At 73.7% G+C, this 167,096-nt stretch carries 162 protein-coding genes, 1 tRNA gene, 2 pseudogenes and 1 riboswitch; of the genes and pseudogenes, 77 read left to right on the top strand and 88 right to left on the bottom strand.

The features are described from left to right. The first annotated feature begins 169 nt into the window (after positions 1-169). Positions 170-1,288 carry a DUF4185 domain-containing protein gene (locus tag C5N14_RS23415; RefSeq protein WP_117670631.1) on the top strand — a complete coding sequence of 373 codons (1,119 nt, stop codon included), beginning with the start codon at positions 170-172 and terminating at the stop codon, positions 1,286-1,288. An 82-nt stretch (positions 1,289-1,370) separates the two neighbouring features. On the opposite strand, the gene C5N14_RS23410 is transcribed toward C5N14_RS23415, so the two are convergent. Together C5N14_RS23410 and C5N14_RS23405 are read right to left on the bottom strand one after the other, a co-directional pair. Further along, positions 1,371-2,933 (bottom strand): WD40 repeat domain-containing protein, encoded by a 1,563-nt coding sequence (locus C5N14_RS23410; RefSeq protein ID WP_117670629.1) that lies wholly within the window; start codon positions 2,931-2,933, stop codon positions 1,371-1,373. Between the two features lie 115 nt (positions 2,934-3,048). Further along, positions 3,049-3,669 carry an L-threonylcarbamoyladenylate synthase gene (locus C5N14_RS23405; protein ID WP_117670627.1) on the bottom strand — a complete coding sequence of 207 codons (621 nt, stop codon included), beginning with the start codon at positions 3,667-3,669 and terminating at the stop codon, positions 3,049-3,051. 85 nt (positions 3,670-3,754) lie between these two features. Between C5N14_RS23405 and C5N14_RS23400 the strand changes: the two genes are divergently transcribed. Continuing rightward, positions 3,755-4,156: a hypothetical protein gene (locus C5N14_RS23400; RefSeq protein ID WP_117670625.1), complete on the top strand. Its 402-nt coding sequence runs from the start codon at positions 3,755-3,757 to the stop codon at positions 4,154-4,156. Here the strand turns inward: C5N14_RS23400 and C5N14_RS23395 are convergent. Genes C5N14_RS23395 through C5N14_RS23380 form a run of 4 tightly spaced genes read right to left on the bottom strand, consistent with a single transcriptional unit; the run spans position 4,131 to position 14,620 of the window. Next, a complete protein-coding gene (locus C5N14_RS23395) occupies positions 4,131-4,439 on the bottom strand; it encodes an acyl carrier protein (protein WP_117670623.1) in 309 nt (102 codons plus the stop codon). The two genes, C5N14_RS23400 and C5N14_RS23395, sit on opposite strands and share 26 nt — an antisense overlap. Next, the gene (locus tag C5N14_RS23390; protein WP_117670622.1) at positions 4,439-7,510 is read right to left on the bottom strand and encodes a non-ribosomal peptide synthetase; all 3,072 of its coding nucleotides are present in this window, start codon (positions 7,508-7,510) and stop codon (positions 4,439-4,441) included. The genes C5N14_RS23395 and C5N14_RS23390 overlap by 1 nt, the downstream gene beginning before the upstream one ends. Positions 7,511-7,535: 25 nt before the next feature. Beyond that, on the bottom strand, positions 7,536-9,041 hold the full coding sequence (locus C5N14_RS23385; protein ID WP_243639961.1) for a class I adenylate-forming enzyme family protein: 1,506 nt from the start codon (positions 9,039-9,041) through the stop codon (positions 7,536-7,538). Then, on the bottom strand, positions 9,038-14,620 hold the full coding sequence (locus tag C5N14_RS23380; protein ID WP_243639960.1) for a non-ribosomal peptide synthetase/MFS transporter: 5,583 nt from the start codon (positions 14,618-14,620) through the stop codon (positions 9,038-9,040). The genes C5N14_RS23385 and C5N14_RS23380 overlap by 4 nt, the downstream gene beginning before the upstream one ends. Positions 14,621-14,759: 139 nt before the next feature. Between C5N14_RS23380 and C5N14_RS23375 the strand changes: the two genes are divergently transcribed. The 6 genes from C5N14_RS23375 to C5N14_RS23355 all read left to right on the top strand — a co-directional run bounded on the left by C5N14_RS23375 (position 14,760) and on the right by C5N14_RS23355 (position 22,972). Next, the gene (locus tag C5N14_RS23375; RefSeq protein ID WP_117670620.1) at positions 14,760-17,588 is read left to right on the top strand and encodes a condensation domain-containing protein; all 2,829 of its coding nucleotides are present in this window, start codon (positions 14,760-14,762) and stop codon (positions 17,586-17,588) included. Between the two features lie 157 nt (positions 17,589-17,745). After that, positions 17,746-18,276: a SigE family RNA polymerase sigma factor gene (locus tag C5N14_RS23370; protein WP_243639958.1), complete on the top strand. Its 531-nt coding sequence runs from the start codon at positions 17,746-17,748 to the stop codon at positions 18,274-18,276. Continuing rightward, a complete protein-coding gene (locus C5N14_RS23365; protein ID WP_117670616.1) occupies positions 18,273-19,715 on the top strand; it encodes a hypothetical protein in 1,443 nt (480 codons plus the stop codon). The genes C5N14_RS23370 and C5N14_RS23365 overlap by 4 nt, the downstream gene beginning before the upstream one ends. Before the next feature lie 506 nt (positions 19,716-20,221). After that, entirely contained in the window at positions 20,222-21,427 is a 1,206-nt protein-coding gene (locus C5N14_RS23360) for a helix-turn-helix domain-containing protein (RefSeq protein WP_117670613.1), read from the top strand. Positions 21,428-21,612: 185 nt separating this feature from the next. Next, entirely contained in the window at positions 21,613-21,777 is a 165-nt protein-coding gene (locus C5N14_RS32340; protein ID WP_165878203.1) for a hypothetical protein, read from the top strand. Next, a complete protein-coding gene (locus C5N14_RS23355; protein WP_243639956.1) occupies positions 21,764-22,972 on the top strand; it encodes a helix-turn-helix domain-containing protein in 1,209 nt (402 codons plus the stop codon). Before C5N14_RS32340 ends, C5N14_RS23355 begins: the two co-directional genes overlap by 14 nt. Before the next feature lie 390 nt (positions 22,973-23,362). Here the strand turns inward: C5N14_RS23355 and C5N14_RS32335 are convergent, their stop codons facing one another. Then, positions 23,363-23,698 carry a hypothetical protein gene (locus tag C5N14_RS32335; protein ID WP_117670611.1) on the bottom strand — a complete coding sequence of 112 codons (336 nt, stop codon included), beginning with the start codon at positions 23,696-23,698 and terminating at the stop codon, positions 23,363-23,365. 290 nt (positions 23,699-23,988) lie between these two features. Between C5N14_RS32335 and C5N14_RS23340 the strand changes: the two genes are divergently transcribed. Then, a complete protein-coding gene (locus tag C5N14_RS23340; RefSeq protein ID WP_117670609.1) occupies positions 23,989-24,591 on the top strand; it encodes a hypothetical protein in 603 nt (200 codons plus the stop codon). A gap of 183 nt (positions 24,592-24,774) precedes the next feature. Here C5N14_RS23340 and C5N14_RS23335 read toward each other — a convergent pair whose 3' ends face one another. The 3 genes from C5N14_RS23335 to C5N14_RS23325 are packed head-to-tail and all read right to left on the bottom strand — an operon-like array spanning position 24,775 to position 27,188. Next, complete coding sequence (locus C5N14_RS23335) at positions 24,775-25,239, bottom strand: hypothetical protein (protein ID WP_117670680.1); 465 nt, start codon at positions 25,237-25,239, stop codon at positions 24,775-24,777. Then, the gene (locus tag C5N14_RS23330; RefSeq protein WP_117670608.1) at positions 25,214-25,846 is read right to left on the bottom strand and encodes an RNA polymerase sigma factor; all 633 of its coding nucleotides are present in this window, start codon (positions 25,844-25,846) and stop codon (positions 25,214-25,216) included. Before C5N14_RS23330 ends, C5N14_RS23335 begins: the two co-directional genes overlap by 26 nt. 31 nt (positions 25,847-25,877) lie before the next feature. Beyond that, positions 25,878-27,188 (bottom strand): S8/S53 family peptidase, encoded by a 1,311-nt coding sequence (locus C5N14_RS23325; RefSeq protein WP_243639954.1) that lies wholly within the window; start codon positions 27,186-27,188, stop codon positions 25,878-25,880. 193 nt (positions 27,189-27,381) lie between these two features. Here C5N14_RS23325 and C5N14_RS23320 point away from each other — a divergent pair, with 193 nt between their 5' ends. Then, a complete protein-coding gene (locus C5N14_RS23320) occupies positions 27,382-29,997 on the top strand; it encodes a CHAT domain-containing protein (protein ID WP_117670604.1) in 2,616 nt (871 codons plus the stop codon). A gap of 191 nt (positions 29,998-30,188) precedes the next feature. Further along, complete coding sequence (locus tag C5N14_RS23315; RefSeq protein WP_117670602.1) at positions 30,189-30,989, top strand: trypsin-like serine protease; 801 nt, start codon at positions 30,189-30,191, stop codon at positions 30,987-30,989. A 299-nt stretch (positions 30,990-31,288) separates the two neighbouring features. On the opposite strand, the gene C5N14_RS23305 is transcribed toward C5N14_RS23315, so the two are convergent. Together C5N14_RS23305 and C5N14_RS23300 are read right to left on the bottom strand one after the other, a co-directional pair. Further along, positions 31,289-31,855: a GNAT family N-acetyltransferase gene (locus C5N14_RS23305; protein ID WP_117670600.1), complete on the bottom strand. Its 567-nt coding sequence runs from the start codon at positions 31,853-31,855 to the stop codon at positions 31,289-31,291. Positions 31,856-31,869: 14 nt separating this feature from the next. Continuing rightward, positions 31,870-33,975 (bottom strand): penicillin acylase family protein, encoded by a 2,106-nt coding sequence (locus C5N14_RS23300; RefSeq protein WP_117670678.1) that lies wholly within the window; start codon positions 33,973-33,975, stop codon positions 31,870-31,872. A gap of 56 nt (positions 33,976-34,031) precedes the next feature. Between C5N14_RS23300 and C5N14_RS23295 the strand changes: the two genes are divergently transcribed. From C5N14_RS23295 to C5N14_RS23270, 6 genes are all read left to right on the top strand, one after another. Next, positions 34,032-34,745, top strand: a complete 714-nt coding sequence (locus C5N14_RS23295) for a siderophore-interacting protein (protein ID WP_117670595.1) — start codon at positions 34,032-34,034, stop codon at positions 34,743-34,745. Beyond that, entirely contained in the window at positions 34,742-35,986 is a 1,245-nt protein-coding gene (locus tag C5N14_RS23290) for an MFS transporter (RefSeq protein ID WP_117670593.1), read from the top strand. Before C5N14_RS23295 ends, C5N14_RS23290 begins: the two co-directional genes overlap by 4 nt. Positions 35,987-36,021: 35 nt before the next feature. Continuing rightward, the gene (locus C5N14_RS23285; RefSeq protein WP_117670591.1) at positions 36,022-37,557 is read left to right on the top strand and encodes an MFS transporter; all 1,536 of its coding nucleotides are present in this window, start codon (positions 36,022-36,024) and stop codon (positions 37,555-37,557) included. Between the two features lie 339 nt (positions 37,558-37,896). Next, positions 37,897-40,083 (top strand): carbohydrate-binding module family 20 domain-containing protein, encoded by a 2,187-nt coding sequence (locus C5N14_RS23280; RefSeq protein WP_117670589.1) that lies wholly within the window; start codon positions 37,897-37,899, stop codon positions 40,081-40,083. 410 nt (positions 40,084-40,493) lie between these two features. Further along, complete coding sequence (locus C5N14_RS23275; protein WP_117670587.1) at positions 40,494-41,054, top strand: GNAT family N-acetyltransferase; 561 nt, start codon at positions 40,494-40,496, stop codon at positions 41,052-41,054. 171 nt (positions 41,055-41,225) lie between these two features. After that, entirely contained in the window at positions 41,226-42,161 is a 936-nt protein-coding gene (locus C5N14_RS23270) for a siderophore-interacting protein (RefSeq protein ID WP_117670585.1), read from the top strand. Here the strand turns inward: C5N14_RS23270 and C5N14_RS33830 are convergent. Then, positions 42,128-42,538 carry a low temperature requirement protein A gene (locus tag C5N14_RS33830; RefSeq protein ID WP_117670583.1) on the bottom strand — a complete coding sequence of 137 codons (411 nt, stop codon included), beginning with the start codon at positions 42,536-42,538 and terminating at the stop codon, positions 42,128-42,130. The two genes, C5N14_RS23270 and C5N14_RS33830, sit on opposite strands and share 34 nt — an antisense overlap. 249 nt (positions 42,539-42,787) lie before the next feature. On the opposite strand from C5N14_RS33830, the gene C5N14_RS23260 reads away from it, so the two are divergent. Continuing rightward, positions 42,788-43,111 carry a TraR/DksA family transcriptional regulator gene (locus tag C5N14_RS23260; protein WP_117670581.1) on the top strand — a complete coding sequence of 108 codons (324 nt, stop codon included), beginning with the start codon at positions 42,788-42,790 and terminating at the stop codon, positions 43,109-43,111. 48 nt (positions 43,112-43,159) lie between these two features. On the opposite strand, the gene C5N14_RS23255 is transcribed toward C5N14_RS23260, so the two are convergent. Continuing rightward, on the bottom strand, positions 43,160-43,624 hold the full coding sequence (locus tag C5N14_RS23255; RefSeq protein ID WP_117670579.1) for a septum formation initiator: 465 nt from the start codon (positions 43,622-43,624) through the stop codon (positions 43,160-43,162). A gap of 102 nt (positions 43,625-43,726) precedes the next feature. Here C5N14_RS23255 and C5N14_RS23250 point away from each other — a divergent pair, with 102 nt between their 5' ends. The 4 genes from C5N14_RS23250 to C5N14_RS23235 all read left to right on the top strand — a co-directional run bounded on the left by C5N14_RS23250 (position 43,727) and on the right by C5N14_RS23235 (position 47,179). Next, the gene (locus C5N14_RS23250) at positions 43,727-44,416 is read left to right on the top strand and encodes a response regulator transcription factor (protein ID WP_117670577.1); all 690 of its coding nucleotides are present in this window, start codon (positions 43,727-43,729) and stop codon (positions 44,414-44,416) included. Then, a complete protein-coding gene (locus tag C5N14_RS23245) occupies positions 44,413-45,696 on the top strand; it encodes a HAMP domain-containing sensor histidine kinase (protein WP_117670575.1) in 1,284 nt (427 codons plus the stop codon). The genes C5N14_RS23250 and C5N14_RS23245 overlap by 4 nt, the downstream gene beginning before the upstream one ends. A 71-nt stretch (positions 45,697-45,767) precedes the next feature. Then, positions 45,768-46,262, top strand: a complete 495-nt coding sequence (locus C5N14_RS23240; protein WP_117670573.1) for a PepSY domain-containing protein — start codon at positions 45,768-45,770, stop codon at positions 46,260-46,262. A gap of 341 nt (positions 46,263-46,603) precedes the next feature. After that, complete coding sequence (locus C5N14_RS23235) at positions 46,604-47,179, top strand: sigma-70 family RNA polymerase sigma factor (protein ID WP_117670674.1); 576 nt, start codon at positions 46,604-46,606, stop codon at positions 47,177-47,179. Between the two features lie 76 nt (positions 47,180-47,255). Here the strand turns inward: C5N14_RS23235 and C5N14_RS23230 are convergent, their stop codons facing one another. The 3 genes and pseudogenes from C5N14_RS23230 to C5N14_RS23215 form a co-directional block, all read right to left on the bottom strand. Beyond that, positions 47,256-48,011, bottom strand: coding sequence for a zf-HC2 domain-containing protein (locus C5N14_RS23230; RefSeq protein WP_117670676.1), 756 nt, complete (start codon positions 48,009-48,011; stop codon positions 47,256-47,258). Positions 48,012-49,098: 1,087 nt separating this feature from the next. Continuing rightward, positions 49,099-49,677 (bottom strand): annotated as a pseudogene (locus tag C5N14_RS23220) (uridylate kinase). Between the two features lie 224 nt (positions 49,678-49,901). Then, a complete protein-coding gene (locus tag C5N14_RS23215; protein ID WP_117670571.1) occupies positions 49,902-50,237 on the bottom strand; it encodes a methyltransferase domain-containing protein in 336 nt (111 codons plus the stop codon). Between the two features lie 239 nt (positions 50,238-50,476). On the opposite strand from C5N14_RS23215, the gene C5N14_RS23210 reads away from it, so the two are divergent. Beyond that, complete coding sequence (locus C5N14_RS23210) at positions 50,477-51,493, top strand: methyltransferase (protein WP_117670569.1); 1,017 nt, start codon at positions 50,477-50,479, stop codon at positions 51,491-51,493. Between the two features lie 55 nt (positions 51,494-51,548). Here C5N14_RS23210 and C5N14_RS23205 read toward each other — a convergent pair whose 3' ends face one another. The 4 genes from C5N14_RS23205 to C5N14_RS23190 all read right to left on the bottom strand — a co-directional run bounded on the left by C5N14_RS23205 (position 51,549) and on the right by C5N14_RS23190 (position 55,832). After that, the gene (locus C5N14_RS23205) at positions 51,549-52,580 is read right to left on the bottom strand and encodes a methyltransferase (protein ID WP_117670567.1); all 1,032 of its coding nucleotides are present in this window, start codon (positions 52,578-52,580) and stop codon (positions 51,549-51,551) included. Continuing rightward, entirely contained in the window at positions 52,577-53,755 is a 1,179-nt protein-coding gene (locus C5N14_RS23200; protein ID WP_243639950.1) for an aminotransferase class V-fold PLP-dependent enzyme, read from the bottom strand. Before C5N14_RS23200 ends, C5N14_RS23205 begins: the two co-directional genes overlap by 4 nt. Then, positions 53,752-55,050: a tryptophan 2,3-dioxygenase family protein gene (locus tag C5N14_RS23195; RefSeq protein ID WP_117670565.1), complete on the bottom strand. Its 1,299-nt coding sequence runs from the start codon at positions 55,048-55,050 to the stop codon at positions 53,752-53,754. Before C5N14_RS23195 ends, C5N14_RS23200 begins: the two co-directional genes overlap by 4 nt. Before the next feature lie 68 nt (positions 55,051-55,118). Beyond that, the gene (locus C5N14_RS23190) at positions 55,119-55,832 is read right to left on the bottom strand and encodes a tryptophan 2,3-dioxygenase family protein (RefSeq protein WP_117670563.1); all 714 of its coding nucleotides are present in this window, start codon (positions 55,830-55,832) and stop codon (positions 55,119-55,121) included. A 292-nt stretch (positions 55,833-56,124) separates the two neighbouring features. On the opposite strand from C5N14_RS23190, the gene C5N14_RS23185 reads away from it, so the two are divergent. After that, positions 56,125-57,114, top strand: a complete 990-nt coding sequence (locus C5N14_RS23185) for a diacylglycerol kinase (protein ID WP_117670561.1) — start codon at positions 56,125-56,127, stop codon at positions 57,112-57,114. Between the two features lie 78 nt (positions 57,115-57,192). Here the strand turns inward: C5N14_RS23185 and C5N14_RS23180 are convergent, their stop codons facing one another. Continuing rightward, positions 57,193-57,933, bottom strand: a complete 741-nt coding sequence (locus tag C5N14_RS23180) for an HAD family hydrolase (protein WP_371685893.1) — start codon at positions 57,931-57,933, stop codon at positions 57,193-57,195. A 116-nt stretch (positions 57,934-58,049) separates the two neighbouring features. Here C5N14_RS23180 and C5N14_RS23175 point away from each other — a divergent pair, with 116 nt between their 5' ends. Beyond that, positions 58,050-60,851 carry an RNA helicase gene (locus C5N14_RS23175; protein WP_117670559.1) on the top strand — a complete coding sequence of 934 codons (2,802 nt, stop codon included), beginning with the start codon at positions 58,050-58,052 and terminating at the stop codon, positions 60,849-60,851. A 162-nt stretch (positions 60,852-61,013) separates the two neighbouring features. Then, complete coding sequence (locus tag C5N14_RS23170; RefSeq protein WP_117670558.1) at positions 61,014-61,904, top strand: MHYT domain-containing protein; 891 nt, start codon at positions 61,014-61,016, stop codon at positions 61,902-61,904. 40 nt (positions 61,905-61,944) lie between these two features. On the opposite strand, the gene C5N14_RS23165 is transcribed toward C5N14_RS23170, so the two are convergent. The 3 genes from C5N14_RS23165 to C5N14_RS23155 are packed head-to-tail and all read right to left on the bottom strand — an operon-like array spanning position 61,945 to position 64,128. Beyond that, entirely contained in the window at positions 61,945-62,865 is a 921-nt protein-coding gene (locus C5N14_RS23165; protein WP_117670556.1) for a 5'-3' exonuclease, read from the bottom strand. Between the two features lie 49 nt (positions 62,866-62,914). After that, on the bottom strand, positions 62,915-63,367 hold the full coding sequence (locus tag C5N14_RS34255) for a DUF3040 domain-containing protein (RefSeq protein ID WP_371685892.1): 453 nt from the start codon (positions 63,365-63,367) through the stop codon (positions 62,915-62,917). Positions 63,368-63,375: 8 nt separating this feature from the next. Continuing rightward, complete coding sequence (locus tag C5N14_RS23155) at positions 63,376-64,128, bottom strand: Clp protease N-terminal domain-containing protein (protein ID WP_117670552.1); 753 nt, start codon at positions 64,126-64,128, stop codon at positions 63,376-63,378. 177 nt (positions 64,129-64,305) lie between these two features. On the opposite strand from C5N14_RS23155, the gene C5N14_RS23150 reads away from it, so the two are divergent. From C5N14_RS23150 to C5N14_RS23140, 3 genes are all read left to right on the top strand, one after another. Beyond that, positions 64,306-65,421 carry a Xaa-Pro peptidase family protein gene (locus C5N14_RS23150; protein ID WP_117670550.1) on the top strand — a complete coding sequence of 372 codons (1,116 nt, stop codon included), beginning with the start codon at positions 64,306-64,308 and terminating at the stop codon, positions 65,419-65,421. Then, on the top strand, positions 65,418-66,560 hold the full coding sequence (locus C5N14_RS23145) for an acyl-CoA dehydrogenase family protein (protein WP_117670548.1): 1,143 nt from the start codon (positions 65,418-65,420) through the stop codon (positions 66,558-66,560). The genes C5N14_RS23150 and C5N14_RS23145 overlap by 4 nt, the downstream gene beginning before the upstream one ends. Positions 66,561-66,706: 146 nt before the next feature. Further along, the gene (locus C5N14_RS23140) at positions 66,707-67,210 is read left to right on the top strand and encodes an Lrp/AsnC family transcriptional regulator (RefSeq protein ID WP_117670546.1); all 504 of its coding nucleotides are present in this window, start codon (positions 66,707-66,709) and stop codon (positions 67,208-67,210) included. On the opposite strand, the gene C5N14_RS23135 is transcribed toward C5N14_RS23140, so the two are convergent. Continuing rightward, positions 67,143-67,751, bottom strand: coding sequence for a histidine phosphatase family protein (locus tag C5N14_RS23135; RefSeq protein ID WP_117670544.1), 609 nt, complete (start codon positions 67,749-67,751; stop codon positions 67,143-67,145). The genes C5N14_RS23140 and C5N14_RS23135 overlap by 68 nt on opposite strands. A 167-nt stretch (positions 67,752-67,918) precedes the next feature. Here C5N14_RS23135 and C5N14_RS23130 point away from each other — a divergent pair, with 167 nt between their 5' ends. Both C5N14_RS23130 and C5N14_RS23125 read left to right on the top strand, forming a co-directional pair. Continuing rightward, positions 67,919-68,104 (top strand): CsbD family protein, encoded by a 186-nt coding sequence (locus C5N14_RS23130; protein ID WP_117670542.1) that lies wholly within the window; start codon positions 67,919-67,921, stop codon positions 68,102-68,104. 141 nt (positions 68,105-68,245) lie between these two features. Beyond that, the gene (locus tag C5N14_RS23125) at positions 68,246-68,920 is read left to right on the top strand and encodes a bifunctional 2-polyprenyl-6-hydroxyphenol methylase/3-demethylubiquinol 3-O-methyltransferase UbiG (RefSeq protein ID WP_117670540.1); all 675 of its coding nucleotides are present in this window, start codon (positions 68,246-68,248) and stop codon (positions 68,918-68,920) included. Between the two features lie 95 nt (positions 68,921-69,015). Here C5N14_RS23125 and C5N14_RS23120 read toward each other — a convergent pair whose 3' ends face one another. Then, positions 69,016-70,422: a KamA family radical SAM protein gene (locus C5N14_RS23120; RefSeq protein WP_117670538.1), complete on the bottom strand. Its 1,407-nt coding sequence runs from the start codon at positions 70,420-70,422 to the stop codon at positions 69,016-69,018. A 155-nt stretch (positions 70,423-70,577) separates the two neighbouring features. Between C5N14_RS23120 and C5N14_RS23115 the strand changes: the two genes are divergently transcribed. From C5N14_RS23115 to C5N14_RS23075, 9 genes are all read left to right on the top strand, one after another. Then, positions 70,578-71,627: a zinc-binding alcohol dehydrogenase gene (locus C5N14_RS23115; RefSeq protein ID WP_207892847.1), complete on the top strand. Its 1,050-nt coding sequence runs from the start codon at positions 70,578-70,580 to the stop codon at positions 71,625-71,627. A gap of 5 nt (positions 71,628-71,632) precedes the next feature. Continuing rightward, complete coding sequence (locus C5N14_RS23110) at positions 71,633-73,219, top strand: amidohydrolase (protein ID WP_117670534.1); 1,587 nt, start codon at positions 71,633-71,635, stop codon at positions 73,217-73,219. Between the two features lie 74 nt (positions 73,220-73,293). Beyond that, positions 73,294-74,853: a lysine 5,6-aminomutase subunit alpha gene (locus C5N14_RS23105; protein WP_117670668.1), complete on the top strand. Its 1,560-nt coding sequence runs from the start codon at positions 73,294-73,296 to the stop codon at positions 74,851-74,853. Next, positions 74,850-75,602, top strand: a complete 753-nt coding sequence (locus tag C5N14_RS23100) for an OAM dimerization domain-containing protein (RefSeq protein ID WP_117670532.1) — start codon at positions 74,850-74,852, stop codon at positions 75,600-75,602. Before C5N14_RS23105 ends, C5N14_RS23100 begins: the two co-directional genes overlap by 4 nt. Continuing rightward, entirely contained in the window at positions 75,599-75,991 is a 393-nt protein-coding gene (locus C5N14_RS23095) for a hotdog domain-containing protein (protein ID WP_117670530.1), read from the top strand. The genes C5N14_RS23100 and C5N14_RS23095 overlap by 4 nt, the downstream gene beginning before the upstream one ends. Continuing rightward, positions 75,988-77,325: a glutamate mutase L gene (locus tag C5N14_RS23090; RefSeq protein ID WP_117670528.1), complete on the top strand. Its 1,338-nt coding sequence runs from the start codon at positions 75,988-75,990 to the stop codon at positions 77,323-77,325. The genes C5N14_RS23095 and C5N14_RS23090 overlap by 4 nt, the downstream gene beginning before the upstream one ends. 468 nt (positions 77,326-77,793) lie before the next feature. Beyond that, the gene (gene lnt, locus C5N14_RS23085; protein WP_243639969.1) at positions 77,794-79,386 is read left to right on the top strand and encodes an apolipoprotein N-acyltransferase; all 1,593 of its coding nucleotides are present in this window, start codon (positions 77,794-77,796) and stop codon (positions 79,384-79,386) included. A 38-nt stretch (positions 79,387-79,424) separates the two neighbouring features. Next, the gene (locus tag C5N14_RS23080; protein WP_165878202.1) at positions 79,425-80,219 is read left to right on the top strand and encodes a polyprenol monophosphomannose synthase; all 795 of its coding nucleotides are present in this window, start codon (positions 79,425-79,427) and stop codon (positions 80,217-80,219) included. A 55-nt stretch (positions 80,220-80,274) separates the two neighbouring features. Beyond that, entirely contained in the window at positions 80,275-80,799 is a 525-nt protein-coding gene (locus C5N14_RS23075) for an FxsA family protein (protein WP_117670524.1), read from the top strand. A gap of 74 nt (positions 80,800-80,873) precedes the next feature. Here the strand turns inward: C5N14_RS23075 and C5N14_RS23070 are convergent, their stop codons facing one another. The 3 genes from C5N14_RS23070 to C5N14_RS23060 form a co-directional block, all read right to left on the bottom strand. After that, the gene (locus C5N14_RS23070) at positions 80,874-81,215 is read right to left on the bottom strand and encodes an RNA polymerase-binding protein RbpA (protein WP_046564157.1); all 342 of its coding nucleotides are present in this window, start codon (positions 81,213-81,215) and stop codon (positions 80,874-80,876) included. 413 nt (positions 81,216-81,628) lie between these two features. Further along, positions 81,629-82,771, bottom strand: a complete 1,143-nt coding sequence (locus C5N14_RS23065) for a hypothetical protein (protein WP_117670522.1) — start codon at positions 82,769-82,771, stop codon at positions 81,629-81,631. A gap of 143 nt (positions 82,772-82,914) precedes the next feature. Next, positions 82,915-84,264, bottom strand: coding sequence for an MFS transporter (locus tag C5N14_RS23060; protein ID WP_117670520.1), 1,350 nt, complete (start codon positions 84,262-84,264; stop codon positions 82,915-82,917). A gap of 80 nt (positions 84,265-84,344) precedes the next feature. Between C5N14_RS23060 and C5N14_RS23055 the strand changes: the two genes are divergently transcribed. The 3 genes from C5N14_RS23055 to C5N14_RS23045 are packed head-to-tail and all read left to right on the top strand — an operon-like array spanning position 84,345 to position 87,182. Next, the gene (locus C5N14_RS23055) at positions 84,345-85,001 is read left to right on the top strand and encodes a TetR family transcriptional regulator (RefSeq protein WP_117670665.1); all 657 of its coding nucleotides are present in this window, start codon (positions 84,345-84,347) and stop codon (positions 84,999-85,001) included. Between the two features lie 49 nt (positions 85,002-85,050). Continuing rightward, the gene (locus C5N14_RS23050) at positions 85,051-86,361 is read left to right on the top strand and encodes an NAD(P)/FAD-dependent oxidoreductase (RefSeq protein ID WP_117670518.1); all 1,311 of its coding nucleotides are present in this window, start codon (positions 85,051-85,053) and stop codon (positions 86,359-86,361) included. After that, complete coding sequence (locus tag C5N14_RS23045; protein ID WP_117670516.1) at positions 86,358-87,182, top strand: SDR family oxidoreductase; 825 nt, start codon at positions 86,358-86,360, stop codon at positions 87,180-87,182. The genes C5N14_RS23050 and C5N14_RS23045 overlap by 4 nt, the downstream gene beginning before the upstream one ends. Before the next feature lie 16 nt (positions 87,183-87,198). On the opposite strand, the gene C5N14_RS23040 is transcribed toward C5N14_RS23045, so the two are convergent. After that, positions 87,199-87,777 (bottom strand): LysE family translocator, encoded by a 579-nt coding sequence (locus C5N14_RS23040; RefSeq protein WP_243639967.1) that lies wholly within the window; start codon positions 87,775-87,777, stop codon positions 87,199-87,201. 284 nt (positions 87,778-88,061) lie between these two features. Between C5N14_RS23040 and C5N14_RS23035 the strand changes: the two genes are divergently transcribed. The 5 genes from C5N14_RS23035 (at position 88,062) to C5N14_RS23015 (ending at position 90,348) form a co-directional block, all read left to right on the top strand. Further along, entirely contained in the window at positions 88,062-88,637 is a 576-nt protein-coding gene (locus C5N14_RS23035) for a GNAT family N-acetyltransferase (protein ID WP_117670513.1), read from the top strand. Positions 88,638-88,680: 43 nt separating this feature from the next. Further along, positions 88,681-89,061 (top strand): TetR/AcrR family transcriptional regulator, encoded by a 381-nt coding sequence (locus C5N14_RS23030; protein ID WP_128763649.1) that lies wholly within the window; start codon positions 88,681-88,683, stop codon positions 89,059-89,061. Position 89,062: 1 nt separating this feature from the next. Further along, on the top strand, positions 89,063-89,407 hold the full coding sequence (locus C5N14_RS23025; protein ID WP_117670509.1) for a multidrug efflux SMR transporter: 345 nt from the start codon (positions 89,063-89,065) through the stop codon (positions 89,405-89,407). Beyond that, positions 89,407-89,730 (top strand): multidrug efflux SMR transporter, encoded by a 324-nt coding sequence (locus tag C5N14_RS23020; protein ID WP_117670507.1) that lies wholly within the window; start codon positions 89,407-89,409, stop codon positions 89,728-89,730. Before C5N14_RS23025 ends, C5N14_RS23020 begins: the two co-directional genes overlap by 1 nt. 138 nt (positions 89,731-89,868) lie before the next feature. Continuing rightward, positions 89,869-90,348 (top strand): DUF1992 domain-containing protein, encoded by a 480-nt coding sequence (locus C5N14_RS23015; protein ID WP_117670663.1) that lies wholly within the window; start codon positions 89,869-89,871, stop codon positions 90,346-90,348. Positions 90,349-90,546: 198 nt separating this feature from the next. Here the strand turns inward: C5N14_RS23015 and C5N14_RS23010 are convergent, their stop codons facing one another. Beyond that, positions 90,547-91,383 carry a serine hydrolase domain-containing protein gene (locus C5N14_RS23010; RefSeq protein ID WP_117670661.1) on the bottom strand — a complete coding sequence of 279 codons (837 nt, stop codon included), beginning with the start codon at positions 91,381-91,383 and terminating at the stop codon, positions 90,547-90,549. A 271-nt stretch (positions 91,384-91,654) separates the two neighbouring features. Here C5N14_RS23010 and C5N14_RS23005 point away from each other — a divergent pair, with 271 nt between their 5' ends. Continuing rightward, entirely contained in the window at positions 91,655-92,152 is a 498-nt protein-coding gene (locus tag C5N14_RS23005; RefSeq protein ID WP_117670659.1) for a YcxB family protein, read from the top strand. A gap of 23 nt (positions 92,153-92,175) precedes the next feature. On the opposite strand, the gene C5N14_RS23000 is transcribed toward C5N14_RS23005, so the two are convergent. Further along, a complete protein-coding gene (locus tag C5N14_RS23000) occupies positions 92,176-92,976 on the bottom strand; it encodes a class I SAM-dependent methyltransferase (RefSeq protein WP_243639946.1) in 801 nt (266 codons plus the stop codon). Positions 92,977-93,076: 100 nt separating this feature from the next. Beyond that, on the bottom strand, positions 93,077-94,192 hold the full coding sequence (locus C5N14_RS22995; protein WP_117670657.1) for an NAD(P)/FAD-dependent oxidoreductase: 1,116 nt from the start codon (positions 94,190-94,192) through the stop codon (positions 93,077-93,079). Between the two features lie 30 nt (positions 94,193-94,222). Between C5N14_RS22995 and C5N14_RS22990 the strand changes: the two genes are divergently transcribed. After that, positions 94,223-94,948 carry a TetR/AcrR family transcriptional regulator gene (locus C5N14_RS22990; RefSeq protein WP_243639944.1) on the top strand — a complete coding sequence of 242 codons (726 nt, stop codon included), beginning with the start codon at positions 94,223-94,225 and terminating at the stop codon, positions 94,946-94,948. Positions 94,949-95,235: 287 nt separating this feature from the next. Then, positions 95,236-95,436, top strand: coding sequence for a hypothetical protein (locus tag C5N14_RS32330; protein ID WP_165878197.1), 201 nt, complete (start codon positions 95,236-95,238; stop codon positions 95,434-95,436). A gap of 111 nt (positions 95,437-95,547) precedes the next feature. On the opposite strand, the gene C5N14_RS22985 is transcribed toward C5N14_RS32330, so the two are convergent. Together C5N14_RS22985 and C5N14_RS32325 are read right to left on the bottom strand one after the other, a co-directional pair. Further along, positions 95,548-96,261: a hypothetical protein gene (locus C5N14_RS22985; protein WP_117670503.1), complete on the bottom strand. Its 714-nt coding sequence runs from the start codon at positions 96,259-96,261 to the stop codon at positions 95,548-95,550. 73 nt (positions 96,262-96,334) lie between these two features. Then, positions 96,335-96,487, bottom strand: a complete 153-nt coding sequence (locus tag C5N14_RS32325; protein ID WP_165878201.1) for a hypothetical protein — start codon at positions 96,485-96,487, stop codon at positions 96,335-96,337. An 881-nt stretch (positions 96,488-97,368) separates the two neighbouring features. Between C5N14_RS32325 and C5N14_RS22980 the strand changes: the two genes are divergently transcribed. Beyond that, complete coding sequence (locus tag C5N14_RS22980) at positions 97,369-97,926, top strand: dihydrofolate reductase family protein (RefSeq protein WP_117670655.1); 558 nt, start codon at positions 97,369-97,371, stop codon at positions 97,924-97,926. A 163-nt stretch (positions 97,927-98,089) separates the two neighbouring features. Here C5N14_RS22980 and C5N14_RS22975 read toward each other — a convergent pair whose 3' ends face one another. From C5N14_RS22975 to C5N14_RS22965, 3 genes are read right to left on the bottom strand one after another with little or no spacing between them, the layout of a single operon-like run. After that, on the bottom strand, positions 98,090-99,061 hold the full coding sequence (locus tag C5N14_RS22975; protein WP_117670501.1) for a hypothetical protein: 972 nt from the start codon (positions 99,059-99,061) through the stop codon (positions 98,090-98,092). An 8-nt stretch (positions 99,062-99,069) separates the two neighbouring features. Then, positions 99,070-99,417 carry a PadR family transcriptional regulator gene (locus C5N14_RS22970; RefSeq protein WP_117670499.1) on the bottom strand — a complete coding sequence of 116 codons (348 nt, stop codon included), beginning with the start codon at positions 99,415-99,417 and terminating at the stop codon, positions 99,070-99,072. Continuing rightward, positions 99,390-100,085: an MFS transporter gene (locus tag C5N14_RS22965; protein ID WP_243639943.1), complete on the bottom strand. Its 696-nt coding sequence runs from the start codon at positions 100,083-100,085 to the stop codon at positions 99,390-99,392. Before C5N14_RS22965 ends, C5N14_RS22970 begins: the two co-directional genes overlap by 28 nt. A gap of 128 nt (positions 100,086-100,213) precedes the next feature. Here C5N14_RS22965 and C5N14_RS22960 point away from each other — a divergent pair, with 128 nt between their 5' ends. After that, entirely contained in the window at positions 100,214-101,176 is a 963-nt protein-coding gene (locus C5N14_RS22960; protein ID WP_117670497.1) for a LysR family transcriptional regulator, read from the top strand. Here C5N14_RS22960 and C5N14_RS22955 read toward each other — a convergent pair. Both C5N14_RS22955 and C5N14_RS22950 read right to left on the bottom strand, forming a co-directional pair. Further along, positions 101,159-102,376, bottom strand: a complete 1,218-nt coding sequence (locus tag C5N14_RS22955; protein WP_117670495.1) for a macrolide family glycosyltransferase — start codon at positions 102,374-102,376, stop codon at positions 101,159-101,161. The two genes, C5N14_RS22960 and C5N14_RS22955, sit on opposite strands and share 18 nt — an antisense overlap. 165 nt (positions 102,377-102,541) lie before the next feature. Then, positions 102,542-103,180 (bottom strand): CatB-related O-acetyltransferase, encoded by a 639-nt coding sequence (locus tag C5N14_RS22950; RefSeq protein ID WP_117670493.1) that lies wholly within the window; start codon positions 103,178-103,180, stop codon positions 102,542-102,544. An 880-nt stretch (positions 103,181-104,060) separates the two neighbouring features. Between C5N14_RS22950 and C5N14_RS22940 the strand changes: the two genes are divergently transcribed. After that, positions 104,061-104,780 carry a hypothetical protein gene (locus C5N14_RS22940; RefSeq protein WP_128763647.1) on the top strand — a complete coding sequence of 240 codons (720 nt, stop codon included), beginning with the start codon at positions 104,061-104,063 and terminating at the stop codon, positions 104,778-104,780. Between the two features lie 40 nt (positions 104,781-104,820). On the opposite strand, the gene C5N14_RS22935 is transcribed toward C5N14_RS22940, so the two are convergent. Together C5N14_RS22935 and C5N14_RS22930 are read right to left on the bottom strand one after the other, a co-directional pair. Further along, positions 104,821-106,005, bottom strand: a complete 1,185-nt coding sequence (locus C5N14_RS22935) for a hypothetical protein (protein ID WP_117670487.1) — start codon at positions 106,003-106,005, stop codon at positions 104,821-104,823. Beyond that, on the bottom strand, positions 106,002-106,211 hold the full coding sequence (locus C5N14_RS22930) for a hypothetical protein (protein ID WP_128763646.1): 210 nt from the start codon (positions 106,209-106,211) through the stop codon (positions 106,002-106,004). The genes C5N14_RS22935 and C5N14_RS22930 overlap by 4 nt, the downstream gene beginning before the upstream one ends. Positions 106,212-106,663: 452 nt before the next feature. On the opposite strand from C5N14_RS22930, the gene rox reads away from it, so the two are divergent. Continuing rightward, the gene (gene rox, locus C5N14_RS22925; protein WP_117670483.1) at positions 106,664-108,094 is read left to right on the top strand and encodes a rifampin monooxygenase; all 1,431 of its coding nucleotides are present in this window, start codon (positions 106,664-106,666) and stop codon (positions 108,092-108,094) included. A 25-nt stretch (positions 108,095-108,119) separates the two neighbouring features. On the opposite strand, the gene C5N14_RS22920 is transcribed toward rox, so the two are convergent. Continuing rightward, positions 108,120-108,962: a TIGR04222 domain-containing membrane protein gene (locus C5N14_RS22920; RefSeq protein ID WP_117670481.1), complete on the bottom strand. Its 843-nt coding sequence runs from the start codon at positions 108,960-108,962 to the stop codon at positions 108,120-108,122. Between C5N14_RS22920 and C5N14_RS22915 the strand changes: the two genes are divergently transcribed. After that, a complete protein-coding gene (locus tag C5N14_RS22915; RefSeq protein ID WP_117670479.1) occupies positions 108,963-109,451 on the top strand; it encodes a DUF2087 domain-containing protein in 489 nt (162 codons plus the stop codon). 217 nt (positions 109,452-109,668) lie between these two features. Then, complete coding sequence (locus C5N14_RS22910; protein WP_117670477.1) at positions 109,669-110,670, top strand: tyrosine-type recombinase/integrase; 1,002 nt, start codon at positions 109,669-109,671, stop codon at positions 110,668-110,670. A 49-nt stretch (positions 110,671-110,719) separates the two neighbouring features. Here C5N14_RS22910 and C5N14_RS22905 read toward each other — a convergent pair whose 3' ends face one another. Further along, positions 110,720-112,426, bottom strand: coding sequence for an acyl-CoA dehydrogenase family protein (locus tag C5N14_RS22905; protein ID WP_165878200.1), 1,707 nt, complete (start codon positions 112,424-112,426; stop codon positions 110,720-110,722). Between the two features lie 122 nt (positions 112,427-112,548). On the opposite strand from C5N14_RS22905, the gene C5N14_RS22900 reads away from it, so the two are divergent. Next, positions 112,549-113,007: a hypothetical protein gene (locus tag C5N14_RS22900; RefSeq protein WP_117670653.1), complete on the top strand. Its 459-nt coding sequence runs from the start codon at positions 112,549-112,551 to the stop codon at positions 113,005-113,007. A gap of 21 nt (positions 113,008-113,028) precedes the next feature. Here C5N14_RS22900 and C5N14_RS22895 read toward each other — a convergent pair whose 3' ends face one another. The 3 genes from C5N14_RS22895 to C5N14_RS22885 all read right to left on the bottom strand — a co-directional run bounded on the left by C5N14_RS22895 (position 113,029) and on the right by C5N14_RS22885 (position 116,011). Next, positions 113,029-113,742 carry a thymidine kinase gene (locus tag C5N14_RS22895; RefSeq protein ID WP_117670473.1) on the bottom strand — a complete coding sequence of 238 codons (714 nt, stop codon included), beginning with the start codon at positions 113,740-113,742 and terminating at the stop codon, positions 113,029-113,031. Positions 113,743-113,829: 87 nt separating this feature from the next. Beyond that, complete coding sequence (locus C5N14_RS22890) at positions 113,830-115,221, bottom strand: MFS transporter (protein ID WP_117670471.1); 1,392 nt, start codon at positions 115,219-115,221, stop codon at positions 113,830-113,832. A 22-nt stretch (positions 115,222-115,243) separates the two neighbouring features. Further along, entirely contained in the window at positions 115,244-116,011 is a 768-nt protein-coding gene (locus C5N14_RS22885) for a glycerophosphodiester phosphodiesterase (protein ID WP_117670469.1), read from the bottom strand. Positions 116,012-116,439: 428 nt separating this feature from the next. Between C5N14_RS22885 and C5N14_RS22880 the strand changes: the two genes are divergently transcribed. Next, entirely contained in the window at positions 116,440-116,853 is a 414-nt protein-coding gene (locus C5N14_RS22880; protein WP_117670467.1) for a nitroreductase/quinone reductase family protein, read from the top strand. 53 nt (positions 116,854-116,906) lie between these two features. Here the strand turns inward: C5N14_RS22880 and C5N14_RS22875 are convergent, their stop codons facing one another. Continuing rightward, the gene (locus C5N14_RS22875) at positions 116,907-117,674 is read right to left on the bottom strand and encodes a 1-acyl-sn-glycerol-3-phosphate acyltransferase (protein WP_117670465.1); all 768 of its coding nucleotides are present in this window, start codon (positions 117,672-117,674) and stop codon (positions 116,907-116,909) included. A 188-nt stretch (positions 117,675-117,862) separates the two neighbouring features. Between C5N14_RS22875 and C5N14_RS22870 the strand changes: the two genes are divergently transcribed. From C5N14_RS22870 to eis, 3 genes are all read left to right on the top strand, one after another. Continuing rightward, positions 117,863-119,278, top strand: a complete 1,416-nt coding sequence (locus tag C5N14_RS22870) for a cytochrome ubiquinol oxidase subunit I (RefSeq protein ID WP_207892845.1) — start codon at positions 117,863-117,865, stop codon at positions 119,276-119,278. Between the two features lie 12 nt (positions 119,279-119,290). Continuing rightward, positions 119,291-120,289, top strand: coding sequence for a cytochrome d ubiquinol oxidase subunit II (cydB, locus tag C5N14_RS22865; RefSeq protein WP_117670461.1), 999 nt, complete (start codon positions 119,291-119,293; stop codon positions 120,287-120,289). Between the two features lie 109 nt (positions 120,290-120,398). Then, entirely contained in the window at positions 120,399-121,574 is a 1,176-nt protein-coding gene (gene eis / locus C5N14_RS22860; RefSeq protein WP_117670651.1) for a GNAT family N-acetyltransferase, read from the top strand. 69 nt (positions 121,575-121,643) lie between these two features. Here eis and C5N14_RS22855 read toward each other — a convergent pair whose 3' ends face one another. Both C5N14_RS22855 and C5N14_RS22850 read right to left on the bottom strand, forming a co-directional pair. Continuing rightward, positions 121,644-122,336: a hypothetical protein gene (locus tag C5N14_RS22855; RefSeq protein WP_117670649.1), complete on the bottom strand. Its 693-nt coding sequence runs from the start codon at positions 122,334-122,336 to the stop codon at positions 121,644-121,646. Between the two features lie 67 nt (positions 122,337-122,403). Beyond that, positions 122,404-122,865, bottom strand: coding sequence for a peroxiredoxin (locus C5N14_RS22850; RefSeq protein ID WP_117670459.1), 462 nt, complete (start codon positions 122,863-122,865; stop codon positions 122,404-122,406). A gap of 122 nt (positions 122,866-122,987) precedes the next feature. On the opposite strand from C5N14_RS22850, the gene C5N14_RS22845 reads away from it, so the two are divergent. From C5N14_RS22845 to C5N14_RS22830, 3 genes are all read left to right on the top strand, one after another. Further along, positions 122,988-123,716 (top strand): SDR family NAD(P)-dependent oxidoreductase, encoded by a 729-nt coding sequence (locus tag C5N14_RS22845; RefSeq protein ID WP_117670647.1) that lies wholly within the window; start codon positions 122,988-122,990, stop codon positions 123,714-123,716. Between the two features lie 471 nt (positions 123,717-124,187). Next, the gene (locus tag C5N14_RS22835; protein WP_117670457.1) at positions 124,188-124,955 is read left to right on the top strand and encodes a DUF5753 domain-containing protein; all 768 of its coding nucleotides are present in this window, start codon (positions 124,188-124,190) and stop codon (positions 124,953-124,955) included. Continuing rightward, positions 124,946-125,140, top strand: coding sequence for a DUF397 domain-containing protein (locus tag C5N14_RS22830; RefSeq protein ID WP_117670455.1), 195 nt, complete (start codon positions 124,946-124,948; stop codon positions 125,138-125,140). Before C5N14_RS22835 ends, C5N14_RS22830 begins: the two co-directional genes overlap by 10 nt. Positions 125,141-125,343: 203 nt before the next feature. Here C5N14_RS22830 and C5N14_RS33825 read toward each other — a convergent pair whose 3' ends face one another. The 5 genes from C5N14_RS33825 to C5N14_RS33820 are packed head-to-tail and all read right to left on the bottom strand — an operon-like array spanning position 125,344 to position 126,745. Continuing rightward, on the bottom strand, positions 125,344-125,466 hold the full coding sequence (locus C5N14_RS33825) for a hypothetical protein (protein ID WP_256371549.1): 123 nt from the start codon (positions 125,464-125,466) through the stop codon (positions 125,344-125,346). After that, positions 125,463-126,077, bottom strand: a complete 615-nt coding sequence (locus C5N14_RS33375) for an MFS transporter (RefSeq protein WP_243639939.1) — start codon at positions 126,075-126,077, stop codon at positions 125,463-125,465. The genes C5N14_RS33825 and C5N14_RS33375 overlap by 4 nt, the downstream gene beginning before the upstream one ends. After that, complete coding sequence (locus tag C5N14_RS33370; RefSeq protein WP_243639935.1) at positions 126,074-126,289, bottom strand: hypothetical protein; 216 nt, start codon at positions 126,287-126,289, stop codon at positions 126,074-126,076. Before C5N14_RS33370 ends, C5N14_RS33375 begins: the two co-directional genes overlap by 4 nt. Continuing rightward, a complete protein-coding gene (locus C5N14_RS33365; protein ID WP_243639932.1) occupies positions 126,274-126,609 on the bottom strand; it encodes a hypothetical protein in 336 nt (111 codons plus the stop codon). The genes C5N14_RS33370 and C5N14_RS33365 overlap by 16 nt, the downstream gene beginning before the upstream one ends. Before the next feature lie 4 nt (positions 126,610-126,613). Beyond that, positions 126,614-126,745 carry a hypothetical protein gene (locus C5N14_RS33820; protein WP_256371548.1) on the bottom strand — a complete coding sequence of 44 codons (132 nt, stop codon included), beginning with the start codon at positions 126,743-126,745 and terminating at the stop codon, positions 126,614-126,616. A gap of 539 nt (positions 126,746-127,284) precedes the next feature. Between C5N14_RS33820 and C5N14_RS22820 the strand changes: the two are divergent. After that, positions 127,285-128,268, top strand: a pseudogene (locus tag C5N14_RS22820) (tyrosine-type recombinase/integrase); the annotation flags it as partial. 152 nt (positions 128,269-128,420) lie between these two features. Next, positions 128,421-129,320, top strand: a complete 900-nt coding sequence (locus C5N14_RS22815; protein ID WP_117670645.1) for a bifunctional 5,10-methylenetetrahydrofolate dehydrogenase/5,10-methenyltetrahydrofolate cyclohydrolase — start codon at positions 128,421-128,423, stop codon at positions 129,318-129,320. 162 nt (positions 129,321-129,482) lie between these two features. Here C5N14_RS22815 and C5N14_RS22810 read toward each other — a convergent pair whose 3' ends face one another. Further along, positions 129,483-130,253 (bottom strand): endonuclease/exonuclease/phosphatase family protein, encoded by a 771-nt coding sequence (locus C5N14_RS22810; RefSeq protein WP_117670453.1) that lies wholly within the window; start codon positions 130,251-130,253, stop codon positions 129,483-129,485. 214 nt (positions 130,254-130,467) lie between these two features. Between C5N14_RS22810 and C5N14_RS22805 the strand changes: the two genes are divergently transcribed. Continuing rightward, positions 130,468-131,241: a TSUP family transporter gene (locus C5N14_RS22805; protein ID WP_165878199.1), complete on the top strand. Its 774-nt coding sequence runs from the start codon at positions 130,468-130,470 to the stop codon at positions 131,239-131,241. Between the two features lie 42 nt (positions 131,242-131,283). On the opposite strand, the gene C5N14_RS22800 is transcribed toward C5N14_RS22805, so the two are convergent. Then, the gene (locus C5N14_RS22800) at positions 131,284-131,898 is read right to left on the bottom strand and encodes a malonic semialdehyde reductase (RefSeq protein ID WP_117670451.1); all 615 of its coding nucleotides are present in this window, start codon (positions 131,896-131,898) and stop codon (positions 131,284-131,286) included. Positions 131,899-131,999: 101 nt separating this feature from the next. Between C5N14_RS22800 and C5N14_RS22795 the strand changes: the two genes are divergently transcribed. From C5N14_RS22795 to C5N14_RS22785, 3 genes are read left to right on the top strand one after another with little or no spacing between them, the layout of a single operon-like run. Continuing rightward, positions 132,000-132,356, top strand: coding sequence for a helix-turn-helix domain-containing protein (locus C5N14_RS22795; protein ID WP_117670449.1), 357 nt, complete (start codon positions 132,000-132,002; stop codon positions 132,354-132,356). A gap of 41 nt (positions 132,357-132,397) precedes the next feature. Next, positions 132,398-133,180, top strand: a complete 783-nt coding sequence (locus tag C5N14_RS22790; protein WP_117670447.1) for a GNAT family N-acetyltransferase — start codon at positions 132,398-132,400, stop codon at positions 133,178-133,180. Beyond that, the gene (locus tag C5N14_RS22785) at positions 133,162-134,202 is read left to right on the top strand and encodes a lysylphosphatidylglycerol synthase transmembrane domain-containing protein (protein ID WP_117670445.1); all 1,041 of its coding nucleotides are present in this window, start codon (positions 133,162-133,164) and stop codon (positions 134,200-134,202) included. Before C5N14_RS22790 ends, C5N14_RS22785 begins: the two co-directional genes overlap by 19 nt. A gap of 51 nt (positions 134,203-134,253) precedes the next feature. Here the strand turns inward: C5N14_RS22785 and def are convergent, their stop codons facing one another. Further along, positions 134,254-134,763: a peptide deformylase gene (def, locus tag C5N14_RS22780; protein ID WP_117670443.1), complete on the bottom strand. Its 510-nt coding sequence runs from the start codon at positions 134,761-134,763 to the stop codon at positions 134,254-134,256. Next, positions 134,760-135,944 carry a chorismate-binding protein gene (locus C5N14_RS22775; RefSeq protein ID WP_243639965.1) on the bottom strand — a complete coding sequence of 395 codons (1,185 nt, stop codon included), beginning with the start codon at positions 135,942-135,944 and terminating at the stop codon, positions 134,760-134,762. Before C5N14_RS22775 ends, def begins: the two co-directional genes overlap by 4 nt. A 162-nt stretch (positions 135,945-136,106) precedes the next feature. On the opposite strand from C5N14_RS22775, the gene C5N14_RS22770 reads away from it, so the two are divergent. After that, positions 136,107-136,307 carry a DUF5999 family protein gene (locus C5N14_RS22770; protein WP_117670439.1) on the top strand — a complete coding sequence of 67 codons (201 nt, stop codon included), beginning with the start codon at positions 136,107-136,109 and terminating at the stop codon, positions 136,305-136,307. 127 nt (positions 136,308-136,434) lie between these two features. Here the strand turns inward: C5N14_RS22770 and gcvP are convergent, their stop codons facing one another. Next, positions 136,435-139,245 (bottom strand): aminomethyl-transferring glycine dehydrogenase, encoded by a 2,811-nt coding sequence (gene gcvP / locus C5N14_RS22765; RefSeq protein WP_117670437.1) that lies wholly within the window; start codon positions 139,243-139,245, stop codon positions 136,435-136,437. Positions 139,246-139,322: 77 nt separating this feature from the next. Further along, positions 139,323-139,423: riboswitch (glycine riboswitch) on the bottom strand. Between the two features lie 89 nt (positions 139,424-139,512). Further along, the gene (locus tag C5N14_RS22760; protein ID WP_117670435.1) at positions 139,513-140,376 is read right to left on the bottom strand and encodes an NAD-dependent protein deacetylase; all 864 of its coding nucleotides are present in this window, start codon (positions 140,374-140,376) and stop codon (positions 139,513-139,515) included. A gap of 96 nt (positions 140,377-140,472) precedes the next feature. On the opposite strand from C5N14_RS22760, the gene C5N14_RS22755 reads away from it, so the two are divergent. Then, a complete protein-coding gene (locus C5N14_RS22755) occupies positions 140,473-141,135 on the top strand; it encodes an SDR family oxidoreductase (RefSeq protein ID WP_117670434.1) in 663 nt (220 codons plus the stop codon). Positions 141,136-141,159: 24 nt separating this feature from the next. Here C5N14_RS22755 and C5N14_RS22750 read toward each other — a convergent pair whose 3' ends face one another. The 15 genes from C5N14_RS22750 to C5N14_RS22680 all read right to left on the bottom strand — a co-directional run bounded on the left by C5N14_RS22750 (position 141,160) and on the right by C5N14_RS22680 (position 153,603). Then, positions 141,160-141,789: a hypothetical protein gene (locus C5N14_RS22750; protein ID WP_243639930.1), complete on the bottom strand. Its 630-nt coding sequence runs from the start codon at positions 141,787-141,789 to the stop codon at positions 141,160-141,162. Then, a complete protein-coding gene (locus C5N14_RS22745) occupies positions 141,786-143,009 on the bottom strand; it encodes a globin domain-containing protein (RefSeq protein WP_117670432.1) in 1,224 nt (407 codons plus the stop codon). The genes C5N14_RS22750 and C5N14_RS22745 overlap by 4 nt, the downstream gene beginning before the upstream one ends. A gap of 3 nt (positions 143,010-143,012) precedes the next feature. Beyond that, entirely contained in the window at positions 143,013-144,185 is a 1,173-nt protein-coding gene (locus C5N14_RS22740) for a nitric oxide synthase oxygenase (RefSeq protein ID WP_243639963.1), read from the bottom strand. A 340-nt stretch (positions 144,186-144,525) separates the two neighbouring features. Continuing rightward, entirely contained in the window at positions 144,526-145,113 is a 588-nt protein-coding gene (locus C5N14_RS22735; RefSeq protein ID WP_165878198.1) for a MerR family transcriptional regulator, read from the bottom strand. Between the two features lie 209 nt (positions 145,114-145,322). Then, the gene (locus tag C5N14_RS22730) at positions 145,323-145,787 is read right to left on the bottom strand and encodes a bifunctional nuclease family protein (RefSeq protein WP_073833177.1); all 465 of its coding nucleotides are present in this window, start codon (positions 145,785-145,787) and stop codon (positions 145,323-145,325) included. A gap of 225 nt (positions 145,788-146,012) precedes the next feature. After that, entirely contained in the window at positions 146,013-146,717 is a 705-nt protein-coding gene (locus tag C5N14_RS22725) for a MerR family transcriptional regulator (protein ID WP_207892842.1), read from the bottom strand. 50 nt (positions 146,718-146,767) lie between these two features. Beyond that, positions 146,768-147,220 (bottom strand): FHA domain-containing protein, encoded by a 453-nt coding sequence (locus C5N14_RS22720; protein WP_007071101.1) that lies wholly within the window; start codon positions 147,218-147,220, stop codon positions 146,768-146,770. A 212-nt stretch (positions 147,221-147,432) separates the two neighbouring features. Then, the gene (gcvH, locus tag C5N14_RS22715) at positions 147,433-147,813 is read right to left on the bottom strand and encodes a glycine cleavage system protein GcvH (RefSeq protein ID WP_117670635.1); all 381 of its coding nucleotides are present in this window, start codon (positions 147,811-147,813) and stop codon (positions 147,433-147,435) included. A gap of 63 nt (positions 147,814-147,876) precedes the next feature. Further along, entirely contained in the window at positions 147,877-148,788 is a 912-nt protein-coding gene (locus tag C5N14_RS22710; RefSeq protein ID WP_117670428.1) for a DUF881 domain-containing protein, read from the bottom strand. Positions 148,789-148,798: 10 nt separating this feature from the next. Beyond that, entirely contained in the window at positions 148,799-149,131 is a 333-nt protein-coding gene (locus tag C5N14_RS22705) for a small basic family protein (protein ID WP_007071104.1), read from the bottom strand. Then, complete coding sequence (locus tag C5N14_RS22700; protein ID WP_117670426.1) at positions 149,128-150,120, bottom strand: DUF881 domain-containing protein; 993 nt, start codon at positions 150,118-150,120, stop codon at positions 149,128-149,130. The genes C5N14_RS22705 and C5N14_RS22700 overlap by 4 nt, the downstream gene beginning before the upstream one ends. Further along, on the bottom strand, positions 150,117-150,767 hold the full coding sequence (locus C5N14_RS22695) for a CDP-alcohol phosphatidyltransferase family protein (protein ID WP_117670424.1): 651 nt from the start codon (positions 150,765-150,767) through the stop codon (positions 150,117-150,119). Before C5N14_RS22695 ends, C5N14_RS22700 begins: the two co-directional genes overlap by 4 nt. 284 nt (positions 150,768-151,051) lie before the next feature. Beyond that, the gene (locus C5N14_RS22690) at positions 151,052-151,522 is read right to left on the bottom strand and encodes a MarR family transcriptional regulator (protein WP_117670422.1); all 471 of its coding nucleotides are present in this window, start codon (positions 151,520-151,522) and stop codon (positions 151,052-151,054) included. Positions 151,523-151,569: 47 nt separating this feature from the next. Further along, on the bottom strand, positions 151,570-152,757 hold the full coding sequence (locus C5N14_RS22685; protein WP_117670420.1) for a PP2C family protein-serine/threonine phosphatase: 1,188 nt from the start codon (positions 152,755-152,757) through the stop codon (positions 151,570-151,572). Between the two features lie 93 nt (positions 152,758-152,850). Beyond that, the gene (locus tag C5N14_RS22680; RefSeq protein WP_117670418.1) at positions 152,851-153,603 is read right to left on the bottom strand and encodes an SAM-dependent methyltransferase; all 753 of its coding nucleotides are present in this window, start codon (positions 153,601-153,603) and stop codon (positions 152,851-152,853) included. A gap of 126 nt (positions 153,604-153,729) precedes the next feature. Between C5N14_RS22680 and C5N14_RS22675 the strand changes: the two genes are divergently transcribed. The 3 genes from C5N14_RS22675 to C5N14_RS22665 all read left to right on the top strand — a co-directional run bounded on the left by C5N14_RS22675 (position 153,730) and on the right by C5N14_RS22665 (position 155,457). Further along, positions 153,730-154,611: a universal stress protein gene (locus tag C5N14_RS22675; RefSeq protein WP_117670416.1), complete on the top strand. Its 882-nt coding sequence runs from the start codon at positions 153,730-153,732 to the stop codon at positions 154,609-154,611. A gap of 163 nt (positions 154,612-154,774) precedes the next feature. Beyond that, positions 154,775-154,984 (top strand): phosphatidylethanolamine-binding protein, encoded by a 210-nt coding sequence (locus tag C5N14_RS22670; RefSeq protein ID WP_091609202.1) that lies wholly within the window; start codon positions 154,775-154,777, stop codon positions 154,982-154,984. Then, entirely contained in the window at positions 154,981-155,457 is a 477-nt protein-coding gene (locus C5N14_RS22665) for a hypothetical protein (RefSeq protein ID WP_117670414.1), read from the top strand. Before C5N14_RS22670 ends, C5N14_RS22665 begins: the two co-directional genes overlap by 4 nt. On the opposite strand, the gene C5N14_RS22660 is transcribed toward C5N14_RS22665, so the two are convergent. After that, on the bottom strand, positions 155,454-155,660 hold the full coding sequence (locus C5N14_RS22660) for a hypothetical protein (RefSeq protein WP_117670412.1): 207 nt from the start codon (positions 155,658-155,660) through the stop codon (positions 155,454-155,456). The two genes, C5N14_RS22665 and C5N14_RS22660, sit on opposite strands and share 4 nt — an antisense overlap. A gap of 168 nt (positions 155,661-155,828) precedes the next feature. Here C5N14_RS22660 and C5N14_RS22655 point away from each other — a divergent pair, with 168 nt between their 5' ends. Next, the gene (locus tag C5N14_RS22655) at positions 155,829-156,482 is read left to right on the top strand and encodes a hypothetical protein (RefSeq protein WP_117670410.1); all 654 of its coding nucleotides are present in this window, start codon (positions 155,829-155,831) and stop codon (positions 156,480-156,482) included. A gap of 64 nt (positions 156,483-156,546) precedes the next feature. Here C5N14_RS22655 and C5N14_RS22650 read toward each other — a convergent pair whose 3' ends face one another. The 10 genes from C5N14_RS22650 to C5N14_RS22600 all read right to left on the bottom strand — a co-directional run. Beyond that, positions 156,547-156,732 (bottom strand): hypothetical protein, encoded by a 186-nt coding sequence (locus tag C5N14_RS22650; RefSeq protein WP_117670408.1) that lies wholly within the window; start codon positions 156,730-156,732, stop codon positions 156,547-156,549. Between the two features lie 77 nt (positions 156,733-156,809). Further along, positions 156,810-157,007: a hypothetical protein gene (locus tag C5N14_RS22645; protein ID WP_007071112.1), complete on the bottom strand. Its 198-nt coding sequence runs from the start codon at positions 157,005-157,007 to the stop codon at positions 156,810-156,812. A 134-nt stretch (positions 157,008-157,141) separates the two neighbouring features. Beyond that, entirely contained in the window at positions 157,142-158,932 is a 1,791-nt protein-coding gene (selB, locus tag C5N14_RS22640; RefSeq protein WP_117670406.1) for a selenocysteine-specific translation elongation factor, read from the bottom strand. A gap of 1 nt (position 158,933) precedes the next feature. Beyond that, positions 158,934-160,232 (bottom strand): L-seryl-tRNA(Sec) selenium transferase, encoded by a 1,299-nt coding sequence (gene selA / locus C5N14_RS22635; protein ID WP_117670404.1) that lies wholly within the window; start codon positions 160,230-160,232, stop codon positions 158,934-158,936. 24 nt (positions 160,233-160,256) lie between these two features. Then, positions 160,257-160,352 (bottom strand) — tRNA-Sec (locus tag C5N14_RS22630). Between the two features lie 68 nt (positions 160,353-160,420). Then, positions 160,421-161,530 carry an NrfD/PsrC family molybdoenzyme membrane anchor subunit gene (gene nrfD / locus C5N14_RS22625; RefSeq protein ID WP_117670401.1) on the bottom strand — a complete coding sequence of 370 codons (1,110 nt, stop codon included), beginning with the start codon at positions 161,528-161,530 and terminating at the stop codon, positions 160,421-160,423. Continuing rightward, positions 161,527-162,570, bottom strand: a complete 1,044-nt coding sequence (locus C5N14_RS22620) for a 4Fe-4S dicluster domain-containing protein (protein WP_117670399.1) — start codon at positions 162,568-162,570, stop codon at positions 161,527-161,529. Before C5N14_RS22620 ends, nrfD begins: the two co-directional genes overlap by 4 nt. Next, positions 162,563-165,877 (bottom strand): formate dehydrogenase, encoded by a 3,315-nt coding sequence (gene fdh / locus C5N14_RS22615; protein WP_243639927.1) that lies wholly within the window; start codon positions 165,875-165,877, stop codon positions 162,563-162,565. Before fdh ends, C5N14_RS22620 begins: the two co-directional genes overlap by 8 nt. Positions 165,878-166,243: 366 nt before the next feature. Continuing rightward, positions 166,244-166,558, bottom strand: coding sequence for a MazG-like family protein (locus C5N14_RS22605; protein ID WP_117670395.1), 315 nt, complete (start codon positions 166,556-166,558; stop codon positions 166,244-166,246). A 93-nt stretch (positions 166,559-166,651) separates the two neighbouring features. After that, positions 166,652-167,096 (bottom strand): hypothetical protein (locus C5N14_RS22600; protein WP_117670393.1); only part of this gene is annotated, 445 nt, incomplete at its 5' end.

Genomic DNA, 167,096 nt, shown 5'->3' with positions numbered 1-167,096 from the left:
CACCACCTTCAGCACATCCCAAAAATGGCACGACTTCTTCGGCCTCCCCGGAGAAACCACCCTCTGACATCCGAAACCTCCAAGGCTCGGCACGCACCGCCCGCCGGCCGGGGGCATCGAGCGCACGCGCGCCCGGCCGGACCGGCCGGGCGCGCGGGAAGGACCTGACATGACACTGGACCGTCGGGCATTCCTCGGCAGGGTCGCCGCGGTCGCCACGGCCTCGGCCGTCGCGCCGGCCCTGGCTCTTTCCGGCCCGGCCCAGGCGGCCACCTGGAAGAAGCGGGTCACCGGCGCCGACCTGGACACCAACAGTCGGTGGCAGGTCGCGGGCACGGACCTCGGCATCCCGTACGTGCTGGAGAACGGCTCGATCGGATACCTCTTCGGCGACACCTTCAACACCCCGTGGCCCGAGGGCCCGCCGCTGCCCAACGACTGGCGGTCCCCGGTGATGCTGCGCTCCAACGTCCACCCGGGCGCGCCCGGCGGGATCGTCTTCGACAGCGCCGCGCGGGTGGCCGGCAACGGCCGCGCCCCCGAAATCATGCACAACGGCCACTTCGGGACCGGGATCGACGGCCTCTGGGAGATCAGCGTCATCCCCAACGACGGGATCAGCTTCCCCGAGACCGGCCGTCAGTTGATCTCCTACATGAGCATCGAGAACTGGGACTCCGTCGGTCCCGCCGGCCCGCACTGGCGCTCGCGCTACGCCGGCCTGGCCTACTCCGACAACGGCAACGACTTCGTCCGGACCCCTCTGAAGTGGTGGAACAACGGGAACAACACCGACCCGTTCCAGATGTGGACGATGCAGCGTGACGGGGACTGGGTCTACGTCTTCTCCGTCCGCGCGGGTCGCCAGGACGGCCCGATGATGCTGCGTCGGGTCCGCTGGGACCGGCTGTTCTACCCCGAGTCGTACGAGGGCTGGGGCTGGAACGGCAGCAACTGGGGCTGGGGGCGGCCCTGCACTCCGATCCTCACTGGCCGGTTCGGCGAACCGTCGGTACGCCGGCTGCCCGACGGCACCTGGGTCATGTCCTACCTCAACTGTGTGACCGGCTGCATCGTCACCCGCACCGCCGGCGGGCCGGACCAGGTGTGGACCGCCGAGAAGGTCCAGGTGTTCCCGTGGCAGGAGCCGGCGCTGTACGGCGGCTTCATCCACCCCTGGTCCGGCAGGAACGCCAACGAGCTGCACCTGATGGTCTCGAAGTGGACCCGGACGCCCGACAACCGCAGCACCGCCTACCACGTCAGCCAGTTCGTCGGATCCCTCTGAACCACCGCAGGTCGCCGGGCGGTGGCGGGCTGCCGCCGCCCGGCCGGCGTCGCGCGACGCGGGACCGGATCCGGGTGGTCGGTCAGGAGGCCCCCTCCGGCGCGGCGAGGGACCGCAGCGCCGGCCGGAGGCGGATCTGCTCGACCGCGCGGTCGTAACCGGCGAGCATCAGGAACGCGTCGTCGCCGTCGCCGACCTGGCACATCGACCGGATCCAACCCGTCGGGCTGAGCAGCATGGTCAGCAGCGACCCGGTGCCCAGCGAGCCCCGCCGGGTACCGCTCGCCGGGTCCCACAGGGTGATGCCGACGCCGTCCCCGGCCGCGGCGAGAAGCACCTCGCCGTCCAGCTCCACGGTGCAGAGCCCGTACCGGGGGGATTCGTCGTCGAAAGAGCCGAGGCGCTCGCCGGTGTCGGGGTCCCACAGGACCACGGTGCCGTCACCGGCCGCCGAGGCGAGCCGCGTCGCGCCGTCGACGGTGACCGCGCAGACGGCGTTGACGCCGCCCCGCTGGGCGCCCAGGTGGCGGACCAGCTGGCGCTCGACCGGGTCCCACAGCCGGACGGTGCCGTCGGCGTAACCGGCGGCGAGCAGGATCCGACCGTCCACCGGCACGGTGCACATTGCCCGGACGACCCACCGCCCCCTCGGGCCGACGACCCGCACCTGGCGGCCCGTCGCCGGCTCCCAGATCCGGATCCTGCCGTCGTCTCCGCCGGAGGCGAGCAGGACGGTGTCGCCGACCGGCACGGCGCACAGGGCGTTCACCGCGCCCAGGTGCCCGGCGAGGGCGTGCACCGCCCGGCCGGTCTCGGGGTCCCACAGGTGCACGGCGTCGCCGTAGCCGGCGGAGGCGAGCAGCACCCCCCTCGGTGTCTCGACCGCGCAGGCGGCCCGTACCAGGCCGGGGGTGAGGCGGTCGAGCTGCCGGCGGAACGCGTCGGGCAGCGAATCCGGCAGCAGGCCCGACAGGTCGGCGAGCACGCCGCCCGAGCCCATCACCCGCAGGTGCTCGCCGGTGCTCGGGTCGCCGATTCCGACGAGGTGCCCGATTCCGCCGTACGCGGCCCGCACGCTACCGTCCACCAGCACCGGCGTCACGCAGGCGTGCCACGGCCTGGTCCATCCCAGGACGGTGCCCGCGACGAGGGTGCCTCCCGCGACGAGGCCGCCCAGCAGCACGCCCGGCCACCGGTGCGCCGACTGCACGCCCGGCACCACCTGGACGGCGGCGAGGTACCAGGCCGCCGGCACCACGAACCGCGCCGCGAGCCGGGCCACGCCGAGGACGTCCGGCGGGAACGGCTCCGCCCGCAGGGCGCGACCACCGCCGCGCAGCAGCGAGAACAGCACCGCCAGCGCCACCAGGATCCCCCCGATGACCGCCGCCGGACCAGGCCCGTCGGTGAACGAGGCCAGCAGGACGAACGCGACGGCGGTCGAGAGGAACCCGCGGATCCACGGCGCTGTCCGGGAGAAGGCGACCCGGGACAGGCCCAGGGTCAGGGCCGAGCCGAGCGCCGTCACCACCGCGAGCGCCGCCAGCGGCCAGAACCCGTCGACCCGCAGGGCCTCCGGTTGTGACCACCGCACCGCGATCAGCACCAGCAGCGTCGCGGCGACCGGCAGGATGAGTCGCACCATCGGATGACCTCACAGTCCGCGTGCCCGGCGCGGCCGGGGATCGATGAGCTTTGAGCGAATGCGGGTTCCGATTGTGTCGCACGGCCGCCACTGAGCGGAGGCGGCCCGGGCCCCGCTAATCGAAGCGGGACGGGTCGCCCGCGCCGACGCGGACCACCTCGGGTTCGCCGTCGGAGAAGTCGATCACCGTGGTCGGCTCGGTGCCGCAGTCACCGGAGTCGACAACCGCGTCGACGACGTGGTCGAGGCGTTCCTTGATCTCCCAGCCCTGGGTCATCGGTTCGGCGTCTCCGGGCAGCAGCAGCGTGCTCGACAGCAGCGGCTCGTCCAGCTCGGTGAGCAGCGCCTGGACGACGGGGTGCTCCGGGATGCGGACGCCGACGGTCTTCTTCCTCGGGTGCAGCAGCCGGCGGGGCACCTCCTTCGTCGCGGGCAGGATGAAGGTGTAGCTGCCGGGGGTGGCCGACTTGACGGCGCGGAACACGGCGTTGCCGAGGTGGACGAACTGACCGAGCTGCGCGAAGTCCCGGCACACCAGGGTGAAGTGGTGGCCGCTGTCGAGGTGGCGGATCTCCCTGATCCGGTCCATGCCCTCCTTGTTGCCCAGCCGGCAGCCCAGGGCGAAGCACGAGTCCGTCGGGTAGGCGATCAACCCGTCCCCCCGGACGAGGTCGACCACCTGCCGGATCGTCCTGGGCTGCGGGTTGTCGGGGTGCACGTCGTAGTACTTCGCCATGGGCGGAAGCTTAGGCCGACGCTTGGCTGTGTCGTCTTCCTGACAGTGCCCGATCCCTTTGCAGGTAGACCTCCATCGTTGTCTCATGGTGCTTCGACCGCCCCGCGCCGACGGGTACGACAGCGTGCTGCGCCGCCCGCCGATGCCCGGCCCCGTGCTGATCACCGTGCTCGTCTTCGCGCTCCTGGCGCTGCTGTTCCTGCTGGCGACGGTGCACCGGCTGCTGGTCGAGGACGGCTCGCTGGGCGCCGCCGTGTTCTTCGCCGCCATGGCCGTCACCTGCGCCTTCGTGGCGTTCAGCCTGTCCGGCCGGCGCCCCTGGGCGGCCTACCCGGCGTACGTGTCGTCCGGGCTGTTCGCCGTGGCCTCGCTCGGGATGTTCGGCGCGATCACGATCGTCGGGGTCGGCCTGCTGGCCTGGGTGCTGTGGGCCCTGAACACGCGCTCTGCCCGGGAGTGGCTCAGCGGCCGTCGCCGGCTGCGCTGACCGCCGCCGCGCCGTCCACCAGGTCGCCCGTGTCGTCCGGGCGGGCCGCCGCGACGACCGCCATCAGGTCGTCGAGGGTGTCCAGCCGGTGGCCGGGATCGGTCAGCTCGACCTCCACGCCGTACTCCAGCTCGATCGCGTCGACCAGGCGCAGCAGGCCGAGGGAGTCGACGCCGAGGGCGACCAGCGACCCGCCGCCGAGCACGTCGGTGGCCGGCACGTCACCCCCGGTGGCCTCGCTGACCAGTGCGGCGAGCCGCGCGCGCAACTCGGTGCTGCCCATCAGAGTTCCTTTCCGGACTGTCGGACGATCTCGGCGATCTCCGCGATCGTGGGGGTGTCGAAGAAGGCGTCGAGCGGCACCTCGACGCCGAGCCGCTGCTGGATCCGGCCGCTGATCCGGGTGATGGTCAGCGAGTGCCCACCCAGGTCGAAAAGGTCCTCGTGCACGCCGATGTCGGGGATCTTCAGCACGTCCTGCCAGATCTCGCGCAGGACGTCCACGACCGGGTCGCCAGCCTCCTCGGGCGGGGCGGTGGCCGCCGCGACCGGGTCGGCCCGGGGCGCCGGCGCGGGCAGCGCCGCCCGGTCGACCTTGCCGTTCGGGCTCACCGGGAGCCGGTCCAGCAGCACCCAGTCGGTGGGCAGCACGGCCGTCGGCAGGCTCAGCGCCAGGTGCCGGCGCAGGTCCGCCGGGTCCGCGACCGCGCCGGCCCGGGCCACCACGTACGCCGCCAGGCGGGCCTCGCCGTCGCCGTCGGCGCACAGCGCGGTGGTGGCCTCCGCCACCGCCGGGTGCTCCAGCAGCCGGGCGGTGACCTCGCCCAGCTCGATCCGGTGCCCCCGGATCTTGACCTGGTCGTCGGCCCGGCCGAGGAAGTCGATCCGGCCGTCCGGCAGCCACCGGCACCGGTCGCCGGTGCGGTAGAGCCGCCCGTCGCCGTCGCCGAACGGGTCCGGCACGAACCGCTCGGCGGTCAGGTCGTCGCGCCCGAGGTAGCCGTCGGCCAGCCCGGCGCCGGCCAGGTACAGCTCGCCGGGCACCCCGACCGGCACCGGCCGCAGCGCCTCGTCCAGCAGGTACGCCCGCACGTTGGGCAGCGGGCGGCCGATGGTCACCTCGGTCGGGTCGGCGGGGACGTCGGCGGTGCTGGCGTAGATCGTCGCCTCGGTCGGGCCGTACCCGTTGACCAGCCGGGTGGTGCGGGCCCGCAGCTCCCGGGCCAGGGTGACCGGCAGGGCCTCCCCGCCGGCGAGGGCGACCAGCGGTTTCGCCGTGTCCAGGCCCGCCTCCAGCAGCACCCGCCAGCCGGACGGGGTGGCCTGGGCGTGAGTCACCCCGGCGTCGCGGACCAGCCGCAGCACCCCGGCGCCGTCCAGCGCGTTCACCGCCGAGGCGACGACCACCCGGCCGCCGGTGACCAGCGGCAGGAACACCTCCACCGCGGAGATGTCGAACGACGGCGAGGTCAGGTGTAGCCAGCGGTGCCCGGGCCCGCTGTCCAGCAGGTCCCGCATCCCCAGCAGCAGGTTGGTCAGCGCGCCGTGGCGCACCGCGACGCCCTTCGGCCGGCCGGTGGAGCCGGAGGTGTACAGCACGTACGCCAGGTCCGCGGCGGCCGGCGCGTCCGGGTCCCGCGCCGGGTCCGGGCCGGTGAGCAGGTCCACCCCGTCCAGGGCGAGTTCGGGCCGGGCGTCCCGCGCCCCGCCGGACGCGGTCACCACCAGCGCCGGGTCGGCGTCGGCGAGCACCAGGTCCCGCCGGGCCGGCGGGTGGCCGGGGTCGACCGGCAGGTACGCGGCCCGGCGGCGCAGCACCGCCAGCATCGTCACCACCGCCCGCCAGGACCGGTCCAGCGCGACCGCGACCAGCGACCCGGGGCCGACGCCGCGCTCGCCCAGCAGCGCCGCGAGCCGGGCGCTGGCGGCGTCGAGCCGGGCGTAGCTGAGCGCGACGTCGCCGTCGACGACGGCCACCGCGTCCGGGTCCGCGGCGACCCGGGCCGCGAACAGCTCGGGCACGGTGTCGCCGGGGTACGCCCGCGCGGTGTCGTTCCAGCCCCCGGTGACAAGGTGCAGCTCGTCGGCGGGCAACACCGGCAGGTCGCCGACCGGTCGCGCGGGGTCGGCGACCACGGCGCCGAGCAGGGTGCGCAGGTGAGCGCCGATCCGGGTGACCGCGTCGGTGTCGATGGCGGTGGGGCTGTGCTGGAGGCTCACCGTGATCCCGGTCGGGCCGTCCACGATCTGCACGTGCAGCGCGTTGCGGGCCGCGCCGCCGAACAGCGTCCAGTCCACGCCGGTGGACACCCCGGGGAAGGCCGGCTCGGCGCCCCGCCGCCGGTAGCCGACCGAGACTCCGGTCAGCGCGGGCGCCGGGCGCAGCCCCGACACGGCGTGGGCGAGCGGCACCGCGCGGAACCGGTACAGCTCGCGCAGCCGGGCCCGCACGGCGCGGGCGTGCTCGGCGAACGTGCCGTCGGCCGGGTCGGCGGCGACGGGCAGCTCGTTGACGAACAGCCCGACCCGGTCGGCCTGCGCGGGCGTACGGGTGGACAGCGTGACGCCGACCGGGACGCCCCGGTTGCCGTACCGGGCCAGCAGGGCGTGCACCGCGGCGAGCAGCAGCTCGAACCGGGTCACCCCGAGCGTGCCGGCGGTCCGGCCCACGCCGTCGGCCAGCTCGGCGGGCAGGTCGACGTCCACGGCGGCGCCGGGTTCCGCGCCGGTGGGCAGCCGGCGCAGGCCGGGCAGCACCACGTCGCCCGGGCCGGACCAGTGCCGCGCCCAGTACGCGCGGGCCGCCGGCAGGTCGACCGCGACGCGTTCCCGCTCGGCCGCCGCGTCCCCGGCGTACCCGTCGCAGCGGGGCGTGGCCCGCGCCGGGAAGCCGGCGAGCGCGGCGGCGTACGCGTCGGCCAGGTCCCGGGCCAGCACGTCCTTGGACATCCCGTCGAAGACCAGGTGGTGGACGGTGACCAGCAGCAGGTGCCGGCCGTCCGGGGCGGTCAGCAGCGTGAACCGGGACAGCGGCCCGACCCGTAGGTCGTGGGGGCGGGCCAACTCCTCGGTGACCCGCGTGGGCGTCCACTCGCCGAAGGCGACCGCCGGGCGCACCTCGGCCGGAGCGAGCCCGGGGGTGCCGTCGGCGTCGCTGACCACCCGGGTGCCGAGGACCGGATGCCGGTCGGTCACCGCCGCGCACGCCTCGACGAGGGCCCGGCGGTCCAGGTCGGCGGCGAACCGGACGCCGAGCGCCATGTGGTACGCCGTGCCGGCGACCCCGGCCTGCTCGGTGAACCAGACGGCGTGCTGCGCGTATGTCGCCTCGGCGGTGCCCACATGCTCTCCCATGAATCGCGGTCCCGGTGTTGGGTGGTCAGTTGTCGAACAGGCCGGTGAGCTGCCGCTTGAGCACCTTGCCGCCCTCGTTGCGGGGCAGGCTGTCGAGCAGCAGCAGCCGGGCGGGAAGCTGGTAGTCGGCGAGCCGGTCGGCGAGGAAGCCGCGCAGCGCCGGCAGGGTCAGCCCGTCGGCGTCGGCCTGTGGCCGGGGCACCACGGCGGCGGCGACCGCCGACCCGAGCACCGGGTGCGGCACCCCGACCACGGCCGCCTCGGCGACCAGGGGGTGCTCGTGCAGCGCCGCCTCCACCTCGAGGGAGGAGACCTTGAACGCGCCGGACTTGATGACGTCCTGGTGCCGGTCGGTGAGGTAGAGGAAGCCGTCGGCGTCGATCCGCCCGACGTCGCCCATCCGCACCCACCCGTCGCGAAAGGTGGCCCGGTTGGCGGCCTCGTCGCGGTAGTAGGCGCGGGGGTACGGGGCCCGCAGCCACACGTCGCCGGTCGTCCCGGGCGGCAGCGGGGCGCCGTCGGCGTCGGCGACGCGTAGCTGCCCGCCGACCGGCCGGCCCACCGCGTCCCGGCGTGCCGGATCGTAGATCATCGTGGTCTGGGCCGGCGCCGCCTCGGTGGAGGTGTAGTAGTTCACGATCGTGGCCTGCGGGAACGCCTCCGCGAGCCGGGCCGCCACCGCCGGCGGCAGCGCCGCCGCGGTCGACCCGATCAGGTGTACGCCGGCCAGGTCCCGGCCGCGCAGCGCCCCCGAGCCGAGCAGCTCGATCGCCATCGACGGGACGACGAACAGGGTCCCCGTGCCCGGGGTCTCGACCAGCCGGGCGAACCGGACCGGGGTGAACGCGGGGAGGGTGAGCGCGCCGGCCTTCGCGGTCAGCGCGTTGAACAGCATGGTCTGCCCGGCGTTGGTGCCGATGGCGAACGCGTGCAGGAACCGCTGCGAGTGGGCCAGCGCCAGCCGGCGCGGGTTCGTCGGCGCGCCGACGGTCAGGTTGGCGTGGCTGGCGCCGACGCCCTTCGGGCGGCCGGTGGTGCCGGAGGTGTAGAGGATCTGCGCGAGGTCGCCGGGGCGTACCGTCGGCAGGTCGGCGTCGGTCGCGGGCTCGGCGGCCAGGTCCCCGGCCCGCCACACCGGCACTGCGGCGGGGGCGTGCGGGGCGGGGGTGTCGTCGCCGTGCACGACGGCGGTGGCCGCGCAGTGGGCCAGCGCGTGGTCGAGCTGCCCGGCGGCGAGCCGGTCGGACAGCGGCACGGCCACCCCGCCGGCCCGCAGCACCCCGCAGTACGCCACGGCGAACCGGGTCCAGTCGCGGGCGCCGAACACCAGCCCGACCCGGTCGCCGGGGCGCAGCCCCCGCCGGCCCAGCGCGGCGGCGACGGCGGTCGCGCCGGCGGACCACTGCGCGAAGGTCAGCGCGCCCACCCCCGCCACCTCGACCGCGACCCGGTCCGGGTGCAGGGCGGTGCGCCACGCCAGCAGCTCCGGCACCGTCCGGGCGGCCGGTGGGCCGCTCGTCGTCGCGGTCACCGCCGTCCACCCCCGGTCCCGGCCAGCTCGGCCCGGCGCTCCCGATCGCCGCCGTCTACTGTGGCGCGGCCCCCCGGCTCCCCGGCACCGGTGGCCCGGGCCTGGCGTTCCTCGATGCCGACGAGGTCGTCCGGCGGGGCGTCGGGCACCTCGTCGTCGAACCGGGCCAGCACCGGCGTGGCCAGCGCGACCAGCGCGGTCAGCGCGATGCACACCCCGAACACGACGTACAGCAGGCCGTGGCCCCGGCCGGGGCCGACGCCGAGCACCGCGCCGACCGTGCCGGCCAGCGCGCCGCCGGGCAGCAGCAGCGGCTCGGCCGCCCTCGCGGCGAACGGGACGATGATCCCCCATCCGAGGGGCATGGTCGACCAGGCGATCATCTGGTTGAGCGCGAACACCCGGCCGTGGAAGCGCGGCGGCACCTTGGTCTGGATGATCGTGTTGTAGACGCCGTTGACGATGCCCAGCGACAGGTACATGCCGAACGCGCCCGCGCCGACCAGCAGCGGGTCCGGCCGCAGCCCGGTCAGCACGGCGGCCACCGCGATGCCCAGGGTGCCCAGCAGCACCGCCCGCATCCGGCGGCGGCTCGGGCCGCCCCAGACCAGCATCACCAGGCCACCGACGGCCGCGCCGACGCCGCCGGTCAGCGCGATCCGCGCCACCTGGTCCAGGTCGGCGAAGCCGAGCACCAGCGGGGAGAGCAGGTACAGCGCCGGGAACAGGAACAGGTTCAGGGCGGCGAAGAAGGTCAGCATCGCGCGGAACTCCCGCCGGCGCAGCGCGTAGCGCAGCCCGGCGACCATCTCCTCGCCGATGCCCTCCCGGCGTTGCAGGGCCAGGGTGCGGGGGAACCGGACGAGCCCCAGCACCCCCATCGCGAACACGTACGACGCCACGTCGATGAGCAGGATGCCGCGCAGCCCGACCGCGTCCAGCAGGGCGACCGCGACCAGCGGGACGGTGAACTGGGTCAGGCCCATCGCGGTCTGGGTCACCCCGTTGGCGTGGCCGAGGAAGCGCTTGGGCACCAGCTGCGGCACCGCCGAGACGAACGCGAGGCGTTGGAAGGCCAGCGCCACCGACAGCCAGGCGACCAGCGGGTAGAAGTGCCACACCTGCGCCCGGTCGGCCAGCACCAGGACGGCCAGCACCGCGTTCGCGCCCCCGGCGGCGACGCCCGCCGCCAGCAGCACCCGCCGCCGGCTGGTCCGGTCGATCACCGCGCCGGCCAGCGGGGCGACCAGCAGGCCGGGCAGCAGGCCGAGCACCGCGAACAGGGCGAACCGGGCCAGCGACCCGGTCTCCAGGTAGATCCACAGGGGGATCGCGAAGTTGGTCAGCGCGGTGCCCATGCCGGAGACGACCTGCCCGGCCGCGACCAGCCCGAAGCGGCGCATGCTCGGCTCCGGCGCCCTCGCCGGGGCGGTGGGTGGCCCGGCGGGCTGGCGGGAGACGCCGACCAGCTGCCACGCGGGCTCCGGCCCGCCGGTCGGCGTGGGCGGGACGGGCGAGTCGACCTGCCGGTGCACGGTCGTGACGATCTCGGCCAGCTCGCCGGCCCGGTACTTCAGGAAGTAGTGCCCGCCCTCGTCGATCACCGCGAGCGCGGTGCGGCCGGTGAGGAAGTGCCACTCCCGGAACCGCTCGCTGTGGTAGTCGGTGCTGCGGTCCCGCTCGCCGACCACCGAGACCACCGGCGCCCGCAGCGGCGTCACCTGTCGGCGCATCAGCTCGGTGAAGTACTCCTCGGAGACCCGGGCGTCGTGGCGCATCGCCCGGATCAGGAACGCCACCTCGCCCGGGTCGAGGGAGCCGACGGACGTGCCCTGCGCCTGCAACCAGGTCCGGTAGATCCGGTCGCTGCGCACCCGTTCGGCCAGGCGCAACCGCAGCAGCGGCCCGAGCAGCCCGCCGGCCGGCCGGCCGAACGGGAACACCGCACCGAGGTACACCGCCTCCAGCTCCCGGCCGGCGGCCTCCAACAGCCGGGCCACCTCCACGGCGAGGGCCCCGCCGGGGCCGCAGTGCCCGTACAGGACCAGCGGACCCTCCACCCGGGACAGGATCTCGGCAACGACGTCGGTGGCGACCTCCTCGATCGGCGCCGGATCGTCGGCCAGGCCGATGTCGTGGCCCGGCATGGCCACCGACAGCAGCCGGTACCCGGCCGGCAGCGCGTCGGCCAGCGGCTGGTACACCACGGCGCTGCCGCCGCCGTACGGGACGCAGACCAGCGTGGCGACCCGGTCGGCGGCGGGCACCGGCGGGGTCAGCTCGTGCAGCAGCCCGCCCGGCCCGGCCGCGCCGCCGGTGGCCAGGACGGCCAGCTCGCGGACGGTGCGGTGCCGGAACAGGTCCATCACGCTGACCGTGCCCGTCGCGCCGCCGTCGACGGTCGCCAGCTCCCGGCGCAGCCGGGCCACCACCTGGGTGGCCAGCAGCGAGTGCCCGCCGAGGTCGAAGAAGTCGTCGGTGGCACCCACCTCGGCCACCCCGAGCACGGCCTGCCAGATCCCGGCGATCAGCGTCTCCACGGGCCCGGCCGGCGGCACCCGCTCCCCGGCGGGGGCCTCGTCGGTCGGCTCCGGCAGGGCCCGCCGGTCCACCTTGCCGTGCTCCTGCAAGGGCAGCCGGTCCAGCATCACCCACCGGCCGGGAACCATGTGCTCGGGCAGCCGGTCGGCCAGGACCCGGCGCAACTCGGCCGGCTCCGGCGCGGCAGCCCCGGGCGTCGGCTCCAGGTACGCCACCAGCCGGTCGTCGCGCAGCAGCACCGCCGCCTGGTGCACCCCGGGGCAGTCCCGCAGCGTGGCCTCGACCTCGCCCAGCTCCACCCGGTAGCCGCGGATCTTCACCTGGTGGTCGCGGCGGCCGAGGAACATCAACTGCCCGTCGGCGCGCCACCGGCCCAGGTCCCCGGTGCGGTAGAGGCGGGAGCCGGGTGGGCCGTACGGGTCGGGCACGAACCGCTCGGCGGTCAGCCCGGGCCGGTTGAGGTAGCCGCGGGCGAGGCGCTCCCCGCCGAGGTACAGCTCGCCGGGCACCCCGACGGGCACCGGCCGCATCCGCTCGTCGAGCAGGTACACCCGGGCGTGCGGCAGCGGCCGGCCCGTCGGCACCGGGCCGGTGGCCGGCCCGTCGGCGTCCACCTCGTAGGTGGCGACGCCGACCGTGGCCTCGGTCGGGCCGTAGTGGTTGAACACCCGGGCCGGCCCGGCGGCGGCGAGCGGGACGATCCGCTCCAGGTCGGACGCCTCCCCGCCGAGGATCAGCGCGCGGGCGGGCAGCAGGTCGCCCGGCCCGGCGTCGGCGGCCAGCGCCGCGAGGTGCGACGGGGTGATCTTCAGGTAGTCGATCCGGTGGGCGCGTAGCTGCTCGGCCAGCTCCGCCCCGGTGCACCGGCGCTGCACCAGGTGCACCGTCCCGCCGCTGGCCAGCGCCAGGTAGAAGATGGTGACGGCGAAGTCGAACGACATCGACTGCATCAGCGCGTACCGGGCGGCCGGGACGACGGCGAACCGGTCGGCCACCCCGTCGAGGTAGCGCAGCACCTGCCGGTGTGCCACCGCCACCCCCTTCGGGGCGCCGGTGGAGCCGGAGGTGTAGATGACGTACGCCAGGTTCCCACCGGTCGCGCCGGTGGACGGCGGCGTGTCGGGCCCGGCGGCGACCTCGGCGGCGATCCGGTCCAGGCAGGCCGCCCCGGTGACCGCGTCCGCGGGCAACCGGTCGCGCAGCTCCGCGCTGGTCAGCACCACCGCCGGCCGGGCGTCGGCGAGCATCAGCCCGAGCCGGGCCGGCGGCTGCTCCGGGTCCAGCGGCAGGTACGCCCCGCCGGCCCGCAGCACCCCGAGCAGCGCCACGGCCAGCTCCACCGACTGCTCCAGCAGCACCCCGACCAGCGTGTCCGGGCCGACACCGCGCCCGCGCAGCCAGTGCGCCAGCCGGTTGGCCCGCCGGTCCAGCTCCCGGTAGGTCACCGCGTCCGCGCCGCACACCACGGCCGGGGCGTCGGGGGTCGCGGCGACGTGCGGGGCGATCAGGTCGGCCAGGGTGGCCGCCGCCCCGGTGACCCCCACGCCGCCGGGCCCGGCCCCGTCGGCCCCGGGCTCGGCACGGCCGACCTCGTCCCGGTCGGGCCGGGCCAGCGCCAGCACCCGGTCCCGTTCGGCGGGACCGAGTAGGTCCAGGTCGACCACCGGCAGGTCCGGCCGCGCCACCGCCGCGCGCAGCAGGGTGTCGAGGCTCGCGGCCAGCCGGGCGATCGTGTCCGCGTCGAACAGGTCGGTGTTGTAGACGAACATCCCGCGCAGCCCGTCGGCGGCCTCGCTGACGTACAGCGACAGGTCGAAGCGGGCGGCGGCGGCGTCCGCGCCGAGGCTCTCGGTGGTCAGCCCCGCCGGCCACCGACCGTCGGTGCGGGCGTAGTTCTGGAGGGTGAACAGCACCTGGAACACCGGTGCCCGGCTGACGTCCCGGGGCACGTTCAGCTCCCGGACCAGCCGCTCGAACGGGATCTCCTGGTGGGCCAGGCCCTTCACCACGGTCCCGCGGGTACGCCGCAGCAGCGCCGCGAAGCTGGGCTCGGCGCCCGGGGAGTCGGCGGTCGCGCCGACCGCGGAGAGGTCGGCCCGCAGCGCCAGGGTGTTGACGAACAGGCCGATCAGGTTCTCCAGCTCCGGCACCACCCGGCCGGCGACGGGGGAGCCGATGGCGAAGTCCCGCTGGCCGGTGTGCCGGAACAGCACGGCCTGTAGGCCGGTGAGCAGGGTCATGTAGAGGGTGGCCCGGTGCGTCCGGCTCAGCCGGCGCAGCCCGTCGGTCAGCTCGGCGTCGACGGTGAACCGGTGGGTGCCGCCGGCGTACGACTGCACGGCCGGGCGCGGCCGGTCGGTGGGCAGCTCCAGCGGCGGCACCCCGGCCAGCGCCCCGGCCCAGTAGCCGAACCCGTCCCCGGTTGCCGGCCCGTCGAGTCGGTTCCGCTGCCAGGCGGCGTAGTCGACGTACCCCGTCGTCGGGGCGGCCGGCGCCGGCCCGCCGTCGCGCAGCGCGGCGTAGCCGGCCGCCACCTCGCCGAGCAGCAGGTCCAGCGACCAGCCGTCGCTGACGATGTGGTGCATGACCAGGTGCAGGACGTGGTCGTCCGCGCCCAGGCGGATCACCGTCGCCCGCAGCAGCGGAGCGGCGCCGAGGTCGAACGGGGTCCGCACGGACGCGGCCACCAGCTCGCGGGCCTGCGCCAGCGACCCCGCATCGGTGACGGTGACGGGCACCCGTACCTCGGGCAGCACCTCCACGAGGGGTTCGCCGTCGGCGTTCTCGGCGAAGCGCATGCGCAGGCTGTCGTGCCGGGCGGCGGCACCGTCCAGGGCGGCGCGCAGCAGGTCGACCTCCAGGGGCCCGCGCAGCCGGGTCGTCGACCAGACGAGGTACGCGGCGGTGCCGGGCGTGAGCTGCTCGGTGAACCAGATCCGTTCCTGGCCGAACGACAGCGACGACCCGGCCACGGTGCCGGGCGACGTCGCAGGCGGCGGGAGGGGGACGGCCCGCGTCGGTAGGTCGAGATTCGTCACGCGGAAGCCTTCTTACCCAGGTGTCGGACAGAGCCCGTAGTCTGCATGCTGCGAACAGCGCATCGCGTCGTCTGATCGGTCCACTGTGGAAAATCCGATCGACCGACCCGGGGCGGTACGGCCCGTCGTACGGTCGGGAATGCGATTCGCCGATGCCGTGGTGCCCACCGAGTGGGCGGACGAGACCCTGGTCCACGCGCCCTTCCGCGGCGCTGGCGCCGGCACGGCGCCGCTGACCTGGGCCCAGCAGGTGATCTGGCGGGCGAACGCCCGCCACGGCTCCAACCACCGCTTCCTCAACCTGCGCCGCACGGTGCCGCTCTCCGCCCGGGCCGGCGCCGACACCGACCGCGCCAGCCGGGTGCTCGGCGCGCTCGTCGGCCGGCACGGGTCGCTGCGTACCCGGGTGCGCACGGTCGACGGCGAGCCCCGCCAGGAGACCGCCGCGACCGGGCAGCTGCCGCTGCTGGTGCTCGCCGGCACCGGCGACGGCGCGCAGGCCGCCCGGGACGCCGCGGACCGCCTCGGCGACGTCGCGTTCGACCACGCGCGGGAGTGGCCGGTACGGGTCGCCCTGGTCACCGTGGACGGCCGGGTGCGGCAGGTGGTGCTGGTGTTCAGCCACTCCACCGTCGACGCCCACGCCGCCGAGGTGGTGCTGCGGGACCTGCGGCTGATCCTGCTGCGCGGGCAACTGGACACCCCACCCGGCCCCCAGTCGGTGGACGTGGCCCGGCTCCAGCACGGGGCCGACAGGCGCCGCTCCGAGCGGGCCGTGGCGTACTGGCTGCGGGAGTTCGCGCGGCTGCCCGCCGAGCCGCTGCCGCCGGGCGGCCCCGGGCTCACCCCCCGCCTGCGCCGGGGCGTGCTGGTCTCCTCGGCCGTCGACCTGGCGGCCCGGGCGATCGCCGCCCACCACCGGGTCAGCACCTCGGCGGTGCTGCTCGCCGGCGTGACGGCGCTGGCCGCCGCCCGGGCCGGGCGGGACCGCTGCGGCCTGTTCCCGATGGCCCACAACCGGTTCGCCGCCAGGTACGCGAACGCGGTGGCCAACCTCGGGCAGATCGGGTTCGGCGTGCTCGACGTGGCGGACCGCCCCGCGTTCCCGCTGCTGCTGTCCCGCGTCTGGCAGGCGTCGCTGAACGGCCTGCGGCACGCCTGCTACGACCCCGCCGCGCTGCGCCGGGCATTCGCCGACGCCGACCGCGACTACGAGACCGCATTCCTGCCGCACTACTATTTCAACGACGTCCGGCTGCCCGTCGGCGGCGCGGTTGCCGCGCCGGAGGTGACCCGACGCGACCTGCGGGCCGCCATGGCGCGTACCGGATTCTCCTGGACCAGAGGGCTGGACCGGGCGTCCTGGCACCTGCTGACCCACGTGGTCGACGAGCCGGGCGGGGTGGGGATAACCCTCACCGTCGACACCCGTCACGTCGCGGTCGACACGGTCGAACCGTTCCTGCGCGAGCTGGAGGAACTGCTGGTGGAAGCGGCATTCGCCGAGGTCTCCTGGCCGTCGGCCGCCCCGGCGGCGGCCCCGGTGGTGGCGGCGACGCCGCCCGTGGAGCTCCCGGCCGAGGCCGGCGAGGAGATGGCGTACGCCCAGTTCGCGGGCGGCCGGGCCGCGACCGGCCCGCTCACCTGGGGCCAGCGGGCGATGTGGCGGGCCGTCGAGGAGTTCGAGTCCCCGAGCCACAGCGTGCTGAACCTGCGCCGCGTCCTGGCCGTCTCGGCACGGGCCGACGTCGACGTGGCACGGGCCGTGCGGGCCGTCGCGGCCCTGGTGGACCGGCACGAGTCGCTGCGCACCCGGGTCCGCTCGGTGGACGGCGAGCTGTACCAGTCCGCCGCCCCGGCGGGCGGGCTGCCCGTCCTGGTGCACCCGGTCCCGCCCGCCGCGGCCGACCCCGACGGCCGGTCCGCCGCCGCGGCCCTGGCCGCCCGGCTGGGCGAACCCCGGTTCGACCACGCCGCCGAGTGGCCGTTGCGCGCCGCGCTGGTCACCGTCGACGGCCGGGTGCGGCAGGTCGTGCTGGTCTTCAGCCACTCCACGGTGGACTTCCACGCCACCGAGACGGTGCTGCGTGACCTGCGGATGCTCGTGCTGCGCGGCGCGCTGTCCCACCCGCCCGGCCCGCAGTCCCTCGACGTCGCCGAGCGGGAGCGGGACCGGGAACGCCGCCGTTGCGACCGGGCGGTGGCGTACTGGCTACGGCAGTTCCCCGGCCTCACGGTGGGCCTGTTCGACCCGGTGGGCCCCGGGCACACCCCCCGCTACCGCCGGGGCTCGATGGTCTCCGAGGCGGTCTACCACGCGGTCCGGCTCGTCGCCGCCCGGCACGGCGTCAGCAGCGCCACCGCCCTGCTCGGGGCGACCGCCGCCGTGCTCACCGCCGAGGTCGGCGGGGACGCCTGCGGCGTGTTCACCATGGCGAACAACCGGTTCCAACCCGAGTACGACGTGGCGATCAGCAAGCTCAACCAGATCGGGCTCTGCCGGCTCGACCTGGCCGACCGGCCCGGCTTCGCCGAGCTGCTGTCCCGGGCCCGCAAGGCGTCGCTGGACGCGTACCGGCACGCCTACTACGACCCGAACGAGCTGGAACGAGCGTTCGCCGAGCGGGGGATCGACTACCGCACGGCGCTGGCCCCGTTCTGCTACCTCAACGACATCCGGCTGCCGCACGACAACGACCCCGGCCCGGCCGGTCCGGACGAGGCCACGATGCGGGCGGCGGCGAGCCGCAGCACCTTCCGCTGGCTGGAGGAACTGGACCGGTTCGGCTGGCGCTGCCGCCTCCAGGTCATCGACGCTCCCGGCGCGGTCGAGCTGGCCGTCACCGTGGACACCCGCTACCTGCCCCCGGAGCGGGCCGAGCGGTTCCTGCGCGCGGTGGAGGCGCTGCTGGTCGAGGCGGCCTTCCACGACGTGCCGTGGCCCTGGTCCCCGCCGCCGGCCGGCTGATCGACCCCGGCTCCCGGCGGGGCATACATGGTGGTGAGCCACCGGCGGATCCGAATCCGTCTCGACGTACGGTTTCCCACTCAACCCCGGACGCCGCCGATCGCGTCTCACTCTGCATCCGCACGTGAACGCGAGGCGGATGCGACCTGGAGGTGGCGTGAGTCGGCACGAGGACGACGAACAGTTCCGGCTGTTCGTACAACGACAGTGGGGGCCGTTGCTCCGAACGGCCTACCTGTTGACCGGCGACCGGGGGACGGCCGAGGACCTGGCGCAGTCGGCGTTGGAGAAGACCCATCGGCGCTGGGGGCGGGTACTGCGCAGGGACGCGCCCGAGGTCTACGTCCGCCGGGTGATGGTCAACACGGCGATCTCCTGGCGGCGTCGGCGGCGACCGCTGGAGGTGCCGCTGCTGACCTCCGACAGCGCGCCGACGCCGGACGCGTACGCGCAGGTGGAGCAGCGGCAACTGCTCCTCACCGCGCTGCGTCGGTTGCCGCCGAGGACCCAGGCGGTTCTGGTGCTGCGCTACTTCGAGGACCTCAGCGAGGCGGACACCGCCAGGGTTCTCGGCTGCTCCATCGGCTCGGTGAAGAGCCAGGCGTCGCGCGGGTTGGCCCGGCTGCGGGTCGAGTTCGCCCCACCCGCCCCGCAGTCCCCGGTACGGCTCGAGGAGGAACTGGCATGACCGAGAGCTTCGCGGATTCGACGCTCAGTCCTGCGCTGTGGCAGGCCGCGCACGGCGTCAACGTACCTGAGGACCCGTGGCCGGGGTTCGCCCGGCGCGAGCGACGGCACCGGCGGACGCGGCTGATCCGGGCGGCGGTGGCCGTCGCGGTCGGGGCCGCGCTCGTCGGGGTCCAGACCAACGTGGTGCCTCTGCCCAGGTGGGCGCCGGGCATCGCGGTCGCCGCCGCTCCGGCAGCGCTGCTCGACGCGCCGCCCCGGGGCGCGCTGGCCGGCGATCAGGCCTGGCTGGACGCGCTGCGGGCGCGGATCAGCACCGATCCGTCGATGAGCACCGACACCGCGTTGGGTGGCTGGAACCCGGACGGCATCTGGGAGGTCGGCGATCGCGACCGGATTCGCCTGCTCTACGGCAGTGACCAGCCGGGCCACCGGGTCGCGCTGGTCGCGGTGCCGCTGCGGTTCGGCCTACTGACCAAGGAGGCGCTGGTCTGGTACATGGGTCCGGCCGGGGCCGGTGCCCAACAGATGCACTACGCCGGCCACAGCGAGGGCGTCGACAGTCCGGTGATGACCCTGATGCGGGCCGGTCCCGACCGGGGCGGATTCGCGGTCGTCGTCGGGCCGGCCGAATCGACCGTCATGATCAGCGGCGACCCTCGGTACACGCCGGCGGGAACCCTGGAGTACCAGGACCTCGCCAGGGCGGACGGCAGCGGGGTCGGGTTCGCCGTCCTGCCCCCCGCGCCGCTTCGGAACGAACCCGTCGTCCGGGTCAGCCGTGGCGACCACGTGCTCTACCAGGGCGGCCTGGGCGGCGGCCCGTACGCCGCGATCGACCCGACCGGGCCGGAGCTGGACGCCCTGCTCACCGCCGCCCGACGGGGCGCCCGAGGTACGCCGCTGAACGACGCCAACCTGCGCAGCTTCGTCGGATCGGCACTCCTCGACAGTCGCCTCCCGCCCGCCGGGACGACGGTACGGGTGCGTTGGTCGGGCAGCGAGCACGGCCAGGCCGCCGCGCTGCTCACCGTGCAGCCTGCCGGCGGCGGGGTGATCGCGTACGCCATGCACGGCGACGACCGCACCGGCTGGTGGACCGACCTGCGGCTGCTGCTGCCGGCCGAGGGCGCCGACCAGCGACCGATCGGCTGGCGGATCCGGGCCGACAACAGCACCCGCACGCCGACGGACCAGGTGCGGGTGATCGCCCCGCCGGACGCGGCCCGCGTCACGGTCACGGTCGGCGGCGCACCCCCGGCCACGGTCACCCTGGACGCGTCGAACGCGGGCACCACCCGGATACCGCCGGACCAGCCGGCCACCCTCACCGCGTACTCCACGGACGGCAGCGTCCTCGGAACCACTCCGTTGCCGCCGGTCGAGGCCATCATGTCGGGCCTGCCGGGCGACAGCCCGGCTACCCGGGTGACCCCCTGACGAACCGAGAGCGTGGCCGAGTCGTCCGAAGACGGCTCGGCCACGCCGAGCAGGTTCAGCACGCGGCGGCCCGCTCCCACCCTCCCCACCTGGTCTGAAACGGATGCCGCCCGGCGTGTCACCAACCCGGAGAACGTTCCTGGACAGCGCACCAGTGAGGCTCCGCTGGGCTCAAGGCATAGCCGGGCGGCCACAATCGACGGTGTCAGATCTCGCGGACCCCGCTGCTCGCCCAGGCCGCCCTGGCGACGGCCCGCAGGCGACGGCCCGCCATGGCGACGACCTACCTCCAGGCCGACGACCCGGTCAACGCCGGCCGGACGCTGATCGCCGCCAGGCAGTAGATCCTGCACTGCCTCAAGCGCTACATCGTCCGCGACGTCTCCACCGCCCTGGTCGCCGACTTCGCCGCCCTGACCACTTGACCTTCATAGGAGCATAGTGGCGACCGTTACGTTCTATCGACGCCCGATGTACCGTCGGTAGTGGTTGTCTGCTGACGAGAGCTGGGGTGGGTTTCTCCTTCCTGCGCTGGGAGCGTCGTTGTGTCGCACGTCGATCCGCGGTTCGGGGCTCAGTTGCGGGCTCTGCGTGCCGGCCGGGGTTTGTCTCTGCGGGCGCTCGGGCAGCTCGCGCATCGGGGGAAGAGTCACCTGCATGATCTGGAGACCGGTGCGAAGGCTCCGACGCCCGAGACGGCCCGGCATCTTGATGGGGTTCTTCAGGCTGGCGGTGCGCTCGTGCGGCTCGTTGGTCAGCCTGTCGATCATGGCGCTGAAGCCGATGATCTGCTTGCTCGGGTGCGTGCCAGTGATGTGAGCGTCGAGACGCTCACCCGGATCGAGGCGAGCGTCGACGACCTGGCCAGCGCGTACGCGACCACCCGGCCGGTGGATCTGCTTCCGATGGTGCGGAAGCACTTGGCGTATGTGGGCCGGCTGCTCGACGGTCGGGGGACTCTGGCGCAGCGGCGGCGTCTGATCGTTGCGGGCGGCTGGTTGACCGTGCTGCGGGCGACGGTGCACATCGACCTTCAACAGCGTTCCGCAGCCGGCGCGCACCTGGTCGCCGCTGGCACGCTTGCCGAAAATGCCGAGCATCCGGAGATCCAGGCGTGGTGCCTGGAGACCCAGGCGTGGGACCGGCTCACCCAGGGTGAGCACCGACAGGCGATCGCCCTGTCTCAGCAGGCCCAGCGGGTGGCGCCTCGGGGAAGCTCGGCGCACATCCAGGCGACGGCGCAGGAGGCGCGGGGGTGGGCGCGGGTGGGTGACGTGCGGCGGACCCGTGACGCGCTGGACCGTCTGGAACGGTTGACCGCAAATCTGCCCGTGCCGGAGCGGGCTGAGCACCATTACCGGTACGACCCGACGAAGGCGCTGGCGTACACGGCGACGACGCTGTCGTGGGCGGGTGACCCGGCCGCCGAGCAGGTGGCCCGGGTGGCGTTGGCGGAGTTGGACCCGCGCGGTGACGGGGGCGACCGGCCACGGCGGTCCGCTTCTGCCCGCCTGGACCTGGCTTTGGCGTTGGTGGCCGCCGGCCAACCTGACGAGGCCGGCGCGGTGGCCGCTGAGGCGATCCGTTCCGGGCGGGTGGCGTCGTCGAACTGGTGGCGGGCGCGAGAGGTGCTCCGGCGGGTCGAGCAGACCGACGCGGCAGAGGCGTCGGCGCTGCGTGAGGTGTACCAGGCGTACCGGCCCGTCGGCTGACAGAGGACAGCCGACCCGGCCAGCGGACACTCAACACCTTTGGGTAGCCGCTCGGTCGCTCAATGCTGTGTTTGAGGGCGGGATCGGCGCGAACACCCAGATGGCCGCGACCCGCTCGCAGCCGGGCGCGGCGGTGTCGGTCCTTCCAAGAGCACGCCGCCGCGCCCTACCAGCGGAGGTGGGGGATGAGCGACACCAGGCCGGTCGAGGGCAGAGGCGAGCAGATACAGCAGGAGGAACGGGAAGCCGCCAAGCGACGGATCCTGGCGCTGGCCGAGGAGGAACGGATACCGGCCGAGGAGACGACCAGGGCGGTGCCGGACAGGCGGTGGCGTCGTGGACAGCAGTGACCTCCTGCCGGTCGGTCGTCGGGTGGCGTACTGGCGGGGGCGGCGCAAGCTCTCCCAGCAGGTGTTCGCCGACCGGCTCGGCAAGTCCAAGAGCTGGGTCGACAAGGTCGAGCGGGGTGTCCGGTCGCTGGACAAGATGTCGGTCCTCCGGGACGTCGCCGCCGTGCTGCGGATCGACACGGCGGTGCTGCTTGGTCGGGACACCCGGCCCGCCGACGTGACCGGGCGGGTCGAGGGCGTCGAGCGTGTCCGGGAGGCCCTGTCGACGTACGACATCGCGGTGGGCCGGTCGGCGGCGCGCTGTCAGGTGTTGTCGGCTGATCGGCTGGCGCGGGATGTCACACACGCTTGGATCACCTTCCAGCACGCCCGGTACCCGCAGGTGATCGTGCTGGTGCCGGACCTGCTGGCTGGCGTGCAGCGTGTCCACGCCGATGATCCCGGGTGGGGTCGTCCACTGCTGGTCGAGGTGTACCGGGTGACCGCGTCGCTGCTGGTGAAGCTCGGCGAGGTCGACCTGGGCTGGCTGGCCGCCGATCGGGCGATGGCCGTGGCCACCGGTGACTCGGCGCTGGTGGCCGCCGCAGCCGTGCAACTCGGCCAGGTGCTGCGCGCCTCGGGGCGAGCGCGGGCGGCCCTGTCGGCGACGCTGGCCGCCGCGTACCGGATCGCCCCGTCCAACCCGGACGACGGGACCCCGGCCGCACTGTCGCTGTGCGGGACGCTGCTTGTGCAGGCGGCCCTGGCGGCGGCGCGTGGCGGTGACGACCGGGTCACCGTCGAACTCATCGGCGAGGCTGCCGGCATGGCGGCCCGGGTAGGCGACGGCCACGATCACCACCGGACCGCGTTCGGGCCGACTGCGGTTGACCTGGCCCGTGCCGCCGCAGCCCTCGAACTGGGCAACGCACACGACGCGGTCGCCTGGCACGAGCAGGCCACGAAGCGGGACGGCTGGCGGTGGCTACCGGTCGAACACCGCGCCGCCCACCTGCTCGACGCCGCCCGCGCCTACCTCCAAGCCGACGACCCGGCCAGCGCGGGCGGGGCCCTGGTCGACGCCGACCGCACGGCACCGGCCGAGGTACGCCACCGCCCCGCCGCCCGGGAGGTGCTCGCCCAGGTAGCCCGCGACCCGCACGCGCCGGCCACGATCATCCAGCTCGCCGTCGCCCTCGGGGTGACCCCAGCATGACCGGGCCGTTCCTGTCGCTGGCCCAGATCCGCAACCGGCTCATCCTCACCGCCCGAGCGGTCCTCCGCGACCACCGGACCGGCCCGGACGGCAGCTGCCGGGTCTGCCACACACCGGACTGCCCGGTAGCGACCGCCGCCCGCAACGTCATCGACGCCGCCGAAGAACTACAGCAGCGAAGTACAGCAACCGAGCCCACCGAACCCGACCGCGACGACCCTCAGCAGGACGGATTCCTCGGGCGACACCCGCCTCCAGTGCGCGGTGGAGCTGCTCGTTCGCCGCCGAGCTGGGACCGACGGGATCACCGCCAACACCAGCACCCCCGGCACGGTCGCCGCCGGAATCGACGGGAGTTCCCGTTCGACCGGGAGGTTGTACCCGCCGCGCTCAGGCCCGCCCAGCGGGCGGGTCGTCCAGCTCCAGCGGCGACCCGCCGAACCGCCACGACACGTCGTCCTCGCCGCGGCGCACGAGCGCGTGCAGGAAGCAGGGCTCCTCGTCGTCCTCGTCGACCAGCAGCCACGTCTCGGGTGGGTGGCCGGCCGCGGCGAGCGCGTCGTCGTCCAGCCAGCGGGCGCCGCCGCCGTCGGACGGCAGGAACCCCTCGACGGCGGCACACCCCGGCCCCGGCTCGAACCGCCCATGGACCCACGGGAAGTCGCCACCGACCCACACCAGGGTCGCGACGTGCAGACCACCGACCAGCCACCTCGACCGGTTCACTGCGCACCCCGTGTGTCGCGGTTCATGGCGTCCTCTCGCGGCCGGCGGCGGTCGATCGGCGAGGGCGGCAGGCGCTTCCGCCGTCGCCCGCCGTGGGCAGCCTAGCCTTGCCCTGAGCCGTCCCTCAGCTTCGCTGTCGTCGGATCGGCGTCTGATTGATCCGACCTGGCGTCATCTGGACAACCGCCACCTCCGGTGTCGGTATCTGCGGGCCCGCGGCCGGCTCCTGAAGCCATGACCACGCCGGTCCGGGACCACGGCCGGCCACCCCGTCGATGGGAGACAGTGTCATGGCATTCCTGGGTAGCCGCGCCCGGCACGCGGCGCTGGCCCTGCTCGCCGGTACGGCCCTGGCCGGCCTGCTGGGCACCACCGCCGCCCCCGCCGCCCCACCGGCCGCGCAGCCGGACCGGGTCATGACCGTTACCGACGTCTGGATGCGGGACGTCGCCACCGACGTCGGCCTCCAGCCGCACACCGGCAGCCCGATCTGGTCCAGCCCCGACGTGAAGGTCTGTCCGACGGCGGTGGCGTGCGCGACCAGTCAGTTCCCGGTCGTCGGCATGACCAGCTACATCTTCGTCACGCTGCGCAATCCTGGCCCGTACGGTGCGGGCACCGACAGCGGGTCGCTGCGGATCTACCGCACCTCCCCGGGCGGTGGCATGGTCTGGCCGACGGACCTGACCTGGGTCGCGACGGTGAATGTCGTCGTGCCGGCGGGCGCCACGACCGTGGTCGTCCCGTGGGGCGCCGTGCCCGGCCCCGGCCACTTCTCCCTGCTGGCCGTGTGGGACTCCCCGGACGACCCGTTGCCGCTGCTCACCCCGGACCTGATGACCAACGTCCGGAACAACAACAACATCGCCTGGCGCGACCTCCTGTCGGTCTAGCCTTCGCGGGCGGGCGCCGGGATCCGGCCGATCGCCGGCGCCGATCCCGCTGCTGGCGGCCACCGCCGTCCGATGGCCGTACGGCGGGGTTCCGGACCGTCGGGTCCGGGGACCCCGCCGTACGCCTGCCAGCGTGACGATCGCCGGGCGGGGCCGGGCCTGCGGAGGGACGGCGGCCCGCCGCTAGCTGAGGCTGACCCAGTCGGTGGCCACCGCGTACCCGTCGGCGCGGGCGGAGAGCCGGACGGGGCCGGCCGGGGGAGCGCCCAGCGAGAAGAAGCCCACCTCGTCGACCGGCGCCTCGTCGTACGGGCCGGTGGCGGTCCGGGCGGTGACCCGGCCGCCCCGGGGCGGGGAGAGCTGACCGACGATCCCGGCGTCGCTCACCTCGATCTCCAACACCACGGCGCCGCTGCGGAAGGACAGGGTCCGCGCCGCGCCGCCCGAGCGGGTCAGCCCGGCGGGCTCGGCGTCGCACGCCGAGTCGAACGTCAGCTCGGCGACCGCCAGTTCGGCGTCCACGGTCCGCCAGGCGAACGCCGCCCGCGCGGCGGTCAGGAACTCCTCGGGAACGGGTCCGGCGTCCCACAACGCCGCGCCCAGCTCCACGGTCAGGGCGTCGTCATCGCCCGGCGGCCACGGCGCCATCGCGGTCACCCCCGTTCTTGTTGGGGCCGCGACGGGCCCCGAGGAACGGGGCGAGCGCCGGGCAGTTTCGCAGCCTGTGCAGGCAGCGGGCCTGGGTGGGGCCGATGCTGCCGACCGGCATGCCGAGTCGCTCACCGATCTCCCGGTAGCTGACCGGCGGGTCGGCGGTGAGCAGGGCCAGCAGCTCCTGGCAGCGGGGCGGAAGTTGGGCGAAGCCCTCCCGCAACGCCTGGCGCCGCTCGGCCCGCAGCAGCGCCTCGTCCGGCGCCGCCGCGTCCACCAGCGGCCCGTGCCGGGCGTCGAGCGCGTCGTCGTACGGGTCGACCGGCTGGCTGCGCCGGCCGAGGCGGGACAGTCGGTAGCACTCCCGCCGGGCGGTGGTGGCCAGCCAGGCGGCCAGCGCCTGCGGGTCGCGCACCTGGTCCAGCCGCTCCACCAGGCGCAGCCAGACGGTCTGGTTGATGTCGGCGGCGTCGGCGCGGCTCATCCCGTGCGCCCGGATCACCGAGACCACCAGCGGGGTGTAGCGGCGCACCAGCTCGGCCCATGCCGCCTCGTCCCCGCCGGCGGCGGCGGCCACCAGGCCCGTCGCGGTCAGGTCGGTCACCGGCGTGCCCCTTCGCCGTCCGGATCGGGCCTCACGCGACCAACACCCCGTAGTCGGGGTGCCAGCGGGGGTTCGCGAGCAGCGCGAGCCGGGCCGCGTCGGCGCTCAGGCCACCGGCGACCATCATGGCCGCCAGCCGGCCGGAGACGTACGCCGCGGCGAACGAGGTGCCGGCCCACCCGGCGAAGCCGTGGAACACCCGGGTCGGTCGCCCCGGCAGCGGAAGCTGGCCCTCGACGTACGTGCTGTCGCGCTCGCCGAGCGCGCAGGCGTCGACCCACGGCCCGAATCCGCTGTACGCCGCCGGTGCGGGGCCGGTGCCGCCCTGGCTCACCGCGGCCACGCCGAGCACCCGGCCCAGCGCGGCCGGCCAGGCGGGGCGGCTGGTGCCGGCGTTGCCGGCGGCGGCCACCACGGCGGTCTGCGCCGGCAGCGCGGCCACGGCGTTGACCAGGGGCAGTGGGGGCAGGTCGTCCTGGGTGAAGCCGCCCAGGGACAGGTTGACGACGGACACCTGCGGCCCGAGCCGGGCCATGGCCGCCACCAGCATCGACTCGTCGCCGACGCCGGTGGGGTTCAACGCCTGCTCCGGGTCGACCTTCACTCCCGGCGCGGCCTGCCGGACCACCCCGGCGACGAAGGTGCCGTGCCCGCCCTGCGGGGCCAGCACGTCGCCGGCGACGTACAGGGCGTCCTCGTCGTCCGGCTCGGGCAGGTAGCTGCCGCCGAGCCACTGCGGATGGTAGCTGCCGGCCTGCCGCCAGATCCCGGTGTCGCAGAGGCCGACGGTGACCCCCGCGCCCTCGCCGAGCCGGGCCGGGTTCGGCGCGGCCAGCGCGCCCACCGCCCTGGGTGGGCCGCCCGGGTTGCCCATGATGTTGCCCAGGCCCAGCAGGACGTGGTGCGGCTGCACCGCCGGGACCGGCTGGCCCGGCCACTGCTGCGGGCTGCGCAGGGCCGACACCACCGTGGGGATGTCGGTCTCCTTGGCGAACAGCAGCCGGGTGACGCCGGCGAAGCCGGTGCCCACGGTCACCTGGTGGCCGCGCGCGCGCAGCCAGGCGGTGACCCGCTGGGCGTCGGCGTCGGCCGCGAGCAACTGCCGGGGGCGGTAGAGGAACTCCCGGCCCGGGACGGTGTGCCGCCGCACGTTGGGGTCGGCGGCCAGCGCGTCGGAGAAGGCCCGCTGGTAGGCGTCGTCGTCGGTGCTCTCGCCGGCTGCGGCGCCGGGCCGCAGCCCGCCGCCGAGGGGCGCCGCCGCGGCGAGCGCGCCGAGGGCCAGCAGCCGCCGCCGGGACAGCCGGTCGACCGACGGCGGCGGGCGGGGACGGTCAGGCGGCACCGGTCCTCCAAGCGGTTGCGGGCAGCGCGGTCGTCGGGTTCCCGGTGCGGTCGTGACAGCACGTCCGGGGCGCTGTCGATTCTTCCAAAGCATAGTTGAATGTCAATGACACAAAAGGTCGACCCGGCCGGTGGAAATCCCATTTGTGGGGTCCGCATTGACGCTTGTCGGTTCATCGGGAACGCTGTCCGACATGGCCGACAGCGCCGATCCCGGTGTCGGAGCGGCCCAGGCCGCGCTCGACGCGGTGCAGCGCTACCCGCGCGAGGCGATCGCCATCGCGCAGCGGGTGCTTGCCGCCGGCCGCGCCGTCACCGGCGACGAGCGCTCCACCGCCGAACGGGCCGTCGGCCTGGCCCTGCGGGAGCTCAACGACCTGCCCGGCGCGCTGCGGCACCTGCGCCGGGCGGTGCGGGCCGCCGCGACGCCCCGCACCCGCGCACTGGCCCGGATGAGCCTCGGCTACGTGCTGGCCAACGCCGGCCGCACCGGCGCGGCCCTGCGCGCGGTGACCGCCGCCCTGCCCCCGCTCGTCGGGGCCGACGCCGGGCGCGCCCGGATGCAGCGGGGCGTGGTGCTGCACTACCGGGGCCGCTACGACGAGGCGGTGCGCGACTACTCCCTCGCCGTAGAGATCGCCCAGCGCGAGGGCGACCCGCTGCTGGAGGCCCGGGCCCGCAACAACCGCGGCCTGCTCAACGCCCACCGGGGCGCCGGCCGGGGCCGCGACGGCGACCTCGCCCGGTCGGCGGCGATCTTCCAGCGGCTCGGGCTGGAACTCGCCGCCGCCGACGCCCGCTGGAACCTGGGCATCGCGGCGGGCCAGCGCGGCGACACCGTGGGCGCGCTGCGCTGCTTCGCCGAGGTCGAGCAGGAGTACCGCCGGTTGTCGGTGCCCCGGCCGGCGCTGCTGCTGGACCGGTTCGAGCTGCTGCTGTCGGTGCCGTTGCTCGACGAGGCGGTCGAGGTGGCCGGGGCGGCCGTGCGGGAGCTGAGCCGCCGGGGGATGGCCTCCGACCTGGCCGAGGCGCTGCTGGCCCAGGCCCGCGCCGCGCTGCTCGCCGGGGATCTGGACACCGCCACCGACGCCGCCGCCCGGGCGCGGGTCCGCTTCCGTCGCCAGGGGCGGCGTACCTGGGCAGCCTTCGCCCGGCACGTCGAGTTGCGCGCCGAATTCCGTCGCGGCACCGGCTCGGCGGCGCTGCTCACCGCGCTGGTGCGTACCGCCGACCAGCTCGACGCCACCGGCTGGCCCGGCCCGGCGCTGACCACCCGGATCGACGCCGGCCGGCTGGCCGCCGCGCTCGGCCGTACCGAGAAGGCGGCTACCCTGCTGGGCCGGGCGGCCCGCGCCCGCCGGCGGGGCACCGCGCCGGGCCGGGCCCAGGGGTGGTACGCCCTGGCGCTGGCGCGCCGGCTCGCCGGGGACGACCGCGCGGCGGCCCGGGCGCTGCGGCGCGGGCTGGCCGTGCTGGACAGCCACCGGGCCTCGCTCGGCGCCACCGAGCTGCGGGCGCACAGCGGGGCGTACGGGCAGCAGTTGGCCGCCGAGGGCCTGGATCTCGCCGTCCGGTCCGGCGCCGCCGGCCGGGTCCTGGCCTGGGCGGAACGGTGGCGGGCCAACGCGCTGCGCACCCGGCCGGCGCTGCCGCCCGAGGACCCGGACCTGGTCGCGGCGCTCAGCGAGCTTCGCCTGGTCAGCAGCCTGCTGGAGGACGCCCTGCTCGTGGGCCGGCCGACGCACGCGCTGCGGGGCCGGCAGGCCCGGCTCGAACAGGTGATCCGGGACCTGGCCCGGCGGGTGCCCGGCGGTGGCGACGTGACGGCCCCGCCGGGCGTCGCGGCGCTCGCCGCCCGGCTCGGCCCGCGCGTGCTGGTGGAGCTGGTGGCGCACGGGGACCGGCTGCGGGCGGTGCTGGTCCGCGACGGCCGGGCCAGCCTGCACGACCTCGGTCCGCTCGCCGAGGCGGTGGAGCAGGCCCGGCGGCACCGCTTCGGCCTGCGCCGGCTGGTCACCACCGGCGACACGGCCGCCGCCCGGGCCGGGGTCGGGCACGCCGCGGCGGCCCTGGACCGGCAGCTTTTCGACCCGCTGCGCCGGCGGCTGGGCGACCGCCCCCTGGTGCTCGTGCCGGTCGCGGCGCTGCACGCGGTCGCGTGGTCCGGCCTGCCGACGTGCGCCGGGCGGCCGGTGACGGTGGCCCCGTCGGCCACGGTCTGGCTGCGCGCGGACGGCCGGGCGGCGCCCGACGGCGCACCGGTGCTGGCGGCGGGTCCGCGACTGCCGGCCGCGCGGACCGAGGTCGAGCTGCTCGCCCGCGAGCTGCCCGGCTCCCGGCTGCTCGCCGGGGCGGACGCCACCGCCGACGCGTTGACCGCCGCGCTGGACGGCGCCGGGCTGGCCCACATCGCCGCGCACGGCACGTTCCGGGCCGACAACCCGCTCTTCTCCGGCCTGGAGCTGGCCGACGGGCCGCTGCTCGCGTACGAGCTGGAACGGCTGCCCCGCCCGCCGGGCTGCGTGGTGCTCTCCGCGTGCGACTCGGGGCTGTCCGGGGTGCGCCCCGGCGACGAGGTGCTGGGCTTCACGGCGGTGCTGCTGGCGCTGGGCACCCGATGCCTGGTGGCGGCCGTGCTGCCGGTGCCGGCCGACCTCACCACCGCGCTCATGCTCGACCTGCACCGGCGGATGCGTGCCGGGGCCCGGCCGGCGCGGGCCCTCGCCGACGCCCAGGCCGCGTTCGTCGCCACCGGCGACGGCTCCGCCGCGGCGACGGCCGCCGCCTTCGTCTGCTTCGGCGCCGGGTGAGCGCCGCCCGTGGTGGACGGGTCCGGTCCGGGTGGCTCGGGTGCGCGCCCGAGGGCCTCGGCCCGGCGTAGGGATAACACCGTCGTATGACCCGGAGAGGATGATCAGAAATCAATATCCATCAATAGAATTTCCGTCATCTCGAACGAGGTGCGTCCACCCGGCGCGCCGGTCTCGATGCGGAGGAACACATGGTTCGCTGGCGCACCCTCACCGGCCTGTTGGCCGCCGCGCTGGCCGCGGTGACCGCGGGCAGCCTCACTCTCACCGCACCCGCCGCCGCCGCGCCGCCCGACGGCACGATGACCCCCAACGTCGTCGGCGGCACCCGGGCCGCCCAGGGCGAGTTCCCGTTCATGGTGCGGCTCTCGATGGGCTGCGGCGGGGCGCTGTACAGCCCGCGGCTGGTCCTCACCGCCGCGCACTGCGTGGGCGCCACGGGCACCAACACCAGCATCACGGCCACGCTCGGCGTGGTCGACCTCCAGTCCAGCAGCCGGATCACCGTCCGGTCGAACTACGTCTACCGGGCCCCGGGCTACAACGGCTCCGGCAAGGACTGGGCGCTGATCCGGCTGGCCACCCCGGTCACCGGCCTGGCCACCCTGCCGATCGCCACCAGCGGCGCGTACGACAGCGGCACCTTCACCATCGCCGGCTGGGGCGCGGCGCGGGAGGGCGGCGCGCAGCAGCGCTACCTGCTCAAGGCCACGGTGCCGTTCGTCAGCGACTCGGTCTGCAACTCCAACTACGGCGGCGAGATCATCGCGGCCGAGGAGATCTGTGCCGGCTACGCCAGCGGCGGCACCGACACCTGCCAGGGTGACTCGGGCGGCCCGATGTTCCGCCGCGACGCCAGCAACGCCTGGATCCAGGTCGGCATCGTCAGCTGGGGCAACGGCTGCGCCCGCCCCGACTACCCGGGCGTCTACACCCAGGTGAGCTACTTCTCCTCCGCGATCGCCTCGGCCGCCGCGAGCCTCGGCGGCTGACCGACCCGACGACGGGCGCGGCCCGGCCGGACGTCCGGCCGGGCCGCGCCCGTCGGTCCACCGGGCGACCGGCGGCGTCCAACCCGTCGGGACGTGGCCGATCCGGACCCTTGCACCGCCCGGCGGAGATCAGGTGGAACACGCCGTGGTAGTCGACCAGGGCCTGGCAGAGCGGGCCGGGCAGGTCGGAGCGGCCGTTGGTGCAGATGTTCAGCGCCGGGTGCGGGTTGGTGGCGGTGTGGTGCCACAGCACCCCGATCTACCCCTAGGATCACCGTAAAACTTTCTGTCGATCCCGCTCAGTCGGCCGGCGGCGCGGGGTGGTCGGTCTCGAACCGGGCCCGGGTGAGGAAGGCCAGCTGCGCCCGCTTGTCGGGCATGTCGATCTCGTCGTCGAAGGTGAAGCCGGACCGCTCCAGCCGGTGCAGCGCGGGCCCGTTGCGCACGTCCGGCTCGACCACCACCCGCTGCCGGGTCGGGTCGCGCAGGAGGAACCTCACCAGCGCGGGCCCCACCGTCCCGGTGAGGTTGCGCGGCGGACGCCGCCCGGGGGAGAGCAGCAGGTGCATGCCGATGTCGCCGGGCCGGACGGGATACCGCTCGCCGACCGGATCGGCCTCCGGTTCGTAGCTCTGGAACAGGCCGATCGGCTCGCCGTCGAGCAGGATCAGGTACGCGTGGTGGGTGGCCAGCCCGTCGACGAAGGCGTACACCTCGCGCACCTCCTCGACGGTGTGCCCGGCCATCCCCCAGAACGCCGCCCGGGGCTGGGTCACCCAGCCGTGCAGCAGTTCGGCGTGGGCCGCCGGGTCGACGGCGACGAGGGACAACTCGCCGACGTCGGGCACCTTCTCTCGGTACGCCACGGTCTTTTGGTGTGTCACGGGGTCCTCGTCTCCTGCTCGGGGGTGAGCCGCGCCCAGTCGGTGACCACCGGGATCAGCTCCCCGGCGGCCCACCGGGGCAGTTGGTCGTCGAAGTGCGGGTCGCCGGGGCGGCCGGAGGCGCCGAACGGCACCACCCAGCGGCTGTCCGCCCGGTCGGTCAGGTCCCAGACGTAGCGGGCGACCGGGCCCCGCCAGCAGGCGTCGGAGAGCCCGGGGACGCTGCTCGTGGCCAGCACGCAGTCGGCGTCGCCGGAGAGCGTCACGCGCTCGCGCATCTCCTCCACCGCGACGTCGACCTCCTTGGCCACCGACAGGTGCACCGGGTGCAGGACGTGCCGGCGTCCCCAGGTGCCGGGCGGGTCGCCGTGCGACACCTCCTCCAGCGCGGCGGCGGCCACCGGCCCCACGTCCACGCCGAGGCGGTCCAGCCCCGCCACCACGGCGTCGAGGGCGTGGCCGATGCGGCCGAGGGGGTTGGTCCATGCCGCGAACAGCTCGTCGTACGCACCCTCGGCGCGCAGCGGACGCAGCCGCGGGTGCTCGTGCAACCCTCGGGCCAGCGCCCCCCGCCAGGCGGCGAACGCGCCGGCGTCGGCGCTGTCGGCGCGCATCCGTCCGTCCCAGGCGGCCAGCCGGTCGCGCAGCGCCCGGGCCGGCGTGCTGAGGGCGTCGGCGTCGACGCGGTCGAGCGCGCCGCGCAGGACGGCGGCCTCCAGCCGGTCGTCGGTGTGCACGCTCGCCGGCCCGGCCCCGGCCGCCAGCAGCGTGCGGATGCGCCGGGCGCGGTGCGGCGGCGCGAAGTCGACGCCGAGCGCCGCCACGTCGGGCCGGCGGTCGTTGGCGCAGACCACCGGCCCGGTCACCGCGGTCCGGGGCAGCGGGGCGTAGTCGCCGGTCCAGCGGTAGCGCGGCTCCCAGCCGGGCACCGGCTCCCGCCGGCACCGTTCGTCGCGGACCGGGACCAGGCCGGTGACGAGCTGGGCCACCGTCCCCGACCGGTCGGCGACGAGCACGCTGTTGACCGGCTCGACCCAGCGGCCCAGCGCCGTGGCGACGTCGTCGACGCTGCGCGCCCGCAGCAGCGGCAGCAGCGCGTCGAAGCCGAGGCGCTGCTCGACCCGGGCGGGGGTGCGCAGGCTGATCGCCTCGCCGGTGTGCCGGTCCTCGTCGACGACGGGGCCGCGGGGCGTCTCGATCACCTCGACCTGCACCGGCTCGCCGCCGCGTACCACGATGCGCTCGACGTGGCGGCGGGCCGGCGCCCAGCCGTCGGCCTCGCGCACCAGGACCCGGTCGCCGTCGCGGCGCAGCCGCTCCCGGTAGAGGTCCTGGTAGTCGGCCATCGCGTTGGTCACCGCCCAGGCCACCTCGCCCGCGTGGCCGAAGTGCGGCAGGCCGGGGACGCCGGGAAAGGCGAACCCGAGCACGTCGAACTCGGGGCAGGCCAGGCGCACCTGGTGGTAGATGCCGGGCAGTTCGAGGATCCGGTGCGGGTCGCCGGCGATGACCGGGCCCCGCCCGGTGGCCGGGTCTGCCGGCACGGCCCAGGCGTTGCTGCCCGACCCGGCCGGTGGCTCGGCGCTGAACAGCCCGTCGGCCGCCGGCCCGAGGGTGGCGGCGACGTGCGCGCGCCACAGCTTGTTCGGGAAGGTCGCGAACAGCACGTGCTGCACCAGGAAGACCCCGAGCGGGGACCAGGGCCGCCACCGGCCGGGGGCGCAGCCGGCGGCGGCGAACTCGGGGGCCCCGGCGGCCCCCTCGGCGAGCCCGTCGTTGACCCCCTGGGCGTACGCGGCGACCCAGCGCCGGGTGGCGGGGTCGAGCCGGACGAAGCAGCGCCGGGCGGTGTCGTCGAGGCGGGCCCGGCGGGCGAACCGGTCCCAGCCCACCTCGGCGGGGCCGACGTGCTGGGCGAGCCGGCCCTCGGAGCGCCACCGCTCCACCTCGATCTGCCATGCCCGGTCGAGCGCCGCCGCCCGACCCTGTAGCCGGGCCAGGTCGTCCACAGTGTCCGCCCACAGGTGCGCCACGCCCCAGGTGTCGCGACGGATGCCGGCCGTCCGGGCGTGCGGCGCACGCGGCGGGGCCGGCTCCCACAACAGCTTCAATTTAGGTTACCCTCCCCTAACTTAGGCAGACCTTACTGGAGGGGTCCGTGAAACGGAACTGGGAAGCCCTGGTGCTGCGCGCGATGGGCGGCCGGACCTTCCGGCTGACCGTGCGGGGGACCGAGTCGGTCGGCGGGAGCTACCAGCGGCTGCACCTCGACGACGGCGGCCTGCTGGCGGAGTGCGGCGTGCACCCCACCATGTGGGTCCGGCTGTGGTTCGACAACGAGGGCCGCCTTCACCAGCGCGCCTACACCCTCGTCGACCCCGACGCGGCGGCCGGCCGGTTCAGCCTGGAGTTCGCCCTGCACGACGGGTGCGCCGCCCGGTGGGCGAGCGCCGCCCAGGTCGGCGACACCATCGAGGCCACCGTGCAGGGCAGCGCGTTCCGGCTGCCCGACCCCGCCCCGCGCCACCTCTACCTGGTCGGCGACGCCGCGTCCCTGCCGGCGGTGAACAGCCTGCTCGACGCCGCCGCGGACATCCCGGCCACGGTCTGGGTGGAGTACGCCCACGACGGCGAGCGGGCGCTGCCGACCCGGGACCGCGCCGGCCACGAGATCAACTGGGTGCCCCGCCGCGACGACGGCCGGCACCTCGTCGACACCGTCCGCGCGGCGCTGCCCGCCGGCGCCGACGACGCCCACTACTGGGTCGCCTGCGAGGCGGCCAGCACCCGCGACCTGACCAGGCACCTGCGCCGCACCCTCGGCGTGGGCAGGCACCAGCTCACCGCGCTCGGGTACTGGAGCGCCCGGTGAGGTCGCACCTCGGCACGCTCACCGCCCTCTACGTCACCCAGTACCTCGGCATCGGCTTCATCACCGTCGGCCTCACCGCGATCCTGCGCGACGGCGGCACCTCGCTGGACACCCTCGCCCTGTTGCAGTTCGTCGGCCTGATCTGGCCGATCAAGTTCCTCTGGGCGCCGTTGCTGGACCGGTACGGCTCCCGCCGCCGCGGCCACTACCGGTCCTGGCTGCTGGTGCTCCAGGGCGGCCTGGTGCTCGCGCTGCTGGCCCTGCTGCCGTACACCCGGCCCGCCGGGCAGCTCGGCCCGGTCGTGGCGATCTGCGCCGCGTACGTGCTGCTGTCGGCCACCCAGGACATCGCCGTCGACGCGGTCGCCGTCCGGGTGCTCTCCGCCCGCGCCCGGGGCGCCGGCAACGGTATCCAGGTGGCCGCCAGCTACCTCGGCAACCTGCTCGGCGGGGGCGCCTGCGTGGTCGTCTACGACCGGTACGGCTGGGTGCCGGCGATCCTGCTGCTGGCCGGGCTGACCGCCGTCGGCCTGCTGGTGGTGTGGCGGTTCCGGGAACCCGGGCGCACCGCCCGTCCCGCCGGCGCCGGCCAGGCGTACCGGGCGCTGCTGACGGTGTTCGGCCAGCCCGGCTGCCGCTGGTGGACATTCGGCGTGGTGCCGCTGGTCTACACCGGCGCCGGCGCGGCGTACGCCGTGCTGTCCCCGGCCCTGGTCGACGCCGGCTGGTCGCTGGAGCGCATCGGTGTGGTCACCGGCATCGTCACCAGCGCGCCGGCCGTCGTCGCCGGCCTCGTCGCCGGCGCGTCGGTCGGCCGGTTCGGCCGCGCGGGCGTGCTCGTCGCCGCCGGGGTGGCGCTGGCGGCGTCCACGGCGCTGCTGCTGCCGCTGCTCACCGGGCGGGCCCCCCTCGCGCCGACGGTGCTGGCGCTGTCGGGATTCATGGCCGCCTACACGGCCGCCAACGTGGTGCTCTACACGGTCAACATGGACTACTCGCGGCCCGACACCGGCGGCACCGACTTCACGGTGCTGTCGTCGTTCGGGATGATCTGTTCGTTCGCGGCGGCCTCGGTCGGGCTGGTCGTCGCCGAACGGGTCGGCTACCCCGCGGTCGCGGTCGGCTCCGTCGTGCTGGTGGCCGCCGGCGTCGCGGTGGGCGTGGCGCACCAGCGCCGGCACCGCCCGTCGGCCCCGCCACTGCCGAGGCCCACCGGCGAGCCGGTGCCCGCCGCGAGCTGACCGTTCCGCCGTTCCACCGTTGCGACAGGAGCGCCATGAGCCTGCCCGAACCCGCCGTCCGGACGCTGCCCGCCCGCGCCCGCCCACTGCCCACCCGGTGGCTGATCCTCGCCGTGCTCTGCCTCGCCCAGGTCACCGTGGTGCTCGACAACACCGTGCTGACCGTGGCGGTGCCGGTGCTCACCGCCGAGTTGGGCGCCAGCACCGCCGACGTGCAGTGGACCATCAACGCGTACGCGCTGGTCCAGTCCGGCCTGCTGCTCACCGCGGGCAGCGCCGTCGACCGGTACGGCCGGCGCCGGCTGCTGCTGGCCGGTCTCGTCCTGTTCGGCGCCGGATCGGTGGCCGCGGCGCTCGCCCAGTCCACCGGGCAGCTCATCGCGGCCCGGGCCGGCATGGGCATCGGCGGCGCCCTGCTCGTCACCGCCACCCTCGCCGTGGCGATGCAGGTCTTCGACGCCGCCGAGCGGCCCCGGGCCATCGGCATCTGGGCGGCGGCCAGCGCGCTGGGCTTCGCGGCCGGGCCGCCCGTCGGCGGGCTCATCCTCGCCCACTTCCCGTGGGAGGCGATCTTCCTGGTCAACGTCCCGATCGTGGCGGTCTGCCTGGTGGCCGCCGGGGTCCTGGTGCCGGAATCCCGCGACCCGGCAGGCGGCCGTCTCGACCTCGGCGGGGTGGTGCTGTCCACGGCCGGCCTCACCGGGGTGGTGTACGCGATCATCGCCGGTCCCGACCGGGGCTGGGGCTCCGCCCCGGTGCTCGGCACGGCCGCCGGGGGAGTGCTGCTGCTCGCCGCCTTCGTGTGGTGGGAACGGCGGGTCGCCCACCCCATGCTGGACATGGGCTTCTTCCGTGACCGCCGCTTCGTCGGCGCGGTCTCCGGGGTCGTCCTGATCACCTTCGGCGCCACCGGCGCGCTGTTCCTGCTGACCCAGCACCTCCAGTTCGTACGCGGGTACCCGGCCTGGGATGCGGGCCTGCGGATGGTGCCGTTCGCGCTGTCCATCGTCGTGCTCAACCTCGCCGGCATCGCCGCCCGGCTGATCCACCGGCTCGGCACCGCCGGGGCCATCGCCGTCGGCATGACCCTGCTCTCCGGCGGTCTGCTGTTCGTCACCCACGCCCCCGGGGACGGCTACGGCGTGCTGCTGGCCGGCCTGCTCACCATGGGCACCGGCTGCGCCCTGGCCAACCCGGCGATCGTGGAGGCGGTGATGAGCGCGATCCCGCCGCAGAAGGCCGGCGCGGGCGCCGGTGTGGACGGCACGATGACGGAGGTCGGCAGCAGCCTCGGCGTCGCCGTCCTGGGAGCCGTGCTGAACGCCCGGTTCGCGGCGCTGCTGCCCGCCGCGCTGGCCGGCGCCGGGTCGTTCCCCGCCGCGCTGGCCGCCGCCCGGACCGACGCGGACCGGGCGCAGGTCGCCGACGCCTTCCGCGTCGCGTCGGAGTCCGGGCAGACGGTGGGCGCGGTCGCCGTCCTGACCGGTGGTCTGCTCGCCGCCTGGCTGCTGCGCCGGGCGCAACGAAGCGGTGGAGGCGTCGCACGCGAACGGCTGCCGCAACGGGCCTGAAAGTTGCTGGAAAGTCTTGCGGACGAAGCTACGGCGGTCCGCGCGACGCGTCAAGGCTGTCCCAGCGCGGGCTGCCGCGTTCCGCCGTCGAGCTGCTCGTCTCCGGCCCGGCCGGGCGGCGGCGATGTCCAGGTCCCGCCCTTGCCCGGCGGGGTCGGGACGGCGAGCGCTTCCGGCCGGGAGGCGGCGCCTCCGTGGCGGCGATGTTGCCGGCGGGTTTCAAAAATCTTGCCGCAAGGTCTTGCAATTCCTTTCAGATATCCAGCATCGTCTTGCTACCCGGACGGCCGTCCACTCTCGCCAGTACCTCTTCGACCCCGGAAGAAGGTCCTCCCTGCCATGGAATCCGTGAGGCCACACCCGCGTAGCCGCGCCGCTCGCCTGCTGCTCGCCGTCGCGGTCGTCGCGGCCGGCGCGACGCCGGCCATCGTCGCCGCTGCCACCACCGCCGCTCCCGCCCGCGCCGCCGTCACCCTCAACGACAGCGAGGTGACGGCGAACCTGTGGGAGTGGAACTGGACGTCCGTCTCCGCCGCCTGCACCAACCACCTCGGCCCCGCCGGATACGGGGCGGTCCAGGTCGCCCCGCCCCAGGAGTCGGTCAGCCTGCCCAACAGCGCCGACGGCGTGCACCCCTGGTACGAGGTGTACCAGCCGGTGTCGTACAAGCTGGAGAGCCGGTTCGGCAGCCGGGCGCAGTTCGCCGACATGGTCACCGCCTGCCACAACGCCGGCGTGCGGGTGTACGTCGACGCGGTCGTCAACCACATGGCCGGCGCGAACAACCCCGAGTCCGTCGTCGGCTACGCGGGCACGGACTTCTCCGGTCCCGGCTACAGCTTCCCGGCAGTGCCCTACGGCACCGGCGACTTCCACCGACCGGGCGACAACTGCCCGACCTCCGGGGGCATCAACGACTGGAACAACGAGGCCCAGGTGACCAGCTGCGAGCTGCTGGCCCTGACCGACCTGTACACCGAGAAGGACAGCGTCCGCACGAAGATCGCCGGCTTCCTCAACGACATGATCGGCCTCGGCGTCGACGGGTTCCGGGTCGACGCGGTCAAGCACGTCAGGAAGGACGACTTCGCCGCCATCCTCGGCAAGGTGAACAACACCGTCGCCGAGAACAAGCGCCCGTACGTCGCGCAGGAGATCTTCGACGGCGCCAGCAACGACGCGCTCAAGGCGCGCGCGTTCACCGGCAACGGCGACGTGCTCGACTTCGCGTACGCCAAGGGCCTCCGGTCCGCCTTCCAGGGCTCGATCTCCACCCTCGCCAACATCCCGAGCTGGAACCTCGACGCCCCCAGCGCCAACGTCTTCGCCATGGTCACCAACCACGACCTGGAGCGCGACGGGGTCGTGCTGTCCTACAAGAACGGCACCGACTACACCCTGGCCAACTACTTCGCCCTGGCGTACCCGCACGGCAAGCCCTCGGTCTACGACAGCTTCACCTGGTCCAACCGCAACCAGTCCCCACCGGCCAACGGTAACGGCTACGTCACCGACACCGCCTGCGGTGCCACCTGGAACTGCCTGACCCAGTCCACCGGAGTCAAGGGCATGGTCGGCTGGGCCAACGCCGCCCGGTCCGTCAAGACCGTCTCCGACTTCACCGCCGTCAACAGCAACGTCATCGGCTTCCACCGCGGCGACCGCGCCTGGTTCGGCGTCAACGACTCCGGCAGCGCCGCCACCGCCACGTTCGCCACCGGCCTCGCCGACGGCCAGTACTGCGACGTCGTCTCCGGACCCGCCACCTCGTCCGGCTGCGCCGGCGGCACGGTCACCGTCTCCGGCGGTCGGGCCACCGTGACGATCCCCGCCAACGACGCGGTCGCGATCCACGTCAACGCCAGGCCCGGCGGCACCACCCCGTCGCCGACCGCCTCGCCCACCCTGACCGCCAGCCCCAGCACCACGGTCGCCACCACCTTCACGGTCACCGCGAACCCGGCCGCCGGCCAGGACGTCTACGTGGTCGGGAGCATCCCCGAGCTGGGCTCCTGGGCCCCGGCCAGCGCCGTGCAGCTGCCCGCGCAGGGCGGCAACACCTACCGCGCGGTGCTCGACCTGCCCAAGTCCACCGCGGTGGAGTACAAGTTCATCAAGAAGACCGCTGCCGGCGCAGTGACCTGGGAATCCGGGGACAACCGCAGCTTCACCACCCCGGCGGCCGGCAGCTACGCGGTGACCGAGACCTTCCGCGGCGACACCGTCACCGCCGGGCAGATCGCCACCTCGTTCCACGCCACCGTCACCACGTCCTACGGCCAGAACGTGTACGTCGTCGGCAACGTCGCCGCCCTCGGCGGCTGGAACCCGGCCAACGCCGTCCTGCTCTCCTCAGCCGACTACCCGACCTGGCGGGCCACGCTGAACCTGCCCCCGAACACCGTCGTCGAGTACAAGTACCTCAAGAAGAACCCCGACGGCACGGTCACCTGGGAATCCGGCGGCAACCGCACCTTCACGACCCCGTCCTCCGGCACCCGGACCAACAACGACACCTGGAGGTAGTCAGGAACTTGTGCCACCGAGGTGGCCGGTCCCCGCGCGACGGGAGCCGGCCACCTCGCCTCGGCCCCACGGCGGGCCCCCCGTACCGCCCCGGACCCGGCAGTTGCCCGCTGGCCGTACGTCCAGTGACCGGTCCGGGCGCGGCTCGCCGGGGCGGGGTGGCGTCGCCGGCCGGCGGGGCCCTGGGCCGGGGAGGAGGTTCTCCGGCGGACGGTGGACCGTGGACGGAGGTCCTGCCGGGCGATCGATCTGTTCAAGCTACCCTGACCTGACTCTCCGTCGTGGCGTCGCGCCGTGGGGTGCGGGCAGTGGCGGTCGACGGTGGTCGGTGCCGGCGGTGCGCGATCCGCCCTGCCCCGGCGACCCGCGTCCGCGTCGCCGGCCGGAGCCAATCCCCACCGAGGAGAGACATGACGACGTCCCCGACCTGCTACTCCCGGCACATCGAGGGCTTCGGCGAGGTGGCCATCCGGCCCGTGCGGCCGGGCGAGGACATCGACGTGATCCACGACTGGGTCACCCGGGAGCGGTCTCGGTTCTGGGGCATGCGCGACGCCGGCCGCGAGCGGGTGCTGGAGATCTACGAGTACCTGGACTCGCTCGACACCCACCACGCCTACCTGATCCACCGCGACGGCCGGCCGGTGGCGCTCTTCCAGACCTACGAGCCGGGGGCCGACCCGGTGGGGGAGTGCTACGACGTCCGGCCCGGCGACTTCGGCATCCACCTGCTGATCGGGCCGCCGGACGGCGGCGCGGAGCCGGGCTTCACCGGCACCGTCCTCGACACCTTCCTCGACTTCGTGCTCGCCGACCCGGGCCGGCTGCGCATCGTGGTCGAGCCGGACGCGCGCAACGCGAAGGCCATCACCCGGCTGACCCGCGCGGGCTTCGTGCCCGGTCCGCAGATCGACCTGCCGGACAAGCGCGCCCAGCTCCTCTTCCTGGACCGGGCCGCCGTGCGCCCGTGACCACGCCCGCCACCCGTCGCGCCCGGGCCGGCGCACCGCTTCCCCGGAAGGGGGGAACACACCCCCGCCCCGACACCCGATCTTGAGGTTAGGCTAGCCTAACCACGTGCTGGACGATCGAGTTCGCGCCCCGCGGGGGGAGCGCCCCCACGGCGTGGAGCGGAAGACACCATGACCACGGCCGAGACCCTGCCCATCGCCCCGTGGCGCCTGTTCACCGTCGAGGTCCGCGCCGTGCGCCGGCTCAGTCCCTCGTTCGTCCGCGTCACCTTCACCGGCCCGGACCTCGACCGGTTCGCCGACAACGGCTACGACCAGCGGATCAAGCTGGTGCTGCCGCTGCCCGGGCAGCACGGGGTCCAGTTGCCCGGCGGCCCCGACTGGTACGCGAGGTGGCGGGCCCTGCCCGAGGACCAGCGCTGCCCGGTGCGCACCTACACCGCCCGCGCGGCCCGGCCGCACCTGGCCGAGGTGGACGTCGACCTGGTGCTGCACGGTGACGGCGGCCCGGCCAGCCGGTGGGCCCACCGGGTCCGGCCCGGGGACGAGGCCGCCCTCCTCGGCCCGGACGCCGGCTACCCCGGCGAGCACGGCGGCGTCGAGTTCCGGCCCTCGGCGACGGACCAGGTGTTGCTGGCCGGCGACGAGACCGCGGTGCCCGCGATCTGCGCCATCCTGGAACGGCTCCCGCTCGACGTCCGGGGCCGGGCCCTGCTGGAGGTGCCGCAGCGGGCCGACGCGCTGCCCGTCCCGGCCCCGCCCGGCGTGGAGATCACCTGGCTGCCCCGCGACGGCGCTCTCCACGGCAGCCGCCTGGTCCCCGCCGTCGCCGCGGCGACGGCGAGCCTGCTGTCCGGCCGGGCGCCGGTCGGGGCGGGCCGGCCGTCCGGGCAGCCGTCGATCGCCGACCCGGACGTCGACCAGGACATCCTCTGGGAGGTGCCGCCCTCGGTGGCGCCGGTGCCGGGGCCGCTGTACGCCTGGCTGGCGGGCGAGGCCGCCATGATCCGTACGCTGCGCCGGCACCTGGTCGCCGAGCGGGGCGTCGACCGGCGGGCGGTGGCGTTCATGGGCTACTGGCGGCTGGGCCGGGCCGACCCGTCCTGAGCCAGGCCAGGGCCCGCAGCGCGGACACCCGGGCGGTCAGCGGCAGCAGCGCGGCGGCGCGCAGCGCGTGCTCGCCCGTGAGCGCCGACAGGTCGAAAGTAGATCCACTCGAGCGCACCGGCGACGACGACGGCGAGCGCGGGGGCGACGATCAGCCGCTGCGTGCTGGGCAGGTCGGTGCCGGCGACGCCGATCGCCACCAGCAGCTCGCCGATCGCCACGGTGACGATCAGGTTGTGCCGCTCGGCCCAGTGCCGGGCGGAGCAGACGGGCGCGGGTTCCCCGGGCCGCGCCGGCCGAACCCGGCCGCCCGAGCGCGTCGGCGGACATCCTGGTTGGGTTCTGCGCCGGGGCGGCCTATGGTGGCCGCATGCCATCGGCCGCGCCGCTCGCCCGCGTCACCGTCACCCTCGTGACGGCGTCGCCGGCTGCCGCCGGCCGGCAGCGCACCGGGGTGACCACCCGCCCGGCGGGCGCGCCGTCGCTCGGTGCCGCGCCCATCCACGGGCTGCCGAGCCCGAGCCCCACCGGGCGTGGCCCTCCCGCCGGACGTGCAAATCCGACGGGTACGGCCACCAGGGCGAAGCTTCCGGCTTCGGCCCTTTTCTTTTTCCGGAAGGACCGACATGAGCACCGAAATCCAGGGGGTCAGCGATCGGCAGTGGCTCGCCGACCTGCGCGCGACACTGACCGACGAGCACGCGGCGCAGACGGCCCGGCTGACCGAGCTGACCGCCGACACCGGGGATCCGGGTGAGGCGCACACCCGCGCCGCGCTGATCGCGGCGGCCCGACAGAGCCGGGAGCGGATCGCCGACGCCCTGCTCCGTATCGAGGAGGGGCGCTACGGCGCCTGTGAGCGGTGCGGGGCGCAGATCCCGCCGGAGCGGCTGGAGGTCGTCCCGCACGCCCGCTTCTGCGTGCCCTGCCAGCAGAAGCACGGCGGCTGACGGCGGTCCGCGCGGCACCGGGCCGCGCCGCCGGTGGTCGCCGTCGGGTCAGTCGTCGGCGACGGCCACCGGCTGGCCGGCCACGCACCGCAGCTTCAGCTCGTGCTCGCCGCCCGGCCCGACGAAGGTGACCTCCACGTCGTCGTCCGGGCCCTGGTCGGCGTCGCCGACCCGGTAGCCCTGCGCGGGAGCCCAGGACACCAGCCGTACCCCGCCCGGCGCGCACTCGGCCACCGCGCTGCCGCCGGCGGTCGAAAAGGCCCGACGCGCGCCGGGCCCCGGCGGCGCGGTCGCCGGCGGTCCACCCGGACCGGTGGACGCCCTGCCGCCCGGCGCCGCCGTGCCCGCCGGCGGGGAGGCCAGCGCCCGCTCGACGTCGCGCTGGCTGTGCACCCCGCCCGGGGTGCCGGTGATGCTCTCCCCGACCAGCCGGATCGCGGCCACCCCGACCAGGGTGGCGAGCACGGCGGTGGCCAGCCACCCGGCGAAGGCGAGGGTACGGCGACGGCGCATCCCCCGACTATCCCCGATCGAAGGTTGGCGGGAGCGCCGGACGACGCTAAGGGAGGGTTAAGGAGCAAGCCGGCGGCGGTCCCGGCGGCTAGCCTGCATCCTGTGCCCCGGCTGCTGCTCATCGAGGACGACCTGACCATCCGGACGCCGCTGGCGCGGGCGCTGCGGGACCGGGGGCACGCCGTGGCCGCCGCGTCCACCGCGATGGCGGGGCTGCGCGACGCCCTCGACGACCGGCCGGACCTCGTCGTGCTGGACCTGGGCCTGCCCGACCTCGACGGGCGCGAGCTGCTGCGGATGCTGCGGGCGGTCAGCGCGGTGCCGGTCATCGTGGCCACCGCCCGCGACGACGAGACCGAGATCGTCCGGGTGCTCGACGCCGGCGCCGACGACTACGTGGTGAAGCCGTTCACCGCCGCCCAACTGGACGCGCGGATCCGTGCGGTGCTGCGGCGCGGGGGAGCCTCGGCGGAGGTCACGACGCTGGCGGTCGGCGGCCTGCGGGTCGACCCGCGCTCCCGGCAGGTGACCCTCGACGGCGCGCCGGTCGAGCTGACCCCGCGCGAGTTCGACCTGCTGCACCACCTCGCCGCCCGGCCCGGCGAGGTGGTCACCAAGCGGGAACTGCTCACCGAGGTCTGGCAGATCCCGTACGGGGGCGCGGACAAGACCGTCGACGTGCACCTGTCGTGGCTGCGCCGCAAGCTGGGTGAGAGCGCCCAGCAGCCGCGCTACCTGCACACGGTGCGAGGGGTGGGGGTCCGGCTGGAGTCCCCGGGCGGTGGCGGGTGAGGGCACGGCTGGCGCTGCTGGCCGCCGCGGTCAGCGTGCTCACCCTCGTGGCCTTTCTCGTCCCGCTGGCGCTGCTGGTGCGGGCGGTGGCCGAGGACCGGGCCACGGTCCGGGCGACCGCGGACGCGCAGAGTCTGGTGCCGGTGGTGGGCACGGCCGACACCGCGACCATCCGGCTGACCGCCGAGCAACTCGCCGCGGAGTCGGGCCGGCCGGTCAGCGTGTTCCTGCCCGGCGACACGGTGCTGGGCACCCTGGCCCCGCGCACCCCCGCGGTGGCCCTGGCCGAACGGGGGCGCAGCCTCACCGTGGAGTCGGACGGGGGACGCGAGGTGGTCATCGCCGTGCAGGGCCGGCCCGATGGCACGGGCGTGATCCGGACGGTGGTGCCGCGCGCCGAGCTGACCGCCGGGGTGACCCGGGCGTGGCTGGTGCTGGCCCTGCTCGGGGTGCTGCTGGTGCTGCTCGGGCTGCTGGTCGCCGACCGGCTGGCGCGCACCCTGGTCCGGCCGATCGCCGAGCTGTCCGTGGTGTCGCACCGGCTGGCCAACGCCGAGCTGGACGCCCGGGTGACGCCCGCCGGTCCGGCCGAACTGCGCGAGGTGGCCGGCGCGCTGAACCACCTGGCGGGCCGGATCCAGGTCCTGCTCGCCCAGGAGCGCGAGCAGGTGGCCGACCTGTCCCATCGGCTGCGCACCCCGCTGACGGCGCTGCGGCTGGAGGCCGAGTCGCTGCGCGAGCCGCAGGACGCGGCGCGGATCGCCGCCGCGGTGGACGGGCTGGAGCGGGCCGTGACCGGTCTGATCCGCCAGGCCCGCCGCGACCGGTCGCCGGCCGCCACCGGCGGTGACGCGGCGGTGGTGGTCGCCGACCGGGTGGCCTTCTGGTCGGTGCTGGCCGAGGACACCGGGCGGGAGTTCCGCTGCGACCTGGCCCCCGGGCCGCTGCCGGTCGGGGTGTCCGCCGACGAACTGGCCGCCGCCCTCGATGCGCTGCTCGGCAACGTGTTCGCGCACACCCCGGACGGCACCGCGTTCACCGTCCGCCTCGCCCGCGACGCCGACCGGGTGGTCCTCACCGTGGCGGACGAGGGCCCCGGCATGCCGGCGGCCACGGTACGCCGGGGAGCCAGCCCGGCCGGCTCCACGGGGCTGGGCCTGGACATCGCCCGCCGGGCGGCGGAGGCCGGCGGCGGACGGCTGGAACTGCGCACCGCCCCGGGCGGCGGGGCCGAGGTGCGCCTGCTGCTGGCCCCGCCGGCGACCTTAACCGGGCCTTAGCGTCGGTGCAGCGCGCCGCTATCCCGCCATGGCCGATCCTCGACTCAGCAACCGAGGAAAGGTGCACCGAGATGAAGCGCAACTCCCTGATCATGGCGTCCGTCAGCGGCGCGGCGATGCTGGCGGTGGCCGGGGTCGCCGTCGGCGTCACCGCCGCCGACGGTCGCGCCGGACGGACCACCCTGACCGCCGCCACCGTGGCCCCGGCGGCGACCGGCAGCCCGGACGACAGCGGCACCGACGCTCCCACCTCGGCCCCGGCGACCGGTGCGTCCGTCACCGGCTCGCCCGCCGGTACGGCCCCGCCGTCCCCCACCGGCGGGAGCGTCGACCAGCAGCGGGCCGGCGAGATCGCGCTGGCGCGCGCCGGGGGCGGCCGGATCGTCGAGGTCGAGGCCGAGGCCGAGGACGGCCACCAGGTGTGGAGCGTCGAGATCGTCAACGGGCGAACCGAGCACGAGGTCGACGTGGACCGCAACGACGGCGCCGTGGTCAAGGCCGAGCAGGAGCCGGTCGACGACGATGACGACCGCGACGACCGCGACGACGACGGCAGCGACGACTGAGCGACGCCGGCCTGTGGGCGGCGCGCCGGGGCCGCCGGCGCCCCGGTGCCCGGCCGGCGCCGGCGGACGCGGGCGGGCCGTCCGACGCGATCCCGGCACAGCGCGGGCCCCGGGAACTTTTCCGTCCCCGCGACCGACAAACAGTGGTGCGCCGCACCGGGGCGCCGCACCGGAGATCGGCCTCCCACCGCTGGCGGGAGGCGTCAGCCGCCGCAGCCGGGCCGGGAGACAGACCACGTGAACGCAACAGCGCCGCGGGCCGTACCGGTCCACGTGAGCACCGCCGAAGCGCACCGCCGGGCACCGGCGGGCACCCGCGCCGGGTCGGGCGGCCGGCCGTGCTGACCGGGGAGGCCGACGACGAGCAGGTGACCCGCTGGGCACGCCTCGCCGGGCAGGGCGACCAGCAGGCCGCGGCGGCGTTCGTCCGGGCCCTGCAACGCCCGGTGTGGCGGTTCCTGGCCCACCTCGCCGGGCCGGGGGAGGCCGACGACCTGACCCAGGAGACGTTCCTGCGGGCGCTGCGCAGCCTGCCCGGCTTCGCCGGCCGTTCCTCGGCCCGTACCTGGCTGTTCACCATCGCCCGCCGGGTCGCCGTCGACCACGTCCGGGCGGCGGTGACCCGACCCCGTACCGCGACCCTGCCGGACTGGCGCGCGGCGGCGGAGGCCGCGGGCGCCGTCGAGCCCGCGGCCGAGGACGGCGTCACCCTGCACCGGCTGATCGCCGACCTGGCCCCGGAACGACGGATGGCGTTCGTGGCCACGCAGGTGGCCGGCCTGTCCTACGCGGAGGCCGCGCAGGTGTGCGGCTGCCCGGTCGGCACGATCCGGTCCCGGGTGGCGCGGGCGCGCGAGGACCTCGTGGCCGCCTGGCACGCCGACACCCACCCCGCCCGCCCGAGCAGCGCCGGCTGAGTCCCCGGTCGGGCGGCCGGGAGACCCGCCGACGGCGCCGGCCCTGCCCACCGAGGGCCGGCCCTCGGGCGGCCGGTCAGGCGGCCCGGCGGTCGCTGGCCTGCGCGGCGTACGGCTGCGGTGGCACCAGGCGCAGCGGGGCCGGCGGCGCGGCCTGGTCCGGCTCGACCCGCCAGCGCGAACCCCGCGACCGTCCCTGCCCGGGCGACGGACCGCCCGGGCGCAGCCGGGGCCGCGACAGCAGCACGGTGAGCACCCAGCCGACCACCAGGAAACCGTGGCTGACCAGCCGGGACACGGCCACCTGGCCGGTCATCAGGTCGTTCACCGACAGCAGCACCAGCGTCGCGACGAAGGCGCTGAGCATCGGCAGGACGCCGGCGGGCGGGAACCGCCGCGCCGCGACGAACAGGAACCCGGCGCCGACGGCGACGTTCCACGCCGCCGACTCGTGCCACAGGTGCTGGCCGGCGGCGTGCGCGTGCGCGACGACCGCGCCCCGCCCGACCTGCGTCAGCCCGAGCACCAGTTGCACGGCGCCCACCAGGCCCAGCGCCGCCCGCAGCCCGGCCGCCAGCCGGCCTCGCCAGGCGGGCGTCCACCACCGGGGGGAGGCCCCGGCCGGGACGGCGGCGAGGACCGCGTCGGCCAGGTCGGGCACCGGCGACACCACCCGGGTACGCGCCCGCCGGGTCACCGCCGCCGCCACGTCGTACCAGGCCCGGCAGTCACCGCACGTGTCCAGGTGTCCCTCGGCCGCGACCCGTTCGGCCGGGGTCTCCTCCCCGTCCAACTGGGCCGACAGGATCTCCCGCCACTGCTCACACCGCATGTACCGATAGTCGCTCGCGGGCGGCGCGTGGTTCCCGGCCGCCGCCACGGGACGTCACCGCCGGCCGCGACCCGCCGCCGCCGACCCCTGGACGGGGTGGGTGTCACACGCCCCGGTGTGAGCGGCGTCATCGTCGCTCGGCAGGCGGTCGTCGACCGCGTCCACCGCGCCCCGCACGAGGACGGGCCGGTGCGGATTCGCCTGACCTTCCGTCAGAGCTGTTCGTAGATGAGAACTTTTGTTAACCCGCCGCAACGCCCGTTGCCGGCGCGCTGACCTGCGACGACAAGGCTCGGCGGGCGGAGGAGTTCTGGAAGGGGCTGTGGAACGGTTTGTGGAAGCGCCGGCGGTGCCGCCAATGCCACCGGCGCGCCCACCAGGAGGATCGTGTTGACGATGGCGGGTGCTGCATCGGATGAAACCCGCCACGCACCGTAGCCACAACGGGCTAGTGCCCCGTCATGCAGTCTTGAAGAGTAATCCGGGTGCCGGTTCTTGGATTCGGTGGCGAATCCGGTGGTCAGCTCGGTCTGGTTGGCGGTGTGCCAGGGGGCTGGCCTTCCACGTCGTGGTGGCCTGCCACGACATTCGACGTTCGTGCGGGACACGTCGGATCGTCTCGTTGCTGATCGCCGTGACGTGGCCTCGCCGGCCACCGCCCCCACAGCCTCATGCGTGGAGAGACGGCCGGCCCGACACGTCCTCGGCACCCACGGCGGGTGCGAATTTCGGGTGGGAGCGCTTCGGTCAGGGAGTCTGGGGTTTCTGGCGTGGGCGCTGTTGCACGGCAGGTGTGCCTTCCGGTGCCTATGGAGCTGAGTCGGATACGACATCGGCCATGCCCGCCGCCATCGGTGACCGCCGGCCACGACCGTCAGCCATGATCTGACGGGGTGGTTGGTAACCGCGAACGATGGTGGCCTGACCGGCGGTGATGACGTGAACGACTCAGCTCCATAGGCACCGCCCCTCATGTCATCGGCCGCCGCCCACGGTTCCGTCTGGGCGACCGTTTTCCGCCGGCCGGGGACCGCATCCACGACCAGGCGATGGCCTTGCCCCGCGTTACCGGACGAATTGAGTGTGGTCAGTGTGTATGGGTCTCCCAGGCCGGCTGCTGGGGCTCGTCGTTGTGCACGATGAGGTTGGCGTGATGGGTCGGGCGGACCGTAGCGAAGTAGAACTGTTGGGAGGGGATGTAACGCTCGCGCCAGCGCCGTTCGACGTCGGCTCGAGACAACACCCGGCGCTCTCATCGATCAATCAGTTCCGGGCGCATGAGGAAGACGCCGTCGAAGACCAGTACGGCGTCGGCGGGGGCAGTCGTGAACGGCGGGGACAGCGTGGTATCCGCGGTGCGGTCGTAGACCGCGTGTTGGAAGCGTCGATCTCCGCTCGGGCCGAGCGGGTCGAGCAGAACCCGGTTCAGCGCGTCGTAGTCGTGGGTGTCGAAGTAGCAGCCTTCGGCCGAGTACTCGCCGCGCGGATAGCGCTGTGCCCGGGGGAAGAGGAAATCGTCGATCGTCGCGCGGATGACGTCGCGGCCCTGTTCGCGCAAGACGACGGCCAGCTCGTCGGCGAGGGTGGTCTTGCCGGTGGTGGGCGGTCCGTCGATGGCAACCCGCGTCGGGTGTGCGACGGTGACGGACCCGACTGCCTCCGCCATGCGTGACTGTTCTGCCACCGATGGTGCGTCACGTTGAGTGATGGGTCGGGCGGCCCTCGACGCGCGGTCCTGCCGAGAATCGGGCATCGGACAAAGTGGGGATGGCGTGCCGCGCAGGCCCTCTGATATCGAACGTAGGCGTCGCACCGAGGCAGAATGTCGAAGGTGGTGAGCAGGCGTGTGCCCTGTCGGCGACCTCGATCACCGATGCCTTTCCGTCTACCTTACCGATGGGCGAAGACGAAGCCACCCTCGACGTTCGGGGCCGGGCGATGCAACATCTCCGCCTCGACGGTGAAACCGGCAGCGTCCAGCCAGGTCGCGACCCGGGCCGGTGACCGACGGTGCACGTAGACACTCATGGGGTGGCCGCCGTAGCCCTCCGTCTTGAGCTTGCTGCCGTCGCCGGCATGGAAGCCCAGCAGCAGGGCCCCGCCAGGCCGCAGCACCCGAAAGAACTCGGCGATGACCGTGGGGACCTCGTCGTCGGGGACGTGGATCAGGGAGAACCACGCGAGCAGGCCGGTCAGAGAACCATCGGCCAGTTCGAGACCCGTCATGGAGCGAAGAGCGCCGGGATGCCCCGCTGGAACGGCTCGCCGGCGAGGGCGTCCCGCAGTCGATCCGCGCGAGTGAGACGGCCGTGGCCGTCATGTATATGCAGACCAGCGCGAGGTGTCAGGGTGGTGGAGTGTGGTCGCCGGGCCGGGCCGGGTGGCCCCACGGTCGCGGTCAGGCTCTGGCCGACACGCCGAACGACCACTGTGGACAGTCAAGACATCTGTGATCTTATTTGTCCATGATCACTCCAACCCCACTCATGCGCCTCGTGGCCGGCGTCTGGGGATTCAAGACCCTCGCTGTCGGCGTCGAGTTCGGCCTGTTCACCCGGCTGGCCGGCGGCCGGACCATCACCGTCGCCGACGCCGCCGCCGAGTTCGGCCTCGACGAGCGCCCCGCGGACCTGCTGCTGGCCGCGAGCGCGTCGCTGGGCCTGCTGGAGAGGTCCGGCGACGGCTACCGCAACACCGAGCTGGCCGAGCAGTTCCTGGTCGAGGGCCGCCCGTACTACTTCGGTGCGCAGGTGCGCTACTCCGACCTGCGCACCTACCTGCCCTGGCACCGGGTGGGGGAGGCGCTGCGCGGCAACCGGCCGCTGACCTGGGACCCACAGGCGCAGCAGTCGATGTTCGACACCGCCGACCCGGACATGGTGGCCCAGTTCTGGGACGCGATGTTCTCCACCTCCAGCTTCACGGCCCGTGCCCTGGCCGACGCGTACGACTTCGGCGCGCACAGCCGGCTGCTCGACGTCGGCGGCGGTGCCGGGGCGTTTCCCGTCGAGCTCTGCCGCCGGCTGCCCGGGCTGCGCGCGACCGTCTTCGACCTGCCGCACGTCTGCGCGAAGGCCGACGAGCGGATCGCGGCGGAGGGCCTGACCGGGCGGATCGGCACGGTCGGCGGCGACTTCCTCGCCGACCCGGCGCTGCCGGACGGGCACGACGTCGTCCTGCTCAGCATGATCCTGCACGACTGGGACGAGCCGACGAACCGGGCGCTGCTGGCCAAGTGCCACGCGGCGCTGCCCCCCGGCGGGGCGGTCGTCGTCTGCGAGCTGCTGCTCAACGACGAGCGCACCGGCCCGCCGGAGGCGGCCCTGATGGGCATGAACATGCTGATCGAGACCGAGGGCGGGAAGAACTACTCCCGCGCCGAGTACGCGGCCTGGCTCGCCGACGCCGGCTTCGTCGACGTGCGTACCGTCTGGTTCGACGCCCCGGGCGCCAACGGCGCGGTGGTGGGCCGCCGGGCCTGACGCCGCCCGGCTCCGGCCGCCCGCCCCGCGCCGGGCGGCCGGAGCGCCGTCCGGCTCACGGCGCGTCCGGCGGCTTGTACGCGGTGACCAGCTCCCAGCCGCCGGGCAGCACCGCCACCCGGACGAAGCCGACCTCCTTGAGCAGGCCGGTGTAGAACTCCACCTCCCGCAGCCGGCTGACACAGCTGTCGACGCCGATGAGGAAGTAGCTCCAGAAGAACTGCATCGCCAGCCGGTCCGGGGTGCGGAACTCCTCGCAGATCAGCAGCAGCCCGCCCGGCGCGAGGGCGGCGTACGCCTTCTCGACCAGCGTGCGGGCCACGTCGTTCGGCCAGTCGTGCAGCACCCGCACGAAGGCCAACGCGTCGTAGCCGCAGGGCAGCGGCTCGGCGAGGAAGTCACCGCCGACGAACCCCAGCCGGTCCGAATGGCCGGACCGGACCCGCATCCGCTCCACCAGCGGCGCCACCGCCGGCAGGTTGTACACGTCGGCCCGCAGCCCCGGGGCGTCGTCGAGCACCCGCGCGGCGAGCGTGCCGTCGCCGCCACCGACGTCGAGCAGGCGGCGCCGGTCCGACCACAGCCGGTCGGCGTGCCGGTGGACCGTCTCGACCACCGGGCCGAGGCCGACGGCCATGCTGCGTTCGAAGGCGGCGGTCTGCTCGTCGTCGCGCGGCGGCCACGCGAAGTCGTCGTCGGTCATGCCGACCTCGCCGCGCAGGCTCTCCGCGAGCCGGCCGTGCAGCAGCCGCCACGGGTAGCGGTCCCGGTCCCGCTCGATCGAGTCCGGCCCGGCGACCGCCGCCACGGCGGCGCGCAGCCCGGGCACGGCCCGGTAGCGGGCCGCGGTGATGTCGTCGCCGGGCTCGTCCCGCTCGACGAACCCGAGGCTCTCCAGGCAGTCCAGGAACTTGTACAGCCGCAACGGCCGCACCCCGAACTTCTCGGCGAGCTCACCGAGGACGGCCGGACCCGGCTCCAGCACGTCGAGCAGGCCCATGGCGAGCGCTGTCTCCAGCACGTCCATGGCCTTGGTGCCGTTGGCGAGCAGGCTCATCAGTGCTCGCGGCGACAGCGTGACGGTCATCGGCCCAGCTCCTCTTCCAGCGCGTCCATGAACGTGTCGACCTCGTCGAGGGTGTTGTAGACGTGCGGGCCGACCCGCAGGTAGCCCCGCCAGCTACAGATCACGTCCCGCGCGGCCAGCCGCCGCTTGACCGCCTCACCGGCGGGCACGTCCAGGGCCACGACGCCGCCGCGCCGGTGCGGCTCGGTCGGGCTGACCACCGCGATGCCGGCGGAGGCGGCCCGGGCCAGGATCCGGGACGTGCAGGCCAGGGAATGCTCCCGGATCGCGGCGATACCCACGCCGGCCAGCAGGTCCAGGCCGACCTGGGAGACCAGCGAGGTGAGTGGGAACGGGGTCCCGCCGGCGAACCGCTGGGCGCCGTCCGCCCAGCCGGTCGACGGCCGGAAGGTCAACGCCCGGTCACCGGCCTGCCAGCCGGTCGCCGCCGGCTCCAGGGCCGGCGCCAGGTCCGGGCGGACGTACAGGAAGGCGGTGCCGACCCCGCACAGCCACTTGTGCGCGCCGCCGAGGACGACGTCGACGCCGAGGGCCGTCACGTCCAGCGGCATGACCCCGACGCTCTGGAAGGCGTCCACCACCACCAGCGCGCCCACGTCGTGGGCGCGTGTGACCAGGCGGGGCAGGTCGATGGTGGCCCCGGAGGAGAAGCTGGCGTGCGGCACGCACACCAGCAGCGTCCGCTCGTCGACGCGCCGGAGGAGCGCGTCCTCGTCGAAGTCGGGGCCGCCGGTGCCGACCACGTCGAGCCGGGCGCCGTAGCGGCGGAACGCGTTCCACACGAACGGCACGGTCGGGAACTCCAGGTCGGTGATGACGACCCGGTCGCGCGGCGGGCGGTAGCCGAAGCAGGACGCGACCCGGCTGAGCAGGGTGCTCAGGTTCGCGTCGGTGACCACGCTGCCCGGCGGGGCGCCGATGAACGCGGCCAGCCCGTCGGCGTACCGGTCGAGGCCCTCGTGCCAGCCCTGCCACACGTCGTCACGCCAGGTGCGCAGCGTGTCCCAGTAGCCGGTGAGCACGCCCTGCGCGCCCCGCGGCACCGCGCCGGTCGAGTTGTTGTTCAGATAGAGACAGGTCTCCAACAGGGGGAACTCGGCGCGTAGCGCGGCGTGCGCGGTGGCGTCGAGACACCGCGGCCCGCCCGTCGCGGACTTCAGTTCGGGTGCGCTCACTCGGGACAGCCTCCACTCGGTTCGGACGGGTCCGCCGGGTCGGGGTCGGCGGCGACGGCGGTGAAGACCGGGATCGCGCGGACCTCGGCCAGGTAGGGGGTCCCCTCGGTGTAGCCGGTGCCGGGCCGCTCGCCGAGCATCCGGACCGCCAGCCGGTGGTGGGTGCGCCGCCACTGCAGCACCGCCGCGGCGAACTCGCGCATCCGTCGCTCCACCAGGGCCCGGTCCGCCCCGGCCAGCCGGCCGGCGCGGACCGCCGCCTGCAGCGCCGCGTCGACCGACGGCCGCCCGGCGCGCACCCGGTCGCGCACCTCGGGCACCGACCGGTAGGCGGCCGAGTCCAGCCGGGACCCCTCAGGGGTACGGCACAGCGACTCCATCAGCTTGTACGAGCGGGACTGGATCGCGCTGGCCCCCTCGGTGTACGCCCGGAACGTCCGGAACGACTCCGGCTGCATGCTTGCCAGCAACGAGAACAGGGGCGCGGCTGTGGCGAGCTGGTCCCGGGCGTACGCCAACCGTTGCGCCGCCGCGGCGGCCCGGCCCGCGTCGAGCGCGTCGATCGTCGCGCGCAGCTCGTCGGCGAGCCCGGCGAAGGTGCACTCGTATGCCTGGAGCACCCGGATGAACAGGTACTCGTCGTGCGACAGGTACACCGGCAGCATGCTCAGCCGCAGCGCCCGCTCCTCGGCGGCGCTGCGGTCGGCGGCGGCGAGGGCGCGCAGCGCCGCGGCGGCCCCCGCCGGCTGGGGATCGTCGACCCCTGCGGTCAGGCCCAGACGGGACAACGCGGGGGCGACGGCCCGGACGCCCAGCCGGTGGCGCTTGGCCACCAGCGCCGGCCCGGGCCGCTGCTCGGGCAGCAGGTCGGTGGCGCCGGCGGAGGCGGCCAGCTCGAACCCCAGCGCGTCGGCGACCAGTCGCACGAGGAGCCGGTCGCGGTCGCGCCGGGCGGCCCGCCCCGCCACCGGCCCGCCGTCTTCACCGTCGTCGCCGCAGGGCAGCCCGAGCAGGCGCAACGCGAGATAGCTGCGGTAGTCGTACCGGCCGTCCCACTTGTCGAGTGCGACGTCGAGAAAGTCCCGCAGCAGCCGGACGGGGCCGGGTTCCGCCGGCCCGGCGCCGGCCGCCCGGGCGGCGACGTGCGCCCTGGCCTCGTCGAGGAGGGCGAGGAACTCCTTACCGACGAAGTGTTTGCCGGTCCGGTGGAACTCCGCCGTCACCGGGAGGTAGGGAAAACTGTCGGGATCGGCTCCACCGGACAGCCAGCTCGTCAGCTCGCGCACGAACCGCACCTCGACATTACAATTATGTAAAACACGGACGGTGACGTTCTGGCGATTTCCGGGCCGGTGGGATCCCTTCAGGGCCGTTCCGGGTGGGAAATGTCACCGGCCGGCGCGGCGGAGGCGACGCGCGCCTGCCACAGCTCGGGGAAGAACCGGTGGTCGATCAGCCTGGCGAGCATGGTGGCCGGGCTGCCCTCGGTGCCGGCGACGCCGTGGCCACCGACTCGGATGGCGGCCTGGTAGTGCCGCACCCGCCAGAACGCGACCCGCTCGTCCCACTCCACCATGGCCTCGGCCAGCCGGTGCGCCGGGTCCGTCGGGTCCGCCTGGCGCAACGTCGACAGGTCGATCCCGCGCCGCGCGAGGTGATCGGTGAAGGCCCGGCCGAGCTGGCGGCTCTCGGCCTGCACCCGGCGCCAGCCGGGCGACTCGGCCCCAGACCCGTTGCCCAGTGCGGGTTGCATCGCCTGGAAGTCCGCCGGGGACAGGAACCGGAACATCGCCAACTGGTCGGTGACCAGCCGAATCGCGAGCGTCGCCCGGGCCAGCAGCGGCTCCGCCGCCGCCGGCTCGTCGGCATCGACCCGGGCGCCCGCCTCGGCCAGCTCGGCTCCCGCCAGCTTCAGCCACAGCTCGGTGGACTGGTGCACCACCTGGAAGAGCAGCTCATCACGGTGGATCATCTGCTCCGGGCGGCGTTGGAGCTCCAGCAGCACATCCGTGCTCATGTAGCGTGCGTAGTCGGTGGCGCCGTCGCCCGGCAGTACGGGTGAGTGGTCCCGCTTCACGGAATTGTTCCCCTTCGATCGGCGTCGGTGACCCTGCACCCGACCCGTGACGGATCATTGCGGCAGCCATTATTAAACGACGAAAGGCAATGTGTCACGTCCCGGTCACGGACTGCCCCGTGGCGTCGCTAATGGGTCCGTCTCCACTGTTTTCATGGCAATTCCCGTGCCATTTAGCACGGTTACCCACCGCAGTCAATCCCTGGCGTGCCCAGGTCGGGACCCCGCCGCCGCAGGGCGGGCGGTTTTCGGGCACGCAGGAGGATGATCGCGGCGCCCGCCCGGCGGTACGGTGCTCGCCGTGACCGCCGCCGACCACCCCGCCCCGGGCCCGCCCCCCGAGGGGCCCATCGCCGTGCTCGCCAACCCGACGGCCGGCCGCGGACGGCACCGGGGACTGCTGCCCGGCGTGCTGGAGCGGTTGGCCCGGGCGGGCCGGCCGGTGCGCCTGCTGGAGGCGCACACGGCCGACCAGGCGGAACGCGCGTGCCACAGGGCGCTGGCCGCCGGGGCCGCCGCGCTGGTGACGGTGGGCGGGGACGGGACCGTGCACCGCGGCCTACAGGCGGTGGCCGGCACGGCCGTACCGTTCGGGGTGGTCCCGGCCGGCACCGGCAACGACTTCGCCGCCGACACCGGCTTCCCCGCCGACCCGCTCGCCGCCGCCGAGGCGATCGCCGCCGCCCTGCGGACCGGCCGGACCAGCCCGGTCGACCTGGCCCGGATGACCGGGCCGGACGGCATGCCCCGTTGGTACGGGGCGGTGCTCGCCGCCGGGTTCGACGCGATCGTCAACGAGCGCGCCAACCGGATGCGCCGCCCGCGTGGCCCCCGCCGGTACGACCTGGCGATCCTGGTCGAGCTGGCCCGGCTGCGTCCGCGCCGGTACACGCTGCGCCTCGACGGAGAGCCGTTGCAGGTCGACGCGGTGCTGGTCGCGGTCGGCAACTGCGCCAGCTACGGCGGCGGGATGCGGATCTGCCCGGACGCCGACCCGACCGACGGACTGCTCGACGTGGTGATCGGCGGCCGGTTCGACCGGCGCACCCTGGTCCGGGTGAAGCCGCGCATCTACCGGGGCACCCACGTGCGGCATCCGCTGGTGCGGACCCACCGGGCGCGCACCGTCGAGCTGGCCGCCGAGGGCATCACCACGTACGCCGACGGCGAGCGGGCCCTCGACCTGCCGGTGACCGTCACCGCCGTGCCGGGCGCGGTCCGGCTGCTGCGTGCCGCCGGGCCCGACGCGGGCGCCCAGTCGACCCGGCCCACCGCGCCGTAGCCCGGCAGGTACGGCTACCCGCTGCGCACCGCCGCGGGCACCCGGCGGCCGGACAACCCCGCGCCACCACCGCGCGGGTCAGCGCGGCAGGGCCAGGCCGAGCACCGAGCCCAGCCCGTTGGGCCGGCCCGGCTCGGCCTCGGGCAGCACCAGCACCGCGCAGCCGGCCCGCACCGCCCCGGCGTCGGCCGCGGTGTCGCCCACCATCAGCGCCCGTTCCGGGTCCACCCCGAGCATCCCGCAGGCCCGCCAGAAGATCCCCGGGTCCGGCTTGCAGCGCCCCACCTCGTACGACAGGGCGTACGCGTCGATCAGCCCGTCGAGCCCCCAGGCGGCGAAGAACGGCCGGATGTCGAAGCCGATGTTGCTGACCACCGCCACCTTCACCCCGGCCTCCCGCAGCGCCGCCAGGGTCGGCGCGGTGTCCGGGTACGGCACCCAGCCCTCGGGCACCAGCACCCGGTCGTAGAGCGCGTCGGCCAGCCCGTCGATCCCGGCGTCCACGGTCGCCGCCAGCCCCGTGTACGCGCCCCGGTGGGCGTGCGGGTAGAGGTCCCGGTCGGCCCACAGCTCGGCCAGCGCCGGCGGCACCCGGGCCGGCAGCGGCCCGCCCGCCCGGCCCGCCGTGAGCAGCCGGTCGGCCAGGCCGGTGGCCCGCGCCCGCTCCAGGGTCGCCCCGCAGGCAGCCGCGGCGGCCAGTACCCAGTCGCGGGGCTCCTCTACCTGGGCGAGGGTGCCGTGGAAGTCGAACAGCACCGCCTCCACGGGCCGGCGGGACGCCTGGGCGCTGCCAGCGGCGTCGATGCCGCGCGGCGGGATCGGGCGGGGCGGTTCGGCATGGTCCGGCACGCCGTGCACCCTACCGACCGCCCTGTACCCCGGTGTCGGACGGCCTTGACCGGTGCGCCCGTGGCGCACGCATTAATCTTGACGACATGTCGAGCCCCGCCGAGCGGTACGCCGCGGCCCGCCGCCGGGCCGCGCAGGCCTCACAGTTCCCGGCGCTGGACGAGTTCGCCCTTGACCTGGGGTTCGATCTCGACGACTTCCAACGGGAGGCGTGTCAGGCCTTGGAACGGGGCAGCGGGGTGCTGGTCTGCGCCCCCACCGGCGCCGGCAAGACGGTGGTCGGCGAGTTCGCCGTACACCTGGCCCTGCGCGGCGTGCCCGACCAGCCGGCGGACGCCGACGGCCCCGGCGCGGCGCCCACCCGGCGCAAGTGCTTCTACACCACCCCGATCAAGGCGCTGTCCAACCAGAAGTACCACGACCTGGTGGACCGCTACGGGGCCGAGCAGGTCGGCCTGCTCACCGGCGACAACGCCATCAACGGCGACGCCCCGGTGGTGGTGATGACCACCGAGGTGCTGCGCAACATGCTCTACGCCGGCTCGGCCACCCTCCAGGGCCTGGCCTACGTGGTCATGGACGAGGTGCACTACCTCGCCGACCGGTTCCGTGGCGGCGTGTGGGAAGAGGTGATCATCCACCTGCCGGCCTCGGTCACCCTGGTCTCGCTGTCCGCGACCGTCTCCAACGCCGAGGAGTTCGCCGACTGGCTGGTCACCGTGCGCGGCGAGACGGCGGTGGTGGTCAGCGAGCACCGGCCGGTGCCGCTGTGGCAGCACATGCTGGTCGGCAAGCGGATGTTCGACCTGTTCCACGACGCCGACGCCGCCCGCAAGCACGACGTGCACCCCGAGCTGCTGCGCTACACCCGCGACACGATGCGCCGGCTGGAGCTCGGCGAGGGCCGCAGCGCCGGACCCGGCGGCGGGCGGCGCGGCCCCCGCTGGCGTGGCCCGCTGCGCCCCGACATCGTCGACCGGCTCGACCGGGAGGGGCTGCTCCCGGCGATCCTGTTCATCTTCAGCCGCGCCGGCTGCGCCGCCGCCGTGCAGCAGTGCCTCGCCGCCGGCCTGCGGCTGACCTCACCCGAGGAACGCGCCGAGATCCGCCGGGTCGTCGAGAGCCGGGTCACCGCCATCCCCGGCGAGGACCTGACGGTCCTGGGCTACTGGGAGTGGCTCGACGGCCTGGAGCGCGGGCTGGCCGCCCACCACGCCGGCATGCTCCCGGTGTTCAAGGAGATCGTCGAGGAGCTGTTCGTCCGCGGCCTGGTCAAGGCGGTTTTCGCCACCGAGACCCTGGCCCTGGGCATCAACATGCCCGCCCGCTGCGTCGTGCTCGAACGGCTGGTGAAGTTCAACGGCGAGGCCCACGTCGACCTCACCCCGGGGGAGTACACCCAGCTCACCGGCCGCGCCGGCCGCCGGGGCATCGACGTGGAGGGGCACGCCGTCGTCGTCTGGTCCCCGGAGACCGACCCCCGGCACGTCGCCGGCCTGGCCTCCACCCGCACCTACCCGCTGCGCTCCAGCTTCCGCCCGTCCTACAACATGGCCGTCAACCTCGTCGGCACCGTCGGCGCGGAGCCGGCCCGGGCGCTGCTGGAGTCCTCGTTCGCGCAGTTCCAGGCGGACCGGTCGGTGGTCGGCCTGGCCCGCCAGGTGCAGCGCAACACCGAGACCATCGACGCCTACGGCGCGGAGGGGGCCTGCCACCACGGCGACTTCGACGAGTACTTCGCCCTGCGGGTGGCCATCGCCGACCGGGAACGGGCCATCGCCCGGCAGGGCCAGCAGCAGCGCAAGGCCGCCGCGGTGGCCTCGCTGGAGCGGCTGCGCGTCGGCGACGTGATCCGGGTGCCGTCCGGGCGGCGCGCCGGCCTCGCGGTGGTGCTCGACCCGGCCACCGGCGGGTTCGGCGAGCCCCGCCCGCTGGTGCTCACCCAGGACCGCTGGGCCGGCCGGGTCGGCCCCGGCGACTTCACGGCCCCGGCCGAGGTGCTCGCCCGCATCCGGGTGCCCAAGCACTTCAACCACCGTTCCCCGGCGGCCCGCCGGGACCTCGCCGCCGAGGTCGGCGGCACCGGGCTGGACCGGCACGGCGGGCGCCGCGGCGGCCGGTCCCGGCAGGGCGGCGGCGAGGACCACGCGATCAGCCAGTTCCGCTCCGAGCTGCGCCGGCACCCCTGCCACGCCTGCCCGGACCGGGAGGAGCACGCCCGCTGGGCCGAGCGCCGCCGCCGGCTGGAGCGCGACACCGAGGAGCTGCGCCAGCGGGTCGCCGGCCGCACCGGCTCGCTGGCCCGCACGTTCGACCGGATCGTCGCGCTGCTCACCGCGCGCGGCTACCTGTCCGCCGACGGCGCGGTCACCGACGCCGGGCGGATGCTCGGCCGGATCTGGACCGAGGCCGACCTGCTGGTCGCCGAGTGCCTGCGCCGGGGCGTCTGGGACGGCCTGTCGCCGTCGGAGCTGGCCGCCGCCGTCTCGGTGGTGGTCTTCGAGGCCCGCCGGGACGTCGACGAGCGGGCGTCGCTGCCGCGCGGGCCGGTCGCCGAGGCCGTCGAGGAGACGCTGAAGCTGTGGGGGGAGATCGAGGCCGACGAGGCCGCCCGGGGCCTCACGGTCACCCGCGAGCCGGACCTCGGCTTCGCCTGGCCGGTCTACCGCTGGGCGCGGGGTGAGGCGCTGGCGAAGGTGCTGGCCAGCGGCCACCAGATCGACGGCGAGATGCCGGCCGGCGACTTCGTCCGTTGGGCCCGGCAGGTGGTCGACCTGCTCGGCCAGCTCGCCGACTCCGGCGGGGCGTCCACCGAGCTGCGGGCCACCGCCCGGCAGGCCATCGCCGCCGTGAACCGGGGCGTCCTCGCCTACCACGCCAGCGCCTGATCATCACGCCTGGTCATCGCCGACGCTGATCGACGCATCGGACGGTTGCCGCAATGGCACCCCCGAATTGCCCGGGGGTGCCATTGCGACAGCCCAAGCGGTCCCCGATCATGTTTTCGGCGCACCGTGTACGCGCCGGTAATCAGGCGAGGGGACAGCCCGGTGGCGGAGATCAATCACTTTGAGTACGGGTGGATCACCCCGGCCCTCAGCTACGCGCTGTCGGTGTTGGGCTCGTTTCTCGGCCTGGTCTGCGCGGGGCGGATCCGGACCGCCGGCACGGCCGGGCAGCGGGCGTGGTGGGGCACCCTGGCCGCGTGGGCGATCGGCGGCACCGCCATCTGGAGCATGCACTTCATGGCGATGCTCGGCTTCGCCGTTGACGGCACCCGAATCCGCTACGACGTGCCGATCACCGTGGCCAGCGCCCTCATCGCCGTCGTCGCCGTCGGCATCGGCCTGGCCATCGTCGGCACCGGCCGGCTCTCCGTGCTCCGCGTCGTCGCCGGCGGCCTGTTCACCGGGGCCGGGGTCGCCGCCATGCACTACACGGGCATGGCGGCGATGCGGCTCAACGGCTCCCTCGGCTACGACGGCGTCCGGGTCGCCCTGTCCGTGCTGATCGCCGTGGTCGCGGCCACCGTGGCGCTCTGGCTGGCCGTCACCGTCCGTCGTGCGCTGGCGATCGCCGCCTCCGCGCTGGTGATGGGCGTCGCCGTCAACGGCATGCACTTCACCGGCATGAGCGCCCTGTCGGTGCACCTGCACGAGCAGCGTGGCGAGGTCACCGGCGCCGGGTTCAGCACCCTGCTGGTGCCGATCGTCCTCGCTGTCATCCTCGTCGTGGTGGGGCTGGTGTACGCCCTGCTCGCCGCGCCCACCGACGAGGACCGGGCCGGCGCGGCGTACCTCGACGCGCGCCGGGGGCCCGCCGGGGCCGCGCCGGCCGCCGAGGCGCAGCCGGCCCCGGACCCGGTCGGCCTGCGCGCCCGGGGCACCCTGGCCCGGCCGGGCACCGCCTTCCCGTCCCGCCGGGACACCCCGCCGCGCTGATCCCCGGGGCGGTGGTGCCCCGGGGCTCCTGGACGGCGGGTCAGCCCTGGGCGGCCAGGGCGTCGACGAGCCGGCGGCAGGAGCCGGCGAGGTTCCACCGCTCGGCCAGCTCCAGCAGCCGCTCCGGGGCCGCCGGTGAGCCCGGCAGCGCGGTCGGCAGCTCTGGCAACGGCACGTCCAGCGCCACCCGCACCACCTTCGGCGCGACGGCCAGGTAGTCGCGGGAGGCGTCGAGCTTGGCCCGCAGGCCGGGGGCGAAGCCGGAGCCCGGGTCGTCGAGGGCGGCGAGGATGCCGTCGAGGTCGCCGTACCGGTCGACCAGCCGGGCGGCGGTCTTCTCCCCGACGCCCGGCACCCCGGGCAGCCCGTCGCTCGGGTCGCCGCGCAGGGCCGCGAAGTCGGCGTACCGGTTGGCGGGGACCCCGTAGCGGGACCGCACGGCGGTGTCGTCGCAGTCCTCCAGCTTGGCCACGCCCCGCCCCACGTAGAGCAGTCGCACCCCACGGTCGTCGTCGACGAGCTGGAACAGGTCGCGGTCGCCGGAGACCACCTCCGCCGGGGCCGGCTGGGTCACCGACAACGTGCCCAGCACGTCGTCGGCCTCGTAGCCGGCGGCGCCGACGGTGGTGATGCCGACCGCCGCCAGCACGTCCAGGATCACCGGAATCTGCGGGGTGAGGGTGTCGGGCACCACCTCACCGCCGGCCGGGGCGAGTCGGTGCGCCTTGTACGACGGCAGCAGCGCCACCCGCCAGTCCGGTCGCCAGTCGTGGTCCATCGCGCAGACCATCCGGTCGGGACGGCGGGTGCGGATCAGCGTGGCGAGCATGTCGAGGAAGCCGCGCACCGCGTTGACCGGGGTGCCGTCCTCGGCCTTCGCCGCGGACTCGGGGACGCCGAAGTAGGCCCGGAAGTAGAGGCTGGGGGCGTCGATCAGCAGGATCGGGGGTCGGTGTGCCACGCCGGACAGCGTGGCACAACCGTGCGACGATCCGGCTGCGACGCGGCGGTCAGGTCGACCCGTCGCGCCGGTACAGGGTCTCCTTGCGGGCCAGGCGCTGCACCGCGAAGCTCGCCACCAGCAGCACGATCGCGACGGCCGCCTCCAGCCAGGCGACCGCGCCGTTGGCGACCGTCAGGCCGACGGCCAGCAGCGCCAGCCCGGCCACCGCGAGGATGCCGGCCCAGAGCAGCCGACGTCGCCGCCGCGCGTCCCGTTCCCGCTCGCCGTCCGCCACCCGCGCCGCCCACCTTCCGCCGTCGCCGCCCGCCGCTGCGGTGTCGGCGCAGGTCCAGGCTATCGACGCGGGCTCCGGCCCGGGCGGCTTTGCCGGGCGCCGGGGCGACGCCGCCCGGTCACCGCTGGTTGAACCAGCTCCGGGCGCCCTCGACTTTCCTCCGTTCTCGGCGCGGTTGTGCGGGGGTGTCAGTCGGCGCCGGGCCGGAGGGCTCGGTGCCCGCACGGTCGCGGTCACCGCTGTCCGGGCGCGGCGTCGAGCCGCCGCTCCAGTTTCTCGACGCGTGCGACGAGCGGCTGGATCTGCTGGCGCACCGCCGCGGCCAGCGCCTGTACCGGGTCGCCGTCCCCGGCGGCGGGGGTCTGGGCGCGCAGGTGCAGGTAGCCGGCCAGGGCCGCCGTCACGGCCCGCCGGACCAGCCGGGGCTCGGCGCCCAACGCCCGCAACACCTGCCCGGCGGTGCCGTCGGGCTCGGTGACCAGGCCCAGGAGCAGGTGTTCACAGCCCACGTAGTTGTGCCCCAGCGCGATGGCCTCGGTCGTCGTCAGTTCGAGCGCTCCGGCGGCGGGGGTGCTGGGGTGCAGCGAGTCCCGGCCCGTCGGGCCCTGCTCGGCGGCGGGGTGCCGGTCCAGCTCGCGCTGGACGTGTGCGGGGTCGATCTCCATCGCCCGCAGCACGTGCAGCGCCAGGTTCTGGCCCTCGGCGAGCATGCCGGCCAGCAGGTCGCCGGTGCCCACGGATGTCGCGCCAGCGGCGCGGGCCCGGTCGATCGCCAGCGTGACGACGGTGCGGGCCCGCGCGGTGAACCGGGGCAGCCGCTCGCCCAGGTCGTCGGCCCCCAGGTCGCCCAGGGCGGTCTGCCGGATGGCGGTGACCTGGCGTACGGCCTGTTCCAGCGCGCGCTGGCAGATCGCCGACACCGGCACGCCGCTGTCCCGGACCGCGTCGGCCAGCTCGTCGGGCAGGTACACATTGATCTTCGGCACAGTCGCCTCCCAGTGGGGTTAGCAACGGGTTATGAGATGGTTATACCCCCAGTGGGGACAGTTGCACCAGCGACTGTCTCCCCTCGACCGGCGCGGGACCCGCCAAGCCGCCGCGGGGGCGTGCCGCGGGGCCGAGCCGGGTCCCGGGACCTACCAAACGACCGTTAAGCTGACCGGGTGGGAACCAACGGGCTGTACCCCGCCGACCGGCTGGCCGCCGCGCAGCGCGCCACCGCCGCCGCCGGCCTCGACGCGCTGCTGCTCACCCCCGGCTCGGACCTGCGCTACCTCACCGGCTACGACGCACCCGCCGGGGAGCGGCTGACCTGCCTGGTGCTGCCCGCCCGGGGGGAGCCGACGCTGATCGTGCCCACCCTGGAACGCCCCGCCGCCGAGGCGTCCCCCGCCCCGGCCACCGGCGTGCGGATCGTCGACCACCCCGACGGCGCCGACCCGTACCCGCTGGTGACCGCCGCCCTCGACGGGCCGGTAGCGGCCGTCGGCCTGGCCGACCGGATGTGGGCCGAGCAGGTCCTCGCCCTGCGCGCCCTGCTGCCCGCCGCGGCGCAGCGCCTCGCCGGTGAGGTGTTGCGCGAGCTGCGCATCCGCAAGTCCCCGGCCGAGGTCGCCGCCCTCGCCGAGGCCGGCGCCGCCATCGACGCCGTGCACTCGCGAATGGGGCAGTGGCTGCGCCCCGGCCGCACCGAGGCCGAGGTGGCAGGCGACATCGCCGCCGCGATCGGCGCCGCCGGCCACGTCACCGTCGACTTCGTCATCGTCGCCGCCGGCCCCAACGGCGCCAGCCCGCACCACGGCACCTCCGACCGGCCGATCGGCGCCGGCGAACCCGTGGTGGTCGACATCGGCGGCACCATGCCGTCGGGCTACCGCTCCGACTGCACCCGCACGTACGTCGCCGGCGGCCCGCCCCCGGCCGAGTTCACCGACTACTACGCCGTGCTGCACGCCGCCCAGGCCGCCGCCGTCGCCGCGGTCCGCCCCGGCGTCACCGCCGAGGCCGTCGACGCCGCCGCCCGTGACCTGATCACCGCCGCCGGGTACGGCCCGGCGTTCCTGCACCGCACCGGCCACGGCATCGGGCTGGACGGCCACGAGGACCCGTACGTGGTCGCCGGCAACCCCCGGCCGCTGGAACCCGGCATGGCGTTCTCCGTCGAGCCGGGCATCTACCTCGCGGGCCGGCACGGCGCCCGGATCGAGGACATCGTCGTCTGCACGACGGACGGCGTGACCCGGCTCAACACCACCCCCACGGAGCTCATCGCGCTATGACTGTCGACCGGATCCTGCCCACCGACGAGGCCCACGACCTGCTCGCCCTGGCAACCGAACTCGCCGACCGGGAACTCGCGCCCCGGGCCGCCGGATTCGAGCAGCGTGCCGAGTTCCCCCGCGAGGTGCTGCGCACCCTCGGCCGCGCGGGCCTGCTCGGCCTGCCGTACCCCGAGGAGCACGGCGGCGCCGCCCAGCCGTACGAGGTCTACCTCCAGGTGCTGGAGATCCTCGCCAGCCGGTGGCTCGCCGTCGCCGAGGCGGTCAGCGTGCACACCCTCTCCTGCTACCCGCTCGCCCAGTTCGGCACCGACGAGCAGCGCAAGCTGCTGCCCGACATGATCGGCGGCGAGCTGCTCGGCGCGTACTGCCTCTCGGAGCCGCAGGGCGGCTCGGACGCGGCGGCGCTGACCACGCGGGCCGTCCGCGACGGCGGCTCCTACGTCGTGACCGGCACCAAGGCCTGGATCACCCACGCCCAGGTCGCGGACTTCTACAACGTCTTCTGCCGTACCGGTGGGCCCGGCCCGAAGGGCATCTCCTGCCTGCTGGCCGACCGGGACACCCCCGGCATCGCCCCGCAGGCCGCCGAGCGGACGATGGGCCTGCGCGCCTCCCCGGTGGCGCAGATCGCCTTCGACGACGTCCGGGTGCCGGCCGACCGGCTGATCGGCGGGGAGGGGGCGGGCTTCACCATCGCGATGTCCGCCCTGGACTCCGGCCGGCTCGGCATCGCCGCCTGCGCCGTCGGCCTGGCCCAGGCCGCCCTCGACTACGCGGTCGGCTACGCCCGCGAGCGGCAGCAGTTCGGCCGGGCCATCGTCGACTTCCAGGGCCTCGGTTTCCTCCTGGCCGACGCGGCCACCCAGATCTCCGCCGCCCGGGCCCTGACGCTGCACGCGGCCCGGCTGCGCGACGCCGGCCGGCCGTACTCGATCGAGGCGGCGAAGGCCAAGCTGTTCGCCAGCGACATGGCGATGCGGGTGACCACCGACGCGGTGCAGGTGCTCGGCGGTGCCGGCTACGTGGCCGACCACCCGGTCGAGCGGTACCTGCGGGAGGCCAAGGTGCTCCAGATCGTGGAGGGCACCAACCAGATCCAGCGCCTGGTCATCTCCCGGGACCTGGCGAGGGGCTAGCCCGCCCCGGGGGTGCCGCCTCCCGGGGCGGCGGCCAGGTCGCTGACCTGGTCGCGGACGCGGTGCGTGACCGGGTGGTCCGCTGGGTGTCACGCCCGGTGGGGTCGTCGTCGCGTGGGACCGCGTTTGCGGGTAGGTTGCACGCCGTGGAGGAGATCGACCGGGCCATCGTCGCGGCGCTGACCGCCGACGGGCGGCTGTCGTACACGGATCTGGCGGAGAAGGTGGGCCTGTCGGTGTCCGCGGTGCACCAGCGGGTCCGCCGGCTGGAACATCGCGGGGTGATCAAGGGGTACGCGGCCCGGGTGTCCTTCGAGGCGCTGGACCTGCCGCTGACCGCGTTCGTGGCGATCCGGCCGTTCGACCCGTCGCAGCCCGACGACGCCCCGGAACGGCTGGCCCACCTGCCGGAGATCGACTCCTGCTACTCGGTGGCGGGGGAGGACTTCTACCTGCTGCTGGTGCGGGTGGCCAGCCCGGCGGACCTGGAACGGGTGCTCCAGGAGATCCGCACCTCCGCGAACGTCACCACCCGCACCACGGTCGTCCTGTCCACCCCGTACGAGAACCGGCCGCCGAAGATCAGTGGCGAGCCGCCGACGCGTCGGCCCCGGGCGGCGGGGGAGCCGACTGGTTCCACCGCTGGATGACCCGTCGTCCGTGTTCGTGACCGAGCACGCTGACCGTGGCCGTGTCCAGCCGTAGCCGCCCGCCGGCGGCCGGCGGCAGCCCGATCCACCGGGCGCCGAGCACCCGCAGGCTGTGCGCGTGGCCGACGAGGGCGACGTCGCCGGAGTCGAGCAGGGCGGCGATCCGGCCGAGTACCCGGTCCAGCCGCTCGCCGACCTCGGCGGGGGACTCCCCGCCCGGGCAGCCGTCGGTCCAGATGTCCCAGCCCGGGCGGTCGGCCTGGATGTCGGCGGTGGTCCGGCCCTCGTACTCGCCGTAGTTCCACTCGGCCAGGTCCGGGTCGGTGGCGGTGACGGCCAGCCCGGCCAGCTGCGCGGTGCGCAGCGCCCGGGTGCGCGGGCTGGACAGCACCCGGGCGAATCGCCAGCCGCCGAGGACGCCGCCCAGCGCGCGGGCCTGGCGCTCGCCGTCGGGGGTGAGGTCCAGGTCGGTGTACGAGGTGTGCCGGCGGCTGGCGCTCCACTCGGTCTCGCCGTGCCGGACGAGCGTGATCTCTCCCATCCGCCCAGTCAACCAGGCCCCGCCGCCCACCGTTCCCGACTTCACCTAGCATCCTAGGATGCCGTACGGGGTATGCGGGCACACACGTTTCCGGCCCGCACCGGCCGGGCATACCCGATGTCGGAGCCGAATGGCCCGGACACCGCGGAGCAGAGGGGGAGTCCGAGATGAGCTTCACCGACAAGGCGAAGAACAAGGCCCAGGAGCTGGCCGGCGCCGCCAAGGAGCGGATCGGCGACGCCACCGACAACGAGCGGATGCGGGCCGAGGGCGCCACCCAGCAGAGCGACGCGCAGGCCCGGCAGATGGGCGAGCACGTCAAGGACGCCGGCCGGGACGCGTTCACGAAGTGACCCGACCACGGCGGGCCCGGAGCGGAACTGCTCTCCGGGCCCGCCGCTTCGTGTCCGGGGTGCCTGCGGACTTGCCGTTTCGGCAAACATATTTGCGGCGGTGCGGTCTGCCGGGGCAGGCTCGGGGCGGAGGTGGGTCCGATGACGGCGGATGTGGGCACGGAGCAGTTCTGGGAGGGGCACTACCGGTCGCGGGAGCGGGTGTGGAGCGGGCAGGTCAACGCCGCGCTCGCCGACGTGTTGACCGGGCTCGACGCGGACCTGCCGGCAGGCACCGCGCTGGACCTGGGCTGCGGCGAGGGAGCGGACGCCGTGTGGCTGGCGCGGCGCGGCTGGCGGGTGCGCGCGGTCGACGTGTCGCCGACGGCGCTCGCCCGGGCGGCAGCGCACGCCACGGAGGCGGGGGTGGGCCACCTGGTCGAGGTCGCCCGGCACGACCTGGAGTCGTCGTTCCCTGACGGGCGTTTCGACCTGGTGTCGGCGCAGTACCTACAGTCTCCGCTGGACTTCGCCCGGCACCGCGTGCTGCGCCTGGCGGCCGAGTCGGTGGCGCCGGGAGGTCTCCTGCTGATCGTGGAGCACGCGTCGGCGCCGGGGCACCACGTGGACCATCCCCGGTTCCCCACGCCCGAGGAGACCCTTACCGGGCTGGAGCTGGCACCGGGGGAGTGGGCCCGGCACCGGGTGGACGCCGTGCGGCGGACGGTGCCGGTCCCGAGCGGCGAGATCGTCACCGTCACCGACTCGGTGATCGCGATGCGCCGCCGGGGTGACCCTGCCGACATCGTCGTCCCGACGCAACACCTAGTGTCCTAGGACGCCATACGGGAAGTAACCCACCGCACCGAATCCGAAAACGAACCGGCCCCCGGCTGACGCCGGGGGCCGGACTCGGGGTCGAGCGACGGGACTCAGTCTTCGCGATGCTCGCGCCACCACTGCTGCCCGGAGGCGGGCAGCGTGTCGATCGGGTCGTAGTAGGCGTAGCGCTTGTTGAGCGCCTCCAGGTCGGCCGACTCGATCGAGGTGCGGTAGTTCTTCGTCCAGTACGAGATGCCGCGCTCGCGGTCGTACTCGGTGAGCATGTGCACCCAGCGCTTGCCGACGAACGGGACGTCGCAGACGATCCGCGGGGTGGCGTAGCCGGGCAGGTAGCCCATGATGTCGTGCTGGAGCTGCTGGGCGTGCCAGACGGGGACCCGCCAGTGCTCGGCGTTGGGGATCATGTCGCACATGTAGAAGTAGTACGGCAGGATGCCGGCCTCGCCCTGGAGCGCGAAACAGAGGTCGAGCAGGTCGGGGGCGGTGGCGTTGACGCCGCGCATGAGCACGCCCTGGTTTCGGACGTCCCGGACGCCGACGTCGAGAGCGGTCTGGGCGGCCCGGGCGACCAGCGGGGTGATCGACTGGGCGTGGTTGACGTGGGTGTGGATGGCCAGGTTGACGCCGCGTCGGGCGGCGGTGCGGGCGACCCGTTCCAGGCCTTCGACGACGTCGGGCTGGAGCCAGTGCTGGGGCAGGCCCATGAGGGCCTTGGTGGCGAGCCGGATGTCGCGGACGGTCTCCAGCTCCAGCAGCCGCATCAGGTACGACTCGAGGTTGCGCCACGGCACGTTGGCCACGTCGCCGCCGGAGACGACGACGTCACGGACGCCGGGGTGGGCCTTGAGGTAGGCGATGTGGGCGTCGTACCGGTCGACGGGCTTGAGGGTGAGTTTGAGCTTGTCGACGGCGGGGGTGGAGTTGCCGACGAGGTCCATCCGGGTGCAGTGCCCGCAGTACTGGGGGCAGGTGGAGAGCAGCTCGGCGAGGACCTTGGTGGGGTAGCGGTGGGTGAGGCCCTCGGCGACCCACATGTCGTGCTCGTGCAGGGAGTCGCGGCTGGCGTACGGGTGGGAGGGCCAGTCGGTGCGCCGGTCTGCGGCCACGGGGATCATGTAACGCCGGATCGGGTCGGCGAGGAACGCCTCGGTGGTCATCGGCGCGAACGGGACCATGGTGTTGATCATCTGTGGCGGCACCAGCATGGACATGGTGGCCAGGGCCTTCTGGTCGGCCTCGAGGTCCGTGTAGAAGGACTCGTCGACGGTGTCGCCGAGGACGGCGCGGAGCTGCTTGATGTTCTTGACGCAGTTGACGCGCTGCCACTGGGCGTTCTCCCACTGCTCGCGGGTGACATGGCGCCAGCCGGGGAAGCGGGTCCAGTCGGGTTCGACCAGGGGGCTGCGGCGGTATTCGTACGGCTGCCCGGCGGTCGGTACGGCGACCGGGGCGTGACGGGGTTGAGGGATGGTCTCAACCGGTTGGGTCTGGGTCACGGCCCCTCCTCGGTGCGTGGTGCGGATGATCAGCAGGCCGTAGGCTACTGGAAAATATCCGGTGAAGAAATTATTCTGCCGTAAGTTTTCCCGCGACGCGAGTCCTGGCCAGGGCTTCGGGCGGCTGGACAGGGGAGGTCGGCGTGACGTCACCGGTGGGTCTGCACCGCGTTGTCGAACCGGCGGGGGTGCTGCCGCAGGCGGCGTGGCGGCTGGACGCCAGTCCGACGATCGCGCCGAACGAGGTGCGGATCCGGGTCGAGCGGCTGAACCTGGACGCGGCGAGCTTCCGGCAGTTGTGGGAGAAGCACGGCGGGGACGGGGAGAAGGTCCGTGCCGAGGTCCTGGAGATCGTCTCCACCCGGGGCAAGATGCAGAACCCGGTGACCGGGTCGGGCGGGATGCTGATCGGCACCGTCGAGGAGGCGGGGCGGCGCTCCCCGCTGGGGCTGAAGGCGGGCGACCGGGTGGCGACGCTGGTGTCGCTGACGTTGACCCCGCTGACGATCACCGACGGGCTGGCCCGCTGGGACGGCCGTAGCGAGCAGGTGCCGTGCGACGGGTACGCGATCCTGTTCGCCCGGTCGATCGCGGCGGTGCTGCCGGCGGATCTGCACCCGGAGTTGTCCCTCGCCGTGCTGGACGTGTGCGGTGCGCCGGCGTTGACCGCGCGGGTGGTCCACGAGCATGTGCAGCGGCGGGAGTGGGAGTGCGATCCGACGCCGGTGAGTGTGGCGGTGATCGGCGGGGCGGGCAAGAGCGGGTCGTTGTCCCTGGCGGCGGCGCGTCAGGCGGGCGCGGGTCGTACGGTCGGGGTGGTGCCGGTGGCGGCGGAGCGGGACGCGTTGGTGGCGGCGGGCCTGGCCACGGAGGTGGCGTTGGCCGACGCGCGGGATCCGGTGGCGTTGTCGTCGGCGGTGACGGCGGCGCTGGGGGTGCCGGCGGACGTGACGGTGGTGTGCGTGGACGTGCCGGGCTGTGAGCACGGTGCGGTGCTGGCCACGGCGGACGGCGGGACGGTGATCTTCTTCTCGATGGCGACGAGCTTCGCCGCCGCCGCGCTGGGCGCGGAGGGGTTGGCGGCGGACGTGACGATGCTGGTGGGCAACGGGTATGTGCCGGGGCACGCGGAGCTGGCGTTGGGGTTGTTGCGGTCGGAGCCGGGCGTGCGTGGTCTCTTCGAGGCGCGGTTGGCGGCAGACTGAGAGCCATGACGAACCCCTCGACGACGCGCCCGGTGACGTTGTACCGCGGTGGCGTGCTGCATTGTCCGGCCGATCCGGGTGCCACCGCGCTGTTGGTGCGGGATGGGCGGATTGCCTGGTTGGGTGTCGACGCGGACGCGCCGGCGGCGGATCGGGTGGTGGATCTGGGCGGGGCGTTGGTGACGCCGGCGTTCGTGGACGCGCACGTGCACGCGACGGACACCGGGTTGGCGTTGTCGGGGCTGGACCTGTCGGGGGTGCGGTCGGCGGGTGGGTTGTTGGACGCCGTCGCGGGGTTCGCGGCGGGGCTGCCGGCTGATGCGGTGGTGCTGGGGCACGGCTGGGACGAGTCGGGTTGGGTGGACAGGGCGCTGCCGGACGGGGCCGGGTTGGGGCGGGCGGCGGGGGGTCGGCGGGTGTATCTGTCGCAGGCGTCGATCCATTCGGCGTTGGTGTCGGAGGCGATGCTGGCGGCGTGTCCGGAGGCGGCTGGGGCGTTGGGGTTCGACGCTTCGGGGTGGTTGCGGCGGGACGCGCACCACGTGGTGCGGGCGGCGGCGTTGGCGTCGGTGACGCGGGTGCAGCGGGTTGCCGCGCAGCGGGTGGCGTTGGCGCGTGCGGCGTCGTTGGGGATCGCGGCGGTGCACGAGTGTGGTGGGCCGGACATCTCTGACGAGGAGGACTTCGCGGGTCTGTTGGCGTTGTCGGGTGTCGGGGTGCCGGAGGTGTACGGGTACTGGGGTGAGTTGGGTGGTGCGGCGCGGGCCCGGGAGTTGGGTGCGGTGGGTGCCGGTGGGGATCTGTTCGCGGACGGGGCGTTGGGGTCGCGGACGGCGCATCTGTCGGGGGCGTACCTGGACGGGGAGCCGGGGGCGTGTGGGCACGGGTATGTGAGCGCGGAGCAGGTGCGTGACCATTTGTTGGACTGTGCGGCGCACGGGATGCAGGGCGGGTTCCACGCGATCGGGGACGCGGCGATCTCGACGGTGTTGGAGGGGTTCGCGGGGGCGGCGGAGCGGTTGGGCACGGACCGGGTGCGGGCGGCGCGGCATCGGGTGGAGCATGCGGAGCTCATGAGTAGGCGGTTGATCGCCGGGTTCGTGGAGTTCGGGATCGTGGCGAGCGTGCAGCCGGCGTTCGACCGGTTGTGGGGTGGCGCGGGTCGGATGTATGAGTCGCGGTTGGGGTTGGACCGGTCGTTGGAGTCGAACCCGGTGGGGGCGATGCACTCGGTCGGGGTGGCGTTGGCGTTCGGGTCGGATTCGCCGGTGACGCCGCTGGATCCGTGGGGTTCGGTGCGGGCGGCGGTGGCGCATCACAGTCCGGTGCAGCGGATGAGTGTGCGGGCGGCGTTCGCGGCGCATACCCGGGGTGGGTGGCGGGCGGTGCATCGCGACGGTGAGGGTGTGTTGGCGTTGGGGGCGGCGGCGACGTTCGCGGTGTGGGCGACGCCGGCGGGGGTGGATCGGGGTCTGCCGGTGTTGCAGGCGTCGGATCCGGAGGCGCGGGGTGCGGACGATGTGACGCCGTTGCCGGTGTGTCGGCGCACGGTGTTGCGTGGCGAGGTGATCTATGAGGAAGGGTCTGCGTGAGCGAGCGTAGCGAGCGAATCATCGATGCGGAACGGGCGCCTGTGGCGCCGTCGCCGAGTGTGGTGGGGGGCGGTGTGACGGGGAAGCTTGGTCTGGATCCGGTGCTGGTGGCGCGGGCGCGGGAGTTGGCGCGTCGGGCTGGGCGGCCGGTGGTGGAGATGGCCCGTGGTCATACGACGGTGTCGGTGGAGCGGGCGGTGCTGCGGTTGGCCGGGGTGACTGGTGCGGATCCGGACGGTATTCCGTGGGTGAACCGTCTGGTGGATGCGGTGGTCGCTGATGTGGGGTTGGGGCACGGGGTGGCGGTGCCGGTGTTCGATGCCCTGGTCCGGGAGCAGATCAGCGATGTGACGTTGTTGGCGCAGAAGGCTGCCGCCGGGTCGGTGCGGTTCGGCCAGCCGGTGGGGAGGTCGGCTACGGCGGCGCGGCGGGCCGCGCGGCGGGCGGTGGCGGCGGGGGTGCGGCGGATCGACCGGCGGCGGGCCGAGCGGGACCGGCTGGTGCGGCGGTACGGGGATCCGGCGCAGCGGCCGTGGATCTACCTGATCGTGGCGACGGGTGACATCTATGAGGACATTCCGCAGGCGCAGGCGGCGGCGCGGGCGGGTGCGGACGTGATCGCGGTGATTCGGTCGACGGGGCAGTCGTTGTTGGACTACGTGCCGGAGGGTGCGACGCGGGAGGGGTTCGCGGGGACGTACGCGACGCAGGAGAACTTCCGGTTGATGCGGGCTGCCTTGGACGAGTCGTCGAGGGAGTTGGGCCGGTATGTGCGGTTGACGAACTACGCGTCGGGTTTGTGTATGCCGGAGATGGCGACTCTGGCGGGGTTGGAACGTCTGGACATGATGTTGAACGATTCGATGTACGGGATTTTGTTCCGGGACATCAATCCGGTGCGGACGTTCGTGGACCAGCGGTTCTCGCGGCAGGTGCACGCGCGGGCGGGGATCATCATCAACACGGGTGAGGACAACTATCTGACCACGGCGGATGCGGTGGACGAGGCGCACACGGTGACGGTGTCGCAGTTGTTGAACGAGTACTTCGCGCATGAGGCGGGGTTGGCGGACTGGCAGTTGGGGTTGGGGCACGCGTTCGAGATCAATCCGGATGTGCCGGAGTCGTTCCGGCTCGAACTGGCGCATGCGTTGTTGGCGCGGGAGTTGTTCCCGGATGCGCCGTTGAAGTGGATGCCGCCGACGAAGCACATGACGGGGGATGTGTTCCGGGGGAATCTGCTCGACGGGTTCTTCAATCTGGTGGGGACGATGACGGGGCAGGGGATCCTGCTGGTGGGGATGATGACGGAGGCGGTGGTGACGCCGTGGCTGTCGGATCGGGACATCGCTTTGCAGAACGTGCGGTACGTGTTGGGTGCGGCGGGTGGGTTGCGGGAGGATTTCGTTCCGGCGCCGGGTGGGTTCATCCAGCAGCGGGCGAACCGGGTTCTGAGTGAGGCGGTGGAGCTGTTGGAGCGTATCGGTGAGCAGTCGTTGTTGTCGGCGATCGCCGAGGGGACGTTCGGGATCATGAAGCGGCCGGCGGATCGCGGTAAGGGCCTGTCGGGGGTGGCGGCGCACGAGGGTGACTACTACAACCCGGCGACGGAGATCCTGGAGCAGCCGGCATGACGGAGAAGCAGATCGTCCGGCCGTACGGGGACACCACCGGCGACGGGATGGTGCAGGTGTCGTTCACGTTGCCGGTGCCGCATGACAAGCGGGCCGAGGGCGCGGCGGTGCAGTTGGCGAACAAGATGGGCATCGACCCGGCGATGTTGGTGCACGCGAAGCCGATGAGTGACGGGTTCACGTTCTTCGTGGTGTATGGGCGGGTGAACCACCTGGTGGACCTGGCGGCGGTGCGGGTGGTGGAGCGGGACTTTCCGCTGCTGTCGGCCAAGGAGGTCAACGCGCTGGTGAAGCAGCGGTTGCGGCGGAAGTTGTCGGTGGTGGGGGCGTGTATTGGCACGGACGCGCACACGGTGGGCATCGACGCGATCCTGAACGTGAAGGGCATCGCCGGGGAGAAGGGCCTGGAGTACTACCGGGAGTTGAAGGTGTCGAACCTGGGGGCTCAGGTGAGTGTGCCGGAGTTGGTGGAGGCGGCGCGGGTGGAGCGGGCCGATGCGGTGCTGGTGTCGCAGGTGGTGACGCAGCGGGACGCGCATCTGCACAACACGCGGGAGATGTCGGCGGCGTTCCGGGAGGCGATGCCGGCGGGCCGGCGTCCGTTGTTGATCGTGGGTGGGCCGCGGTTCGACGAGTCGATGACGGGCGAGTTGGGCGTTGATCGGATTTTCGGGCGGGGGACCACGCCGGGTGAGGTGGCTTCCTATCTGGTGCACGCGTTGGTGACGAGCAAGAAGGCGAAGGCATGAGTGATTCTCGGGTCGGTCTGACGGTGATGCATCGGCGGTATGTGCCGTACTCGCATGCGCACTACGCGGGGAGTCTGGTGGACGGGGCGTACGCGTTGGGGTTGTTCGGTGATGTGGCGACGGAGGTGTGTATCCGTACCGACGGTGACGAGGGGTTGTTCGCGTCGTATTCGGATGTGCAGTTCCGGGCGCCGATGCGGGCGGGGGACGTGCTGGAGGTGACGGCGACGGTGACCCGGGTGGGGACGCGTAGCCGCACGATCGACTTCGAGGCGCGGGTGGTGTGTCGGGGTCGTCCGGACCGGTCGGAGTCGGCGGCGGAGGTCCTCGATCCGCCGGTGGTGGCGGTCACGGCGACCGGCACGGTGGTCGTGCCCGCGTCGGCGTGAGGGTCGCGGTCTGCGCCGACGTCGGGTCGACGTACACGAAGGCCGCGGTGGTGGATCTGGACTCCGGTCGGCTGGTGGCGGCGGGGTCGGCGCCGACGACGGTGGGCAGTGACGTGCTGCGTGGCCTGGACGCGGCGGTGGCGGCGGCGACGGCGGGCCTCGCGGTGGGTGACGCGCCGTGGTACGTGTGTTCGTCGGCCGGTGGTGGGTTGCGGCTGGCGGTGGTCGGCTACGAGCCGCTGGTGACGGCGCAGGCGGGTCGGCGGGTGGGGTTGTCGGCGGGGGCGAACGTGGTGCACGTGGCCGCCGGCCGGTTGGGTGCGGCGGGGTTGGCGGCGTTGCGGGCGGCTCGTCCGGACGTGGTGTTGCTGGTCGGGGGCACCGACGGCGGTGACGCTGAGGTGTTGACGCACAACGCGACCCGGCTGGCGCGGGCGCGGTGGCGGGTGCCGGTGGTGTTGGCCGGCAACGTGCAGGTGCGGGACGGGTTGGGTGCGCTGCTGGTGGGCGCGGGGGTGCCGGTGACGGTGGCGGACAACGTGCTGCCGCGGATCGGGGTGTTGGCGCCGGCGTCGGCGCGGGCGGCGATCCGGGAGGTGTTCCTGCGGCACGTCATCGGTGGGAAGCGGTTGTCGCGGGGGTCGCGGTTTGCCCGGTTGGTGCGGGCGGCCACTCCGGACGCGGTGCTGACGGGGGTGGAGGTCCTCGCCGACTCGGTCGGTGGTGATCTGGTGGTGGTGGACGTGGGTGGGGCGACCACGGACGTGTATTCGGTGTTGACGCCGGACGAGAGGGCCGACGGTCCGGGTCGGGAGGTGGCGGGGACGCTGTGGCGGGCCCGGACGGTGGAGGGGGATCTGGGGATGCGGTGGAGCGCCCCGGGGGTGGTGCGGGCGGCGGTGGAGGAGCGGCTGGTCGGCGGTGGCGAGGAGGCCGGGTTGGCGGCGGCGGCGCAGGTGCGGGCGGCGGATCCGGGGTTCCTGCCGGCGGGTGACGTGGAGCGGGAGGTGGATGCGCGGTTCGCCGGGTTGGCGGCGACGGTGGCGGTGCGGCGGCATGCCCGGGGTGGGGCGACGGGGGAGCGTGGGGGGCGGGATCTGCGGGACGTGCGGCTGTTGGTGGGTTCGGGGGGTGTGTTGCGTCACGTCGCGCCGGTGGTGTCGGCGGCGGTGTTGGGGGCGGTGTTGGGTGACCATGCGGGTGGCTGGCCGGTGCCGCGGGATGCCCGGCCGGTGGTGGACACCGACTATGTGCTGGCCGCGGGTGGGCTGTTGGCGGGGGACCATCCGGTGGCGGCGGTGGCGTTGTTGCGCCGGCACCTCGGCACGGATTGAGACACGCCGACGCGACACGCCGTGGTGAACGGCGCGACAGGCCGGTGGTGGGTTGACAGGGCCTGGGGTGCAGCACGTACCGTCTTTGAGTCCTACTACGGGAAGCGGCTGTTGTTCGCTTCGTCCCTTCGTCCGCTGGCCGAGTGACTTTCGAGTCGCGGCGGCCAGGTCCAGCGGGCGGGGGTCGGCGGGGCGGCGCGAACCGGCCGCGGTTACCGGTGTATGGGCAGGGTGAGGTGCACGGCCAGTAGACAACGGCCAGGCGGGGGCAGCCAGTCTTCCGTCGGGTCGGTCCGAAGGTCGGCGTGCCTGATTCTTGCCCCACCGGCCGGGAAGGGCCTGGGAGCATCGGGGCGCGGCAGTTGCCGCGCCCCGATTTCCGTTCCGCCCCGGGTGGGCGGTGCTGCGGCGGTGGGACGGGTAGCCTTCGGCGGTGTGATCGCAGGTGAGGTGCCGGTGACGGCTGTCGTGCAGAGCCCGTCGGGTCCGGCGGCCGGGGTGCAGGCCGGTCCTGGGGGGCCGTTGCCGTTGCGGGTGGCGTTGCCGTTGGCGGTGGCCGCCGGGTTGGCGATGCTGGTGGCGTTCCCCCCGTACGGGTGGTGGCCGGCCGCGTCGGTGGGGGTGGCGTTGCTGGGCGCGGCGGTGCACCGGCGTCGGGTGCGGGCCGGCGTGGGGTTGGGTTTCGTGGCGGGTGTGGCGTTGTTCGGTCCGCTGCTGTCGTGGACGAACCTGCACACCGGCCACCTGCCGTGGCTGTTGTTGTCGCTGTTGCAGGCCGGGTATGTGGCGGTGCTGGGTGGGGCCGCGGCGTACGCGTCGCCGCTGGTGGACCGGTGGCGGTGGTCGTGGCCGGCGCTGACCGGGGTGCTGTGGGTGGGGCAGGAGGCGCTGCGGTCGCGGGCCCCGTTCGGGGGGTTCCCGTGGGGCCGGTTGGCGTTCAGTCAGGACGAGTCCCCGGCGTTGCGGTTGGCCGCGGTGGGTGGGGCGCCGCTGGTGACGTTCGCCGTCGCCGTGGCCGGTGGTCTGCTGGTGGCGGCGGCATGGCGGCCCTGGCGGGGCGCGGCGGCGCGGTCGCGGTGGGTGGGGGCGGGTCTGGTGTGGGGCGCGGCCGGGGTGCTCGCGGTGGGGCTGCTGGTGCCGGTGGGGGTCGCCGGGGGTGGCGGCGCGGTGACCGTGGCGGTGGTGCAGGGCAACGTGCCGCGGCTGGGCCTGGACTTCAACGCCCAGCGGCAGGCGGTGTTGAACAACCACGTGCAGGCGACCCTCGACCTGGCCGCGCAGGTCGCGGCGGGGCAGCGTCCGCAGCCGGACCTGGTGGTGTGGCCGGAGAACGCCAGCGACATCGATCCGTTGCGTAGCCCGGTGGCGGGGCAGCGGATCAGCGAGGCCGCCGACACGGTGCGGGCGCCGATCCTGGTGGGGGCGGTGCTGGTGGGCCCCGGTGCGGGGCAGAGCCGCAACGCGGGGATCCTGTGGCGGCCGGGCAGCGGCCCGGACCTGGAGCAGATGTACACGAAGCGGCATCCGGTGCCGTTCGCCGAGTACGTGCCGCTGCGGGATGTGGCGCGGATGGTCAGCAAGGAGGTCGACCGGGTCCGCAGCGACATGGTGGCCGGTGACCGTGCCGGGGTGGTCGACGCCGGCCCGGCTGTGCTGGGTGACGTGATCTGCTTCGAGGTGGCCTACGACGGGCTGGTCCGGGACACCGTCACCGGTGGGGCGCAGTTGCTGGTGGTGCAGACCAACAACGCCACGTTCGACGTCGCCGAGGCCCGTCAGCAGTTGGCGATGGTGCGGTTGCGGGCGGTGGAGCACGGCCGTGCGTCGTTGATGGCCTCCACGGTCGGGGTGTCCGGGTTCGTCGCCCCGGACGGGCGGGTATCCGACGCCACCGGGTTCAACACCCGCGCCGTGGTGCTGCGCCAGTTGCGCCTCGGTGACGGGCGCACCGTGGCCACCCGGGTCGGGGTGTGGCCGGAGGCGGCACTGTCCGCCGCGGCGGTGGCCGCTCTGGCCGGGGCGGTGTGGCTGCGTCGGCGGCGGTCGGCGGTCGCCCGGTAGCGACACGTCGGCGGCGCGTCGGCGGGGGCGGAGGAACGGTGAGCGGAGCGGCGGGTGTGCGGCGGCCGGGGCTGGGGCGGGTGCTGGTGGTCATCCCCACCTACAACGAGGCTGACAACGTGTCCCCGATCGTGGCGCGGGTCCGCGCCGCCGCCCCGGACGTGGACGTGTTGATCGCCGACGACAACAGTCCCGACGGCACGGGGACGATCGCCGACGCGCTCGCCGCCACCGACGGGCGGGTGCGGGTGCTGCACCGGCCGGGTAAGCAGGGCCTCGGCGCCGCCTACCTGGCGGGGTTCGGGTGGGCCCGGGAGCGCGGTTACGACGCGGTGGTGGAGATGGACGCCGACGGTTCGCACGCCCCGGAGGACCTGCCGCGGCTGCTGGCCGCCGCCGGGAACGCCGACGTGGTGATCGGTTCGCGTTGGTGCCGGGGCGCGAGGGTGGTGGACTGGCCGCTGCGGCGGCTGCTGCTGTCGCGTTGCGGGAACCTGTACGCGCGCCTGGCGTTGGGGATGCCGGTGGCCGACGCGACCGGCGGGTACCGGGTGTACCGGTTGGCGGCCTTGGACGCGGTGGATCTGGGGTCGGTGTGTTCGCAGGGATACTCGTTCCAGGTGGAGTTGTCGCGGCTGGCGCATCGGGCGGGCGCACGGATCGTGGAGGTGCCGATCACGTTCGCCGAGCGGGAGCGGGGGGCGAGCAAGATGAGCCCGTTGATCGTCGCGGAGGCGTTGTGGCGGATCAGCGTGTGGGCGGTGCAGGACCGGCGGGCGGCGTGGCGGCGTGGGGTGCACGGCACCCGCGATGGTCAGGTGCGGTGGCCGTGAGCGGCGGCGTGTCATGCTTGGACGGGCGGGATGTCGGGACGGCCGATGGGGTGAGATGCGCCGAGGACTGAGATTTGTGCCGGTGGCGGCGCTGCTGGCGGTGGCGGCGGAGCTGGCGGTGTTCGTCGGGGTGGGCCGGCTGGTCGGGTTCGGGTCGGCGGTGCTGCTGGTGTTCGCGGCGTCGCTGCTGGGGCTGGTGTTGTTGCGGCGGGAGGGCATGCGGGCGTGGCGGGGTTTCCGGGCGGCGGCGCAGGCCGGTCAACCGCCGGGCCCGCAGGTCACCGACGGGCTGGTCGGGTTGTTGGGGGCGCTGCTGTTGGCGGTGCCGGGCCTGGTCACGGGCGTGGTGGGGGCGTTGCTGCTGGTGCCGCCGGTGCGGCGGCTGACCCGGGCCGGGGTGCGGCGGGCCACGGAGCGGCGGGTGTCGTCGATGGTGGCCGGTGACCTGTTCGGGCCGCGGGTGGTGCGGGTGCGCCGCGCGGGCCAGCCCACCCCGCCCGGTCAGTCGCCGGCCGGCCCGGCCGAGCCGAGCGTGGTCGACGGTGCCATCGAGGGGGAGATCGTCGAACCCGGCCGTTGAGGCGGTGAGCGGTCGACGAAACAGCCGAAACGCCCCGGAAGATCCCTTCCGGGGCGTTTCGGCTGTTTAGCGGGTCAGGCGCGGCCGCGGCGGGTGCGGACCTCCTGCAGCCGCTCGGCGAGGATGTCCTCCAGCTCGGCGATGGAACGGCGTTCCAGCAGCATGTCCCAGTGGGTGCGCGGCGGCTTGGCCTTCTTCTGCTCCGGCTCGCTGCCGTCGACCAGCCGGGCGACGCTGCCGTCGAACTTGCACTCCCAGGTGGTGGGGACCTCCGCGTCCACGGCGAACGGCACCTCGAACTGGTGGCCCTTGGCGCAGAGGTACTCGCGGGTCTGACGCGGCGCGAGCTCCGTGTTGCGGTCGGATTCGTAGCTGACCGCGCCCAGACGGCTTCCGCGCAGCATGCGCTCGCCCATGATCGACTTCCCCTCGCTCGTGGTGCTGTCTTCTCGTGTAACGGTCCGTGCCGGCCGGGCCATTCCCCGCCCGCCCTGGCGGGCCGGAACCCGCCCACCCGGCCGTCGCCCTGCAAGGGTAGCCGGACAGGACATGCACCCGGCGGGGTCGCCCCGGCCGGGTCGAGTCGGTGGGAGTGTTTCGGCGGTCTACGGGGATGTTACCCAACCCCAGCCGCGCGGAGGTGTCGATGCCCCGTGACGCGCCGCCCGCCGGCCTCGGCCACCCCGGCGCCCTGGCCACCCTGTTTCCTCACCATGTGGGAGCTACGGCATGCGGGCGGTCCTGGTGGCTGTACCTGACCGCCGCGGTCGCCGACGACGGCCTCGGCCTGCGCCGGTCCAGCGGTGCTGGCAGGCCCCGGTCGGACACGTCAGCGCGGTGCGGCGCCCAACCGGGCCAGCGCGGCGGCCAGGTCGCTGACCTGGTCGACGAGCTGCGCCGAGCGTCGCTGCGCGGCGTCCCGGTCGGCCTCGGCCGCGCCGAGGCGGGCCTCCAGCTCACCGAGGCGGCCCTGCCCGGCAGCCGCCGTCTCCCGGGCCGCGGCGAGCTGGGCGGCGACGGCGTCGCGGGCCGCCTCGGCCTCGGCCAGCCGTGCCGACAACGCCGCCGCCTCCTGCCGGCACGCCGTCGCCTCGGCCTGCGCCTGCTCGGCGGCGCGGCGGGCCTCGCCGGCGTCGGCGCGCCGCCGGTCGGCCTCCTCGCGGGCCCGCGCGGCCTCGACGCGCGCCGCCTCGGCCCCCTCTGCGGAGCGCCGCGCGTCGGCGCGGGCCCGCTCGGCGTCGGCGTCGGCCTGCCCGGCCCGCCGCCGTGCCTCGTCCGCCGTGTCGGCGGCGCGGCGGGCGTCGGCGGCGGCGGCGTCGCGCTCGGCGGTCAGGTCGGCGGCCCGCCGCCGTTCGGTGTCCCGTTCGCCGGTCACCGTACGCAGCTCGTGCCGGGCGGCGTCGCGGTCCCGTTCGGCCTGCACCCGCAGCGCCTGCGCCGCCCCGTTGTCGCGGCGCGCGCAGTCCCGGGCCGCCTCGGCGGCGTCGGCCCGCTCCCGGGCCTGGACGGCGTCGGCCTCGGCACGTTCGGCCCGCTCGCGGGCCGCGTCGGCCTCGGCTGCGGCCGTGTGGGCCTCCTGGCGGGCCCGGGCGGAGCCCGCCGCCGCGTCCTCGGCGTCGCGGCGGGCCTCGTCGCGTTCGGTGTGTGCCTGGGCCAGCTCGGCGGCGGTCTCGGCGCGTAGCTGCGCCAGCTGCCGCTCCACCCCGGCCGGGGACAGCTCCGCGTGCAGCGCCTCGGTGAGGGTCTCCACCACCTGGTCGAGCCGGTCCACGGCCTCCCAGGTGCGGGCGACCTGCCCGGGCAGGCCGGGGGCGTTGCGGTGCCGCATCCGGTTGTTGCGTGAGGCCCGCTGGCAGGCGCCGTCGTTGTCCCGGCAGTAGCGGAACGGCCGGCCCGCGCCGGCCCGCTGTGGCACGTCCCGGCCGCAGTGCGCGCAGGGACGGGTCTCGGTGGGGGAGGGCTGGGCGTCCATCGAGGCGGAAGTCTAGCGACGCCGCCGGCCCGGCCCCGCGTCGCGCACCGCCGGTCCCGGGCCGCGCGTCCGTTCGTCCGGCGCCGGCCCGCCGGTGCGTGCGGCGCCGGGGGCCGGGTCGACACCCGTGCCGGGCGGGCTGGTCAGCCGGCGGCTCGGGCCGCGCCGTCGAGGGTGTAGCGGCGCTGTGCCAGCACCGCGGCGAGCATCAGCGCGGCCGGCAGCAGCCCGAAGCCGTACCGGATCGCCGCGAGCGCCGCGTCCGGCTGGGCGACCTGGTCGCCGCCGGCCGAGGCGACGAACCCGCCGGCGGCCAGGCACAGCGCGTACGCGTACGGGCCCAGCGCCGCGCCGGTGGCCTCGGTGGCCGTCCAGACCCCGGTGTAGGTGCCCGCGCCGGTGGCACCGGCGGCGCGGATGACGTCGGGCACCATCGCGAACGGCAGCAGCTGCATCCCGGCGAACGACACCCCGAGCACCGCCACCGCCGCGACCAGCACCGGCAGGCCCGCCGGTCGGCCCACGGCGAGCACCAGAGACCCGGCGGCGAACCCGCCCTGCGCGGCCAGCAGTGCCCGCTGCTTGCCGACCCGGCGGGCCACCGCCAGCCAGCCGGGGGTGACCAGCAGCGCCGGGGCGACGAACGCCGCGACGAGCACGGTGGTCAGCGCGGGGCGGCCCAGCTCGTACTCGGCGTAGTACGGCACCCCGGCGAGCACCAGGTGCGTGGTGGTCGACATCGCCAGGTACGCGATCACCAGCCAGCGGAACTGCCCGTCGCGCAGCGCCGCCAGCAGCGCCGGCCACCCGCCCGGGGTGTGGCCCTCGCCCGAGGTCCCGGCGGCCCGGCGCAGCCGGCCGATGCCCGCCATCCCGACCAGCATCGCCGCGAGGGTGCCCGCGCCCAGCAGCAGTCCCATCCGCTGGTAGCCGGCCCGCGTCGCGGTGTCCCCGCCGGTCAGCACCGGTGCCAGCAGGCCGGCGACCAGGATCCCGGCGGTGAGCACCACCATCCGGAACGCCATCAGCCGGGTCCGTTCGTGATAGCCGATCCGCAGGTCCGCCGGGGTGGCCAGATAGGGCACCTGGTAGGCGGCGAAGAGCAGGTTCCCGGCGACGAAGCACACCGCCACCCAGCCGGCCGCCGGCGCGCCGGTGAGCCCGCCGGGAACGGCGAACAGCGCGGCGAACGCCGCCGGCAGCAGGCAGCCGACCAGCAGTAGGCGCCGCCGGTCGCCGCGGCGGGCCTGCTGCACGTCGCAGCGGTGCCCCACCCAGGGGTGCAGCAGCACGTCGGCGACCTTCGGCGCCAGCAGCGCCAGGCCGGCCAGCCACGGCGGCACGGCGAGGACGTCGGTGAGGAAGTACAGCAGCAGCAAACCGGGTACGGTGACCCAGACGCCCATGCCGAGAGAGCCGGTGGCGAAGCCGAGCAGCGGCCCGCGCGGCAGGTGGGTGCCCGGTGCGCGGTCGCGGGTGTCGAGCCCGGTCATAGCTCTGCGTCCCTTCGGCGGCACGCCGCCCCCAAATCCAACGGTTGCTGGATTGTAGGGGGACAATGGCGGCCGTGACCATGCCACGACGGCGACCGGGCCGGCCCCGGCGCTCCGAGACCCGTGACACCCGCGAGGTGGTGCTCACCGCCGCCACCGCGCTGTTCGCCGCCCGCGGCTTCGACGCCGTCGGGCTGCGGGAGGTCGCCGCCGCCGCCGGCGTCGACGTGGCCACGGTCTCCCACCACACCGGTACGAAGGCGCAGCTCTACGACGCCTGCTTCGCCCGGGTGTTCGCCGCCGAGCGGGCGGTGCTGGAGGCCGCGGCGGCGCGCGCCCGCGACGCCCTCGACGCCGGGCCGCAGCAGGCGCTGCGCGCCCTGCACGACATGCTCGACGTGTTCGTCGACTTCCTGGAGGCCCGCCCGGAGACCACCGCGCTGTGGCTGCGCCGCTGGCTGGAGCCGAACCGGCACGCCGAACTGGACCAGCGCTACGCCGCTCCCCTGTACGACCTGGTGGAGGAGTTGCTGGCCGCCGTCGCGGCCGGCGGGGCGCTGGTCGAGCCGACCCCGCACGTCACGGTGCGTAGCCTGGTGTGGGCGGTGCACGCGCACGTGGTGGCGCTGGCCAGCCCCGGGGGGTCGCCGGCGCGGGAGCGGCGGGAGTTCCGGGCGTTCCTGCGCCGGCTGCTCGTCGCCCTGTATGGCCCGACCGGCTTGACGAGCGGGCCCTGACCCACGCATTATCCGACAGACGTTGGATTAACCGTCGGGAGGGGACCGCATGGGGGCACCGCCACGGGTCGCGGTCGTCGGCGCCGGCGCCGCCGGCCTGGCCACCCTCAAGGCCCTCGCCGACGCCGGCGTCCCCGCCGTGGCCTACGAGGCCGCCGACACCGTCGGCGGCCTGTGGGTGTACGGGGCCCCCGACTCGCCCGCATACCGCACCCTGCACCTGAACACCAGCAAGACCCGCACCCAGTTCGCCGACCACCCCATGCCGGCCCACTGGCCCGACTACCCCGACCACACCCGGATCGCCGGCTACCTGCACGACTACGCGCGACGCTTCGGACTGCTCGACGCCGTCGCGCTGCGGCACACCGTCACCCGCGTCGCCCCCGGCGCCGACGGCCGCTGGGCGGTCCGGGCCACCGGCCCGGACGGCCCCGTCGAGGTCGACGTGGAGGCGGTCGTCGTCGCCAACGGCCACAACCGGGTGCCCCGCCCGCCCGCGCCCGGCTACCCCGGCGACTGCGCCGCCGAACAGCTGCACAGCCACGACTACCGGGGCCCCGAGCAGCTCACCGGCCGGCGCGTCCTGGTCGTCGGCGGCGGCAACTCCGCCATGGACATCGCCGTGGACGCCTCCCACGCCGCCCGGCGCACCCTGCTGTCCCTGCGCCGCGGGGTGTGGGTGGTGCCCAAGTACCTGCTCGGCCGCCCGTCGGACACCCTCAACGGGGCGCTGGCGCGCCGGCTGCCCTGGCGGCTGCGCCAGCGGATCAGCCAGGCCATGCTCGCCGCCACCGTCGGCCCACCGCCCCGCTACGGCCTGCCCGCCCCCGCCCACGGTTTCCTCCAGGACCACCCCACCCTCTCCGACGCGCTGCTGTCCCGGCTCACCCACGGCGCCGTCGAGGCCCGCCCCGGCATCGCCGCGTTCCACGGCGACCGGGTCGAGTTCACCGACGGCCGCATCGACGAGGTCGACCTCGTCGTGTGGTGCACCGGCTACCGGGTCGCCGTCGACTTCCTCGACCCGGCGCTGCTCGGCGCCGGCCCCGACACCCTCCCGCTGTACCGGCACGTGTTCCACCTCGACGCCCCCGGCCTGGCGTTCGTCGGGCTGATGCAGTCCACCGGCGCCGCGTTCCCCCTGGTCGAGGCGCAGGCCCGGCTCGTCGCCGCGCACCTGGCGGGCCGGTACGCCCTGCCCGACGCGGACCGCCAGCGCGCCGCCTGCCGGGCCGAGCTGCGCGCCGCCACCGCCCGGTGGGGCCAGCGGCGGCCGGCGATGCGGGTCGACTTCGACGCGTACCTGGCCGACCTGCGCCGGGAACTGGCCGCCGGCGTCCGCCGGGCGGCGCGATGAGCGCCCTGACCGGCCGCCGGGTCGTCGTCACCGGTGCCCGGGGCACCTTCGGACGCGAGCTGTGCGCGACCCTGGCCGCCGCCGGCGCCCACGTCGTCGGCCTCGACCTGCACCCCGGCACCACCGCCGGAGTGCCGGTGCTCGGCGCCGACCTGACCGACCAGGACGCCACGACCGCCGTCGTGGGTGCCGCCGTCGGCCGGCTCGGCGGCCTCGACCTGCTCGTCAACAACGCCGGCGTCGGCGGACCCGCCCCCGCCGAACTGGCACCCGACGACACCGTGCGCCAGCAGATCGAGGTGAACCTGCTCGCCGCGTGGCGGACCACCGCCGCCGCCCTGCCCGCCCTCGTCGACGCCCACGGCCGGGTGATCTTCGTGGCCAGCCGGATGGCGGTCCTGCCGTTGCCCCTCGCAGCCGCGTACGGGGTCAGCAAGCGGGCCCTCGTCGCGTACGCCGACGCGCTGCGGCTGGAGGTCGGCACCCACGTCGGGGTCAGCGTCGTCTACCCCAGCATGGTGGCCTCACCCATCCACGACAGCACCGCCCGTGCCGGCCTGTCCCTGCGGGGGGTGTCCCGGCTGGAACCCGTCGAAGGCGTCGTCGCGGCGATCCTGCGGGCCGCCACCGCCCGCCGCGCCCCCCGGGACGTGGCCACCACCACCCGGGGCCGCCTCGAACTGGCCCTGGCCCGACACGCGCCCGCGCTCGCCGACCGCCTCGTGCGGCGTACCGTCGCCGGTCGGGTCGCCGCCGGTGACCTCGACGGCGCGCCGTTGGCCGAGGGCCTCGTCCGCCGCCACCGCGACGCCGCCGGCTGACCAGCGCGACGGGCCGTCAGACCGTGGCCGCGGCGGCCCGGGACCGGTCCGCCGCGATGCGCACGGCCAGGGCCGCCAGCACCGTTCCCATCAGGTACCGCTGCACCCGCAGCCAGGCCGGACGGCCGGCCAGGAACGACGCGACCGATCCGGCGGTCAGCACGATCAGCGCGTTCACCGTCAGCGCGATGACGATCTGGACGCCGCCCAGCAGCAGGCTCTGCCCCGCCACGTGCCCCCGCGCCGGGTCCACGAACTGCGGCAGCAGCGACACGTACAGGATCGCGATCTTCGGGTTGAGCAGGTTCGTGACCAGGCCCATCGTGAACAGCCGCCGCGGCCGGTCCGGCGGCAACGGCGCCGGCGCGAACGCCGACCGACCACCGGGGCGCACCGCCTGCCAGGCCAGCCACAGCAGGTACCCCGCCCCGGCCAGCTTCACCACCGTGTACAGGGTGGGCACCAGCACGAACACCGTCGCGATGCCGGCGACCGCGGCCGCCAGGTAGACGCCGAACCCGACCGCCACCCCGGCCAGCGACACCAGCCCGGCGCGGCGGCCCTGCGTCACCGACCGGGACACCAGGTAGACCATGTTCGGGCCGGGGGTCAGCACCAGTCCCAACGCCACCAGCGCGATCCCCAGCACCGCCGTCGCATCGACCACGATCCGCCCCCGTTTTTCCCGTTCGAGTTCGGGGCCGAGCCTACGCCCCGCCCGGGGCCCGCACCGCCGATGGATCGGCAGGGGCTGGCTCTGGCGCGGTCAGCGGCAGGTGGGACGGGCTCCCTGCTGCCGCACCGTCGACTCCGACCCCTCGACGGGTTCGCGGCACGACAGGGGCAGCACCCGCCCACATGATGGGCGACACTACGGGGATGCCGGTCCTGCTGCGGGCACCCGCGACCGCCCACCGTCCCGAACTGGCGCTCCGCCCGTGGTGCGACGCCGACATCGCCGAGCTGATCGAGGTCTACCGCGACCCGGAGCTGCGCCGCTGGGTGAGCCATCCCGTCGACGACGTCGACGGCGCTCGGCGGTGGGTGACCCGCAGCCGGCAGGGCTGGGCCGCCGGCAGCCGGTTCAGCTTCGCGGTGCTGGAGCCGCAACCCGCCGCCGCCGACCGGCTCGTCGCCACGGTGGTGCTCAAGAACGTCCTGCCCGGCCGCGAACACGCCGAGGTGGGCTACTGGACGGCCGCCTGGGCGCGCGGGCGCGGCGTCGCGCCCCGGGCGGTGGAAACGGTCACCGGCTGGGCGTTCGCCCGGTTCGCCGCGACCGGGCTGACCTGCCTGGAGCTGCTGCACCAGGTGGACAACCTGGCCTCGTGTCGGGTGGCGGAGAAGACCGGCTACCTGTTCCAGGAGGTCCTGCCGGCCCGCGCGCCGTTCCCCCGTGACGGGCACCGCCACGTCCGGCGGGCGCCGGCGATCCCGCGCCACGCCCCGGCCTGAACCGCCGCGGCTGATGTACCACTTCCGCACCAAGGAGGCCCTCATGGTTGCCCTCGTCGACGAGGTGGTCGACGGGTGGGAACGGGAGCTGACCGGCCGCCTTCACGTGCCGCTGTCCGAGGCCCCCCAGGACCGGTTGCGCTCGTACCTCGACTGGTCGCTGTCGGGCACGTTCGACGTGGCCGACCTGGTGATGCTGACCGATCCCCGGTTGCGGGACCGGCTGACCGCACGGTGGGCCGAACGCCTCGGCCCGTGGCTGGAGATCCCCGACGCCCTGCCGTCGGCGATGCGCGGCCGGCTGACCAGCGTGCGCCTCATCGCCGACGGCGCCTGGTTCGCCGACGCGACCGGGACGTTCCCTCTCTCTCCCGACGAACGCGCCCGCGTCCGCGAGGTCGCCGACCGACTCCTCGGGCACTGACATGAAGAAGTGGCTGTTCCTTGCCGGCGCGATCGGCAGCGAGGTCACCGGGTCGCTCTCGCTCAAGGCGGCACTCGACCGACCAGGCTGGTACGCCCTGGTCGGCACGGGTTACGTCGCGTCGTTCATCCTGCTCTCCCTCGTGCTGCGCACCGGGATGCCGCTGGGAGTCGCCTACGGCGTCTGGGGGGCACTGGGCGTCGCCGCCACCGCGGTGCTCGCGGCGGTCATCTACGGCGAGACCCTGACCATCGTCATGATCATCGGCCTCGCTCTGATCATGTTCGGCGTGCTGGTCGTCGAACTCGGATCTCAGCACGTCGCCACCGGAACGGGGAAAGCGTGATGCGGTGGATCTTCCTGACCGGCGCGATTCTCGCCGAGGTCAGTGCCGCCCTCGCGTTACGCGCCGCGACAACCGGCTGCAAGCGCTGGTACGCCGTCGTGCTCAGCGGCTACGCCCTCGCGTTCATCCTGCTGACCCTCGCCCTCGGGCAGGGGCTGGGGATCGGTGTCGCCTACGGCATCTGGGCCGCCGCAGGCGTGGCGCTGACCGCCGTCGCCAGCCACGTCCTGTTCGAGGAGCCCTTCACCTGGCTGATGGCGGCGGGCATCGCGCTCATCATGGGCGGTGTGCTCATGGTGGAGGTCGGCGGAGCGGCCCATTGACCCGGACGCGCGGCAGCGGGGCGAGGAGTTGGTCGACCCCTGGCGCCTGGGCCTGCGCTCCCACCGGGAATGCCCGCCGCCGACGCGGCGCTACCCCGGGATGGGAAGAGGTTACGGTGGGTGCGGGAGGTGGCGACGGTGACCGACAGGTGGGAAGCGGCGGCCGAGGCGCAGATCCGCACCGCCCAGGAGCGCGGCGAGTTCGACAACCTGCCCGGCATGGGCAAGCCGCTCCCGGGACGGAACACGCCCTACGACGAGTCGTGGTGGATCAAGAGCTTCCTGGAACGTGAGGCACTGCCCACCGACCTGCTGCTGCCGACCCCGCTGCAACTGCGCCGCCGGATCGAGCGGATCCCCGACGAGGTGCGGGACCTGCCCACCGAGCAGGCCGTGCGGGCGTACGTGGGCGAACTCAACGCACAGGTCCTCGCCTGGCTGCGCAACCCGACCGGTCCGCGGATCGTCGTTCGGCCCGCCAACGCCGACGAGGTGGTCCGGCAGTGGCGCGCCGCCCGGGACCGGTCCCGGGCGGAGACGGGCTCCGCACCGCCGCCACCGCCGCCGCGGACGCGAGGCCGCCGGGGCTGGTGGCGGGCCTGGCGCCGCCGCGCCTGACCGGGGTGACGGTGCGGCAGAAGACCATGGGTGTGTCGCACCCGCGGGATCGCGGGCGATGCAGTCTCGGCCTGCGGCGTCGTCGGCATGCTGCTCGGCGGTCCGGGTATCCGGATCCGTCGATGAGCGGATACCAGCCGCTGGCTTCGGCGAGGTCTTCCGGATCAGGACGGCCGCTGGTGGTTCGAAGTGCCTGATCTATGCGAGTAGAGGCACCACGGTGCTGGCATCCGTCGCCTCGGTGTTGCTGAGGACCACGATGCGGCGATCCAGTTCCGGAATGTGGGCGGCGAACGCCTTGAAGCCTGCGTTGTGGCCGCTGTGGTGCCACGACCGCCGGCCGTTGAGCTCACCAACGAAGACGCCGTAGCCGTAACCGCTTTCGACAGGGCCCTTGCCGGTCCGCACCCGTTCGGTCAGCATCAGCGTGCGGTACGGTTCGCTCAGCAGGTGGCCGCCCTGGAGGGCATCGAGCCAGGCCAATACGTCCTTGGCCGTCGACCATACGTCTCCGGCCCCCATGCCTACCACGTCCAATTCGCAGGTCGGCAATGGCTGGCCCTCAGCGTCGTGGCCGCGCGCCAGGTTCGGCCGCGCGCCGGGCGCGCCCGCGAACGTCCTGGTCAAACCGAGGTGATCAAAGATGCGGTCTGCCAAGAAGACCCGGTACGGCGTATCGGCGGCCCGTTCGACGACGTGCGCCAGCAGCACGTACGCCGGGCTGCTGTAGCTCCAGCCCTCGCCCGGCGGGTATCGGAGTGGTACGCAGTGGAAGGTCTTCAGCAGTTCGCCGGGCTCAACCCGCTGAGCTAGGTCGATCATGGGATAGTCGTCCCAGTGACCGAGGCCGGAGGTGTGGGTGAGCAGGTGGTGCAGCGTGATGTCTCGCCACTCCTGCGGGCAGCCGTCGATCCAACGGCCCACGGGATCGTCGAGGACCAGCATGCCGTCCTCTACGAGCAAGAGCGCGGCAGCCGCGGTGAACTGCTTGCTCACAGAGGCCAGCTGATACCGCGTCTCCGTGGCGTCGTCCACGATGAAGTCCGCACCCTGCCGCACCAGAGTCTCCGCTCGCGTCATGACGCCGACCCTAGACGCTTTCGCACTCGTCAGGCGTGGACCCTGGAGCCGTCACCGACCCCGTGCACCCAAGAAGCCTGCCGACCGCCGCGGCCTGACTCCGTTGTTCTGGCAGCACGTCCAGCCCAACGGCGAGGTACGGCTGGACGTCGCCAAGCGACTGCCGCTGGCCGACGGCGCGAGTCAGGCGCTGCCCGCCAGCGGGTGGGGGCACTATCGTTCTGGCGTGCACATTCGTTTTGACGTCCCAGCCGATCCCGCCTACCCAGGGCGCGTGGCCGCTGCCTTGAGCAGTGTTCGGCTGCGTAGGTACGGTTATGTCGGCGCGGTGCTGGCGGCGGTCGGGGCGATCGGTTTCATCGTGTCGCGGGGGTTCGCGTGGGGCGAGCAGATCTCGCCGCTGTGCATGACGATGGTCGTGGGTGGGCTGCTGTCGATGCTGTACTCGCCGTGGGTGCGGTTGCGCGCCCGGCGCCGCTCCAGTCGCTACGCTGTCGAGGGCGCCTACGACATCACCGACGACAACATCATGATGCGCAGCGGCTCGGAGTCCGGCGGCATCGCCTGGGACGGGGTCGACCAGGTAAGGGACACTCCTGAGTTCTGGATCGTGTACGTCGGCCGGATGCCGGCGACCGTGATCCCCCGCCGCCTGATGTCCGCCGAGGACGCCGAAACGTTGCGAGCCCATATGGCCAAACGTGGGCTGCTCCAGCCTCGGTGAACTCAGTTGCCGCGATCCGCGCGTCACACAGCGTGGCTCGACGCCGCCGGCCTGACGCTCGAAGCTGCCGATGACAGGCGGCCAGTACACATGCGGAGGGCGGGCGGCGGCAGCCTGGCCCCGGGCTCAGTGCGCTTCGAGGACGAAGAAGATGAAGCAGAGGAACGACGTGCGGTCCCCGAGATGTGGAGGCAGGAGCTCGCGCGGAGTCTCGGGAGAGATGGGGGTTCGCTGATGACCGAGAGGCGGAAGCCCGCGTCGGTGAACGCATCCGTCATTGCGTGCAACGGCCGGTGCCAGTAGGTCAGCTCCGTGCTGTGCCCGTCGAACGTGTGCTCGTCCGACCAGCGCGCGAGGGCGAAGTAGTCGGAGTCCGGGTGCACTGCCTCGTAGACGATCGGGTGGTTCACGGACAGGAGGAGGCGGCCGCCTGGCCTCAGGACTCGTCGCAGCTCAGCCAGGGGCGCAGTCCAGTCCCGCAGGTAGTGCAGGACCAGGGACACCACGACGTCGTCGAACGCACCGTCGGCGAAGGGAAGCGGTTCGCTGAGGTCGGCCACCAGCAGCGTGGCGTCCTTGCCCAGCCGCCGTTCGGCCAGCTCGACCATCGCCGGGCTGGAGTCGAAGCCGGTCACGATGGCCCCTCGCTCGCGAAGAGCCGCGGACAAGGGACCTGAACCGCAGCCGGCATCGAGGATTCGTCGACCGTTCACATCCCCGGCAAGTCCGATCATCGCGGGCCGCTCGTAGTAGCCGTTGATCAGGTTGGATTCGTTATCCACGGAGTAGCGCTCGGCGAAACTGTCGTAGTGGTCGGCCTTCACCAGGCTGTCTCCTAAGCAGGTCCCCCGAGGTCGAAAGAACGATCCTGCCATGGAGGCGGAGACACGGATGTGGACAGGGGGTTGGCTGTCCGGCGCGTTATCAGCCTGCGGGTGCCGGCTCGGCGGGCCGAGCCGTGAAGAAGCGGACGATGTCTTCCGCTGCGGTTGGGGACAGCATCATCGCGTGGACTCGTGCGGACATTTCGGCGATCGGACGGGTCCTGGTGAACATTTCGTGTTCGTACGCCCGGATCGCTGAGTGCGGGTCGGCGGGGTTGGCGACCAGTTCGCGGGCGAGTTCCGCGGCGTCAAGCATGGCCTGGTTGGCGCCCTCGCCGACCGGCGGCATGAGGTGCGCGGCGTCGCCGATCAGGGTGACGCCCGGCTGGCTGGCCCAGCGTGTACCGATCGGCATGGCCTCGATCCGGCGCGGCGTCGCCGCGCTGTCGCCGGCTTCGATCAGTGCGGTGAGGCTTGGATCCCAGCCGTCGAACATGTTCAGCAGAGCACGCTTACTACCGATGTGGCGGTCGTCCTCGCGTAAGGACGCCGCGACTCGCAGGCTGCCGTCGCCGCTGCGTTGCGCCGCCAGGATCTGGCTTACGCCGACGCACCACAGGTTCCCGGGACCGACCAGCTCGGCGAGGTCCGGGTGGCGCCGGTCGACGTCGCTGACGCTCAGCTCCGCCAAGGTGGCCACGTAGGTCAGTTTCGCGTCGGTCAGCAGCGACCGGACTATTGACCGTGCGCCGTCCGCGCCGATGAGGATCTCGCAGTCTGCTCGGTGGCCGCCATGAAATTCCAGCCGGAAGCCCCCGTCGGGTCGCGGTGTCGCCGCGACGAGGCGGTGCCCCCACGCGACCGTGTCGCTGGGGAGTGAATCGAGCAGGAGATCACGCAGTGCGCTCCGGTCGATCTCGGGTCGTCCGGAGAACGAGCCGGGTTGCGGCTTGTGGTGCAGGAGGGTCCGGCCGGCCGGGTCGAGGATGCGAAGTTCCTCGCCCTCGGGTCGCGCTTCAGATCGGAATCGGCCGGTGAGGCCCGCTTCCGCCAGGGCGTGTTGCCCGGACTCCGGGTGCAGGTCGAGCGAGCCGCCCTGCGATCGGGCGGATCGGCTGGCCTCGCGCTCGTACACCACCGCATCGATGCCGTGTCGGTGCAGGATCCGGGCCAGGGTCAGCCCGCCGAGGCCGCCACCCGCGATCGCTATGCGCATCATCAACTTCCTTAACGTACGCTGTATCGTGTGAATACACCGTACCTTAGTGAAGCAAAGCCCGTCTGGGAGCGGCCCGAACCCCGGACGCGGGCGGCGCCGGTGCCGTTGAATCGCGAGAGGATCGCCGCTGCGGCGATCCGGGTGGCTGATGAGTACGGCCTCGATGGACTGTCGGTTCGTAGGATCGCCAAGGAGCTCGGCGTCGGTCCGATGCGGCTCTACGCCTACGTGGTCAACAGATCCGAACTGCTCGATCTGATGGTCGACGCTGTCTATGCCCGGATCGCCGAGGCCGGCCGGCAGTCCGATTGGCGTGCCACGGTCCTAGCCATCGCCCACCTGACCCGGGTCGCCGCCCTCGAACACGAGTGGTTTTCCGACCTGCTCGGTGGAAGGCCACACTTGGGTCCGAACGCGCTCGCCGTGGGTGAATCGACCGCGGCGGCGCTCAGCCAGGCCCCGGGCGTGCGCGACGTCGCCGACCTCCAGCGGGCCGTAGGAACCCTCAACGCCTTCATCATCGGAGCGCTGCGCAGAGAGGTCACCGAGCGGCGCACCGCCCGTTCCACCGGCACCGACGAGCGCGCCTGGCAGGCCAGCCTCGGCCCCTACCTGACACGTCAATTGGAAACCGGCAAGTACCCCACCATCGCCCGGCTCGTCATCGACGGCGCCCACCTCAACTCCGAGGAGAATTTCCATCGCAACCTGACCACCATCTTGGACGGCATCACCAGCCGTCCCTCCACGTGACCTCTGCTCCCAAGCCGTGGCCGGCTGAGCACCGGAACACCTGGACCGGACATCCGCATCTGCGGCCGACCGCGCGTGGCTGTGGGCCGTTGGACACGGTCCCCACCGAGACCCCGGCCGGCGCGGCGACGTCGTGAATGGTGACGATGCGGGGCCGGGTCATGCCCGGCAACGCTGCGGGTCCGCCTTCGCTGCCCGTTGCAGGACACCGGAGTCTCCGTACGCTTCGAACCCCCGCGACGTGCTTCTGCGCCAGGGCGACACGACCCAGCACGTGCACGTGGGTCGTGGTTGACGTGCAGGTTGGCCCGGGACGTCGGCGCCGCCTGCCCGGTCTTTCCCGGCAGCGCTACGAGGACTGGAAGCCCGATGACCCGGCCGGTAAGGGCGTCGCGGCCGGCCGCCCGATCCGCGACGACATCCATGAAGGTCAACGAGGCGCTGGTCGCCCGGTCGCGGCGGTCGGTGGCGCGGTCACCGGCAGGTGATCGACGCGCTCGCAACCAGACGGGCGCGCGATGGCGGCGCCTGCGGCCGGAGGGCGTCTCCTCGAAGGCGTTCACACCAGGCTTGGCAGCTGGGCGATCGCCGCGGTGTCTTCAGGCCAGCAGGTGCTCGCGCATCTTCGCGCCCAGGTTGATCCCACCTACTGCCCGAGAATTGGTCGGATCGTGCACGTCGAGGGTGTTGTTGCGGCGCATGAGCTCACGGACCGGAGGTGGCAGCCGGGGCGGGTCGTCCATAGCTGCGAGGATCTGCCCGGCGGTTGAGATCAGTCGATCGGCCAGGGCGGCGGCGTCGGTGTCTATCCGTACTCGGCCGTACTCCCAGCCGGAGGTGGTGAGGTCGAGCACCTCGAACACGCGGGTCACAAGCGGGTTCGGGTCGGTCACCCGGTCGAGCCGGGGCGCCTGGCTGCCGACTACCGCGACGGCGGCGGCCACCTGCGCGTACGGGTGGAAGCCGCACGGCAACGCGGTCAGTGGCCAGCGCAGGGCTGGGCCGGCCTCCATCCACAGCGGCCGGTAGTTCTGGCGGTGCACCAGGAGCCGCCGGCCCGTCCGTCGGTGTATTTCGTGGGCCTGGGCCTGTAGGTCCGCGTGGGCCTCGTCGGCGACCTGGCTCACGATCCGGGCCGCCACTACCAGACCGTCGTCGCCGTTCAGCATCCCGGTGACCGCCTCGACCTGCTCGGGAAACCGGATCTGCGCGTGGGCGCCATACCGGGACTGGACGTCCTGTAGCAACGCCTGCTGTCGTTCCGCATCGAGCTGGACCCGCCCGCCGCCCAGCAACCGCCGGAGCCAACGCATTTCGCCTCGTTTCAGCAGAGCCGTCCCATACCGCGGCAATGCTACAGAGGTTGAAAGGCTGGCGTCTGGGTTGTCATGGTGGTTCGGGGTCGACAGTCACGCCGGTCTGAGCGAGGAATCCGGCGATGAGGTCGGTCTGCTGCTGGCAGGCGCGTAGCCGTTGTTTGACGATGGCGGCGAGGCCGTCGACGCCGTGGACGACGATGTTCGTGATGCCGCGTTTCATCCAGGACCAGACACCCTCGGTCGGGTTGAGGCACGGCCAATGCTCTGCAGCGCTGCCGCAACCGGTCGACGTTAGGCAGTCTGGCGGCGATGTCGTACACGGTCACCGGGTGACCCTGCATGGGCAGCAAGCGACTCAATCACCTACCTGATTCGGTGCCGGCGGCGCCTATGCCGCCTTCGGTTGCCGCGTACTCCAATGCGGTGATCCGCGCGGGGCATAGGAGGGGCCGGCATCGCCGGTGGCCAGTCGCCCGTTGCTGGAACATCGACGTGGTGCGCGATGACGTGGGGGATTAGGTCGTCGCGTCGGGCGAGGAGTGCAGCGCGAGGTGCGGTCCGGACTACACGAACGCTTCCCGGACGCTATGCCCGGCCCTCACGCCTGGCGAGGATCGCAACCGATGGTCCACCCCCCCCCGCTTTGCCTCCGTCGCCGCCCTGTGCCCGGTCACCATGCGGGGCGCGAATCGCAAGGGTCAGCGCCCGGCTACGACGTCAGTGGGTGCGGCAGAGGGGCGGCTTCGCCCTTGCGCCGATGCGGCGCGGCACCAGTCGGTCCGGGATGAGTGTGCTTGTCGTTTGTGGGCAAGACTGTCTAGTAGAGATAGTTGTCAGGCGTGCTGTGACGACGTGGTCGCATCGGTGTGCCTTGTTGGTGGGCCGGGCTTGAGCGGATGTAGCCGGGCGGCTTCGACCGATCGGACGCGGTCAAGCATCGGTGACACCGCGTGACTTCACCTGTCACCTACCGGTGCAGCAGTCCCGCAGGCTCGTTCAGACCGACGACTTCAACGAGGCGAGGCGCGTGTATCTCGAGCTCGCTGACGCGACGCCCGCAATAGGCCGCGACGCCGTGTCGTGGCGCTAGACTCGCCGGCTATGGGTCTCCTCACCTTTAGCCTCAACCTCACCCTGGACGGTTGTGTCGACCACCAGGAGGGGATCGCCGACGATGAGACGCACGCCCGTTTCACCCGTTTTTTGGACGAGTGCGGGGCAATGCTGTGGGGTCGCGTCACCTACGAGATGATGGAGAGCTACTGGCCAGCCGTCGCACGCGGCGACCAGGAGGCGCCGCCGGCCATGCGCGAGTGGGCGGTCAAGCTGGAGGCCAAACCCAAGTACGTGGTGTCGTCGACGCGTAACGACTTCCCGTGGACCAACAGCCACCACATCGCCGGCGATCTGCGCGAGAGCGTGCAGAAGCTCAAGGACGCGACCCCGGCCGGGGTCCTCCTCGGAAGCGGCAAGCTCGCGACCGAGCTCGACCGGCTAGACCTGATCGACGAGTACCAGCTGCTCGTCCATCCCAGGATCGCCGGCCACGGCCCGACGCTGTACCAGGGCGGGCTGCCCGGCGCACGCCGGCTCGAGCTGCTCTCGGCGGAGCCGCTCCGCAACGGCGCGGTGGCCATGCACTACCGCCGCGCGCGCTGAATCACAGAAGTCCATCGCCGCCAGCTCACCGGCAGCGCGGTGTCCTCTCGCGCTCGCCGCGCAGCGCCGACCGGCTCCTCGAAGGCAGGGACGTCTTCGAGGAGCCGGTCGAGGGCTCCGTGGATGTCACCAGCGGCGCAGGGGATCATGGCCCGTCCTGCGCTCACTCGCCGACGCGCATCACGGGTTCATCGGGTGGTAGCGACCGCACCTCGGGCTTGTGGCGACGGGCGAGGTGATTGATGCCAGTCATGGTGGCAGCGATCACCGTGATGAGGATTGCCAGTGGTAGCGGCTGACCGTCGAAGTGCTGCATCGTCGTGTTGGAGAGCAGCGGGTCAGGGATGAGCCATCCGGCGATGAAGCCGGTGAGTCCGACGCCGAGGATGACGGCGGGCCGGTGGCGGCGGACTGCGAAGGCGGCTCCGACAGCGGCGATGGCGGCGGTGAGGATCCCGAGGACCGTCGGCACGGCGTCGGGAACGTAGACGCCGTGACGTCCCCATTCTCCGGTGCCTTTCCAGGCGAGGATCCCGAGTGGGACGAGGGCCCACCAGAACAGGCGCGGCCGGGGCGCGGTCCACCGCTCGCGGCCGGCGATCGAGAGCAGGACGAGGGTCAGAACCGGTGGGGCGTACGCGAAGAGTTGTTGGCCGGGGTTGATTCCCATGCCGGAACCGCTGAGCACGTCGATGACGAACCAACCGACGTTGACCACCAAGAATATTGCTTGCAGGGTGAGGGCGGTCCGGGTCGCGCCGCACAGCCAGGCGATCAGCGGTGCGAGGGGCAGCAGGCCGAGAACGACCATCTGCGGCCAGCTAGCGATGATGGCCGGCATGTCGGTGGCGAGGACGGCGCCGGTGAGCAGGTCCAGGGTCTGACCGGCGGGCTGGGTGCTGGCGGCGACGAGCAGGGCACTGAGTCCGGTGGTGAGGGCCGCGGTGGTGACGGGCGTCGTGAGTCGCAGCCGGATCGCCAGGGCGATGATGTTCAGTGCCTCGTGCCGACTCGGGTGTCGGCGGCCGTGGTCGAGGTCCAGCAGCAGTCCGAGCAGTTCCTCGCCGCGGGCGTTGCGGTGCGTGGCTGGCAGTAGGCGCAGCAGCCGTCGATATCGTCGCTCCAGGGGGCTCATGCCCGGGTTCATCCGCTGGTCCCAAGGCGCGGGGCGTTGCGGGCGGCACGCTTGTTGAGGCGCTCCTCGGCGAGCCGGACCGCGGTGGCCATCCGCCGGCTCTCAGCGCGGATGGCGTCTGCCCCCGTGTCGGTTAGCTTGTAAAAACGGCGTAGCCGGCCCTTCTCCACCTCGTCGTGGTCGGGGGCGATGAGCCCTTGGGTGACGAGGCGGTCGAGGGCCCCGTAGAGGGTGCCAGCGCGTAACCGGATCCTGCCGTCGGTCATCTCGTCGACCTCTGTCACCAGGGCGTAGCCGTGACGGGGTTGGTCGGCGAGGGCGGAGAGGATCAGGAACGCCTGCTCGCTGATTTCCATGCGCTATATATATCGCGGTGCGATATATATAGCAACGACTTCTCGTGCTGGAGGGACGGGACCGTCAGTACGCCCAACTCGGTGCTCGCACTGGCTGCGGCACCAGCGGTGATGCCCAGCGCGGAGAACAGGTAACTGAGCGCGTCGGCCACCACGGTGGCGACCGGCCCGAACAGGCCGACCGCCGCCCCGCCCAGCGGCGGCCCGACCGCGATGGAGCTCCACGTCGTCGACTCGAACCTCGCGTTGGCCACGAGCAGGTCATCCGGCCGGACGAGGTCCCTGAGGTAGGCGCCGCTGGCCGCGTTGAAGGCGATCTTGGCTGCGGCGACCACGGCCGAGACGACCAGCAACTGCACGAAACTGAGCCGGCCGAGGGCGTACGCGATGGGGATTGTCAGCATGACCGCGAACCGGGCCAGGTCCATCGCGATCATCACCGGCCGCTTGCGGTGAAACTCCACCCACGGCCCGAGCGGCAAGGCGATCAGCGTGCCCACTGCCGGCCCCACCGCGGACAAGGCGGACACCTGGGCGGGGCTGGCATGCAGCACCAGCACGGCGATCAGCGGCAGGGCACCGAACCCCAGCCCAGAACCGTAGGCGCTGACCGCGTACGCCGCCCACAGCCATCCGAACTGCCGCCCCAGGGATCGTCTCGCAGCCAAGCGCCACACTCCCGCATCGAACAACTCGCCGTTGACCGCTGCGATCAAACCAAGGCCTGGGACGACGGACCAAACAACCGCGCCAGCGGTGAGCCACAACCAGACGTTGTGAGAGTAGGGTCTGCTCCGTGGATCTCGACGCCGTCCGTACCTTCGTCGCCGCCGCGGATGCCGGCCAGTTCCAGGACGCCGCCGCCGCGCTGTCGATCACCCAGCAGGCCGTGTCCAAGCGCATCGCCGCGCTGGAGAGGGACTTGGAGGTACGGCTGTTCACCCGCACGGCTCGCGGCGCCCAACTCACGATCGACGGCCAGGCCTTCCTGCCCCACGCCCGGGAACTGCTCCGGGTCGAGGCGCGCGCCGACGCTTCCGTGCGCCCCGGTCGGCGCGCCCTCCGCGTGGACGTCCACAGCCGACGGACCGCGCCAGCGGTGCTGCTACAGGACTTCCACCGTGCGCATCCGCGGATCGAGCTGGATGTCGTGACCCTCGATGCCGACGTCCATGCCGCGACCGCCGCCGTCGAGGCGGGGGCGGTCGACGCCACCTTCCACGCCGTCACCGTCCCCGCGCGTCAACTGCCAGGCGCGATCAGGACCGCCCGCGTGATCGACGAGCACCACGAGGTCCTCGTTGGGCCACGCCATGCGCTCGCCAACGCCCGCGCCGTCACGCCCGCACAACTCGCCGAACACCGCATCTGGATGCCCGGCATGGCCCCCGGTACCGAGTGGGCCGACTACTACGACGAACTCGCCGCCGCGTTCCGCCTCACCATCGACCGGGTCGGGCCGGTCTTCGGGAACGAGGCACTGCTGGCCGAGATCGCCGAATCCTCGGAACTGGCGACGTTGGCCGGCGAACGCACGCGATACCTGTGGCCGGACAGCTACGACCTGCGGCGCATACCGGTACGTGACCCGGCACCGATCTACCCCATGTCACTGATCTGGCGCGACGACAACCCGCATCCCGCGCTCACCAAACTTCGTGACCACCTCGACTCCAGACGAGCGGAGGCACCCGACACCGAGGTCTGGATTCCGACGTGGGGGACAGCGACCATCCCAAGGTCACGAGCCAGACAGTGACGAATTCGTCACGGCCGGGGACGGTGAGCCCAGCATGTCCTCGATGAGGTCGGCGGCCCGAGTGCTGCCACCCTCGGCCCGCGCGGCAGCACGGAGCAGCGCCAGACGGCGGCTGACCTCCGCGTCGGCGACAAGTTCGCTCAGGGCGGTCCGCAGCGCCACCGCGGTGGCCTGCGAGGTATCGATGCGGCGGGCCACGCCCAGCTCGACGAGCCGGTCGGCGTTGCTGAACTGTTCGGCGGCCTGCGGAACGGCGATCATCGGAACACCGGTGAACAGCCCCTCACTGCTGCCGCCCATCCCCGCATGGGTGACGAATGCGTCGGCCTGTTCCAGAACCGCCAACTGAGGTACCCAGGAACGCACCTCCACGTTGGGCGGGATGTCGCCGAGTTCCCGAGGGTCGGTGTGCCTGCCGATCTGGAGTACGACGTGCCAGCCCGGCAGGTTGCCGTAGGCGGCCAGGCACTGGCGGTAGAACTCCGGCTGGCGGGTGTACGCCGAGCCCAGGGAGACCAGAAGCACGTGCTCGGCATCGGCGGGACGGATCCAGACGTCGTTACCCCCACTCGGGCCGGGACAGCGGCCGACGAACGTCACCGCATCGGTGTCGACCTGGTCGGCGTGTGGTTGCATCGCCCGGGGGATCAGGGCCAGGGCTCGCGCGGGGCGGCCGGAGAAGGCGTCCACGTCCGTGGTGGACGCCCCGCACTCCGCGAGCCACTGCGCGAACTTCGCCCGGTACGCGTCGGCGCCCGGCAGTTGCCACAGGTGTGCCGCGACGTCCTGGTCGTAGCTCCTCCACGCCACGAAGGTCGGGGACAACTGCATGACGGGACGGTTCTGCGTCTCGGCGAGGGCACGTGCGGCGTAGGCGCCGATGTCGTACAGGTAGAGGTCCGCGCGGTCGTGGTCGTAGGCGGCGCGCAACTGCGGGAGGGCCTGGATGGCGTCGTCGAGGAAGAGGCCCATCGCGGCGATGGGGTCGTCGGGCCAGTTGTTGTCGGCGACCGGCAGCGTGGAGGTGCAGGGGACGAGTTGGGCGCCGGTGGCGGCGATCAGGTCGGCCACCGCCGGGTCGTTGGCGTAGGTCACCCGGTGGCCGCGGGCCACCAGCTCGCGGATGACCTCGAGGCTGGGCAGGACGTGACTGACGGCGGGGATACCGACCATCGCGATGTGGGCCCGGCGACGGGACATGGCGGACTCGTTTCAGATCTAAGGCGAAGAGGACACGGCAAGCCGGTGCGCCAACTGCCCGACAGGTGTGCCCTGTCGTGGCGGCGCCCGGGTGTGCGGGACGGAAGCGGGGCATCGCCCCGTCCGGGTCAGCCGTAGATCTGATGGAAGTACATGCCCGAGACTCTAGCCCGGGACGGCGGCTTCGAGTTCGGCGATGCTGCCCGACATGATCGTCCGCAGGTGCTCGGTGATGTGTTCCGCCGGCCAGTCCCACCAGGCCACTGCCAGCAGCCGGGCAACGTCCCGGTCGGTGTAGCGGGTGCGGATGAGCCGGGCCGGGTTGCCGCCGACGATCCCGTAGTCGGGCACGTCCGTGGTGACCACGGCGCCGGAGCCGATGATCGCGCCGTGTCCGATCCGTACGCCAGGCATCACCATCGCGTCGTAGCCGAACCAGACGTCGTTGCCCACGACGGTGTCGCCACGATTCGGCAGGCCGGCGAGCAGGTCGAAGTGTTCCGACCACGAGCCGCCCATGGTGGGGAAGGGGAAGGTCGACGGGCCGTCCATGCGGTGGTTGGCGCCGTTCATGATGAACCGCACTCCCGTGCCCAGTGCACAGAACCTGCCGATGACGAGCTTCTCCGGCCCGTAGTGGTAGAGCACGTTGCGCGTCTCGAACTCGGTCGGGTCGTGCGGGTCGTCGTAGTAGGAGTACTCCCCGACCTCGATCAGCGGGGACTTCACCAGCGGCCTGAGCAGCACCACCCGTGGCTGATCAGGCATCGGATGGAGCACGGTCGGGTCGGCGGGCACAGGCATGGCGGGCGGCTCCTCCTGGGTCGCGGGTCAGTTCCAGTCCCATGATCGCGGTACCGCGCCGGCCGGAACACCGATTTGACTCCAGCGGGTCAGGGCAGCGCGGCTTGCCACGTCCACGAGGTGCGGCGGGGTCGGCCCGCGAACTCCGCCCGGCCGGTCATCCACAGCAGCACCTGCGCCGGCGGACCCGGCGGGGCGTCGGAAAACAGCCGGTCCAGCGCGGCGACTCCCGCCCGGTGTGCGGCCCGAGCGCGCAGAGCATCGCGTCGGTCGCCACCCGGACGTACGCCCCACCCGTCTGCGTCGTCCCCGGACCGGGCCAGCCCGCACCCCTCCCGACAACCCACCCCGATTATCGGATTACCGGTAACGGCAATCCGATAATCGGGGTGGGCAAAACGGGCAAAAAGGCACTGCATCATAATGACAGTTATGTGCGGCCATCGAGGCGGATGGCGTCAGGAGGTCTGCTGCCGGCTTGTCCTGTCCCAGTGGATCTGAGACTTCCCGCTGAAGTTAGGGTCGTTGGCCCGACTATCTGCGGCCCGATCCAGTGAAGCTGTGGCGGCGGCTGCTTGAGTGAGCCGGACCCGGGTGACGTCCTGGTAGGCCGTGCTGGCGACGCGGACTGGTTAGTACGTCCGGCTAGCAGAGCTCGGTTACTTCGGTGACGATCGCCACGTCCACTGCTGGCCGGCGTGGCTTGACCTGACCGAGCGCCTGCTCACGGCGAGCCAGAGCGAGAGACGAGCGAGGAGCTAAGAGCCTCTCTTGTCTCGTTCGAGGACCAGCAGCGCGGCCGAGCGTCTCGGGCGCCTGATCTACGAGGTGGTCGGGCTCGCTGCTCGCGGCGAGATGAGTGCGGCAACTCATCCTCCGGGTGCGGCTGGCCACCATCCTCGTAACCATGACTCCTCGTCGCCCGGTCAAGTTGGCAACGGCTGCACTTCTGCTGCTCACGCAGGCAGCCTGCGGGTCGGACGCACCCACGCGGGAGGAAACCAGCCGGGAAGCGCAATCGGCCGCAGCCCGGCAGGCAAGCGCTTCGAGCGCAGAGCAGATCGGCATCGTGCTCTCCGCCGTGGCCCGGGCGTCGCCGCTCAGGCCCGCCGCAACGTCAACGCGGGACGTCTGCCATGCCGGAGCCACCAATGGCCTGTGGCCGCACGACGACTACCGCCTCAGTTGCGGTCTCAGCGAGATCAGGTACTTCGGGGCCGGCGGTGACCTTCTGGATGTACTGCGCGAGGTTGACAAGGGCGCCAAGGCTGCCGGACTGATGCCGGTCACCACCTCGGCCATCGAGGATGTCGAGAGGTACTACGCGGCGAACGGCAAGACCGATGACGGGTTACTGCTGCCCCTGCCGGGCCTGAGCTACCTCGTACCTGGGCACGGCTGGACGGTTCAGGTCGGGTGGTCGCAGGACAACATCCCGTTGAACGATCAACCGGTCCCGGACCTCACCTGGCCGACTGTCTTCGTTGAGGCCCACCCCGTTGACTTTTACACGCTGCGGAGTGGCCTGCTGGAAAGGCGCGAGTTTCTCGTCACCATCTCCTCGGGGACCACGTACTACGAAGTTCCCTGGCCTTCCTGACGAGCACGCAGGACCGGCAGTCTTGAGCTTCTCCTTACTACTAGGGGTTCTGCGGCCGGTCAGATGCCGGAGGTGGCGGCGGCGACCAGGAATGACGGGGCACGTCGGCCGCCCGCACCGGTCGCCTGGCCTTGCGTGCTTTCCGGCCCGCGTCGGCGCTGTCCCGCCGGCAGGTACACAGAACGGCCCGGGCCGGCGGATCGGTGGGCGACCGCAATGGCGGCCAAGGCCCGGTCGATCGTGCTGGCCGCCTTGGCCTCCTCAGCGACACCGGCGAGGCGAAGGAGCCCGGCCAGTACCCGGCCACCCGGAGGGCCGAGCGACCCTCTCGCTCTACGACCAGCTCGCCGACATGGCCAAGGATGGCGGCGACCTCCCCGGCGACGTCGTCCCGCTGGCGGTGCAGGAGCCTGCCGCCGGAGGCCACCCGCAGCGACCGGCGGACGATGCCGCGTGCCGCGTAGCCCCGTTCGGCGTGCTGTACCGCGTCACCGGGAACGGCGAACACGTCGGTGGGGGTGGCCAGGAACGCCAGCGCCACGTCGTCGCGGCGGTCCTGCAACCGGACAGTGAGCGCGTCGACCGCTGTGGCGACCCGGACGTTGGTCGCGCCGTCGGCGTAGACGTAGTTGCCCAGGACGAGCCGGCCGTCGACACCGAGCAGCCAGTCGGCCACCTGCGGAAGGTGGTGCAGCAGGTCGGCGCCGGCGCGGGCGGCCAACGCGCCGTCGTCGGTGCCGGTGCCGGCCGGGACGGGCAGGTGGAGCCGACCCCCGGAGCGGCGCGTCGTGTGCAGCAGACGCCGCCAGATCTCCGGGCGTGGCAGGTCGACCGCGACGACGTCGCCGCCCCAGCGCAGCACGGACGGCAGCGGGCCCATCTCCGCGCCCGCGCCGAGCACCACGATGCGCTGGTCGCGCAGGTCGAGCCAGTCCGGGTTGGCCATGACGGCACGTACCGCGTCGGCGCAGGACGGCTCGACGACGCCGGCGGTGACCCACGCGTCGAGCCGGCGGCGCAGGTCGTCGCCGCGCAGCCGTCGGCCCCGGTACGGCAGCGACAGCTCGCGCTCGACCGCACCGGTGCCGGTGACCGTCGCCGTCCGCAGCGGCTCGACATCGGTGGAGGTGGCGAACACGTCGCCGAGGCCGATCTCGGTGCCGTCGGCGCGGAGCACGGCCATCCGGCGATGCAGCGAGGCGAGCCCGTCGCGGGCGATCGTCACCGCGGCGTCGCGTGAGAGCAGCCGGCCTCGACGAGCCGCCGGAAGTGCCCGAGGTATCCGTGCCGCCAGTTCGTCTCGTGTTCCGCCGAGCGCGCGCCGACCGGATCGACGGCACGCAGGGCGTCGGCCACGACCGCCCGCCCGAGCACCGACGTACTGCGTCCCGCGTCGGTCTTCGGAAACACCACCCCCGTCGGACCCTCCACGAACACCGTCCTCCATCGCCCTGAGCCAACGGTGTCACTCTGCCGCACCGGGCGGCCTCCTGCACGGACCCGGGGATCAATGGAACCCGTGGCCGGCGCTGAGATTGGTTTGGTCGTCCAGCGCACGCCGACGCTTCGGGAGAGCTTGTCCGTCCACAGCGGACGACAACGGAAAGGGCAAGGAGGTTACCCACTCCTGGCCACCTTCAACGTATAGCGCACCGGGGGCCTTGCGGCAAGACCCGGGTCGTCCCGCAGAATCTCCAGCCGAAGCAGAACCTGCGGAAATCAGGGATTCGCGAAGTACGTGTGCTCTTGTCGACGTAGGGGTCTCGCGGGACGTCGAACGGTCGGTGGGAGTCGCGGTATTCGGCGTGCAGGTACGGGGGTACGCGCCGCCGGACTGGGCGGGGGACTGGCCGAGCTGCGGCCTTGTCGAATGGGGGGTCTTCATGATCGACGTGATCGTTGCCGGCGGCGGACCGACGGGCCTGATGCTGGCCAGCGAGTTGCGGCTGCACGGCGTGCACACCCTCGTGCTGGAGAAGGAGTTGCAGCCGCCCCGCCATGTCCGCGCGCTCGGCCTGCACGCGCGCAGCGTCGAGGTGATGGACCAGCGCGGTCTGCTGCGGCGGTTCCTCGCGCTCGGCCAGCAGCACCCGGTCGGTGGCTTCTTCGCCGCCCTCACCAAGCCGTCGCCGGACCGGCTGGACACCGCACATCCGTACGTCCTCGGCATCCCGCAGACCACCACCGATCGCCTGCTGGCCGAGCGCGCCGCCGAAGTCGGCGCCGAGATCCGGCGCGGCTGCGAACTGGTCGGCCTGAGCCAGGACGACCACGGGGTGACTGTCGAGCTGGCCGACGGCACGCGGCTGCGCTCGCGCTTCCTCGTCGGCTGCGACGGTGGCCGCAGCACGGTGCGCAAGCTGCTCGGCGTCGGCTTCCCCGGCGAGCCCACCAGGGTCGACACGCTGCTGGGCGAGATGGAGGTGGGCGTGCCGCCGGAGACGCTGGCCGCCGTGGTGGCCGAAGTCCGCGAGACCCAGAAGCGGTTCGGCGTCGGGCCCTTCGGGAACGGGGTGTACCGCGTCGTCGTGCCCGCCGAGGGGGTGGCCGAGGACCGCTCGGTCCCGCCGACCCTCGATGAGTTCAGGCAACAGCTGCGGGTGTTCGCCGGCACCGACTTCGGCGTGCACTCGCCGCGCTGGCTCTCCCGCTTCGGCGATGCCACTCGGCAGGCCGAGCGTTACCGGACCGGCCGCGTGCTGCTGGCCGGCGACGCGGCGCACATCCATCCGCCGACCGGCGGGCAGGGGCTCAACCTCGGCATACAGGACGCGTTCAACCTCGGCTGGAAACTGGCCGCCGAGGTCAACGGCTGGGCACCGGAAGGTCTGCTGGACAGCTACCACACCGAACGGCATCCGGTGGCCGCCGACGTGCTGGACAACACGCGCGCGCAGATGCACCTGCTGTCCCCCGAGCCGGGTCCCCGGTCGGTGCGCCGGCTGCTGTCGGAGCTGATGGACTTCGAGGACGTGAACCGGTACCTGATCGAGAAGATCATTGCGATCGGGGTCCGCTACGACTTCGGCGCGGGGCATGAACTGCTCGGCCGGCGGATGCGGGACGTGGGGCTGAAGCGGGGGCGGCGTCTCTACGAGCTGCTGCACGGCGGTCGCGGGCTGCTGCTCGACCAGACCGGCCGGCTCTCGGTGGCGGGCTGGGCAGATCGGGTCGACCACGTCGTCGACGGCAGCGAGGAACTGGACGTGCCCGCGGCGCTGCTGCGGCCCGACGGCCACGTGGCGTGGGTCGGTGAGGACCAGCAGGATCTGCTCAACCAGCTACCCAGGTGGTTCGGCGCTGCCGTCGGCTGACCTGCCGTTCGGCCTGCGTGTCGGGCTACCGGCCGAGGGCGCCGCGCCGTTCGCGGCGGGCGAGCTGCCGGGGTGTCGGCGGGCGGGGGCGCTCGTCGTCCACCCCGACCAGGTCGGCGAAGCGCGGGTCGACGGCGAGCAGCGGACGCGGCCCGTACAGGGCCATCGCCGTGAGCAGTTCGTCGGTGCCGCGTTCGCTCCACGCCGGTCGGTGCTGCGGGTCCAGGTCGGCGTGACTGCGGCGGGCCCGGCGCAGCAGCCGGCGGGCGGCGGCCCCGGCCTCGGGCACCTCGCACAGCCGCCACCCGCCGAGCAGGGTGGCACCGCAGGCCAGCAGCAGGCCGACGACGGACGCGGGCCCGCCGGCGTCGCGGTGCTGCACGGCGCTCTCCACCAGCCGGACGATCCCGACGGCGGCCACGGCGAACAGCGGCACCGCGCCGAGGGCGACGCGTCGGCGCTGCCATCGGGTGAGCAGCCAGCCGTCGCGTAGCAGGCCGGTGACCAGCCGGCGCAGTGCCCGGTTGACGCCGGGGTCGGCGAGCACGGCCGCCCAGGTCTGGGGCTGGCGCACGGCGGTGTGCACCGCCCGGGCCAGGGGCACCGACCGGGCCGGGGCCGCAGCGACCGCGACCATGGTGGACAGTTCCGCCGGCCGGACCGCCCCGGCGCGGCGCAGGCCGGCGGCGGCGACCTGGCAGGCCAGCGCGGCCCGGTCGGTCAGGTACGCCAGCTCGATCAGGCCGGGCTCGTCGCCCCGGGTGCGCCGGCCGGTCAGTGACCGCACCGTCAGCGCGGCGAGCAGCGCGGCGGCGACCGCCAGCGTGTAGTCCAGCAGGAAGCGCGGACCGTCGACACCCCAGAGCACGTGGTCAAGTATGGCGGCGCGGTCGTACGGCCGGCGCCCCCGCACCTGGCCGCCGTGGCGGCCCGCACCGGCCTGTCCGTCCGGGACACCGCCACCGCCACGCGTCGGCTGACCGACGCCGGCCTGGTCGTCGACGAGGCCATGGGCCTGCGGGTCGACGAGGCGCGGCTGCGGGAGCTGGCGCGCACGCGTACCGCCGATCCGGTCGCGCCGGCACCGTCGCCGGCCGCGACGGTCCTGCGGACCTTCCTGCGCGACGGGGTACTGGTGCGGCTGCCGGCGCAGCGGGGCCGGCGCCGGCACCTGCTGGAGCACATCGCGGCCCGGTCGTTCGAGCCCGGGGTGCGGTATCCGGAGCGGGCCGTCGACGAGTTCCTGCGGGCCTGGTGCGACGGGGGCGGGTCCGACCACGTGACGCTACGCCGCCACCTGGTCGACGAGGCGCTGCTGGCCCGGGAGGGCGGGGTGTACTGGCGGACCGGTCCGTGACCCGCCCGGGCGGTCGACCTGCGGATCGACGCGATCGGCCCGAACTTCGGCACCGAGGCGCTGCTCGACGCGTCCCGCCTGCCGCCCCGCCGAGGATCACCGGTTTGAAGGTCGTGTCCGGCAGCGGGACGTGGTGGAGGTGACCCTGAGGAAGGGCGGGAAACCGGCCGGGCGCGCCTCACCGCCGATCCGACCGGGGGCTGAGAGTCTTTCTCGCATGTCGCGTCCCGAGTTTCCGGTGCCCTCGCGTGGTGCGGCCCGTCCGGCCCTGCGCGGGGTCGGGCCGGGTGACTTCACCGAGGCGTGGCTGCGTAACCGGCGGCTGTCCGAGCACACCCGCGACGCGTACCGGCGGGACGTGGCCGGCTGGTTGGCCTGGTGCGCCGCGCGCGAACTGGACCCGCTGCGGGTGAACTTCCTCGACGTCAACACCTACGGACGGGAACTGGAGGGCACCCCGGCGGCGCGCAGCGGCCGGCCGCTGACCCCGGCGACGGTGGCCCGCAAGCTGTCGGCTCTGTCGAGCTGGTACGACTTCCTGCTCAAGCTCCAGGCCATCGAGGCGAATCCGGTGTCGGGCGCCGACCGGCCCCGCATCGACCGGGACCACTCGGCGACGGTGGGGTTGACCCCGGAGGAGGTGGACGCGCTGCTGGCCGCCGCGGAGGCCGAGGCCGGCCCGACCGCCGCGCGTAACCGGGCGGCCGTGGCGCTGCTGGCGGACCTGGGGCTGCGGGTGGGTGAGCTGGTCTCGCTGGACCTGGCCGACCTGGGCGCGGAGCGGGGACACCGCAGCGTCCGCTTCGTCGGCAAGGGCGGCAAACCGCGCCGGCGGGCGCTGACCCCGTCGACCGCGTACGCGGTGGACGCCTACCTGGCCGAGCGGGCGGCGGCGGCCCGGGTGACGGTGCCCGAGCTGACCGGGCCGCTGCTGGTGACCGCGACCGGCGCCCGGCTGGACCGGCACTCGGTGTTCCGGCTGATCCGCCGGTTGGCCCGCACCGCCGGCATCCCGGCGTGGGCGAAGCTGTCCCCGCACTCGCTGCGGCACGCGTTCGCCACCACCGCCCGCGCCGAGGGGGTGCCGTTGGAGGACGTGCAGGACGCGATGGGGCACGCCGACCCGAGGACCACCCGGCGCTACGACCGGGACCGGCACAACCTCGACCGGGACCCGGCGTACGTGATCTGGGCAGCGCGGGCCCGACGCCGGGCCTGACGCCGGTGGCGGCCCGGCGCGCCCGGGCGGGCCACCGGCGTCCGGGCGTTCAGCAGAGCAGGTCGAGGTGCTGGTGGGCGTCGCCGGCGATGTCCTCGTGGCGCAGCCGCCGCCGCGCCCACAGCCGGGCGGCCACCTCGGCCTGCTCGTCGCCCCACGCGGCGTGCTCGACCAGCAGGGCGCAGGTCAGCGCCGCCGCCAGGCGCAGCGCCAGCCCGCGCGCCCCGGCGACCACCCCGGCGGCCTGCGGGTCGGCGGTGATGTCGGCCAGCGCCGCGGTCAGCTCACCGGCGACCGCGGCGAGGGTGTCGGCCAGCGCGGGGGACAGCGGCCGGGCCAGGTCCACCGCGGCGGTCAGCCGGCGCAGCAGGGGCGCGCCGGCGTCCTCGCGGGTGACGGCGCGCAGCACGTCCAGGGCGAGCACGTTGGTGGTGCCCTCCCAGATCGGCAGGACCTGCGCGTCGCGCAGCAGCCGGGGCACGCCGGTGTCCTCGACGTATCCGGCGCCGCCGAAGCACTCCACGTACTCGCTGGCGGAGCTGACGGCGAGCCGGCCGGTGGCGAGCTTGGCCAGCGGGGCGACCACCCGCAGCTCGGCGGCGGCGTCCGGGTCGGCGCCCACCTCCACCCGCCCGAGCAGCGCGAACGCGTGCCCGGCCAGGGCGAACGCGCCGGCCGCGTCGACGGCGAGGGCACCGAGGGTGCCCCGGTGCAGCGGGTTGTCGGCCAGCCGTCCGCCGGCGACGGCGCGGGCGTCGGCGTACGCGCGGGCGTAGGTCAGGCCGCGGCGCATCCCGCCGGCCGCGGCGGCGGCGTTGTGCACCCGGGTCACCACCACCAGGGTCATCGCCCGGACCAGGCCGGGCACCGCCGGGTCGCCCAGCGGCAGCGCGTACGCGTCGCGCAGCCCGATCTCGGCGGTCGGCACTGCCCAGGTGCCGAGCTTGTCCTTGAGCCGGTGCACGGTGACCCCGGGCGCCGGCGCGCCGGCGGCGGCGGTGGTGCCGGCCAGCGGCGAGTCGGCGGCGTAGCGGGGCACCAGGAACGGGGCGAGCACGCGGCTGCCCCGGCCGGCGCCCTCCGGCCGGGCGAGGGCCACCGCCATCGGGGCGTCGGCGGCGGAGCAGAACCACTTCTCCCCGGTCAGCCGCCACGACCCGTCGGCGGCGGGGCGGCCGGTGGTGGTGGACCGGGACAGGTCGGAGCCGCCCTGCGACTCGGTCATCCACTGCCCGCTGACGATCGCGGTGTCCGGGTCGGTGGAGGTGAGCCGGGGCAGCCACGCTTCGCGGACGCCCGCGTCGACCTCGGGGAGACTGAGCAGCGCCGCCGCGCCGTCGGCCATCGCCACCGGGCAGGTGAAGGTGGCCGACTCCGGCCCGTACAGGTGCAGCAGGGCGTGCTGGACGACGCGGGCGGCGGCGCCCCACGTGCCGCGCGCCGACTCCAGGTAGGGCAGCGCGACCACGGCGTGCCGGGCGGCGGCGGCGCGCTGGGCCTGCCAGCCGGCGGAGGTGTCGACGCGGTCGACGCGGGCGCCCCACGGGTCGTAGCGGACCAGCGTCGGCGGGTGGGCCTCGGCGTCGGCGTGGGCGGCGCGCAGCGGCCCGGCCACGTCGGCGGCCAGGTCGCTCAGCCGGCCCTGCGCGGCGGCGTGTCCGTCCGCGCCGAGCTGCCGGTGTAGCCAGGACCGCAGGAGGCGGTCCCCGGTGTACGGGTCGTCGGGGGTGGGCACCGGCTGCACGTAACGGGTCATCGTCTCGCCTCCGGGGGCGCTCGCGTCGGGGTGTGCGCCGACGGTAGACGATGCGCGCCCGGGAGGCGACCGGGCGCGCATGTTGCTGCGGGCCGGCCGCCGGCCGCCTACGGTCGGAGGTGATGGGCGGTGAGCAGTCGTGGAACCGACCGGCCCGGCGCCGCCGGCCGGTGCGCACCGGGCTGCTGGCCGCCGGCGCGGGGCTGGGGTTGTGCCTGGTCGGGGTGGCCGGCCTGGGGGCGTGGAACGTGCAGGTGGTGACGGGGTCCAGCGGCCCGGTGCGGGAGACCGCCGACGGGTTCCTGCGGGAGGTGGCCACCGGCGACGCCGACCGGGCGTACGGACGGTTGTGCGCCGACACTCGCAGCCGGTGGAGCCCGGCCGGCTTTGCGGCGTGGCTGCGGACCCCGCCGCAGATCACCGGCTACGAGATCACCGACGTGGCGGTGGCCACCCGCAGCGGCCGTCCCCGGGGCACGGTGGCGGTGCGGCTGACCCGCGACGGCGGCGGCAGCGAACCACGGGAGCTGCCGGTGGTGCGGGAGTCCGACGGCTGGCGGGTGTGCGGGGACCCGTACTGACCGGCCGGCGCGGGCGGGCCGCTACCGGCCGCCGAGGTCCCCGGCGCGGTAGTGCCGCCGGCACAGCACCTGGTAGCGCACCTGCGCGGTGTCCACGGTGTCGCCGATGACGACCTGTTCGCCCTCCCGGACGACCCGGCCGCCGACGACGCGGGCGTTGAGCAGCCCCTCCCGGCCGCACCAGCACAGCACCTCCACCTGGATGCGGGCGACGGAGTCGGCCAGCTCGAACAGCCGCTGGGCGGCGGGGAACAGGCAGGACCGGAAGTCGGTGGCCAGGCCGAAGGCGTACACGTCGACGTCGTAGTTGTCGACCAGCTCGGCCATCTGCTCGATGTGTTCGAGGTCGTAGAACGACGCCTCGTCGCAGATGAGGTAGTCCACCCGGACCCCCTCGGCCCAGGAGTCACGGACCAGGTCGCGCAGGTCGAGGCCGTCGGTGACCTCGATCGCGGAGTGGGCCAGGCCGATGCGGGTGGTGACCTGCGGGCCCAGCGACCGGTCGATGCGGGTGGTGACCAGGCCGCGGCGGCCCTGCCGGGCGTGGTTGTAGTTCATCTGCAACGCCATCGTGGACTTTCCGCAGTCCATCGGCCCCCAGAAGAACTTCAACGCGGCGGCGTGCAGCGGCCGGCCGTCGACCCCCCGGGCGGCGGCGCAGCCGGCGCGGGTGTCGTCCGGGCCGGGGAGGGGCCGGGCCAGACAGATCGGGGCGGCAGCGGCGTCGTCGGTCACGTCGGGGCAGCCTAGCCCATCGACGTCGGACGATCAGGCCGGTGCGTGGGCCCCGGGGACACGGGACCCACGCACCGGCCTGGCGCGCTACAGCACCCGGGGCGGGGTGTTGCCGGCGGCGACGATGGCGCGGCGGATCGGCACGGCGGCCAGCAGCGCGAACCCGACCACGAAGAAGATCAGCAGGGAGACCAGGCCCACCCGGTAGGAGGAGGTCAGCTGGAACACCAGCCCGAACGCCAGGGGCCCGAGCCAGCTGGTGCCCTTGTCGCTGATCTCGTAGAAGCCGTAGTACTCGCCCTCCTTGCCGGCGGGGATGAGCTGGCTGAACAGCGACCGGCTCAGCGCCTGACTGCCGCCGAGGACCAGACCGATCGCCCCACCGAGGATCATGAACGGCAGCGGCGCCTCGGCGGGCAGCCGGAACGCGGCGATGATCACACCGGTCCACAGCACGAGGCTGAGCAGCACCGTCTTCCACGCCCCGATCCGCCGCGCGAGGGCGCCGAGGGCGAGGGCGCCGCCGAAGGCGAGGAACTGCACCAGCAGGATCGTCGTGATCAGGGTGCTCTGCCCCAGCTTCAGCTCCTCGGTGCCGTACTGGCTGGCCAGGGTGATCACGGTCTGGATGCCGTCGTTGTAGACCAGGAACGCCAGCAGGAAGAACAGGGTCAGCGGGTACGCCTTGACCTCCCGCAGGGTGCGGCCGAGCTGCCGGAACCCGTCGGTGAGCACGTTGCCGCCGCCGCGCAGCGCCGCCGCGGCAGGGTGTTCACGAAGCCATCGCAGCGGCACCAGGGTGAACACCGCCCACCACACGCCGGCGGACACGATCGACCAGCGGGCCAGGTCCAGGGTGCGCTGCGGGTTGCCGTCCTCGCTGAGCATCGTCACGGCGATCAGGTTGCCCGCCAGCAGCACCCCGCCGCCGAGGTAGCCGATGGCCCAGCCGCGGCTGGAGATGCCGTCGCGCTCGTCGGGGCCGCCGAGCTGCGGCAGGAACGAGTTGTAGACCACCACGGCGGCGCCGAAGGAGATGTTCGCGACGAGGAACAGCGCCCCGCCGAGCAGGTACCGCTCGCCGGTGACGAGGGCCATGGCGATGGTCGCCCCGGCGCCGGTGAACGCCGCCGCGCCGAGCAGCCGCTTCTTGTGCGCCGACCGGTCGGCCACCGCGCCGACCACCGGCAGCACGAACACCGTCAGGAACACCGACAGGGAGATCAGGTACGGGTAGTACGAGCCGGCGGCGACCCGGATGCCCAGCGGGTGGACGTAGCCGTCGCAGCTGTCGGCGCCGAGCTCGCAGCCGGCGGCCAGTTCGGTGACGGTGGTCAGGAACGGACCGAGGAACACGGTGATGACGGTGGTCTGGAAGGCCGAGTTGGCCCAGTCGTAGAGGTACCAGCCGCGCCGCTCCCGGGCGGTGCTGGCCGGCGGCGGGGGGTTGTCCACCGTCGGGGTGACGGTCTCGGCCATGGGGGTTTTCCTCCGCCGGTTCTCAGGCGGCCCAGTGGCCGCGGCTGCGGTAGACGTCGCGCAGCACGCCGACGTGATCGGTCATGATGCCATCCACTCCAAGATCAAGTAACTCGTGCATCTCGGCAGGTTCGTCGATCGTCCAGACATGCACGTGCAGTCCGAGCCGGTGGGCGTAGGCGATCAACCGACGGTCCACGACCGGGATCCGACCGTAGTGGGGCGGGACCTGGGCGGCGACCACCGACGGGGGCAGCCGCAGCGGCCGGCCGTGCAGGGACGCCATCCGCAGCCGGGCCACCCCGCGCATGCCGAGGCCGGTGGCGATCCGCCCGCCGGTCAGTGCCCGCAGCCGGGCCAGCCGGGAGTCGCTGAACGAGGCCAGCAGCACCCGGTCGCCCGCGCCGGCCCGGCCGAGCGCGGCGACGGTCGCCTCGATGCCCCCGTCGGCCTTGACGTCGATGTTGAACCGCACGTCCGGCCAGGCGGCGAGGACGTCGTCGAGGCGGGGCACCACGGTGGCGCCGCCGACACGCACCGAGGCCAGGTCGGCCCAGCGCAGGTCGGCGACGCGCCCCGGCTGGCCGGTGACCCGGCGCAGGGTGGCGTCGTGGAAGACCACGGCGACACCGTCGGCCGTGCTGTGCACGTCGGTCTCGACGTACCGGTAGCCCAGGTCAACGGCGCGGGCGAACGCGGCGGCGGTGTTCTCGTCGCCGTGGGCCGCGCCCCCGCGGTGGGCGAACGCCAGCGGCGCGGGCGCGTCGAGGTAGCCGGAGCGGGGCTGCACGGTGGGCAGTATGCCCGGTCGCGGTGGCCGATGGGTGACCGGCCGGGGATCACCCGCCGCCGGGCCGGACGCGGGCCAGGTCAGCCACCCGGCGCTCGGGTGCGCCCCCCGCGGCCCCGACCGACGACGGCGTCGGGGCCGGGGCGTTGCCAGCGGCCCGGGGACGGCACTAGATTGGCCGTCGTGACTGCCGGGTCGGCCATGGGCCACGAGCGGACAGGGCACCCGGCCGGGGCGTGAGGGCCGGGTGGGCCCGCGGCCCGCCGTGCGTGAGTGACCTCCACCGCCCCCGTGCGGGCGGCTCATCTTCCCCGCGTCACCTCACCCTCTTCCGCGCGCGACGTGCCCCCGCGACCGCCGTCGCACGACTTCCCCTCACCATCGCCCGCCCCGCGGGGCGGGCACCGAGTCTGAAGAACGGACACCGCATGCCCAACGACTTCAACCAGCAGGTCATCGAGGAGTTCCGCGCCAACGGCGGCCGGGTCGGGGGGTGGTTCGAGGGCGCCCGACTGCTGCTGCTGACCACCACCGGAACGCGCACCGGCGCCCCGCACACCACCCCCGTGGGCCAGGTGACCGGCGAGGACGGCCGGGTACTGGTCATCGCCTCCGCCGGGGGAGCGCCCCGCGACCCGCAGTGGATGCGTAACCTGCGGGCCGATCCGCTGGTCACCGTCGAGGACGGGACGTCGACCTGGCGGGCCCGGGCGGTCGTGCTCACCGGCGACGAGCGGGACCGGGCCTTCGCCCGCGCGGCGCAGGCCGACCAGGGCTGGGCCGACTACCAGGCCCGGGCGGGCCGGGTGATCCCGGTGGTGGCGTTGGAACCGGTCGGCTGACCCCGTCGACCCCGGTCGCGTCGGGACGCCCGACACGACCGGGGTCAGGGCCGTCAGCCGCGCCGGTGGGAGCGGCTGGTGTCGCTGGGACGCCCCGGGTCGACGTGCCGGGGCCGGTCGGGCTCGTCGGGGCGCAGCGGGACCAGGCCGTCGGTGATCGCGTCGATGATCCGGTCGGTGGCCAGGCGGGCCGCGCCCGGGGCCGCGGGGTCGACGCCGGTCAGGTCCACGGGCGCGCCGAAGTGCACCCTCACCACCGGCCGGCGGCGCACCGCCCGGGCGACGGCGCGCAGCATGCCCTTCGGGGCCCGGTAGGGCAGCACCTCGTGGGAGCCCCACTGCGCGACGGGCACCACCGCGGCGCCGCAGGCGAGGGCGAGCCGGGCGGTGCCGGTCTTGCCGCGTTCCGGCCACAGGCCGGGGTCCAGGCCGATGCGACCCTCCGGGTAGACCAGGATCACCGACCCGTCGGCCACGGCTCTGGCCGCGTCGTCGAGGGCCCGGTGCACGGCGTCGGTGCCCCGGTCGACGCGCAGGTGCCCGGCCCGGCGCATGGCGGCGCCGACGAGCGGGGCGCGGAACAGGCCGCCGGTGGCCATGATCCGGGGTGCCACACCGCGGGCGCGGCAGGCGGCGGCGAGGACCACCGGATCGAACGGGCTGAGGTGGTTGGCGGCCAGGATCAGCGGGCCGCGGCGCAGCCGGTCGGGCACGTCGCCGCTGACCTCGAGGCGGGCCAGGGCGCCGACGACGGCACGGGCGAACAGCTGGGCGCCGCGCCAGATCAGGGGCGGCTGCCAGGGGTTGGTCGGGGTGTCCATCAGCGCTCGATGGTCGCACGTCGCCGCCACGGCGGTGCGCCCGCCCGGCGCACGCGGGTGGGTTGGGCGGCAGAGGTGATCGAGGTCATTGGTCCCGGGCCGGCTCGGGACCTCCGACCCTGCCGATTCTTCTACGACACCCGGTAGTATTTACTACGTCTCGTAGTATGAAAGGCTGGGGGTTCCAGGTGGACGCGTTGGACGTCGCCCGCTGGCAGTTCGGTGTCACCACCGTCTACCACTTCCTGTTCGTGCCGCTGACCATCGGCCTGTCCGTCCTCGTCGCCATCCTGCAAACCCTGTGGCACCGCACCGGCAACGAGCGCTACCTGAAACTCACCAAGTTCTACGGCAAGCTCTTCCTGATCAACTTCGCCATGGGCGTGGTCACCGGCATCGTGCAGGAATTCCAGTTCGGCATGAACTGGAGCGACTACTCCCGCTTCGTCGGCGACATCTTCGGCGCCCCCCTGGCCATCGAGGCCCTCGTCGCCTTCTTCCTCGAATCCACCTTCATCGGCCTGTGGATCTTCGGCTGGGACCGCCTACCCAAACGCCTACACCTGGCCAGCATCTGGGCCGCCGCCATCGGCACCAACCTCAGCGCCTACTTCATCCTCGCCGCGAACTCCTTCATGCAGAACCCCGTCGGCTACCGGATCAACCCCGACACCGGCCGCGCCGAACTGACCGACTTCCTCGCCGTACTCACCAACAAGGTCGCCCTGATCACCTTCCCGCACACCCTCGCCGGGGCGTTCCTCGTCGCCGGCTCCCTCGTCGTCGCCGTCGGCCTGTACCACGTCATCCGCAACCGCGACAGCACAGACACCCCCGCCTACCGCTTCGCCACCAAGTTCGGCTCCTGGGTCGTCCTGATCTCCTCCGCACTCGTGGTCATCACCGGCGACATCCAAGGCAAGATCATGACCGAGGTGCAGCCGATGAAGATGGCCGCCGCCGAAGGCCTCTACACCACCGAGAGCCCCGCCTCGTTCTCCGTACTCACCATCGGCAGCCTCGACGGCAGCCGCGAGATCTTCGCCATCAAGATCCCCTACCTGCTGTCCTACCTCGGCACCGGCGACCCCAACGGCACCGTCCACGGCATCAACGACCTCCAGGCCCAGTACGCCAGCCAGTACGGCGCCGGCAGCTACACCCCGATCATCCCCGTCACCTACTGGAGCTTCCGCTTCATGATCGCCTTCGGGCTCGCCGCCGCCGCAATCGCCCTGCTCGTCCTCTGGACACAACGCAAGGGCCGCACCCCCACCAGCCGCTGGCTGCTGCGCGCCGGCCTCGCCATGCCCGTACTGCCCCTACTCGCCAACTCCTTCGGCTGGATCTTCACCGAGATGGGCCGCCAACCCTGGATCGTCTTCGGCGAGATGCTCACCCGCGACGGCGTATCCCGCAGCGTCTCCCTCACCGAAGTCCTCACCTCCTTCACCGCCTTCACCCTCATCTACGCCACCCTCGCCGTCATCGAGGTCAAACTCCTACTCCGCTACGCCCGCGCCGGCGTACCCGACCTCACCGACCACCCCGAACCCACCGACGACAGCGACGACGCCGAGCGCCCACTCGCCTTCGCCTACTGACCGGAGCCCACCGTGGAACTGACGACCATCTGGTTTCTCCTCGTCGCCGTACTGTTCACCGGCTACTTCATCCTCGAAGGCTTCGACTTCGGCGTCGGCATGCTGCTACCCGTCCTCGGCCGCGACGACCGCGAACGCCGCGTCCTGATCAACACCATCGGCCCCGTCTGGGACGGCAACGAGGTCTGGCTCATCACCGCCGGCGGCGCCATGTTCGCCGCCTTCCCCGAGTGGTACGCCACCCTCTTCTCCGGCTTCTACCTGCCCCTGCTACTCATCCTGCTCGCCCTCATCGCCCGCGGCGTCGCCTTCGAATACCGCCACAAGCGCCCAGAAACCACCTGGAAACGCCGCTGGGACACCGCCATCTTCCTCGGCTCCCTCATCCCGGCGATCCTCTGGGGCGTCGCCTTCGCCAACATCCTGCGCGGCGTACCCCTCGACGCCGACCACGAATACGTCGGCGACCTCCTCAACCTCCTCAACCCCTACGCCCTGCTCGGCGGCGCCACCACCGCCGCCCTCTTCCTCACCCACGGCGCCGTGTTCATCGCCCTCAAGACCGTCGGCGACATCCGCCACCGCGCCCGCACCCTCGCCGTACGCCTCGGCGCCGGCACCGCCGTACTCGCCGTGGCCTTCCTCACCTGGACCCTCACCATCCGCTCCAGCACCACCGCCACCGTCCTCGCCGCCGGCGCCGCGCTCGCCCTGCTCGCCGGCCTCGCCGCCGCCCACACCCGCCGCGAAGGCTGGGCCTTCACCGGCACCGCCGTGGCCATCGCCCTGGCCGTGGCCACCCTGTTCGCCGCCCTGTTCCCGAACCTGCTGCCCTCCACCGGCGACCCCACCGGCACCCTCACCGCCAGCAACGCCGCCTCCACCCCCTACACCCTGAAGATCATGACCTGGGTGGCGGTCGTGTTCACCCCCATCGTCCTGGCCTACCAGGGCTGGACCTACTGGGTGTTCCGCAAGCGCATCGGCGTCGCCCACATCCCGCACCACTGACCAGCAAGACAACGGGCCGGCGCGACAAACCGCGCCGGCCCCGCCACACACCACCACAAAATCCAGGCAGCCGCACCACACCCCCCGCTACCGTCACCCGATGCCCACCATCGACGTCCGAGAACTCACCCCCGACGACCTCACCGCCGCCTGGACCCTCGGCCGCCACGCCTTCGGATCCGACCCCACCCCACCACCACACGCCACCACCACCCCACCCGGCCTGACCCGCTACGGCGCCTTCGACCCCACCGGCCAACTCCTCGGCAAAGCCGTCGACCTGCACCACGACCAGTGGTGGAACGACCGCCCCGTGACCGCCGCCGACGTCGCCGGCGTCGCCGTCACCCCCGCAGCCCGCGGCCGAGGCATCGCCCGCGCCCTGCTCACCAACCTCCTGCGCGGCGCCCACGACCGCGGCGCCGCCGTCAGCGCCCTGTTCCCCACCACCACCGCCCCCTACCGCGCCTGCGGCTGGGAGGTCGCCGGAGCCCTACGCACCCTCGACCTACCCACCGCCGCCCTACCCCGACACCGACCCAACCCCCACCTCACCGTCCGCGACGGCGGCCCCGCCGACCTACCCGCCATCACCAACCTCTACGAAACCGTCACCCGCCACCGCCACGGCCTACTCACCCGCCGCGGCCCCCTGTTCGACCACCCCACCGACACCCTGCCCACCGACGGCCTCACCCTCGTCGAACACGACGACCACCTCGTCGGCTACGCCACCTGGAACCGCGGCCGAGGCTACGGCCCCGACGCCGTCCTCACCGTCGACAACGTCCTCGCCACCACCGCCGACGCCGCCCGCGAACTCATCAGCACCCTCGCCACCTGGGCCAGCGTCACCCCCACCCTGCGACTCACCCTGCTCGACGGCGACGCCCTAACCGCCCACCTGCCCATCGAAGCCACCCGCGAACACCACCGCGACACCTGGATGCACCGACCCGTCGACGTCACCCGCGCCGTCACCCAACGCGGCTGGCCCACCCACGCCCGCGGCACCGTCACCTTCACCCTCCACGACCACCTCGCCGACTGGAACACCGGCACCTGGCGCCTCGACGTCGCCGACGGCGCCGCCGAACTGCACCGCACCACCACCGACACCCCGCTACACCTGACCGTCCGCGGCTTCGCCCAGCTCTACACCGGCACCACCAACGCCGAAACCCTCCGACACACCGGCCTGCTGCACACCACCACCACAGCCGACCCCCGCCCCCTCGACCTGCTCGCCGCCGGCGGCCCCGCCCAACTACACGACTACTTCTGACCCCCGACACGCCCCCGCCCCCCGCCGCACACGGCGACGAGGGGCGGGGGACAGGCACACCGGACGCGATCAACCCACCTCGCGCAACTCCGCCAACCGCGCCTCGATCTCCGCCAACTCCGCCCGCAACTTCTCCGCCTGCTGCTCCGCCTCCGCCCGCTCCGCTCCCAGGATCTGCTCCACCGCCTCCTGCACCCCCGGAACGTCCACCAACGCCACCATCCGCAACGCCTCCGCCGGCTTCACCACATACGGCTTCGCCAACGACTTCGCACCCTGCTGCGCCGCCACCGTCCACTCACCGTCGGCATACGCCAACGTCACCGTCAACCCCGCCGGCCCCTTCGGCTTCACCGCCTTCACCGGCCGCCGCGCCGGCGGCTTCGACTCCACCTGCTGCTGCTCCACAATCGGCTCCTCCCGCCGCGCCGCCGGCACCTGCGGCGTGTCCAGCACGAACTCCGGCTCCGCCACCGGCGACACCGGCTCAGGCTCCGCCTTCACCTCCGCCACCCGCCGACCCGCCCCACGCGGCGCCACCGCCACGTCGGCGGGGGAGAACGGCAACTCGTCCCGACCGAACCGCACCACCACGAACTCGTCGGACACCGACGGATCGGTCAACTCCACCACCTGGCCCACCTGGCCGGCGATCTGACCCGCCGACGAGGTGAACACCACCTTCGGCTTCCGGCCGGCCGCCAACGCCTCCCGGATGCTCTGCACCTCGTCAGTGGACAAACCCTGGCCCACGGCACCCATCACAACCCTCTTCCGTACACCTGTTTGATTCCTGCCTTGATACCAGCCCACTGCGACACCCGAAAGATCACCCCCCCAACGCGCGCAACGCCCGATCCGCGTGCTCGTTCATCCCCAACTCGCTGTGCACCACCTCCACCACCCGCCGATCGGAACCGATCACGAACGTCATCCGCCGCGTACTCAACGGCCCCAACGGCACCCGCCGCAACACCCCGAACCGCCGCGCCACCACACCGTCCACGTCCGACAACAACGGATAGTCGAACCCGTGCAACCGGGAGAACTCCGCCTGCTTCTCCACCACGTCCCGACTGATCCCCACCCGCTGCGCGCCCACCGCCGCGAACTCCGCCGCCAGGTCCCGGAAGTGACAGCTCTCCGCCGTGCACCCCCGCGTCATCGCCGCCGGATAGAAGAACAACACCACCGGACCCACCACCAGGAACTCCGACAACCGCCACGGCGTCCCCGTCTCGTCCGGCAACTCGAAATCCTCGACCAGGTCACCGACCCGCACACCCGCCACCCGCCCACCTCCACTAGTCGACGCCGGCAGCGTAGGCGATCACCGGTGTGACCGCGCTCTCCACCACCACCGACCACCCCCGCCGGTACCGTCACCACCAGCACCCGGGGGAGGAGTACCCATTGAATCCCGTCACCATCATCACCGGCGGCAGCCGCGGCATCGGCGCCGCCACCGCCCGCCGCCTCGCCCACCACGGCCACCACGTCGCCATCGGCTACCGCCGCGACCAGCATGCCGCCGACACCGTCGTCGCCGACATCCGCGCCACCGGCCGCCAGGCCGTCGCCGTCCCCGCCGACACCACCGACCCCGACGCCATCACCCGCCTCTTCGACGCCGCCGCCGACCTCGGCCCCCTCACCGGCCTGGTCAACAACGCCGGCGTCACCAGCCCCATCGGCCCCCTCACCGACCTGCGCGCCGACGACCTGCGCCACGTCGTCGACGTCAACCTCATCGGGTACGTCCTGTGCGCCCAACAAGCCGCCCGCCGCCTCACCCACGGCGGCGCCATCGTCAACGTCTCCTCCGCCGCCGCCACCCTCGGCAGCCCGGGGGAGTACGTCCACTACGCCGCCGTCAAAGCCGCCACCGACACCCTCACCGTCGGCCTGGCCAAGGAACTCGCCCCCCACGGCATCCGCGTCAACGGCGTCGCCCCCGGCATCGTCCGCACCGACCTGCACGCCCTCTCCGGCGTACCTGACCGCGCCGACAGCGCCGCCGGCCGCATCCCACTCGGCCGAGCCGGCGAACCCGACGAGATCGCCGCCGCCATCGCCTGGCTCCTCGGCCCCGACGCCAGCTACACCACCGGCGCCGTCCTACGCGTCTCCGGCGGCCTCTGACGCGGGTACGCCCCGTCTACCCGCGCGGGCGCGCCCACGTCACGAACCGGCCGGTCAGCCCACCCGGAGGCGCCGCCGGGGTGAGCGGGGTCAGCTGCGCCCGCGCCGACCGACGGCCCGGCGGTAGCGCGACCGGCGGCAACCAACGCAGCCCTTCGCGCAGGACGAACAACTCCCGCTTCGCCCCGGACGTCCAGCTGGTAGCCCTCAACCCAGGTCCACCCGTGGTACGTGTGCCGATCCCTCAACTCCCGAATCACCCGCACGACGATCGCGCCGACGAACTGCGGGCTCGCCGCGCGGGTCAGTTGCAGCACGTCCCCGCCCCGGTGATCTCCCGGTGGCGCATCGGACTCCCCGGCTGTCAGCGACGGACGATTTCCAACACCCACCTTGCCGACGGTTGCGAACCAATCACACCGCGTAGAAAGATCGCCCCCGACAAGTCAGGATGTCCTGAAAGGAAACGGGATGAACCACGCCGTCGTCGAGGCCATGACCACAGTGGGGGAGACCGCCGACAGCCTCGCAGCCCAGATCGGCGTCGACTCGAAGACAGCCGCCCGATGGGCAAACCCCGGACGTATTCCCCAGACCCGGCACCGCGCGCAGGTCGCCGCGATCCTCGGCCGCGAGATCGTGGACCTATGGCCGGACGCGCTGAAGCGCCGCGAGCCCGTGTGGTTCCGTCGCTGGGCCGACATCGAACGCGAGGCCCTGTCCCTGCGGTGGTTCGAGCTGGCCTGGGTCCCGGGCCTGCTCCAGACCGAGGCGTACGCACGGGCGACCCTCGCGGGGGAGGCGCTCACCGCCAGGGAACTCGACGACCTCGTCTCCGCGCGCCTCGCCCGGCAGGCCGTGCTCCACCGGGATCGGCCTCCGCTGCTGGCGGCCGTCATCGACGAGGGAGTCCTGCACCGCACGGCCGGAGGCGACCGGGACATGATGCGGGCACAGTGCGAACACCTGGCCGAGTGCGCCCAGCTCCCCGCGGTGCAGGTGCACATCGTTCCCGCCACGACCGGCATGTACGGGGGACTCGGCGGGCCGTTCATCCTGGCGGACATGCCCGACGGCACCCGGCTGTCCCACGTCGACGGTCAGATCAAGGCGCAGATCCTCGACCAATCGGCCGACATTGCTACCCTGGACCGGCGGTTGGCGCGCATCACCGGCGAGGCCCTGCCGCGGGCGCAGTCTCTGGACCTCATCAGGAAAGCGGCGGCATCATGGACCTGACCCGGGCGCGGTGGCGCACCAGCACCAGGAGCGGCAACAACGGCGGGGCCTGCGTGGAGGTCGCCGACAATCTGCCCGGCGTCGTCCTCGTCCGCGACACGAAGAACCGCGAGGGCGGCACCCTGACCTTCTCGCCGGCCGCATGGCGCGGCTTCATCGCCCTGACGAAGATGAGAACTCCCTGACACCTTTCGTCCTGGGGCTGGAAGCCACGGACGGGCGACCTGCGGGAGAAGCCCCGGGACCGACACGCCAGGTCAGTGACGGGCCCGCCATTCCTCGACGCGCCGCACGTAGCGAATCACCCCGGCCGGGCCCGTCGAGGCGGGCCAGTCGTCCGTTGCCCGAGGCAGCCCCGGTCACCACGTACGTACCCCGTCGGTGCCCCTCAGCCCGTGAACAGGTTCGCCGCCGTCAGCACCGTCTGCACCACCCCGTACCCCAGCAGCGCACCCACCAGCAACCAGGAGATCCACAACCGGCCGGTCTGCCCGGACGAACCGTTGCTCATCGCGCTATCCCTCCGTGCACCCCGCCCGAACCAGCGGGCGCCAGCTCGTAAAACCGTTCCGGCACCGGCCGCACCAGCAGGTTCGCCACGAACCCCACCGCCAGCACCCCCACCATCGTCAACAGCGCCGGCCGGTACCCGGCCGCCGTCAGCGTCCCCCGCGCTCCCTTCGCGTCGAGGAACCCGTTGATGATCAACGGACCGGCGAACCCCGCCGCCGACCACGCCGTCAACACCCGGCCGTGGATCGCCCCCACCTGGTACGTGCCGAACAGGTCCCGCAGGTACGCCGGCATCCTGGCGAACCCGCCCCCGTAGAACGACACGATCACGCACGCCAACAACACGAACAGCGCCGTCGCCACCTGCCCGAACAACGCCAGCAGCAGGTACAACACGATCCCCACACCCAGGTACAGCACGTACACCGGCTTACGGCCGATCATGTCCGACGCCGACGACCACACGAACCGGCCACCCATGTTGAACAGCGACAGCAGCCCCACGAAACCGCCCGCCGCCGCCACCGACACCGCCGCCGCGCCCTCCTCACGGAAGAAGTCCTGGATCATCGGACTCGCCTGCTCCAGAATCCCGATCCCGGCCGTCACGTTGCAGACAACACCACCCACAGCAACCAGAACTGCCGCGTCCGCACTGCGTTCGCCGCCGACACGCTCGCTGTGGTGACCATCGGCCTCGCCGTCGCCCGCGCCGGTTCGAACCCCGCCGGCCGCCAGTCCGCCGCCGGCACCCGCACGTTCGCCACCCCGAACATCATGATCACGAAGTAGCCGACGCCCAGCGTCACGAACAGCCACACCATCGCCGTCCCCCGACGCCGTTGCGCCCGCGACGGCGTCCGGGTCGTAGCCCGAGGTCGTAGAGCGACAACAGCTGCCGGGACAGGGGAGAGGCCACCATCGCGCCACCCCCGAACCCCATGATCGCCAACCCGGTAGCCAGGCCCGGCCGGTCCGGAAACCACTTGATCAACGTCGACACGGGGGAGATGTAGCCGATCCCCAAACCGATCCCGCCCAGCAGCCCGTACCCCACGTACAGCAGCCACAACTGCTCCGTCGCGATCCCCACCGCACCGACCAGGAACCCCGCCGCCCAGAAGCACGCCGAGACGAACATCGCCTTACGCGGACCGTTGCCCCCACGTACCGGCCACCGCCGCCGACAACCCCAGCATCACGATCGCCATGCTGAAGATCACCCCGATAGCCGTCTGGCTCGCGTCGAAGTGGGCGATCAGCGAGTTCTTGTACACGCTGGTTGCCTCACCCCGGTGATCATGGAGTTATTGCCATTGAGTCTGGGCGTGTCGTGGCAATAACTCCATGATCACCGGGGTGAGGTAAGCCAGGTGGGGCCCCGCCACGGGCGCAGCCGCGCGAGTGGCTGAATTGCCTTCGGGCGGGAGTCCTTGCAGCTCACGGCACTCTCGTTCGCCGATTCGATAATCTACATTATGTCAAGTAGCCACCTCGCCCCCTCCGCCGTGTCGGCCACGCTCATGGGCCACCGTGCCCGACTCTGGAGTTCCTGCCGGCACGTCCCAACGCCCTGGCTCGGCACTTCCCAACACCCCTGACTCCGGGCGGCCCTGCTGATGAGCGGCAGGGCCAGCTACCGCCACCTCCATGTTCGGCAAGCTCGCATCCCCGACGACGACTCCAGCCGCCGCGTCCGCGCCGTCCTCACCTACCTGAACGAGCCCCGGCCTGATCCGGGAAGGGTCGCTGCGGGTAGGCCCCATCCCCTTCTCTGAGGTCGCCGACAACCCGAAAATCATGCATAATATCCCTTATGCATGATAAACAGGACGAATCGGTGCGCTCGTTGATCGAGGAGTTCCTGACCGCCCGAGCCACCCGCAAGCCGTCCCCGCACACGCTGGAGGCGTACCGCCGGGACCTGCGCGCGGTGGCGGCCCTGGCCGGCGAGACCATCGCCCCTCCCCTGCCGCCGGACGCGCTCCCAGTCGCGGCCCTCTCCCCCAGGGTCATGCGGGCCGCGTTCGCCCGGTTCGCCGCTCCCCGCGCCGTCGCCTCGGTGCACCGCGCCTGGTCGACGTGGAACAGCTTCTTCTCGTTCCTGGTCGCCGAGGGGGTGGTGGCGGGCAACCCGATGCCGGCGGTGGACCGGCCCCGCGCCCCGCTCCCCCAGCCGAAGCCGCTGCGGGGCGAGGACACCCCGGAGCAGCTGCTCGCGGCGGTGTCCCGGGAGGACGGTCGGCAGCGCGACCCGTGGCCGGAACGGGACGTGGCGGTGCTGGCGTTGGCGCTGTGCGCGGGGCTTCGCCTGTCGGAGTTGTTGGCGCTGCGGGTGGCGTCGCTGACCGGGCGGCCCGGTGAGCGCCGGGTGGACGTGGCGGGCAAGGGTGGCCGGCCGCGGGTGGTGCCGATCGAGCCGGAGTTGGATCGGGTGCTGGTGGCGTACCTGGACAGCCGGGTCCGGCGGTTCGGGTCGCGGTCGGTGCGGCCGGACTCGGCGCTGCTGGTGGATCGGCGGGGCGAGCCGCTGCGCCGGGGTGGCCTGCAGTATCTGGTGGAGTCCTGTTATCGGCGGGCGGGGGTGAGCGACCGGGTGCCGCGCGGTGCGCAGCTGCATGCGCTGCGGCACACGTTCGCGACGCGGTTGGCGGAGGACGGGGCGAGCGCGGCGGAGATCATGCGGTTGCTGGGGCATGCGTCGTTGGCGTCGTCGCAGACGTACATCGAGGTGACGGCGGGTCAGCAGCGGGCGGCGGTGCGGTCGAACCGCACCAACCGGGCGTTGGTGGGGTTGGTGCGGGTGGAGGGGGCGGGGCGGGGTCGGCGGGGTGACCGGTGGGTGTGGCAGGGTGGCGGGGTACGCGACTGGCGGCACCGGGGATGGGATCGACCATCGGGGAGCTCGCCGTGGGGGTCGTCCGCCTGGGCTCCCGCGGGCGAGGTGGTGCCATGTCCTCTTCTTCTGTGGTGAGCGCGCAGGCGTCGGGTACGGCGCGGTTGTTGCCGGGTGCGCCGGTGGCGCAGCAGGTGCTGGGTGAGGTGGCGGCGGAGGTCGCGGCGTTGCGGGCGGCAGGGGTGACGCCGTCGTTGGCGACGGTGTTGGTGGGCGACGACGGCGCGAGTGCCGGGTACATCCGGATCAAGCAGCGGCAGGCGGCGGAGTTGGGGTTCGCGTCGCCGCACGTGCATCTGCCGGCGTCGGCGTCGCAGGCGGATCTGCACCGGGTGGTCGAGGAGTTCAATTCCGACGCGGGTGTGCACGGGGTGTTGGTGCAGCATCCGATTCCGGGGCACCTGGACTACGACCGGGCGTTGCAGGTGCTGGATCCGGACAAGGATGTCGATGGGATGCATCCGGTGAACATGGGGCGGTTGGCGTTGGGGTTGCCGGGTCCGTTGCCCTGTACTCCGGCGGGGATCGAGGCGTTGTTGGCGTTCCACGGGGTGCCGGTGGCGGGGCGTGAGGTGGTGGTGCTGGGTCGGGGTGCGACGTTGGGGCGGCCGTTGGCGATGTTGTTGGCGCAGAAGCGGCCGACGGCGAACGCGGCGGTGACGGTGGTGCACACGGGGGTGGCGGACTGGCCGCGGTACACGCGGCGGGCGGAGATCCTGGTGGCGGCGGCGGGGGTGCCGGGGATCGTGCGTCCGGAGCATGTGCGTGCGGGTGCGGTGGTGGTCGGTGGTGGGGTGCGGTATGAGGGTCGGCGGTTGCTGCCGGATGTGGACGAGTCGTGTGCGCGGGTGGCGGGGGCGATCACGCCGAGGGTCGGTGGGGTGGGGCCGACGACGGTGGCGATGTTGTTCCGTAACGCGGTGGCGGCGGCGCGGCGGGTGGCCGGGCGGGGCTGAGTTCGGGGCGGCGGGTGGGTTTCTTCGGGTGCGTCTGTTGCTGCCGTGGTGACGATGGTCGTGCCCGAGGGGCCCGCCCGTAGCGTCCAGCGAAGAACCAACGCTAGGGCCCATCGATCTTCGTGGTGGGTGACCCGCCGCTTGCCCCGCCCGACGTCTAGATCAGCCGAGGTCGACGACGAGGGGGCGGTGGTCGGAGATGGTGGAGGCGGGGGTGGTGACGGCGGTGACGGGTGGGAGGTGGTGGCGGTCGGCGAGGATGTGGTCGAGTTGGACGCGGGGTTGGGCGGCGGGGTAGGTGGGGCGGCGGCCGAGGGGGGTCCAGCCGGAGATGAGTCGGGCGGGGCCGGCGGGGAGGTTGAGGTCGCCGAGGAGGATGCGGGGGGCGGGTAGGGCGCGTAGGGCGCGGACGGTCTGGCGGAGTTGGTGGATGTTCCAGCCGGGGACGAAGGACAGGTGGGTGGCGGCGACGGTGATGTCGCCGTGGGGGGTGTCGAGGACGGCGGCGAGGACGACGCGGGGTTCGTCTTCGAGGAGGATGAGGCCGCCGCCGGGGCCGGGTACGTAGACGGGTGAGCGGACGGGGGCGGGTTTGAGGCGGGTGACCTGCCAGGTGCGGACGGGGTGGCGGGTGACCAGGCCGATGCCGTAGCAGGGTTCGCCGTGTCCGTCGTCGTCGTGGCGTAGGGGGCGGAACTGTTCGCCGGGGGTGCCGACGACGGCGGCGGCGAAGCGGTGTTCGGGGGCGTTGAGGGCGCGGGCGGCGATGGTGGTGAGGTCGAGGTTGCCGCTGCGGGTCTGGTCGCGGTCGACTTCCTGTAGGGCGAGGATGTCGGCGTCGAGGGTGGTGACGGCGGCGGTGAGCCGGTCGGGGTCGACGAGTCCGTCGGTGAGGGATCGGCCGTGGAGCAGGTTGAAGGTGGCCAGGCGCACCTTTTTACCCTACGTGGGTCGTGGGAGGGTTGCCGGATGCTGAAGGTGTTGGTGTGTTCGATGGTGGTGTTCGTGGCGGTGGGTTTGCTGGGGGTGTGGTTGCGGCGTCGGCGGTGACGTGGGGATTGGGTGTGGGTGGGCTGGTGGTGAGGCGGGACACTCGGGTTGTCGGCGGGTGGGGTGGCGGGGTGTGGGGTGGGCAGAATGGCCGGCCGTGGATGGTGCGTCGCTGATCACGTTGCTCGCTGCGGCTGTGTTGGCCGGTTGGGTCGATGCTGTGGTGGGGGGTGGTGGGTTGTTGTTGTTGCCGGCGTTGTTGTTGGTGGCGCCGGGGGTGCCGGTGGCGACGGCGTTGGGGACGAACAAGTTGGCGGCGATCGCGGGGACGGCGACGGCGGCGGTGACGTATGCGCGGCGGACGAAGCTGGATTGGCGGGTGGCGGGTCCGGCGGCGGGTTTGGCGGTGGTGACGGCGGGGTTGGGTGCGGCGTTGGCGGGGGTGGTGCCGGCGTCGGCGTATCGGCCGGTGGTGTTGGGGGTGTTGGTGGTGGTGGCGGTGTTCGTGGTGGCGCGGCCGCGGTTGGGGGTGGTGGCGGTGCCGCAGCGGCGGACCCGGGGGCGGGTGGTGGCGGCGGTGGTGGTGGCGGGGGTGGGTATCGCGGCGTATGACGGGTTGATCGGTCCGGGGACGGGGACGTTTTTGGTGGTGGCGTTCACGGCGCTGGTGGGCGCGGACTTCGTGGGTGGTTCGGCGATGGCGAAGGTGGTGAACGCGGGGACGAACCTGGGGGCGTTGGTGGTGTTCGCGGCGACGGGTCATGTGTGGTGGTTGTTGGGCGCGGCGATGGCGGTGTGCAACGTGGTGGGGGCGGTGGTGGGGGCGCGGATGGCGTTGCGGCGGGGGGCGGGGTTCGTGCGGGTGGTGTTGTTGGTGGTGGTGTTGGCGTTGGTGGTGAAGTTGGGTTACGACGAGTGGGTGGGGTGGTGAGGTGCCGGCCGGCGCGGGTCGCGCGCCGGCCGGCCGGGTTGGTCAGGCGTGGCGGGTGATGTCGTCGTAGTCGAGGCGGGGCAGGCGGGGGAACCAGGCGTCGGGGCCGGGCTTGCCGAGGTTGACCACGAGCAGGGAGCGCCAGGTGCTGTCGGCGAAGAGGTCGCGGTCGAGGGCGGCGGCGTCGAAGCCGGCCATGGGGCCGGCGGCGAGGCCGGCGGCGCGGACGGCCAGTAGCCAGTAGCCGATCTGGAGGGTGGCGTTGAAGCGGGCCATGCCTTCGCGGGCGGTGGCGTCGGCGGCGAGGCCGTCGCGCATCTCGGGGCGGATCGGGAAGACGCGTGGGATGAACTCGTGGAAGTCGGTGTCGGCGGCGAGGACGGCCACGACGGGTGCGGTGGCGGTCTTGGCGCGGTTGCCTTCGGACATGTGGGTGAGCAGTCGGTCGCGGGTCTCGCCGGGGCGGGTGTAGAGGACCCGCAGGGGTTGGGTGTTGGCGGCGGTGGGCGGGTACTTGGCGAGGTCGAAGATGGCGCGCAGTTGGGCGTCGGTGACGGGTTCGTCGGTGAAGGTGTTGGCGGTGCGTGCGTCGGTGAACAGTTGTGCCTGGGCTGCGGGGTCGAGGGTGATCAGGTCGGTCGTGGCGGTGTCGGTCATGTCGGGTTTCCTTCGCACCTGGGGGCCTTAACTGCTCAGAGACTAGCAGCTAGTTTTTTCGAAGTTGCTTTGTCGTGCGGAACGCCACGTATCCTGGGGTCATGACGCCCCGCTCCCCCACCGGTGAGGTTCCCCGGTCCTGCGACGGGGGGCTGACGCGGGCGTTCGCGTTCCTCGGCAAGCGGTGGAACGGGGTGCTGCTGGGCACCCTGGCGCACGGGCCGGCGGGGTTCGCCGAGCTGACCCGCGCGTTACCGGGGATCAGCGAGTCGGTGCTGTCCGACCGGCTCGGCGAGCTGGCCCGGGTGGGGTTGGTGCACCGCACGGTGCGGCAGGGCCCGCCGCTGGGGGTGAGCTACGAGCTGACCGAGCGGGGCGCGGCGGTGCTGCCGGCGTTGGACGCCCTGGCCCAGTGGGCGCACGAGAACCTGCCCGCCGAGGAGTGCGGCCGGGCGTGAGCGGGTGACCGCACTGGCCCGGGGCATGTGATCATCGTCGGATGCCGTTACGCGCCGAACACGACCGGATGCTGCTGGGGCGGCTGCTGGGCCGCGACCCGACGCTGCACGCCTACCAGCTGGGTGACCTGGACGACTTCTTCTGGCCGTACACGTCGTGGTTCCGCCGCGGCGAGCAGGTCGCGCTGCTGTACCACGCGGTGGTGCCGCCGACGCTGCTGGCGTTCGCCGACGCCGCCGGCCGGGAGGAGTTGGCGGCGCTGCTGACCGACCTGGCGCCGGTGCTGCCGGCGCGGCTGCACGCGCACCTGTCCCCCGGCTTGGCGCCGGTGCTGGCCGGCTGGTTCCGCGTCGCCGACGGCGGCGCGCACCGGAAGATGGCGCTGACCGACCGGGCGCGGCTGGCCGCGGTTCCCGGTGCGGGGCAGCCGCTGGGTGCCGCCGACCTGCCGGAGCTGACGCGGCTGTACGCGGTGGCGTACCCGGGCAACTGGTTCGACCCGAGGATGCTCGACACCGGCCGGTACGTGGGGGTGCGCCGTGACGGGGAGCTGGTGGCGGTGGCCGGGGTGCACGTGTACTCCCCGGTGTGGCGGGTGGCGGCGCTGGGCAACGTCACCACCCATCCCGGGTATCGGGGGCGGGGTTTGGCCGCGGCGGCGGTGGCCGCGCTGTGCCGGCGGCTGGCCGCCGACGTCGACCACGTCACGTTGAACGTGCGGGCCGACAACGTGGCGGCGCTGCGGCTGTACGAGCGGCTCGGGTTCACCGAGGTCGCCGGGTACGGCGAGTACACGCTCACCGCGTGCCCGGGACCGCGGTGAGCGCCGCGCCGGCGGCGGGGCTGTGGCGGCGCCGGTGGGTGCGGCTGCTCGCCGTGGCCGTGGGTGTCGTCGGCGCGGCTGTGGTGGGTCTGCGTGGGCGGCTGCCCGACCCGCGGGAGTTCCTCGCCGCGTTGACCGGCGCCGGCTACGGGTGGGTGGTGCTGGCGGTGCTGTTGCAGGCCGTCTCGTTGGCGGCGTTCGCGTTGCAGCAGTGGCGGCTGCTCGACGCCCTGGGGGTGCGTCTGCGTCGGGGCCGGGTGGTGGCGATCAGCCTGGCCCGCACGGCGTTGTCGATCTCGTTGCCGGCGGGGGCGGCGGTCTCCACCGGGTACGCCATTCGGGAGTACGAGCGTGCCGGCGCGCCGCGGGAGATGGCGGCGGCCTCGGCGGTGGTGTCCGGGTTGGCGTCCCTGGGCGGGTTGGCCCTGCTGTACGTGGGCGGGGGTGCGGTGGTGCTGGTCCGTGCCCCGGGCGGGTGGGACTGGCGTCCGCTGGCCGTCGTGGCGGCGTTGGGTGGGTTGACGGCGTTGGCGGTGCTGGCCGGACGCAGGCAGCCGCGTCGGCGTGTGGTCGGTCCCGTTGCGGGGCTTGACGTGTCGGGGGGTGTGGTGCGTCGGCACGTGCGGGCGTTGCTGGTCTCGGCCCGGCAGGCGTGGCGGGCGGGGGCGAAGCTGCGGGTGCGGGACTGGGCGGCGGCGGTGGGGTACGCGGCGGTGAACTGGGCGGCCGACCTGCTGTGCCTGGCCGCCGCCGCGCTGGCGCTGCACCTGCCGGTGGGGGTGACCGCCCTGGCGGGCATCTACCTCGGTGTGCAGATCGTCCGGCAGGTGCCGCTGACGCCGGGCGGGGTGGGTGTCATCGACACCGCACTGGTCGCCGGGCTCACCGCCTCGGGCGCGACCGCGGTCAGCGCCGCCGCTGCCGTGCTGGTCTACCGGATGCTGTCCTGCTGGCTGCTCATTCCTGTTGGCGGGATCGCCGGGTTGACGCTGCGCGGCGACCGGGCGGTGAGCCGGGTCTGAACGCCGGGGGCGGCGGGACGCGACCGCGTCCCGCCGCCCCCGGCGGGTGGGTCAGCGGCGGCGGGTGGGTGAGTCGAAGCGGCCGGCGCGGATCTCCCGTAGTGCCCGCCGGCGGGCGTCCCCGCGCAGGGTGTCGACGTAGAGGCGCCCGGCGAGGTGGTCGGTCTCGTGTTGCAGGGCGCGGGCGAGGAAACCGCTGCCGGAGATGGTCAGCGGCTCGCCGTGCTGGTCGAAGCCGCGGGCGGTGGCGTGCAGGGCGCGGGGGGTCGGGAAGTACAGCCCGGGGATGGACAGGCAGCCTTCGTCGTCGTCCTGCGACTCCTCGGACAGCTCCACCGTCGGGTTGATCATGTGGCCGCGGTGGCCGTCGGCGTCGTAGACGAACACCTGCGCGGGCACGCCGATCTGTGGGGCGGCGACGCCGGCGCGGCCGGGGGCGCCGAGCAGGGTGTCCATCAGGTCGCCGACCAGGGCGCGCAGGTCGGCGTCGAAGCTGGTCACCGGCTCGCAGCCGGTGCGCAGCACCGGGTCGCCGATGATCCGGATGGGCCGCATCGTCATGGCAGCAGGCTATCGGCCCGGGGTCCGGGTGCGGGGGCGAGGGCGGCGCGGACGGGCCGGGCCTTGGCGGCGGCCTCGGCGACCTCGGCGTCGGGGTCGCTGTCCCAGGTGATGCCGCCGCCGGCCCAGCCGTGCAGCAGGTGCCCGTCGGCGGCGGCGGTGCGGATGGTCAGGCCCAGGTCGATCCGGCCGGCGCCCACCCAGCCCAGCGCGCCCATGCTCGCGCCCCGGCCCACGGGTTCGTGGGCGGCGACGACGTCGAGGGCGGCAAGTTTCGGCGCGCCGGTGACCGACCCGCCGGGGCAGACCGCGCGCAGCAGGTCGGCCAGGCCCAGGCCGTCGGCGGGGGCCGCCGACACCGTCGACTCGGCCTGCCACAGGTCGCACCAGCGGCGTACGGCGAACAGTTCGTCGACGGTGACGGTGCCGGTGGCCGCGACGCGGGCCAGGTCGTTGCGTTCCAGGTCGACGATCATGATGTGTTCGGCGCGTTCCTTGGCCGAGGCGAGCAGCTCGGCGCGGCCGGCGGGGGTGGCCGGGCGGGTGCCCTTGATGGGGCGGGTGACCAGCCGGCCGCCCTCGACGGCGATCAGGGTCTCCGGGGAGGCGCAGCCGATCGCCCAGCCGGGGCCGTGCAGGGTGCCGCCGTAGCGGGCGCCGGGCAGCCGGCTCAGCCGGGCCAGGGCGGGGCGGGGGTCGCCGGTGTACGGGGCGGCGGCGTGGCCGACGAGGTTGACCTGGTAGACGTCGCCGCGGCCGATCGCGGCCCGCACGGCGGTCACGGCGTCGGCGTGCTGGCGGGTGCTCCAGCTCGGGGTCCAGTCGCCGATCCACCAGTCGCCGGCCCCGGGTGGTGGCGTCGGCGCGGCGGCGGGGGTGTGCGCGTAGACGACCACGGCCAGGTCGGGCAGGGCGGGGGCGGGGCTGGGCGCGCCGGGTGCCGCGGCGGCCAGCACGGCCCCGGCCGCGGCGGAGACGTACAGGGCGGCCCCGCACACCCCGGTCGGGTCGTGGGCCGCCGGGCGGGTCAGGTCGTCGACGCCGAGGCCGTGGGCGGTGAGGAACTCCTCGACGAGGCGGGCCGGGTCACCGCCGTCGCGCAGGCGCCAGTGCAGGCGGTCGCGTTCGGTGAGCCGGCCGCGGCAGCCGGCGGGGGCGGCGGGTGCGGTCACCCGCGTCAGTGGGAACGCTTCCACGCCGTCTGGCCCATTCCGCCTCGTCCGTTCAGTGGATTTCCCCCCGACATGGCGTGAACCCGCTCGATGCGGCTCACGTTCGCTTGGTACTGTGCGTCACTGGTCATGTGAACCATGACACAGTGCCCCCACAGTCCGGAGAACCCGATGTGCCAGCACCAACCCACCTGCCCCTCCGCCGAAGCGACCGACCGGGAAGCCGCCCGCGTCCTCGCCTGCTTCCCTGAGCAGGGCTGGAGCCTGCTCTGCAACGGTGTCATCGTCTTCGAGGACACCGGTGAACTCCTCCCCGACGGCAGCACCATCGCCCCCCACCGCGGTCCCGCCCGACACGCCCTCGCCGCCTGACCGTTCACCCAGCGTCAACCTGACGCACCCCGTCGACCACAGGCCAGCCCCCGGTCCCCGCGACCAGCCTGCCCGGTCGACGCATCCGCCGGGGCGGCGCGAACCACCGCCCCGGCGCGCCCCGACGTCACTCCTCGAACGCCTCCGGCGCCGGACACGAGCACACCAGGTTCCGGTCACCGTACGCGCCGTCGACCCGCCGCACCGGCGGCCAGTACTTCCCGGCCCGGTCCACCCCCGCCGGGTACGCCCCCACCGACCGCGGGTACGGGTGCGGCCACTCGTCGCCGGCCACCATCGCTGCCGTGTGTGGCGCGTTCGCCAGGGGATTGTCCCCCGCCGGCCACTCGCCCGAGCCCACCTTGTCGATCTCCGCCCGGATCGCGATCATCGCCGCGCAGAACCGGTCCAGCTCGGCCAGGTCCTCACTCTCCGTCGGCTCCACCATCAACGTCCCCGCCACCGGGAACGACATCGTCGGCGCGTGGAACCCGTAGTCGATCAGCCGCTTCGCCACGTCGTCGACCGTGACCCCGGTCGCCTTCGTCACCGGCCGCAGGTCCAGGATGCACTCGTGCGCGACCAGGCCCTTGTTGCCCGCGTACAACACCGGGAAGTGTTCCCGCAGCCGCACCGCCACGTAGTTCGCGGCCAGCACCGCCACCCCCGTCGCCCGGGTCAGCCCCGCCGCGCCCATCATCCGCAGGTACGCCCACGGGATCGGCAGGATCCCCGCCGACCCGTACCGCGCCGCCGAGATCGCCGGCCGGCCGTCACCGCCGACGCCCGGCAGGTACGGCGCCAGGTGCGCCCGCACCGCCACCGGACCCACCCCCGGCCCGCCCCCACCGTGCGGGATGCAGAACGTCTTGTGCAGGTTCAGGTGCGACACGTCCGCCCCGAACCGGCCCGGCTTGGCGAACCCGACCAGGGCGTTGAGGTTCGCCCCGTCGACGTACACCTGACCGCCCGCGTCGTGGACCTTCGCGCACAACTGCGCGATGCCCGTCTCGTACACCCCGTGCGTCGACGGGTACGTCACCATGATCGCCGCGAGCGTGTCCCGATGCTTGTCGATCTTCGTGTCGAGGTCGACCAGGTCGACGTTGCCGTCGCCGTCGCAACCCACCACGACCACCCGCATCCCCGCCATCACCGCCGACGCGGCGTTCGTGCCGTGCGCCGACGACGGGATCAGGCACACCTCCCGGTGCCCCTCACCCCGGTCCCGGTGGTACGTGCGGATCGCCAGCAGCCCCGCCAGTTCCCCCTGCGACCCGGCGTTGGGCTGCACGCTGACCGCGTCGTAGCCGGTCACCTCCGCCAGCCAGCCCTCCAGTTGGGCGATCATCTCCCGGTACCCGGCCGTCTGCGACGCCGGCGCGAACGGGTGCAGGTGGGCGAACTCCGCCCAGCTCACCGGCTCCATCTCCGTGGTCGCGTTCAGCTTCATCGTGCACGACCCCAGCGGGATCATCCCCCGGTCCAGGGCGTAGTCGAAGTCCGACAGCCGCCGCAGGTACCGCAGCATCGCCGTCTCCGAGTGGTGGCTGCGGAACACCGGGTGGGTGAGGAAGTCCGAGGTGCGCGCCAACGCCGCCGGCAGGGCCACGTCCCCCTCCCCGTCGACCCCGGCCACCCCGAACGCCGCCCACACCGCCGACAGGTGCGCCGCCGTGGTCGTCTCGTCGCAGGAGATCCCCACCCGGTCGGCGTCGACGCACCGCAGGTTCACCCCCCGCGCCTGCGCCTGCGCCACCACCTCGGCGGCCCGGCCCGGCACGCTCGCGGTGACCGTGTCGAAGAACGCGACGTCCGCCACCGCCACCCCACCGGCGCGCAGCCCGGCCGCGAGCCGCGCCGCCGTGCCATGGGTACGCGCCGCGATGGCCCGCAGCCCGTCCGGGCCGTGGTAGACGGCGTACATGCCGGCCATCACCGCCAGCAGCACCTGCGCGGTGCAGATGTTGCTGGTCGCCCTCTCCCGCCGGATGTGCTGCTCACGGGTCTGCAACGCCAACCGGTACGCCGGGTTGCCGGCGGCGTCGCGGGACACCCCGACCAGCCGGCCGGGCAGCATCCGCTCCAACCCCGAACGCACCGCCAGGTACCCGGCGTGCGGGCCACCGAAGCCCATCGGCACCCCGAACCGCTGGGTGGTGCCGGCGGCCACGTCCGCGCCGATCTCCCCCGGCGGGCGCAGCAACGTCAGCGCCAACAGGTCCGCCGCCACACACACCAGCGCCCCCGCCGCGTGCGCCGCCGCCACCAGCGCGGCATGGTCCCGCACCGCCCCGGACGCCCCCGGGTACTGCAGGTGCAGGCCGAAGAACTCCGCCGGCAACTCCTCGGCGTCGACGTCGAGGACCCGCACCTCGATGCCCAACGGCTCCGCCCGACTCATGATCACCGCGAGGGTCTGCGGCAACGCGTCGGCGTCGACGACGTACACGCCGCTGCGGCTCTTCGACGCGCGGCGGGCCAGGGTCATCGCCTCGGCCGCCGCGGTGCCCTCGTCGAGCATCGAGGCGTTCGCGGTGGCCAGCCCCGTCAGGTCGGTGACCATCGTCTGGAAGTTCAGCAGCGCCTCCAGCCGGCCCTGGCTGATCTCCGGCTGGTACGGCGTGTACGCCGTGTACCACGCCGGGCTCTCCAGCACGTTGCGGCGGATCACCGCCGGGGTGTGCGTGCCGTGGTAACCCAACCCGATCATCGACACGGCGACGGTGTTCCGCGCGGCCAGGGCCCGCAGCTCGGCCAGGGCGTCGTGCTCGCTGGCCGGCTCCGGCAGGTCCAGGGCACCGTGCCAGCGGATCACCTCGGGAATCGCGGCGTCCATCAGCTCGTCGATCGAGTCGTAGCCGACGGCCTCCAGCATGCGGCGCTCGTCGGCCGGATCGGGGCCGATGTGACGGGCGGCGAACTGCTCTACGGTCATGGCGGCGCTCCCGCAGGGGTGAGGTCGACAGGTCGGCCTCCCCCTGAGTCGCACCCCGGGAAGGGCGCTCCACAGTGCCTGCCCACGAGGTCCTTTTGCCTGAGAGGTTCCGGGGAGGAAGCTGCCCCTTCGGCGCCGCCCGCAACGATCATCGGACGGTCTCTCCCACGTGGGTGGTACCGGCGACATCCACGCTACCAGCGCCACCGGCACCGGCGGAGGTCGTCCCCCCGACCAGTGGATCACCGGCAGGCCGGGCGCGGCGGGTCAGCCGGCGACCGGCGCCGGGGCCCCGGCGCCGGCGAGCCGGTCGGCCAGCGCCGGCAGCAGCACGCCCAGCGGCGCATCGGCCCGCACGGTGGCGTACCCGTCGCCCCGGGTCACCCCCTGGTTGACGATCGCCACCGGAATGCCCCGTTTCGCGGCCCGGATCACGAACCGGCGGCCCGACATCACCGTCAACGACGACCCGAGCACCAACAGCGACCGAGCCCCCTCGACCAGGTCGAAGCAGCGGGCCACCCGGGCGGCGGGAACCGTCTCCCCGAAGAACACCACGTCCGGTTTCAGCAGCCCGGTGCGGCAGAACCCGCAGTCCACCGGCCGGAACCCGGCCACCTCCCGGTCGTCGAGATCCACGTCACCGTCGGGGTGGACCGCCGCGACCACCGCGTCGAACCCCGGGTTGGCCTGCCGCAGCCGCCGGTCCAGTTCCTCGCGGGAGGTGTGGTTGCCGCAGTCCAGGCACACCACCTCGTCGAGGCGGCCGTGCAACTCCACCACCGGCTGCGACCCGGCGACGCTGTGCAGACCGTCGACGTTCTGGGTGATCACCGCGTCGACGAGCCCGCCGCGTTGCAGACGGGCCACCGCCCGGTGCCCGTCGTTCGGGGCGGCCCGGGCGATCGTGCGCCACCCCAGGTGGCTGCGCGCCCAGTACCGCCGCCGCGCCACCGGATCCCCGGTGAACGCCTGGAACGTCATCGGAGTGTGCCGACGCGCCACCCCGCTGGGCCCCCGATAGTCCGGAATGCCGGACTCGGTGGACAGGCCAGCCCCGCTCAACACCACGACACCGCCCTCGGCGAGCAGCCCCGCCAACGCGTCGAACGTCTCCGTCACGGCATCCATGCTGCCCCAGCGCCACCCCCGCCGGCGACCACCCGCCCGTGACCCTGCTCGCCGCAGCGCCGGTGCCCGCGCGCCCCGGCGGCTACGGTGGCAGGTATGCGCGTCGTCATCGCCGGCGGACACGGCAAGATCGCCCAACTGCTGCACCGGGAACTCGCCGGCCGCGGCGACACCGCCGTCGGACTGATCCGCAACCCCGACCACGCCGCCGCGCTACGCGCCAGCGGCGCCCACCCCGTCGTCTGCGACCTGGAACACGCCGACGCCGCACAGGTCGCCACCCACCTCGACGGGGCCGACGCGGTGGTCTTCGCCGCCGGCGCCGGCCCCGGCAGCGGCGCCGCCCGCAAGGACACCGTCGACCGGGCCGCCGCCGGCCTGCTCGCCGACGCCGCCCAGCGGACCGGGATACGCCGCTACCTGCTGCTCTCCGCCATGGGCGTGGACACGGCCCCACCCGCCGGCACCGACGACGTGTTCGCCGCCTACCTGCGGGCCAAGAAGGCCGCCGAGGACGACCTCACCGCCCGCGACCTGGACTGGACGGTCCTGCGCCCCGGCCGGCTCACCGACGACCCACCCACCGGCCGAGTCACCCTGACCCGGCACACCGACCCCGGGACGGTCACCCGCACCGACGTCGCCCGGGTCCTCGTCGCCCTGCTGTACCACCCGGGCAGCGCCGGCGCGGTCCTGGAACTGGTCACCGGCAACACCCCGATCGCCGACGCCGTCGCCGCTGCCTGCGCCCACCCCTGACCGGCCGACCCACCGACGGCGGGATCAGCCGCCGACGACCTGCCGTAGCTGCTGACTCGCCGCACCCGCCGCCGCCGCGTCGGCCCGCAGCCGCTCCGCCTGCGCCGACAGGTGCGCCTGCCACTGGTTCAGGTGCTGCTGCGCCGTCGCCACCGCCGCCAGCAACGCCCCGTGCCGCCCCTCCAACTCGCGCACCTGCCGCTGCAGATCCTCCGACCGCGACCCCGACTGCGCCGGCACCGCCCCCGCCCGCTGGTGCGCCTCCGCGAGGATCTCCTCGGCCTGCTGACGCGCGTCAGCGATGATCTCCGCGCCCTCCTCGCTGGCCTCACCGATCGTGCGGTTCGCCTCGGCCTGCGCCCGTACCGCCAACTCGACCACCATCGGGTCCGGGCCCTGCGGGGCGGCGCTCGGCAGCGCCCCGTGCCGCAGCATCTCCACCTGCTGCACCAGGCCCTCGTTCTCCCGCCGCAGCCGCTGCAACTCACCGTCGAGCAACGCGATCCGCTCGTCGGCCGACCGGGCCACGTCCGCGACCTCGTCGACGGACACCCACTCGCTGCCCCGGAACCGCCGCGCCTGCACCGCCCCCAACGCCCGGACCGTGTCGTCCCGCTGGAAACCGGTGACCCCGTCGCCGTGGTCGATGCTCATCGCGCAGCCGTCCCGGTGAAGTCCCGCGACGCGGCAACCGCCGCGCCCGCGAGGGGCGGATAAAGAGAATGATCATAACTTTCGGCCAGGATCCGGTCCGCTGGCACACCCGCGGCCACCAAGGCGCCGATCGTCTCCCGGGTCATCTCCGGACTGCCGCACACCAGCACGTCGGTGTCCCGCCACGAACCCAACCGCAGCGCCGTGTCAGCCGCCGTGCCCACCGCACCCGCCCACTGCCACCCGACCTCCACCGTCGGCACATACCGCAACCACCCGCCGACCCCGCCGGAGGACCACGCCGACGTCGACGCCAACTCCCGCAACCCCTGGTCGTCGTACAGGTCCTCCGGGGTCTTCGCGCCCACCACCAGCGTCACCGCACGCCCCGGCCCCTGCCGCAGCGCCTCCACCACCGCCCGCAACGGCGCCACCCCCGTCCCACCGGCCACCAGCAACAACGGCAGGTGCGGCGACCGGTCGTACGACGACAACGCCGCACCCACCGGCGAACCCAACAACACCTGGTCACCGACCCGCAGCCGGCGCACCAGATGGGTGGAGAACCGGCCCGTCGCCCGGACGTGGAACTCGATCGTCCCGTCCGGGCGCGGCGCGTTCGCCGGCGACAGGTACCGCCACACCCGCAACTGCGGCACCTGCACCGGCAACGACTGCCCCGGCAGGTACTCGCACAGATAGTTCGGCCGGACCGTGAACACACACACGTCCGCGCGGCGCCGCTGCACCGACAGGACCTCCGCCTCCCAGTACGGCGGCGACGACCGCTCCGCCTCCGCCGCCCCCGTCAGCATCAACCGCGCCACCACCTCGTACGCCGCCGCCCACTGCGCCCGCAACTGCGGCGTCCACCGCGGCCCGAGGAACCGCTCCAACGTCGCCAGCAACGCCTGCCCCACCCACACGTAGTGCCACTCCCCCAACGGCACCTCCCGACCCTGCCGGTCCGTGCCCCGGAACCGCCGATGGTCCGCGCCCAACCGGTGCGCGAACGCCGACAACTCCCGCTCGTCGTCGACGTGGGACACGATGTGCCCCAACGCCGCCAACAACTTGTCCTCCTGGTAGCTCATGTTCGTCGGGAACATCGACCGCGCCTCCGGCGCGATCACGAACAGGGTCGCGTAGAAGTACTTCGCCGCCTCCGGACCCGCCGCGCAGAACTGCGCCCAACTCTGCCGCAACGCCACGACGTCCACGCCTCAGTCCTCCCGCCGGCGGGCGGCATCGTGCCGCTCCCGCAGGGTCAGCTCCACCACACCGGCCGGCCCGTACGCGCGCTCCGCCGGCCACAGGTTCGGGTTCGGCACCCGCGGGTCGTAGTAGCGGTGATGCACCGCGTGCAACGCCGCCCACCCCACACTGCCGTTGAGCCACGACCAGTCACCGTGCACCGGCCGCCCCGCCCGCTCCTCCTGCGCGCAGAACTTCATGAACAACTCCGACTCGGTGTGCGGATCCGACACCCGCACCCCCGCCAGCCGGAACGAGTGCAGCACCGCCTGGTTGAGCACCAACACCGCGTGCTCCCGCCACAGCGTGTCCTCCCGCGACGTGTCCAACCCCAACCCCCGCGCCACCGGCAGCAACTGGTCGTACCGGTCCCGGTCGCCCAGGTTGCGCGTCCCGATCTCGTCACCCAGGTAGTGCCCGTTGAACGGGGCGCAACTGTAGTCCACCCCACCGACGCGCAACCGCATGTTGCTGATCACCGGCAGGGCGTGCCACCGCAACCGCAACTCCTCGAACCACGGATACGCCGGATGCACCAACGCGACCTCCCGCACCAGGTCCCGCGGCACCTGCACCAGCGTCGGATCCGCGTACGCCGTCTCGATCACCCACGGCAGCAGGTCGAACCGACCCGGCACCGGCGGCGGACGCCACCCCAACCGCAGCGCCGCGTCCGTCATCGCCACCTGCCCCGGATCACCCAGCACCGACCCGGCACCGCACCGGTGCCCGCAGTAGCGGATCAACTGGTCGTTCCAGATCCGCGCCCGCGGACCCACCCCCGGCCGGTCCGGCGCGAACACCGTCATCACCGACTGGATCCGGCCGCCGTTGTCCGCCACCGCCAGGTGCTGCGCCAACTCCCGCGCGATCCCCGCCACCGTCGTCACGTCCCGGCGGTCCCGGACCCGCAGCCCCGCCCACCGCACCCGGCCCACGCACCGCGCCGACTGCCGCCACGCCACCTTCGCCCCGTACGCCAACTCCTCACGGGTGTGCCGGTACGCGCCCGTGAGCGCGACCTCCTCCCGCACCTGCGCGATCCGCGCGTCCACCCCCGGCAGCCGCCGCTCCTCGTGGAACAGGTGCAGGAACTCCACCGCCTCCGCCAGCGTGTCCCCGACAGGCGGCGGCGTCGACACCCGGCCGGCGTGCGCGACCGGACACCCCGAGGCGCCGGCGTCCACGACCCGCCCGCCGACGTCCACCAAGGTCGCGGCGGCACGACTGTCTGTCTGCACTACGGTTCAAATCCGATCGTCGGGCAGGCGACCTCGCCGCTCCCTGCGTCGTCTCCGTCCGCCGCCCCCACCGGCCGTCACCGACGGTGAGAACCCCGAGGCGGGGGGCGAACGCCGCACATAGGATTACCGGCAACGCCACGACTGTCAACAAGACGACCCAAGCCGGGAATGTCCACACACGAGGCTTCCCGCGCGGCCGGACCACAACGGACACCGCCCACAGCGGACGCCCGACGCCTCAACCGGCCCGCCGACGCGCCCGACGCGCCGCCAGCTCGTCACCCACCGGATCCGCCGCCGGCTCCTCCACGACCCCACCCGCCGGCTCCGCCGGCAGATCCGACAACGAACCCTCGATCTCCTTGAACGCCCCGCCGATCGCGATACCGAACACGCCCTGGCCACCCTGCAACAGGTCGACCACCTCCTCCGGCGACCGGCACTCGTACACCGTCGTCCCGTCCGAGATCAACGTGATCCCCGCCAGATCGGCCACCCCCCGCGACCGCAGCGCCTCGATCGCCTTCCGGATGTTCTGCAACGACACCCCGGCGTCCAGCAACCGCTTCACGACCTTCAACACCACCAGGTCACGGAACGAGTACAGCCGAGACGTCCCCGAACCCGACGCGTCCCGCACACTCGGCACCACCAGCGACGTCCGCGCCCAGTAGTCCAACTGCCGGTACGTGATACCCACCGCGTGGCACGCCGTCACACCCCGGTAGCCCACCGCGCCGTCACCCTCAGTCGCCGGCCCCGCCGGCACCCCACCCGCCCCCCGCTGCTGCTGCGTACCAGGCTCGGGATCTCGCGGCTCGTGCATCCGGACAACCTCCCCGCCAGTGCGGTGACACGTCGCTTCCGGGACGTGCACCCCTCGACACGGCAAACCCTATAGCGCCCTTGAGGAGTTACCGCGCAGGAACGGTCACGACACGCCGCGCAGCCACACCGAAGATCCACGGCAGATCACCCACAGTGACCACACCGGGACGAGAAACAAACACGCACGGGCCCCACCCGCACCCGGGATCAGCCCGCGAAATCCTCCGGACGCACCTGCTCCAGGAACTCCCGGAACTTCTCCACCTCATCCTCCTGCTCGTCCGGAATCACGATCCCCGCCTCACTGAGGACCTGCTCCGCACAACGAATCGGCGCACCGACCCGCAACGCCAGGGCGATCGAGTCACTCGGCCGCGCCGACACCCGCACCCCGTCACCGATCAACAGATCGGCGTAGAAGACGTTCTCCTTCAACTCGGTGATCTCCACCGCCCGCAACGGCGCCTGCAACGCCGCCAACACGTCCCGCAAAAGATCATGCGTCAACGGCCGGGCCGGCTTGACCCCCTGCTGCTCGTAAGCGATCGCCGTCGCCTCCACCGCACCGATCCAGATCGGCAGATAGCGATCCCCCTCGACCTCCCGCAGCAGGACGATCGGCTGGTTGCTGGGCAACTCCACCCGAACTCCGACCACGCTCAGCTCGCGCACCGCCGCCTCCGTGTCGTTGTCACCTACGCCCGCACCGCGCCCTTCCCTGCACGGTACACGGACCGCGACACGCACATCCCATGCGCTACGTGCACCACGCCCCGCGCCAGAAAGGGGTTACCCCGGCAAGCCTACGACACGCACCCCCACCCAGATCTTTCCCACCGCCCCCCACAAACACCACGCGGCCCGGACCACCGCCCGGACCGCGCAGCACACACCACCTCACCGACCCAACGTCGACCGCAACCCCACCCGCACCAACGCCGCGTGCAACTGCTGAGACAACGCCACCAACTCCCGCGCCGTCTCCGCCGCCCGCGCCCGCGCCGCCGGATCACTCTGCCGCGCCAACGGGGCCACCAACTGCGCGAACAACCCCACCTCCCGATCCGCCGCCGTCCGGTAACCCCGCAGATGCCGAGGCTCCAACCCGTACGCCGCCAGACCCGCCACCGCCCGCGCGATGATCAACGCATCCCCGTCGTACCAACCCGGCGGATCCGACACCAGGATCCCGAGCCGCTCCAACTCACCCAACGTCGACTCGTCGATCCCGCTCCGCGCAACCAGGTCAACCCGACCCAACCGCACCTGCGCCGAATCCACCGGCTGATCCGCCGCGGCCCGGCCCGGCACCTCACCACCCGGACCCACCGCCACCAACGTCGGCCGAGACGGCACCGGCCCCTCCGCCGACGCATCCCACTGCGCCAACTGCTCACGGATCACCCGCAACGGCAGATACTGGTCCCGCTGCGCGGTCAACACGAACCGCAACCGCGCCACATCGTCCCAGCTGTACTTCCGATACCCCGAAGCCGTCCGCTGCGGCTCCACCAGCCCCTCGGACTCCAGGAACCGCAACTTCGAGATCGTGACGTCAGGAAACTCCACCCGAAGCTGCCCCAGCACCTCGCCGATACTCATCAGCGGTTGGGCACGGGCCGCCCCGGGAGGCGTCGAAGCCGCAGGCTCGTTCACCCCCGGCCGGCCTCCTCCTCCGGGCGCGGACCGGCGATGAACACCACCCGGAACTTGCCGATCTGCACCTCGTCACCATTACTCAACGTGGCCGCCTCGACCCGCTCCCGGTTCACGTACGTGCCGTTCAAACTTCCCACGTCCCGCACCGTGAACGTGCCACCATCCCGATGGAACTCGGCATGCCGCCGCGACACCGTCACGTCGTCCAGGAAGATGTCACTGTCCGGATGCCGGCCACTCGTCGTCACATCATGATCCAACAAGAACCGGGCACCCGCATTCGGACCCCGACGAACCACCAGCAGCGCCATACCCGGCGGCAACGAACCGGACATCCGGCTCGGCACCACATCGGTGTCCGGCCCCTCCAGCACTTCGTCGAGCGAACCGAGATTGAGCGTCGAAGTGACGTCGAGCGGGGGGAACTCGTCGTCTGGGCGCGTCATGGGACCACCTCACGGATCTGTTTCACGTTGGCGTCGGGTAATGGCGGGTCTGGCCGCCGGGCAGTCCACCCGGCGGCTGGCTCCCCGTGCCCGGAAAGGCAATTCCGCAACGCTCAACTCATTGGGTTCTCGGTCGACTGGGCGAGCCTAGCCAGCGCCGAAATGCAGGGCAACCGGACGCGCGGACACAACACCCGCACGCCCACGGACACTCAGCTCTCAGTCAGCTCGCGATACGCCCCGGCGGTCAACAACCCGTCCACCGCCACCGGATCGCTCGGCGTGATCTCCACCAGCCAACCCGCACCGTACGGATCAGAGTTGATCACCTCCGGAGTATCCGCCAACGCCTCGTTCCGCGCCGCCACGACCCCACTCACCGGGGCGTAGATCTCGGACACGCTCTTGGTCGACTCGATCTCACCCAAGGAGTCACCCGCGGCCACCTCCGCGCCCTCCTCCGGCAACTGGACGAACACGATGTCACCCAGCGCGTCCTGCGCGAAGTGCGTGATGCCGACCCGGACAGAGCCCGACCCGTCACCCGCCACCCACTCGTGCTCGGCGGTGTACCGCAGATCCTCAGGAATCACCACACGCGTCCTTCATCGTCGTGCCGACCATCGCTGCACCGGCGAACCGGCGCGCCGCGCCGGTCAGGAGACCGGACGGGCGTGTTCCAACTTCACGGGCGCGTGCAGCGCCGAAACCTCGGCAACCTCACGATCCTCAACGATCACGGTACCGCCGTCACCGGCAACCGATGCGGCCACCCCGCCCGGAATCTTCAACGCCGTCGCCATCGTCGTCGGATCACCGATCACCGTGATCGTGAACGGACCCGTCAACGGACGCCCGTCCACCACCAGAGCACCGTCCCCACCATCCAGGAAGTACGTCGACGCGATGATCCGAACCGACGCCCCGTCCCCACCCGAGATCTGCATCGCCTCCGCCCCCGCACCCCGCAACTCCTGCACCGCGTCCAGGATCCGGTACGCCGAAATCGGCTTCGACCCCGCCTCGAACCGCACACCCAACCCCGGCCCCCGCGCCGGCAACGTCCCCGCCAGAATCCCCAACTCGTCCGCCCGCCGCGTCGCCTCCTCCAGCGCCGCCTGCCGACCCTGCTCACCCGAACGCAACTGCCGCTGGCTCTCCTCCAACGACTCGATGTCCTGCCGCAGCCGCTTCTCCCGCGAATCCAGATCCGAGAAGATCCGCACCAAGTCCTCCTGCCGCGTCGCCGCCGACGTCGGGTCCGTCGACGTCGTCCGCAACTGCACCACCAGAGTGAACCCCAACAACCCCAGCAACAACGCGATCATCGCCCCCGCCGAGGTGAACCGACGCCCCACCCCGGCCACAGCCGCAGCCCCCGACGAACCACCGACATCCGACGAACCCTCGTCCTGCGCCGGCGGCTCACCCTCCGGCACCAACGGACTGATCTCGTCCGGATCCGGCGCCTCCGGCCGCGGATCCGGCTCCCCCGCCGGCCCCTGCGGACGCGCCGGACCCACCGGCCGGGGCCAACCGGTACCCGTCTCGCTCTGTTCCTCGCTCATCGCCACAAACCTACGCCCGGAACAGGTGCCGACGGATCGCCGCCACATTCCCGAAGATCCGCACCCCCAGCACGACCACCACACCGGTGGACAACTGCCCACCCACCCCCAACTGGTCACCCAGGTACACGATCAGACCCGCCACCAGCACGTTCGAGATGAACGACACCACGAACTGCTTGTCATCGAAGATCCGGTCGAGCTTCGCCCGCACCCCACCGAACACCGCGTCCAACGCCGCCACCACCGCGATCGGCAGATACGGCTGCAACGCCGCCGGAACCGTGGGATCCAGGTACACCCCGAGCACCACACCGGCGAGCAACGCCAACACCGCGATCATCGGCCACCTCCGGAAGGGCTGGGAGACACACCCGAGCCGGACGGCTCAGGCCGGGACGAACGGTCGGCACCCGACCCCGACACGGACGGACTCGGACTGACCGACGGCTCGGCGTAGCGTAGCCGTGGCTCCGGCGCCGCCGGCAGGGTGAGGTCCTCCACCGCACGCACCTGGAACGACAACCCCACCGACTCCACCAGGTCCCGCATCAGATACGCCGCCCGACTGCCGTCGAACCGCTCCCGCATCGACCCCGGCCCGATCGCCGACACCTCGTACGGACCCGTCACCGGCCGGAAATCCACCAGAATGGCCTCACCCGCCGACCGGATCGTCGACGTCGCCGTCAACCGCTGCCCGTTGATCGCCACCGCCTCCGCACCCGCCGCCCACAGGTCGTTGGCCACCTTCTGCAGATCCGTGTACAACACCCGCGGCGGACCGCCCTCGGCCCCGGTCACCCCGTCCTTGTCCTGCGCCGGCGCGTCCGCCAACCGCACCACCACACCGTCACCGCGCACCCGACCCAGCCCCGTGCCCGCCTCCAGCCGCCGCAGCCGCGACGCCTGCGAACCACTCAACGCCGCGTCCCGCTGCCGACCGACCTCCTCACGCAACCGGTCCGCCCGCGCCGCCAACCCGTCGGTCTCCGCCTCGCGCTCCTTGATCTCCGCCACCAAACCGGCCCGCGCCTGACTGCGCCCCGGCTCCTCGGCGACCGTCTGCCGGTACGCCACCGCGAACAGGAAACCCAACGCCACCGCCACCACCAGGCTCACCGACCGCGACGACCACGCCCGCCACCCCGACGGCGCCGGCGCCTCCCGGCGGCGGGCCGCCGCGTCCGCGTACCCCGGATCCAACGGGTTGCGGAACAACTCGGTCAGGAAATCCGGCGTGTACACCCGCAGCGCCGAACCCCGCCCCTCGCCATCCGCGCCCGGCCGCTGCCCCGCCGCGTCCCGCACCGGCCCCGGACCCGCCGTCATGCCGGCGCCCCCGACGACCCGGCCCGCACCGATCGCACCAGCCGCGCCGCCTGGACCACGTAGAGCGCGCCGGCCACCCAGTACAGCACCAGCCCCCACCACGCCAGGCCCCAGCCGATCGCGCCCGCGACCGTCGCCGTGGCCGCCGACGTCGCGTGCGCCAGCAGCAGGACCGGGAACGCGGCCAGCAACAGGAAGGTGGCGGTCTTGCCGACGTAGTGCACCGGCGGCGGGCCGTACCCGTACCGGCGCAGCACGCCGAGCGAACCCAGCAGCAGCAGCTCCCGCGTCAGCAGCGCGGCGGTGAACTGCCACGGCACCACCTCACGCGCCGTGAACGCCAGCAGGGTGGCCAGGATGTACAACCGGTCGGCGAGCGGATCCAGCAACTCGCCCAGGCGGCTGACCTGCTGCAGCCGGCGGGCGACCCAGCCGTCCACCCAGTCCGTCGTGCCCCCGATCGCCAGCACCACCACGGCGGCGACGTCGGCGCGCGGGACCAGCAGCAGGTACAGGAACAGCGGTACGCCGAGCAGCCGGACGAAGCTGATCAGATTGGGCAGGGTGAGGATCCGGTCCCCGCTCGGCACGACGCCCGGACCGCCGGTGCTCTTCGGGGGCGACGCCCCCGCCGGCCGACGCGACACCGAACCTCCCTCCGCAGCACGGTCCGGCGCCCTCGGGCGGGCGCTACGGAAGGACGTGCGCGTTGCCGGGCCGGGCTCCGCCGGCGCCTGTGTGATCCCGGACCGGGATCTCCCCTGGTCGGCCCGCGGTCACGGGGACCGCCGGCCGGTGAGTTGCGCTGCCACTATATCGGGCTCGCTTTCGGCTCCCCGGGGCCCGCGCTCGCCTCGCCGCTGCGTTGCCCGGGTTGTGGCGGGAGTCACGCCGCGTAAGGTGTCCTAGGACAATGGGGTACGGGGGTGGGTCAGGCCGTTCGGGCCGGCGAGTCCGGCTGGGCGCCCACCGGGCCGGCCACCACCGCCTGCCCGAACGCCAGCAGCGCCAGCAGCAGCTCGTGCTGCGTGCGGGCGGGCATCCGGTCCAGCACCGCGCCGATCGCGCGATGCCGGCGCTCCGCCAACTCCCTCAGCAGGGCACCGCCGGCGGCCGTCGGCACCAGCCGGACCTCCCGCCGGTCCCGCGGGTCGGCGACCCGCCGCAGCAGCCCGATCGCCTCCAACCGGTCGCACAGCCGGCTCGCCGACGACGGCACCACGTCGAGCAGCTCCGCGAGCCGGTTCACGTTGGTCTCCGGGCGGCTGCTGATCAACGAGAGCACCCGTAGCTGGGTGGGCGACACGGTCATCCGGTGCCGCGAACCCGCGGGGTCCAGGACGCCGACGAGCACCTCGGCGGCGGCGGCGATCGCCGCCGCCAGATCCGAAGGTTCCTCCACCCGACGTCCCCTGCGAGTTCGCGTTCGTGTTCCGCTTACCGCCCCCGTCACCGCGCCCAGCCGACCGCTGCCCCGTCCCGGCCACGCCAGTCGAGGCAGACGACCACCGCGTCGTCGCGAAGATCGACGTCCGCGTGGTAGGACTGCAGCCCGCGCATCACCGTACCAACTGCTTCGGTCGCCGGTTGCAGCCGCGTCGCGCGCATGGACCGCGCCATGGCCCGTTCCCCGTACGGTTCGCGGCCGCCGGGAGCCGCCGCGTACACCCCGTCGCTGACCACGAAGAGCCGGTCCCCCGGCTCCACGGTGAACTCCTGTACCTCGTACCGGGTCTCGGCGAACATGCCCAGCGGGAGCTGCTGCTCCAGCGGCACCCGGGCGACCGACCGGCCACGCACTCGCAGCACGTGCGGTGACCCGGCGTCCACCGCCCGGACCCGGCCGTCGGTGGTGTCCAGCTCCAGCAGCAGGGTCGCCACGTGCCGCTCGCCCCGGTGCTGGAAGAAGATGGTGTCCGAGGCCAGCTCGGCCTGCTCGACCAGGCTCCCGCCGGAGCGGCGGGCGTTGCGCATGGCGTTGACCGACACCGCCGTCAGCAGCGCCGCCGACAGGCCCGTGCCGGCGCCGTTGAGCACCGTCACGGTGAGCCGGTCACCGTCCACCGACCAGTCGAAGTGGTCACCGCCCACCGTGTACGCCGGCTCCAACTGCCCGGCGAGCAGGAACGCGCCGTGCGTCACGCTGCGGCCCGGCAGCAGGTCCCACTGCATCTCGGCGGCCATGCTCAACCGCTCCCGGCGGCGGGCCCGACGGTACCGGTCGGTCTGCCGGTCCGCCGCGCGCAGCGTCACCGCCAGCTCGCCGGCGATGTCCCGCACCGTCTCGACCGTCGCCGCCGACGGGGCGGTCGGCAGCTCCACCAGGAACACGCCGAGGCGCTCGCCCCAGACCGTCAACGGGAGGTAGACCCGGCACCGGCCGTCTTCCCCGCCGTCGAGCACCGGCTGCTGGCTGCTGAAGCAGCGCTGGGCCACGCCGTGGCAGGCGAGGAAGCCGGCGTCGGGAAGGTCCGGATCGAGTACGGGCCACAGCCCGCTGATCCGGTAGTCGGCGACGAAGATGTCCGTGCGCGACGCGTCCAACCCGGCGCGGACGGCCCGGTCGGCGGCCTCGGCCAACCGGTCGGGCGGCGCCTCACGCAGCGCGCGGGACACCGGTCCGAACACGTCCGACATGTTCCCCCTCCGACAACTCTTGCTGTAGGGCAAGCATCATACGGAGGGCCGGAGCCGGCCGGCCGGCGCGGTCGGCTCCGTGGCGCGCGGCGGTCAGCCGGAGCGCTTCGTGGCCAACCCGCCGTGGAAGGCGTCCGGCAGGTCCGCCGGCGGGCCGGCGGGCCGCCACCGGGCCACCGGGACGATCCCGTCGTCGGTCGGCGTCCACCGGCCCAGCAGCGGGCCGAACGCCGCGGGTGGGCGCATCCGGAACTGCGGCCCCATCATCGCCAGGGCCTGCGGGTGCGCCGCGAGTTCCTCGCCGTCGAAGTCGACGGCGAGGAAACTGCCGGGCGCCGCCGCCGCGTACAGCTCGTCGAGGGTGCGGGCCAGCGTCGCGTCGTCGAGGAAGGCGGCCAGCCCGAGGAAGACCACCCCGACGGGCCGGCGCCCCCAACCGGGCACGAAGCGGTGCAGCAGCGCCGGGTCGACCGTGCCGACGTCGGTGGCGTCGCCGTAGCCGTAGCCGTAGCCGGCCCGGTCGCTGTCGGCCAGGATCCGCTGGCCGAGCCGGATGGTGACCGGGTCGACGTCGGTGTAGAGCACCGTCGCCTCCGGGGCGGCCTCGTGCACGTTGCCCCGGGTGGGCACCCCCGCGCCGAAGACCAGGAAGCCGTCCACCCCGGCCGCGGCGATCGTCCGCACCGCCCGGCCGAGGAACGCGCGCAGCTCGCGGAACAGCGGGGCGCACGGGCCGTACGCCCCCTCGAAGGCCCGCGCGGCGGCCACGTCGACCGGGAAGTGGTCCTCCCCGCCGAGCCAGAAGTCGATCATTCGGGCGGTGCTCGGCCGGTCGGCCTCTTCCATGGGCGTCGCTCCCTCCGGTGAAGTGTCGGGCCAGCGTAGCGGCGCCCCGCCCTGCGCGGTATCGCCTCGGCGACGCCCGGACGACCGGGATACTGACCGCGAGCCCACGGCGGAGGAGGTACGGCGGTGAACGCGGCCAACGGCGCGGCGGTGGTGGTCGGGGTGGACGGTTCCGAGCCGGCCCTGCGGGCCGTCCGGCTCGCCGCCGGGGAGGCCGCGCGCTGGGGCCGGACGCTGCGCGTGGTGCACGGCTTCATCTGGCCGCTGCTGCGGGTGCCCCTCGGCCCGGTGCCCGACGCGCCGCCCGGCGCCGGCCTGCGCGAACAGGCCGAACGCCTCGTCGCGCAGGCGGTGGAGCACGCCGAGTCGACCGTTCCGGGGCTGCGGGTCACCGGGGAGATCATCGACGGGGAGGCGTCCGCCGTGCTGGTCGGCGAGTCCCCCACCGCCGCGCTGATCGTCCTCGGCGACCGGGGGCTGGGCGGCTTCGCCGCGCTGGTGGTCGGCTCCGTGGCGGTCCAGGTCGCGGCGTACGCCGACTGCCCGGTGCTGGTCGCCCGCGGCGCCGAGGGGACCGACGGCCCGGTCGTGGTCGGGGTGGACGGCTCCGCGCCGGCCCGCGCCGCCGTCGAGTTCGCCGCCGACGAGGCGGCGACCCGCGGCGTCGCGCTGCGCGCGGTGCACGCCTACCGGCACCCGGGCTCCGCGGGGCCGGGGGACATGCAGCCCCTGGTGTACGACGAGGGGCGACTGCGCGGCGAGGAGGAGCGGGTGCTGGCCGGGTCGCTGGCCGGCCTCGGCGAACGCTGGCCGACGGTGCGGGTCGAGCGGGTGCTCACCCGGGCCCGGGCCGCCGCCGCCCTGGCCGAGGCGTCCCGCGCGGCGCAGTTGCTGGTCGTCGGTGGCCGGGGACACGGCGAGTTCACCGGCCTCGTCCTCGGCTCGGTCAGTCACGCCGTGCTGCACCGCGCCGACTGCCCGGTCGCCGTGGTCCGCGCCCCGGCCTGAGCCGGCTGCCCGGGGCCCGGCCGTCGACCCGCGCAGGGCCCGGCGGCCCGCGGCGGTACGGACACGGACCGCCGGCACACCGCGGGCGGGGGGGCGACGGTTGGCCCCGGCGCAGGCGGGTAGACGGCGTGACCAACGGTCACCGCGACGTCAGGAGGCGGCGATGCCAGGACCACGGCCGGGCAGCAACGCGTACGACAAGGAACGGGCGCGACTGCGCGATCTGATCGAGAACTCCGGTCGGGCGGCCGATCAGGAGGCCAACCAGGTCGCCAACCGGATCCTGCAGGAGGACCGGGGACAGCGCGGCGTCGTGCGGGGCGAGCGGACGTACGGCCCGAAGGGTGAGCGCGAACCGGGCGACCCGAAGTGAACGGCACCAAACTGGTCGACGGGGCCATCGCCGGGGCGGTCGGCAGCACCGCGCTCAACATGGTCAGCTACCTCGACATGGTGCTGCGCGCCCGACCGGCCAGCGGCACCCCCGAGGACAGCGCCGGGCGGGTGGCCGAACTCGCCCACGTCGACCTGGGGCCCGAGGACCGCGCGGCCAACCGCCGCTCGGGCCTCGGGCCCCTGCTCGGGTACGGGATGGGCATCGCCGCCGGCACCGCCTTCGCCCTGCTCGCGGGACGTCGGCGCACCCCGTTGCCGGCCGCGGTGGCCTTGCTCGGCGGGAGCGTGATGGCGATGTCGGACGGCTCGATGGCCGCGTTGGGGGTGACCGACCCGCGCCGGTGGAGCCGCATCGACTGGCTGTCGGACCTCGTGCCGCACCTGGCGTACGGGATGGCGGCCGCAGCCACCTGGAACCGGCTGCGACCGCCCTCGTCCCGGCGGCGCTAGCCCCGGTCGGCGCTGTCGTCGTCGGCCACCTGGCCGCCGGCCGGGCCGTACGGGGACTGCTGGCCGCGTGGCACGGTGCGGCCCCGGTCGCCCTGGGACGTGCCACGGTGGCCGGGGTGACCGGACGCGCCGGGCCCCTTGGCGTCCTGCACCGCGTTGTTGCGTGCGTTGCGGCGCAGCTCCGGCTGCTGCGGGTTCGTCACGGGAGTTCTCCCTTCCGGGTGGACGGCGCGGCGTGGACCGCGCCCGCCACCGGCTTACCCGCCGCCGTTGCCCCCATTCCGCCGCCACCGGACGGTCCGGCTGCCACCGGGGCGTGGCAGTCGGACCCGGGCACGGGTGGGCCGCGCCGATCCGGGTACCCGGGTGGTGTGGCAGACGCACGGAGGACAGCGCGGGTCCTGCTGGACCGGCAGGGCCGCACGTACGCGCAGGAGGCCGGCATCCGGCTCGCCGACCGGCCCGGACCGCTGTACCAACTGCTGGTGCTGACCACGCTGCTGAGCACCCGGATCCGGGCGTCGGTCGCGGTGGCCGCCGCCCGGGAGCTGTTCGCCGCCGGGTACCGCACCCCGCAGGCGATGGAGGCGTCCGGCTGGCAGGACCGGGTCGACGCGCTGGGCCGGGGGCACTACCGGCGCTACGACGAACGGACCGCCACGATGCTCGGCACCGGTGCGCGGCTGTGCCTGGACCGCTGGCACGGCGACCTGCGCCGGCTGCACCGGGAGGCCGACGGGAACCGGCCCGCGCTGCGGCGACTGCTCACCGGGTTCCCCGGCATCGGCCCCACCGGCGCGGACATCTTCCTGCGCGAGGCGCAGCAGGTGTGGCCCGACGTGCGCCCGTACGCCGACCGGCGGACGCTGGCCGGGGCGAGACGCCTGGGCCTGCCGGCGAACCCGGACGGGCTGGCCGGGCTGGTCGGGGGCGGCGACTTCGGCCGGTTCGCCTCGGCGCTGGTCCGGGTCGCCCTCGGCGAGGAGTCCGCCGGGGAGGTCACCCGCACCGCCGCCACCCGCTGACGTAGCCCGCCGACGCCCCCGGTCGGGGTCCGCGCCGGCTGCCGGCACCGCGCCTGGCCGGCGGTCACTTGGCCGCGTTGTCGCCCGGCTTGGTCAGGTGCCAGGCCAGCGCGGCGGCCAGCACCGCGAGCACCACCACCCCGCTGGAGACCCCGCCACCCTCGTCGGCGCTGCGTCCCTTGCTGCCGAAGTAGATGACCGCGAGGCCGGCGAGCACCGCCACGACCGTGCGCATTCCTCGGTCCTTCACGCTCCGCACGGTACGGAGGCGACACCGGCCCACGCGCCGGAACCGGCGCCGGTTCCCCCGGACGAGGGGTGACCGGCTCAGTCGGTCTCCAGGTCGTCCAGCGAGATGGCGTGGGTCATCAGCCAGCGGGCCAGGGCGGCCATCCCGAACAGCCACAGCGGGGCCGACTCGGTGGGGCCGTTGGTGGCGAAGACGGCGAACCGCAGGTCCGGCGCCCGGTACGCCTCGATCCGCCACCGGTGGCTCTTGTCCCGCCAGACCGCCGAAGGGTCCATGCCGTCACGCTAGGCCACCCCCGACCCCCACGGGGCCGCGTCGCGCCGAACCATCCTCGCCCACCCGCCGCCCGTGACCGTTCGCGGTTGACGGTGACGACCCGCCGGAGCGGGTCCCCGCGACGGTCAGACGATCATGACAGGGGCCGCGACGCCCCCGGCTCAGCCGGGCGGGCGACGACCGTGCGGGCGTCGTCGGGCAGGCGGCGGGTGACGCCCCGCCGGTCCAGCAGCTCCAGCAGCGGCACGGCGACCCGGCGGCTCGTGTCCAGGGCCTGCCGGGCGGCGCTGAGCGTGAACGGCTGCGGCAGCCGGGCGAGGACCCGGGCCGCGTCGTCGACCGCGCCGGGCAGCAGCACCACGTTCTCCGCGAGCCGCAGCAGCGCCCCCGCCCGCACGGCCGCGCCGATCTCCCGGGGTCCGAGGCCCAGGTCTACGAGGCGGTACGCCTCGGGGGCCTGGAACGGGCGGTCGCCGTACTCGGCGCGGACCCGGGCCACGGCCCGGGCCACCGGCTGCGGCAGCGCGTCCGCACCGGCCGCGCCGACCCGGCCGGCACGCACCCGCAGCGGCGGGCGGACCAGGGCCTCCACCAGCGCCCGGTCGGGCAGGTCGAGGCGCTGGCGCAGCACGTCGACCGGGACGCCCGGCTCCAACGGGTGCGCGGCGGCGTACCGGTCGGTCTCGGCGGCCAGCCGGGCGGCGAGGGCCCGCCAGTGGTCGGGGTCGGCCAGCCAGTCCCCGGCGACCGGCGCGGCGGTGACCGGCACCCCCATCCGGGTCAGCTCGCCCCGGCGGGCCAGGAGCCGGCGGCGCAACTCCCCGGCCAGGTCCGGTCGCCCGTCCAGGCCGGCGAGCACCCGGGCCCGCGCGGCGGCGGCCCCCCGCCGGGTCAGCGGGGGCGGGGCCACGTCGAGGACGGTCACCCCGCCGGCGACGTGGTGGCGGCCGGGGTCGCGCAGCAGCGCCCGGTCGCCGACGAGCAGCGGCAGCGGGCGGGCCAGCCGCAGCCGGGCGGTGTCCGGGCCGAGCGGACGGACCCGGACGGCGACGGCGGCAGAGCCGACGTGCAGGGTGAGGGTGGCCGGCAGGTCGGCGGCCGGGTCACCGGCGACCCGCACGTCGAGCAGGTCGGTGCGATGGAACCGGCCAGGGGTGAGCAGGGCCTCGCCGCGGCCCAGCCGCTCGCGGGGCACGTTGCGCAGGTTCACCGCCACCCGGGCCACCGCGTCGACCCGCTCGTGGGGCACGCCGAGGCAGTGCAGGCCACGCACCCGCACCGGCTCACCGGTGTCGGCCAGTTCGAGGTGGTCGCCGACGGCCAGCCGGCCGCCGCCGAGGGTGCCGGTGACGACCGTGCCGCTGCCCCGGACGGTGAACGACCGGTCCACCCACAGCCGCACCGGGGCGTCGGCCGCCGGGCCGGGCAGCCGCGCCACGAGCCGGTCCAGGGCGTCCCGCAGCTCGGGCAGGCCGGCCCCGGTGACCGCGCTGACCGCCACGGCCTCCACGGCGCCCAGGGAGGTGGCGGCGATCTCCGCGCGGGCATGCGCCAGGGCCGGCCCCGGGTCGGCCAGGTCGGCGCGGGTCACCACCAGCAGCCCGTACGACACCCCGAGCGCGTGCAGCGCCGCCAGGTGCTCGGCCGACTGGGGCATCCACCCCTCGTCGGCGGCGACCGCCAGCAGGGCGGCCGGGACGGGGCCGACGCCGGCGAGCATGTTCGGCACGAACCGCTCGTGGCCGGGAACGTCGACGAACGCCACCGTGCCACCGGAGGGCAGCGTGGTCCAGGCGAAGCCGAGGTCGATGGTCATGCCCCGGCGGCGCTCCTCGGCCCACCGGTCGGGCTCCATCCCGGTCAGCGCCCGGACCAGGGTCGACTTGCCGTGGTCGACGTGCCCGGCGGTGGCCAGCACCCACACGTCAGCCGCCCGCGGGCACGGTCAGGACGGCCGCGCGCAGCGCGTCGTCGGCGGCGGCGGGGACGCAGCGCAGGTCCAGCAGCAGCCGCCCCTGGGCCACCCGGCCGAGCACCGGGGGCGCTCCGGCGCGCAGCGGCTGCGCGTACCGCTCGGGCAGCGCCAGGGCCCACGAGTCCAGTTCGACGCCCGGGGCACCGCCGCCGCCGACCACGGCGACGGCGGGCACCACCTCGGCCTTGCAGCCGTCGGCGGCCAGCAGGTCGCGCAGCCGCTCGGTGCGCTGCCGCAGGGCTGCCGGGTCGGCGTGCAGCGCGTCCCGGGTGGGGGTGTCCGGGGTGTGCAGGGTGGCCGCGAGGGCGGCCAGGGTCAGCTTGTCGACCCGCAGGGCGCGGGCGAGCGGGTGCCGGCGCAGCCGCTCGACCAGGTCGGCGTCGCCGAGCAGCAACCCGGCCTGGGGGCCGCCGAGCAGCTTGTCGCCGCTGGCGGTGACCAGGTGGGCGCCGGCCCGCAGGGTGCTGGCCGCGTCCGGCTCGGCGGGCAGCAAAGGGTCGGCGGTCAGCAGCCCGGAGCCGATGTCGGCGACCACCGGCACGCCGAGGGTGGCCAGCCGGTCGACGCCGACGGCGCGGGTGAACCCGGTGACCACGAAGTTCGACGGGTGGACCTTGAGCACGAAGCCGGTGTCGGGCCCGACCGCGGCGGCGTAGTCGGCCAGGTTGGTGCGGTTGGTGGTGCCCACCTCGCGCAGCCGGGCACCGGTGCTGGCCAGCAGGTCCGGCAGGCGGAACCCGTCGCCGATCTCCACCAGCTCGCCCCGGCTGACCACGATCTCCCGGCCGGCGGCGAGGGCCGTGGCGGCGAGGACCAGGGCGGCGGCGCCGTTGTTGACCACGTGCACGGCAGCCGCGTCGGGTACGGCGGCGGCGAGCGCGGCGAGGGCGTCCCGGCCGCGCCGGGCCCGCCGGCCGGTGGCCAGGTCCAGTTCCACGTCGGTGTGCCCGGCGGCGGCCACCAGGGCGTCCACGGCGGCGGGGCAGAGCGCCGCCCGGCCGAGGTTGGTGTGCAGCACGACGCCGGTGGCGTTGAGCACCACCCGGGGGTCGGGCGCGGGCAGGGCGGCGAGCGCGGCGTCGCGTACCCGCTCGGGGGTGATCTCGCCGCGGCGGGCGCGGTCCTGGGCGGCGACGATCGCGGCCTTGACCCGGCCGCGGCCGAGCGTGGCGACGGCGGCGGCGAGCCGCGGGTCGGCCAGCAGCAGGTCGGTGCGCGGCACCCGCCGCCGTGGGTCGGCGTCGCGCATCGCGTCCTCTCCAATGGGTCTGCCTGGCGGAGACGGACGGGAATCGAACCCGCCTGGCCCGGGTACCGGACCACACCGGTTTTGAAGACCGGGAGGGGCACCAGCCGCCTGAACGCCTCCACCGGCCATTTGATCACAGCGCCCGCCCGGCCGCGCAGGAAGGGCCTCAGCGTCCGCCGGGAGGGGGATCAGCCCTCGACGGCGGGGCGTTCCGCCTCGCGGCGGCGGATCCGTTCGCGCTGCGGGACGACCGTGTATTTCGGGTCGCGGGCGGAGGCGACGCCGCCGTGGAAGATCCCGAACCGGGTGGCCACCGACGCGGCGAGCAGGGCGACGCCGGAGAGCCCGGACAGCACGCGGCTGCGCCGGCCGACGAGCGCCCCGGCGACCCCGGCGGCGGTCAACGCCCGGCCGGCGCGCAGCAGCCGCCCGGGGGTGCCGGTGCGGTAGGGCTCGCTGAGCAGGCCGAGCCGGTTCTCCACCCGGTGCGAGCCCCACAGCTCCAGGGCCGCGCCGGCCACCGCCATCCGCCGGGCCGGGCCGGCCTGGTCGCCGGGCGCGGCGAGCAGGCCCACGCCGGCGCCGCTGGCCAGGGCGCTGCCCGCGAAGATGATCGGCAGTTCCGGGTACGCCTCGTGCCACGACGGCACGGCCGTGCCGGCCAGCAGCACCCCGGTGTACGTGGCCAGGGCCGGCGCGGTCGCGGCGGCGACCAGCCCCGCGGCCTGCCCGACCGGGGGCAGCAGCCGGCGGCCCAGCCCGAGCACCCCCCGCTCGGGCAGCCACGGCGCGGCCTCGGCGACGGCGGCGACCCCGGCGGCGGGGCCGAACGCGGTGAGGATCCAGGTGCCCACCGACATCGGGGAGGTCAGCTTCGCCACCCGCAGCATGTGGTGGAACCGGTCCGGCCGGCCCAGGTCGTTGACGAGGAAGTACGCGCTGGCGCTCACGGCGGCCAGCGCGGTGACCCGGCCGGCGCGGCGCAGCGCCGGCCGGCCGGTGAGCTGCCCCCCGGCGGCCAGCAACGACGACCCCGCGGCCAGCCCGCCGGTGAACAGGTACGCCGCGATGTCCCACTTCCACACCGGCGGTTTGAGCACCGGCCGGCCGTAGTAGGAGGTGAACTCGGCCGGCGGGACGTTGAGCTGCTCCCCGCCGCCGCGCCGGCCACCCCCGCGCCGGCCGGCGCGGGGCCCGCCCCCGGGGCCGGTGGGGACGTCGCCGGTCGGGCCGGCGGCGTCGAGGCGCCCCAGGAAGCGGCGGAACCGGTCGCCCACCGGGGGACGGTGCGGACTCACGAGGAACCTCCGACGAACGCGGCGACGGCCGCCGCCGCCATGGCCAGGGCGGCCAGCCCGGCGCGCTTCCACATCGCGGGCAGGTCCCGGGTGGTGACCACCGGGTCCGGGGGCAGCCCGTACACCTCGGGTGAGTCGAGGAGCAGGAAGAACGCGCCGTCGCCGCCGACGCCGTCGGCGGGGTCGTGGCCGTAGAGCTGGGCCTCCGGCACCCCCCGCTCGTGCAGGGTGGCCACCCGCTCGGCGGCCCGCTCCCGCAGTTCGTCGAGCGGGCCGTACTGAATGGACTCGGTGGGGCAGGCCTGCGCGCAGGCCGGGGTCTGCCCGGCGCCGAGCCGGTCGTAGCACAGCGTGCACTTCCACGCCCGGCCGTCGCCCCGACGCTGGTCGATCACCCCGTACGGGCAGGCGGAGATGCAGTAGCCGCAGCCGTTGCAGATGTCCTCCTGCACCACGACCGTGCCGAACTCGGTGCGGAACAGCGAGCCGGTGGGGCAGACGTCCAGGCAGGCGGCGTGGGTGCAGTGCTTGCACACGTCCGACATCATCAGCCAGCGGAAGTCGGTGCGCTCGGCGGGCCCGGTGGCCCGGCCGGGTGGCTGGGCGCCCGGCATGCCGAGGAACTCCGGGCCGGCGGCCATCCGGGCGGCGGCGACCGGGTCGCCCGGCGGGAGCCCGGGGTCCGTGCCGGTGTCGTCGGCCGTCCCGGCGGCCACCGCCGCCGACGCGGCGCTGACCGTCGCGGCGGTGGGGAGCCCGGCGAACGGCGGGGTGCGGTGCCCGGCCGGGCGGGGCTGCTCGACGAACGCCACGTGCCGCCACGAGTTCGCGGTCAGCGCGCCGGTGTTGTCGTACGACATGCCGAGCAGGTCCAGCCCGGAGCCCGGCACGTCGTTCCACTCCTTGCAGGCCACCTCGCAGGCCTTGCAGCCGATGCAGACGCTGGTGTCGGTGAAGAAGCCCATCCGGGCGCGGGCGTCGGTCCAGCCGGCGTCCGGGGCCGGGTCCAGCGGCCCGTAGAGGCTGTTGGCGTCAGGCATCCTCGCCCCTCTTCTCGACCGGCGACGCCTCCGGCGAGCGCTCGTCGGTGCCGCCGCCCGCCGCGTCGGTGGTGGCCACCGGGGTCCTCCGGTCCAGGCTCATCCCGGCCCGCCGCCGGTAGTCGGCGACCAGGTCGAGCAGGGCCGGCCCGGTGGGCCGCCGGCCGGGCCGCACGTGGCAGGTGCCGACCTTGCTCTCCTGGATCAGCACGTTCGGGTCCAGGGTGATGCCGAACAGGTCGTTGGCCGAGTCGCCGGTGACCAGCCCCTCGGTGCCGAAATGGTACGGCAGCCAGAGCTGGTGGATGATCCGCCCGTCCACCCGCAGCGGGGTGAGTCGGTCGGTGACCAGCACCTTCGCCTCGATCACCGACCGGCCGGTGACCAGGTGCGCCCAGCCCAGGTGGGCCAGCCCGGCCTCGGCGGCCAACTCCGGGGACACCTCCACGAACATCTCCGGCTGCAACTCCGCCAGGGGCCGCACGGTGCGGCTCATCCCGCCGGCCGTGTGGTGCTCGGTGAGCCGGCTGACCGTGAACACGTACGGGAAGACGTCGCTGTGCGCCTCCGGCGGGCTCGGGTTCATCAAGTTCACCGGGTGCTCGTAGACCTTGCGGGCCGGGTTGGCCTGCTGGCCGTACATCGGGTTGCGCATCGGGGACTCGGCCGGCTCGTAGTGCGTCGGCAGCGGGCCGTCGAGCACCCCGCTCGGCGCGTACAGCCAGGCCTTGCCGTCGCTCTGCATGACGAACGGGTCGTCGCCGGCGATCCCGTCCGGCCCGGAGGCGTCCTCCGGCGGACGGTACGTCGGCGGCTTGGTCCTCTCGAAGTCCGGCACGTCGTAGCCGGTCCACTCCGCCTTCTCCGGGTCCCACCAGACGTAGCGCTTGCGTTCGCTCCACGGCCGGCCCTGCGGGTCGGCGGAGGCGCGGTTGTACAGGGTGCGGCGGTTCGCCGGCCACGCCCAGCCCCACTCGGCGGCCACCCAGTCCTGCTCGTGCCGGGACTTGCGCCGGGCGGCCTGGTTGACGCCGTCGGCGTACACGCCGGTGTAGATCCAGCAGCCGATCGCGGTGGAGCCGTCGTCGCGCGCCTCGGTGAACGCGGACAGCGGCCGGCCGGAGGCCGTGTCGTAGCCGTTGATCTCACGCAGCACCGCCTCGGCGCTGGGCTCGGCCAGGTCACCGTGGGTCGGGTAGTCCCAGGCCAGGTCGAGCAGCGCCCGGTCGCGCCGGTGGGGGGAGCCGGCCAGCTTCTCCCGCAGCTTACGGCCCAGGTGGTAGAAGAACCACAGTTCGGAGCGGGCGTCGCCCGGCGGGTCGACGGCCTTCTCCCGCCACTGGAGCAGCCGCTGGGTCTGGGTGAAGGTGCCCTCCTTCTCCACGTGTGACGCGGCGGGCAGGAAGAACACCTCGGTACGGCACTCCTGCGGCACGATCTCCCCGGTGTCCACCTCCGGGCTGTTCTTCCAGAAGGTGGCGCTCTCGATGAGGAACAGGTCCCGGACGACCAGCCAGTCGAGGTTGGCCATGCCGAGCCGCTGTGCCTTGCCGTGCGCGGAGCCGACCGCCGGGTTCTGGCCGAGCAGGAAGTACCCCTTCACCTTCCCGTCGATCATGTTCAGCACCTGCTGGTACGTGCCGTGGTCGCCGGTCATCCGGGGCAGGTACCCGTAGCCGAAGTCGTTGTCCGGCGTCGCGGCGTCGCCCCAGTACGCCTTGAGCAGGCTCGCCGCGAACGCCCGGGAGTGGCCCCAGAAGCCCTTCTGACCGGGGTGACGGATGCTGCGCACCCAGTCGTCGAAGGTTTCGTGGTCGGCGTGGTGCGGCATCGGCAGGTAGCCGGGTAGCAGGTTGAACAGGGTCGGGATGTCGGTCGAGCCCTGGATGCTGGCGTGCCCGCGCAGCGCCAGGATCCCGCCACCCGGCCGGCCCATGTTGCCCAGCAGGGTCTGGATGATCGCGCCAGTGCGGATGTACTGCACGCCGACGCTGTGCTGCGTCCAGCCCACCGAGTAGACCAGCGCGCCGGTGCGCTCCCGGCCGGAGTTCTCCGTCCAGGCGCGGGCCAGCTCAAGGAACCGCTCCTGCGGGATCCCGCAGACCCGCTCCACCATCTCCGGGGTGTACCGGGAGAAGTGCCGCCGCAGGATCTGGTAGACGCAGCGCGGGTGCTGCAACGTCTCGTCCCGCCGGGTCCGTCCCCGCACGGACGCGCCGTGCGACTCGTGCTCCAGGCCGGCCGCGGTGTCCCGTTCCTTCCCGGTGTCGTCACCCCCGGAGTTGCGCTCCTGGCCCTCGTACTGCCAGCTCGTCTGGTCGTACGAGCCGGTCTCGCTGTTGTAGCCGGAGAAGAGGCCGTCCAGGTCCTCGGTGTCGACGAACTGCTCGCTGACGATCGTCGCCGCGTTGGTGTACGCCAGGACGTACTCCCGGAAGTCCAGCTCGTTCTCCAGGATGTACCGCACCACGCCGCCGAGCAGCGCGATGTCGGTGCCCGCCCGGATCGGCAGGTACGAGTCGACGACCGCGCTGGTCCGGGTGAACCGGGGGTCGACGTGGAAGACCTTGGCGCCGCGCTTCCTGGCCTCCATCACCCACTGGAAGCCCACCGGGTGGGCCTCCGCCATGTTGGAGCCCTGGATGACGATGACGTCAGCGTTGACGAGGTCCTGCTGGAAGTCCGTCGCGCCGCCGCGACCGAAGCTGGTCCCCAGACCGGGGACGGTGGCGGAGTGTCAAATGCGGGCCTGGTTCTCGATCTGGAGCGCCCCCATCGCCGTGAACAGCTTCTTGATGAGGTAGTTCTCCTCGTTGTCCAGCGTCGCCCCGCCCAGGCTGGAGATGCCCAGTGTGCGGTTGAGCGGCCGGCCGGCGTCGTCGACGTCCTCCCAGGTCTCCTCGCGGGCGGCGAGGATCCGGTCGGCGATCATGTCGACGGCGGTTTCGAGGTCCAGGTCCTCCCACTCGGTCGCGTACGGCCGGCGGTAACGGACCGTGGTCTGCCGCAGCGGGCTGGTGACCAGCGACTTGCTGGCCGAGCCCTTCGGGCAGAGCCGGCCCCGGGAGATCGGGCTGTCCGGGTCCCCCTCGATCTGGGTGACCCGGCCGTCGGTGACGAAGACCCGCTGGCCGCAGCCGACCGCACAGTACGGGCAGACCGACCGGGCCACGCTGTCGGCGGTCTCGGTGCGCGCGGTCAGCGTCGCCGAGCGGGCCGACTGGGCCGCTGTGCCCCGGCCGAGCGGGTCGGTGCCGGTGAGCTGCCGGTAGACCGGCCAGCCCTGGATGAAGGTCCGCAGCCCCATCCCGAACACCCCCTCCCCGGTCGGCGGAAGCTGACCTCCTGAACATAGGCCAGGCCGGTGCGGGTCGCGACCCCGGGCCGAGTCTTTCCACCATACGGTTTGCCGCTGAGCCGAAACCGCCCCCGGCCGGCGGGCCAGGGGCGGTTTCGGTGTCGGTGCGCAGGTCGCCTCTCGGCGCGTGGCGCGACGCGGCTCCAGCCGGACGGTATTCCGCGACGGCGATTCAGGTGAGGCCCGGGGACACTGAGCACACCGACACTGGCTACAACCTACCCACCCCACGGGCTGTTCCACCCGGCCCGGGTGATCCACCGCACTCCCCCGCCGTCGCCGGGGGTCACCGCCGTGCGCCGCGCCCGGTGTCGGTCACGCGGTGCCCGTGCGGGCGCGAACCTTGGCGGCGCAGGCGTGCAGCAGCGACCGCGGGTCGAGCCCGAGGCTCTCGATGGCCACCAGGGCGGTGAACGCCACGTCGGCCAGCTCGGCCGCGACGTCCTCGCGGCTGTGCGTCACCCCCTTGCGCGGGTTCTGACCCAACGCCCCGATCCACGCCCCGGCGACCTCGCCGGCCTCCTCGGTCAGCTTGAGGATCCGGCAGGTCAGCTCCGCGTCCCCGGTGCCGTTGGCGGCGTCCAACCAGCCCCGCGACGCCCGTACCGAATTCCAGATCGACTCGTCCACCCGTCCAGTGAAACCCGACGGACCCCGCCCGCGCGAACGCCGCCGGCCGGTCCCCGGGGGGGGACCGGCCAGCGACCTTTTCAGCGGTACGGGTCAGCTGTTCCAGTGTTCGGCGACCAGGTCGGCGGCCTGCTGCTCCCACTGGGCGTACGCGTCGGGGTACGCGGACACCTGCACCGTCTGCGCGGCCTCGGTCAGCGGCATGTCCCGCCACCCGTCAACCTGCTTCAGGCCCTGCAGGAACGCCAGGGTCGAGTGCTCCGGATCGGTGATCTGCTCCGGCGAACCCCACCCGGACGACGGGCGCTGCTGGAACAGACCCAGCGAGTCGTGGTCGTTGCGGTCGCCCAGGTGACCCAGGTTCTCCAGCTTCGACTCCTGCAACGCGGTACCGACCGAGACGACCGCGGCCCGCTCGTCCAGGCCGGCCTTCTTCGTCGCGGCGACGATCGCCCTCACGTTGGCGGTCTGCTCACCGTCAAGCGCGATACGCGACTGCTCGCCCCGCACACCGTGCGGGATCAGCTTGCCCTTGTCC

The sequence above is a fragment of the Micromonospora sp. MW-13 genome (genome assembly GCF_003434305.1).
Lineage (GTDB): Bacteria > Actinomycetota > Actinomycetes > Mycobacteriales > Micromonosporaceae > Micromonospora.
This window is presented reverse-complemented; position numbering and strand designations above follow the sequence as displayed.

Excerpts from the sequence above, each read along its gene's own strand:
- C5N14_RS22680 (WP_117670418.1), bottom strand. The coding sequence starts at position 153,603 with ATGGAAGAGGCCGACCGGCCGAGCACCGCCCGAATGATCGACTTCTGG.
- rox (WP_117670483.1), top strand. The coding sequence starts at position 106,664 with ATGATCGACGTGATCGTTGCCGGCGGCGGACCGACGGGCCTGATGCTG.
- C5N14_RS23320 (WP_117670604.1), top strand. The coding sequence starts at position 27,382 with ATGGCCGACAGCGCCGATCCCGGTGTCGGAGCGGCCCAGGCCGCGCTC.
- C5N14_RS22970 (WP_117670499.1), bottom strand. The coding sequence starts at position 99,417 with ATGGAAATCAGCGAGCAGGCGTTCCTGATCCTCTCCGCCCTCGCCGAC.
- C5N14_RS22855 (WP_117670649.1), bottom strand. The coding sequence starts at position 122,336 with ATGGGTGCCGTGGGCCAGGGTTTGTCCACTGACGAGGTGCAGAGCATC.
- C5N14_RS22830 (WP_117670455.1), top strand. The coding sequence starts at position 124,946 with ATGGACCTGACCCGGGCGCGGTGGCGCACCAGCACCAGGAGCGGCAAC.
- C5N14_RS23210 (WP_117670569.1), top strand. The coding sequence starts at position 50,477 with ATGATCACTCCAACCCCACTCATGCGCCTCGTGGCCGGCGTCTGGGGA.
- C5N14_RS23375 (WP_117670620.1), top strand. The coding sequence starts at position 14,760 with ATGCGATTCGCCGATGCCGTGGTGCCCACCGAGTGGGCGGACGAGACC.
- C5N14_RS23035 (WP_117670513.1), top strand. The coding sequence starts at position 88,062 with ATGCCGGTCCTGCTGCGGGCACCCGCGACCGCCCACCGTCCCGAACTG.
- C5N14_RS23060 (WP_117670520.1), bottom strand. The coding sequence starts at position 84,264 with ATGACCGGGCTCGACACCCGCGACCGCGCACCGGGCACCCACCTGCCG.
- C5N14_RS23395 (WP_117670623.1), bottom strand. The coding sequence starts at position 4,439 with ATGGGCAGCACCGAGTTGCGCGCGCGGCTCGCCGCACTGGTCAGCGAG.
- C5N14_RS23075 (WP_117670524.1), top strand. The coding sequence starts at position 80,275 with ATGCGCCGAGGACTGAGATTTGTGCCGGTGGCGGCGCTGCTGGCGGTG.
- C5N14_RS22835 (WP_117670457.1), top strand. The coding sequence starts at position 124,188 with ATGAACCACGCCGTCGTCGAGGCCATGACCACAGTGGGGGAGACCGCC.
- C5N14_RS22890 (WP_117670471.1), bottom strand. The coding sequence starts at position 115,221 with ATGGCCGAGACCGTCACCCCGACGGTGGACAACCCCCCGCCGCCGGCC.
- C5N14_RS23175 (WP_117670559.1), top strand. The coding sequence starts at position 58,050 with ATGTCGAGCCCCGCCGAGCGGTACGCCGCGGCCCGCCGCCGGGCCGCG.
- C5N14_RS22755 (WP_117670434.1), top strand. The coding sequence starts at position 140,473 with ATGCGCGTCGTCATCGCCGGCGGACACGGCAAGATCGCCCAACTGCTG.
- C5N14_RS22975 (WP_117670501.1), bottom strand. The coding sequence starts at position 99,061 with ATGAGCCCCCTGGAGCGACGATATCGACGGCTGCTGCGCCTACTGCCA.
- C5N14_RS23390 (WP_117670622.1), bottom strand. The coding sequence starts at position 7,510 with ATGGGAGAGCATGTGGGCACCGCCGAGGCGACATACGCGCAGCACGCC.
- C5N14_RS23095 (WP_117670530.1), top strand. The coding sequence starts at position 75,599 with ATGAGTGATTCTCGGGTCGGTCTGACGGTGATGCATCGGCGGTATGTG.
- C5N14_RS22800 (WP_117670451.1), bottom strand. The coding sequence starts at position 131,898 with ATGACCGACACCGCCACGACCGACCTGATCACCCTCGACCCCGCAGCC.
- C5N14_RS23260 (WP_117670581.1), top strand. The coding sequence starts at position 42,788 with ATGAGCACCGAAATCCAGGGGGTCAGCGATCGGCAGTGGCTCGCCGAC.
- C5N14_RS22705 (WP_007071104.1), bottom strand. The coding sequence starts at position 149,131 with ATGATCGCGGTGTTGGCGTTGCTCGCCGGTGTGGTGCTCGGGGTGTAC.
- C5N14_RS23135 (WP_117670544.1), bottom strand. The coding sequence starts at position 67,751 with ATGGGAGAGATCACGCTCGTCCGGCACGGCGAGACCGAGTGGAGCGCC.
- C5N14_RS22955 (WP_117670495.1), bottom strand. The coding sequence starts at position 102,376 with ATGTCCCGTCGCCGGGCCCACATCGCGATGGTCGGTATCCCCGCCGTC.
- C5N14_RS22725 (WP_207892842.1), bottom strand. The coding sequence starts at position 146,717 with ATGAGTATCGGCGAGGTGCTGGGGCAGCTTCGGGTGGAGTTTCCTGAC.
- C5N14_RS22815 (WP_117670645.1), top strand. The coding sequence starts at position 128,421 with ATGTCCTCTTCTTCTGTGGTGAGCGCGCAGGCGTCGGGTACGGCGCGG.
- C5N14_RS23050 (WP_117670518.1), top strand. The coding sequence starts at position 85,051 with ATGGGGGCACCGCCACGGGTCGCGGTCGTCGGCGCCGGCGCCGCCGGC.
- C5N14_RS22685 (WP_117670420.1), bottom strand. The coding sequence starts at position 152,757 with ATGTCGGACGTGTTCGGACCGGTGTCCCGCGCGCTGCGTGAGGCGCCG.
- C5N14_RS22720 (WP_007071101.1), bottom strand. The coding sequence starts at position 147,220 with ATGACGCGCCCAGACGACGAGTTCCCCCCGCTCGACGTCACTTCGACG.
- C5N14_RS22670 (WP_091609202.1), top strand. The coding sequence starts at position 154,775 with ATGCCAGGACCACGGCCGGGCAGCAACGCGTACGACAAGGAACGGGCG.
- C5N14_RS22880 (WP_117670467.1), top strand. The coding sequence starts at position 116,440 with ATGCCCAACGACTTCAACCAGCAGGTCATCGAGGAGTTCCGCGCCAAC.
- C5N14_RS23145 (WP_117670548.1), top strand. The coding sequence starts at position 65,418 with ATGACTGTCGACCGGATCCTGCCCACCGACGAGGCCCACGACCTGCTC.
- C5N14_RS22985 (WP_117670503.1), bottom strand. The coding sequence starts at position 96,261 with ATGCGTTGGCTCCGGCGGTTGCTGGGCGGCGGGCGGGTCCAGCTCGAT.
- C5N14_RS22790 (WP_117670447.1), top strand. The coding sequence starts at position 132,398 with ATGCCGTTACGCGCCGAACACGACCGGATGCTGCTGGGGCGGCTGCTG.
- C5N14_RS22750 (WP_243639930.1), bottom strand. The coding sequence starts at position 141,789 with ATGAGCATCGACCACGGCGACGGGGTCACCGGTTTCCAGCGGGACGAC.
- C5N14_RS23335 (WP_117670680.1), bottom strand. The coding sequence starts at position 25,239 with ATGGCGCCGTGGCCGCCGGGCGATGACGACGCCCTGACCGTGGAGCTG.
- def (WP_117670443.1), bottom strand. The coding sequence starts at position 134,763 with ATGACGATGCGGCCCATCCGGATCATCGGCGACCCGGTGCTGCGCACC.
- C5N14_RS22795 (WP_117670449.1), top strand. The coding sequence starts at position 132,000 with ATGACGCCCCGCTCCCCCACCGGTGAGGTTCCCCGGTCCTGCGACGGG.
- C5N14_RS23280 (WP_117670589.1), top strand. The coding sequence starts at position 37,897 with ATGGAATCCGTGAGGCCACACCCGCGTAGCCGCGCCGCTCGCCTGCTG.
- C5N14_RS23040 (WP_243639967.1), bottom strand. The coding sequence starts at position 87,777 with ATGGTCTACCTGGTGTCCCGGTCGGTGACGCAGGGCCGCCGCGCCGGG.
- C5N14_RS23340 (WP_117670609.1), top strand. The coding sequence starts at position 23,989 with ATGGCATTCCTGGGTAGCCGCGCCCGGCACGCGGCGCTGGCCCTGCTC.
- C5N14_RS23415 (WP_117670631.1), top strand. The coding sequence starts at position 170 with ATGACACTGGACCGTCGGGCATTCCTCGGCAGGGTCGCCGCGGTCGCC.
- C5N14_RS23125 (WP_117670540.1), top strand. The coding sequence starts at position 68,246 with ATGACGGCGGATGTGGGCACGGAGCAGTTCTGGGAGGGGCACTACCGG.
- C5N14_RS23215 (WP_117670571.1), bottom strand. The coding sequence starts at position 50,237 with ATGACGGGTCTCGAACTGGCCGATGGTTCTCTGACCGGCCTGCTCGCG.
- C5N14_RS22950 (WP_117670493.1), bottom strand. The coding sequence starts at position 103,180 with ATGCCTGTGCCCGCCGACCCGACCGTGCTCCATCCGATGCCTGATCAG.
- C5N14_RS23230 (WP_117670676.1), bottom strand. The coding sequence starts at position 48,011 with ATGCGGTGTGAGCAGTGGCGGGAGATCCTGTCGGCCCAGTTGGACGGG.
- C5N14_RS22910 (WP_117670477.1), top strand. The coding sequence starts at position 109,669 with ATGTCGCGTCCCGAGTTTCCGGTGCCCTCGCGTGGTGCGGCCCGTCCG.
- C5N14_RS22980 (WP_117670655.1), top strand. The coding sequence starts at position 97,369 with ATGGGTCTCCTCACCTTTAGCCTCAACCTCACCCTGGACGGTTGTGTC.
- C5N14_RS32340 (WP_165878203.1), top strand. The coding sequence starts at position 21,613 with ATGAGCGACACCAGGCCGGTCGAGGGCAGAGGCGAGCAGATACAGCAG.
- C5N14_RS23065 (WP_117670522.1), bottom strand. The coding sequence starts at position 82,771 with ATGGACGCCCAGCCCTCCCCCACCGAGACCCGTCCCTGCGCGCACTGC.
- C5N14_RS32325 (WP_165878201.1), bottom strand. The coding sequence starts at position 96,487 with ATGAAACGCGGCATCACGAACATCGTCGTCCACGGCGTCGACGGCCTC.
- C5N14_RS23055 (WP_117670665.1), top strand. The coding sequence starts at position 84,345 with ATGCCACGACGGCGACCGGGCCGGCCCCGGCGCTCCGAGACCCGTGAC.
- C5N14_RS23100 (WP_117670532.1), top strand. The coding sequence starts at position 74,850 with ATGACGGAGAAGCAGATCGTCCGGCCGTACGGGGACACCACCGGCGAC.
- C5N14_RS23030 (WP_128763649.1), top strand. The coding sequence starts at position 88,681 with ATGGTTGCCCTCGTCGACGAGGTGGTCGACGGGTGGGAACGGGAGCTG.
- selA (WP_117670404.1), bottom strand. The coding sequence starts at position 160,232 with ATGCGCGACGCCGACCCACGGCGGCGGGTGCCGCGCACCGACCTGCTG.
- C5N14_RS22905 (WP_165878200.1), bottom strand. The coding sequence starts at position 112,426 with ATGACCCGTTACGTGCAGCCGGTGCCCACCCCCGACGACCCGTACACC.
- C5N14_RS22760 (WP_117670435.1), bottom strand. The coding sequence starts at position 140,376 with ATGGATGCCGTGACGGAGACGTTCGACGCGTTGGCGGGGCTGCTCGCC.
- C5N14_RS23020 (WP_117670507.1), top strand. The coding sequence starts at position 89,407 with ATGCGGTGGATCTTCCTGACCGGCGCGATTCTCGCCGAGGTCAGTGCC.
- C5N14_RS23205 (WP_117670567.1), bottom strand. The coding sequence starts at position 52,580 with ATGACCGTCACGCTGTCGCCGCGAGCACTGATGAGCCTGCTCGCCAAC.
- C5N14_RS23285 (WP_117670591.1), top strand. The coding sequence starts at position 36,022 with ATGAGCCTGCCCGAACCCGCCGTCCGGACGCTGCCCGCCCGCGCCCGC.
- C5N14_RS23405 (WP_117670627.1), bottom strand. The coding sequence starts at position 3,669 with ATGGCGAAGTACTACGACGTGCACCCCGACAACCCGCAGCCCAGGACG.
- gcvP (WP_117670437.1), bottom strand. The coding sequence starts at position 139,245 with ATGACCGTAGAGCAGTTCGCCGCCCGTCACATCGGCCCCGATCCGGCC.
- C5N14_RS22875 (WP_117670465.1), bottom strand. The coding sequence starts at position 117,674 with ATGGACACCCCGACCAACCCCTGGCAGCCGCCCCTGATCTGGCGCGGC.
- C5N14_RS23045 (WP_117670516.1), top strand. The coding sequence starts at position 86,358 with ATGAGCGCCCTGACCGGCCGCCGGGTCGTCGTCACCGGTGCCCGGGGC.
- C5N14_RS22645 (WP_007071112.1), bottom strand. The coding sequence starts at position 157,007 with ATGGACCCTTCGGCGGTCTGGCGGGACAAGAGCCACCGGTGGCGGATC.
- C5N14_RS23275 (WP_117670587.1), top strand. The coding sequence starts at position 40,494 with ATGACGACGTCCCCGACCTGCTACTCCCGGCACATCGAGGGCTTCGGC.
- C5N14_RS23410 (WP_117670629.1), bottom strand. The coding sequence starts at position 2,933 with ATGGTGCGACTCATCCTGCCGGTCGCCGCGACGCTGCTGGTGCTGATC.
- C5N14_RS23315 (WP_117670602.1), top strand. The coding sequence starts at position 30,189 with ATGGTTCGCTGGCGCACCCTCACCGGCCTGTTGGCCGCCGCGCTGGCC.
- C5N14_RS22710 (WP_117670428.1), bottom strand. The coding sequence starts at position 148,788 with ATGAGCGAGGAACAGAGCGAGACGGGTACCGGTTGGCCCCGGCCGGTG.
- C5N14_RS23110 (WP_117670534.1), top strand. The coding sequence starts at position 71,633 with ATGACGAACCCCTCGACGACGCGCCCGGTGACGTTGTACCGCGGTGGC.
- C5N14_RS33365 (WP_243639932.1), bottom strand. The coding sequence starts at position 126,609 with ATGTTCGTCTCGGCGTGCTTCTGGGCGGCGGGGTTCCTGGTCGGTGCG.
- C5N14_RS23025 (WP_117670509.1), top strand. The coding sequence starts at position 89,063 with ATGAAGAAGTGGCTGTTCCTTGCCGGCGCGATCGGCAGCGAGGTCACC.
- C5N14_RS22770 (WP_117670439.1), top strand. The coding sequence starts at position 136,107 with ATGTGCCAGCACCAACCCACCTGCCCCTCCGCCGAAGCGACCGACCGG.
- C5N14_RS22735 (WP_165878198.1), bottom strand. The coding sequence starts at position 145,113 with ATGCACGAGCCGCGAGATCCCGAGCCTGGTACGCAGCAGCAGCGGGGG.
- C5N14_RS23365 (WP_117670616.1), top strand. The coding sequence starts at position 18,273 with ATGACCGAGAGCTTCGCGGATTCGACGCTCAGTCCTGCGCTGTGGCAG.
- C5N14_RS23255 (WP_117670579.1), bottom strand. The coding sequence starts at position 43,624 with ATGCGCCGTCGCCGTACCCTCGCCTTCGCCGGGTGGCTGGCCACCGCC.
- C5N14_RS23070 (WP_046564157.1), bottom strand. The coding sequence starts at position 81,215 with ATGGGCGAGCGCATGCTGCGCGGAAGCCGTCTGGGCGCGGTCAGCTAC.
- C5N14_RS22700 (WP_117670426.1), bottom strand. The coding sequence starts at position 150,120 with ATGACGGCGGGTCCGGGGCCGGTGCGGGACGCGGCGGGGCAGCGGCCG.
- C5N14_RS33830 (WP_117670583.1), bottom strand. The coding sequence starts at position 42,538 with ATGGCATGCGGCCACCATAGGCCGCCCCGGCGCAGAACCCAACCAGGA.
- C5N14_RS23240 (WP_117670573.1), top strand. The coding sequence starts at position 45,768 with ATGAAGCGCAACTCCCTGATCATGGCGTCCGTCAGCGGCGCGGCGATG.
- C5N14_RS23270 (WP_117670585.1), top strand. The coding sequence starts at position 41,226 with ATGACCACGGCCGAGACCCTGCCCATCGCCCCGTGGCGCCTGTTCACC.
- C5N14_RS22620 (WP_117670399.1), bottom strand. The coding sequence starts at position 162,570 with ATGCCTGACGCCAACAGCCTCTACGGGCCGCTGGACCCGGCCCCGGAC.
- C5N14_RS22995 (WP_117670657.1), bottom strand. The coding sequence starts at position 94,192 with ATGCGCATAGCGATCGCGGGTGGCGGCCTCGGCGGGCTGACCCTGGCC.
- C5N14_RS33825 (WP_256371549.1), bottom strand. The coding sequence starts at position 125,466 with ATGAGCAACGGTTCGTCCGGGCAGACCGGCCGGTTGTGGATCTCCTGG.
- C5N14_RS23130 (WP_117670542.1), top strand. The coding sequence starts at position 67,919 with ATGAGCTTCACCGACAAGGCGAAGAACAAGGCCCAGGAGCTGGCCGGC.
- C5N14_RS23400 (WP_117670625.1), top strand. The coding sequence starts at position 3,755 with ATGGTGCTTCGACCGCCCCGCGCCGACGGGTACGACAGCGTGCTGCGC.
- C5N14_RS22900 (WP_117670653.1), top strand. The coding sequence starts at position 112,549 with ATGGGCGGTGAGCAGTCGTGGAACCGACCGGCCCGGCGCCGCCGGCCG.